213 protein-coding genes, 1 tRNA gene, 1 pseudogene and 1 riboswitch (2 of these 216 only partly in view) are annotated in these 222,398 nt (G+C 67.7%); of the genes and pseudogenes, 105 read left to right on the top strand and 110 right to left on the bottom strand.

The genetic code is table 11. The features are described from left to right. Positions 1 to 639 carry the 5' portion of a LysR family transcriptional regulator gene (locus A4F85_RS22935; RefSeq protein ID WP_082848247.1) on the bottom strand. The gene continues 357 nt to the left of window position 1, outside the view, so only the first 639 of its 996 coding nucleotides appear in the window; the start codon lies at positions 637 to 639; the stop codon falls past the left edge of the window. A gap of 99 nt (positions 640 to 738) precedes the next feature. On the opposite strand from A4F85_RS22935, the gene A4F85_RS22930 reads away from it, so the two are divergent. From A4F85_RS22930 to A4F85_RS22920, 3 genes are all read left to right on the top strand, one after another. Then, positions 739 to 1,962, top strand: coding sequence for a CaiB/BaiF CoA transferase family protein (locus A4F85_RS22930; protein WP_197485506.1), 1,224 nt, complete (start codon positions 739 to 741; stop codon positions 1,960 to 1,962). Positions 1,963 to 2,030: 68 nt separating this feature from the next. Then, positions 2,031 to 3,050, top strand: a complete 1,020-nt coding sequence (locus A4F85_RS22925; RefSeq protein WP_063327784.1) for an NADPH:quinone oxidoreductase family protein — start codon at positions 2,031 to 2,033, stop codon at positions 3,048 to 3,050. Continuing rightward, a complete protein-coding gene (locus tag A4F85_RS22920) occupies positions 3,047 to 4,054 on the top strand; it encodes a Bug family tripartite tricarboxylate transporter substrate binding protein (RefSeq protein WP_063327783.1) in 1,008 nt (335 codons plus the stop codon). The genes A4F85_RS22925 and A4F85_RS22920 overlap by 4 nt, the downstream gene beginning before the upstream one ends. Positions 4,055 to 4,064: 10 nt before the next feature. On the opposite strand, the gene A4F85_RS22915 is transcribed toward A4F85_RS22920, so the two are convergent. The 5 genes from A4F85_RS22915 to A4F85_RS22895 form a co-directional block, all read right to left on the bottom strand. Next, positions 4,065 to 5,273 (bottom strand): acetyl-CoA C-acetyltransferase, encoded by a 1,209-nt coding sequence (locus tag A4F85_RS22915; protein ID WP_013800084.1) that lies wholly within the window; start codon positions 5,271 to 5,273, stop codon positions 4,065 to 4,067. Between the two features lie 27 nt (positions 5,274 to 5,300). Next, entirely contained in the window at positions 5,301 to 6,602 is a 1,302-nt protein-coding gene (locus A4F85_RS22910) for an acetyl-CoA hydrolase/transferase family protein (RefSeq protein WP_013800085.1), read from the bottom strand. Beyond that, a complete protein-coding gene (locus A4F85_RS22905) occupies positions 6,599 to 7,408 on the bottom strand; it encodes an enoyl-CoA hydratase/isomerase family protein (protein ID WP_063327782.1) in 810 nt (269 codons plus the stop codon). The genes A4F85_RS22910 and A4F85_RS22905 overlap by 4 nt, the downstream gene beginning before the upstream one ends. Positions 7,409 to 7,620: 212 nt before the next feature. After that, positions 7,621 to 8,514, bottom strand: coding sequence for a MaoC family dehydratase (locus A4F85_RS22900; protein ID WP_063327781.1), 894 nt, complete (start codon positions 8,512 to 8,514; stop codon positions 7,621 to 7,623). A 171-nt stretch (positions 8,515 to 8,685) separates the two neighbouring features. After that, positions 8,686 to 9,603: an SDR family NAD(P)-dependent oxidoreductase gene (locus A4F85_RS22895; protein ID WP_016452187.1), complete on the bottom strand. Its 918-nt coding sequence runs from the start codon at positions 9,601 to 9,603 to the stop codon at positions 8,686 to 8,688. Between the two features lie 207 nt (positions 9,604 to 9,810). Here A4F85_RS22895 and A4F85_RS22890 point away from each other — a divergent pair, with 207 nt between their 5' ends. The 8 genes from A4F85_RS22890 to A4F85_RS22855 all read left to right on the top strand — a co-directional run bounded on the left by A4F85_RS22890 (position 9,811) and on the right by A4F85_RS22855 (position 18,478). Beyond that, positions 9,811 to 10,716 (top strand): FAS1-like dehydratase domain-containing protein, encoded by a 906-nt coding sequence (locus A4F85_RS22890; RefSeq protein ID WP_063327780.1) that lies wholly within the window; start codon positions 9,811 to 9,813, stop codon positions 10,714 to 10,716. A gap of 30 nt (positions 10,717 to 10,746) precedes the next feature. Next, positions 10,747 to 11,913 (top strand): acyl-CoA dehydrogenase family protein, encoded by a 1,167-nt coding sequence (locus A4F85_RS22885; RefSeq protein ID WP_012202137.1) that lies wholly within the window; start codon positions 10,747 to 10,749, stop codon positions 11,911 to 11,913. Positions 11,914 to 11,923: 10 nt separating this feature from the next. Beyond that, complete coding sequence (locus A4F85_RS22880) at positions 11,924 to 13,126, top strand: CaiB/BaiF CoA transferase family protein (RefSeq protein WP_063327779.1); 1,203 nt, start codon at positions 11,924 to 11,926, stop codon at positions 13,124 to 13,126. Positions 13,127 to 13,167: 41 nt separating this feature from the next. Then, on the top strand, positions 13,168 to 14,532 hold the full coding sequence (locus tag A4F85_RS22875) for an MmgE/PrpD family protein (RefSeq protein WP_063327778.1): 1,365 nt from the start codon (positions 13,168 to 13,170) through the stop codon (positions 14,530 to 14,532). A gap of 103 nt (positions 14,533 to 14,635) precedes the next feature. Beyond that, positions 14,636 to 15,643 carry a tripartite tricarboxylate transporter substrate binding protein BugD gene (locus A4F85_RS22870; RefSeq protein WP_063327777.1) on the top strand — a complete coding sequence of 336 codons (1,008 nt, stop codon included), beginning with the start codon at positions 14,636 to 14,638 and terminating at the stop codon, positions 15,641 to 15,643. 23 nt (positions 15,644 to 15,666) lie between these two features. Next, entirely contained in the window at positions 15,667 to 16,539 is an 873-nt protein-coding gene (locus tag A4F85_RS22865; protein WP_063327776.1) for an HpcH/HpaI aldolase/citrate lyase family protein, read from the top strand. Between the two features lie 187 nt (positions 16,540 to 16,726). Next, positions 16,727 to 17,794 carry a Bug family tripartite tricarboxylate transporter substrate binding protein gene (locus A4F85_RS22860; RefSeq protein ID WP_063327775.1) on the top strand — a complete coding sequence of 356 codons (1,068 nt, stop codon included), beginning with the start codon at positions 16,727 to 16,729 and terminating at the stop codon, positions 17,792 to 17,794. Between the two features lie 138 nt (positions 17,795 to 17,932). Beyond that, positions 17,933 to 18,478 carry a hypothetical protein gene (locus A4F85_RS22855; protein ID WP_012202143.1) on the top strand — a complete coding sequence of 182 codons (546 nt, stop codon included), beginning with the start codon at positions 17,933 to 17,935 and terminating at the stop codon, positions 18,476 to 18,478. A gap of 77 nt (positions 18,479 to 18,555) precedes the next feature. On the opposite strand, the gene A4F85_RS31280 is transcribed toward A4F85_RS22855, so the two are convergent. From A4F85_RS31280 to A4F85_RS22830, 8 genes are all read right to left on the bottom strand, one after another. After that, positions 18,556 to 18,681, bottom strand: coding sequence for a hypothetical protein (locus A4F85_RS31280; protein ID WP_269447125.1), 126 nt, complete (start codon positions 18,679 to 18,681; stop codon positions 18,556 to 18,558). 70 nt (positions 18,682 to 18,751) lie between these two features. Next, positions 18,752 to 19,240, bottom strand: a complete 489-nt coding sequence (locus A4F85_RS29855) for a T6SS effector amidase Tae4 family protein (RefSeq protein ID WP_082848245.1) — start codon at positions 19,238 to 19,240, stop codon at positions 18,752 to 18,754. Further along, entirely contained in the window at positions 19,237 to 19,713 is a 477-nt protein-coding gene (locus A4F85_RS30745; RefSeq protein WP_156517045.1) for a Rap1a/Tai family immunity protein, read from the bottom strand. Before A4F85_RS30745 ends, A4F85_RS29855 begins: the two co-directional genes overlap by 4 nt. 348 nt (positions 19,714 to 20,061) lie before the next feature. Then, positions 20,062 to 20,514: a PaaI family thioesterase gene (locus A4F85_RS22850; RefSeq protein ID WP_063328063.1), complete on the bottom strand. Its 453-nt coding sequence runs from the start codon at positions 20,512 to 20,514 to the stop codon at positions 20,062 to 20,064. A gap of 149 nt (positions 20,515 to 20,663) precedes the next feature. Continuing rightward, a complete protein-coding gene (locus A4F85_RS22845; RefSeq protein ID WP_063327774.1) occupies positions 20,664 to 21,653 on the bottom strand; it encodes a tripartite tricarboxylate transporter substrate binding protein in 990 nt (329 codons plus the stop codon). Positions 21,654 to 21,667: 14 nt separating this feature from the next. Beyond that, positions 21,668 to 23,248, bottom strand: coding sequence for a class I adenylate-forming enzyme family protein (locus A4F85_RS22840; RefSeq protein WP_063327773.1), 1,581 nt, complete (start codon positions 23,246 to 23,248; stop codon positions 21,668 to 21,670). Positions 23,249 to 23,278: 30 nt separating this feature from the next. Further along, the gene (locus tag A4F85_RS22835) at positions 23,279 to 24,247 is read right to left on the bottom strand and encodes a Bug family tripartite tricarboxylate transporter substrate binding protein (RefSeq protein WP_012202149.1); all 969 of its coding nucleotides are present in this window, start codon (positions 24,245 to 24,247) and stop codon (positions 23,279 to 23,281) included. A gap of 320 nt (positions 24,248 to 24,567) precedes the next feature. Beyond that, complete coding sequence (locus tag A4F85_RS22830; RefSeq protein WP_013800098.1) at positions 24,568 to 25,872, bottom strand: Glu/Leu/Phe/Val family dehydrogenase; 1,305 nt, start codon at positions 25,870 to 25,872, stop codon at positions 24,568 to 24,570. A 176-nt stretch (positions 25,873 to 26,048) separates the two neighbouring features. On the opposite strand from A4F85_RS22830, the gene A4F85_RS22825 reads away from it, so the two are divergent. Then, a complete protein-coding gene (locus A4F85_RS22825; RefSeq protein WP_063327772.1) occupies positions 26,049 to 26,867 on the top strand; it encodes a fumarylacetoacetate hydrolase family protein in 819 nt (272 codons plus the stop codon). Positions 26,868 to 26,891: 24 nt separating this feature from the next. Here A4F85_RS22825 and A4F85_RS22820 read toward each other — a convergent pair whose 3' ends face one another. From A4F85_RS22820 to A4F85_RS22805, 4 genes are all read right to left on the bottom strand, one after another. Continuing rightward, positions 26,892 to 27,764 (bottom strand): PPK2 family polyphosphate kinase, encoded by an 873-nt coding sequence (locus A4F85_RS22820; RefSeq protein WP_043823254.1) that lies wholly within the window; start codon positions 27,762 to 27,764, stop codon positions 26,892 to 26,894. A gap of 27 nt (positions 27,765 to 27,791) precedes the next feature. Continuing rightward, the gene (locus A4F85_RS22815) at positions 27,792 to 28,196 is read right to left on the bottom strand and encodes a hypothetical protein (protein WP_231890599.1); all 405 of its coding nucleotides are present in this window, start codon (positions 28,194 to 28,196) and stop codon (positions 27,792 to 27,794) included. Between the two features lie 5 nt (positions 28,197 to 28,201). Next, positions 28,202 to 29,851, bottom strand: coding sequence for a M30 family zinc metallopeptidase (locus A4F85_RS22810; RefSeq protein WP_063328062.1), 1,650 nt, complete (start codon positions 29,849 to 29,851; stop codon positions 28,202 to 28,204). A gap of 149 nt (positions 29,852 to 30,000) precedes the next feature. Beyond that, positions 30,001 to 30,912 (bottom strand): LysR family transcriptional regulator, encoded by a 912-nt coding sequence (locus A4F85_RS22805; RefSeq protein WP_034397696.1) that lies wholly within the window; start codon positions 30,910 to 30,912, stop codon positions 30,001 to 30,003. A 74-nt stretch (positions 30,913 to 30,986) separates the two neighbouring features. On the opposite strand from A4F85_RS22805, the gene A4F85_RS22800 reads away from it, so the two are divergent. After that, entirely contained in the window at positions 30,987 to 31,481 is a 495-nt protein-coding gene (locus A4F85_RS22800) for a PACE efflux transporter (protein ID WP_012202156.1), read from the top strand. Here A4F85_RS22800 and A4F85_RS22795 read toward each other — a convergent pair. Both A4F85_RS22795 and A4F85_RS22790 read right to left on the bottom strand, forming a co-directional pair. Continuing rightward, positions 31,454 to 32,446: a response regulator transcription factor gene (locus tag A4F85_RS22795; RefSeq protein WP_063327770.1), complete on the bottom strand. Its 993-nt coding sequence runs from the start codon at positions 32,444 to 32,446 to the stop codon at positions 31,454 to 31,456. The genes A4F85_RS22800 and A4F85_RS22795 overlap by 28 nt on opposite strands. A 19-nt stretch (positions 32,447 to 32,465) precedes the next feature. Continuing rightward, complete coding sequence (locus A4F85_RS22790) at positions 32,466 to 35,966, bottom strand: hybrid sensor histidine kinase/response regulator (protein WP_063327769.1); 3,501 nt, start codon at positions 35,964 to 35,966, stop codon at positions 32,466 to 32,468. Between the two features lie 214 nt (positions 35,967 to 36,180). Between A4F85_RS22790 and urtA the strand changes: the two genes are divergently transcribed. The 7 genes from urtA to A4F85_RS22755 all read left to right on the top strand — a co-directional run bounded on the left by urtA (position 36,181) and on the right by A4F85_RS22755 (position 42,891). Beyond that, a complete protein-coding gene (gene urtA / locus A4F85_RS22785; RefSeq protein WP_012202159.1) occupies positions 36,181 to 37,446 on the top strand; it encodes an urea ABC transporter substrate-binding protein in 1,266 nt (421 codons plus the stop codon). Between the two features lie 110 nt (positions 37,447 to 37,556). Continuing rightward, positions 37,557 to 38,471 carry an urea ABC transporter permease subunit UrtB gene (gene urtB / locus A4F85_RS22780; RefSeq protein ID WP_013800106.1) on the top strand — a complete coding sequence of 305 codons (915 nt, stop codon included), beginning with the start codon at positions 37,557 to 37,559 and terminating at the stop codon, positions 38,469 to 38,471. A gap of 72 nt (positions 38,472 to 38,543) precedes the next feature. Then, positions 38,544 to 39,746 (top strand): urea ABC transporter permease subunit UrtC, encoded by a 1,203-nt coding sequence (gene urtC, locus A4F85_RS22775; RefSeq protein WP_063327768.1) that lies wholly within the window; start codon positions 38,544 to 38,546, stop codon positions 39,744 to 39,746. Positions 39,747 to 39,765: 19 nt separating this feature from the next. Continuing rightward, positions 39,766 to 40,509 (top strand): urea ABC transporter ATP-binding protein UrtD, encoded by a 744-nt coding sequence (urtD, locus tag A4F85_RS22770; protein ID WP_012202162.1) that lies wholly within the window; start codon positions 39,766 to 39,768, stop codon positions 40,507 to 40,509. Between the two features lie 20 nt (positions 40,510 to 40,529). Further along, a complete protein-coding gene (gene urtE, locus A4F85_RS22765) occupies positions 40,530 to 41,219 on the top strand; it encodes an urea ABC transporter ATP-binding subunit UrtE (RefSeq protein WP_012202163.1) in 690 nt (229 codons plus the stop codon). Between the two features lie 36 nt (positions 41,220 to 41,255). Continuing rightward, the gene (gene fmdA, locus A4F85_RS22760; protein WP_063327767.1) at positions 41,256 to 42,485 is read left to right on the top strand and encodes a formamidase; all 1,230 of its coding nucleotides are present in this window, start codon (positions 41,256 to 41,258) and stop codon (positions 42,483 to 42,485) included. Positions 42,486 to 42,531: 46 nt separating this feature from the next. Continuing rightward, positions 42,532 to 42,891, top strand: a complete 360-nt coding sequence (locus A4F85_RS22755; protein WP_012202165.1) for an FmdB family zinc ribbon protein — start codon at positions 42,532 to 42,534, stop codon at positions 42,889 to 42,891. Positions 42,892 to 42,961: 70 nt separating this feature from the next. Here the strand turns inward: A4F85_RS22755 and A4F85_RS22750 are convergent, their stop codons facing one another. Genes A4F85_RS22750 through A4F85_RS22730 form a run of 5 tightly spaced genes read right to left on the bottom strand, consistent with a single transcriptional unit; the run spans position 42,962 to position 46,699 of the window. Next, entirely contained in the window at positions 42,962 to 43,708 is a 747-nt protein-coding gene (locus A4F85_RS22750; RefSeq protein WP_012202166.1) for an amino acid ABC transporter ATP-binding protein, read from the bottom strand. Next, positions 43,695 to 44,348: an amino acid ABC transporter permease gene (locus A4F85_RS22745; protein ID WP_063327766.1), complete on the bottom strand. Its 654-nt coding sequence runs from the start codon at positions 44,346 to 44,348 to the stop codon at positions 43,695 to 43,697. Before A4F85_RS22745 ends, A4F85_RS22750 begins: the two co-directional genes overlap by 14 nt. Then, on the bottom strand, positions 44,345 to 45,073 hold the full coding sequence (locus A4F85_RS22740; RefSeq protein ID WP_063327765.1) for an amino acid ABC transporter permease: 729 nt from the start codon (positions 45,071 to 45,073) through the stop codon (positions 44,345 to 44,347). Before A4F85_RS22740 ends, A4F85_RS22745 begins: the two co-directional genes overlap by 4 nt. 31 nt (positions 45,074 to 45,104) lie before the next feature. Further along, positions 45,105 to 45,911 carry a transporter substrate-binding domain-containing protein gene (locus tag A4F85_RS22735; RefSeq protein ID WP_063327764.1) on the bottom strand — a complete coding sequence of 269 codons (807 nt, stop codon included), beginning with the start codon at positions 45,909 to 45,911 and terminating at the stop codon, positions 45,105 to 45,107. Then, positions 45,908 to 46,699: a FadR/GntR family transcriptional regulator gene (locus A4F85_RS22730; RefSeq protein WP_063327763.1), complete on the bottom strand. Its 792-nt coding sequence runs from the start codon at positions 46,697 to 46,699 to the stop codon at positions 45,908 to 45,910. Before A4F85_RS22730 ends, A4F85_RS22735 begins: the two co-directional genes overlap by 4 nt. A gap of 277 nt (positions 46,700 to 46,976) precedes the next feature. After that, positions 46,977 to 47,103: riboswitch (S-adenosyl-L-homocysteine riboswitch) on the top strand. A 27-nt stretch (positions 47,104 to 47,130) separates the two neighbouring features. On the opposite strand from A4F85_RS22730, the gene metH reads away from it, so the two are divergent. Next, on the top strand, positions 47,131 to 49,887 hold the full coding sequence (gene metH, locus A4F85_RS22725) for a methionine synthase (RefSeq protein WP_231890598.1): 2,757 nt from the start codon (positions 47,131 to 47,133) through the stop codon (positions 49,885 to 49,887). A gap of 184 nt (positions 49,888 to 50,071) precedes the next feature. Here the strand turns inward: metH and A4F85_RS22720 are convergent, their stop codons facing one another. The 6 genes from A4F85_RS22720 to A4F85_RS22700 form a co-directional block, all read right to left on the bottom strand. Continuing rightward, positions 50,072 to 50,443, bottom strand: coding sequence for a DUF2195 family protein (locus A4F85_RS22720; RefSeq protein WP_026062624.1), 372 nt, complete (start codon positions 50,441 to 50,443; stop codon positions 50,072 to 50,074). A 1-nt stretch (position 50,444) separates the two neighbouring features. Then, on the bottom strand, positions 50,445 to 50,951 hold the full coding sequence (locus A4F85_RS29845; RefSeq protein WP_082848242.1) for a tlde1 domain-containing protein: 507 nt from the start codon (positions 50,949 to 50,951) through the stop codon (positions 50,445 to 50,447). Positions 50,952 to 51,274: 323 nt separating this feature from the next. Further along, positions 51,275 to 52,618, bottom strand: a complete 1,344-nt coding sequence (locus tag A4F85_RS22715) for a glycerophosphodiester phosphodiesterase family protein (RefSeq protein ID WP_063327762.1) — start codon at positions 52,616 to 52,618, stop codon at positions 51,275 to 51,277. A gap of 171 nt (positions 52,619 to 52,789) precedes the next feature. Then, the gene (locus A4F85_RS22710) at positions 52,790 to 53,476 is read right to left on the bottom strand and encodes a GntR family transcriptional regulator (RefSeq protein WP_063327761.1); all 687 of its coding nucleotides are present in this window, start codon (positions 53,474 to 53,476) and stop codon (positions 52,790 to 52,792) included. Next, positions 53,473 to 54,813 carry a C4-dicarboxylate transporter DctA gene (locus tag A4F85_RS22705; protein WP_063327760.1) on the bottom strand — a complete coding sequence of 447 codons (1,341 nt, stop codon included), beginning with the start codon at positions 54,811 to 54,813 and terminating at the stop codon, positions 53,473 to 53,475. The genes A4F85_RS22710 and A4F85_RS22705 overlap by 4 nt, the downstream gene beginning before the upstream one ends. A gap of 318 nt (positions 54,814 to 55,131) precedes the next feature. After that, positions 55,132 to 56,445, bottom strand: coding sequence for an MFS transporter (locus tag A4F85_RS22700; RefSeq protein ID WP_012202177.1), 1,314 nt, complete (start codon positions 56,443 to 56,445; stop codon positions 55,132 to 55,134). Positions 56,446 to 56,609: 164 nt separating this feature from the next. Here A4F85_RS22700 and argE point away from each other — a divergent pair, with 164 nt between their 5' ends. Continuing rightward, the gene (gene argE, locus A4F85_RS22695; RefSeq protein ID WP_063327759.1) at positions 56,610 to 57,773 is read left to right on the top strand and encodes an acetylornithine deacetylase; all 1,164 of its coding nucleotides are present in this window, start codon (positions 56,610 to 56,612) and stop codon (positions 57,771 to 57,773) included. Between the two features lie 22 nt (positions 57,774 to 57,795). Here the strand turns inward: argE and A4F85_RS22690 are convergent, their stop codons facing one another. The 3 genes from A4F85_RS22690 to A4F85_RS22680 all read right to left on the bottom strand — a co-directional run bounded on the left by A4F85_RS22690 (position 57,796) and on the right by A4F85_RS22680 (position 60,630). Further along, positions 57,796 to 58,827 (bottom strand): cyclase family protein, encoded by a 1,032-nt coding sequence (locus A4F85_RS22690; protein ID WP_063328061.1) that lies wholly within the window; start codon positions 58,825 to 58,827, stop codon positions 57,796 to 57,798. Positions 58,828 to 58,919: 92 nt separating this feature from the next. After that, on the bottom strand, positions 58,920 to 59,642 hold the full coding sequence (locus A4F85_RS22685) for a DsbA family oxidoreductase (protein ID WP_063328060.1): 723 nt from the start codon (positions 59,640 to 59,642) through the stop codon (positions 58,920 to 58,922). Between the two features lie 94 nt (positions 59,643 to 59,736). Then, complete coding sequence (locus tag A4F85_RS22680) at positions 59,737 to 60,630, bottom strand: LysR family transcriptional regulator (protein ID WP_013800119.1); 894 nt, start codon at positions 60,628 to 60,630, stop codon at positions 59,737 to 59,739. Positions 60,631 to 60,768: 138 nt separating this feature from the next. Between A4F85_RS22680 and A4F85_RS22675 the strand changes: the two genes are divergently transcribed. Continuing rightward, on the top strand, positions 60,769 to 61,125 hold the full coding sequence (locus A4F85_RS22675) for a zinc ribbon domain-containing protein YjdM (RefSeq protein ID WP_013800120.1): 357 nt from the start codon (positions 60,769 to 60,771) through the stop codon (positions 61,123 to 61,125). A 2-nt stretch (positions 61,126 to 61,127) separates the two neighbouring features. Further along, a complete protein-coding gene (locus A4F85_RS22670; protein ID WP_063327758.1) occupies positions 61,128 to 62,150 on the top strand; it encodes a hypothetical protein in 1,023 nt (340 codons plus the stop codon). On the opposite strand, the gene A4F85_RS22665 is transcribed toward A4F85_RS22670, so the two are convergent. Then, positions 62,147 to 62,782: a pseudouridine synthase gene (locus tag A4F85_RS22665; protein WP_013800122.1), complete on the bottom strand. Its 636-nt coding sequence runs from the start codon at positions 62,780 to 62,782 to the stop codon at positions 62,147 to 62,149. The two genes, A4F85_RS22670 and A4F85_RS22665, sit on opposite strands and share 4 nt — an antisense overlap. 4 nt (positions 62,783 to 62,786) lie before the next feature. Then, on the bottom strand, positions 62,787 to 63,695 hold the full coding sequence (locus tag A4F85_RS22660; RefSeq protein WP_063327757.1) for a LysR family transcriptional regulator: 909 nt from the start codon (positions 63,693 to 63,695) through the stop codon (positions 62,787 to 62,789). Positions 63,696 to 63,771: 76 nt separating this feature from the next. Between A4F85_RS22660 and A4F85_RS22655 the strand changes: the two genes are divergently transcribed. The 3 genes from A4F85_RS22655 to A4F85_RS22645 all read left to right on the top strand — a co-directional run bounded on the left by A4F85_RS22655 (position 63,772) and on the right by A4F85_RS22645 (position 66,145). Further along, complete coding sequence (locus A4F85_RS22655) at positions 63,772 to 64,245, top strand: CidA/LrgA family protein (RefSeq protein WP_063327756.1); 474 nt, start codon at positions 63,772 to 63,774, stop codon at positions 64,243 to 64,245. Positions 64,246 to 64,250: 5 nt separating this feature from the next. Further along, positions 64,251 to 64,943, top strand: coding sequence for an LrgB family protein (locus tag A4F85_RS22650; RefSeq protein WP_061287476.1), 693 nt, complete (start codon positions 64,251 to 64,253; stop codon positions 64,941 to 64,943). Positions 64,944 to 65,830: 887 nt separating this feature from the next. Beyond that, positions 65,831 to 66,145, top strand: a complete 315-nt coding sequence (locus tag A4F85_RS22645) for a hypothetical protein (protein ID WP_063327755.1) — start codon at positions 65,831 to 65,833, stop codon at positions 66,143 to 66,145. Positions 66,146 to 66,199: 54 nt separating this feature from the next. Here the strand turns inward: A4F85_RS22645 and A4F85_RS30740 are convergent, their stop codons facing one another. From A4F85_RS30740 to A4F85_RS22610, 10 genes are all read right to left on the bottom strand, one after another. Further along, positions 66,200 to 66,394, bottom strand: coding sequence for a hypothetical protein (locus A4F85_RS30740; protein WP_197485504.1), 195 nt, complete (start codon positions 66,392 to 66,394; stop codon positions 66,200 to 66,202). A 211-nt stretch (positions 66,395 to 66,605) separates the two neighbouring features. After that, positions 66,606 to 66,899 (bottom strand): hypothetical protein, encoded by a 294-nt coding sequence (locus A4F85_RS30735; RefSeq protein ID WP_141832854.1) that lies wholly within the window; start codon positions 66,897 to 66,899, stop codon positions 66,606 to 66,608. Further along, a complete protein-coding gene (locus A4F85_RS30730; protein ID WP_156517043.1) occupies positions 66,896 to 67,669 on the bottom strand; it encodes a hypothetical protein in 774 nt (257 codons plus the stop codon). Before A4F85_RS30730 ends, A4F85_RS30735 begins: the two co-directional genes overlap by 4 nt. A 226-nt stretch (positions 67,670 to 67,895) precedes the next feature. Beyond that, positions 67,896 to 69,344: an aldehyde dehydrogenase family protein gene (locus A4F85_RS22640; protein ID WP_013800127.1), complete on the bottom strand. Its 1,449-nt coding sequence runs from the start codon at positions 69,342 to 69,344 to the stop codon at positions 67,896 to 67,898. Positions 69,345 to 69,380: 36 nt separating this feature from the next. Further along, positions 69,381 to 70,718, bottom strand: coding sequence for an enolase C-terminal domain-like protein (locus A4F85_RS22635; protein ID WP_063327754.1), 1,338 nt, complete (start codon positions 70,716 to 70,718; stop codon positions 69,381 to 69,383). Between the two features lie 44 nt (positions 70,719 to 70,762). After that, a complete protein-coding gene (locus tag A4F85_RS22630) occupies positions 70,763 to 71,749 on the bottom strand; it encodes a 2-hydroxyacid dehydrogenase (protein WP_063327753.1) in 987 nt (328 codons plus the stop codon). Positions 71,750 to 72,044: 295 nt separating this feature from the next. Next, positions 72,045 to 73,004, bottom strand: coding sequence for a Bug family tripartite tricarboxylate transporter substrate binding protein (locus A4F85_RS22625; protein ID WP_012202189.1), 960 nt, complete (start codon positions 73,002 to 73,004; stop codon positions 72,045 to 72,047). A gap of 58 nt (positions 73,005 to 73,062) precedes the next feature. Then, complete coding sequence (kdgD, locus tag A4F85_RS22620) at positions 73,063 to 73,974, bottom strand: 5-dehydro-4-deoxyglucarate dehydratase (RefSeq protein WP_012202190.1); 912 nt, start codon at positions 73,972 to 73,974, stop codon at positions 73,063 to 73,065. A gap of 46 nt (positions 73,975 to 74,020) precedes the next feature. After that, a complete protein-coding gene (locus A4F85_RS22615) occupies positions 74,021 to 74,998 on the bottom strand; it encodes a Bug family tripartite tricarboxylate transporter substrate binding protein (RefSeq protein ID WP_013800130.1) in 978 nt (325 codons plus the stop codon). Positions 74,999 to 75,146: 148 nt separating this feature from the next. After that, entirely contained in the window at positions 75,147 to 75,935 is a 789-nt protein-coding gene (locus A4F85_RS22610) for a FadR/GntR family transcriptional regulator (RefSeq protein ID WP_012202192.1), read from the bottom strand. A gap of 82 nt (positions 75,936 to 76,017) precedes the next feature. Here A4F85_RS22610 and A4F85_RS22605 point away from each other — a divergent pair, with 82 nt between their 5' ends. From A4F85_RS22605 to A4F85_RS22560, 10 genes are all read left to right on the top strand, one after another. Further along, positions 76,018 to 77,334, top strand: coding sequence for a glucarate dehydratase family protein (locus A4F85_RS22605; RefSeq protein WP_063327752.1), 1,317 nt, complete (start codon positions 76,018 to 76,020; stop codon positions 77,332 to 77,334). A 50-nt stretch (positions 77,335 to 77,384) separates the two neighbouring features. Continuing rightward, the gene (locus tag A4F85_RS22600; protein ID WP_063327751.1) at positions 77,385 to 78,383 is read left to right on the top strand and encodes a Bug family tripartite tricarboxylate transporter substrate binding protein; all 999 of its coding nucleotides are present in this window, start codon (positions 77,385 to 77,387) and stop codon (positions 78,381 to 78,383) included. Positions 78,384 to 78,543: 160 nt separating this feature from the next. Then, a complete protein-coding gene (gene garD, locus A4F85_RS22595) occupies positions 78,544 to 80,109 on the top strand; it encodes a galactarate dehydratase (RefSeq protein ID WP_034397737.1) in 1,566 nt (521 codons plus the stop codon). A gap of 70 nt (positions 80,110 to 80,179) precedes the next feature. Continuing rightward, positions 80,180 to 81,166, top strand: a complete 987-nt coding sequence (locus tag A4F85_RS22590) for a YihY/virulence factor BrkB family protein (protein WP_034397739.1) — start codon at positions 80,180 to 80,182, stop codon at positions 81,164 to 81,166. 124 nt (positions 81,167 to 81,290) lie between these two features. After that, on the top strand, positions 81,291 to 82,229 hold the full coding sequence (locus tag A4F85_RS22585) for a LysR family transcriptional regulator (protein ID WP_043780296.1): 939 nt from the start codon (positions 81,291 to 81,293) through the stop codon (positions 82,227 to 82,229). A gap of 236 nt (positions 82,230 to 82,465) precedes the next feature. Next, positions 82,466 to 83,329 (top strand): branched-chain amino acid ABC transporter permease, encoded by an 864-nt coding sequence (locus tag A4F85_RS22580; RefSeq protein WP_043823209.1) that lies wholly within the window; start codon positions 82,466 to 82,468, stop codon positions 83,327 to 83,329. Then, the gene (locus A4F85_RS22575) at positions 83,330 to 84,304 is read left to right on the top strand and encodes a branched-chain amino acid ABC transporter permease (protein ID WP_012202200.1); all 975 of its coding nucleotides are present in this window, start codon (positions 83,330 to 83,332) and stop codon (positions 84,302 to 84,304) included. Then, positions 84,291 to 85,055: an ABC transporter ATP-binding protein gene (locus A4F85_RS22570; protein ID WP_034397744.1), complete on the top strand. Its 765-nt coding sequence runs from the start codon at positions 84,291 to 84,293 to the stop codon at positions 85,053 to 85,055. The genes A4F85_RS22575 and A4F85_RS22570 overlap by 14 nt, the downstream gene beginning before the upstream one ends. After that, a complete protein-coding gene (locus A4F85_RS22565; RefSeq protein ID WP_043823207.1) occupies positions 85,042 to 85,749 on the top strand; it encodes an ABC transporter ATP-binding protein in 708 nt (235 codons plus the stop codon). Before A4F85_RS22570 ends, A4F85_RS22565 begins: the two co-directional genes overlap by 14 nt. 177 nt (positions 85,750 to 85,926) lie before the next feature. Continuing rightward, entirely contained in the window at positions 85,927 to 87,102 is a 1,176-nt protein-coding gene (locus tag A4F85_RS22560) for an ABC transporter substrate-binding protein (RefSeq protein WP_013800139.1), read from the top strand. A gap of 63 nt (positions 87,103 to 87,165) precedes the next feature. On the opposite strand, the gene A4F85_RS22555 is transcribed toward A4F85_RS22560, so the two are convergent. The 4 genes from A4F85_RS22555 to A4F85_RS22540 form a co-directional block, all read right to left on the bottom strand. Then, positions 87,166 to 87,939, bottom strand: a complete 774-nt coding sequence (locus A4F85_RS22555; RefSeq protein WP_012202205.1) for an SDR family oxidoreductase — start codon at positions 87,937 to 87,939, stop codon at positions 87,166 to 87,168. A gap of 155 nt (positions 87,940 to 88,094) precedes the next feature. Next, positions 88,095 to 88,901 carry an IclR family transcriptional regulator gene (locus A4F85_RS22550; RefSeq protein WP_012202206.1) on the bottom strand — a complete coding sequence of 269 codons (807 nt, stop codon included), beginning with the start codon at positions 88,899 to 88,901 and terminating at the stop codon, positions 88,095 to 88,097. A 44-nt stretch (positions 88,902 to 88,945) separates the two neighbouring features. Further along, a complete protein-coding gene (locus tag A4F85_RS22545) occupies positions 88,946 to 89,719 on the bottom strand; it encodes a ferredoxin--NADP reductase (RefSeq protein ID WP_012202207.1) in 774 nt (257 codons plus the stop codon). Between the two features lie 260 nt (positions 89,720 to 89,979). Next, a complete protein-coding gene (locus tag A4F85_RS22540; RefSeq protein ID WP_043823206.1) occupies positions 89,980 to 90,915 on the bottom strand; it encodes a LysR family transcriptional regulator in 936 nt (311 codons plus the stop codon). A 93-nt stretch (positions 90,916 to 91,008) separates the two neighbouring features. Between A4F85_RS22540 and A4F85_RS22535 the strand changes: the two genes are divergently transcribed. After that, the gene (locus A4F85_RS22535) at positions 91,009 to 91,800 is read left to right on the top strand and encodes an SDR family NAD(P)-dependent oxidoreductase (RefSeq protein ID WP_043823203.1); all 792 of its coding nucleotides are present in this window, start codon (positions 91,009 to 91,011) and stop codon (positions 91,798 to 91,800) included. 17 nt (positions 91,801 to 91,817) lie between these two features. Here the strand turns inward: A4F85_RS22535 and A4F85_RS22530 are convergent, their stop codons facing one another. The 4 genes from A4F85_RS22530 to A4F85_RS22515 form a co-directional block, all read right to left on the bottom strand. After that, positions 91,818 to 92,099 carry a DUF3325 domain-containing protein gene (locus tag A4F85_RS22530; RefSeq protein ID WP_012202210.1) on the bottom strand — a complete coding sequence of 94 codons (282 nt, stop codon included), beginning with the start codon at positions 92,097 to 92,099 and terminating at the stop codon, positions 91,818 to 91,820. Next, positions 92,096 to 93,769: a PepSY-associated TM helix domain-containing protein gene (locus A4F85_RS22525; protein WP_063327750.1), complete on the bottom strand. Its 1,674-nt coding sequence runs from the start codon at positions 93,767 to 93,769 to the stop codon at positions 92,096 to 92,098. Before A4F85_RS22525 ends, A4F85_RS22530 begins: the two co-directional genes overlap by 4 nt. Continuing rightward, entirely contained in the window at positions 93,766 to 94,092 is a 327-nt protein-coding gene (locus A4F85_RS22520) for a DUF3649 domain-containing protein (protein WP_013800146.1), read from the bottom strand. Before A4F85_RS22520 ends, A4F85_RS22525 begins: the two co-directional genes overlap by 4 nt. A 146-nt stretch (positions 94,093 to 94,238) precedes the next feature. Further along, on the bottom strand, positions 94,239 to 95,099 hold the full coding sequence (locus A4F85_RS22515) for a LysR substrate-binding domain-containing protein (RefSeq protein WP_013800147.1): 861 nt from the start codon (positions 95,097 to 95,099) through the stop codon (positions 94,239 to 94,241). 177 nt (positions 95,100 to 95,276) lie between these two features. On the opposite strand from A4F85_RS22515, the gene A4F85_RS22510 reads away from it, so the two are divergent. From A4F85_RS22510 to metC, 4 genes are all read left to right on the top strand, one after another. After that, positions 95,277 to 95,813, top strand: coding sequence for a cysteine dioxygenase family protein (locus A4F85_RS22510; RefSeq protein WP_052155368.1), 537 nt, complete (start codon positions 95,277 to 95,279; stop codon positions 95,811 to 95,813). Between the two features lie 131 nt (positions 95,814 to 95,944). After that, positions 95,945 to 97,525: a rhodanese-like domain-containing protein gene (locus tag A4F85_RS22505; protein ID WP_063327749.1), complete on the top strand. Its 1,581-nt coding sequence runs from the start codon at positions 95,945 to 95,947 to the stop codon at positions 97,523 to 97,525. Between the two features lie 55 nt (positions 97,526 to 97,580). Then, on the top strand, positions 97,581 to 98,579 hold the full coding sequence (locus tag A4F85_RS22500) for a Bug family tripartite tricarboxylate transporter substrate binding protein (RefSeq protein ID WP_063327748.1): 999 nt from the start codon (positions 97,581 to 97,583) through the stop codon (positions 98,577 to 98,579). After that, positions 98,579 to 99,781 carry a cystathionine beta-lyase gene (metC, locus tag A4F85_RS22495; protein WP_063327747.1) on the top strand — a complete coding sequence of 401 codons (1,203 nt, stop codon included), beginning with the start codon at positions 98,579 to 98,581 and terminating at the stop codon, positions 99,779 to 99,781. Before A4F85_RS22500 ends, metC begins: the two co-directional genes overlap by 1 nt. 13 nt (positions 99,782 to 99,794) lie before the next feature. Here metC and A4F85_RS22490 read toward each other — a convergent pair whose 3' ends face one another. Then, positions 99,795 to 100,868, bottom strand: coding sequence for an NAD(P)H-dependent flavin oxidoreductase (locus A4F85_RS22490; RefSeq protein ID WP_063327746.1), 1,074 nt, complete (start codon positions 100,866 to 100,868; stop codon positions 99,795 to 99,797). A gap of 34 nt (positions 100,869 to 100,902) precedes the next feature. Beyond that, positions 100,903 to 102,105 carry a YbfB/YjiJ family MFS transporter gene (locus tag A4F85_RS22485; protein WP_063328059.1) on the bottom strand — a complete coding sequence of 401 codons (1,203 nt, stop codon included), beginning with the start codon at positions 102,103 to 102,105 and terminating at the stop codon, positions 100,903 to 100,905. A gap of 102 nt (positions 102,106 to 102,207) precedes the next feature. On the opposite strand from A4F85_RS22485, the gene A4F85_RS22480 reads away from it, so the two are divergent. After that, complete coding sequence (locus A4F85_RS22480) at positions 102,208 to 103,131, top strand: LysR family transcriptional regulator (protein ID WP_063327745.1); 924 nt, start codon at positions 102,208 to 102,210, stop codon at positions 103,129 to 103,131. A 3-nt stretch (positions 103,132 to 103,134) separates the two neighbouring features. On the opposite strand, the gene A4F85_RS22475 is transcribed toward A4F85_RS22480, so the two are convergent. The 6 genes from A4F85_RS22475 to A4F85_RS22450 all read right to left on the bottom strand — a co-directional run bounded on the left by A4F85_RS22475 (position 103,135) and on the right by A4F85_RS22450 (position 109,916). Continuing rightward, positions 103,135 to 104,490, bottom strand: a complete 1,356-nt coding sequence (locus A4F85_RS22475; RefSeq protein ID WP_063327744.1) for a HipA domain-containing protein — start codon at positions 104,488 to 104,490, stop codon at positions 103,135 to 103,137. A 7-nt stretch (positions 104,491 to 104,497) separates the two neighbouring features. Beyond that, positions 104,498 to 104,797, bottom strand: a complete 300-nt coding sequence (locus tag A4F85_RS22470) for a helix-turn-helix domain-containing protein (RefSeq protein WP_063327743.1) — start codon at positions 104,795 to 104,797, stop codon at positions 104,498 to 104,500. A 171-nt stretch (positions 104,798 to 104,968) separates the two neighbouring features. Continuing rightward, positions 104,969 to 106,609, bottom strand: coding sequence for a YifB family Mg chelatase-like AAA ATPase (locus A4F85_RS22465; protein ID WP_063327742.1), 1,641 nt, complete (start codon positions 106,607 to 106,609; stop codon positions 104,969 to 104,971). A gap of 166 nt (positions 106,610 to 106,775) precedes the next feature. After that, positions 106,776 to 108,158 (bottom strand): tripartite tricarboxylate transporter permease, encoded by a 1,383-nt coding sequence (locus A4F85_RS22460; RefSeq protein ID WP_017405458.1) that lies wholly within the window; start codon positions 108,156 to 108,158, stop codon positions 106,776 to 106,778. A 1-nt stretch (position 108,159) separates the two neighbouring features. Continuing rightward, complete coding sequence (locus A4F85_RS22455) at positions 108,160 to 108,585, bottom strand: hypothetical protein (protein ID WP_047219376.1); 426 nt, start codon at positions 108,583 to 108,585, stop codon at positions 108,160 to 108,162. Positions 108,586 to 108,626: 41 nt separating this feature from the next. After that, a complete protein-coding gene (locus A4F85_RS22450) occupies positions 108,627 to 109,916 on the bottom strand; it encodes a hydroxymethylglutaryl-CoA reductase, degradative (protein WP_063328058.1) in 1,290 nt (429 codons plus the stop codon). A 118-nt stretch (positions 109,917 to 110,034) separates the two neighbouring features. Here A4F85_RS22450 and A4F85_RS22445 point away from each other — a divergent pair, with 118 nt between their 5' ends. Beyond that, positions 110,035 to 111,441 carry an aminotransferase-like domain-containing protein gene (locus tag A4F85_RS22445; protein WP_063327741.1) on the top strand — a complete coding sequence of 469 codons (1,407 nt, stop codon included), beginning with the start codon at positions 110,035 to 110,037 and terminating at the stop codon, positions 111,439 to 111,441. Here A4F85_RS22445 and A4F85_RS22440 read toward each other — a convergent pair. Beyond that, complete coding sequence (locus A4F85_RS22440; RefSeq protein WP_231890596.1) at positions 111,429 to 112,403, bottom strand: LysR family transcriptional regulator; 975 nt, start codon at positions 112,401 to 112,403, stop codon at positions 111,429 to 111,431. The genes A4F85_RS22445 and A4F85_RS22440 overlap by 13 nt on opposite strands. 250 nt (positions 112,404 to 112,653) lie before the next feature. Between A4F85_RS22440 and A4F85_RS22435 the strand changes: the two genes are divergently transcribed. The 4 genes from A4F85_RS22435 to aldA are packed head-to-tail and all read left to right on the top strand — an operon-like array spanning position 112,654 to position 117,437. Continuing rightward, the gene (locus A4F85_RS22435) at positions 112,654 to 113,949 is read left to right on the top strand and encodes an MFS transporter (protein WP_034397784.1); all 1,296 of its coding nucleotides are present in this window, start codon (positions 112,654 to 112,656) and stop codon (positions 113,947 to 113,949) included. Between the two features lie 29 nt (positions 113,950 to 113,978). Beyond that, positions 113,979 to 115,166 (top strand): L-rhamnonate dehydratase, encoded by a 1,188-nt coding sequence (gene rhmD / locus A4F85_RS22430; protein ID WP_016452099.1) that lies wholly within the window; start codon positions 113,979 to 113,981, stop codon positions 115,164 to 115,166. 11 nt (positions 115,167 to 115,177) lie between these two features. Then, positions 115,178 to 115,987 (top strand): HpcH/HpaI aldolase family protein, encoded by an 810-nt coding sequence (locus A4F85_RS22425; RefSeq protein WP_063327739.1) that lies wholly within the window; start codon positions 115,178 to 115,180, stop codon positions 115,985 to 115,987. A 16-nt stretch (positions 115,988 to 116,003) separates the two neighbouring features. Continuing rightward, complete coding sequence (gene aldA, locus A4F85_RS22420) at positions 116,004 to 117,437, top strand: aldehyde dehydrogenase (RefSeq protein WP_063327738.1); 1,434 nt, start codon at positions 116,004 to 116,006, stop codon at positions 117,435 to 117,437. A gap of 21 nt (positions 117,438 to 117,458) precedes the next feature. Here aldA and A4F85_RS22415 read toward each other — a convergent pair whose 3' ends face one another. After that, complete coding sequence (locus A4F85_RS22415; RefSeq protein WP_063327737.1) at positions 117,459 to 117,974, bottom strand: MarR family winged helix-turn-helix transcriptional regulator; 516 nt, start codon at positions 117,972 to 117,974, stop codon at positions 117,459 to 117,461. Between the two features lie 102 nt (positions 117,975 to 118,076). Here A4F85_RS22415 and A4F85_RS22410 point away from each other — a divergent pair, with 102 nt between their 5' ends. Further along, on the top strand, positions 118,077 to 119,054 hold the full coding sequence (locus A4F85_RS22410; protein WP_013800171.1) for a tripartite tricarboxylate transporter substrate binding protein: 978 nt from the start codon (positions 118,077 to 118,079) through the stop codon (positions 119,052 to 119,054). A gap of 85 nt (positions 119,055 to 119,139) precedes the next feature. Next, a complete protein-coding gene (locus tag A4F85_RS22405) occupies positions 119,140 to 120,468 on the top strand; it encodes a sulfatase family protein (protein WP_063327736.1) in 1,329 nt (442 codons plus the stop codon). A 68-nt stretch (positions 120,469 to 120,536) separates the two neighbouring features. Here A4F85_RS22405 and A4F85_RS22400 read toward each other — a convergent pair whose 3' ends face one another. The 6 genes and pseudogenes from A4F85_RS22400 to tssI form a co-directional block, all read right to left on the bottom strand. After that, a complete protein-coding gene (locus A4F85_RS22400) occupies positions 120,537 to 121,400 on the bottom strand; it encodes a DUF4034 domain-containing protein (protein ID WP_063327735.1) in 864 nt (287 codons plus the stop codon). Between the two features lie 675 nt (positions 121,401 to 122,075). Then, a complete protein-coding gene (locus A4F85_RS30725; RefSeq protein WP_156517042.1) occupies positions 122,076 to 122,297 on the bottom strand; it encodes a hypothetical protein in 222 nt (73 codons plus the stop codon). Positions 122,298 to 122,488: 191 nt separating this feature from the next. Then, positions 122,489 to 122,734, bottom strand: a pseudogene (locus tag A4F85_RS29840) (RHS repeat-associated core domain-containing protein); the annotation flags it as partial. Between the two features lie 143 nt (positions 122,735 to 122,877). Beyond that, positions 122,878 to 123,231, bottom strand: a complete 354-nt coding sequence (locus tag A4F85_RS30720; protein WP_143289993.1) for a hypothetical protein — start codon at positions 123,229 to 123,231, stop codon at positions 122,878 to 122,880. Between the two features lie 9 nt (positions 123,232 to 123,240). After that, the gene (locus tag A4F85_RS22395; protein ID WP_231890594.1) at positions 123,241 to 127,740 is read right to left on the bottom strand and encodes an RHS repeat-associated core domain-containing protein; all 4,500 of its coding nucleotides are present in this window, start codon (positions 127,738 to 127,740) and stop codon (positions 123,241 to 123,243) included. Between the two features lie 78 nt (positions 127,741 to 127,818). Next, complete coding sequence (gene tssI, locus A4F85_RS22390) at positions 127,819 to 130,164, bottom strand: type VI secretion system Vgr family protein (protein ID WP_063327734.1); 2,346 nt, start codon at positions 130,162 to 130,164, stop codon at positions 127,819 to 127,821. Positions 130,165 to 130,638: 474 nt separating this feature from the next. On the opposite strand from tssI, the gene A4F85_RS22385 reads away from it, so the two are divergent. Genes A4F85_RS22385 through amt form a run of 3 tightly spaced genes read left to right on the top strand, consistent with a single transcriptional unit; the run spans position 130,639 to position 133,137 of the window. Then, positions 130,639 to 131,370: a TorF family putative porin gene (locus A4F85_RS22385; protein WP_013800176.1), complete on the top strand. Its 732-nt coding sequence runs from the start codon at positions 130,639 to 130,641 to the stop codon at positions 131,368 to 131,370. 23 nt (positions 131,371 to 131,393) lie between these two features. Beyond that, the gene (locus A4F85_RS22380; protein ID WP_012202241.1) at positions 131,394 to 131,732 is read left to right on the top strand and encodes a P-II family nitrogen regulator; all 339 of its coding nucleotides are present in this window, start codon (positions 131,394 to 131,396) and stop codon (positions 131,730 to 131,732) included. Between the two features lie 31 nt (positions 131,733 to 131,763). After that, entirely contained in the window at positions 131,764 to 133,137 is a 1,374-nt protein-coding gene (gene amt, locus A4F85_RS22375; RefSeq protein ID WP_170962109.1) for an ammonium transporter, read from the top strand. 16 nt (positions 133,138 to 133,153) lie between these two features. On the opposite strand, the gene A4F85_RS30715 is transcribed toward amt, so the two are convergent. Continuing rightward, positions 133,154 to 133,291 (bottom strand): hypothetical protein, encoded by a 138-nt coding sequence (locus A4F85_RS30715; RefSeq protein ID WP_156179898.1) that lies wholly within the window; start codon positions 133,289 to 133,291, stop codon positions 133,154 to 133,156. Positions 133,292 to 133,329: 38 nt separating this feature from the next. On the opposite strand from A4F85_RS30715, the gene glcE reads away from it, so the two are divergent. From glcE to A4F85_RS22350, 5 genes are all read left to right on the top strand, one after another. Continuing rightward, positions 133,330 to 134,484, top strand: coding sequence for a glycolate oxidase subunit GlcE (gene glcE, locus A4F85_RS22370; protein ID WP_063327733.1), 1,155 nt, complete (start codon positions 133,330 to 133,332; stop codon positions 134,482 to 134,484). A gap of 25 nt (positions 134,485 to 134,509) precedes the next feature. Continuing rightward, complete coding sequence (locus A4F85_RS22365; protein WP_012202244.1) at positions 134,510 to 135,292, top strand: YoaK family protein; 783 nt, start codon at positions 134,510 to 134,512, stop codon at positions 135,290 to 135,292. Positions 135,293 to 135,353: 61 nt separating this feature from the next. Then, positions 135,354 to 136,604 (top strand): glycolate oxidase subunit GlcF, encoded by a 1,251-nt coding sequence (gene glcF, locus A4F85_RS22360; protein ID WP_063328057.1) that lies wholly within the window; start codon positions 135,354 to 135,356, stop codon positions 136,602 to 136,604. 84 nt (positions 136,605 to 136,688) lie between these two features. Continuing rightward, positions 136,689 to 137,555, top strand: a complete 867-nt coding sequence (locus A4F85_RS22355) for a ProQ/FinO family protein (protein WP_034397802.1) — start codon at positions 136,689 to 136,691, stop codon at positions 137,553 to 137,555. Positions 137,556 to 137,848: 293 nt separating this feature from the next. Next, a complete protein-coding gene (locus A4F85_RS22350) occupies positions 137,849 to 138,367 on the top strand; it encodes an AmiS/UreI family transporter (protein WP_063327732.1) in 519 nt (172 codons plus the stop codon). A 27-nt stretch (positions 138,368 to 138,394) separates the two neighbouring features. Here A4F85_RS22350 and A4F85_RS22345 read toward each other — a convergent pair whose 3' ends face one another. Then, on the bottom strand, positions 138,395 to 139,294 hold the full coding sequence (locus A4F85_RS22345) for a DMT family transporter (RefSeq protein ID WP_034397804.1): 900 nt from the start codon (positions 139,292 to 139,294) through the stop codon (positions 138,395 to 138,397). Positions 139,295 to 139,493: 199 nt separating this feature from the next. Beyond that, a complete protein-coding gene (gene lplT, locus A4F85_RS22340; protein WP_013800185.1) occupies positions 139,494 to 140,795 on the bottom strand; it encodes a lysophospholipid transporter LplT in 1,302 nt (433 codons plus the stop codon). 134 nt (positions 140,796 to 140,929) lie between these two features. On the opposite strand from lplT, the gene alr reads away from it, so the two are divergent. Beyond that, entirely contained in the window at positions 140,930 to 142,033 is a 1,104-nt protein-coding gene (gene alr / locus A4F85_RS22335; RefSeq protein ID WP_063327731.1) for an alanine racemase, read from the top strand. Here alr and A4F85_RS22330 read toward each other — a convergent pair whose 3' ends face one another. Further along, a complete protein-coding gene (locus tag A4F85_RS22330) occupies positions 142,034 to 142,474 on the bottom strand; it encodes a MarR family winged helix-turn-helix transcriptional regulator (protein ID WP_012202251.1) in 441 nt (146 codons plus the stop codon). 96 nt (positions 142,475 to 142,570) lie between these two features. Here A4F85_RS22330 and A4F85_RS22325 point away from each other — a divergent pair, with 96 nt between their 5' ends. Next, a complete protein-coding gene (locus A4F85_RS22325) occupies positions 142,571 to 143,383 on the top strand; it encodes a siderophore-interacting protein (protein WP_063327730.1) in 813 nt (270 codons plus the stop codon). Between the two features lie 68 nt (positions 143,384 to 143,451). Here the strand turns inward: A4F85_RS22325 and A4F85_RS22320 are convergent. Then, positions 143,452 to 143,528 (bottom strand) — tRNA-Met (locus tag A4F85_RS22320). 143 nt (positions 143,529 to 143,671) lie between these two features. On the opposite strand from A4F85_RS22320, the gene radA reads away from it, so the two are divergent. From radA to A4F85_RS22300, 4 genes are all read left to right on the top strand, one after another. Further along, the gene (gene radA, locus A4F85_RS22315; protein ID WP_043821911.1) at positions 143,672 to 145,057 is read left to right on the top strand and encodes a DNA repair protein RadA; all 1,386 of its coding nucleotides are present in this window, start codon (positions 143,672 to 143,674) and stop codon (positions 145,055 to 145,057) included. Positions 145,058 to 145,136: 79 nt separating this feature from the next. Then, positions 145,137 to 145,574 (top strand): hypothetical protein, encoded by a 438-nt coding sequence (locus A4F85_RS22310; protein ID WP_063327729.1) that lies wholly within the window; start codon positions 145,137 to 145,139, stop codon positions 145,572 to 145,574. Between the two features lie 44 nt (positions 145,575 to 145,618). Next, positions 145,619 to 146,557 (top strand): branched-chain amino acid transaminase, encoded by a 939-nt coding sequence (locus A4F85_RS22305; protein ID WP_034397818.1) that lies wholly within the window; start codon positions 145,619 to 145,621, stop codon positions 146,555 to 146,557. A gap of 35 nt (positions 146,558 to 146,592) precedes the next feature. Continuing rightward, complete coding sequence (locus A4F85_RS22300) at positions 146,593 to 146,802, top strand: zinc-finger domain-containing protein (protein WP_012202256.1); 210 nt, start codon at positions 146,593 to 146,595, stop codon at positions 146,800 to 146,802. 31 nt (positions 146,803 to 146,833) lie between these two features. Here the strand turns inward: A4F85_RS22300 and A4F85_RS22295 are convergent, their stop codons facing one another. Continuing rightward, positions 146,834 to 147,700, bottom strand: a complete 867-nt coding sequence (locus tag A4F85_RS22295) for a capsular polysaccharide synthesis protein (RefSeq protein WP_063327728.1) — start codon at positions 147,698 to 147,700, stop codon at positions 146,834 to 146,836. Positions 147,701 to 147,831: 131 nt separating this feature from the next. Between A4F85_RS22295 and A4F85_RS22290 the strand changes: the two genes are divergently transcribed. The 6 genes from A4F85_RS22290 to A4F85_RS22265 all read left to right on the top strand — a co-directional run bounded on the left by A4F85_RS22290 (position 147,832) and on the right by A4F85_RS22265 (position 153,592). After that, entirely contained in the window at positions 147,832 to 149,100 is a 1,269-nt protein-coding gene (locus A4F85_RS22290; protein ID WP_063327727.1) for an O-antigen ligase family protein, read from the top strand. Next, entirely contained in the window at positions 149,097 to 150,218 is a 1,122-nt protein-coding gene (locus A4F85_RS22285; RefSeq protein ID WP_034397824.1) for a glycosyltransferase, read from the top strand. The genes A4F85_RS22290 and A4F85_RS22285 overlap by 4 nt, the downstream gene beginning before the upstream one ends. Next, positions 150,215 to 151,252: a glycosyltransferase family 2 protein gene (locus A4F85_RS22280; protein ID WP_063327726.1), complete on the top strand. Its 1,038-nt coding sequence runs from the start codon at positions 150,215 to 150,217 to the stop codon at positions 151,250 to 151,252. The genes A4F85_RS22285 and A4F85_RS22280 overlap by 4 nt, the downstream gene beginning before the upstream one ends. Next, entirely contained in the window at positions 151,249 to 152,202 is a 954-nt protein-coding gene (locus A4F85_RS22275) for a glycosyltransferase family 32 protein (RefSeq protein WP_063327725.1), read from the top strand. Before A4F85_RS22280 ends, A4F85_RS22275 begins: the two co-directional genes overlap by 4 nt. A 103-nt stretch (positions 152,203 to 152,305) precedes the next feature. Beyond that, on the top strand, positions 152,306 to 152,722 hold the full coding sequence (locus tag A4F85_RS22270) for a GNAT family N-acetyltransferase (protein WP_063328056.1): 417 nt from the start codon (positions 152,306 to 152,308) through the stop codon (positions 152,720 to 152,722). A 432-nt stretch (positions 152,723 to 153,154) separates the two neighbouring features. Further along, positions 153,155 to 153,592: a hypothetical protein gene (locus tag A4F85_RS22265; protein ID WP_063327724.1), complete on the top strand. Its 438-nt coding sequence runs from the start codon at positions 153,155 to 153,157 to the stop codon at positions 153,590 to 153,592. A 15-nt stretch (positions 153,593 to 153,607) separates the two neighbouring features. On the opposite strand, the gene A4F85_RS22260 is transcribed toward A4F85_RS22265, so the two are convergent. The 3 genes from A4F85_RS22260 to A4F85_RS22250 form a co-directional block, all read right to left on the bottom strand. Continuing rightward, the gene (locus A4F85_RS22260; RefSeq protein ID WP_063327723.1) at positions 153,608 to 154,834 is read right to left on the bottom strand and encodes an ATP-binding protein; all 1,227 of its coding nucleotides are present in this window, start codon (positions 154,832 to 154,834) and stop codon (positions 153,608 to 153,610) included. Between the two features lie 8 nt (positions 154,835 to 154,842). Further along, positions 154,843 to 155,604 (bottom strand): response regulator transcription factor, encoded by a 762-nt coding sequence (locus tag A4F85_RS22255; protein ID WP_043821893.1) that lies wholly within the window; start codon positions 155,602 to 155,604, stop codon positions 154,843 to 154,845. A 104-nt stretch (positions 155,605 to 155,708) separates the two neighbouring features. Further along, positions 155,709 to 157,079 carry an AmpG family muropeptide MFS transporter gene (locus A4F85_RS22250; RefSeq protein ID WP_096914310.1) on the bottom strand — a complete coding sequence of 457 codons (1,371 nt, stop codon included), beginning with the start codon at positions 157,077 to 157,079 and terminating at the stop codon, positions 155,709 to 155,711. 86 nt (positions 157,080 to 157,165) lie between these two features. Here A4F85_RS22250 and A4F85_RS22245 point away from each other — a divergent pair, with 86 nt between their 5' ends. The 3 genes from A4F85_RS22245 to A4F85_RS22235 all read left to right on the top strand — a co-directional run bounded on the left by A4F85_RS22245 (position 157,166) and on the right by A4F85_RS22235 (position 159,910). After that, on the top strand, positions 157,166 to 157,894 hold the full coding sequence (locus A4F85_RS22245) for a helix-turn-helix domain-containing protein (RefSeq protein WP_063327722.1): 729 nt from the start codon (positions 157,166 to 157,168) through the stop codon (positions 157,892 to 157,894). Between the two features lie 72 nt (positions 157,895 to 157,966). Beyond that, positions 157,967 to 158,947, top strand: a complete 981-nt coding sequence (locus tag A4F85_RS22240) for a DMT family transporter (protein WP_063327721.1) — start codon at positions 157,967 to 157,969, stop codon at positions 158,945 to 158,947. A 60-nt stretch (positions 158,948 to 159,007) separates the two neighbouring features. Continuing rightward, positions 159,008 to 159,910 carry a M48 family metallopeptidase gene (locus A4F85_RS22235; RefSeq protein WP_016448572.1) on the top strand — a complete coding sequence of 301 codons (903 nt, stop codon included), beginning with the start codon at positions 159,008 to 159,010 and terminating at the stop codon, positions 159,908 to 159,910. Between the two features lie 156 nt (positions 159,911 to 160,066). Here the strand turns inward: A4F85_RS22235 and A4F85_RS22230 are convergent, their stop codons facing one another. From A4F85_RS22230 to A4F85_RS22210, 5 genes are all read right to left on the bottom strand, one after another. Continuing rightward, a complete protein-coding gene (locus A4F85_RS22230; protein ID WP_063327720.1) occupies positions 160,067 to 161,527 on the bottom strand; it encodes an aldehyde dehydrogenase family protein in 1,461 nt (486 codons plus the stop codon). Positions 161,528 to 161,550: 23 nt separating this feature from the next. Beyond that, positions 161,551 to 162,426 carry a TauD/TfdA dioxygenase family protein gene (locus tag A4F85_RS22225; protein ID WP_016448570.1) on the bottom strand — a complete coding sequence of 292 codons (876 nt, stop codon included), beginning with the start codon at positions 162,424 to 162,426 and terminating at the stop codon, positions 161,551 to 161,553. Positions 162,427 to 162,498: 72 nt separating this feature from the next. After that, complete coding sequence (locus tag A4F85_RS22220; RefSeq protein ID WP_013800204.1) at positions 162,499 to 163,254, bottom strand: ABC transporter permease; 756 nt, start codon at positions 163,252 to 163,254, stop codon at positions 162,499 to 162,501. Next, positions 163,244 to 164,044, bottom strand: coding sequence for an ABC transporter ATP-binding protein (locus A4F85_RS22215; protein ID WP_063327719.1), 801 nt, complete (start codon positions 164,042 to 164,044; stop codon positions 163,244 to 163,246). Before A4F85_RS22215 ends, A4F85_RS22220 begins: the two co-directional genes overlap by 11 nt. A 15-nt stretch (positions 164,045 to 164,059) precedes the next feature. Beyond that, positions 164,060 to 165,055, bottom strand: a complete 996-nt coding sequence (locus A4F85_RS22210; protein WP_063327718.1) for an ABC transporter substrate-binding protein — start codon at positions 165,053 to 165,055, stop codon at positions 164,060 to 164,062. An 84-nt stretch (positions 165,056 to 165,139) separates the two neighbouring features. On the opposite strand from A4F85_RS22210, the gene A4F85_RS22205 reads away from it, so the two are divergent. Beyond that, entirely contained in the window at positions 165,140 to 165,826 is a 687-nt protein-coding gene (locus tag A4F85_RS22205; RefSeq protein ID WP_063327717.1) for a Crp/Fnr family transcriptional regulator, read from the top strand. Between the two features lie 13 nt (positions 165,827 to 165,839). Here the strand turns inward: A4F85_RS22205 and A4F85_RS22200 are convergent, their stop codons facing one another. Both A4F85_RS22200 and A4F85_RS29835 read right to left on the bottom strand, forming a co-directional pair. Beyond that, a complete protein-coding gene (locus A4F85_RS22200; RefSeq protein ID WP_012202273.1) occupies positions 165,840 to 166,478 on the bottom strand; it encodes an MBL fold metallo-hydrolase in 639 nt (212 codons plus the stop codon). Positions 166,479 to 166,563: 85 nt separating this feature from the next. Continuing rightward, positions 166,564 to 166,803, bottom strand: a complete 240-nt coding sequence (locus tag A4F85_RS29835; RefSeq protein ID WP_013800208.1) for a zinc ribbon domain-containing protein — start codon at positions 166,801 to 166,803, stop codon at positions 166,564 to 166,566. A 320-nt stretch (positions 166,804 to 167,123) separates the two neighbouring features. On the opposite strand from A4F85_RS29835, the gene A4F85_RS22190 reads away from it, so the two are divergent. Genes A4F85_RS22190 through A4F85_RS22180 form a run of 3 tightly spaced genes read left to right on the top strand, consistent with a single transcriptional unit; the run spans position 167,124 to position 169,997 of the window. Then, positions 167,124 to 168,239 (top strand): Re/Si-specific NAD(P)(+) transhydrogenase subunit alpha, encoded by a 1,116-nt coding sequence (locus A4F85_RS22190; protein WP_063327715.1) that lies wholly within the window; start codon positions 167,124 to 167,126, stop codon positions 168,237 to 168,239. Between the two features lies 1 nt (position 168,240). After that, on the top strand, positions 168,241 to 168,576 hold the full coding sequence (locus A4F85_RS22185) for an NAD(P) transhydrogenase subunit alpha (RefSeq protein WP_063327714.1): 336 nt from the start codon (positions 168,241 to 168,243) through the stop codon (positions 168,574 to 168,576). Beyond that, a complete protein-coding gene (locus A4F85_RS22180) occupies positions 168,573 to 169,997 on the top strand; it encodes an NAD(P)(+) transhydrogenase (Re/Si-specific) subunit beta (protein ID WP_012202277.1) in 1,425 nt (474 codons plus the stop codon). The genes A4F85_RS22185 and A4F85_RS22180 overlap by 4 nt, the downstream gene beginning before the upstream one ends. 70 nt (positions 169,998 to 170,067) lie before the next feature. Here the strand turns inward: A4F85_RS22180 and A4F85_RS22175 are convergent, their stop codons facing one another. From A4F85_RS22175 to A4F85_RS22165, 3 genes are all read right to left on the bottom strand, one after another. After that, positions 170,068 to 170,397: a CcdB family protein gene (locus tag A4F85_RS22175; protein ID WP_043791081.1), complete on the bottom strand. Its 330-nt coding sequence runs from the start codon at positions 170,395 to 170,397 to the stop codon at positions 170,068 to 170,070. Beyond that, on the bottom strand, positions 170,397 to 170,645 hold the full coding sequence (locus A4F85_RS22170) for a type II toxin-antitoxin system CcdA family antitoxin (protein WP_043791083.1): 249 nt from the start codon (positions 170,643 to 170,645) through the stop codon (positions 170,397 to 170,399). The genes A4F85_RS22175 and A4F85_RS22170 overlap by 1 nt, the downstream gene beginning before the upstream one ends. Positions 170,646 to 170,737: 92 nt before the next feature. Further along, entirely contained in the window at positions 170,738 to 171,541 is an 804-nt protein-coding gene (locus A4F85_RS22165; RefSeq protein WP_013800210.1) for an exodeoxyribonuclease III, read from the bottom strand. Between the two features lie 10 nt (positions 171,542 to 171,551). Here A4F85_RS22165 and pyrE point away from each other — a divergent pair, with 10 nt between their 5' ends. The 3 genes from pyrE to A4F85_RS22150 all read left to right on the top strand — a co-directional run bounded on the left by pyrE (position 171,552) and on the right by A4F85_RS22150 (position 175,747). Then, positions 171,552 to 172,253 (top strand): orotate phosphoribosyltransferase, encoded by a 702-nt coding sequence (pyrE, locus tag A4F85_RS22160; protein WP_013800211.1) that lies wholly within the window; start codon positions 171,552 to 171,554, stop codon positions 172,251 to 172,253. A gap of 7 nt (positions 172,254 to 172,260) precedes the next feature. After that, on the top strand, positions 172,261 to 172,929 hold the full coding sequence (locus A4F85_RS22155) for a hypothetical protein (RefSeq protein WP_013800212.1): 669 nt from the start codon (positions 172,261 to 172,263) through the stop codon (positions 172,927 to 172,929). A gap of 211 nt (positions 172,930 to 173,140) precedes the next feature. Beyond that, entirely contained in the window at positions 173,141 to 175,747 is a 2,607-nt protein-coding gene (locus A4F85_RS22150) for a membrane-bound PQQ-dependent dehydrogenase, glucose/quinate/shikimate family (RefSeq protein WP_063327712.1), read from the top strand. A gap of 28 nt (positions 175,748 to 175,775) precedes the next feature. On the opposite strand, the gene A4F85_RS22145 is transcribed toward A4F85_RS22150, so the two are convergent. The 4 genes from A4F85_RS22145 to A4F85_RS22130 all read right to left on the bottom strand — a co-directional run bounded on the left by A4F85_RS22145 (position 175,776) and on the right by A4F85_RS22130 (position 178,155). Beyond that, on the bottom strand, positions 175,776 to 176,129 hold the full coding sequence (locus A4F85_RS22145) for a hypothetical protein (RefSeq protein WP_063327711.1): 354 nt from the start codon (positions 176,127 to 176,129) through the stop codon (positions 175,776 to 175,778). A gap of 76 nt (positions 176,130 to 176,205) precedes the next feature. Further along, on the bottom strand, positions 176,206 to 176,442 hold the full coding sequence (locus A4F85_RS22140) for a hypothetical protein (protein ID WP_013800215.1): 237 nt from the start codon (positions 176,440 to 176,442) through the stop codon (positions 176,206 to 176,208). A 122-nt stretch (positions 176,443 to 176,564) separates the two neighbouring features. Further along, positions 176,565 to 177,128, bottom strand: coding sequence for a nitroreductase family protein (locus A4F85_RS22135; RefSeq protein ID WP_034397858.1), 564 nt, complete (start codon positions 177,126 to 177,128; stop codon positions 176,565 to 176,567). Between the two features lie 49 nt (positions 177,129 to 177,177). Beyond that, positions 177,178 to 178,155, bottom strand: a complete 978-nt coding sequence (locus A4F85_RS22130) for a hypothetical protein (RefSeq protein WP_063327710.1) — start codon at positions 178,153 to 178,155, stop codon at positions 177,178 to 177,180. A 358-nt stretch (positions 178,156 to 178,513) separates the two neighbouring features. Between A4F85_RS22130 and serA the strand changes: the two genes are divergently transcribed. Next, positions 178,514 to 179,743 (top strand): phosphoglycerate dehydrogenase, encoded by a 1,230-nt coding sequence (gene serA / locus A4F85_RS22125; protein WP_012202286.1) that lies wholly within the window; start codon positions 178,514 to 178,516, stop codon positions 179,741 to 179,743. A 10-nt stretch (positions 179,744 to 179,753) separates the two neighbouring features. Here serA and A4F85_RS22120 read toward each other — a convergent pair whose 3' ends face one another. Continuing rightward, positions 179,754 to 180,944 (bottom strand): HPP family protein, encoded by a 1,191-nt coding sequence (locus A4F85_RS22120; protein WP_231890592.1) that lies wholly within the window; start codon positions 180,942 to 180,944, stop codon positions 179,754 to 179,756. Positions 180,945 to 181,105: 161 nt separating this feature from the next. Continuing rightward, positions 181,106 to 182,329 carry a serine hydrolase domain-containing protein gene (locus tag A4F85_RS22115; protein WP_063327708.1) on the bottom strand — a complete coding sequence of 408 codons (1,224 nt, stop codon included), beginning with the start codon at positions 182,327 to 182,329 and terminating at the stop codon, positions 181,106 to 181,108. 127 nt (positions 182,330 to 182,456) lie between these two features. Between A4F85_RS22115 and A4F85_RS22110 the strand changes: the two genes are divergently transcribed. After that, entirely contained in the window at positions 182,457 to 183,428 is a 972-nt protein-coding gene (locus A4F85_RS22110; protein WP_063327707.1) for a tripartite tricarboxylate transporter substrate binding protein, read from the top strand. Between the two features lie 44 nt (positions 183,429 to 183,472). Here A4F85_RS22110 and gatB read toward each other — a convergent pair whose 3' ends face one another. From gatB to gatC, 3 genes are read right to left on the bottom strand one after another with little or no spacing between them, the layout of a single operon-like run. Continuing rightward, entirely contained in the window at positions 183,473 to 184,918 is a 1,446-nt protein-coding gene (gene gatB / locus A4F85_RS22105) for an Asp-tRNA(Asn)/Glu-tRNA(Gln) amidotransferase subunit GatB (RefSeq protein ID WP_012202290.1), read from the bottom strand. Between the two features lie 6 nt (positions 184,919 to 184,924). Next, positions 184,925 to 186,421 carry an Asp-tRNA(Asn)/Glu-tRNA(Gln) amidotransferase subunit GatA gene (gatA, locus tag A4F85_RS22100; RefSeq protein ID WP_043821862.1) on the bottom strand — a complete coding sequence of 499 codons (1,497 nt, stop codon included), beginning with the start codon at positions 186,419 to 186,421 and terminating at the stop codon, positions 184,925 to 184,927. Positions 186,422 to 186,473: 52 nt separating this feature from the next. After that, positions 186,474 to 186,773, bottom strand: a complete 300-nt coding sequence (gene gatC, locus A4F85_RS22095) for an Asp-tRNA(Asn)/Glu-tRNA(Gln) amidotransferase subunit GatC (RefSeq protein WP_012202292.1) — start codon at positions 186,771 to 186,773, stop codon at positions 186,474 to 186,476. 212 nt (positions 186,774 to 186,985) lie between these two features. On the opposite strand from gatC, the gene A4F85_RS22090 reads away from it, so the two are divergent. The 4 genes from A4F85_RS22090 to mrdA all read left to right on the top strand — a co-directional run bounded on the left by A4F85_RS22090 (position 186,986) and on the right by mrdA (position 191,861). After that, positions 186,986 to 188,029: a rod shape-determining protein gene (locus A4F85_RS22090; protein WP_012202293.1), complete on the top strand. Its 1,044-nt coding sequence runs from the start codon at positions 186,986 to 186,988 to the stop codon at positions 188,027 to 188,029. A 184-nt stretch (positions 188,030 to 188,213) separates the two neighbouring features. After that, on the top strand, positions 188,214 to 189,287 hold the full coding sequence (mreC, locus tag A4F85_RS22085; RefSeq protein WP_063327706.1) for a rod shape-determining protein MreC: 1,074 nt from the start codon (positions 188,214 to 188,216) through the stop codon (positions 189,285 to 189,287). Then, positions 189,284 to 189,802, top strand: a complete 519-nt coding sequence (gene mreD / locus A4F85_RS22080; RefSeq protein WP_013800223.1) for a rod shape-determining protein MreD — start codon at positions 189,284 to 189,286, stop codon at positions 189,800 to 189,802. Before mreC ends, mreD begins: the two co-directional genes overlap by 4 nt. A 13-nt stretch (positions 189,803 to 189,815) precedes the next feature. Beyond that, entirely contained in the window at positions 189,816 to 191,861 is a 2,046-nt protein-coding gene (gene mrdA / locus A4F85_RS22075; RefSeq protein ID WP_063327705.1) for a penicillin-binding protein 2, read from the top strand. 68 nt (positions 191,862 to 191,929) lie between these two features. Here mrdA and A4F85_RS22070 read toward each other — a convergent pair whose 3' ends face one another. The 5 genes from A4F85_RS22070 to A4F85_RS22050 form a co-directional block, all read right to left on the bottom strand. Further along, positions 191,930 to 192,688, bottom strand: a complete 759-nt coding sequence (locus A4F85_RS22070) for an amino acid ABC transporter ATP-binding protein (RefSeq protein WP_012202297.1) — start codon at positions 192,686 to 192,688, stop codon at positions 191,930 to 191,932. Beyond that, positions 192,685 to 193,467 (bottom strand): amino acid ABC transporter permease, encoded by a 783-nt coding sequence (locus A4F85_RS22065; RefSeq protein ID WP_012202298.1) that lies wholly within the window; start codon positions 193,465 to 193,467, stop codon positions 192,685 to 192,687. Before A4F85_RS22065 ends, A4F85_RS22070 begins: the two co-directional genes overlap by 4 nt. A 65-nt stretch (positions 193,468 to 193,532) precedes the next feature. Beyond that, entirely contained in the window at positions 193,533 to 194,303 is a 771-nt protein-coding gene (locus A4F85_RS22060; RefSeq protein WP_043821856.1) for an ABC transporter substrate-binding protein, read from the bottom strand. Positions 194,304 to 194,554: 251 nt separating this feature from the next. Next, positions 194,555 to 195,313: a sulfite exporter TauE/SafE family protein gene (locus A4F85_RS22055; RefSeq protein ID WP_063327704.1), complete on the bottom strand. Its 759-nt coding sequence runs from the start codon at positions 195,311 to 195,313 to the stop codon at positions 194,555 to 194,557. Positions 195,314 to 195,684: 371 nt separating this feature from the next. Further along, positions 195,685 to 197,430: a GMC family oxidoreductase gene (locus A4F85_RS22050; RefSeq protein ID WP_063327703.1), complete on the bottom strand. Its 1,746-nt coding sequence runs from the start codon at positions 197,428 to 197,430 to the stop codon at positions 195,685 to 195,687. A 321-nt stretch (positions 197,431 to 197,751) separates the two neighbouring features. On the opposite strand from A4F85_RS22050, the gene A4F85_RS22045 reads away from it, so the two are divergent. The 4 genes from A4F85_RS22045 (at position 197,752) to A4F85_RS22030 (ending at position 201,529) form a co-directional block, all read left to right on the top strand. Further along, positions 197,752 to 198,882, top strand: coding sequence for an MlaE family ABC transporter permease (locus A4F85_RS22045; RefSeq protein ID WP_063327702.1), 1,131 nt, complete (start codon positions 197,752 to 197,754; stop codon positions 198,880 to 198,882). Beyond that, a complete protein-coding gene (locus A4F85_RS22040) occupies positions 198,882 to 199,685 on the top strand; it encodes an ABC transporter ATP-binding protein (protein ID WP_063327701.1) in 804 nt (267 codons plus the stop codon). Before A4F85_RS22045 ends, A4F85_RS22040 begins: the two co-directional genes overlap by 1 nt. 199 nt (positions 199,686 to 199,884) lie before the next feature. Next, on the top strand, positions 199,885 to 200,847 hold the full coding sequence (locus A4F85_RS22035) for an MlaD family protein (RefSeq protein ID WP_013800229.1): 963 nt from the start codon (positions 199,885 to 199,887) through the stop codon (positions 200,845 to 200,847). Between the two features lie 13 nt (positions 200,848 to 200,860). After that, positions 200,861 to 201,529: an ABC-type transport auxiliary lipoprotein family protein gene (locus A4F85_RS22030; protein ID WP_063327700.1), complete on the top strand. Its 669-nt coding sequence runs from the start codon at positions 200,861 to 200,863 to the stop codon at positions 201,527 to 201,529. Positions 201,530 to 201,769: 240 nt separating this feature from the next. Here A4F85_RS22030 and A4F85_RS30710 read toward each other — a convergent pair whose 3' ends face one another. After that, positions 201,770 to 201,943, bottom strand: a complete 174-nt coding sequence (locus tag A4F85_RS30710; protein WP_156517041.1) for a hypothetical protein — start codon at positions 201,941 to 201,943, stop codon at positions 201,770 to 201,772. A 396-nt stretch (positions 201,944 to 202,339) separates the two neighbouring features. On the opposite strand from A4F85_RS30710, the gene A4F85_RS22025 reads away from it, so the two are divergent. From A4F85_RS22025 to A4F85_RS22015, 3 genes are all read left to right on the top strand, one after another. Further along, complete coding sequence (locus tag A4F85_RS22025; protein ID WP_012202308.1) at positions 202,340 to 202,558, top strand: CsbD family protein; 219 nt, start codon at positions 202,340 to 202,342, stop codon at positions 202,556 to 202,558. 143 nt (positions 202,559 to 202,701) lie between these two features. After that, on the top strand, positions 202,702 to 203,289 hold the full coding sequence (locus A4F85_RS22020) for a hypothetical protein (protein ID WP_063327699.1): 588 nt from the start codon (positions 202,702 to 202,704) through the stop codon (positions 203,287 to 203,289). 247 nt (positions 203,290 to 203,536) lie between these two features. Continuing rightward, the gene (locus tag A4F85_RS22015) at positions 203,537 to 204,037 is read left to right on the top strand and encodes a hemerythrin domain-containing protein (RefSeq protein ID WP_063327698.1); all 501 of its coding nucleotides are present in this window, start codon (positions 203,537 to 203,539) and stop codon (positions 204,035 to 204,037) included. A gap of 53 nt (positions 204,038 to 204,090) precedes the next feature. Here the strand turns inward: A4F85_RS22015 and A4F85_RS22010 are convergent, their stop codons facing one another. Next, on the bottom strand, positions 204,091 to 204,738 hold the full coding sequence (locus A4F85_RS22010; RefSeq protein WP_012202311.1) for a MarC family protein: 648 nt from the start codon (positions 204,736 to 204,738) through the stop codon (positions 204,091 to 204,093). A gap of 189 nt (positions 204,739 to 204,927) precedes the next feature. Here A4F85_RS22010 and A4F85_RS22005 point away from each other — a divergent pair, with 189 nt between their 5' ends. Beyond that, positions 204,928 to 205,620, top strand: a complete 693-nt coding sequence (locus A4F85_RS22005; RefSeq protein ID WP_063327697.1) for a dienelactone hydrolase family protein — start codon at positions 204,928 to 204,930, stop codon at positions 205,618 to 205,620. Between the two features lie 122 nt (positions 205,621 to 205,742). Next, positions 205,743 to 206,033 carry a nucleotidyltransferase family protein gene (locus A4F85_RS22000; protein WP_013800234.1) on the top strand — a complete coding sequence of 97 codons (291 nt, stop codon included), beginning with the start codon at positions 205,743 to 205,745 and terminating at the stop codon, positions 206,031 to 206,033. A gap of 77 nt (positions 206,034 to 206,110) precedes the next feature. Here A4F85_RS22000 and A4F85_RS21995 read toward each other — a convergent pair whose 3' ends face one another. The 3 genes from A4F85_RS21995 to A4F85_RS31275 all read right to left on the bottom strand — a co-directional run bounded on the left by A4F85_RS21995 (position 206,111) and on the right by A4F85_RS31275 (position 210,053). Beyond that, positions 206,111 to 206,428 (bottom strand): hypothetical protein, encoded by a 318-nt coding sequence (locus A4F85_RS21995; RefSeq protein ID WP_063327696.1) that lies wholly within the window; start codon positions 206,426 to 206,428, stop codon positions 206,111 to 206,113. A 362-nt stretch (positions 206,429 to 206,790) separates the two neighbouring features. Continuing rightward, positions 206,791 to 207,435: a molybdopterin-dependent oxidoreductase gene (locus tag A4F85_RS21990; RefSeq protein WP_063327695.1), complete on the bottom strand. Its 645-nt coding sequence runs from the start codon at positions 207,433 to 207,435 to the stop codon at positions 206,791 to 206,793. Next, positions 207,432 to 210,053: a choice-of-anchor Q domain-containing protein gene (locus A4F85_RS31275; RefSeq protein WP_063327694.1), complete on the bottom strand. Its 2,622-nt coding sequence runs from the start codon at positions 210,051 to 210,053 to the stop codon at positions 207,432 to 207,434. Before A4F85_RS31275 ends, A4F85_RS21990 begins: the two co-directional genes overlap by 4 nt. A 219-nt stretch (positions 210,054 to 210,272) precedes the next feature. On the opposite strand from A4F85_RS31275, the gene A4F85_RS21980 reads away from it, so the two are divergent. Both A4F85_RS21980 and A4F85_RS21975 read left to right on the top strand, forming a co-directional pair. Then, positions 210,273 to 211,010 carry a response regulator transcription factor gene (locus tag A4F85_RS21980; RefSeq protein ID WP_063327693.1) on the top strand — a complete coding sequence of 246 codons (738 nt, stop codon included), beginning with the start codon at positions 210,273 to 210,275 and terminating at the stop codon, positions 211,008 to 211,010. Positions 211,011 to 211,029: 19 nt separating this feature from the next. Then, complete coding sequence (locus tag A4F85_RS21975) at positions 211,030 to 212,988, top strand: sensor histidine kinase (RefSeq protein ID WP_063327692.1); 1,959 nt, start codon at positions 211,030 to 211,032, stop codon at positions 212,986 to 212,988. On the opposite strand, the gene A4F85_RS21970 is transcribed toward A4F85_RS21975, so the two are convergent. Next, positions 212,985 to 214,187 carry a magnesium transporter CorA family protein gene (locus A4F85_RS21970; RefSeq protein ID WP_063327691.1) on the bottom strand — a complete coding sequence of 401 codons (1,203 nt, stop codon included), beginning with the start codon at positions 214,185 to 214,187 and terminating at the stop codon, positions 212,985 to 212,987. The two genes, A4F85_RS21975 and A4F85_RS21970, sit on opposite strands and share 4 nt — an antisense overlap. Positions 214,188 to 214,191: 4 nt before the next feature. Beyond that, positions 214,192 to 215,199, bottom strand: coding sequence for a porphobilinogen synthase (hemB, locus tag A4F85_RS21965; RefSeq protein WP_013800242.1), 1,008 nt, complete (start codon positions 215,197 to 215,199; stop codon positions 214,192 to 214,194). Between the two features lie 123 nt (positions 215,200 to 215,322). On the opposite strand from hemB, the gene A4F85_RS21960 reads away from it, so the two are divergent. The 8 genes from A4F85_RS21960 to fusA all read left to right on the top strand — a co-directional run. Beyond that, positions 215,323 to 215,751, top strand: a complete 429-nt coding sequence (locus A4F85_RS21960; RefSeq protein WP_013800243.1) for a CopD family protein — start codon at positions 215,323 to 215,325, stop codon at positions 215,749 to 215,751. A gap of 31 nt (positions 215,752 to 215,782) precedes the next feature. Further along, on the top strand, positions 215,783 to 216,916 hold the full coding sequence (locus A4F85_RS21955) for a VanZ family protein (RefSeq protein ID WP_063327690.1): 1,134 nt from the start codon (positions 215,783 to 215,785) through the stop codon (positions 216,914 to 216,916). A gap of 10 nt (positions 216,917 to 216,926) precedes the next feature. Continuing rightward, the gene (locus A4F85_RS21950) at positions 216,927 to 217,301 is read left to right on the top strand and encodes a (2Fe-2S) ferredoxin domain-containing protein (RefSeq protein ID WP_063327689.1); all 375 of its coding nucleotides are present in this window, start codon (positions 216,927 to 216,929) and stop codon (positions 217,299 to 217,301) included. A gap of 80 nt (positions 217,302 to 217,381) precedes the next feature. Continuing rightward, complete coding sequence (locus A4F85_RS21945; RefSeq protein WP_012202323.1) at positions 217,382 to 218,017, top strand: alpha/beta hydrolase; 636 nt, start codon at positions 217,382 to 217,384, stop codon at positions 218,015 to 218,017. 92 nt (positions 218,018 to 218,109) lie between these two features. Continuing rightward, positions 218,110 to 219,279 (top strand): D-alanyl-D-alanine carboxypeptidase family protein, encoded by a 1,170-nt coding sequence (locus A4F85_RS21940; protein WP_013800247.1) that lies wholly within the window; start codon positions 218,110 to 218,112, stop codon positions 219,277 to 219,279. A gap of 157 nt (positions 219,280 to 219,436) precedes the next feature. Then, the gene (rpsL, locus tag A4F85_RS21935) at positions 219,437 to 219,814 is read left to right on the top strand and encodes a 30S ribosomal protein S12 (protein ID WP_012202325.1); all 378 of its coding nucleotides are present in this window, start codon (positions 219,437 to 219,439) and stop codon (positions 219,812 to 219,814) included. A gap of 160 nt (positions 219,815 to 219,974) precedes the next feature. Beyond that, a complete protein-coding gene (rpsG, locus tag A4F85_RS21930) occupies positions 219,975 to 220,448 on the top strand; it encodes a 30S ribosomal protein S7 (protein WP_012202326.1) in 474 nt (157 codons plus the stop codon). A gap of 148 nt (positions 220,449 to 220,596) precedes the next feature. Then, positions 220,597 to 222,398: the 5' portion of an elongation factor G gene (fusA, locus tag A4F85_RS21925; RefSeq protein WP_013800248.1), read on the top strand. The gene runs 307 nt beyond the window's last position; 1,802 of the gene's 2,109 nt are visible here — the first part of the coding sequence; the start codon lies at positions 220,597 to 220,599; its stop codon lies off the right edge, out of view.

Below are 222,398 nucleotides of genomic sequence, written 5' to 3'. Positions count from 1 at the left end.
CCGGCCGCCCATGGCCAGCGGCAGGATGAGGCGGGCCTGCAGCAGGTCGGCAGGCGCGCGCAGGGGCCGGCCCAGCGACTGCTCCAGCGCCTGCAGGCAGGCGGGCGTGGCCACGAAGTTCCAGCGCACATCGCACAGCCGCGTGGCCACCAGATCGTCCAGCGGCGCGGAGGTGATCTGCACCGCCAGATCGACCTTGGAGGCCACGAGGTCGGCCATCTGGTCGTTGATCAGCAGGCGCAGGCGGATGTCGGGATGCTCGCGGCAAAAGCCCAGGATCAGGGGCTTGAGATAGAAATGCCCGAAGCCGGTGGGCACGCGCACGCCCACCTCGCCGCTCACGGTGGAGCGCAACTGGTGGATGGCATCGCGGGCGCGCTGCAGCTCCTCCATCATGGCCAGGCAGCGCCGGTACAGCAGCTGGCCGGCCTGGGTGAGCTCCACATTGCGCGTGGTGCGGCGCAGCAGCTGCGTCCCCATCTCGGTCTCCAGCGCACGCAGCCGGCGCGAGACGTTGGAGCGCGTCATGCCGCCGCGCTCGGCCGCCCGCGTGAGGCTCTTGGCCTCGGCGATGTCGATGAAGACGCGGCACAGGTTCAGGTCCATCTCGGCATTCTTTGCGGGGCCGGGGCCGGCCATTGTTGATCGGGAGTCACCAGGCCTGGCCTGCTGGCGAGGATTGTGGCGCCAGCCCTGCCTCCCTAGCATGGAGGAAACCATGGCGAAAGGCCGCTGACCGTGAACCAAGAAGCTTTGCAAACCGCGCCGCCGGCGCCCCTGGCGCACTACCGTGTGCTCGATCTGAGCCAGGGCGTGGCCGGCCCCTACTGCACCCACCTGCTGTCGCGCCAGGGGGCCGAGGTGATCAAGGTCGATCCGCCCGAAGGCGACTGGGCGCGCCACGTGGGCATCTCGCGCAACGGGCACAGCAGCCTGTCGGCCACCTACAACGCGGGCAAGCGCAGCATTGCCGTCGATGCGCGCCAGGCCCAGGGGCGCGCGCTGCTGCTGCGGCTGGCGCGCGAGGCCGACATCGTGGTGCAGAACTTCCGCCCCCAGGTCGTGCAGCGCATGGGCGTGGACTACGACAGCCTGCGCGCGGCCGGCCTGGACCCGGTGTACGTCTCCATCAGCGGCTACGGACCCACGGGGCCGTATGCCGACCGGCCCGCCACCGACTCCGTCATGCAGGCGGACACGGGCTTGATGACCAGCAACCGCGACGCGCAGGGCCAGCCCCAGCGCGTGGGCCTGCTGCTGGCCGACATCGCGGCCGGTGTCTACGCCGCACAGGCCTGCACGGCGGCCCTGCTGGGCAAGGCGCGCAGCGGGCGCGGGCGCCATGTGGAGCTGAACCTGTTCGAGGTCTGCTGCGCCCTGCAATCCACGGTGCTGGCCGAAGACACGCTGCGCGGCGGCCTGCCCGCCGAAGGCGTGAGCGCCCCCAACGGCGTGTTCGCCACGGCCGATGGCTTCATCACCGTGCTGGCACTGAACAACGACCAGTTCGAGCGGCTGTGCCGCGCGCTGGACCTGCCGCACTGGCTGCAGGACGCGCGCTTTGCCTCCAATGCGGGCCGCATGGCCCACCGCCATGTCCTGCATGCCGGGCTGCAGGGCTTGCTGGCGCAGCAGCCGCGCGCCCACTGGGAGCAGCGCCTGGCGGCACAGGGCGCCCTGCATGCGGGCGTGCGCACGCTGGCCGATGTGGTGGCGCACCCCCAGGCCGTGCACCGCGCATCGTTCGCCACGCTGGCGCAGCCCGGGTTCGGGCCGCTGCTGTATGCGGCATTACCCTGGCCGGCAGACGCAGCAGCCTCCGGTGCACCCCTTGGCGCCGCGCCGCGCACGGGCGAGCACACGCGCCAGATCCTGGCCGAGGCCGGCTGCACGCCGCAGGAGATGGAGCAATGGATGGCCAGCGGCGTGGTGCACCAGTGCGCGCAGGAGGTCATGGCATGAGCGCTTCCACATCCACGTTCACACCCTCCTCTCCGGACACCTCCCCGGACACCTCCCCGGACACCTCCATGCAGGCCCTGGTCTGCCATCAATTCGGCGCGCCGCACGAGGTGGTCAGCCTGCAGTCCATGGACCGGCCCGGCCAGCCCCTGGGCGCACACCAGGCGCGGATTGCCGTGGCCTACGCCAACGTCAGCCACGCCACGGGCCTGCTGATCGAGGGCCGCTACCAGCGGCGCCCGCCGCTGCCCTTCGTGCCCGGCACCGAAGGCGTGGGGCGCGTGCTGGAATGCGGCAGCGCGGTGCAGCACCTGCAGCCCGGCGATGCCGTGGCCTTCATTGCCGACTGGGGTGCCTTTGCGCAGGAAACGGTGGTGCATGCATCCACCGTCTACCGCCTGCCTGCGGGCATGCCCTGGCTGCAGGCCCTGCCCATTCCCCTGTCCTACGGCACGGCCTACACGGCCCTGCACTGGCGCGCGCGCCTGCAGGAAGGCGATGTGGTGCTGGTGCTGGGCGCCGGCTCTGGCGTGGGCGCCGCGGCGGTGGAAGTGGCCCTGCAGACGCCCGGCGTGCAGGTCATCGCCTGCGCCAGCACCGAGGCCAAGCGCGCCGATGCGCTGCGCCGTGGGGCCCACCAGGCAGTCACCCCGCAGGACCTGGCCGCCCAGGTCAAGCAGGCCACGCAGGGCCGGGGCGCCTCCGTCGTCTTCGACCCCGTGGGCGGCGATCTGCTGCTGCAGGCGCTGCGCGCCGCTGCGCAGAACGCGCAGCTGCTGAGCGTGGGCTTTGCCAGCGGCGCCATTCCCGCCGTGCCCATGAACCTGGCCCTGGTCAAGAACCTCACGCTGCACGGCTTCTTCTACGGCCGCTACATCGGCTGGACGCCGGCCGGCGAACGCCAGGCCTTCGCGGCGCAGCTGCAGCCCGTCATTGCCACGCTGCTCGACTGGGCGGCCCGGGGATGCATCCATCCACAGGTCCGCCAGGTCTTCGCCATGCATGAACTGCCGGCTGCGCTGGATGCGCTGCACGGCCGCAACGTGACCGGCAAGCTCGCACTCGCCATTCAAGGAGACAAGGTATGACAACGCAACGCACAGGCCCCGCGCTTTCCCGCCGCACCCTGCTGGGGGCCGCTGCGGCGCTGGCCGCCTGGAGAACGGCAGGCGCGCAGCCATCCGCCGGGGCCCAGGGCTATCCCAAGGCGCCCATCCGCGTCGTCGTGCCCTATCCACCGGGCGGGCCTACCGACGTGGTCGGGCGCGTGGTCACCACGCGGCTGGGCGAGGCGCTGGGCCAGCCCCTGGTCGTGGACAACAAGGCCGGCGCCAGCGGCATGGTCGGCGCGGCCCTGGTGGCCAAGGCGCCGGCCGATGGCTACACGCTGCTGGTCAACGCCTCCATCCACGTCATCAACCCCTACGTCTATTCCAGCGCGCCCTACGATGCCTTCCGCGATTTCGAGCCGGTCACACAACTGGTCGATGTGCCGCTGGTGCTGGTCGTGGGCAGCCAGCTTCCGGTGCGCAATGTGCAGGAGCTGATCGCCTGGGCCAAGGCCCATCCCGGGCAGGTGAACTTCGGCTCGGCCGGCAATGCCTCGTCACAGCACCTGTCGGGCGAGCTGTTCCGCTTGAAGACCGGCGCGCAGATGCAGCATGTGCCCTACAAGGGCAGCTCGCCGGCCCTGACCGACCTGATGGGCGGGCAGATCCAGCTCATGTTCGACTCCATGCCCTCGGCCATGCCCTTCATCGCCTCGGGCCGGCTGCGTGCGCTGGCCGTCACCTCGGCCAGTCGCTCACCCTCCCTGCCCGATGTGCCCACCATGGAAGAGGCCGGCATGCCCGGCTTTCGCACCAGCACCTGGTATGGCCTGTGGGCGCCGAAGAACACGCCCCAGGACGTGGTGCAGAAACTGTGGACCGAGTCCCGCCGCGTGCTTGCCGAACCCCAGATCGCCGCGCAATACCGCCGCCTGGGCGCCGAGCCCGTGGGCTCCACGCCCGCCGAGTTCGCGCGCTACATCCAGGCCGAAGCCCGCAAGTGGGAAGAGATCGTGAAGGCGTCGGGGGCGCGGGCGGATTGAGGCGGGAAGCTCACACCCGCTCGAACACCGCCGCAATCCCCTGGCCGCCGCCGATGCACATGGTCTCCAGCCCATAGCGGCCCTTGCGGCGCTCCAGTTCGTGCAGCAGGGTGGCCAGGATGCGCACGCCGGTGGCGCCTATGGGGTGGCCCAGGGAGATGCCGGAGCCGTTGACGTTGAGCTTGTGGTCTATGGCGCCCTGGTCGTTCCACTCCCAGCCCTTGAGCACGGACAGCACCTGGCAGGCAAAGGCTTCGTTGAGTTCGACCAGGTCCATCTGGTCCAGCGTGAGGTTCAGGCGCGCCAGCAGCTTCTTGACGGCGGGCACGGGGCCTATGCCCATGTGCGAGGGCTCGCAGCCTGCGGCGGCCCAGCCCACCAGGGTGGCCATGGGGGTGAGGCCCAGCTCGGCCAGCCGGTCCTCGGCCACGATCAGGCAGGCGGCGCTGGCGTCGTTCTGCTGGCTGGCGTTGCCGGCCGTGACCGTTCCATTGGGCATGAGCACGCGCAGCTTGCCCATGCTGTCGGTGGTGGCGTCGGCGCGAAAGCCTTCGTCGCGCGTGAACAGCACGGGGTCGCCCTTGCGCTGGGGCACCTTGACGGGGACGATCTCGTCGGCGAAGCGGCCCGCCTCCCAGGCGGCGGCGGCGCGCTGGTGGCTGCGCACGGCATAGGCGTCGGCTGCCTCGCGGCTGATGCCGTAGTCGCGCGCCAGGTTCTCGGCGGTCTCGATCATTCCCGAGATCTTGCCGAAGCGCTCCACGGGCTGGGAGCGCTCGCGGCCGCGGTCCAGCCGGTCGTAGAAGCGCACATTGCCCGAGCGCGCTCCCCAGCGCATGTCGGTGCTGTAGTACTCGATGTTGCTCATGCTCTCCACGCCGCCCGCGATCACCACGTCGGCGGCGCCGCTTTGCACCATCATGGCCGCCGTGGCCACGGCCTGCAGGCCGCCGCCGCAGCGCCGGTCCAGCTGCATGCCCGGCACCGTCACCGGCAGGCCGGCCTGCAGCGCGGCCCAGCGGCCCACGCAGGGCGTCTCGCTGCTGGCGTAGGACTGGGCGAAGACCACGTCGTCGATGCGTGCGGGGTCGATGCCGCTTTTCTCGACCACGGCGCGCACCGTGGTGGCGGCCAGCTCCTCGACCGATACCGGCCGCAGGCTGCCGCCGAAGGTGCCCACGGGCGTGCGAAGGGGGGTGACGATGGCGGCTCTGCGCATGGTGTTGTCTCCTTGGGAATCAGTGGATCAGGAAAAGGCTGCGCCGCATTGGCGCAGCAGGGTATGTGCCTGTTGTTCCAGGTCGGCGCGGTGCTCCGGTGCCGCGATGTCGATCAGCCGTTTCACGCGGCGCGACAGCGTCTGGCCGCGCAGGTCGGCCACGCCGTGTTCGGTGACGATGAGGCCGGCATCGCTGCGCGGCGTGCTGACGGGGCCGGACAGCCGCGCAACGATGCGCGTGGCACCCCTGGCCGTGGCGGGCAGGGCGATGATGGGCAGGCCGCCGCGGCTGCGTGCCGCGCCGCGCAGAAAGTCCACGGCGCCACCCACGGCGCCCACGTAGACGCCGCCCGCCACTTCGGAATTGATCTGGCCCGTGAGGTCCACTTCCACCGCCGAATTGATGGCGGCCAGCCGGTGGCTGGCCGCCAGCACCTCGGGGTCGTGCGTGTAGCGCGTCTCGCGCAGCTGCAGGGCGGGGTTGCGGTGGGCCCAGCGCCTGAGCGATTCGCCACCCATGAGGATGCCGCCAATGCCCACGCCGCGGTCCTGGCTCTTGCGCGCGTGGGTCAGCACGCCGGCTTCGGCCAGGGCTGCAATGCCGTCGCCCACGGCGCCGCTGTGCAGGCCCAGGTCGCGGTGGCCGTGCAAGGCGGCGAGCACGGCCTCGGGCAGGTTGCCCACGCCCACCTGCAGCGTGGCGCCGTCTTCGATGAGGGCGGCCACATGGCCGGCAATGGCCTGCTCGGCAGGGCCGGGCGCGCTGCGCGCCTGGTCCAGCGGAGGGTGTTCGGCATCGACCAGCAGGGCGAAGTCGCCGGCCTGCAGGTGCAGGCTGCCGTGCGTCCACGGAATGGCGGGGTTGACCTCGCCGATCAGCACGCGCGCCTTGCGTATGGCGGCCGGCAGGTATTCATGGACCAGGCCCAGGCTGTAGCGGCCTTGTGCATCGGGTGGCGAGACCTGGAGCAGCACCACGTCGGCAGGCAGCAGGCCCTCGTCGATCAGGCCGGGCAGGTGGGAGTAGTGGCTGGGCAGGATGTCCAGCACGCCCGCCTGGGCCAGCGCGCGGTGGGGGCCGCCGGCCGCGTAGCCGAAGAAGTCGATGGCGTCGGCATGCGCAGGTTGCAGCGTGTCCGATGCGCCCATGCCCACGAAGACGCGCAGCCGGCCCTGGCCACCGTGCCGGGCCAGTGCATGGCGCTGCGCGACCACGGCGCGCGTGAGCGTCAGCGGCTCGGCCGTGGCCTGGCCCCACCACAGGGTGTCGCCGGGGCGGATCAGGGCCTGCAGCCTTTCTTGCAGGGCGTCCGGCGACAGCACGCTCATGGCGCGCGGTCCCAGTCGAAGCGCGTGGGCTGCTTGTCCTTGAAGCGCTGCACCGCCTCCTGGTGGTAGTCGGAGCCACGGCACATCGTCTGGGCATAGGCTTCCAGCTCGGCCATGGCGCGTGCGTCCAGCTCGAAGGCCTGGTTCATGGCCGTCTTGGCCATGCCGATGGCGGCCGTGGATGCCTCGCCGAAGCGCCGCGCCAGTGCCACGGCGGCGGCCTGCAGGGCCTCGCCGTCCTCCACGATCTCGTAGACCATGCCCAGCGACCTGGCTTCCTCGGCCTGCACGGTGCGCGCGGTGAAGACCAGCTCCTTGGCCTTTTGCAGGCCCACGATGCGCGGCAGCATGTGCATGGCGCCCAGGTCGGGCACCAGGCCGATGCGGCCGAACACGGCGCAGAACTTCGCGCGCCGCGTGCACAGCACGAAGTCGGCGGCCAGCGCCAGGCTCAGGCCCGCGCCGAAGGCCGGGCCGTCCACGGCGGCGATCACGGGCTTTTCGAGGTTGACCAGCTCGGGGAACCACTGGTGCAGGCTGCGCATGCGCTGGCGCCAGGGCAGGCCGGCCTGGCTGGCATCCATCATCTGGCTGATATCGCCGCCCGAGCAGAAGGCGCCGCCCGCGCCCGTGAGGATGACGGTGTGCACCTGCCCGTCATCGCGCATCTGCGCCACGGTGGCGGCCAGGGCCGGGCGCATGGCCTGGTTGAGCGCGTTGCGGGCCTCGGGCCGGTTCAGCGTGATCGTGCCTATGCCGTCCTGGACGGAGGTCAATACGGGGGAGGTTTCAGGTGATGTAGTCATGGTGCCGAGGTTGGATTCTTTGAGATCAAAAGCTGGAATGTCTTGCTTGCTCCTATGCGCACCTTTGACGAGGCGTCCAAATCGGCATGTCCCAAGCCAGGGACACCGAGCAAGGGCCTGGGCCGGCCGCGCCGCCCCGCAGCGAGGGTGTCGTCCCCCTCCCGCGAAGCGAGAGAGGGGAAAGGCGCACAGCGACTCAGGGGGTGATCCATTCAAGCGAGTTCGGCGTAGCCGTGGCTCAGCACGACCTTGTCACGTTCGAGCACGCGGGCGCGCAACTGCAGCTGGCAGGGCTGGTCAGGCGTGCGCCAGATCTCGGTGACCAGGGTCTCCCCGGGATAGACGGGCGCGGTGAAGCGCACATCCAGCGCCTTCAGGCGCGCGGGATTGCGGTCGCCGCATTGGCGCAGCACGGCATGGGCCACCAGGCCGTAGCTGGCCAGGCCATGCAGGATGGGACGCTCGAAGCCGGCCTTGCGCGCCACGGCCGGGTCGGCATGCAGCGGGTTGTAGTCGCCCATCAGGCGGTACAGCAGCGCGGCCTCGGGGCGTATGGCCTGGGTGTCGGTGAAGTCGGGCGCGCGGTCCTCCGGCGTGGGGCGCAGCGGCGCCAGGGGCGCGTCGCTGGGCTGGCCGCCGTCCAGCAGGCTGTAGCCGCCATCGCCGCGCAGAAAGCTGACCTGCTGCACGGTGGCCAGCAGCTCGCCGCCAGTGGTCTCCAGGCGCCGCTCGGTGACCATGATGGCGCCCTTGCCCTCACCCTTGTCCGTCAGATGCGTGATGCGGTTGTGGCCCACCACGTCGGCGCTGGCCGGCAGCGGGCGGTGCAGCCGCATGCGCTGCTCGCCATGCAGCAGCTTCACCCAATCGATGCCCGTATCGGCCTCGCGCGCCCAGAAGCCCGGGTAGCCCAGCACCACGGCCTGCGAGGGCAGGGCGCGCAGCCCGCCGGGCGCCCCTTCGTAGAAAAAGGGCAGGGCCGCATCCGACAGCGGATCGCTACCCAGGCCCAGGCTCAACGCATAGAGCATGGTGTCGCGTTCGCCATAGTGCTGGCGCACGGGCTCGAAGGGGCGCTGTTTCAGGTGGTCGTAGCGAATGGTCATGGAACGGGTCATCTCGGTAATTGATTGCGCTGGCGCAATACCAACAGCCTTCAAAACCGGCGCACCCCAACCCAGGGGCGCCGAGCAAGAGCCGCCTCGCGGCGAGGGCGCCGTCCCCCTCCCGCGAAGCGAGAGAGGGGGAAGCGGCGCAGCCGCTCAGGGGGTGCTTTTCTAGACAGGGTCCCAGCTGAAGACATCTGCCGAGCGGTCCAGGGGGACGAACGATGCCTTGAGCGCAGGCATGCCGTGCTCGGCAATGAACTGGGGCGACCAGCCCTCGCTGCGGTGCACCGAGCGCAGCGGGCGCGGCTGGCTCATGACGAAGATCTCGTTGTTGCGCACGGCGAAGACCTGGGCGTTCACGTCGCGGGCCGCGTCGGACAGCAGGTAGACGGCCAGCGGGGCGATCTTGTTGGGCGTCATCTGCTGGATCTTGGCCACGCGCGCCTGCTGCTCGGGCGTGTCGGTGGGGATGGAGCCGATCATGCGGCTCCAGGCGAACGGCGCGATGCAGTTGGAGCGCACGTTGAACTTCTGCATGTCCAGCGCAATGGACTTGGACAGGGCCGTCAGCCCCAGCTTGGCGGCGCTGTAGTTGGCCTGGCCCAGGTTGCCGATCAGGCCCGAGGTCGAGGTCATGTGCACGAAGGCGCCGCTTTCCTGCTCCTTGAAATGGTTGGCGGCCGCGCGGCTCATGTAGTAGCTGCCGTACAGGTGGACCTTGATGACGGCGTCCCACTCGTCCAGGCTCATCTTGTGGAAGAACCGGTCGCGCAGGATGCCGGCGTTGTTGACCACGCCGTCGATGCGGCCGAAGCTGTCCACGGCGCACTGCACGATGCGGCCCGCGCTGGCAGCCTCGGCCACGCTGTCGGTGTTGGCCACGGCCTGGCCGCCTGCGGCCTTGATCTCATCGACCACCTTCTGGGCCGGGCCGGCGTCCGTGCCCTCGCCCGTGGTGGAGGTGCCTATGTCGTTGACCACCACCTTGGCGCCCTCGGCCGCCATGGCCAGCGCCATGTCGCGCCCGATGCCGCCGCCGGCACCCGTCACCACCACTACCTTGTCCTGCATCATTTTCTGCGCCATGGCCTGTTGTCCCCGTTCAGTGTTCGTTGGAAAGAAGTCGGGACCAAGGATGCCGGCAAACGCCTGGCCGCGCCATTCGCCAATCACAAGGGCGGACTTCGCGGGAATGAAAGCAGGGGCGGACAGGCCGCGCCGGCCCAGCCTTCAGCGCGGCCAAAGGCTTGCTTAAGAAAACGCGGATTGCGGGCCGCCGCGCTTGCACCGACCATGGCGGCCATGACAGACAAGCAAGCTACCGACACCCTCGACGCCGCCGCGCTGGCGCACCTTCAGTCCTGGCAGGGCCGCAGCGAAACCCTGGCAGACAGCATCACGGCCGCGCCCGTGGCCGCGCTGTCGGCCACGCTGGACAGGGAAGACCCTGAGCCCGCCGACGGCACGGCGCTGCCGCCGCTGTGGCACTGGATGTACTTCCTGCCCCATGCACGCCAAAGCGAGATCGGCCCCGACGGCCATCCGCGCCGTGGCGGCTTTCTGCCGCCCGTGCCGCTGCCGCGCCGCATGTGGGCCGGCGGGCGACTGCGCTGGGAGGCAGGCAACGCGCTGCAGGTGGGCCAGAAGGTGCAGCGCCGCTCCACCATCGGCTCGGTCAGCCACAAGAGCGGCCGCTCGGGCGAGCTGCTGTTCGTGCTGGTCGAGCATGCCTACAGCAACGACCAGGGCCTGGCGCTGACCGAGGAGCACGACATCGTCTACCGCGCCGCTGCCCAGCCCGGCGATCCCGCGCCCACGCCGCAGAAGCCGCCGCTGGACGGCCAGCAAACCTGGTCGCGCACCATCGTTCCCGACGACGTGCTGCTGTTCCGCTACTCGGCCCTGACCTTCAACGGCCACCGCATCCACTACGACCGCCGCTATGTGACGGGTGTCGAAGGCTATCCGGGCCTGATCGTGCACGGCCCGCTGATCGCCACCCTGCTGCTGGACCTGCTGCGCCGCGAGCTGCCCCAGGCGCGCGTGCTGTCCTTCGAGTTCAAGGCCGTGCGCCCCACCTTCGACCTGCATGCCTTCAGCGTGCACGGCAAGCCTTCTGCAGACGGCAAGACCATTGAACTCTGGGCCCAGGACCACGAAGGCTGGCTGACCATGACCGGAAAAGCCACCCTGGCCTGAGACCCCTGAAAACCGAGCCTTGAGACCACCATGATCGAACACACGCTTTCCAACAATTTCCCCGAAATCCGCGACGCCATCCGTGCGCTGTGCGCCGAGTTCCCCGACGAGTATTTCCGCAAGATCGACGAGCAGCGCGCCTATCCCGAGACCTTCGTGGACGCGCTGACCAAGGCCGGCTGGCTGGCCGCGCTGATCCCGCAGGAGTACGGCGGCTCGGGCCTGGGCCTGACCGAGGCCAGCGTGATCATGGAAGAGATCAACCGCTGCGGCGGCAACTCGGGCGCCTGCCACGGCCAGATGTACAACATGGGCACGCTGCTGCGCCACGGCTCGCAGGCGCAAAAGGAGAAATATCTGCCGCGCATCGCCTCGGGCGAATGGCGCCTGCAGTCCATGGGCGTGACCGAGCCCACCACGGGCACGGACACCACCAAGATCAAGACCAGCGCCGTCAAGAAGGATGGCCGCTACGTGGTCAACGGCCAGAAGGTCTGGATCAGCCGCGTGCAGCACAGCGACTGGATGATCCTGCTGGCGCGTACCACGCCGCTTGCCGAGGTGAAGAAAAAGAGCGAGGGCATGTCCATCTTCATGGTGGACCTGGCCGAGGCCCAGAAGAGCGGCCTGACCGTGCGCCCCATCCCCAACATGGTCAACCACGAGACCAACGAACTGTTCTTCGAGAACCTGGAAATCCCCGAGGAGAACCTGATCGGCGAGGAAGGCAAGGGCTTCAAGTACATCCTCGACGGCCTCAATGCCGAGCGCACGCTGATTGCGGCCGAATGCATTGGCGACGGCTACTGGTTCCTGGACCGCGTGACCAACTATGTGCGCGACCGCAACGTGTTCGGCCGCCCCATCGGCCAGAACCAGGGCGTGCAGTTCCCCATTGCCGATGCCTTTATCGAGGTCGAGGCCGCCAACCTCATGCGCTGGAAGGCCTGCGAGATGTTCGACGCCAACCAGGCCATGGGCGCCCAGGCCAACATGGCCAAGTACCTGGCGGCCAAGGCCAGCTGGGAGGCGGCCAATGCCTGCATCCAGTTCCACGGCGGCTTCGGCTTTGCCTGCGAATACGACGTGGAGCGCAAGTTCCGCGAGACGCGCCTGTACCAGGTGGCGCCGATCTCCACGAACCTGATCTATTCCTACGTGGCCGAGCACATCCTCGGTCTCCCGCGTTCTTTCTGAAGGCTCGCGCATGACACAGCAACGCCTGAGGCCCCTGGACGGCACCACCGTCGTCTCGCTGGAACATGCGGTGGCCGCACCGTTTTGCACGCGCCAACTGGCCGACCTGGGCGCGCGCGTGATCAAGGTCGAGCGGCCGGGCAGCGGCGACTTTGCGCGCGGCTATGACCAGCGCGTGCAGGGCCAGTCCTCGCACTTCACCTGGATCAACCGCAGCAAGCAGAGCCTGGCTCTGGACCTCAAGCAGGACGAGGCCATGCTGGCGCTGCTGCAGCTGCTGGAGGGTGCCGACGTGCTGGTGCAGAACCTGGCGCCCGGCGCTGCCGCGCGCATGGGCCTGTCCTATGCGGCGCTGCGCGAGCGCTTTCCGCGCCTCATCGTCTGCGACATCAGCGGCTACGGCGCAGACGGCCCCTACCGCGACAAGAAGGCCTACGACCTGCTGATCCAGAGCGAGGCGGGCTTTCTCTCGGTCACGGGCACGCCCGAGGTGCCGTCCAAGGCCGGTATCTCGGTGGCCGACATCGCGGCTGGAATGTATGCGTACACCAACATCCTGTCGGCCCTGCTGCTGCGCGGGCGCACGGGCGAGGGCAGCCATATCGACGTGTCCATGCTGGAGGCGCTGGGCGAGTGGATGGGTTACCCCATGTACTACGCCTTCGACGGCGCGCCGCCGCCGCCGCGCACCGGCGCCTCGCACGCCAGCATCTATCCCTACGGGCCGTTCGAGGCCGGTGACGGCGGGACGGTGATGCTGGGCCTGCAAAACGAACGCGAGTGGAAGCTCTTTTGCGAACAGGTGCTGCTGCAGCCCGCGCTGGCCACGGATGCGCGCTTCGACAGCAACGCGCGCCGCAACGCCAACCGCGAGGAGCTGCGTGCGCTGATCCTGGGCGTGTTCAACGCGCTGGATGCCGCCCAGGTGGTGCAGCGGCTGGATGCGGCCGGCATTGCCAATGCGCGCGTCAACGACATGGCCGGCCTGTGGGCCCATCCCCAGCTGGCCGCACGCCAGCGCTGGTGCAGCGTGGACACGCCGGCCGGTCCGGTGCAGGCCCTGCTGCCGCCCGGCGCCAACAGCGCCTTCGACTACCGCATGGAGGCCGTGCCCGCCGTGGGCGAGCACAGCGCCGCCATCCTGGCCGAGCTGGGCTGGAGCGCCGAGCGCATCAGTGCCCTGTGCCCGCCCCCGGGAAAAACCGCCCCCTGAAACCAGGGCGCATGCCCAAGAATGCGCCGGAGACCCAACCCATGAAAAACGACACCCAAGTGAGCATCCATCCGCTGGCCCAATTCGCTGCCTCGCTGCGCTGGGACGACGTTCCCGCTGCCGTTCAGCAGCGCGCCGAAGACCTCTGGGTGGACTGGTTCGGCTCCGTGCTGGCAGGCCAGGGCGCGCGCCCCGTGCAGAGCATCACGCGCTTTGCGCTGTCCCAGGGACCGGCGCAGGGGCCTAGCGAGATCCTGGGCAGTGCCGACACCACCTCGCCCATGATGGCGGCCCTGGCCAATGCCGCGGCCTCGCATGTGGCCGAGCAGGACGATGTGCACAACGGCTCGGTCTTCCACCCCGCCGCCGTGGTCTTCCCGCCCGCGCTGGCCGTGGCACAGAGCATCGGCGCCAGCGGCGCCGAGCTCATGGCCGCCTGCGTGGCCGGCTATGAGGTCGGCATCCGCGTGGGCGAGTTCCTGGGCCGCAGCCACTACCGCATCTTCCACACCACGGCCACGGCCGGCACCCTGGCCGCCGCGGCCGCCGTGGGCCGGCTGCTGGGCCTCACGCCCGCGCAGATGCAGCATGCCTTCGGCTCGGCCGGCACGCAGTCGGCAGGGCTGTGGGAGTTCCTGCGCACGGGCGCCGACAGCAAGCAGCTGCACACGGCGCATGCGGCCGCTGCGGGCCTGATGTCGGCCTATCTGGCCCGGGACGGATTCACCGGTGCGCAGGACATCTTCACCGGGCCGCAGGGCCTGGCGGCAGGCATGTCCACGGACGCCGATCCCACGCGCCTCACGGACGGCATCGGCACGCGCTGGGCCACGGCCGAGACCTCGTTCAAATGGCATGCCTCCTGCCGCCACACGCACCCGGCCGCCGACGCGCTGCTGCAGGTCATGCAGGACCACGGCCTGACCCCCGCCGACCTGGCGCAGGTCACCTGCCACGTGCACCAGGGCGCCATCGACGTGCTGGGCCCCGTGGTCGATCCCGGCACGGTGCACCAGAGCAAGTTCTCCATGGGCACGGTGCTGGCGCTGGCCGCGCGCCACGGCCATGCGGGCCTGGACGAGTTCGACAACGAATACCTGGCCGCCACCACGGTGGCCCTGCGCGAGAAGGTGGGCATGGTGCTGGACCCCGAGGTCGATGCCGCCTACCCGCAGCGCTGGATCGGCAAGGTCACCGTGCTCACCACCGATGGCCGCACGCTGCACGGCCGTGTGGAAGAGCCCAAGGGCGATCCGGGCAACACGCTGTCGCGCGAGGAGATCACGGCCAAGGCGCTGCGACTGATCGCCTATGGCGGTGCCCTGCAGGACGACCCCGCCCAGGCCGCTGTAGCGCGGCTGTGGCAGATCGCGCACTGGCCGCGCGTGCAGCGCCTGCTTGACTGAGTTTTTGACTGAGTTTTCGCGCCGGCCCCGGCCGGCGAATCCATGGGAAAGGCGCCACCACAGAGCGCCTCCCGCTTCCACCAAAGTGCACAGGAGACAAACCATGCAACGCACCACTTCTTTCCGCCGCCGCCTCGTTTACGCAGCGGCCGCCGCCTGCGCCCTTGCCGCCGGCGGGGCGACCACCGGCGCCCTGGCCGCGGCCTGGCCCGAGAAGCCTGTCGTCCTCGTCGTGCCCTACAGCGCTGGCGGCCCCACCGACGTGGTGGCGCGCCTGCTGGCCGTGCCCATGGGCCAGGTGCTGGGCCAGAGCGTGCTGGTCGAGAACACCGTGGGTGCGGGCGGCACCATTGCGCCCAACCGCGTGGCCAAGGCCAAGGCCGACGGCTACACCATCCTCATCCACCACATGGGCATGGCCACGGCGCCTGCGCTGTACAAGAAGCTGCCCTATGACCCGCTCAAGGACTTCGAGTACATCGGCCAGGTGCTGGACGTGCCCATGACCCTGCTGTCGCGCAAGGACTTCCCGGCCAACAACTTTGCCGAGCTGCTGGACTACGTGAAGAAGAACCAGGAGAAGGTCTCGCTGGCCAATGCCGGCATCGGCGCCGTCTCCCAGCTGTGCGGCATGCTGTTCATGCACCAGGCGGGCGTCAAGCTCACCACCGTGCCCTACAAGGGCGCAGGCCCGGCCATGAACGACCTCATGGGCGGCCAGGTGGACCTGCTGTGCGACCAGACCACGCAGACCGTGCCCGTGATCAAGGACGGCCAGCGCGCCAAGGTCTTCGGCGTGACCACGCCCAAGCGCCTGTCCTCGCTGCCCGACATCCCCACGCTGGACGAGCAGGGCCTCAAGGGCTTCGACGTCAAGGTCTGGCACGGCATGTACGCGCCCAAGGGCACGCCCAAGGAGGTGGTCATGGCCATCAACAAGGCGCTGAACGTGGCCATCAAGGACGAGAACGTCAAAAAGCGCATCGCCGAACTCAGCTCCGACCTGGTCACGCCCGACAAGGCGACGCCGGAAGGCCTGCGCACCCACCTGCAGGCCGAGGTGGCGCGCTGGGACAAGGTCATCAAGGCCGCAGGCGTCTCGGCCGAATAAACCGCTCTCCCAAGGACATCCGCATGCACGATCTGGCGCGACAGGCCACTTCCTTTCTCTTCGTCCCCGCCACGCGGCCCGAGCGCCTGGGCAAGGCCCTGGACAGCGGCGCCGACATGGTCATCGCCGACTGGGAGGACGCCGTGGCCCCGGCCGACAAGGACGGCGCCCGCCAGGCGCTGGCCCAGGCCGTGGGTGCGCTGGAAGGCCCGGCCCGTGCCCGTCTGCTGGTGCGCATCAACGCCGAAGGCACGCCCTGGCATGCGGATGACCTGCGCGCGCTGGCGCAGTTGGTGGAGCAGGGCGTGGCCGGCGCCATGGTCTCCAAGGCCGAGCGCGCCCAGACCCTGCATGCGGTGGCCCAGGCTGCGGGCGCACGGGCAGCCGTGCTGCCCCTCATCGAAAGCGTGGCCGGCCTGGACGCGGTCGACGCCCTGGCTGCCGCGCCCCAGGTGGTGCGCCTGGCCTTCGGCCACCTGGACTTCCAGGTCGATGCGGGCATGGCCTGCGAGCAGGGCGAGGAAGAGCTGCTGCCTATGCGCATGGCCCTGGTCCTGGCCTCGCGCCGCGCCGGCATCGGCGCGGCCGTGGACGGCGTGACGGTGGACACGCGCAACCCCGAGCGGCTGGCCCAGGACGCGGCACGCGCGCGGCGCATGGGCTTTGGCGGCAAGCTGTGCATCCACCCGGCCCAGGTCCAGCCCCTGCACGCCATCTTCGACCCCGACGCAGCGGCCGTGGCCCACGCGCAGCGCCTGCGCCAGGCCCTGGCCGAGGCCGGAGGCGGCGTCTGCGTGCTGGACGGCCGCATGGTCGATGCGCCCGTGCTCAAGCAGGCCGAGCAGGTGCTGCTGCGCCATGCCTGGGCGCAACAGCGATCTGCCGCACGATCTTGATGAAAATGAGACTGAAAGGCCGTTTTGCAATCAGAGTTTTCTGATTCTGGTGCAAGCAGTCCAATGATTTCCCTGATGGTGAATCCATCTGCCTCGAATACGCTTGGCCAACTCGATTGATTTCGAGACGGCGGTTTCTTGATCCGGTGTCTCCGTCCATGGTGGCACCCAGGCAAAGGAGCGTGTGATGGCAGTGATCTCGGGGACGGCATCGAACAGCGGATTCAACGGCCAATTGAATGATCGTCTGAATGACCGACTGAACAACCGATTGAATCGGCGCCAGGCGCTGGCCCTGGCGGTCGGCGCCGCGGCGGCAGGGCCCGCCAGCGTGCTGGCGCAGGCCGGCTTTGCCACAAGGCCCGTGCGCATCGTCGTGCCCTTTGCGGCGGGCGGCGCCACCGACGTGATTGCGCGCATCCTGGGCGAGCGCATGGCCCAGCAGCTGGGCCAGGCCGTGGTGGTGGACAACAAGCCCGGCGCGGCCGGACTGATCGGCGGCGAAATGGTGGTCCGCTCCCCGCCCGACGGGTTCACCCTGCTGCTGGGCACCACCTCCACCATGCTCACCAACAAATACCTCTACAAGAAGACCGCCTACGACCCGCTGACCGACCTCACGCCCCTGTCGCGCGTGTGCATGGCGCCCATCGCCCTGGTGGTCACGGCCGACGTGCCCGCCAACAACCTGCGCGAATTCATGGCCTGGGCCCAGGCCAACGCGGGCAAGCTCTCGTATGGCTCCTACGGCATAGGCTCGCACGGCCACCTGGCCTGCGCCGTGCTCAGCGACATGGCCGGTGCCGGCATGGCGCATGCAGCCTACCGGGGCGAGGCGCTGATGGTGCAGGACATGCTGGGCGGGCGCATCCCCATCGGCATGGGCAGCCTGCTCACGCTCAAGCCCCACATCGATGCAGGCAAGCTGCGCGCCCTGGCCGTCACCGGCACGCGCCGCGTGCCCCTGCTGCCCGAGGTGCCCACCTTTGCCGAGGCCGGCTACCGCCACGAGGCCATGGAACTGTCCGGCTGGCTGGCCATCGCCGGCCCCAGGGGCCTGCCGGCCGACCTCACGCGGCAATGGGGCGAGATCTCCAACCGCGCCGTGGCCAGCCGCGAAGGCACGGCCCGCATCATCGCTGCCGGTTTCGTCCCTGTTGATGACGACAGCCCTCAGCGCTTCGGCAAGGCCTGGGCGCAAGAGGCTCCGGTCTGGGGGCGGCTGCTGCAGTCGGCGGGGGTGCAACCCGGTTGATGGCGCACAGCGGCCCTGGTTGCCCAAGGCTGCACTCATACCCTGTGCTGTAATCGCCCCTCCTCAGGCGGCCCCGGTGGTGCAATGCCATGACGGGACAGCCCGTGGTTTCTCAAACATTCAAGAGAGGGTATTACCGTGAGTGCATTGGTCATCAAGGCCTGGAAGGCCAGCGAGCAACCCATAGACGACAAGGGCAACCACATTGCCATCACAGGCCGCGAAGGCGGCCTGGTCGCCTGGATCCTGTCCAAGGTCAACATCGATCCCACCACCACCATCCGCGTGGGCAGCGAGCGCCTGGAGTTCAGCAGCGCCTCGCTGTCGGGCACCCAGTCGCGCCTGATCCCGCTGCAGGGCATCTGCTCCACCTACTACGGCTATCACAAGCCCTGGAAGACGGCGCTGGGCATCGGTGCCCTGTCCCTGTTCATGGGCGGGTCCATGATGGCCCAGAGCTTCTTTGCAGGCCTGGTGGTCATGCTGATCGGCTGGGGCATCGCGGCCGTCATCTACTTCCTGAACCGCACCCTGACACTGGGCTTCATCGAGAACAGCGGCGCAGTCAACGGCATCCAGTTCAAGCGCTCGGTGATCGAGAACATCGACATCACGCAGGAGCAGGCCAGGCAGGTCTGCGAACTGATGCAAAAGCTGATCGAGGCCAAGGAAAAGCGGCTCTGACCGCTTGAGTGAAAAGGAAAGCGCGGCATGCGCTTTCCTTATGCGCGCCGCGATCTGGGGGCAAGACCCGGCGCGCGCTATTGGGCAGGTGGGGAGCAGTCGGGTTCCACGTCTATGCCCAGCGGCAGGTAGTAGTGCTGCGCGGGGGTCTGGCTGGCTTCAGGCGCCAGACGAAAGTAGTGCTGCTGGCCTGTGGCTGCCATGGAGTCGCCCGAGGCCGAGATGGCGGCTAGCGGTTTGCGGGCGTCGAGAAGGGTGATGGAGTGCCCCGGATCAGTCCAAAGGCCAGAACCATATTTCTTTTGAATCGAAATAGCATGCGGAGTTACACACCTGAGTGCTATTTTGGGATTCAATCACATCAATATGGCCTCCGTTGTAGCCTGCAATCTTCCAGAAGAAGATTACCCCTTTCTTGCCGGATAATTTGGTATGTGCATCGGCAGCGCTGAATATCTGAGGCTTGCCAAGTATATGGGGCTTGGCAAGCTGATCAGCGAGTAGTTTTGCGCCGGGCTCGAACGTCCGGCCTTTGTATTTCCCGGTTTTTATCTTCAATCGCCCGTTGATGATGACGCCTGACTTGATCAGGGCCAGGCTCAATCTGGTTGCGCAGGTGTTCTGATAACCGGCGTTTTGCCGAATCAATGCTGCATCGTCGTATCCAAGCTCCTCATAGAGTGCTGTGCGAGACACATGGCTGGAGTTCAGCTCGTTGGCCGAATAGTGATGAGATTTGAGCGTTGCGTAGGACGGTTTCATTTCTTCCCGCCTTTGCAAGGAAACTCTTTTTCAAGAATGTCGCTGATGACATGGGCAGCCCGTGACTCACGCTGTTTGAGATCCAATTTGCTCAATCCGCTGTGAAGTACTTCTGCCAGAGTGATGGTCTTGAAATGCTGGTAATCGCACCAGACCCGACCTTCCGTGGCATCCAGAACACCGAGCAGATACATCTCCGCATATCTTCTTTCCATGAGGTTTTTGCTCATATATGCAGTAAAGAACGTATCCGCCGATAAATTGTTGTTCTCGATGATCAGCCGCTGGGAGTCTGGAACTGGTCGGGCAAGCCGGGTCTCAGCGTTGGCATGGGGAAAGACACCCAGTATCAAAGTAAAAATAATGAAAATAGGGCTGGAAAGATACTTCCAAAAACAGAACGGCACCGGATTGCCAAAGGCTGGTGATTTTCTGCTGTCTGTGTGAACCCTGAAGAATCCGTACATTGCCATCTCTGCCTTTCATGATGAAGCGATGATTTGAGTGCGAGAGTTCTTGGCTCAATCAACATGCACTGGCAGTTGTATTCTGGCTGGAAGCTCCGGGTCGAAGGGCAATTATTGACTGGCCAGGCATGTCTGGGCAATAGCCATCATTCCTGTTTGAGTGAATTGCCAGTCATTTGGGTATGTACGAGCCTGCCGGAATGCAGTCATCCGGCAAGATTGCTCTTGGGGGAATGGTGGAGTCTTTCGCGTCTTTGTCAGGGAGGTAACAATAAGTGTCTTCAAAAAAATACCGCTTCAGATGAGGCGGTATTTCCTGGAGGCGTGCCGTGCGCCAGCGAAAGAGGTGATCACTCAGGCCTGAGCCCCGCCACGCGCCATCAGCTTGAAGGTGCCCGTGGCCAGGGCTACCAGGGTGCCGTCCTCGGAGCGCACTTCGCCGCGCGCGAAGCTGATGGAGCGGCCGCGCCGCTCGCAGTGGGCGGTGGCGATGAGATCACCGCTGCCGGCCGAGACGTAGTGCAGCGTGAGATCGATGGTGGCCACGCCGAAGGCCGTGGGGTCATGCGAGCGGCAGGCCGAGGCCAGTGCGCAGTCCAGCAGCGAGGCGATGGCGCCGCCGTGCACGTCGCCGCGGCTGTTGGCCTGGTCCGGTTGAAAGCCCATGCGGATCTGGGCGCGGTCCTCGCCGATGCGTTCACCGCTGAGCTTCATGGCGCGGGCCATGGGCATGGGCAGGCCGAAGAGGATGCCGGGCGCCTCGCCTTCGAAGGGGTTGGCCGGGTGTTCTTTGATGGGTGTATTCATGGACATGATCATCGCATTGGGCGCGGCGCTCGAGACTGGCGTGTACCGACTCCGGGGCACCGAGGAAGGGCCGTCCCGCACCGAGGGTGCCGTCCCCCTCCCGCGAAGCGAGAGAGGGGGAAGCGGCGCAGCCGCTCAGGGGGTGACTTTCAATCCACACGTGCACCTGTCGATTTGACGACAGTGGCCCAGCGCGTGATTTCCTTGTCGATATGCGCCTGCAGCGCCTCGGGCGTGGAGCCCACGGGCTCGTAGCCGCCGGCGGCCAGCTGGGCCTGCAGCGCGGGCTGGCGCAGGGCGGTGGCGATCTCGCGGCTCAGGCGCTGGGTGGCTTCGGCGGGCGTGCCGGCCGGCGCGATGACGGCGTACCAGCCGGTCACGTCGAAGCCTGCGATGCCCTGCTCCTGGATGGTGGCCACCTCGGGCGCCAGCGCCGAGCGCTGCGGGCTGGTGACGGCCAGTGCATGCATGCGCCCGTTGCGGATGTGGGGCATGGAGGTGGAGATGCTGTCGAAGGTCAGGTCGATGTCGCCGGCCAGCATGGCGTTGACCACGCCCGCGCTGCCCTTGTAGGGCACATGGGTCATGCGCACGCCTGCCATGGAGCCGAAGTACTCGGCCGCCAGATGCCCCGTGTTGCCGTTGCCTGCCGAGCCGAAGGTGAGCTTGCCGGGGTTGGCCTTGGCGGCCTGGATGAGTTCCTGGATGTTCTTTGCCGGCAGCTTGCTGCTGGCCGCAACCACCATGGGCAGGTTGGCCACCAAAGACACGGGCGCGAAGTCGCGGCGGGTGTCGTAGGGCAGCTTGGGATAGAGGCTGTCGTTGATGGCATGGGCGGCCAGCACCATGAGCACGGTGTAGCCATCGGGCCTGGCGCGCGCCACGTATTGCGAGGCCAGCGTGCCGCCTGCGCCGGGCTTGTACTCCAGCACCACGGGCTGGCCCAGCTGCTGCTGCAGCTGCACGGCCAGAGGGCGGCCCAGCAGGTCGGCACTGCCGCCGGGTGGATAGGGAATGACCAGCTGTATGGGCTTGGCAGGCCAGGCCTCGGCAGCATGGGCGGCCGGGGCCAGCAGGGCGCAGGTCGCCAGGGCCAGGCAGGACAGCAGGCGGCGGCGCGGGAGTGGGTGCATGGGCATGGGGGGACTCCGTTTCATGAAGAGGACAGGGCGCCGGCCTGGTACTGCTCGCGCAGAGCGCGCTTGAGCACTTTGCCGATCTCGCTGCGCGGCAGGCTGGCGGCCAGCCGCAGCTCGGCCACGCGCTGGGTCTTGCCCACGCGGGCGTTGAGCCATTCGCGCAGCTCGGCGGCCGAGGGTGTGGCATCGGGGCGCGCCACGGCGTAGGCCACGGGGGTCTCGCCCCAAGCATCGGAGGGCACGCCGATCACCGCGCATTCGGCCACCTGCGGGTGCTGCAGCAGCACGGACTCGATGTCGCTCGGGTAGACGTTGAAGCCGCCCGTGATGATCATGTCCTTCTTGCGGTCACCCAGCACGATGAAGCCGTCCTCGTCCAGACGGCCCACGTCGCCGCTGCGGATGAAGCGCAGGCCCTGGGCATCGAACCATTCGGCCTCCTGCGTCTTGTCGGGCAGGCGGTGGTAGCCGCTCATCATCCCGGCCGAGCGGCCCACGATCTCGCCCTGCTCGCCGGGCGGCAGTTCGCGGCCCTGCTCATCGATGAAGCGGATGTCGGCGCCCGGCCCTGGCCTGCCCACGGTGTGCAGCTTGTCGGGGAAGTCATGGCAGTGCAGCTCGCAGCGCACGCCGCCTTCGGTCATGCCGTAGTACTCGATGAGCCGTCCGGGCCAGCGGCGCAGCACCTCGGCCTTGAGCGCGGGATGGAACGGCGCGCTGGTGCAGAACTTGTGCCGCAGGCGGCTCAGGTCGGCGCCGTCGAACCCCGGGCACTGCATCAGCCGCTGGTACTGCACGGGCACGAGCATGGTGTGGGTGGCACGGTGGCGCTCGGCCAGTTCCAGGTAGTGCGTCGCGTCGAACTTGCGCATCAGCACCAGGGTGCCGCCCAGCCCCAGGGTGGGCAGGGCCGCGACCAGGGTGGTGTTGGAGTACAGCGGCGTGGCGCACAGCGAGACGGCATCGGGCCCGTAGCCGTTGTGGATGGCACGCTGCACATGGGCCCAGCGCATGGCCCAGGACTGGACGATGCCCTTGGGCACGCCCGTGGTGCCCGAGGAGTAGATGACGTTGAAGGGCCAGTCGGGCTGGGGGTGGATGGGCGTGGGTGCCGTGCCATGGTCCGCTTCATCCGCAGCCAGCCATTGCGACCACGGCATGCCGGCTTCGACAGCGCCGTCCAGGGCCACGCATTGCAGATCCTGTCCGGCCTGCAGCGGCCATTGCGCGGCGGTGTCCGCGTCGCGCAGCACCAGCCGGGCGCCGCAGTTGTCCAGCATGGCGCTCAGGTGGCCTGCCGTGGCCGACGGGGCCAGCGGCGCCACGGCCACGCCCGCGCGCAGCGCGCCCAGGAAGGCCAGCACATACTCGGGCGAGCTGCCCGCGCAAATGGCCACCACGTCGCCGGGGCCCAGGCCCTGGCGTTGCAGGCGCAGGGCCACGCGGTCCATGCCCAGGCGCAGCGCGGCGTAGTCGAGGCTGCGGCCGTCCATGGCCAGGGCGGTGTGGCGGGGGCGCTGGCTGGCCTGCAGCGCGACGAGTTCGGGCAGCGAGCCAAAGGGCTGGCGCAGCAGGGAGGCGATGTCTTCTTGCATGGGAGGGGCGGGAGGGACGGGAGGGGACCACTATTCCAGCGACAGGCCTGCGGCCTTGACGATCTGGGCCCAGCTCTTGCGTTCCTGGGCGATGAAGGCGTCGTACTCGGCCGGTGTCTCGCCACCGGGCACGCCGCCCAGGTCGGCAAAGCGCTGGCGCACTTCGGCCGTCTGCATGGCGCGCCGGGCCGACTGCTGGATGCGCTCGACCACGGCATCGGGCGTGCCGGCAGGGGCCAGCAGCCCGAACCAGGCCGTGACCTGCATGGGCACGCCGGCCTCGGTCATGGTGGGCACCTCGGGCAACTGGGCCGAGCGCGTGGCGCTGGTGATGGCCAGCGCGCGGAACTTGCCGCTCCTGATGTGCGGCATGGAGCTGGGCAGGTTGTCGATCATGTAGTCCACCTGCTGGCCCAGCAGCGCCGTGACCGCAGGCGCGGCCCCGGGAAAGGGCACGAGCGTGACCTCGATGCCGGCCTTCTGGCGGAACATCTCCGAGGACATGTGCGGCGACTGGCCCACGCCCGAGGTGGACACGTTCAGGCGCCGGGTCCTGGCCAGCTCCACCAGCTCGCGCACGCTGCGCACGGGCGAATCGGCATGGACCACGAGGATGTTGGGCACGGAGATCACATTGGTGATGCCGCGCAGATCGCTTTCCTTGTAGCTGAGCTGCTTGTACAGGCTGAAATTGATGGCCACCGGGCCGATGTTGCCCATGAGCAGCGTGTAGCCATCAGGCCTGGCGCGCGCCACCTGGGCCGTGCCGATGCTGCCGCCGCCCCCGCCCTTGTTCTCCACCACCACCGAGGTGCCCAGGTCCTTGCCCATCTTCTCGGCCAGCACGCGCGCGGCAATGTCCGTGGTGCCGCCAGCGGCGGCCGGCACCACGATGGTGATGGGGCGTTCAGGCCAGGCCGCCGCCAGCGCGGCGGCAGGAGCCAGGGAGAAAAAAGGCAAAGCGGCCAACAAGGCCAGCAGGCTGCGGCGGACGGTCATGGGCAGTCTCCAGTTCACTGCCCGCAACGATAGAAAACCCTGGGCCCCAGGGCACCAGGGTTTGACTGGAGATCCGCTTCGCCATTCGGAAACCCGCGCTTAGGCCCGCTGGAACGCGTGCTAACCCCTTGCCGAAAAGGCGGCCACAAGAAAAAAGGCGCCGAAGCGCCTTTTCTTTTTCGCAGAATGCACAGCGCATGAAACTGGCGCGGCCCAAGTCAGGGACACCGAGCAAGGGCCGCCCCGCAGCGAGGGTGTCGTCCCCCTCCCCCGCGTAGCGGGTAGAGAGGGGGAAGGCGCGTCAGCGCCTCAGGGGGTGATCAGGGATACAGTCCCCGCATCTCGCGCGCATGCAGGATGCGCTGGCAGGCCACGATGAAGGTGGCGGTGCGCAGCGTTACGCCGTGCTGCTGGGCGACCTGCCAGATGGCCGCGAAGGCGTCCTGCATGATGCGCACCAGGCGGGCGTTGATCTCGTCCTCGCTCCAGAAGAAGCTGGAGAAGTCCTGCACCCATTCGAAGTAGCTCACCGTCACGCCGCCGGCATTGGCCAGCACGTCGGGCAGCACCAGCACGCCCTTTTCGGTCAGGATGTCGTCGGCCTCGGTGGTGGTGGGGCCGTTGGCGCCCTCGATCACCATCTTGGCCTTGATCTTGCCGGCGTTGTCCTTGGTGATCTGGCCTTCCAGTGCGGCGGGGATCAGGATGTCGCAGTCCACGCTCCAGAAGTCGGCCGCGTCCATGGCCTCGGCGCCGTCAAAGCCGCCTACGCCGCCCTTGGCGGCCACGTGGGCCAGCAGGGCCGGCACATCCAGGCCATTGGCGTTGTGGATGGTGCCGGTGTGGTCCTGCACGGCCACGACCTTGGCGCCCACGTCGGCGAACAGCTTGCCCGCCGTGCCGCCCACGTTGCCGAAGCCCTGCACGGCGATGCGCGCGCCCTGGACCGACAGGCCGGTCAGCTTGGCCGCTTCCACGCCCACGGTGAACACGCCGCGGCCGGTGGCCTCGACGCGGCCCAGCGAGCCGCCCAGGTCCACGGGCTTGCCCGTGACCACGCCGGTGGCGGTGGCGCCGGTGTTCATGGAGTACGTGTCCATCATCCAGGCCATGATCTGGCCATTGGTGTTGACGTCAGGCGCGGGGATGTCCTTGGAGGGGCCGATCAGCAGGCCGATCTCGCTGGTGTAGCGGCGCGTCAGGCGCTCCAGCTCACCGCGCGACAGCGTCTTGGGATCGACACGGATGCCGCCCTTGGCGCCGCCGTAGGGCACGTTGACGGCCGCGTTCTTGACCGACATCCAGGCCGACAGGGCCATGACTTCGGACAGGGTCACGTCCTGGTGGAAACGCACGCCGCCCTTGCCGGGACCGCGGCTCAGGTTGTGCTGCACGCGGTAGCCTTCGTAGTGGGCGATGGTGCCGTTGTCCAGCTCGATCGGCACATCGACGATCAGGATGCGCTTGGGGCGCTTGAGGGTTTCGACCCAGCGGGCGAGATGGCCCAGGTAGGGCGTGACGCGATCGACCTGCTGCAGGTAGTTGCCCCAGGGGCCGAGGTGATCGGCCTGCAGGTAGGAAGGGATGGCGTGGTTGGTAACGCCGGCCGAAGCGGGTTGCTGCATGGTGGTTCCACACAAGAGTTGTCTGAGGGTTTTGAGCTTATTCCCGGGGCTATGCGCTGTCCAACGCCTTATGAGCGAGAGCCTTATGCATTTAATGCATAACCATGGGAGCGCCTTGTCCAGCGGACAATCGGGGCCGCTTGAGACCCACCGACGCACTCCAGGAAAGCCGCTCCATGATGAACACGCCCCGCACTCCCACAGCCTTGGCCCATGCGCTGCTCCAGGCACGCCACAGCGGCGAATTGCTGGACGCCGACGATTGGGCCGACGTGGTGCGCACGCCCGCAGATGCACAGGCCGTGCAGGCCGCCATGGCGCCCGCCCTGGGCTGGCGCGTGGCCGGCAGCCAGCAGGGTCCGGGCCACGTTCCGGGCTACTGGAAGTCTGGCGCGCCGCGCCGCGATGCCCCGCTGACCCATGCGCCGCTGCCCGAAGAAGGCGTCTGGGCCAGCCCCTCGGTCGCTGGCGGCGCGCCGCTGCACCTGCGCGGCATCGAAGCCGAGATCGCCCTGCGCCTGGGCCGCGAGGTGACGGCCGAGATGGCCGTCGCCCTGCAGCCCGGCGAGGGCCTGGAGCTGATCGACGGCATCACCGCCGCCATCGAGGTGGTGGATACGCGCTGGCGCCAGCACCTGAAGGCGCCGCCGCTGCTGCTGGCCGCCGACGGCCTGTGCCATGGCGCCCTGGTGCTGGGACCTTGGCAGGACGCTTCGCGGCTGCTGCCACGCGAGTCGCCGCGGGACTGGTCTGCCCAGGTCTGCCGGCTGCGCGTGGGCGCGGCGCCTCTGCAGGCGTTCACCGGAACGCATCCGCTGGGCGACCCGCTGTGGCTGCTGGCCGGCTGGCTGCAGGAACTGGTGCGCCGCTATGGCAGCGTGCCCGCAGGCACGGTGGTGACCACGGGCACGTGGAATGGCCTGGCCTTTGCGCAGGCCGGTGACCTGGTGGTGGCCGAGCTGGACGGCATCGCCGAGGCCCGCCTGCAGCTGTGAGGCTTCAGGCAGGCCATCGAGTGATCAGGTGATCTTGTAGTCCTTGAGGGCCGGATCGCCGGGCGGAAAGCGCAGGTCCAGGTTGCGCATCACCTCGCGCAGCAAGGTGGCGATCATGAGGTTGCGGTGCGTCTTGGAATCCGCGGGCACGATGGTCCAGGGCGCCCAGGGCGTGTGCGTGGCGCCCAGCAACTGGCCGTAGGCCTGCTGGTAGTCCTTCCACTGCGTGCGCACCTTCATGTCGTTCTCGTCGAACTTCCAGTGCTTGGCCGGGTCGTCCAGGCGCTCCTGCAGGCGCGCGCGCTGCTCGTCGGCGCTGATGTGCAGCAGGAACTTGACGACCACGGTGCCCGTCTCGCTGAGCATGCGCTCGAAGTCGTTGATGTGGGCAAAGCGCTGGCGCTGCTGCTCGGGCGTGATCCAGCCGTTGACCACGGGCACCAGCACATCCTCATAGTGGCTGCGGTTGAAGACCGTGATCTCGCCTGCGCCCGGCACGCGCTGGTGGATGCGCCACAGGTAGTCGTGCGCGCGCTCCGCATCGGTTGGCGCCTTCCAGCCCACGGCGTTCATGCCCAGGGCGCTGGTGCGGCCGAAGACGCCACGGATGGTGCCGTCCTTGCCCGCCGTGTCCGTGCCCTGCAGCACGACCAGCAGCTTGTAGCGGCGGTCGGCGTACAGCAGGTTCTGCAGCGCATCGATCTCTTCGGCCAGGGCCTCGACGGCGGCCTTGTCCTCGGTCTTGCCGTTGCCGTTGGAAAAGGGCTTGGCGCCGGGGTCGAAGTCGGCCAGGGCGATGGGCTTGTCCTTGTCGGACTTGGCGGAGCGCGGTTGCCACTGCTCCCAGAGCTTTTGCACGGCCGCATCGCGGCTGGAGAAAGGGTTGAAGGCGTCCATGGCTTGAGCGGTGGTGAGCGGGGAAGGTCAGGGCTGGGCGCGAATGGACTGCACCTGCAGTTGCGGCGACGCCATCGAAGGCGCGGCGCCAGCGGCGGGCCTGGGGCCGGGCTGGCCCCGGACCTCCACGTTCTGCCGCTGCCACTGCGTGACCTGCTCGGCGCTCAGGCCCTTGAGCTGCCAGGTCTCGCCGGAGGCAGTCTGCAGCACGGGCTGCTCATGGGGCGCATTGCCACGCAGCACCAGACGGCCTTGCAGGGTCAGGGGCTGGCCGGCATCCGGCGCGGCGGGCGCGGCCGATGCCGAAGCGGGCGCCGGTGCGGTTGCAGGAGGTGGAGGTGGCGCGGCGCAGGCCGTGGCCAGCAGCGACAGGCTGCCGGCCAGCAGCAGGGGCAGGGCCCGGGCGACTGCGATATGGGATGTCTGGGTCATGGCGGTCATTGCACGATGGCGGTGAGGGTGGTGCCGGCGGGAACGCGCAACTGCTCCTGGTACAGGCCCTGGGCGTCCGGCTGGCGTACGAAGGGGAAGTGGCCGCGCGCCGCGAGCTGGGCGGGCACGGTGGCGGGCAGGCGGCGTGCAGCCGCATAACGCTGGCCGTCGATGCCCACCAGGGTGAAGCCCTGGTCCGTGCGTGCGGGCCAGCCGTAGCCGGCCGGGCCGCTGGAAGGCAGCAGGGCGATGTTGGCACCCCATCGCTGCAGCGTGACGGGCAACGAGGGGCCACCGGCCTGTGCAATGGCGTTGCCTAGCACCTGCAGCGAGTCGGGCGAGGAGGTGTTCCTCAGCATCTGCTGGTAGAAGCCCACGCCGTGCTGGCGCAGCAGATAGGCGCCCAGGCTGCCCGTGACGTTGTAGCCGAAGCAGGTGGCGTTGACATCCGAGGCCCAGCTGGCCAGGTCGCAGTTGAAGCCGGGCTTGGACATCCAGCCGGTAATGCGGCCGTCACGCATGGGATTGGTGCCGGGTGTGAGTCTTTCGGCCAGGATGTCCTCGGACATCAGGGCCGACATCTCTTCCAGGAAGGTGTCGAACATGTAGTCCGAGCCCTTGAGCGCGCCGCGCTGGTAGAAGTTGATCATGTGGATGAACTCGTGCGACAGCGTGCTGATCTGCGTGGTCAGCCCGTTGGCGCCGCCCAGGTACAGCGTTTCCGTGTCCATGTAGAACGACAGCGATTCGTTGCTGTACTGGAACTGCGAGTTGCCGGCCGTGCGCTTGAAGTTGTTCACGGCCCAGAAGTAGCCCAGCAGGCCGTAGGGCTGGCTGTCGGGCGTGAAGTTCACGAACACGATGTCGATCGGCTGGTCGGCCGCGATCAGCTCGCTGTGGGCCTGGGGCCCCCAGGGCTGGCCTGCCAGCCCCGTGACCAGGGCGTGCACGGAATCCGGCCCGCTGGAAAAGCGCTGTATCACGGTGTCCAGCAGGGCGTCGCTGACCTTGGCGCCGCCGTACTCGCTGTCTTCCAGCCACAGGTTGATGGTGCGGGTGCCCGTGGGCGTGGGCGCCGTGGTCTGGCGCCGCAGCGTGGCGCTGCGCGTCTCGACCGTGGGGCTTTCCGTGTTGACGAACCAGCTGCGCTGGCTGCCAACGGGCAGCACGGCCGCCGACACCGCGCGCGAGGGCTGCACGCTCTGCCCTGCAACCGGGGCGGGCAGGCTCGGCTTGAAGTCACGTACGCGCTGGGGGATCTGGTTGACCAGCTGCGCAGCGCTCAGCGACTGTTGCGCCGCAATGCCCTGCGCCGCTGCGGCTGGCGGCGTGAGCGTGATGGGCGGCAGGGCCACGGCGGCATCGCCGGTGTTGGTATAGATCAGCGTCACGGGCCGGGTGCCCAGATTGCGCAGACCTACGGCAACGGGCTGCTCTGCGGCGGTGGCGTTGGTGTAGCTCCAGACCCCGACGCCCTGGCCGGAATAGGTGGTGGCGTCGGTCGCGCCGCACGAGGCGCCCGTGCAGGCGGGGCTCAGCTGTGTCGTGATGGAGTCGCCCGGCGTGGAGCCGCCGCCCCCGCCGCCGCAGCCTGCCAGTCCCGCACCCAGTGCCAGTGCAACAAGGGCCTTGCCCCCAAAGTGATCTTGAAACATGGGTTCCTCTCGATGGTCCATGTCCAGCCAGAAGAAGGAGGCGGCCGGACGCTTGCGCAACTATCCCAGGCCTGCCTGCAGGCGGCAAGCACCGGCCGGTTTCCCGCGTGTAGGCGCAGGGCTTGCCTGCAGGTCGCAAGCCGCAGGCCTCACCTGGGCTCCAGCCGCACCGGCACCTGCAACTGCTCCACGAACCGCCGCGCCGCCAGCCCCAGCGGGCGCTCCTTGGACCACACCCAGTCCACGAACAGCTGGGTGCCGTTGCTGATGTTGCACAGCGGGATGCGCAGCAGCGCGCCCGTTTGCAGCAGGGGCTCGGCGACGCTGAAGGGCAGCCACCCCCAGCCCAGGCCGGCCGAGACCAGCGACAGGGCCGCCAGATGGCTGTCCGTGCGCCACAGCTGGTGCGAGAACACGAAGCGCGGATCGGTGTGGGCCAAGTCGCGGCTGGCCAGCAGGATCTGGCGCGCGCCGGCCAGCTGGCCCACGTCCAGGCGTTGCTGCCCGTCCACGCCCAGTTGCCGGGCCAGCGGGTGCCTGGCCGCCATCACGGCGACCATGGTTTCCTGGCCCATCTCCTGGAAATCCTCGCGGCCGTCGATGGCCGGGCGCTCGAAGACCAGGGCCAGATGCGCGCGGCCCGAATGCAGTTCCTTGAGCGCATCAACCTGGGCGGCCACCAGCACCTCCACCTCCAGCCCCGGGAATTCCTCGACCAGCGGCTGTAGTGGCGCGGCCCAGGCCGTGGACAGCAGCTCGGGCGCGATCACCAGGGTCAGCCGCTCCTCCAGTCCCTGGTGCAGGGCCAGCGCCTGGTGGTTGAGCTGCTGCAGCTGGGCGGCCAGCAGCCGGGCCTGGGGCTCCAGTGCGCGCGCCGCCGCCGTGGGCCGGGGCTCGCGGCCGCTGCGGTCGAACAGCTGCAGGTCCAGCTCCGCCTCCAGCTGGGCGATGGCCATGCTCACGGCCGAGGGCACCCGCCCCAGCCGGCGTGCGGCGGCAGAAAACGAGCCGTGGTCCAGCACGGCAAGGAACAGCGGCACCTGGTCGGCGGGGAAGGACATGGCGGGGACCTGTCAGTTTTATTGAAAGAATCTGACTTTAACGTTCAATTCCGGACAAATAAACTGCGCCCCCTATGACCTTGCAGACACACAAAAAGGGCCTCCAGGGGCCCAAGCGCAAAGTGGTCTTCGTGACCCTGTATGAACTGATCGCCATCGCGGCCTCCAGCCTGCTGTTCATGGCCATCGGCCAGAGCGCCGGGCATTCGGGCGGCATGGCGATTGCCGCCTCCACGCTGGCCATCGTCTGGAACCTGACCTTCAACCACCTGTTCGAGCAATGGGAGGCGCGCCAGAGCGTCAAGGGCCGCTCGGTGATGCGCCGCGTGGTGCACGCCCTGGGCTTCGAGGGCGGGCTGGCCATGGTGCTGATCCCGCTGATGGCCTGGTGGTTCGGCGTCACGCTGTGGGAGGCCACGGTGATGGAGGCCGGCCTGCTGGTCTTCTTCCTGGTCTACACCTATGTCTTCAACTGGTGCTTCGACCATGTGTTCGGCCTGCCGGCATCGGCCTCGGCGTCCGCTGCGGTGGCCCCGCGTGCTCAGGGCGAGCCGGCCTGCAGCAACTGACCGGCCACGGCGGCGGCGGCCGTGCGGGTCTCCACGCCGAGTTTCTCGAAGATGTGCTCCAGGTGCTTGTTCACCGTGCGCGGGCTCATGCCCAGGATGTCGGCGATGTCGCGGTTGGTCTTGCCCTTGCTCAGCCATGACAGCACCTCGGTCTCGCGCGGGGTGAGCGCCACCTGCTGCAGCCGGCGCGCGGCCGGCGTCTGCGGCGCCTCGTGGCTGAGCAGCACCATCGACTCCCCCAGGCCGCTGGCGCCCATGTGGCGCGCCAGCAGCTGGCGGCCATCGGCCAGGACCAGCGCCAGATCCTGGGGAGCGGGCTGGCCCTCCTGATCCGCCTGGCCGGGCTGATCCGCTTTGCCGTGCTGATCCGGCTGGCGGGCGCCGGCCAGCCAGTCCCCGGCCGCCTCCAGCGGGAAGGGCTGGTCCGCAAAGGCCTCCTCCAGCCAGCGCGATGCCTGGGGCGAGCGCCAGGCCACGCGGCCCTGGCCGTCGAGCACCACCACGCCCAGCCCCGCCACGTCCACGGCCTCCTGCGCCTGGCGCGTGGCGCGGGCGTTGCGCACATGGGTGGCCAGGCGCACCAGCACCTCGGGGATGCGCAGCGGCTTGACCACGTAGTCCACGCCACCGCTGGCAAAGCCGCGGATGATCTGGTCCGTGTCCGACAGGCCGGTCATGAACACCACGGGCACATGGGCCCAGGCCGGCGTGGCCTTGAGCGTGCGGCACAGCGTGAAGCCGTCCATGCCGGGCATGACGGCGTCCAGCAGCACGCCGTCGGGCACGGTGAGGGCGAAGCGCTGCAGGGCCTCGTCGGCGTCGCGGGCGGCGAGCACCACGTAGCCTTCGGCGGCCAGCGCGTCGCACAGCATGCGCAGGCTGTCCAGCGCGTCGTCCACCACGAGGATGACGTGGGCGTTGTGAGGGGGGGGGCTGGGGTGGCTGCTGCTGTCGGCGGTCGTCATCTGTGGCCTTTGCGGGTTCTCATTCATCGGTCTCCTCTCTTTCTTCGTCTTCTTCATCCTCTTGCTCGGGCCGCGGCAGCATGCGCGCCAGCGCATCGAAGTCGAAGCGGTTCGCGCAGGCCTGCAGCGCATCGAGCAGCGCGGCATGCGCGGGCGCCTGCTGGCGCCCCTGGCGCAGGCGCTCGCGCAGGGCGGTGGCCTGGCCCGAGCGCGCCAGCCGGGCCAGGTCTTCACGAAGGTCGGGCGGGAAGGGGGCGGCTGACGGCGCCTCCTCTGCCTTGGCCTCTGCCTGCTCTGCACGCGGCGCCGGCAGCAGCAGCGGGCGGTTGTCATGCACCCATTCCAGCCGCAGCACGCGCTCGAGCACCTGCAGCAGCTCGGACTCGGTCACGGGCTTGGCGACGAAGCCCTGGCAGCGCGCATCGGCCAGGCGCGGCGGGTCGTTGTCGAACAGGTTGGCCGAGACGAAGACCACGGGCAGCTGCTGCGCATCCCAGCGCGCGCGCAGCAGGGCGGCGGTCTGCCAGCCGTCCAGGTCGTCCATGCTGATGTCCAGCAGCACCAGGTCGGGCGGGCTTTGCTCCACGATCTCCAGGCACTCGCGGCCACTGGCGGCCTCGCGGATCTCGAAGCCCAGCGGCAGCAGCAGGCCGGCCAGCAGCTGGCGCTGCAGCGGCTGGTCGTCCACCACCAGCAGGGTGCGCCGGGGCGGCAGATAGCCGATGACGGTGTGCAGCGTGGCGGCGGCGCCCGGAGGGACCCAGGACGCGTCGGGCGCCATCTCGGGCAGGTACAGACGCACGGTGAAGCAGCTGCCCTCGCCGGGCGTGCTGCTCAGGGTGAGCTGCCCGCCCATCAGCTCGGTCAGCAGGTGGGTGATGGTCAGCCCCAGGCCCGTGCCCGCCTCGCTGACGCGCCGGCCCGCGCTGCCGCGTTCGAAGGGCACGAAGATGCGCTCCATGTCCTGCGGTTCGATCCCGATGCCGGTATCGATGACCTCGATGCGCGAGACATGGGGCCTGAAGTCCATGCGCAGCCGCACCTCGCCGCGTTGGGTGAAGCGCACGGCGTTGGACAGCAGGTTGATCAGGATCTGGCGCAGCCGCTTGGCGTCGGCCCGCACCCAGCGCGGCATGGTGCCCAGCGTCTCGACCGAGAACTGCAGCCCCCTGGCCTGGGCCTGGGGCCGCATCATGGCCTCGATGCCGTCGATCAGCGCGGGCAGGGGCAGGGGGGCGAGGTCCAGACGCAGGCGGCCGGCCTCGATGCTGGCCAGCTCCAGCGATTCGTCGATCAGCGCGCGCAGGTGCTGGCCGCTGTGCTGCATGGTGGACAGGGTCTCGCGCACCCAGCCATCGACCTGCGGGCTCTTGAGCAGGATCTGCGTATAGCCCAGCAGGCTGTTGAGCGGCGAGCGCAGCTCGTGCGTCATGCCCGCCACGTAGCGCGTCTTGGCCTGGCTGGCCTGCTCGGCATGGTCCTTGGCGGCCTGCAGCTCGGCATCGGTGCGCTTGTGGGCGGCGATCTCCTGCAGCAGCAGCTGGTTCTGGCGCTCGGACTCGTCCTGCGCCATGCGCCGGCTGTCCGTGCTCAGCACCACCCACCAGGCGGCCACGGCGCACAGCAGGGCCAGCAGCGCGAAGACCTTGAGGAAGGGGATGCGCAGCGCGCCGCCATCGACGCTGCCTGCCTGCAGGCTTTCCTGCATGTAGACCACGCCCACCATGAAGGCCGTCACCGCGCACAGCGACAGCATCACCACCAGGTACTGGCCCGCGCGGAAGTTCACCTTGGTCGCCCAGCGCGGCGGCAGCAGGGCCGAGGCCAGCGCATGCAACTGCTCGCCCGCGCGCGATCCGGTCTTGCAGCGGTCATGGCAGCGCGACTCCAGCGAGCAGCACAGCGAGCAGATGGGCGCGCCGTAGGCGGGGCAGTGCGCCATGTCCTCGGACTCGAAATGCTTCTGGCAGACGGCGCAGCGCACGGTCTCGCCGGGCTTCCACAGGTTGCCTGCGGGCCGCGCCAGGTAGTAGCGCCCGCCCGTCAGCCAGGCCAGCAGCGGCGACAGCAGCATGGACAGCGCCAGCGCGATGAAGGGCGAGAAAGCGGCCGCCGTCTCGCCCAGCAGGCCCGCATAGGCGCAGCAGGCCACGGCGGCGGCCAGCAGCATGGCGCCCGGGCCCACGGGATTGAAGTCGTACAGATGGGCGCGGCGGAACTCGATGCCCGGCGGGCTCAGTCCCAGCGGCTTGTTGATGACCAGGTCGGCCACCAGCGCACCTACCCAGGCGATGGCCACGTTGCTGTAGATGGTCAGCACCTTCTCCAGCGCGCCGAACACGCCCAGCGTCATCAGCAAGGTGGCGATGACCACGTTGAACACCATCCAGACCACGCGCCCCGGATGGCTGCGCGTGATGCGCGCGAAGAAGTTGGACCAGGCAAGCGACCCCGCGTAGGCATTGGTCACGTTGATCTTGACCTGCGAGATGACCACGAAGACCACGGTCACCGCCACGGCCAGCCCCGGCAGGCCCAGGGCCTGCAGCACCTGCTGGAAGCCCACCAGGAACATCTGCGTAGGCTCGGCCGCGCGCGAGGCATCCACGCCCTCCAGCTGCATGGCCGCGAAGGCGAGAAACGCGCCGCCCGCCATCTTGAGCATGCCCATCACGGCCCAGCCCGGTCCGGCCACCAGCACCGCGCCCCACCAGCGCAGGCGGTTGGCCCGGGTGCGCGGCGGCAGAAAGCGCAGGAAGTCCACCTGCTCGCCGATCTGCACCACCAGCGCGAAGATCACGGCCGCCGCCGCGCCGAACATCAGCGGATCGAACTGGCTGCTGCCCGAGCGCAGGCCGGTGAGGCTGGCGAAGTCGCGGTACAGCTGGGGCTGGGACAGCGCCATCCACACGAAGGGCAGCACCAGCAGGAACAGCCACAGCGGCTGCGTCCAGGCCTGCAGGCGCGAGATCAGCGTGATGCCGCGCATGGCCAGCGGCAGCACCACCAGGGCCGACAGCGCATAGCACCACTGCAGCGGCCAGTCCACCACCAGCTGCAGGGCCAGCGCCATGATGGCCGCCTCCAGCGCGAAGAAGATGAAGGTGAAGACGGCGTAGATCAGCGAGGTGATGGTCGAGCCCAGGTAGCCGAAGCCCGCGCCCCGCGTCAGCAGGTCCATGTCCAGTCCGTAGCGCGCGGCGCAGACGGCGATGGGCAGCCCCGTCAGGAAGATCACCAGCCCCACGGTGACGATGGCCCACATGGCGTTGGCAAAGCCGTAGTTCAGCGCAATGGCGCCGCCGATCGCCTCCAGCGCCAGGAAGGACAGCGAGCCGAAGGCCGTGTTGGCCACGCGGAACTCGCTCCAGCGCCGGAAGCTGCGCGGCGTGTAGCGCAGCGCGTAGTCCTCCATGGTCTCGTCGGCCACCCAGGCGTTGTATTCGCGCCGGAACCGAAAAATGGTCTGCGGCGCGGGCGAGGTGCTGGCGGGGCTGTCGGGCGGGGGTGCGGAGTGCATTCCCAGGTCTAGCAAGAAACGTGCGGGGCCAATGCTGGCGCGGCTTTCAAGAGGAGTGCGCGGGGTGCGTACGCAGATGGCTACGTCAATTGACGTATGGGCGGTTTCAAGGGTTCTTCCTAATCTTGGACCCAGCGCGGAAACAAGCCGTAACCGCAACGCCAGTTTTCAGCCACTTGCAGATCACCCAACCGATCCTTACAGGAGAGTCACCATGAGCCACCCCTCCGACCCCCGCACACCTGGTTCCCCCGGCACGGAAATGGGCCGCCGCCGCGTCCTGCAGGCGCTTGGCGCCGCCTCGGTGGCCGGGCTGCCGGCCTGGTCCTTCGCCCAGCCCACGGCCCAGGTCAACACCACCAAGCTGGCCGTGACCGACACCGAGGTCGTCGTGGGCCAGCTGCACTCGGCCACGGGCACCATGGCGATCTCCGAGACCGGATCCATCCAGGCCGAGCAACTGGCCATCGACCAGATCAACGCCATGGGCGGCATCCTGGGCCGCAAGATCCGCGTGATCAAGGAAGACGGCGCCTCCGACTGGCCCACCTTCGCCGAGAAGTCCAAGAAACTGCTCATCAACGACCGCTGCGCCGCCGTCTTCGGCTGCTGGACCAGCGCCTCGCGCAAGGCCGTGCTGCCCGTGTTCGAGAAGGAAAACGGCCTGCTGTACTACCCCACCTTCTACGAAGGCCTGGAGCAGTCCAAGAACGTGATCTACACGGGCCAGGAAGCCACGCAGCAGATCCTGTACAGCCTGGACTGGGCCAAGGCCGAGAAAAAGGCCAAGACCTTCTTCCTGATCGGCTCGGACTACATCTGGCCGCGCACCTCCATGAAGATCGCGCGCAAGCACATCGAGAACTTCCAGAAGGGCAAGGTCGTCGGCGAGGAGTACTACCCGCTGGGCAGCACCAACTTCGGCTCGCTGGTCAACAAGATCAAGCTGCAAAAGCCGGACTGCATCTTCGTGGCCGTGGTGGGCGGCTCCAACGTGGCCTTCTACAAGGCGCTCAAGGCCGCAGGCATCACGGGTGACAAGCAATTGCTGGTCACGCTGTCGGTGACCGAGGACGAGATGACCGGCGTGGGCGGCGAAAACTTCACGGGTTTTTACTCCTCGATGAAGTACTTCCAGACGCTGGACAACGAGAACAACAAGAAGTTCGTGGCCGCCTTCAAGGCCAAGTACGGCCCCAATGCCGTCATCGGCGACGTCACCCAGGCCGGCTACCTGGGCCCCTGGCTGTGGAAGGCCGCCGTGGAAAAGGCCAAGAGCTTCGACGTGGACAAGGTGGTGGCCGCATCGCCGGGGCTGGAACTCAAGACCGCGCCCGAAGGCTACGTGAAGGTGGACGCCAACCACCACCTGTGGAGCAAGTCGCGCATTGCCGTGGGGCAGCCGGACGGCACGTTCAAGGTGGTCTCGGAATCTCCGGAATTGATCAAACCCGATCCCTTCCCCAAGGGTTACCAGTAAGTCCTGATCCGTTCAGGCAGGTGATGCGTGGCGGCCTGCGGCCTGGTGGGCGGGCCGCCGCGTGAACCGTTTCCCCCTCTCCCGATTGGCTTGCGCGCAGGAGCAGCACCATGAGTTTTTCCGACATGATGAACATCGGCCTGATGCAGGGCTTCGCGGGGCTGAGCCTGTTCGCCGTGCTGCTGCTGATGGGCCTGGGCCTGGCCATCATCTTTGGCCAGATGGGCGTGATCAACATGGCGCATGGCGAGTTCATGACCATCGGCGCCTACACCATCTACCTGGGCTCCACGCTCACGGCGCAGCACGCGCCCGAGTTCATGCCCTACTACTTCCCGCTGGCCATCGTGGCCGCCTTCCTGTTCGCCTTCGCGGCCGGCTGGCTGGTGGAGTGGGGGCTGATCCGCCACCTCTACAAGCGCCCGCTGGACACGCTGCTGGCCACCTGGGGCGTGAGCCTGGCGCTGCAGCAGTGCTTTCGCACCTTCATCGGACCCAAGGAAGTCAGCCCCACCCTGCCTGACTGGCTGATGGGCTCGTGGGCGCCGGCCGAGGGGCTGGACATTCCCATCAACGGCCTGTTCGTGCTGGCGCTGACCGCGGTGGTCACGGCCGGCGTGCTGATCGCGCTGCACAAGAGCCGCTGGGGCCTGCGCGTGCGTGCCACGGTCAGCAACCGCGTGATGGCCAATGCCATCGGCATCGACACCAAGAAGACCGACCGCCTGACCTTTGCCATCGGCTGCGGCATCGCAGGCGTGGCGGGCGCGGCCTTCACCACCATCGGCTCCACCGGCCCCACCTCGGGCTCGCTGTACATCGTGGACGCCTTCCTGGTGGTCACCTTCGGAGGCGCGGCCAGCCTGCTGGGCACCGTGGTCTCGGCCTTCGGCATTGCGCAGACGCAGTCCATCACCGAGTTCTTCCTCGCGGGCTCCATGGCCAAGGTGATCACGCTGTCGCTGATCGTCTTCATCCTGATGCTGCGTCCCCAGGGCCTGTTCGCTTCCAAGGTGCGGCGCTGATCCCGGCGCCGGCCCTGTCCACGAATTCCCCCGCGTTCCCCCGATTTCCCCTGAGTTCACCGGAGTCATTCCATGCAAGCCCTCAAAGCCTGGATACAGCGCTACCAGCTCGCCAGCCTGGTGCTGCTCACCGTCCTGCTGGCGGTGGTGCTGCCCCTGGCGCTGGACATCTTCCGCCTCAACCTGGTCGGCAAGTACCTGACCTATGCCTTCGTCGCCATCGGCCTGGTCATGGTCTGGGGCTATGGCGGCGTGCTCAGCCTGGGCCAGGGCGTGTTCTTCGGCCTGGGCGGCTACGCCATGGCCATGTTCCTGAAGCTGGAGGCGTCCGACCCCATCAGCACCAAGATCCAGTCCACGCCCGGCATCCCCGACTTCATGGACTGGAACCAGCTGACCGAGCTGCCCTCGTTCTGGCTGCCCTTCAAGAGCCTGCCGTTCTCGCTGGCCGCCGTCATCGCCGTGCCCACGCTGCTGGCCTGGCTCATCAGCTTCGCCATGTTCAAGCGCCGCGTGGGCGGGGTGTACTTCGCCATCATCACGCAGGCCGTGGCGCTGATCGTCACCGTGCTCATCATCGGCCAGCAGGGCTACACGGGCGGCGTCAACGGCATGACCGACCTCAAGACCCTGTGGGGCTGGGACACGCGCACGGACAGCGCCAAGTACATCCTCTACTACGTCTGCGTGGCCCTGCTGATCGGCGCCATCGTGCTGTGCCGCTGGATACAGACGGGCAAGGTGGGCACCCTGCTGCTGGCCATGCGCGACAAGGAAGACCGCGTGCGCTTTTCCGGCTACGACGTGGCCAATTTCAAGGTCTTCGTGTTCTGCCTGGCCGCTGCGCTGTCGGGCGTGGGCGGCGCGCTGTTCACGCTGCAGGTGGGCTTCATGTCGCCCAGCTTCGTGGGCATCGTGCCCTCCATCGAAATGGTGATCTACGCCGCCGTGGGCGGGCGCATGAGCCTGGTGGGCGCCGTGTACGGCACGCTGCTGGTCAACGCGGGCAAGACCTATTTCTCGGAGAGCTTCCCGGATCTGTGGCTGTTCCTCATGGCGGGCCTGTTCATCGGCGTGACGATGGCCTTCCCGATGGGGCTGGCCGGCCTGTGGGAAAGCCGCATCGTTCCCTGGTGGAACAGCCGCCGCAAGGGCACGGCACCTGGCGCAGCGCCTGCCGCAGCGCAGGGAGCCCAGGCAGCACCTGCCCCGGCTCCGGCCGCCACCAAGCCCACGTCCGCCATGTCCGAAGGCATGGGCCGCCAGGGCGCCTGAACCACAGCGGGAGCACACCATGAGCAATACCGACTTCACGCTGGCCGTGGAAGACCTGACGGTCTCCTTCGACGGCTTCAAGGCCATCGACGCGCTGAACCTGTACATCGACAAGAACGAGCTGCGCGTCATCATCGGCCCCAACGGCGCGGGCAAGACCACGCTGCTGGACCTGATCTGCGGCAAGACCCGCGCCACGGCCGGCAGCATCAAGTTCAAGAACGAGGAACTCACGCGCATGGCCGAGCACAAGCGCGTGCGCCTGGGGATCGGGCGCAAGTTCCAGACGCCGTCCATCTACGAGAACCTGTCGGTCTTCCAGAACCTGGAGGTCTCCTACCCGCAAGGCCGCTCGGTCTTCGGCGCGCTGGCCTTCAAGTGCACGGAGGCGGTGCGCGATCGCGTGCAGGCCGTGGCCGCCGACATCGGCCTGGACGAGCGCCTGGACACCGAGGCCGGCCTGCTCAGCCATGGCCAGAAGCAGTGGCTGGAGATCGGCATGCTGCTCATGCAGGAGCCCGAGCTGCTGATGCTGGACGAGCCCATCGCCGGCATGAGCGCCCGCGAGCGCGAACTGACGGCCGAGCTGCTGCAGCGCATCTGCAAGAACCGCTCCGTCATCGTCATCGAGCACGACATGGAGTTCGTGGCGCGCATCGCGCACAAGGTCACCGTCATGCACCAGGGAAAGATCCTCGCCGAGGGTCCCATGGACAAGGTGCAGGCCGACCCCAAGGTCATCGACGTCTACCTCGGCCACTGAGGCACGCACAAGGAATTCACATGCTGCAAGTCAAGGATCTGTACGTGGCCTATGGCCAGAGCGAGGCGCTGCACGGCATCAGCTTCGAGGGCCGCGAGAACGAAACCGTGGCCATCATGGGCCGCAACGGCATGGGCAAGACCACGCTGTTCAAAAGCCTGATGGGCGTCATGCCCGCCAAGAGCGGCCAGATCACCGTGGCCGGCCAGGACGTCACGAAGGACGAGAGCTTCCGGCGCGTGGCCAAGGGCATTGCCTACGTGCCCCAGGGCCGCATGATCTTCCCCACGCTGACCGTGGAAGAGAACATACAGACGGGCCTGGAGAACGCGAAGACGCGCCAGGTGCCCGACGACATCTACGCCCTGTTCCCCGTGCTCTGGGACATGCGCCGGCGCAAGGGCGGCAACCTCTCGGGCGGGCAGCAGCAGCAGCTGGCCATTGCGCGCGCCCTGGTCACCGACCCCAAGGTGCTGCTGCTGGACGAGCCCACCGAGGGCATACAGCCTTCCATCATCAAGGACATCGCCAAGGCGCTCAACGAGATCCGCAAGCTGCGCCGCATCACCATCGTGGTCAGCGAACAGGTGCTTTCCTTCGCCATGGATGTGGCCGACCGGCTGTTCGTCATCGAGGGCGGGAGATTGGTACATGAAACCGCGCGTGCCGATACCGACGAGCAGCGCATCAAGTCCTACCTCTCCGTCTGATCCGTTTTTTCCCACTGCCATCGCAAGGAGCACACCATGGCCGAAACCCTGATCAAGGTCGATCTCAACCAGTCCCCCTACGACAACCCGCAGGTGCACAACCGCTGGCATCCCGACATTCCCATGGCGGTCTGGGTGGAGCCGGGCGCGGAGTTCAAGCTGGAGACCTATGACTGGACCGGCGGCGCCATCAAGAACGACAACAGCGCCGAAGACGTGCGCGACGTGGACCTGTCCACCGTCCACTTCCTGTCCGGCCCCGTGGGCGTGAAGGGCGCGCAGCCCGGCGACCTGCTGGTGGTGGACCTGCTGGACATCGGCGCGCGCGACGACAGCCTCTGGGGCTTCAACGGCTTTTTCTCCAAGCAGAATGGCGGCGGCTTCCTGGACGAGCATTTCCCGCTGGCCCAGAAATCCATCTGGGACTTCCACGGCATGTTCACCAAGAGCCGCCACATCCCCGGCGTCAACTTCGCAGGCCTCATCCACCCGGGACTGATCGGCTGCCTGCCCGACCCCAAGATGCTGGCCAGCTGGAATGAGCGCGAGACCGGCCTCATCGCCACCGACCCCGACCGCATCCCCGGCCTGGCCAACCCGCCCAACGCCACCACCGCCCACATGGGCCAGATGCAGGGCGAGGCGCGCGACAAGGCCGCCGCCGAAGGCGCACGCACCGTGCCGCCGCGCGAGCATGGCGGCAACTGCGACATCAAGGACCTCTCGCGCGGCTCGCGCGTGTTCTTCCCCGTCTACGTGGACGGCGCGGGCCTGAGCGTGGGCGACCTGCACTTCAGCCAGGGCGATGGCGAGATCACCTTCTGCGGCGCCATCGAGATGGCCGGCTGGGTGCACATGAAGGTCTCGCTGATCAAGGGCGGCATGGCCAAGTACGGCATCAAGAACCCCATCTTCAAGCCCAGCCCCATGACGCCCAACTACAAGGACTACCTGATCTTCGAAGGCATCTCGGTGGACGAAAAGGGCAAGCAGCACTACCTGGACGTGACCGTGGCCTACCGCCAGGCCTGCCTGAACGCCATCGAGTACCTGAAGAAATTCGGCTACAGCGGCGCCCAGGCCTACTCGCTGCTGGGCACGGCGCCCGTGCAGGGCCACATCAGCGGCGTGGTGGACGTGCCCAATGCCTGCGCCACGCTGTGGCTGCCCACGGAGATCTTCGACTTCGACATCAATCCCACGGCCGAGGGACCACAGAAGATCATCACGGGCGGGGTGGACCTGCCCATCGCCCAGGACAAGTAAGCCCGGCATACGACACCCGCCATCCACCATCCGCCAGAGGCCGCCCATGCCCACCTATGACTACCACTGCACCGCATGCGGCGGCTTCGACGCGCTGCGCAGCCTCTCGCAGCGCAACGAGCCCGCGCCCTGCCCCAGCTGCGAGGCGGCCTCGCCCCGCGTCTTCGTCAGCGCCCCGCGCCTGGCCTGCACCAGCCCCGAACAGCGCCGCGCCCATGACACCAACGAGCGCGCCCGGCACGAGCCCAGGCGCTCACGCGATGTGGCCGAGGGCAGCTACGCGCGCATGCGCCACCCTTCGGGCTGCGGCTGCTGCAGCGGCGCCAGCAAGCGCGGCTCCACGGTCACGGCGCCCAACGGTGCCAAGACCTTCCCGACCAAGCGGCCCTGGATGATCAGCCACTGACCGCGGACCCTGCGCCGCACCAATGACAAAGGCCCGCGACGCGGGCCTTTGTCCTGCCTGGGCGTACCGCTCAGTGCACGGCGCCGATGAAGCCCGCCAGCTCCGGCGTCTGCGGGTTGGCGAACAGCTGCTTGGCCGGGCCGCTTTCGTGGATCAGGCCCTGGTGCATGAACACCAGCTGGTCGCCCACGTCGCGGGCAAAGCGCATCTCGTGCGTGACCATGATCAGCGTCATGCCCTCGGCGGCGAGCTGCTTGACAACGGCCAGCACCTCGTTGACCAGTTCCGGGTCCAGGGCCGAGGTGATCTCGTCGCACAGCAGCACCTTGGGCTGCATGGCCAGCGCGCGTGCAATGGCCACGCGCTGCTGCTGGCCGCCGCTGAGCTGGTCGGGGTAGCTGTCGTACTTGTCGCCAAGGCCGACCTTGGCCAGCATCTGGCGCGCCAGCGCCGCCGCCTCGGGCTTTTTCACGCCCTTGACCACGGTGGGCGACAGGGCCACGTTCTCGCCCGCCGTCAGGTGGGGGAACAGGTTGAACTGCTGGAACACCATGCCCACGTTCAGGCGCAGCGCGCGCAGCTGGGCGGGCGAGGGCGCGCTGCCCTCCGAGCCCTTGAGCACGGCGTCGTCCACCACGATCTGGCCGGACTGGATGGCCTCCAGCCCGTTGATGGAGCGCAGCAGCGTGCTCTTGCCCGAGCCGCTGCGGCCGATGATGGCCACCACCTGGCCGCTGTCCACGCTCAGGTCCACGCCCTTGAGCACATGGTTGTTGCCGTAATGCTTGTGAACGGCGCGCACATCAACGAGCGGCATAGAGTTTCTTCTCCAGATGGGATGCGTAGAGGGACAAGGGCCAGCACAGCAGGAAGTAGCCTGCGGCGACCAGGCCGTAGATGAGGAAGGGCTGGAAGGTGGCGTTGGCCAGCATGGAGCCGAGCTTGGTCAGCTCGCTGAAGCCGATGATCGAGGCCACGGCCGTGCCCTTGATGATCTGTACCGAGAAGCCGACCGTGGGCGCTATCGACAGGCGCAGCGCCTGCGGCAGCACCACATGGCGCATCTGCTGCAGGTAGCCCATGGCCAGGCTGGAGGAGGCTTCCCACTGGCCGCGGGGGATGGACTCCACGCAGCCGCGCCAGACCTCGGCCAGGTAGGCGCTGGTGTACAGCGTCAGGCCGATGGCGGCCGCCGTCCAGGGCGAGATGTCCAGGCCGGCCATGGACGAGCCGAAGAACACGATGAACATCTGCATCAGCAGCGGCGTGTTCTGGAAGGCCTGGATATAGGCCTTGGCCAGGCGGCGCAGGTTCTGGCTGCGGCCCACGCGGGCGAACAGCACCAGCAATCCGGTGGCGCCGCCCAGCACGAAGGCCAGCAGCGACAGCGCCAGCGTGGCCAGCAGGCCTTCGGCCAGCTTGGCCAGGATGGGCAGCAGGGGAATGTCGGCAATCATGCGGCGTCTCCGGCGGTGGTTGCAGGTGCAGCAGGTGCAGCGGGCAGGGTTGCACGCGGCGTGCGGCGGCCCACCACGAAGCGCTGGCCTATCCAGGCCAGCAACTGGCGCAGTGCCAGGGCCAGCACGAAGTACGCCGCCGTCACCACCAGGTAGGTCTCGAACGCGCGGAAGTTGCGCGACTGGATGAAGTTGGCCGCAAACGTCAGGTCCTGGGCGGCGATCTGCGAGACCACCGAGGTGCCCAGCATCACGATCACGATCTGGCTGCTCAGCGAGGGCCAGACCCGCTGCAGCGCAGGGCGCAGCACCACATGGCGGAAGACCGCCCAGCGGCCCATGCCCAGCGCGCCAGCGGCTTCCAGCTGGCCGCGCGGCGTCTCCTGGATGCCGGCGCGCACGATCTCGGTGATGTAGGCGCCCAGGTTGATCACCGTGGTCAGCAGGCAGGCCTGCCATTCGTTGATCTGCACGCCCAGCGAAGGCAGGCCGAAGAACACGAACATCAGCTGCACCAGGAAGGGCGTGTTGCGTATGCCCTCCACGTACACCTTGAACAGCCAGTGCAGCGGCGCAATGCGCCAGGCGCGGCTGACGCCGCCGGCCACGCCGATGGCGCCGCCCAGCACGGCGCCCGCCGCCGTCAGCGCCAGCGTGAAGCCTGCGCCCTGTGCCAGCAGGCCGCTGTAGTCGAACACGGCACCGAAGTCGAATTGATAGGCCATGGAAGGATTTCCGGGAACAGGGGCGCAGCGGTTACAGGGTGGCGGGCAGCGGCATCTTCATCCAGCGCTGGGACAGGCTGGTCAGGCGGCCGTCGGCCTTGAGCTTGGTGATGATGGCGTCCACCTTCTGCAGCAGCGCCGGCTCGCCCTTGGCCACGCCGATGTAGCAGGGCGTGTCCTCGACCGCGAACTTCACGTCCAGCTGGCGCAGCCTGGTGCGCTCGTTGACGGCGTTGGCCACGATGTTGCCCAGCGTCACCAACTGCACCTGGCCCGTCAGATAGCTTTGCGCGGTGGCGTTGTTGTCCTCGTAGCGCTTGATGGTGGCCGAGGCCGGCGCCACCTGCGTGAGGGCCAGGTCCTCGGTGGAGCCGCGCGTCACGCCCACGGTCTTGCCGGCCAGGTCGGCAGGGGCCTTGATGCTCACGTCCTTGGGGCCGTAGACGCTCTTGGGGAAGGGCGCATAGGCCTGGGTGAAGTCGATCACCTTGGCGCGCTCGGCGTTCTTGCCCAGGCTGGAGATGACGATGTCGGCCTTGCCCGTGGTCAGGAAGGGGATGCGGTTGGTGCTGGTCACGGGCACCAGCTCCACCTTCACGCCCAGCTCCTGGGCGACCAGGGCCGCCATGTCGATGTCATAGCCCTGCAGCTTCAGGTCGGTGCCCAGCGAGCCGAAGGGCGGGAAGTCCTGCGGAATCGCCACGCGCAGCACGCCGGCCTTCTGGATGTTGGCCAGCATGTCGGCATGGGCTGCGCCGCCCAGGCCGGCAGCGGCCAGGGTGGCGGCGGCCAGGGCGGTGCGGATGAATGCGCGGCGGGGTGTCAGGGGGGAAGTCATGCGAAAGCTCCTTCGGAAGGTGGGGTGAGGCGAAAGGAAAGCGGGTCAGGGTCGGGCGCAGATGTATCGGGCGCCGTTGCGTCGGGCGCCGCCGCGTCGTCCGGTGTGTCGAGATCGATGCCGCTGCGCCTTGCGGCCGACAGCAGGTGGGCGCGCATGGCGCCCGCGGCACCCGGCGCATCGCCCGCGCAGACGGCCTGCACGATGGCGTCGTGCTCGCGCACGGGCTGGTCGTCGGCGCCGCTCCAGGCAAAGGGCAGGCGCAGGCTGTGGCTGATGGCCAGCTCCAGCTGGCGCGCCATGGCCACCAGGCCCGGGTTGCCCGACAGCTGGGCCAGCAGCAGGTGGAACTGCAGATCGGCGTCGGCGGCGGCCAGCAGGTCGCTGCGGGCGAGGGCATGGGCCAGCTGGGACTGGGTCCATTGCAGCTGGCGCAGGCCGCTGTCGTCGGCGCGCACGGCCGCCAGCGCGGCCCAGCCCGGCTCCAGCACCAGGCGCAGCTCGATCAGCTGGCGCGGCGACAGCGTGCCCAGCGCCGGGGTGGCATAGGCGCGGTGCATGCGTGCACGGCCGCTGTGCGGGCCGTTGATGCGCACGCCCTTGCCCGGCTGGATCTCGACCAGCCCCAGGGCCTCCAGCATGGACAGCGCCTCGCGCAGCGAAGCGCGGCTGATGCCCAACTGCCGGGCCAGCTCGCGCTGCGGCGGCAGCTGGCTGCCGCCGGGGTAGTGGCCGCTCAGGATGTGCTGCTGCAGCGTCTGGGCCATCGAGATCGGAATGCTTTGCATGGGCTGGCGCGGGTGGAGGGTTTTGGCCTGACTGGTCAGACCACGTACCCAGCAGATAGCGAATTGCGTGCCAGATGCAAAAAAAGGAGCGTTGTCCTCAGGCGCTGCAAAGAATCCGGGGCGATGGGGCATCCACAATCCGGCTCGAAGGCGGCGCCGGCGGCCCGCGCTGCCGCGCTTTGGTGCAGTGCCGCATGGCTTTGTGCAGGCCTGCCCCGAATGCGGGCGTAAAACCCGCACTGCAGGCCGCCGCCAGCCGCCGTAGAATCCCGGGCTTTGGCCCGAGGAGCGTTGCAGCGCGGCACCCGCCCATCCGTACACCGGATCGCGTGCCGCGTCAGGCTTGGGCCAGGTGCAGGTTCCCGGCCGGACCGCGCCCACGGTGCCAACGACGCTCACCTGTTGCCATGCCGTTTTTGCAGGTGAGCTTGATGTCGTCCTCTTTCACTCCCCCTCCCATGCGTCTGTCGGGCCTGGAGCCTGTCTCCATCGGCGAGGGCACGCTGTTCGTCAACGTGGGCGAGCGCACCAACGTCACGGGCTCCAAGGCCTTTGCGCGCATGATCCTCAACGAGCAGTACGAGGAAGCGCTGTCCGTGGCACGCCAGCAGGTGGAAAACGGCGCCCAGGTCATCGACGTGAACATGGACGAGGCCATGCTCGACAGCAAGGCCGCCATGGTGCGCTTCCTGAACCTCATCGCCTCCGAGCCCGATATCGCCAAGGTGCCGGTCATGGTGGACAGCTCCAAGTGGGAAGTCATCGAGGCCGGACTGCGCTGCCTGCAGGGCAAGGGCATCGTCAACTCCATCTCCATGAAGGAAGGCCTGGATGAATTCAAGCGCCAGGCCCGGCTGATCAGGCGCTACGGCGCGGCCGCCGTGGTCATGGCCTTCGACGAGAAGGGCCAGGCCGACACCTACCAGCGCAAGATCGAGATCTGCGAGCGCGCCTACCGCATCCTGGTGGACGAGGTGGGCTTCCCGCCCGAGGACATCGTCTTCGACCCCAACATCTTCGCCGTGGCCACCGGCATCGAGGAACACGACAACTACGCCGTGGACTTCATCGAGGCCGTGCGCTGGATCAAGAAGAATCTGCCCGGCGCCAAGGTCTCGGGCGGCGTCTCCAACGTGAGCTTCAGCTTCCGCGGCAACGACCCCGTGCGCGAGGCCATCCACACCGTGTTCCTGTACCACGCCATCTCGGCGGGCATGGACATGGGCATCGTCAACGCCGGCATGGTCGGCGTCTATGACGACCTGGAGCCCCAGCTGCGCGAGCGTGTGGAAGACGTGGTGCTCAACCGCCGCCCTGACGCCGCCGAGCGCCTGCTGGAGATTGCCGACGCCGCCAAGGGCGCCGCCAAGGACGACAGCAAGAAGCTCGAATGGCGCGGCACGCCCGAGAACCCGAAGACCGTGGGCGAGCGCCTGTCGCACGCCCTGGTGCACGGCATCACCGACTTCATCGTCGCCGACACCGAAGAGGCCTACCAGCAGATCGTGGTCAAGGGCGGCGGCCGCCCGCTGCACGTGATCGAAGGCCCGCTCATGGACGGCATGAACATCGTGGGCGACCTGTTCGGCGCCGGCAAGATGTTCCTGCCCCAGGTGGTCAAGTCGGCGCGCGTGATGAAGCAGGCCGTGGCCCACCTCGTGCCCTACATCGAAGAGGAAAAGCGCCAGCAGGAAGCGGCGGGCCTGGACGTGTCCAGCAAGGGCAAGATCGTCATCGCCACCGTCAAGGGCGATGTGCACGACATCGGCAAGAACATCGTCACCGTGGTCCTGCAGTGCAACAACTTCGAGGTCATCAACATGGGCGTGATGGTGCCCTGCCATGAGATCCTGGCCCGGGCCAAGGCCGAGGGCGCGGACATCATCGGCCTGTCGGGCCTGATCACGCCCAGCCTCGAAGAGATGCAATACGTCGCCGGCGAGATGCACAAGGACGACTACTTCCGCATCAAGAAGATTCCGCTGCTGATCGGCGGCGCCACCTGCTCGCGCGTGCACACCGCCGTCAAGATCGCGCCCAAGTACGAAGGCCCCGTGGTCTACGTGCCCGATGCCTCGCGCAGCGTCAGCGTGGCCCAGAGCCTGCTGGGCGAGAACAAGGGCAACTACCTGGCCGAGATCCAGGCCGACTACGACAAGGTCCGCACCCAGCACGCCAACAAGAAGAAGACGCCGCTGTGGCCACTGGCAAAGGCCCGCGCCAACGCCACGCCCGTGGACTTTTCCCAGGCCCCCGTGGCGCCGCGCGCCCTGGGCCGGCGCGTGTTCCGCAACTTCGACCTGGCCGAGATCGCCGAATACATCGACTGGGGCCCGTTCTTCCAGACCTGGGACCTGGCCGGCCCCTATCCGGCCATCCTCGACGACGAGATCGTTGGCGTCGAGGCGCGCAAGGTGCTGGCCGACGGCCAGGCCATGCTCAAGAAGATCATCGAAGGCCGCTGGCTGCAGGCCAACGGCGCCATCGGCCTGTTCCCTGCCAACCGCGTGGGCGATGACATCGAGTTCTACGCCGACGAGTCCCGCAGCCAGGTGCTGATGACCTGGTACGGCATGCGCCAGCAGACCGAAAAGCAGATGGTGGAAGGCCCGGATGGCCAGCCCGTGATGCGCCCCAGCCGCTGCCTGTCCGACTTCGTGGCCACCAAGGAATCGGGCATCCAGGACTACGCGGGCCTGTTCGCCGTCACGGCCGGCATCGGCGCCGAGAAGAAGGACAAGGAGTTCGAAGACGCGCTGGACGACTACTCCGGCATCATGTTCAAGGCCCTGGCCGACCGCCTGGCCGAGGCCTTCGCCGAATGCCTGCACCAGCGCGTGCGCAAGGACCTGTGGGGCTATGCGCCCGATGAGGACCTCAGCAACGAAGCGCTGATCAAGGAACAGTACAAGGGAGTGCGCCCCGCGCCCGGCTACCCGGCCTGTCCCGACCACAGCGCCAAGACCGACCTGTTCGCCGTGCTCAAGGCCGACGAGATCGGCATGACGCTGACCGAAAGCCTGGCCATGAACCCGGCCTCCAGCGTCAGCGGCTTCTACATCGGCCACCCCGACGCCGTCTATTTCAACGTCGGCGAGATCGGCGAGGACCAGCTCGCCGACATGGCCGCGCGCCGGGGCATGGACATCGAGGAACTGCGCCGGTTGCTGGCGCCGAATCTCGCCTGATATTGGGTTGACCGCTGGCTTGGCTACGCCGGTCAGGCGTGCGATTTTTCGCTATTTTGGACAAAGACATTCATCTTTGACTGGAATAGCGGACAGGGCGTGCCAGCGGCGCAGGCAGTCGATCAGAAGATGTGATCCGGCTGAGCGTTCAAGCGCGCGCCGATGCTGCCGGGGCCAGGATGCCCTACAAGGGCCCGGTGCACGCCAGCCGAACCCGCACCTCCTTGTTGGCGACCAGGGCCGGGTCGGTCGCAAGGACGAGTTTTCTCTCCCCCCCGCTGCCCAGGTCGATCAGGCCTTCCTGCAGTACCTGCCGGACGCCCCCTCGGTTCACGCTGCTCGTGTAGGTCGCCAGAGCCGAAAGGCATCCGCACTCTCCAATCGATTTGCGCAGTTGAACACGGGTGTTCGCCCACACCACATTGGACTCTGTGGAAGTCTTCGTCGCCGTGATCGACACGCAGGCTGAAAGATCGTTCTGAAACGTTATCTGGTCGGCATGGGCAGCAAAGGCGGATCCGCCGAACAAGGCAGACCATATTAAAAATCGAGCCATGCTATGCACGTGTGCCTCCGTTTGTCACTCTTGCCGGGACGTAATTGACTTTCAGGATGAAATAGCTACGTGAACTGGACTTCGCCTTCGACCGAAGAATCGGGAAGAATCTATGCTCAACCTCAATACAGCCGTGGCTGAAGCCTTTGGTTGAATCATGCAGATAAAAGCCGCTGCGAACGGGGTTGCAAGCGATGCGCGTTTGAGCGTCGGCGGGCTCCATCCGTGCCCGGTTCTGCCCCCAGTTTGCCCAATAGGCTTCGCAGCTGCCAGCGGTAGCTCCGCGTGGAATCGTCTGGACTCCCCATCCGGGAGAAAGGTTGCATCTTCCCGCACCGTCGTCCTTCGCCGCCCCACGATCGGTGACGAGCACCTTGTACACCCCCTCCGGAATTGGTCCGCTGTCTTTGATGCACTGATTTTCTGGCATTTGAAAACCTGGAAGTCCTGTCGTTGCCTTGAAGCTACCGGAACCATTCCATGTCAGCTTTTGCCCATCAAACTCCATATCTGGTATCACAAACTGTCCCTCCAATTTTCTAAAGTCGCATCAGTCGAATTTCTCGGTAACCACGGTTTGATGCCATCCAGATTTATAAGCTTCATCTGGATCAGAGATCGGGGCAGCTTAATGCGCTTATTGCCTCGGAGGCAAGTTGGAGGGAACGTGTTTTTGCGACATGCTGTAACGATCTTGTATACCAATTCGCTGCAATTGCATTCAGGTATACCTGATTGCCATGGATGAGGGCGCCTGAATATGCCCACTGCCAGGGTCCAAAAAAACAAGGCGCACGAGGCGCCTTGTCATGGGTCAGCGGGATGGGAGTTTCAGAGCCCGATTTCCTTGTTGTACGCCTTGCGCGCCGCCACGGCCGTGTCCGTGAAGTCGGTGAACACGCCGTCGATGCCCAGGCGGTAGTAGGTCAGGTATTCCTGCACGGGGTCGCCCTTGTACAGGCCGGCCAGGCGGCCTGGCTCGTTGCGGAAGGTGAAGCTGTGCACGATCAGGCCGGCCTTGTGGGCGTCGCGGATCAGGCCCGTGTCCTTGACGGTGTTCACGTCCTTGAGGCCGGCGCCGTCCTTGTAGGGCACGACGGAGTGGGCCAGGACCTGGGGCTTCCAGGGGCCGATGCCGTCTGCATAGGTCTTGATGTCGGCCAGGCCTGCGGGCGTGAGCATGGCGGCGAAGGTGCGGGCGTCGCCGGCCAGGGTCCAGCTGTAGGGGCGGCCGCTGATGAAGGTCCACTCATCGTTGGTGATGTAGACCATGGAGCCGTCGCGCAGGCTGAAGTCGTTGCCGTCGATCAGCTGCACACCCTTGGCCTTCATGCCGGCCTGGCGCAGGTACTTGAGGCTGGCCGGGTCGAAGCTCTGGATGTAGATGGCCGAGTCCTTGGCGTTGAGCTTGTTCTGGTCCAGCAGCTTGATCACCGCGTCTTCAAACGGGCGCGAGCCGGGCGCGCCGCAGCCGTTGGCGATCGCCTGCTGGTTGTTCCAGTAGGGGTTCTTGGTCTCGGCGTAGACGGGGATGGTGCGGCCCAGGGCCTTGCCCTTGGCGGCGGCGATGTCCAGCACGTCCTGGGCGCTGATCAGGGGCAGCTTGCCGTTCCACTCGGTGGGGCGCTCGCTGCGGTTGTCCAGGATGGTGCCGGTCAGCCAGGTGCGCAGCTCCTGCAGCGTGAAGTCGCTGATGGACCAGTCGTTGCGGTGGTCCTCGCCATCGACCACCAGGGCCTTGAGCACGGACTTGGGATCGTTGGCATCGAGCTGGTCGCTCAGGTATTGCGAGGGGCCGTTGGCAGGTACGGCGGGGTACTTCACGTTGACCAGCACGCCGGCCGTGGTGCGCTGGCGGCGTGCCACTTCGGCATTGGTCTTGGCCACGTCAGCCACGTTGGTGCTGTCGCTGAGCCAGGCGTTGTGGCGGGCGACCAGCTGGCAGTCCTTCGTCATGTGCATGTCGAGTTCGAGCATGTCCGCGCCTGCATCGGCGGCGGCCTCGTAGGCCATGCGCGTCTGCTCTGGGAACTTGCCCGAGAAGCCGCGGTGGGCGATCACCTGGGGCTGCTTTCCGTCGAGCGTGAGGTAGAACGAGCCGCCGTCACCGCCGCAGGCCGTGAGGACTGCAGCCGCGCACAGGGACGCGAGCAGGGGAGTGCGGGAAAAGGACATAGGACGTTGGGTCATATCCGAAGCAGTGGTGGGTTGATGAACGGCGCGCAATGCGCCAACTCAGCAGCGTATGCAGTCAGCCGTGTCGGCACCATGACAGTGCGCCCCCTATGAGCCAGATTGGCGTTTTAGCGACGGTCGGTGGAAATTTGCCGACCCTCCGACACAGGGTTATCCCCCGAACAGGGGCGCCAGCGTGGCGCGCAGGCGGTCGCTGGCGTCGGGCGCCTCGCTCGGGCGGATCTCCAGCGAGCGTTCCACCGTGCCGATGTGCTCCAGCAGCAGGGCCTTGGCGCCCTCGGTATCGCCGCGCTCCAGCGCCTCGACGATGCGCTCGTGCTCGGCGCAGGACTGGCTGGCGCTGTGCGTGGACTGGAACAATGTGGCCGCCAGCGTGGTGCGCGCCGTGAGGTCGCGCAGCGTGAGCGCCAGCAGGCGGTGGCCCATCTGCTCGGCCAGGCAGACGTGGAAGTCGGCCAGCAGGAAGGCGCGCGTGGCCGCGTCGGCGCCGGCAATGGCGTCCTGCTCCTGGGCGATGTGGCGGCGCAGCTGGCCGATCACGCTTTGCATCGGGCGGCCGGCCTCGCCCAGGATGCCGGTCTCGATGATGCGGCGCGCCGCAAAGGCGTCCTGCGCCTCCTCGGCCGAGGGCTGGACCACGTACCAGCCGCGCCGGGGCTGCACCTGCACGAAGCCGCGCGCCTGCAGTTGCATCAGCGCCTCGCGCACCATGGTGCGGCTGACCGCGAAGTTGTCGGCCAGCTCCTGCTCCCCCAGCCGTTCGCCGGGCGCCAGTTTCTGGGCCAGGATGGCTTCGACGACGCGCTCGGCGATGTGCTGGGGGCTTACAGGTGTCATTGCGTTGCAGGGTGGGCAGGAGTCACGGTTGCGGGGACGGCGGCGGCGGAGGGCTCGGCGTCGGGCCCCTGATTGTCGGCCAGGCCGTTGAGCACGGCATGGGCGCGCTCGCGGTCGATGTCACCTTCCCAGGCGGCGATGGCCACGGTGGCCACGCAGTTGCCGATCAGGTTGCCCAGCGCGCGGGCAATGCCCATGAACCAGTCCACCGACAGCACCAGCACCAGGCCGATGGCGGGGATGGCCGGAATCGCATGCAGCGTGGCCGCCAGCACCACGATGGCCGAGCCCGGCACGCCGTGGGCGCCCTTGGAGGTCACCAGCGCAATCGCCAGGATGGTCAGCAGGTCGGCCATGCCGATGGGCGTGTTCGTGGCCTGGGCGATGAACACGGCCGCCAGCGTGATGTAGATGGAGAAGGCGTCCAGGTTGAACGAGTAGCCCGTGGGAATCACCAGGCCCACGGTGGAGTCGCGCACGCCCAAGTTGCGCAGCTTGGCCATGATCTGGGGCAGCACGCTGTCCGAGGATGTGGTGGCAAAGACCACCATCAGCTCCTCGCGCAGGTAGCGCAGCAGCTTGATCAGGCTGAAGCCCGAAAAGCGCATCACCAGGCCCAGCACCACGAAGACGAAGAAGATCACCGCCACGTAGAACAGCAGCACCAGCATGCCCAGCTGCTTGAGCGAGCCGATGCCGTACTGGCCCACGGTGAACGAGATCGCACCCAGCACGCCCAGCGGGGCCAGCTTGATGAGGATGCCCATGATCTTGAACAGCACGTTCGACAGCGTGTCGATCAGCGCATGCACGGGCGCGCCGCGCTCGCCCAGCATGGTCAGCGCGCAGCCGAACAGCACGGCGAACAGCAGCACCTGCAGCACGTCGCCCGTGGCAAAGGCCTGCACCACGGTGGTGGGGATGAGCTTCATCAGGAAGTCCACCGTGCCGCCGCTGGTCAGCTTGTCGGCGTTGCTGGCGTAGGCGCTCATGGCCGAGGCGTCGAGCTTGCTCGGGTCCACGTTCATGCCCGCGCCGGGCTGGAACACGAAGGCCAGCACCAGGCCCAGCACCAGGGCGATGGTGGTCAGCACCTCGAAGTAGATCAGCGACTTGACGCCGACCCGGCCCACGCGCTTGAGGTCGCCTGCGCCCGCGATGCCGTGCACCACCACGCAGAACACCAGCACGGGAATGATCATCTTGATGAGCTTGATGAAGCCATCGCCCAGGGGCTTGAGCTTCACGGCCCATTCAGGGGCCAATATTCCGGCGAGCACACCCAGGATGAGTGCGATCACCACCTGTCCGAACAGTGATCTGGCAAAGCGGCGCATAGTCGTCTTTCGCAAGTTGTGGAATCTTGTATGCAAGTGGATTTACAACTTGCATGCAAGAATGTAGACAAGCGAAACGCGTGCCAGCAGAGGGTATTCCCTGCAGATTTGCGGCACTCCAGAGAGCATCAGCCCTGACTTTTTCTGCATGAAATCCGCCGATGCGGGCGGGCCTCCCCGCCGTGGTGCAGGGCGGGTGGCCGTCATGCCCGCGCATGGTGCGCAGGCGGGTGCGCGGGCGGGGCGCAGGCCCCGTGGCGGGGCATGCGGGGCATGCGGGGCATGCGCGGGCGCGGTGCCTTGCGCACCGCACGGGGATCAGCGCAGGTTGCGCTCCATCGCGCGGTCCTTGATGAAGAAGGCCGCGAACAGGCCCAGCGTCACGCCGAACATCACATAGAAGGCCGGCGCCATGGGCGAGCCCGTGGAGCGGATCAGCCAGGTCACGATGAACTGCGCGAAGCCGCCGAAGATCATCACCGCCACGTTGTAGGCCATGGACATGCCGGCCGAACGCACCTGGGGCGGGAACAGCTCGGCCATCACCGTGCTGAACACGCCGAAGAACACGGCCACGAACACGCAGACCACCAGTTGGGTGATCAGCAGCTTCTGCACCGTGGGGCCGTCCGTCAGCCAGGCATACAGCGGGTAGAGCACGACCAGGTAGCCGATCAGCGAGCCGATGGTCAGCATGCGGCGGCCCACGCGGTCCGACAGGGCGCCGAAGAACGGCATGATCACCACCATCAGCGCGGCGCCGGCCATCTGCACCATGAAGGCATCGCGCATGGGCAGCTTCAGCGTCACCGTGGCATAGGTCACCAGATAGGTGAAGGTGATGTAGATGGACACCGTGGCCGTGACCACCAGGCCCATGCCCACCAGCGTCTCGCGCGCATGCGTGCGCAGCATCTCCATGATGCCGATCTGGCGCGCCTTGCCGCTGGCCTGCGCGGCCTGCATTTCCTTGAAGACCTCGGGCTCCTCCACATGGCGGCGGATGTACAGCGCCACGGGAACGATCAGCAGGCCCACGGCGAAGGGCACGCGCCAGGCCCAGGCCATCAGCTCCTCCTCGGTGAAGATCTCGGTGATCAGCGTGCCCGTGGCCGCGCCGATCAGCAGGGCCAGCATCTGGCCGGCCATCTGCCAGGAACCATAGAAGCCGCGCTTGCCGGGCGGTGCCAGCTCGATCAGCAGTGCCGTGGACGTGCCGAACTCGCCGCCGGCCGCAAAGCCCTGCAGCAGCCGTGCCAGCACGATGAACAGCGGCGCCAGGATGCCCACGGCCGCATAGGTGGGCGCCAGCGTGATCAGCGCGATCGCCACGGCCATCAGGCCCGTCACCATCACCATGGCCGCCTTGCGGCCCTTGCGGTCCCCGTACAGGCCCAGCAGGATGCCGCCCACGGGCCGCATGAAGAAGCCCACGCCGAACACGGCCGTGGTCATCAGGATGCGGTTGATGTTGTCGTCCGGATTGTCGGGATTGCTGGGAAAGAACAGCTTGGCGACGATGGGTGTCATGAAGGCGAACACCAGGAAGTCATACCACTCCAGCGCGTTGCCGATGACGGCAGCCACGATGTTGCGGGTCGAGACGGTTTGCTTGGTCAAAGCAGGGTCCATTTCCGAAAAGGGATTGAAAAGACGGCAGTCACGCCCGGGGCATGGGTCGGCGTGCCTGCCCGGGCCGCAACCCGGGCGTACACTGCTTCGCCATATGCAATGCCTATGCCATGGCCTGCGTCGTCCACGAAGGGCGGCGCAGGCCATGGCGCAGATGGAACCACATGACTACCTGGAAAAACACCCGCGACTGGCTGGAAACACTGGTCGCATTCGACACCACCAGCCGCAACTCCAACCTGGCGCTGATCGAGTGTGTACGCGATGAGTTGGCCACGCTGGGCGTGAGTGCCCGATTGTTCCACTCTCCGGACGGCGCCAAGGCCAATCTCTTCGCCACTTTGCCGGCCCACAACGGCGAAACGCAGGGTGGCATCGTGCTGTCCGGCCATACCGACGTGGTTCCGGTCGATGGCCAGCAGTGGAGCACCAACCCCTTTGCGCTCACCGAAAAGGGCGGGCGCCTGTATGGTCGCGGCAGCTGCGACATGAAGGGCTTCATCGCCGCCTCGCTGGCGCTGGTGCCCGAATTCCTGGCCACGCAGCGCGCCAGGCCCGTGCACCTGGCCTTCTCGTACGACGAGGAAATCGGCTGCGCGGGTGCGCCCGTGATGATCAACCAGCTCAAGGCCGAGGGCGCGCGCTTCGACGGCTGCGTGGTCGGCGAGCCCACCAGCATGCAGGTCGTGGTGGCGCACAAGGGCATCAACCTCTACCGCTGCCGCGTGCACGGCAAGGCCGCGCATTCGTCGCTCACGCCGCGCGGCAGCAATGCCATCGAGTACGCGGCGCGGCTGATCTGTCGCATCCGGGACATCGCCGACCACTTCAAGGCGCACGGCCCCTACGACGAATTCTTCGACGTGCCCTTCACCACCATGACCACCAACCAGATCCAGGGTGGCATCGCGGTCAACACCATCCCCGAGCTGTGCGAATTCGCCTATGAATTCCGCAACCTGCCCGGCATGTCGGTGGATGGCATCCAGGCCCAGGTCGAGTCCTATGTGCGCGACGAACTGCTGCCGCGCATGCGCGCCGAGTTCGCCGACGCGCGCATCGAGATCGAGACCGGCGCCAGCGCGCCCGCGCTGGAAGCCTCGGAAGAAGCCGCCATCACCCAGCTGGTGCGTGCGCTGACCGCCGACCAGGAAAAGCGCAAGGTGGCCTACGGCACCGAGGCCGGCCTGTTCCACAACGCCGGCATTCCCACCGTGGTCTGCGGCCCCGGCTCCATCGAGCAGGCGCACAAGCCCGACGAGTTCGTCGAGCTGGCCCAGCTCGACGCCTGCGAGCGCTTCCTCAGCAAAATGGGCCGGTCGCTCTGAGCCAGGGCGGGGCGCGCCCCGCTCAGCGCACAGGAATGGCGATGGGCCGCAGCGGCGCGGCGTCGCCGCCGCGGATCTTGAGCGGGCCGCCGATGAAGGCGAACTCGTAGACCTTGTCGCGCGACAGGTCGTCCAGCGCCACCAGCTCCATGATGGGCACGCCCTTTTGCGCCAGCAGGTAGCTGTGCAGCGGTACGTAGTCGTCGTCCACCTCGGACGGGAACGTCTCCAGGCTCAGGTTGTCGGCGCCCACGATCATGGCGCCGCCTTCCTCCACCAGGAAGCGTGCGGCATCCAGGCCCAGGCCCGGCGGCTTGGCCATGTAGGCCTGGGGCTGGCCGTACAGCTTCATGCGGCCCGTGCGCACCAGCACGATGTCGCCCTCCTGCAGCGTCACCTTCTGGCGTGCCAGCGCATCCTTGAGGTCCTGGCGCGTGATGCGGTACTGGTCGGGCAGCATCTCCAGGCCCTTGGCGGCCGCCACGTCGATCAGCACGCCGCGCGCCACCAGCGGCGGGAATTTCTCTATGCCCGTGCGCTGCCAGCCCCGGTCGCCCAGATGCTGGTCTGCGCTGAAGCCGTTCCAGATCCTGCCGCGGATGCCGAAGTGGTTGAGCGCATCGATGTGCGTGCCCGTGTGGCTGTACATGGAAAACGCCGTGCCCGTGTAGCTGCGCGTGGCGTTCATGTCCTTGCCCACGTTCATCGGGTCGTCCACCACGGTGCCGCGCGGCGTGTGCGTCATCCAGAACTGGTAGTGCGGATCGCCCGCGTCCTGCCAGCTGGGCATGCCCACGTAGTACTCGGTGGCCAGGTCATAGACCTGCCCGCCCGTGATGCGCTGCAGGATGGCCGCGCGCGAGGCCGGCGTGATCAGGTTCAGGCGGCCGATCTCGTCGGCCGGCCCCCAGGGGCTGGTGCCCACGTCCTGGCGTGCGCCGGCCGGAGGCTCGTGGGCGCCATGGGCCTGGGCCGCGGTGCCCGCGAAGGCGGCGGCCAGGGCGATCACGAGAGAGGGCAGCGCCATGCGGCGAGCGAAGCGTTGGAGAGTCATGCAAGAGTCCTTGGTCTGCTGAAAAAGGGCGCGCATGCCGCGCGCGAGGGAAGGCGGAAAAACGCCGATGAAAAAAGCAAAGACGGGGGCGCTCAGGCCGCCAGGAAGTGCAGCCGTTCGCGCAGCGCAGCCAGCGACTGGGTCTGCAGCGGGGGCAGGCGCGGCGCGATCAGCGTGGGAATGGAGCGCAGGCCCATGCGCTGCGCCAGCGCGCGGTCCTGGCGCACCTGCTCCAGCGCCTGGGCGCCTTCCATGCAGCCCGCGAAGGCATTGCGCTCGAAGCCTGTGCGCGTGGCGATGTCCAGCAGCACTTCGGCGTCGCCGATGTTGCGGTGCTCGCTCATGTGGGCGTGCTGGATGGCGTCGAACAGATCCCAGTGCGCGTCATCGCCGCCCAGGATCTGGGCCGCCTGGCAGGCCAGTGCGCCGGCCATGCCGCTGGGGTACTCGAAGGCCTCGCGGCGCATGCCCTCGATGTCGATGCGGTCCTCGTCGTCATGCTCCGCGCAGGCCTGCCAGTGCTCCAGGATGACCTGCTTGGCGCGCTCCATGGAGCCGAAGGCCGCCACCATCTCGGCGCGCGAGGCCTGCAGCACGAAGCTGCGGTGGCGCACGCGCAGGCCCAGCTCGCGCGCCACCTGGCGCAGGCGTGGCGACATCACGTAGCACCAGCCGCAGACCACGTCATGGAAGAAGTCGATGGCGGGGGCGACGGCGGGCGCCGCAGCAGGCGCCGCCTGCAGGGCCTGCCGCGGCGAGGGGGCCGCCGCATCTTGCGCGGGCAGGGCGCAGGAAAAATCATTGCATTGCGTCATGCTTGTGTCCTTCATGGCTGTGATGGACGGCAAGCGTAGGCCGCAGGCCCGGCGCGAAAAAGGGGCGTGCGCTTGAGGAACTCTTAACGCGGCGTCAACAATCCTCGCCCATGGCGGCAGGCAGCTCCTCGGCCAGGAAGTCCACGAAGGCGCGCACCTTGGGCAGCAGGTGGCGCTGCGTGGGATAGACCGCGTAGACATGGCGGGCCTGCGCGGCCTGGTCCGCAAGGTCCAGTGCGACCAGCTGGCCTGCCGCAATCGCCGGCCGCGCCAGGAACGAGGGCAGGGCGCCAATGCCCAGGCCCGCCACCAGCAGGTCCCGCAGCATCAGGCTGTTGTTGACGTTGGCGCGCGCCTCGGACGGCGCCTGGGGGCTCTCGCCCGCTTCGCGGGGCGCATGCGCCAGGCTGTAGTTCAGCAGCGCATGGCCGCGCAGCGCGGCGGCACTGGCCGGGCGGCCATGCGCCTGCAGATAGGAAGGGGCCGCGCACAGCATCTGCGACAGCGAGGCCAGGCGCCGCGCGATCAGCGAGGAGTCCGCCAGCTCCGCGCTCAGGCGGATGGACACATCGAAGCCCTGGCCCACCGCGTCCACCAGCCGGTCTTCCATGGACAGGTCGATCTGCAGCTGCGGATGGCGCTGCATGAAGCGCGCCAGCAGCGGCGACAGCGTGCTCAGCGCAAACGACAGCGGTGCATTCACGCGCAGCCGGCCGGCCACCTGCTGCGACTGCGCGCGCACCGACTGCTCCAGCGCATCGAATTCATCGAGCAGCCTGCAGCACTCGGCGTAGTAGGCCTGTCCCGTGTCGGTCAGGCTCATGCGACGCGTGGTGCGCTGCAGCAGCACGGCGCCCAGATGGGCTTCGAGCGCGCGCAGCTGCTTGCTCAGCGCGGCCGAGGACAGGTCCAGCGCGTCGGCCGCCTTGGCGATGGAGCCCAGTTCTACGATGCGCCGGAAGGCGCGCAAGGGGGTCAGCGTATCCATGGGGAAAAAGCAAAGAGTGGCGCGCAGCGTAGCAGGCCGCTCGGGTTTGCCGGGGCATGCCTGCGGGGGCAGGGGCGACAATCGCCAGGTACGGCGCGCCCGCCGCGCCCCTTTGTCTTCACCGAATCTGTCCATCCCATGCCCCAGACCACTCCCGCCTGCCCCCAGTGCGGCCTTGAAAACACCTATCCCGACGCCACCAGCTACATCTGCCCTGACTGCGCCTTCGAATGGCCCATGCAGGCCGAAGAAGAGTCCGGCGAAGCCGCCGCTGGCGACGGCATCGTGCGCGACGCCAACGGCAATGCGCTGGCCGACGGCGATGCCGTGATCCTGGTGAAGGACCTCAAGGTCAAGGGCTCGTCCACCGTGCTCAAGAAGGGCAGCAAGATCAAGGGCATCCGCCTGGTCGATGGCGCCGACGGCCACAACGTGGACTGCAAGACCGAACTGGGCTCCATGCTGCTCAAGTCGGAGTTCCTCAAGAAGGCCTGAGCATGCTGGCGCTGTCGCTTGCGGTATCGGCGGTCCTCGGGCTGCTGGCGCTGTGGGTGTTTGCGCCCCTGTTCATTGCGCTGACCGCTGGCGCGGTGGTGGCCCTCATGCTGCTTGCGGTGGCGGGGCGCATAGGCCACACAGAGCGCACCGCGCGCACCCTGCCCGTGGCGGGCTGGTGGGCCGTTGCGCTGTGCGCCGGCGCGGCCTGCGTGGCCATGCTGGTGCTGCTGCCCGACCGGCTCGATGGTGCGCCCTTCCTCGCCTTCGGCATGGGCCTGCTGGCAGCCACCTGCGCCGGGGCGCTGGTCTGGTTGACGGGCTGGCTGATCGCCGGGCGGCAGCCTGTGCCGGTGTCCTGGTGGACCGGCTCGGCCCTGGCCGGCCTGGGCGCCTTCCTCGCCCTGCTGCTGGGCGGCCCCGACACGGCGGGCTGGATGGCCTGGCGCGACCAGCTGCGCGGCTACGAGGCCGTGCCGCTGCGCATCACGCTGGCCGAAGCGCCCACGGCGCAGCGCGAGCAGGCCCTGGCCGAACTGCTGCAGCCCTTGCTGGAGCAGGGCAGCCGTGCCGTCCGCCATCGCCAGTCCACGCGCTTCGGCAACTCGGTCGAGCACGCCGTGGTGCCCGCCCGCTTTCGCTTCGACGGCAGGCTGCTGGAGATCATGCTGGCCGAGAAGCCACCCGCGCCCCTGCTCAGCGCCCATGTCGCTTTGCTGGAGCAGTTCGCCGCCAGCGGCCCCGCCCAGGCGGGCCAGACGCCTTCGTGGCTGATGCTGGCCAGCGCCCAATGCCTGCCGCCGACGCGCCTGCGCGAGCTGTCGCGCCTGCTGGGCCAGGGCAGCGAGCTGCTGGCCCGCGCGCGGCGCTGCACGCAGCAGCGCTCGGCGCAATTGCAGCGCCTGTGGCCGCTGCTGGCCGGCAGTGTGGAGCGTGTGGAAGTGGGCGAGGCGCGGCGCTTTCATCCGTGGCTCGGCCTGCAACGCTGGCAGGCTGTGGCACTTCCCGACAATCCGGAGCCTTAGGCGGGCTCCACGTCCTTCCACTGGCCGGGCTCCAGGCCGTCCAGCGTGTAGGGCCCGATGGCTGCGCGCACCAGCCGCAGCGTGGGGTGGCCAATGGCCGCCGTCATGCGGCGCACCTGGCGGTTGCGGCCTTCGCGGATGACCAGTTCGATCCAGCAGTCGGGAATGTTCTGGCGCACGCGGATGGGCGGGTCGCGCTGCCACAGCACGGGCGGCGGCTCCAGCCGGCGCGCCTGCGCGGGCAGCGTCATGCCGTCGTTGAGCTGCACGCCCTGGCGCAGCGCCTGCAGCGCGGCCTCGTCGGGCAGGCCCTCGACCTGTACCCAGTAGGTCTTCTCCATCTTGAAGCGCGGATCGGCAATGCGCGCCTGCAGCGGGCCGTCATTGGTCAGCAGCAGCAGTCCTTCGCTGTCGGCGTCGAGCCTGCCTGCCGCATGCACGCCCGGCACGTCGATGTATTCCTTGAGGCCACGCCAGCGGCCCTCGGGGGTGAACTGGCTGAGTACGCCGTAGGGCTTGTTGAAGCACAGCAGGCGTGAGGGGCCGGTGTCGGGCCGGTCGGCGAAGGCGGGTCGGGCGCGCAGGGCCGGGCCTGCAAAAGGGCGCAAGGGTGGGCGTTTTCTGGGTTGCATGGACTCAGCGATTGTCGTCGGGATAGACCGCACGCACGCACTCCAGCCAGGCCCTCGCCGCGCGCGACAGATAGCCGCTGCGCCACAGCTGCACCACGTCCCAGTGCAGTTCAGGCCCCACCAGCGGGCGGCTGGACACGCGCCGGGGGTCGAACCGCGCGATCACATGCTCGAACATCACGGCCACGCCCACGCCTTCTGCCACCAGGTCGCCGATGAAGTCCCAGTAGCGCGTCTGCAGCCGCACCTGTGGGCTGAAGCCTGCCGCCGCGCAATGCTCCAGCACGGCCTGGTGCAGGGCGAAGTCCGAGGTGTAGAACACAAAGGGCCGCCGGGCCAGCTCGCTCCAGTGCACGGGTGCGTCCGGGTCGGGCACCTCGTGCGCGGCAAAGGCCACGCGTGTCTTCTGGTGGGCGATGGTGCAGTACTCCAGGCCCTCTCCGGCCAGGTCGCCACCCGCCTCCCCTGCGCCGTGCAGGCCCAGCGCCATGTCCAGCTTGCCGTCCAGCAGCAGCTGGCGCTGGGCGCGTGCGCCCTGCTCCTGCACATGCAGTTCCACGCCCGGATGCAGTTGCTGAAAGCGCGCGATCACGGGCGCCATGTAGTGCCCGGCCGTGGGCATGATGCCCACGCTCAGGCTGCCGCGCGCAATGCCGTCCACCTCGGCCACCTCCTGCAGCAGCTGGCGTGACTGCTCCAGCACCTGCAGGGCGCGCGCATGGACCACCTGGCCCGCGTCGGTCAGTTGCACACCGCGCCCCTCGCGCAGCAGCAGCGGGCCGCCCAGCTCCTCCTCCAGCGCCCGCACCATCTTGCTGATGGTGGGCTGGGTCACATGCAGCGCCTCGGCCGCACGCGTGAAGCTGTTGCAGCGCACCACCTCGACAAAGTAGCGCAGCGCGCGCAGGTCCATGAGGATTCCTTTTGTGCATGGGAAAAATGGAGATTATTCATTTTACGAATCTGAGTGGAAACCCTAGGATTGCCCCATGTCAAAGATTTCCGCCATGCCCGTTCTGCGGCCGCAGGTGTTTCAGGGTCTGCTGCACCGCTGCTGGCCGCTGCTGCGCGGCGTGCTGCAGGTGGGGCTGCTCAGTGCGCTGTGGCTGGCCATGGAGGCCGTGCGCGCCCATTTCGGCTGGGGCATGCCGGCCGGGCTGATCGGCTTCGCGCTGCTGGCCACGGGCCTGTTCAGCGGGCTGGTCAAGGCCCGCTGGCTGCAGGGCGGCACCAACTGGCTGCTGGCCGAGATGCTGCTGTTCTTCGTGCCCGCCATGCTGGTCGTCACCGAATACACCGAGCTGATCCAGCACCAGGGCCTGCGCATCCTGGGCGTCATCGTGGCCAGCACGGCCTGCGTGATGGCCGCCACGGCGCTGGCCGTGGACCGCGTCTACCGGCTGGAGCTGTGGCTGGCCCGGCGCCGCTCCACGCGCGCCGGGCTGCACAGGGAGCAGGAATGAACGCCATGTCCGACCAGACGATAGGCCTGCTGTCGCTGCTGGCCACGCTGGCCTGCTATGCGGCCAACAAGCGCGTGTACCGCCGCCATCCGCATCCGCTGCTCATGCCCATCGTCGCCACGCCCATGGTGCTGATCGCGCTGGCGCTGCTGACCCATGTGCGCTACCCGCAGTACATCGCCCAGACGCACTGGCTGGTCTGGCTGCTGGGCCCCACCACGGTGGCCTTTGCGCTGCCCCTGCACGAAAACCGCCACCTGCTGCGCAAGCACTGGATGTCGATCGCCACCGGCGTGCTCGTGGCCAGTGGCGTGTCCATTGCCACCACCATCTGGTTCGCACAGGCCTTCGGACTGCCCGTGGACCTGCAAAAGGGCCTGGCCGTGCGCTCGGTGACCACCCCCTTCGCCATCGAGGCCGAGCGCGTGCTGGGCGGGCCCACCGACCTGGCCGCGCTGTTCGTGCTGCTCACGGGCGTCAGCGGCATGCTCATGGGCGAGACTATCCTGCGGCTGCTGCCGCACGTGCGCAGCAAGCTGGCTGCGGGCGCCATTCTGGGCGGTGCCGCGCATGGCAGCGGGGTGGCGAAGGCGCGGCAGTTTGGGGATGTGCAGGCGGTGGTTGCTTCGTTGGTGATGATGATTGCGGGGGCGTTGAATGTGGTGGTGGCGCCTTGGGTGCGGGTGCTGTTTTTCTGAAGTGATTTTCTGAAGTGATGCGGGAGCTGCCATCCTTGGCCGGGGTTTGATGGCTGGGGCTTTTGGGGGCCTGGCTGTCTTTGGGCTTGGGGCGGGATGGGGCTGCCCGTGAGGGCGTCCGCATGCCTTGCACATGGTCTTGACTCCCGCCCACCTTGTTTGCTTTTGGCTTAGGTGTATTTTTAGCCCCTGCCGGGTGGTTGTTTTTCGAGGCCGGTTCTCGGCCCGGCAGCCGACTGCCCTTTCTTGATTCGCCAAGAAAGGTCAGATCAAAGAAGGCGACCCGGATGTCCGCGACCCCTTCGCTTCGCTGCGGGGCAACCTGCGCCGTGGCGGTTGCGGGGTTCGCCGTGAAACTCACTTCGCTCTGCGAGCTACGTTCAAACAATCACGGCGAGTCAGATGACGAAGCAGTCCTGTCCTGCGGCAGGACTGCAACCCCGCAACCGCCACGGCGCAGGCGCGGACATACGGGGAGTGGGTGCGGGCCTTCGCTTCGCTCGGCCTGGAGTGCTGGGGCGCTTGCCATCTTGAAAGCCTCTATCATCGCGGCAACCCCCTGTTCCGGGGCCGGTGCGTAAGAACACCCAAAACGAAGCGGTGCGGCCTCGCCGTCAAGGAGGCCTTGTCACGTCTGATTTCCGGAGCGTGGGCGCAAGCCTGCGTTCCTGCGGTTACGGACGGGATGGGGCTACCCGCAAGGGCGTCCGCACGGCTTCGTTCGTGTTCTTAACATCCCGTCCACCTGTCTGTGCGTAAGAACACGGGCCGGTGGTTTTTGTTCTCACGAAGGAGTACGAAACCATGCACGGCATTTCTTCTTTTGCATTCCCCTCTGCCACCCATGCGCCTCACTCTGGCGCATCTGCCGTGGGAAGGGTTGCGCCATGAGTACCGCTTCCACAACCCTGACCCAGCCCAGCCCGCAGCAGTTGAGCCATGCCGTGACCGAGATCGGCCGGCTGACGCTGCAGGGCAGCAGCGAGGTGTATTCGCTGGGCCAGCTGGCGCTGGCCTGGCTGGAGCGGCCCGAGGGCTACCGCAATCTGGAGGTGGTGGCCAATGCGCTGCAGGCCATTTGCGGGGCTGCGCAGCGGATGGAGGAACTGGTGGAGGACGAGGTCAACTACGTGCATTGCCTGCAGGAAGACCCGGCGTATCTGCGGCGAATGGCGGCTGCTGCGGCGGCGTTCCAGCGCTGATTCAGGCTTTCTTGTGACAGGCCTGCCGGGGCATTGCGCCCCGGTTTCTGCAAATCAATCCAAGTCAGTTAGTTTCTTGAACCTGCCTGATGTATTCCATCCACGTCCTTTTGCACAAGATACCTGCGTGTAGCCGAGATCTTTTCGGATGATCATCTCTTCGCTGACAGCACATATCTCTCCTTTTTCCAACACGAAAGCGACAATCAAGGGATGATCGTTGTTTTTATAAATATCCACGGTATCCATTGCCTCCCATTGACCCGTTGGCTTATAACTGCAGGCGGTCAATGCTATTGTGGAAATGATTCTGGTAGTGTTGGTGATTATTCTCATTGAATAGTCTCTCTGAGGTTGGTTCTATTTTCTGGACTATTCAATTCCGAACTGACTTCATGCCATTTTGTCTGATTTTTGAGTGACCGCTATATTTTTTTGATGGCTGCCCAGGTATAGAATCCTATTCACTCAATTTCTTGAATTTTCCTGTTATCTCCCATCCACTCCCCTTTGCGCATGAGACCTGTAAATAGCCCAAGTCTTTTCTGATAACGGGTTTTTTGCTTACAGCGCAAATCTCACCTTTTTCTATAACGAATGCAATTTTCAACGGATGGTCATTTGTAGTGTAGACATACAAATCTTCTGTTGCTTCCCATTGCCCTGCCGGCATGTATTCGTCGGGGTTGCTGCATGCGCTCAGTATGGTGGCAATGCAGGCTGTTGCATATGCTGCGAAAGCTCTTGATTTCATGGATTCTTCTGGTAATTGATTCTTCTCAAAATTCTATTGGATCTTGAGATTATGATCAATAACTCCTTTGGTGAAACCAGGCGGGAAGTAGATGGCGACAGTTGAAACCGCGGGTCGTGTGCCAGAATCCCAACTGACTCCAATACCTCTGCAACATTGGTGGAGCAACTATTTTCGGTAAGGCTGTACGGCTTTTGAGCAGCAACCCGCTTTTCAAGTTCTGCTTTGATTTTCGTCTTTTCCTCGCGAGACACTCTCAGCACCAAGCCAGTGACATCTCTTTTGACGGTTGCCAAATTCGATGAAAGATATTGCTCGCGCTCCAGTACAGCATATCTTGTTGGAGCCTGACTGTAGGTCTTTCCATCAATATCGATTGCAGCATGTCCCCACTGTGATCCCGGCCTGGTGAGAAGTGCGTCGTAAATGAACACCTCGATCGTAGGCTCCTCGATCATCGGCTCCGGCCCCATGAATTGCGCCATGCGCCGTTCGTAGCCAAAGATTGCTGGCGGCTGGGCCAGCAGTTCGAACATGCGGGTCGCTGGTGCAATCCGGCCCTGGGTCATGACGGGCGAGCCGGACAGTTGCTGAAAGGTGGCGATCGAACGTTCCAGCGCCCTGGACCATCTGCCGTCCTCGCGCAGCAGTTTGCGGCAGGGATCGCGTTGCATATGTCCGTTGAGCAATTGCTGGACAGTGAACACGTCTTTTGGATGGTTCATTGCCGCCCGCCCCACGGGGCCGGAAATTCTTGCAGTTGTTGCCATGGTCTCCCTCCGGTATGGACGCCGGCCGGCTGAAGCCGGCTCTCACGTTGAGGAAGATGCTATGCAAGGCCCTGGTGCAATGGACGGGGCGGTCTGCACTTTCGCGCACGAGAATTGACTGTGGGCGCAATGACGAATGAAAAAACGCCATCCGCATCGTTTTGTTGCGGATGGCGTCAGTGATGAAAGCAGTCGCCAGCACCTGGCGGCTGCTTTGGGTTCAGCCTCAGGCCAGCGTATACGCCGTCTTCACCGTCGTATAGAACTCCTGCGCATAGCGGCCTTGCTCACGCGGGCCGTAGCTGCTGCCCTTGCGGCCGCCGAAGGGCACGTGGTAGTCCACGCCGGCCGTGGGCAGGTTGACCATGACCATGCCGGCCTGGCTGTGGCGCTTGAAGTGGGTGGCGTGCTTGAGGCTGGTGGTGGCAATGCCTGCGGCCAGGCCAAAGGGCGTGTCGTTGGCCACGGCCAGGGCTTCTTCGTAGTCCTTGACGCGGATGACGCTGGCCACGGGGCCGAAGACTTCCTCGCGGTTGATGCGCATGGCGGCTTGGGTGTCCACGAACAGGGTGGGCGCCATGTAGTAGCCCTTGTTGCCGCTGCCGGTGTGGCAGGCGGCGGCAGCGCCGCCGGCAGCCAGCACGGCGCCTTCGGCCTTGGCGATTTCCACGTAGCTCAGGTCCTGCTCCAGCTGGGCCTGGCTGACCACGGGGCCCATGTCGGTGCCTGCGGCGCGGGCATCGCCCACCTTGATCCTGGCCATGCGGGCCTGCAGGGCCTCGATGAAGGCGGGGTAGATCCTGTCGGTGACGATGAGGCGGCTCGATGCCGTGCAGCGCTGGCCCGTGGAGTAGAAGCCGCTTTGCGCGGACAGCTCCACGGCCTGGGTGAGGTCGGCGTCGTCCAGCACGATCTGCGGGTTCTTGCCGCCCATCTCCAGCTGCACCTTCTTGCCGCTTTCCACGCAGGCGCGGGCAATGCCGCGGCCCACGCCGACGGAGCCGGTGAAGCTGATGGCGGCCACGTCGCTGTGGCGCACCAGGGCATCACCGATGACGCGGCCCGGGCCCATGACGAGGTTGAAGACGCCGGCCGGAATGCCCGAGCGGTGAATGATGTCGGCCAGCGCCCAGGCGCTGCCGGGCACGAGGTCGGCAGGCTTCAGGACCACGCAGTTGCCGAAGGCCAGGGCCGGGGCGATCTTCCAGGCGGGAATGGCGATGGGGAAGTTCCACGGCGTGATCAGGCCCACCACGCCGACAGGCTCGCGCGTGATTTCCACGCCGATGCCGGGGCGCACGGAGGGCAGGGTCTCGCCGGCCAGGCGCAGGCATTCACCCGCGAAGAACTTGAAGATCTGGCCTGCGCGGCCGACTTCGCCGATGGCTTCGGGGCGGGTCTTGCCTTCCTCGCGCGCCAGCAGGTCGCCCAGCTCTTCCTTGCGGGCCAGGATTTCGTTGCCGATCTTGTCCAGGGCGTCGTGGCGGGCCTGGATGCCCGAGGTGCTCCAGGCGGGAAAGGCCGCGGCCGCCGCGGCGATGGCGGCTTCCACATCGGCGGCATTGCCCTGGGCGTACTCGCCGATCACATCGGACAGGTCGCTGGGGTTGGTGTTGGCGCTGTAGCCGTCGGCGGCCTTCCATTGGCCGTTGATGAGGTTGTCGTAGCGGGACATGAGGTGCTCCGGGAAAGGGGTAACGGAAGGAAGGGGTCAGCGGACCATGCAGGGGCGCTTGTTGTCGAAGGTCCAGCCGGGAATCAGGTACTGCATGGCCATGGCGTCATTGCGCGCGCCCAGACCGTGCTCCAGGTACAGGGCGTTGGCGCGCTGCAGCGCGGCGCGGTCCACGGTGACGCCCAGGCCCGGGGTCTTGGGCACCTCGACGAAGCCGCCCTTGATCTGCAGCGGGTTCTGGGTGAGGTACTGGCCGTCCTGCCAGATCCAGTGCGTGTCGATGGCCGTGACCTTGCCGGGCACGGCGGCGGCCACGTGGGTGAACATGGCCAGCGAGATGTCGAAGTGGTTGTTGGAGTGCGAGCCCCAGGTCAGACCCCAGTCGCGGCAGGTCTGGCCCACGCGCACGGAGCCGGCCATGGTCCAGAAATGCGGGTCGGCCAGGGGGATGTCCACGGACTGCAGCGACAGCGCATGCACCATCTGGCGCCAGTCGGTGGCGATCATGTTGGTGGCCGTGGGCAGGCCGGTGGCGCGGCGGAATTCGGCCATGACTTCGCGGCCCGAGAAGCCGTTCTCGGCGCCGCAGGGGTCTTCGGCATAGGCGAGCACGCCGTGCATGTCGCGCATGAGGCGGATGGCGTCCTTGAGCAGCCAGCCGCCGTTGGGGTCCAGCGTGACGCGCGCCTGCGGAAAGCGCCTGGCCAGCGCGGTGACGGCCTCCACCTCCTGCTCGCCGGCCAGCACGCCGCCCTTGAGCTTGAAGTCGTTGAAGCCGTAGCGCGCGTGCGCCGCCTCGGCCTGGCGCACGATGGCGGCCGGGTCCATGGCGGTCATGTGGCGCACCTGCGTCCAGTCGTCGCTGCCGCTTTGGTCTTCGCTTGGTTGGACGTAGGGCAGGTCGGTCCTGTCGGTGGGGCCGGTGAAGAACAGGTAGCCCAGCATCTCCACGCGGTCGCGCTGCTGGCCTTCGCCCAGCAGGGCTGCCACGGGCACGCCCAGGTGCTGGCCCAGCAGGTCCAGCAGGGCCGATTCCACGGCGGTGACGGCATGCACGGCAATGCGCAGATCGAAGGTCTGCAGGCCGCGCCCGCCCGTGTCGCGCCCGGCCAGGGCCTGCTGCAGGTTCTGCAGCAGCTTCAGGTGGTTGCCCACGGACTGGCCGATGAGCAGCGCCTTGCTGTCCTCCAGCGCCTGGCGTATGCCTTCGCCGCCAGGCACTTCGCCCACACCGGTGTGGCCCGCGCTGTCGTGCACGAGCACGATGTTGCGCGTGAAGTAGGGCGCATGCGCGCCGCTGAGGTTCATGAGCATGCCGTCGCGGCCGGCGACGGGAATGACTTCGATCTCGGTGATGGTCGGGGTGGAGGACATGGCGTGCTCTTGGATCGTTTGGATCGGTCTCTGGGAAAAAACGGCTATGCGGCGGCGGTGGCCGCCTGCTGCGCGGCCGACCACGGCACCTCGGCCTCGGGCCGGCCCGTGGCGATGAACTGCGCCAGGTTGCGCAGCACGAGGTCGGCCATGGCGCGGCGGGTTTCGTGCGTGCCGCTGGCGATGTGGGGCGCAAGCACCACGTTGTCCTGCGACAGCAGCTCGGCATGGGGGCGTGGCTCGTCCTCGAACACATCCAGGCCCGCGCCTGCGATGCGGCCCTGCTGCAGGGCCTGGACCAGTGCGGCCTCGTCGACCACGCTGCCGCGCGCCACGTTGATCAGAAAGCCCTGCGGGCCCAGCGCGTCCAGCACCTCGGCGTTGACCAGGTGCTGCGTGCCGTCGCCGCCTGCGGCCGTGATGACGAGGAAGTCGCTCCAGCGTGCGAGTTCGAGCAGCGAGGGCTGGTAGAGGTGGGGCGATCCCTCGACCGGGCGGCGGTTGTGATAGGCCACCTCCATGTCGAAGCCGGCCGCGCGGCGCGCCACGGTGGAGCCGATGCGGCCCATGCCGAAGATGCCCAGGCGCTTGCCGCTGGCGCGCGTGCGGATGCCGAAGCGGCCTCGGCTCCAGTCGCCCCGGCGCACGAAGCGGTCGGATTCGCTCAGGCCACGCGCCGCGTCCAGCAGCAGGGCGAAGGCCATGTCGGCCACGCAGTCGTCCAGCACGCCGGGCGTGTAGCCCACGCGCGCGCCCTGGCGCAGCAGGGACTCGCGGTCCAGCGCGTCAAAGCCCACGCCGAAGCTGCTCACGAAGCGCAGCCTGGGCAGGGCCTGCACCACGCTCGCGGGTACGCCCATGGCGGCCGAGGTGACCAGGTATTCGAACTGCGCGCCGTGCTCGGCGAGAAAGCGCTCGCGGTCGGGCTGCTCGGACAGCAGCGTCACCTCATAGGCCTGGGCCAGCTCGGCATCGAGCTGGGGCAGCGGCATCTTGCCGAACTGGAGAACGCGTGGACGGGAGGTCGCCATGCCTTGGAATCCTTGGAACTTGCGGGGGCTGGAAGCCCCGGTGAAAAGGGCCTGCGTGGTGGCAGGCCTGCGGAGATGACCAGAGGCCAACCCGGATTTATCTCAGCTATCCCCTGTGCTCAATGTAGAAAAATCTGTTCAAAACTGGCGCACTCCAACATCAGGGACGCCTAGCAAGAGCCGCCTCTCGGCGGGGGCGCCTAGCCGAGGGCGTCGTCCCCCTCCCTTGCGAAGCAAGTAGAGAGGCGCCGTGCCACGGGGGGAAGGCGCGAAGCGACTCAGGGGGTGCCTCATTTCAATCAGCGGTGATTTTTCGGGTCTGGATCAGCTGCTTCCAGCGCTCCGACTCCTGGGCCTGGTAGCGCGTGAATTCCTCGGGCGTGTTGCCCACGATCTCCAGGCCCTGCTCCACGAAGCGCTTGCGGATGTCGGGCTGCTGCACGGAGGCGATGGCGGCCTTGGCCAGCTTGGCCTTCACATCGGCGGGCAGGCCCTTGGGTGCGGCCAGGCCTTGCCAGGAGTAGACCTCGGCACCCTTGACACCGGCCTCTGCCAGCGTGGGCACATCGGGCAGCACGGGCGAGCGCTGGCTGCCGGTCACGGCGATCGCATGCAGCTTGCCGCTGCGCAGATGGGGCAGCACGGCGTTGACGTTCTGGAACGAGAAGTCCACCTGGCCGCCGATCAGGTCGGTGATGGCCGGGGCACCGCCCTTGTAGGGAACGTGCATGCCTTCGGTGCCGCTTTGCTGCCAGAACAGCTCGGCCGACAGATGGTCCGAGGAGCCGTTGCCCGAACTCGCGAAACTGATCTTGCCGGGGTTGGCCTTGAGCGCGGCGATGACCTCGGCCACGGTGCGGGCCTTCTGCGCGGGGCTGGCCACGAGCACGTTGGGCGCCTGCACGGGGATGGTGATGTAGTCGAAGTCCTTGCCTGCGTCATAGGGCACGTTCTTGACCAGGTGCGGCGTGACCACGAAGGGGCCCAGCGAGGCCACCAGCAGCGTGTAGCCATCGGCCGGTGCGCGCTTGACGGCGCCCGCGCCGATGGTGCCCGTGGCGCCGGGGCGGTTTTCCACCACGAAGGGCTTGCCCAGCTGCTCGCCCATGCTCAGGGCCATGGCGCGCGCCACGGTGTCGGTGGAGCCGCCGGCCGGGAAGGGCACGATGATGTTGACGGCCTTGTCCGGAAAGCTGCCGGCCGCCTGCGCCGTGAGGGCCAGTGCGGCACCCAGCGTGATCAGAATCTTCTTCATGTTCTTGTCTCCTGGGGGGCGCAAGGGCCGGACTGGCCCCTGCGTCCGGTCCTGTGGCTTATTGCGGGCCGAGCTTGTCGATCAGGGCCTTGAGCTCTTCCAGCTCGGAGGGCTTGAGGTCCGTCAGCGGGGCGCGCACGGGGCCTGCGTCGTGGCCGACCAGCTTGGCGCCGGCCTTGATGATGCTCACGCCGTAGCCTTCGACGCGGTTGCGGATCTTCAGGTAGGGCATGAAGAATTCCTTGAGCAGCTTGTGCTGCGTGGCCATGTCGTCGGTGCGCACGGCTTCGTAGAACGCCATCGCCGTCTTGGGGATGAAGTTGAAGACGGCCGAGGAGTACACCGGCGTGCCCAGGGCCTTGTAGGCGGCCGCATAGACCTCGGCCGTGGGCAGGCCGCCCAGGTAGGCGAAGCGGTCGCCCATCTTCATGAAGATGGCGGACATGGTCTCGATGTTGCCCATGCCGTCCTTGAAGCCCACCAGGTTGGGGCAGCGCTCGGCCAGGATGGCCAGCGATTCAGGCGTGAAGCGGGTGCGGTCGCGGTTGTAGACGATGACGCCGAACTTCACGCTCTTGCAGACCTGCTCCACATGGGCGATCAGGCCTTCCTGGCCGGCTTCGGTCAGGTAGTGGGGCAGCAGCAGGACGCCGTGGGCACCCAGGCGCTCCGCCTCCTGGGCATGGGCAATGGCCGTGCGCGTGGGACCACCGGCGCCCGCGATGATGGGCACCTTGCCGCGGCAGGTGTCCACGGCGGTCTTGATGATCTGGCCGTATTCCTCGCCGTACAGCGAGAAGTACTCGCCCGTGCCGCCTGCCGCGAACAGTGCGCTGGCGCCGTAGGGGGCCAGCCATTCGAGGCGGGCCGCATAGCCCTTGGCATTGAAGTTGCCGTTGCTGTCGAAGTCCGTCACGGGGAAGGACAGCAGGCCGGAACTCATCACGTCTTTGAGGTCTTGGGGGGTCATGGTGCTCTCGGGAATAAGGTGGGGAAGAAAGAAAAAAAGGGTGGAATCAGTCGAGCTTCAAACCGGCTGTTTGAACCACTTTTTGCCAGCGCTGGCGTTCGGTGGTCAGGAAGCGCGCGGTCTCGGCGGGGTTCATGGTCACGACCTCGGCGCCCTGGCCCGTGAGGCGGGCGCGCACCTCGGGCGAGCGGATGGCGGTGATCAGGGCCTCATGCAGGCGCTGGACCACGGCCTCGGGCGTCTTGGCGGGAACGACCACGCCTTGCCAGGTGCCGGTCTCGAAGCCGGGCACGCCCTGCTCGGCGATGGTGGGCACGTTGGCGGCCAGCGGCATGCGCGTGCCCTTGGACAGGCCCAGCAGCTTGAGCTTGCCGCTTTGCACATGGGGGTAGGTGGCCAGCATGCCGTTCATCAGCACCTGGGTCTGGCCTGCCACCGTGTCCTGGATGGACTGCACGCCGCCCTTGTAGGGCACGTATTCCCAGCGGGCGCCCGTGGCGCGCGCCAGCTCCACGCCGGCCAGGTGCGGGGCGCTGCCCGTGGCGGTGACGGCGAAGCTCAGGTCTTCCTTCTTGGACAGGGCCACCAGCTCCTGCAGGTTGTTGGCCGGCACCGAAGGATGGACCACCAGCAGGTGGGGCGAGTAGGCCAGCATGGCCGTGCCGCGCAGGTCCCGGGACAGGTCGAAGGACAGCTTGGTGTAGAGCGAGGGCGAGATGGCCAGCGCACCCAGGTCGCACAGCATCAGCGTGTGGCCGTCGGGCTGGGCCTTGGCCACCATGTCGGCACCCAGGTTGCCGTTGGCGCCGGGCTTGTTCTCGATGACCACGGGCTGCTTGAGTTCTGCCGACAGCAGCGGGCCGATGGCGCGCGCAATGATGTCCGAGCTGCCGCCCGGCGGATAGGGCACCACCAGGCGCAGCGGCCGCGTGGGCCAGTTGCTCTGGGCCAGCGCACCGGCGCCGGTGGCTACGAGGGCGGTGGCGCCAGCGGCGCGCAGGAACTGCTTTCGGCTCAGGGTCATGCTCTTGTCTCCGGGTTTTATGTTGTCAGTTGTCGTACAACTGAAGCCGATTTTTAACCGAGATCTGCAAGCAGTGATAAAGGGTTTTCCCTTGGTTGTCTGAATTCCCGTGACAACGCCATCGGCCCTGAAAGGCCCATGGGAGCACTCAGGCGGCGCTGGTCTTTTGCGCCAGGCGCAGGCGTTCGCGGCTGTTGGTCAGGTGGATGCGCATGGCCGCGCGGGCCGAGTCGGCGTCCTGGCGCTCGATGGCGGCGAGGATTTCCTCATGCTCGCGGTTGACGCGGCGCAGGTAATCGGGGTCGCGCTGGGGCTGGTGGATGGAGGCGATGCGCGTGCGCGGAATCAGCTGCGCGCCGAAGTGCCGCAGGATGTCGCCGAAGTAGCGGTTGCCCGTGGCCTCGGCGATCTGGGTGTGGAAGGCCAGGTCATGGGCCACCGTGTCCTCGCCGCGCGCAAAGGCGATCTCGAAGGCCTGCAGCGCCATGCGTATGCCCTGAAGCTGCTCGGGGCTGCGGCGCAGCGCGGCAAGGCCGGCGCTTTCGGTCTCCAGGCTGATGCGCAGCTCCAGCACGGCCATCACGTCCACGGCGGCCGTCAGCTCGTCGGCATTGAGCATCAGCGTGGATGCGGGCTGGGCGGCGCGCACGAAGGTGCCTATGCCGTGGCGCGTCTCCACCAGGCCCGAGGCCTGCAGGCGCGACAGCGCCTCGCGCACCACGGTGCGGCTGACTTCGTAGGTCTGCACCAGCGACGACTCCGTGGGCAGCTTCTCGCCTTCGGCCAGCAGGCCGTTGCGGATCTTGCTCGCGAACTCGTCGAACAGCAGGGCGGCCAGATTGCGGCCGCTGCGACCGGACTTTCCTCGCAGGGGAAGCTCGATCGTTGGGGGTGATGCGGGAAATCCCTTTGCCGAACTTTCCATGGTGCTGATCATAATCGCTCCAAGTTGTACGACAACGTATCACAAGACGTCCGCGCCATCGAGTTTTTCTGATCCTCCTGAACCCGCATTCCAGATGAGCACCACCCACGCGACCCACGCGATCCGCCACATACGCATCACGCCCATTGCCTTCCGCGATCCGCCGCTGCTCAATGCGGCCGGCATCCACGAGCCCTGGGCGCTGCGTTCCATCATCGAGATCGAGACGGCCTCGGGCCTGGTCGGCATCAACGAAAGCTATGGCGACCAGCCCATGCTCGATGCGCTGGCCAAGGCCGCGCCCGCGCTGGTGGGGCTGTCGCCCTGGGCGCTCAACGAGATGGAGGCCCGCGTCGCGGCCCTGGTGGCGCCGCCAGCGCTGACGGCCTCCGAATTCCTGGGCCAGCAGGTGTCGCTGGCGCCGGGCACGCATGTGTCCAAGACCGTGGCCAAGGTGGTCAGCGCCTTCGAGGTCGCCATGCTGGACCTGCAGGGCCAGATGGCGGGCGCCCCCATCGTGGACCTGCTGGGCGGCGCCGCGCGCGATAGCGTGCCGTTCTCGGCCTACCTGTTCTACAAGTACGCCGAGCACATCGACAGGCCCTATGGGCCAGATTCTTCGCCCGACGCCTGGGGCGAGGCCCTGGCGCCGCAGCAGCTGGTGGAGCAGGCGCGGCGCATGATTGCGCAGTACGGCTTCCAGAGCATCAAGCTCAAGGCCGGCGCGCTGCCGCCCGAGCAGGAGGCGGCCGGCATCCTGGCGCTGGCCGATGCCTTTCCAGGCACGCCGCTGCGCATCGATCCCAATGGCAACTGGACGGTGGAGACCAGCCTGAAGATCGTGCAGCAGCTGCAGGGCGTGCTCGAGTACTACGAGGACCCGGCGCCCGGCCTGGACGGCATGGCCGCCGTGGCACGCGAGTGCGATGTGCCGCTGGCCACCAACATGGTGGTGACGGACTTTGCCGAGTTCCGCCGCAACGCCGACATGGGCTGCCCCGTGAAGATCGTGCTCAGCGACCACCATTACTGGGGCGGGCTGCGCGCCACGCAGCGCCTGTCCACGCTGTGCCGCACCTTCGACCTGGGCCTGTCCATGCACAGCAACTCGCACCTGGGCATCAGCCTGGTGGCCATGACGCACCTGTGCGCCAGCGTGCCCCTGCTGACCTATGCCTGCGACACGCACTACCCCTGGCAGGACGAGGAAGTCGTCGAGGGCGGCCGGCTGCAGTTCGAGCAGGGCAGCCTGCGCGTACCCACGGCGCCCGGCCTGGGTGTGCGACTGGACCGCGAGGCCCTGGCCCGCCTGCACGACAACTACCTGCACTGCGGCATCCGCAACCGCGACGACCTGGGGCAGATGCGCAAGTACGACCCCGCGTTCACCGGCCACCAGCCGCGCTTCTGAACCCGCTTTCACACCATTCCAACGACAAGCCCTTCCCGGAGACAAGCACCATGCAACGCCGCACACTCATCCAACATTCCCTCGCCAGCGCCCTGCTGCTGGGCACGGCCCTGGCCGCCATGCCCGCCGCCGCGCAGGGCAACTGGCCCACGGGCAAGCCCATCACCTACCTGGTGCCGTTCCCGCCTGGCGGCAATACCGATACGCTGGCGCGCGTGATCGCCCAGCCGCTGAGCAAGGCCCTGGGCACGCCCGTGGTGATCGAGAACAAGGGCGGCGCGGGCGGCAGCGTGGGCTCGGCCATTGCGGCGCGCGCACCGGCCGATGGCTACACCATCCTGGGCGGCACCATCAGCTCGCACGCCATCAATGTGAGCCTGTACGCCAAGCTGGACTACGACCCGGTCAAGTCCTTCACGCCGGTGGCCATGCTGGGCTCGGGCCCGCTGGTGCTGGTGGTGCCGGCCTCCAGCCCCTACAAGACGCTGGCCGACGTGCTGGCCGCCAGCAAGGCCAAGGCAGCGGCGGGCGGCCTGACCTCGGCCTCGCCGGGCAGCGGCACCTCCAACCACATGGCGCTGGAGCTGCTGGGCTACCAGACGGGCGTGAAGTTCACCCACGTGCCCTACAAGGGCAGCGGCCCGGCCGTGCAGGACGTGATCGGCGGCCAGGTGGACATGATGTTCGACACCGCCCTGGTCGTCGGCCCCCATGTGCAGGCCGGCAAGCTGCGCCCCATTGCCGTGACCAGCTCGCGGCGCCTGGAGTCGCTGCCCGATGTGCCCACCATCGCCGAGGCCGGCGAGAAGGGCTTCGACATGGGATCGTGGCAGGCCGTATTCGCGCCCGCAGGCACGCCCAAGCCCATCGTGGACCGGCTGCATGCGGAGATCATGAAGATCGTCGCCACGCCCGAGGTGCAGGCGCGCCTGAAGAACTTCGGCATGCTGCCCTCGCAGATGACGCCGGCCGAGCTGGGCGAGTACCAGAAGGCTGAGGTGGTCAAGTGGGGGAAGGTGATCAAGGCTGCTGGAATAAAGGCAGAGTGACCCCCTGAGGCGCTTCGCGCCTTCCCCCTTCTCGCTTCGCGGAGGGGGACAACGCCGTCGCCGCGAGGAGGCTCTTGCTCGGCGTTCCTGAGTTGGGACGTGACGGTTGCGAGGGCTGCACTCCGATTGCGACAGGCCCCTAGAAAATTGAGACATTGCCATGAGTACCCCACTTCCTCTTTCCATCCGCATGCATCCGGCCGACAACGTGGCCATCGTGGCCAATGACGGGGGTTTGCCTGCGGGCACGGTGATGCCCGGGGGGCTGGTGCTGGTCGACAAGGTGCCGCAGGCGCACAAGGTGGCGCTGGTGGACATTGCCGAGGGCGGCGAGGTGCGCCGCTACAACGTGGTGATCGGCTATGCGCTGCAGGCCATTGCCGCGGGCAGCTGGGTGCATGAGCGGCTGCTGCGCATGCCGGGGGCGCTGTCTCTTGAGGGGTTGCCGATCGCCACGGTGCAGCCGCCCGAGCTGCCGCCGCTGACGGGCTACACCTTCGAGGGCTACCGCAATGCCGATGGCACGGTGGGCACGCGCAATATCCTGGCCATCACCACGACGGTGCAGTGCGTGGCCGGGGTGCTGGATTTCGCGGTGGGCCGCATCAAGGCCGAGCTGCTGCCGCGCTATCCGAATGTGGACGATGTGGTGGGCCTGGAGCACAGCTATGGCTGCGGCGTGGCCATCGATGCCGTGGGCGCCGAGATTCCGCAGCGCACGCTGCGCAACATCAGCCACAACCCGAATTTTGGCGGCGAGGTGATGGTAGTGAGCCTGGGCTGCGAGAAGCTGCAGCCCGAGCGGCTGCTGCCGCCGGGGTCCTTCCCCATCGTCGATGAGCGCGAGCCCGCGCTGGACGTGGTCTGCCTGCAGGACGAGGCGCATGTGGGCTTCATGTCCATGGTGGACTCCATCATGGGCAGCGCCAGGGTGCATCTGGAGCGGCTGAACGCGCGCCGGCGCGAGACCGTGCCGGCCAGCGCCCTGGTGGTGGGCGTGCAGTGCGGCGGCAGCGATGCGTTCAGCGGCGTCACGGCCAATCCGGCCGTGGGCTTTTGCACCGATTTGCTGGTGCGCGCAGGCGCCACCGTGATGTTCAGCGAGGTGACCGAGGTGCGCGACGGCATCGACCAGCTCACCTCGCGCGCCTCCAGCCCCGAGGTGGCCCAGGCCATGATCGAGGAGATGGCCTGGTACGACGCCTACCTGGACAAGGGCCGCGTGGACCGCAGCGCCAACACCACGCCGGGCAACAAGAAGGGCGGCCTGTCCAACATCGTCGAGAAGGCGATGGGCTCCATCATCAAGAGTGGCACGGCGCCCATCACCGGCGTGCTGTCGCCGGGCCAGCGGCTGGCCGACCGGGGCATCCAAAGCGGCCTGGTCTATGCGGCCACGCCGGCCAGCGACTTCATCTGCGGCACGCTGCAACTGGCCGCCGGCATGAACCTGCATGTGTTCACCACGGGCCGGGGCACGCCCTACGGCCTGGCCCAGGTGCCCGTGATCAAGGTGGCCACGCGCAGCGACCTGGCGCGGCGCTGGCATGACCTGATGGACGTGAACGCGGGCCGCATCGCCGAAGGCCAGGCCAGCATCGAGGACGTGGGCTGGGAGATGTTCCGCCTGATGCTGGACGTGGCCAGCGGCCGCAAGAAGACCTGGGCGGAGCAGTGGAAGCTGCACAACGCCCTGGTGCTGTTCAATCCAGCGCCCGTGACCTGAGCCGCGCACACAGGCCCCTGTCGGCACAGGCTGACAGGGCGCTGGTGCGCCGCTGAGCACAATGGGGGCCATGCCCTCAGATACCCCGGAAACTCCCCCCGCCTCGTCCTGGTCCGCACGCCTGCAGCGCCTGATGGAGCTGAACCCGCTGCGCGCCATGTGGAATGCCGTGCAGCTGTGGCTGGACGCCGATGGCCTGCGCATGAGCGCGGCCATGTCCTTCTACGGCATCCTGAGCCTGGCGCCGCTGCTGCTGCTGCTGGTCGGCCTGCTGGGCTGGTGGGTGGACCGCAGCTATGTGGAGCACCAGTTGATCGACCAGGTGCAGGACGTGATCGGCGAGCGCGGTGCCCAGGTCGTGCGCGGCGCGCTGGAAAGCGCCCAGCGGCCCGACGAGGGGCGGCTGGCCTCGCTGTTCGGCTTCATCCTGCTGATGTCGGGCGCCACGGGTGTGTTCGTGGAGCTGCAGTCCGCGCTGGAAAAGCTCTGGACCTCGAACGGCGAGCCACCGCCGCCCAAGGCCGTGTGGTGGCGCATGGCTGCGCTGCGGCTGCGCGGCCTGACCTATGTGCTGGCGCTGGGCTTCTTGCTGCTGGTGTCCATGGCCCTGTCCACGGCCATCCAGCTGATCACCAACTGGGCCGGCACCAAGCTGCAGATGCAGCCGCTGGGGCCGCTGATCAGCCTGATCAACGAATGCGTGTCCTTCGGCATTGCCGTGCTGCTCTTCGTGGGGCTGATGCGCATCGGCAGCGGCCCCAAGCCCCGGCTGCGCTATCTCATCTTCGGCGCCATCGTCGGCGCCCTGCTGTTCACGCTGGGCAAGCAGGCCCTGGCCTGGTACCTGTCCACGGCGGCCGTGGTCTCGGCCTATGGCGCTGCGGGTTCGCTGGTGGTGCTGTTGATGTGGATCTATTTCTCGTCGGCCATCCTGCTGCTGTCGGCCGCCACGGCCAAGGCCTTCAGCGACGCCGAGGTGCGCTTCACCCACCCCATCCGCTGGGCGCCGCCCGCCGGTCCAGCGCAGGCCAGGGACACTTCGGACGGCAAGGGCTGAGCGGCTGCATTTCGACGAAGATGAACGCCTGCGCCGCGGCCCGCAAAGCCGCGGCGCAGGGCGTTTGGGAGTGGAACAATGCAGCGAAAGTCCCCGGGCACCGAGGCCCGGGGCCAAGGACAACATGGACCGATTGCAGACCATGCGGGTGTTTCAGACCGTGGCCGACGAGGCCGGGTTTTCGGCGGCGGCGCGTCGCCTGGACATGTCCGTGCCCACGGTCACGCGCCTGGTGGCCGATCTGGAGCAGCACCTGGGCACGCGGCTGCTGCAGCGCACCACGCGCAGCGTGTCGCTGACCGAGGCCGGCGAGGCCTATCTGGAGCGCGTGCGCGGCATCCTGGCCGATGTGGAGGATGCCTTCAGCCTGGCGCAGGCGCACACGCTGGAGCTTTCGGGCGCCGTGCGCGTGCTCACGCCGCCCGTGTTTGCCGAACATGTGCTGGCGCCGCTGGTGGCGGACTTCCACCGCCTGCATCCGCGCATCTGCATCGAGGTCTTCGTGGAGTCGGCCAGCGAGGCCGCCGTGGGCGAGTACGACATCACCTTCCTCAACGCCGAGGAGGGTTATGACGGCAACGTGGTGGCGCGGCCCATCGTCACCACCTGCGGCCTGGCCTGCGCCTCGCCCGAGTACCTGGACGCCCATGGCGTGCCCGCCGTGCCCGAGGATCTGGCGGGCCACCAGTGCCTGCTGCGCCGCCGCGCCCAGGGCCGCTCCGACGTGCTGCGCCTGCGCCGGCTCGATGGCAACGCGGGCGAGGCCGAGGTGGCCGTGCAGCCCGTGCTGGTGGCCAACCACACCGGCACGCTGCTGCGTGCCACGCTGGACGGCGCGGGCATCAGCACCCAGCCGCTGGACCTGATTGCGCGCCACCTGCGTTCGGGCCGCCTGCGCCATGTGCTGCCTGAATGGACCACGGGCCATTTCACCCTCTACGCCACCTTGCCCACGCGCAAGTTCATGCCGGCGCGCGTGCGCAGCTTCCTGGACTTCGTGGCCGAGCACACGCAGCGCTCCATGCAGGGCCTGCCCGCCAACTTGCCGGCCCTGTCCATCTGAGCGCGGCTGTCATCTAGGTTACTGGCGGGGCCCTGAGGGTCTCGGGGTTTCCCAGGTGAATTCCGCTGTGCGGAATCTTCGGGTTGATCGTGGCGCCGCCCCCCTCCTAAGCTGGCCTTGCCTGTCTGCCGCATGCGTTGTCGCGCCGCGCCGGCCGGCCATGCAAAGGAGACAAGACAATGCAAGCACAGACCCTGGCCGGGCGCCGAGCCGCGCCTTTCCGCAGGAGGCGTTGAATGGACGTTTTTCTGCAGCAAGTGCTCAACGGCCTGACCCTGGGCGGCATCTACGGCCTGGTGGCCCTGGGCCTGACTCTGGTCTACGGCATCCTGCACGTGCCCAATTTCGCGCACGGCGGCTTCTACATGATCGGCGCCTTCGTGGCCTTCCAGGCCATGGTGGCCTGGAGCTGGGGCTACTGGGCGGCCATGCTGACCGCAGCCATCGCGGTGGCGGTGCTGGGCATCGTCAGCGAGCGGCTGATCTTCCATCCGCTGCGCAAGGCCTCGCCCCTGCATCCCAAGATCGCCTCCATCGGGCTGCTGCTGTTCCTGGAGGCGGGCGCCCAGGCGCTGTGGGGCGCGGACTTCCAGCGCATGCCCACGCCCTACACCTCCATCGTGGAGATGGGCGGCATCACGGCGCCCGCGCAGCGCCTGCTGATCATCGGCGCGGCCTTTGCGCTGATGGTGGCCCTGCACCTGTTCCTGACGCGCACCATCACGGGCGCGACCATCATCGCCATGGCGCAGAACCGCGAAGGCGCATCCATGGTGGGCATCGATGCCAACCGCGTGTCCATGCTGACCTTTGCCATCTCGGGCGTGCTCGCGGCCGTGGCGGCCACGCTGTATGCGCCCATCAACCTGGTCTATCCGGCCATGGGCCACCTGGTCATCACCAAGGCCTTCGTGATCATCATCCTGGGCGGCATGGGCAGCATCCCGGGCGCCGTGCTGGGCGGACTGATCATCGGCTTTGCCGAGAGCTTCGGCGCCTACTACATCTCCACCGACTACAAGGACATCATCGCCTTCGTGCTGCTGGTGGTGATCCTGTCGCTGCGCCCGCAGGGCCTGTTCGCCAAGAGGAGTCATTGAATGAACGGATTCATCGACTCCCGCGTTGCCTGGGGCCTGCTGCTGGCCGCCGGCATCGCCTTTCCCTGGCTGGCGGGCAATGACTACCACCTCACGGTGATGAGCACGGCCTATATCTTCGCCATCGCCACGCTGGGCCTGAACCTGATCACGGGCTACACGGGCCAGCTCAATCTGGCGCACGCGGGCTTCATGGCCGCGGGCGCCTATACCGTGGGCATCCTCACGGTGGACCATGGCTGGCCGTTCTGGGGCGGGCTGGTGATGTCGGGCGTGGTGTGCGCGGTGCTGGGCTACCTGATCGGCATCGTCTCGCTGCGCCTGAAGGGGCACTACTTCTCGATCTTCACGCTGTGCGTGGGCTACATCATGTTCCTCGTGATCGAGAAGTGGGAGGGCCTGACCCACGGCACGGTGGGCATCATGGGCATCCCCGCGCCCGAGGCCCTGGGCGCGCTGAGCTTCGAGTCGCCGCTGGCGCTGTACTACCTGGTGCTGGCCTTCCTCGTGGCCTCGGTCTGGGTGATGCGGCGCATCGTCCGGTCGCTGCTGGGCCGCACCTTCATGGCCATCCGCAACAGCGACGAGCTGGCCGAGGCGCTCGGCATCAACCTCATGCGCAACAAGGTGCTGGCCTTCATGCTGAGCGTGGTCTACGCGGGCGTGGCCGGCGGCCTGTACGCCGGCTTCGTGCGCTTCATCGGTCCCGACATGGCCGGCGTGCACCACACCTTCGACATGATGATCTTCGCCATGGTCGGCGGCATGGGCACGGTGCTGGGGCCGCTGTTGGGCGCCATCGGCATGCCCTGGATCACGCAGTACCTGCAGTTCCTGCAGGAGTACCGCTTCATCGTCTTCGGCCCGATTCTCGTGATGCTGGTGATCTTCATGCCCTACGGCGTGGTGGGCAGCTTCACCGCATGGCGCGCGCGCCGCAATGCCAAGGAGGGCAAGCCGCATGCTCAAGATTGACCGCCTGACCAAGACCTTCGGCGGGCTGGCCGCCGTGAGCGATGTCAGCACCGTGATCGAGGAAGGCCGCATCAACGCCATCATCGGTCCCAACGGCGCGGGCAAGACCACGTTCTTCAACCTGATCAGCTGCGTGCACAAGCCCACCTCGGGCACCATCACCTTCAACGGCCAGGACGTGACCTCGCTGCGCACGGACCAGGTGGCGAAACTGGGCGTGGCGCGCACCTTCCAGACCACGGCGCTGTTCGACCGCGCCACGGTGCTGGACAACCTCATCGTGGGCCACCGGCTGCGCACGCGCTCAGGCCTGTGGGACGTGCTGCGCGGCTCCAGCCGCCTGCGCGAGGAAGAGCGCGTGTGCCGCGAGAAGGCGCGCGACGCGCTGGACTTCGTGGGCCTGTCGCATGTGGCCGGCCGCATTGCGGGCGACATCACGCAGGAGGAGCGCAAGCGCGTGGCCTTCGCGCTGGCCCTGGCCACCGACCCAAAGCTGATGCTGCTCGACGAGCCTGCCGGCGGCGTCAACCCCGAGGAGACCGAGGGCCTGGCCGAGCTGATCCGCAAGCTGGTGCGCCACGGCATCACGGTGGCGCTGATCGAGCACAAGATGGGCATGATCATGAGCCTGGCCGACAAGATCCTGGTGCTCAGCTACGGCGAGAAGATCGCCGAGGGCACGCCCGAGGAAATCCGCCGCAACCCCGCCGTCATCGATGCCTACCTGGGGAGCGAGCATGCTGAAGTTTGAGAACGTGTCGCTGCGCTACGGCAGCTTCCTGGCGCTGGACGGGGTCAGCCTGCATGCCGACCGCGGCGAGCTGGTGGTGCTGCTGGGCGCCAACGGCGCGGGCAAGAGTTCGCTGTTCCTCACGGCCAGCGGCATCCACAAGGCCGCAGGCGGCTCCATCGTCTGGAATGGCAAGGAGCTGGCCGGCAGCAAGCCCTCGGCCATCGTGCAGTCCGGCGTGGTGCAGTGCCCCGAAGGGCGCAAGCTGTTTCCCCAGATGTCGGTGCTGCGCAACCTGCAGCTGGGCGCCTACGTGCACCGCCGCGACCCCGGCCCCAGCCAGAAGACGCTGCAGGAGGTGATGGAGCTGTTTCCCATCCTGCGCGAGAAGCAGCACGACCCGGCCGGCTCGCTGTCGGGCGGCCAGCAGCAGATGGTGGCCATCGGCCGCGCCATGATGGGCCGGCCCCAGGCCCTGCTGCTGGACGAGCCCTCGCTGGGCCTGGCGCCCCTGGTCATCAAGCAGATGTTCGAGGCCATACAGCGCATCAACGCCGCTGGCACCACCGTGCTGCTGGCCGAGCAGAACGCCTATGCGGCGCTGAAGATCGCGCACCGCGCCTATGTGATGGAAAGCGGCCGCATCGTGCGCGAGGGCAAGCCGGCCGAGCTGCTGGCTGACGACTCCATCCGAAAAGCCTACATCGGTGCATGACATGGCACTGCACCCCCTGAGCCGCTGCGCGGCTTCCCCCTCTCTCTCGCTTTGCGAGGGAGGGGGACGACGCCCTCGCTGCGGGGCGGCCCTTGCTCGGCGTCCCTGGTCTGGGCTGCGCCGGATTTATGCGTTGCGTCAGCAGCGATTCGTTCTTCACTATCCAAGGAGACAGACATGACAGCATTCGCACCATTGACCCGCCGCAGGGTGGGCACGCTGGCCCTGGCCTGCGCCGCCGTGGCCGCTGCCGGCCCCGCGCTGGCGCAGGAGGTGGTCAAGATCGGCTACTCGGGCCCGCTGTCGGGCGGCGCTGCCCAGTACGGCAAGAACGTGCTCGACGGCATGCAGATGGCCGTCTCCGAGATCAATGCCGCAGCTCCCGAGATCGGTGGCAAGAAGGTCAAGATCGAGATCGTGCCGCTGGACGACAAGTACAACCCGTCCGAGACCGCGATCAACGCCCAGCGCCTGGTGCAGCAGCACAAGACGGCGGCCATCCTGGTGCCGCATTCGGGCGGCATCTTCGCGCTGCAGACCACCAACGAGCGCAGCAACTTCATCGTGCTGGCCTACAGCTCGGTGCCGCAGATCACCAACCGGGGCAACAAGCTGACCCTGCGCATCCCGCCCGAGTTCACCTCGTACATCGACCCGTTCTCCAAGTACGTGATGGGCCGCTTCGGCAAGAAGGTGGCCCTGGTGGGCGCCGACCACGACTACGCCAAGGCCTGGGTCGCCGCCTTCAAGCCCGGCTGGGAAAAGCTGGGCGGCACCGTGGTGGCCGAGAACGCCATGAGCTACAACCGCGCCACCGACTTCTACAGCGGCGTGAGCAAGGCCCTGGCCGAGAAGCCCGACGTGCTCTTCGTGGGCGGTGCCTCCGAGCCCACGGCCCTGGTCGTCAAGCAGGCGCGCGAGCTGGGCTTCAAGGGCGGCTTCGTGGTCATGGACCAGGCCAAGCTCGACGAAATGGCCCGCGTGGTCGGCGGCTATGCGCCGCTGGAAGGCGCCATCGGCGTCATGCCCGTCTCCGAGGACACCAAGCCCGAGAACAAGGCCTTCGTCGAACGCTTCGGCAAGGTCTACCCGGGCCGCATCCCGGGCTCGGAGGCGCAGTGGAACTACACGGCCGTGCACGCCACCGTCAAGGCCATGCAGCTGGCCGGCTCGGCCTCGGACACCAAGGCCATCCACGCCAAGCTGGACGAGGCCTACAAATCCCTGCGCCCCGACGTGAACCCCGGCGGCGTCAAGGGCGTCGATGAGCGCGGCGGCACCCTGACCACCGAACGCGGCGCCGCTGTGCGCGACGGCAAGATTGAGGCGGTGATGACGGTGGCGAACAAGTAGAGCGCCGCGCACTCCTCAAAAGACAAAGCGCACCCTTGGGTGCGCTTTGTATTGGAGTTGCCCTCAAAGAAGGCTCGCTCCACCATCCAGCACCAACGCCTGCCCCGTCATGTGCCGAGACGCATCGGACGCCAGGTAGACCACGGCGCCCTTGAGGTCCTCCTCGCCGCCGATGCGTCGCAGCGGGGCGCGGGCGATGAGCTGGTCGCCGAGCTTGTCGATGAGGCCGTTGGCCAGCTTGCTGGGGAAGAAGCCCGGGCAGATGGAGTTGACGCGGATGCCGTAGTGGCCCCATTCCGAGGCCAGGGTGCGCGCCAGGTGCACGGCGGCCGCCTTGGAGGTGTTGTAGGCCACGGTGTTCATGCCGGGCGGCGTGCCCTTGAAGGCCGCGACCGAGGCCGTGATGATCACGTTGCCCTGGCCCTTGGGGATCATCACGCGCCTGGCCACTTCGCGGGTGAGGAAGAAGGGCGCCGAGACGTTGAGGTTCATGACCTTGTTCCAGGCCTCGTCCGGGTATTCCTCGGCCTTGGCGCCCCAGGTGGCGCCGGCGTTGTTGACGAGGATGTCGATGTCGCCGCAGCGCGTCAGCACGTCGTCGACCAGGGCGGGGATGGTGTCGAACTTCTGCAGGTCGTTGGTGAAGGTCTCGACCTGGTAGCCCAGGCCCTGCAGGTGGGCCTTGGCCTCGGCCAGTTCATCGGACTTGCGCGCCGTGATGGCGAGGCGGGCGCCCATCTCGCCCAGCGCCTCGGCCATCTGCAGGCCCAGGCCGCGCGAGCCTCCGGTGATGAGGGCGGTCTTGCCGGTGAGGTTGAACAGTGCTTTCACGCTCATGCTGGGTGTCTCCTGCCTTGGTTTCCTGATGGTTGAGCAACGCCCTCCATGCTAGGGCGCCAGGGCGGCGCGCGCTGTCGTCTTGGCTACTGTGCGGGTAATGCGCGGCTACTGTGCGGGCGCCTGCGGGACAGCCGGCCAGGCCCGGTCTGCGGTCAGGCGCGGTCTATGTCCTGCTGCAGCCGCCGCACCATGCGCTGCAGCGCAGGCACGCCGTCCTGGCGCAGCGCATCGGCCGTGACGAAGCGCGAGGGCCCGCCCAGGCTGACGGCCATCAGCGGCAGGCCACGCCCCGGCGAGAAGGCCAGGGCGATGGCGTTGACCTCGGGCTGCCAGTCGCCGAACGAGCACGACAGCCAGGGTTGCGGATGGGTGCTGGCGCCGGGCCACAGCGGCAGTTGGGCCTGGGCGGCGGCCCATTGCTCGGGGGCGTGCGATTGCAGGTAGTCCAGCGCGCGCTGGCGCTCGGATGCGGGGCTGGCGGCCAGCCAGGCGCGGCCCACGGCCGTGGTGGCCAGGGGGATGCGCGAGCCCATGTCCAGGTCGCGGTGCGTGAAGCGCGCGCTGGGGCAGTGCTCGATGTAGACCATGTTGTGCCGGTCGCGTGCGGCCAGGGCCACCTCGGCATCGGTGGTGGCGGCCAGCTTTTGCATCAGCGGGCGCGCGATCTGGCGCACGTCCAGGCGCGAGAGCATGGCGCTGCCCAGGGCCAGCGTGGCTGTGCCCAGGCGGTATTTGCCCTCTTCGGGCACGTGGATGAGGTAGCCCAGCGTGGTCAGCGTGTGCGTGAGGCGCGAGACCGTGGACCTGGGCAGTCCGCAGCGCCTGGCGATGTCCTGGTTGCCCAGCAGCTTTTCGCCGGAGCGAAAGCAGGACAGGACATCAAGGCCGCGCGCCAGGGCGACGATGAAGTTGCGGTCATCGTCGCCGGGCTGGGGCGGCGGGGTGCGGGAGGGCGGCATGCGCCGATTATCGGCAGCCGCCCCGCCACGGGGTGTCGTGGGCTTTACTTCTCGACGAAGGCGCGCTCGACCACGAAGTCGCCAGGCGTGGTGGTGTTGCCTTCCTTGAAGCCGCGGTGCTCCAGCAGTTCCTTGAGTTCGTTCAGCATGGCGGGGCTGCCGCACAGCATGACGCGGTCGGTCTCGGGGTTGAGCTCGGGCAGGCCGATGTTCTGCGGGAAGGTGCCGGCCGTGATCTGGTTGGAGATGCGGCCCTGGTTGCGGAAGGGCTCGCGCGTCACCGTGGGGTAGTAGACCAGCTTGTCCTTGACGATTTCGCCGAGGAATTCATGCTCGGGCAGTTCCTTCTCGAACAGCTCCTGGTAGGCCAGCTCGCTGGCGTGGCGCACGCCGTGCACGACGACGACCTTCTCGTAGCGCTCGTAGGTCTCGGGGTCGCGGGCCACGGCCAGCCAGGGGGCCAGGCCCGTGCCGGTGCCGATCAGGTACAGGTTCTTGCCGGGCAGCAGGTAGTCGATCAGCAGCGTGCCCGTGGGCTTCTTGCCGACGAGGATGGTGTCGCCGACCTGGATGTTCTGCAGGCGCGAGGTCAGCGGACCGTCGGGCACCTTGATCGACAGGAACTCGAGGTGCTCCTCGTAGTTGGGGCTGGCGATGGAGTAGGCACGCAGCAGGTTCTTGCCGTCGACCTTCAGCCCGATCATCGTGAAATGGCCGTTGGAAAAGCGCAGCGCGGTGTCACGGGTGGTGGTGAAGGAGAAAAGGCGGTCGGTCCAGTGGTGGACGGACAGCACGCGTTCTTCAAGAAAAGCACTCATGTTGGCAATACGGTGAATTCGGGGCAGGCAGTGCCCGCCGGGACGTTGCAATGAGAGGTCAGTGCCATTCAGGCACGCGGTGGCGGGAAGCACAGGGGGCAGGCGCGGTGTGCGCGTTGCCGCTGCTTCGTGGCGGCCGGTGACCGGGGCAAGGTCGCTATTGTCCGGTAAATGGCGTCACAAGGGGCAGGCGCGAACCTTTGTCTTGATACGGATTAGTGATAAGCAAAATGACGCTGGCTGAATCGCTGCAGCGCTCGCTAGGGCTTTGCGGCCGGGCCAGCGCCAAGCGTCCAGGGCAGGACCGCTTCGGCCAGCCAATCCATGAGCACGCGCACGCGGCGCGGCAATTGGCGGCGCTGGGCGTAGATCAGGTACAGCGGCATGGGCGGCGGCGGGTGGCGGGGCAGCACCTCGACCAGTTCCCCTGCGTCCAGCAGCGGCTGCACGGCCAGGCGCGGAACCTGGATCAGCCCCAGGCCGGCCTGGCAGGCCGCGAGATAGGCCTCGGCATTGTTCACGGTGAGCGCGCCCGCCATCGGCAGGTACCGGGGCTGGCCATCCTCCTCGTACTCGAAGCCCAGCGGCCGCGCGCCCAGCGTGCGCTGGTAGTGCACCAGCCGGTGACCGCCCAGATCCTGCAGCGTGGCGGGCAGCCCGTGGGCCTGGACATAGCCGGGGCTGGCGCAGGTGGCCAGCGCCACCAGGCCCAGCGGGCGTGCCACCAGGCCGGGCTCGTCCACGGGGCCCAGGCGCAGCACGCAATCAAAGCCTTCGCGCACCAGGTCCACGCGGCGCTCGGTGCAGCTCAGTTCCAGCTCCAGCGCCGGATGGCTTTGCAGCAGTTGCGGCAGCAAGGGCATGACGACGTGGCGCGCCAGGCCGGTGGTCATGTCCAGCCGGACCTTGCCTTGCAGCGGCGCGTCGCCGGCCTGCTGGAACTGGCCCTGGAACTCGTCCACGTCGGCCAGCAGGTCCTGGCAGCGCTCGTAGCAGGCCTGGCCGTCCTGGGTGAGCTGCACGCGCCGCGTGGTCCGGTGCAGCAGCCGCGTGCCCAGCCGCGCCTCCAGTTGCTGCACGGCCTGGGAGACGCTGGCCTTGGGCAAACCCATGCTGTCGGCCGCACGCGTGAAGCTGGCCATCTCGGCCACGCGGCTGAAGATCTGCATCTGCTCCAGAAGCTTGATTGTTTGCATGGGGCGAACAAATAAATCAGAAACAGCCAATTTATCCAAAAATCGACCTTCAATACAGTCGCTGTCATTGCAAACCACCTAACGAGGTCCGCCATGACAGCTTCTCCTTCGACCGCTTCTTCCCCTGCCGCCCGCCGCATCGTCCTCGTCACGGGCGGCAGCCGCGGCCTGGGCCGCAATACGGCCGAGCACCTGGCGCGCCAGGGCTTGGACGTGGTGCTGACCTACCGTGAGCGTGCCGACGAGGCCCAGGCCGCCGTGGCCGCCATCGAGGCGCTGGGCGGGCGGGCCGCCGCCCTGCAGCTGGACGTGGCGCGCAGCGCGGGCTTTGCGGACTTTGCGGCCCGCGTGCGCCAGGCGCTGGCCGATACCTGGCAGGCCGACCGCCTTGATGCGCTGGTGCACAACGCCGGCATCGGCATCAATGCACCCTTCGCGGCTACCACCGAGGCGCAGTTCGACGAGCTGGTCGCCATCCACTTGAAGGCGCCGTTCTTCCTGAGCCAGCACCTGCTGCCCCTGCTGCGCGATGGCGGCAGCATCATCCACCTGTCCAGCGGGCTCACGCGCTTCACCCAGCCGGGCTATGCGGCCTATGCATCCATGAAGGGCGGGGTGGAGGTGCTGACGCGCTACCTGGCGCGCGAGCTGGGGGCGCGCGGCATTCGCGTCAACACGGTGGCGCCGGGGGCGATTGCCACGGATTTTGGCGGTGGCCGTGTGCGCGACGATGCACAGGTCGGCGCGGCCCTGGCCAGCCAGACTGCGCTGGGCCGCGTGGGCCAGCCCGACGACATCGGCCCCGTGATGGCCGCCCTGCTGCAACCCGGCATGGGCTGGGTGCAGGGCCAGCGCATCGAGGCCTCGGGCGGCATGTTTCTCTGAAGGCGCCGGGAGGGCCGTCAGCGCAGGCGCTCGCGCGCCACCATGGACAGCAGCACGATGGCGGCTGCTGCGGCGATGTGGCCGAACCAGGCCACCAGCCCCAGCGACCAGGGCTCCACCTGCAGCGCCGCCCACAGCGACAGCGCCAGCAGCACCCAGCCGGCCGCGCGCAGGCGCCGGGTGCGGGCGGGTGGCAGTTCCTTGCCGAACAGGTCGCTCTGGTGGCGGTCCATGGCCAGGGCCAGGCAGGCGAAGGCGCCCAGGGCCAGCAGCTGACAGAACAGATGGGCCATGCTCATGCGCTGGTCTCCGCTGCGGCGGCCGCTGCTGTGGCGGCTGCCTTGGGCGCGGGCCGGGCGGCGCGCACCGGTTTGGCCTTGGGCTGGTGGCGCTGGGTGCGCAGGGCCAGATGGGCATGCAGTGCGGCCAGGGCCAGCAGCATGAGGTCCATGCCAGCAAACACCCAGTCGCCCGCGCGCAGGCTGGCCAAGAGGCCGCGATCCGTGGTCAGCGCGTTGACCATGGGCAGCAGGGCCAGGGCGGCGGCGCCGGCCCACAGCAACTCGATCCAGGCCCGCTTGGCGGGTCGACCCAGCGCCCAGAACAGGGTGGCACCCCAGGCGATGAACATGGCGTGCACCTCCCACTCGGCGCGCTGCGCCATCTCCACCGGCAGCAGGCGATTGGCCCAGAGCATGCCGGCCATGCCGATGGACAGGCCGGCGATGGTGGCGATGTTCAGCCGTTCCACGAGCCGGAAGCCGAAGTGCGGCCTTTCCGGGTCGGGCAGCTTGCTGCGCCGCTTCACGTTCCACAGCACCAGTCCCGTGCCCACCATGGCCGTGCCCGCAAGGCTGACGATGAAGTACAGCCAGCGCGTGGGCAGGTCGCCGAAGCGGCCCATGTGCAGCGCATAGAGCACGCCGCGCGTCTCGGCGGCGGCGCCCACGCTGTCCTGTGCCTGCAGCAGCTGGCCGCTGACGCCGTCGAACATCATGAACTGCGGGCTGATGGAGACGCGGCCGTTCTCGCCGCGGATGGCGGTCACGCGCGCATTGGCATCGCCGGGCAGGTTGACGTTCAGGCGTTCCACCTGGCCCGCGCCCCAGCGCTGCTCGGCCTGGCGGACCATGTCGGCCAGCGGTGCCAGGGGCGCGGCCTGGCCCGAGGGCTTGCCAGCGGGAACAAAGGCACTGAGCTGCTGGCCGGCCACCACGCGCTGCTCGGGCGTCATGGTGGTGGCCAGATTGGCCCAGGGCATGTACATCAAGGCCAGGGTCACCAGCCCGGTGTACGTGATCATCAGGTGAAAGGGCAGGCCCAGCACCGACAGCGCGTTGTGCGCGTCCAGCCAGGAGCGCTGGCCCTTGCCCCAGCGGAAGGTGAAGAAGTCGGCAAAGATCTTCTTGTGCGTGATCACCCCGCTGACGATGGCCACCAGCATGAACATGGCGCACAGCCCCGCCAGATAGCGGCCCCAGAGCACGGGCATGTAGTGGAACTGGAAGTGGAAGCGGTAGAAGAACTCGCCGCCGCGCGTCTCGCGCACCGGGCCTTCGAGGCGCGTGCCGGTGGCCGGGTCGAAGCGGCCGTTCTCGAAGCGGCGCTTGCCCTGGCCTTCGGGAGGGCTCCAGAACACCGTGGCCACCGTGCTGCGTTCATCGGGCAGGTTGATCAGCCACCGAGGGCTTTGCGGTGCCAGGCGCGCCATGGCGTCACCCACACGCTGGGCCACCAGCGCGGGCTCGCTCGCCTGGCTCTGGTGCGGCTGCTCGGGCTGCATCCACTGCGTGATCTCGTTCCTGAAATAGCTCACCGTGCCCGTGAGGAACATGGCGTAGAGGAACCAGCCCAGCAGCAGGCCGACCCAGGTGTGCAGGTCGGACATGGTCTGGCGGATGCCGGGCGCCTTGGCGGCTTTCGCGGGCTTGGTGGGCTTGCCGGCCGTGTTCGTGGTGTTCGTGTTCATGCGCCCAGCCCCTTGCCCCAGGTCCACCACGCGGCAGGCGCCAGCACCAGGGCGGCGACCAGCAGGCCGGCCCAGGCGCGCGTGGCGCTGCGCACGGCAAACACCCAGATCACCGCGCCCGCATAGACGGCAAAACTCAGCAAGGTGCCCGAGATCGCCGCCTGCGTGCGGTCTGCGGGCAGGGCCAGCACGGCCACGCTGGCCAGCGCCGCCACGGCGTAGCCGCCAAACAGCGCGGCGAGGATGCGGGAGATCAGCGGCCCGTAGTCACGGAACCAGTCACGGAACCAGTCATGGGTGCGGGCAAGAGTGGGAGATGGCATGGCACGGGGCCTGGAAAGGCTCGAAAAACGCCGGCTGGAGGGGGCGGCGGTGGCGCGGATGTTATTTGAGAATAAGTCCCATTACAAGCGGTGCAGTCAAGTGCGCCGCCACATCCAGCGCTGCCGCGCGCCAAGCGCCCCGGCGCTCAGCCCGCCGGCTGGCGCATGCGGGCCTGCAGGTTCTCGAAGATCTGGCGTGTCACGGGGCTGATCACATGGCTGCGGATGTACAGGCGGTAGGCCAGGTCCGGCAGCGGCGGCATGCCGTCGCCCGCGCCCAGCACGCGCAGGCCCGGGTCGAGCTGCTCCACGCCGCGCGCCGTCACGCCCAGGCCGGCGCGCAGCGCTGCGCGTATGCCCACCAGGCTGGTGCAGGTGTGGCGCGGCGTCCAGGCGATGCCGGCCGCATCCAGCGCATCGCAGCCCAGGCGGCGGAAGATGCTGGGCCCGTCGGCCATGACCAGGGGCACGGGCTTGCCCGGGTCATGGGCATAGCCCGCGCCGCACAGCCACACGGTGGGTGTGGAGCGCAGGGCAAAGCCCTCGAAGCCTTCATCCTCCCGGTTGGAGATGGCCAGGTCCAGCTCGCCTTGCTTGAGCGACTCCATCAGGAAAGGGCTGCGCCCCACATGGATGTCGATCTGCATGCCCGGAAAGTTCAGCGCGATCTCCTGCAGCACGGGCGGCAGCATGTTGTCGGCCGCGTCGTGGGGTGCGCCAATGCGCACCAGGCCCTGCACCTGGCGGTGCTGCAGGTTGCGCAGCGCCTCGTCGTGGATGGCCAGCATGTGGCGCGCATAGCCCAGCAGGCGCTGGCCATGGTCGGTGAGGCGTTTTTGCCGGCCCTGCTTCTCGAACAGCGCGTGGCCGATCTTCTCCTCCAGCCGCTGCATCTGCTGGGTGATGGCCGATTGCGTGCGCCCCATCTGCACGGCGGCGGCGGCAAAGCTGTCGTGGCTGGCAATGGCGGCCAGGGTGCGCAGCAGGTCCAGGTCAAGCGTCTCCATACTTCAATTTTATTGAAGTATTTATTGGGCATGCGTGGATTGTTGCGGGCCGGGCGCCTCACTACAGTGGACTTCAACGACGACAAGGAGCCTCCTTTGAACACCACCACCACCACCAACAACAACAACACCATCACCGAACAGCGCAGCGCCGCCGTGACAGCAGCCATCGACAGCATGAAGCAGGCCATTGGCGAGGACGCGGCCACGCGCGCCAGCCTGGACGCCGTGCTCCAGCAACTGCTGGGCCTGGCCGCGCGCCGAGACTTCTGGCAACAGGCCGACTACGCCGCACCGGAGCAGGGCGAGCACCAGGCGCGCTACCTGATCGCCGAGGACGCCGACCAGAGCTATGCGCTGTACCTCAACGTCATGCGCCCGGGCAAGCGCATCGTGCCGCACAACCATACGACCTGGGCCTGCATTGCCGCCGTGGAAGGCACGGAGCACAACCGCGTCTACGAGCGCACCGACGACGGCTCCGTCCCCGGCAAGGGCACGCTGCGCGAGACGGAACTCGTGGTGGTGGCGCCAGGCCAGGGCATCGCCCTCATGCCCGAGGACATCCACTCCGTGGAGATCCAGGGCGAGCAGGTCATTCGCCACCTGCACATGTACGGCCGCGCGCTGGAGACGCTCAACGAGCGCACCAGCTACGACCTGGCCACCGGCACCTGCCAGACCATGGCCATCGGCGTGCAGACGCGCCGCTGAGCCCCGGCCTTCCGGCCGCTACCTCCCGCTTCCTGCCTTTTCACTGTCCATGCCGCAGCGCGCCCCACGGGGCGCGCGTGGCAGGGCTTTGCCCGAAATTCCTTGCCGATCTTTTTCCCGGACCGCATGCAATGACCGCATCCATTGACGCCCACACCCTCAAATCCTGGCTGCACGACGGCCAGGAGATCGCGCTGCTCGACGTGCGCGAGCACGGCCAGTACGGCGAGTCGCACCTGTTCTACGCCACGCCCCTGCCCTACAGCCGGCTGGAGCTGGATGTGCCCCGCCTGGTGCCGCGCAGGCAGGTACGCGTCGTCACCTACGACGGTGGCGAGGGCGATGCCAGCGCGGGCGTGGCCGAGCGTGCCGCGCGCCGCCTCGAAGCCCTGGGCTATACCCAGGTCGCCGTGCTCGAAGGCGGTGCCAAGGCCTGGAGCGCTGCGGGCTACACGCTGTTCGCCGGCGTGAACCTGCCCTCCAAGACCTTTGGCGAACTGGCCGAACACGCCTATGGCACGCCGCGCATCACGGCCCAGCAGCTGGCGGCGCGCCAGGCGGCGGGCCTGCCCCTGGTGGTGCTGGACGGCCGGCCCGTCTCCGAGTTCCACAAGATGAACATCCCCGGCGCCATCTGCTGCCCCAATGGCGAGCTGGCGCTGCGCGTGAGCCGCCTGGTGCCCGATGCGGCCACGCCCATCGTGGTCAATTGCGCGGGCCGCACGCGCTCCATCATCGGCGCGCAGACCTTGATCAACCTGGGCATTCCCAACCCCGTCTACGCGCTGGAAAACGGCACCCAGGGCTGGTACCTGGCCGACCTGCCGCTGGAGCACGGCGGAACGCAGCGCTATGGCGACGACTCGGCCAGCAGCGCGCTGCAAGCCCAGGCCCGCGCCCTGGCCGAACGCTTCGACGTGCCCGAGGTCGATGCCGACACCGTGCGCGCCTGGGGCCAGGATGCTGCGCGCACGCTGTTCCTGTGCGATGTGCGCACGCCCGAGGAATTCAAGGCCGGTTCGCTGCCCGGCGCCCAGCACACGCCCGGTGGCCAGCTCATGCAGGCCGGCGACCAGTACGTGGGCGTGCGCGGTGCGCGCCTGGTGCTGTTCGACAGCGATGGCGTGCGCGCCCCCGTGGTGGCCAGCTGGCTGCGCCAGCTCGGCCATGACGCCTGCGTGCTGCGGGGCGGCCTGCAAAGCGGCCTGGACCTGGCACCGGCCCAGCCGCCCCAGGTCCCCGCACTGGCAGGCATCACGGCGCAGGCCCTGCATGAGCGCATGCGCCAGGGCGAGGTGGCCGTGGTCGATCTGCGCGCGGGCATGAAGTACCGCGCAGGCCACATCGCCGGGGCCCGCTGGTCCATCCGCCCGTGCCTTGCCAGCGATCTGGCCGGCGAGACGCGCCAGATCGTGCTGGTGGCCGACGAGCCCGGCATGGCGCAATGGGCCGCTCTGGAACTGCAGGGCGCCGCACCGCTGCTGCTCGAAGGCGGCCTGGCCGCATGGCAGCAGGCCGGCCTGCCCGTCGAGGCCACGCCCGACAGCCCCACCGACGCCGAATGCATCGACTACCTGTTTTTCGTGCACGACCGCCACGACGGCAACAAGGAAGCGGCACGCCGCTACCTGGCCTGGGAGACGGGCCTGGTGCCGCAGCTCGATGCCCAGGAACTGGCCGCCTTCCGCCTGCCGGAGCCGGCAATGTCCTGATCCACGCAAAGAGCATCCGAACAGCCCAACACCACATAACGACAGGAGACAAGACATGTTCGCAATCCCCACCCTGGCCAGGATGCTGGCCGCCGGCCTCGCGGCCCTGGCCATGCTCTCGCAGGCCACGGCCGAGCCGCTGGCTGCGCGCAACGGCTATCCGGCCCAGCCGATCCGCTTCATCTCGCCCTTCCCGCCGGGCGGCGGCAACGACGCCAGCACGCGCTGGGTCACCACGCGCCTGACCGAGGCCACGGGCCAGCCCTCCGTGGTGGAAAACCGGGGCGGTGCAGGCGGCAACATCGGCGCCAAGGCCGTGGCCGAGGCCAAGCCCGATGGCTACACCGTGCTCACGGGCCAGGTCTCGCTGATGGCGGTGAACCCCGCGCTCTACAGCGCGCCGGGCTTCGATCCGCTCAAGAACTTCGTGCCCATCACGCAGATCAACGCGGCGCCGCTGGCCATCGTGGTCGCCTCGGCCTCGCCCCTCAAGAGCTTTGCCGACCTGGTGGCGCGCAGCAAGGGCGAGCCGGGCCGCGTCACCTATGCCACGCCCGGCAACGGCACGCTGTCGCACCTGGTGGGCGTGGTGCTGTCCAAGGAAAACGGCGTGCCCATGACCCATGTGCCCTACAAGGGCGCGGGGCCGGCCATCAACGATCTGCTGGGCCAGCAGGTCGACGTGCTGATCACCTCCACCTCGTCCGTGGCCGGCATGATCCAGGCGGGCCAGGTACGCGCGCTGGCCGTCACCAGCCCGCGCCGCATCGGCGTGTTCGGCAAGGTGCCCACGCTGGAGGAACTGGGCCTGCGCAATGCGCGCTTCGAGGACTGGTACGGCTTCTTCGCTCCCGCCGGCACGCCGCCCGAGCGCGTGGCCTATCTGCACGACGCCATCGTGCGCACCCTGCAACTGCCGGAAGTGACCAAACTCGTCGTCGATGGCGGCAGCGAAGTCGTGGCCAATACGCCCGAGGCCTTTGCCGCCCAGCTGCGCCAGGACATGGAGCGCTGGTCGCGCGTGGTCAAGCTCTCGGGCGCGAAGATCGACTGATGGCTGCCGAATACGCCCCCGCCCCTGACGCCCCCGCGCTGGACCTGCAGACCCGGCTGCTGCATGCGGGCAAGCGCCCGGCCTATGCGGGCGGCACGGCCGTCAACCCGCCCCTGGTGCGCGCCAGCACCGTGCTGTTCGAGAGCACGGCACAGCAGCGCGAGATGCGCGAGCGCCGCGCCGGCGAGCGCATCTTCAGCTACGGCGCGCGCGGCACGCCCACCGGCTTTGCGCTGGAAGACGCCGTCAGCGAGCTGGAAGGCGCCCACCGCACGCGGCTGCTGCCCACCGGCCTGGCGGCCATCGGCATGGCCCTGCTCAGCTACCTGCGCCCCGGCGACCATGTGCTGCTGACCGACAGCGCCTACCAGCCTGTGCGCCACCTGGCCGGGCAATGGCTGCGGCCCTACGGCATCGAGTACGACTTCTTCGCGGCCGATGGCAGCGACGCCCAGGCGCGCATGCGTCCCAACACCCGCATGGTCTATGCCGAATGCCCGGGATCGCTGGTCTACGAGATGTGCGACCTGCCCGCGCTGGCGGCCATGGCCCATGCGCGCGGCGCTCTGGTCGTGGCCGACAACACCTGGGGATCGGGCTGCCAGTACCGGCCGCTGGCGCTGGGGGCCGATGTCTCGGTGATGGCAGCCACCAAGTACCTGTCGGGCCACTCCGACGTGATGATGGGCACCGTGGCCACCACCGAGGCCGCCTGGGAGCCGCTGGCCGCGCGCTGCGATGCCTTCGGCATGGCGGTCAGCCCCGACGATGCCTGGCTGGTGCTGCGCGGCATGCGCTCGCTGGCCGCACGGCTGCAGATGCACGAGGCGCATGCGCTGGAGGTGGCGCACTGGCTGCAGCAGCACCCGGCCGTGGCCACCGTGTTCTGCCCCGCGCTGCCCACGCATCCCGGCCATGCGCTGTGGCTGCGCGACTGCCAGGGCACGAACGGCCTGGTGTCGCTGGAGCTGCAGCCCGGCACCGCCGAGGCCGCCGTGGACCGCTTCATCGACGGCCTGCGCCTCTTCGGCATCGGCGCCTCCTGGGGCGGCTACGAAAGCCTGGCGACGGCCGCGCACATGGCGCAGGCGCGCAGCGTCACCGACTGGAGTGCGCGCGGGCCCGTGGTGCGCCTGCACATCGGCCTGGAGTCGCCGCGCGACCTCATCGCCGACCTGGAGCAGGGGCTGGCGGCACTTTAGTGGATAACACGCTCTAGCGGCCTGCCTGAGCACTCGCCAATTCGCCGGCCAGCGTCTGCACCAGCGCAGCGGCCGGCATCTCACGCGCCAGCGGCGCACCCTGGCCGGCCCAGTGGGCTGCGTAGTCGGAGCTGCCCTGGGCGGACGCCGCCTGGTGCAGCGCCTTGCCTGCGTCGTAGACGCGCGGGTAGTCGGGCAGGGGCTGGCCATGGCTGGCGCCCAGCGCATGCAGCCGGTTGACCATGCCGCGTGCCGGACGGCCCGAGATGGCGGCCGTCAAGCCCGTGTGGTGGGCGCGCTCGCTGCGCAGCTCGGCACGGTAGGCCGGGCTGGCGGACGATTCAGGGCAGAGGATGAAGGCCGTGCCCAGTTGGGCCGCACAGGCGCCCAGGCCCAGCGCGGCCGCAATGCCCTCGCCATCCATGATGCCGCCGGCCGCGATCACCGGCAGGGCCGTGTTGCGGGCCAGCACGCGCACCAGGGCGAAGGTGCCCATCATGCGGTCCTGCGCGGGGTCGAACGTGCCGCGGTGCCCCCCGGCCTCCACGCCCTGGGCCACGATGGCATCGACACCGGCCTGCTCCACCTGGCGCGCCTCGTCCAGCGACGTGGCGCTGGCCAGGGTCACGACGCCGGCCGCGCGCAGCGCGTCGATGAAGCCCTGCTCAGGCAGCCCGAAATGAAAGCTCACCACGGCAGGCCGCTCCTGCAGCAGCATGGCCTGCAGCGCCGCGTTGCCGACGGCGGTGGCGTAGATCTCGTTCAGCGTGGCAGGCGGCGCGGCGTCGAAGCGTGCGAACTCGGGCGCCAGATGGGCCAGCCAGGCGGCCTCGCGCTGCGCATCGGCCCGGGCCGGCCGGTGGCAGAACAGGTTGACGTTGAAGGCGCCCGATGTCAGCGCGCGCGTCTGCACGAGCTGCTGGCGCGCCTGCTCCGTTCCGCTGGCGCCAATGCCCAGCGAGCCCAGGCCGCCCGCATCGGTGACGGCAGCCGCCAGTGCGGGCGTGGACGTGCCGGCCATGGGGGCCTGGATGATGGGATGGCGCATGCCCAGGCGGGCCATCCACGCAGTCTTTGCGGTGCTCATACGACTCCTTGTTTCCTGTCTCGAATCCACGCACTCATGCGGCGGCCTGTCGGCGCGCGCTGGCACGGCTGGCGGCGATCATGAGCGTGCCCAGCAGCAGCGACACGCTGCCGATGACGAACAGACGCTGGTACGAGCCCAGGCCCGCATAGCTCCAGGCCATGAAATATCCCGACACGGCCTGCATCAGCGCAAAGGCCGCCGTGGCATAGCCCCACATGCGCTTGTGCTGCACGGGGCCGATCAGCTGCATCAGATAGCCCGAGGTGATGGCCGCCATGCCCGGCGACAAGGCGCCCACCAGGAAGGACGAGGTCGCATGCCCCGCAAATCCCACCCAGAACAGCGGCATGGCAATGGCCAGGGTCTTGACCGCATAGGCGCCCGTGGTCGTGCCCCACCAGCCAAAGCGCGTGGCGCACAGCGAGGCCACCAGCGGCCCGGCAATGGCTCCCAGGCCGAACACGGCCCACTGCGTGGAGGCGTAGGCATCGCCCAACTGCAGCTCGCGCGCCAGGTAGTCCACCCAGAACACCGTGTGCGGCACAAAGCCGAAGGCGTCCGTCATATAGGCCAGCATCACCAGCACCACGGGCAGCGTCCACAGGGGCGCGGCACGCGCGGGCTGGGCATGGGGCGTGATGGCAATGGGCGCAGGCACCGGCAGCCGCCGCACATGGCGCCAGCCCAGCCAGCCGGCCCAGGCGCAAACCGCCGCCAGCGCCCACCAGACGGCTCCCAGGCTCTGGCGCGCCAGCAGCGGTATCAGCGTGGCCGACAGCAGGGCGCCGGCACCTATGCCGCAGAACATCAGCGGCCCAAGGGCCGCACGCCGCTGCAGGGGGGTGGCCGCCAGGGCCACGGAGGGGCCCAGCACCATCAGGATGGCGCCGCCAATGCCCGAGATGCAGCGCCATGCAAAGAACCAGGGCATGGGCAGCGGCCAGGCGCAGGCCGCAAAGCTCAGCGCCAGGGCCACCCAGCACCACAGCAGCACGCGCAGCGCGCCCAGGCGTTCGGCCAGCGGCGCGGCGGCCAGCGCGCCGATCAGATAGCCCAGCAGGTTGGCCGCGCCCAGGTAGGCCACCTGCTCGCCGCTGAACCAGCCGGCATGCACCATCTGCGGCATCAGCGCCGTGTAGGCAAAGCGCGCCAGGCCGACGCCGCTGAGCGTGGCCATGAAGCCGGTCAGCAGCAGGGAAGTTTCGTTGCGTTGGATCACGGGAGTGGGCGCCATGCGGGGAGGATGGTCATACATTAGGCGCTGCCGCCCATCATGTCCAATGATTCAAAATGATGGCGTCGATCTCGATTGAAGATGGATGTCACTGGAGCCGCGATGCAACTGAAGTCCCTGCGCATGTTCCTGGCCGTCTGCGACAGCGGCAGCTTCGGCGCCGCCGCCCAGCAACTGCACACCGTGCAGTCCAACGTGACGGCCCATGTGAAAAAGCTCGAGGACGAGGCCGGCGTGCAACTGCTGGAGCGCAGCGCTCCCGTGCACGCCACGCCTGCCGGCCGCCTGCTGGAGCAATACGCGCGGCGCATGCTGGCCGACCATGACGAGGCGCTGGCCCTGCTGCAAGGCAGCGCCCGGGCCGCCGGCGCGCTGCGCATAGGCTCCATGGAGACCACGGCCGCGCTGCGCCTGCCGCCGCTGCTGGCGCGCCTGCACCAGGCCCAGCCCGGCCTGGACCTGGAGCTGCGCACGGCCACCACGGCCGAGCTGCTGGCCGATCTGCTTGCCGGGCGGCTGGACTGCGCCTTCGTCTCCGGCATGCCGCCCCAGCCCCGCCTGCAGGGCTGGCGCGTCTTCGAGGAAGAACTGGTCCTGGTCACCGCCTTCGCGCTGCCGCGCTTTCCCGATGCCGCCCAGCTCAGCGCCGTGCCCTTCCTGGCCTTCCGCCAGGGCTGCAGCTACCGCCAGCGCATCGAACTGCTGCTGGCCGCGCGCGGCGTGGCGGCACGCATCATGGAAATGGGGTCGCTGGACGCCATCCTCGGCTGCGTGGCCGCCGGCATGGGCTACGGCCTGCTGCCGCGCAGCGTGGTCCAGGCCCAGCAGCACCGCTTCGGCGTGCACATCACGGCCCTGCCCGGCGCACTCGCCCAGGAAGTCGCCCGCGTGGAAACCTGGTTTGTCGTGCCCGCGCGCCAGGGCTGGTCGCCTGCGCTGCATGCGTGCGTGGAGGTGTTGGGGATCGAGGGTGTGCAGGGCGAAGAGGCCCTGGGCATGGAAGCCGTCCCGGCAGCGTCTGCCTGAGACTCAGAACAGGTCGGAAGGCAAGGCTGCTGCCTTTTGGGCGATGTCCACCAGTCTTTGGGCCTGGGTGGTCGCATAGGCGGCGATGCGCTGGGCGAAGGCGTGTTCTTCTGGCGTGTAAGGCGATTCGCGCAGAACCTTGGCCGCCGCACCAGGGGCTGCCTTGGCCATGCGCTGGGCTTCACGTGTGAGCAGCCTGCGGTCTATCGCACACAGGTGCGCGAAATGCGCAAACTCGAAGGGTGTGAGTTCCTCCAGCGCAAAGCAATCGCCGAAGGCCATGGCCAGTTCCTGGGACACATCGGGATACTGGGCCACGCTGACGAGGTCGTACCAGGGTGCGGTCGCCAGGCCCTGCGGCAGCACGTGGAAGGAGAAGTTCTTGCCATGTGCGTCGCCATTGCCGATCAGTATCTGGAACAGCGCCCATCGGATCATTGCCAGCTTGTCCGCAGCCTTCGCCACCGAGTGCTCCAGTAGACCGAACAGCCGGGGAAAGCTCATGCCGTCGCGGTATAGCCGGGCATCGCCCACGCTGCCGATGTGGTGCTCGTACTTGTAGCTGACGGGCAGATCGCCCGCTTGGCATGCATCGATGATGTGGGTGCGCAGGACCCGCCTTTGCGGCGCCTGCCGCACACGGTCAAAGCGCCTGACTGCCAGCACCGGCTGTGGCACGTGCAGCATCTGCACCTCGGCTGCCGGCAAGCGCATGGCCGCTGCCAGGCGCATGCAGAAATGCTCGTTCACCACCATGTGCGGCATCGCGCTGTCTCGCGGCTGGGGTTTGAGGATGTGGGTGGACGGAACGTTGTCGGGAAGGAAGATGGTGCCTTCCTGCACGCTCTCGCCTTCCACGTGCACGGGCAGCTTGTCCTGGTAGCCGGCCACCGACATGCGCACTTTGCCATCCCACTCGATGAAAGGGCGTGTGTCTCGGTCTGCAATGCGTTGGGCGAGTTCGGCTGTCGATATGGGGCGAGCGGCATTGGCGGCCTGAGGATCGGGCTTGCTGCCGTCGGCCTGAAACCGGAAGGCCCCGGTGGTCTCGGCGCCGAGGGCGCGTATCAGACCGAAGATGTTGCCCTTGCCTATGCCCTGACTTCTGGCCACCACATCCAGCGCCGCGCCTTCGGGCAGCAGGTTCTCGATGAAACGCCGGATGGAGCGCGAGTCGTAGCCCCCTTCGGGAGCGGCCAGCGGCAGGCAGGGCGCCAGGTAGAAAGGCCGTTCCTGCTCCAGCCATGCAGGCGCATACCGCAGTCCCCAAAGATCGTTGTGCGGGTCGTGGGTCACATCGGCCACATGCGTGCCGACATCGTTCCACAGCGAAAGCGAAAGCGACGGCGACGTGGCCATGTGCGCTTCAGGCCCGTGGAAGTCGTGCCATCAGGGCGTCCTGCTTGGGCGCGATGACCATGGCCAGGCCCAGCCCGTCGAGTACGGCCAGCAGCTTGTCGGAGCCCACGCCGCCCTTGCCGTTCTCCAGACGGGAGAGCAGATCCAGCGACACGCCGCACAGGGCTGCCGTGTCATCGATGCGCAGTTGCTGGGCCTTGCGCATGGTGCGGATCTGGGTGCCGAGCCCGGACAGGTCAGCGATGACCACGGCCCCGGGCTGCGGGCGATCCTGCTGCGGGTCGTTCATGGGCGTGGAAGACGGCATGGATGGATTGGCCTTATTTCTGATATTCCGAAATTCTAGGATTTATTCGGCAATTTTCAAAACAATTTCCAATATTCCGAAATTCGGGAGTATTTCGTTTCATTCAAGTGGAAATTTCGGAATTTCAGAAACAAATCCAACAAACCAGGCAACCGCGCCCAACGCAGAACCTCATGACGGCAGCCGCAACACCCTCCGATACTGCATGGCCTCGGCCACATGCCCCGTCTCCACTGCCGCGCTGCCGGCCAAGTCGGCAATGGTGCGCGCCACCTTGAGCGCGCGGTGGGTGCTGCGGGCCGACCAGCCCAGGCGTGCTGCGGCCTTGTGGGCGAAGGTCAGGGCCTCGGGCGACAGGCCCAGGTGGTCGTCCAGGGCCTGGCCCTGGAGCTGGTGGTTGGCACTGCCCTGGCGTTGCACGGCCAGCGCGCGGGCCTGGACCACGCGCTCGCGCACGGCCTCGCTGGTTTCGCCCGAGCGCGCGGCCAGCAGCTCCTGCGGGGGCAGGGCGCCGACTTCCACATGCAGGTCGATGCGGTCCAGCAGCGGGCCGCTGATGCGCGCCTGGTAGCGCGCCACCTTGTCGGGCGTGCAGCGGCAGCGCTGCACCGTCGACCCCCAATGGCCGCAGGGGCATGGATTCATGGCCGCGACGAGCTGGAAGCGCGCGGGGAATTCGCAGCGCTGCGCGGCTCTGGCGATGGTGATCTGGCCGGTCTCCAGCGGCTCGCGCAGCGCCTCCAGCGCACTGCGCGCGAACTCGGGAAATTCATCGAGGAAGAGCACGCCATGGTGGGACTGCGAAATCTCGCCAGGACGCGGCGGCGAGCCTCCTCCGACCAGGGCCACGGCGCTGGCCGTGTGATGCGGGCTGGCCGTGGGGCGCTGGCGCCAGCGCTCGGGCGTGAAGCGGCCGGCCAGGCTGGCGATGGCGGCGGCCTCCAGCGCCTCGTCATCGCTCATGGGCGGAAGCAGGTCGGCAAAGCGCTGGGCCAGCATGGACTTGCCCGAGCCCGGCGGTCCCACCAGCAGCAGGCCATGGCCTCCGGCCGCAGCGATTTCCAGCGCACGCCGCGCCTGCGCCTGGCCACGCACCTCGGCCAGGTCCAGGCTGCTGCGCACTGGGGCAGCGGGCTGAGGCTGCACCGCATGCCAGCCCGGGCCGGAGCATGTCTGGGTGTCGCCTGCTGCCGGCAAGGCGTCGGTTTCTTCGGTCTCGCCGGTGTCCTCGCTTTCGTCGCTGCAGCAGGCATCGTCCGTTTCCTGCACCGCCTGCACCAGGGCATTGGCCGAGCGTGTGATGAAGCGGCGCACCACGTCCAGCAGGTGGTGCGCGCAGAACACCTGGGCCGATGGCACGAAGGCCGCCTCCTGCGCGCTGCCCGGCGGCAGCACCAGGCGGGCGCCGTCCTGCTGGCGGTGCAGGGCCAGGGCCGTGGCCAGCGCGCCGCGCACGGGCCGCAGGGCGCCCGACAGCGACAGCTCGCCCGCGAATTCGTAGTCGGCCAGCGCATCGCCATTGATCTGGCCGCTGGCCGCGAGAATGCCCAGCGCAATGGGCAGGTCGAAGCGCCCCGAATCCTTGGGCAGGTCGGCGGGCGCCAGGTTGACGATGATGCGTTTGTTGCTCGGGAACTCCAGCCCCGAGTTCAGCAGCGCCGAGCGCACGCGTTCACGCGCTTCCTTGACCTCGACATCGGCCAGACCCACCAGCGTGAACGACGGCAGGCCGTTGGCCAGATGCACTTCCACGGTGACACGCGGGGCGGCCAGCCCCAGCAGCGCACGACTTTGAACCAGGGCCAGACCCATGGGCACCTCGCAGGAACGACAGACACAAAGCCAGACACAAAGGAAGAGGCCGCCAGCGGTGCGGCGGCCTCGGTGACCCAGTATGGCAACGGCCTTGGACCTTGTGGGCGGTGGGTGCGGCGCTGCCCCCAAATCTCAGAATGTTCTGACCCTTGCGGCGCAAAAATCAGAACAGCTTCACCAGCGCCGGAACGCTCAGCACGGCCGTGTAGTAGCCCATGAACTGCACGCCGGTGTTGAAGCCGAAGCCGCGTGACAGCAGGCCGCCGAGCAGGCCCATGGTCAGGATCACGAGCAGGCCCAGCAACTGGCCTTCCCAGACGCTGATGACGATGATCAGGCCCACGAAGGTGGCGATGATGGCCTCGTGGCTGACCCGGCGCGAGACGAACAGCGCCGCGCTGCGCGCGAAGTTCATGGCGAAGGGGTAGGACACGAGGGCCGCCAGCACCACGGCCAGCATGCCGTAGCCCAGGAACTCCCAGTGGCTGAGCAGGTTGTGCAGGTTGTTCACCTGGCCCGTGGCGGCATCGACGGTGAAGCGCGGCGGCGCGTTGAACAGCGGCGCGGCGGGGCCGGCGGCCACGGGGCTCAGCGGCAGGCCGAAGGCGATCAGCGGGATCAGCGCCTCGGCGATGTAGGTGGCCTCGGTCACGCCGTTGCGCGCGCTCAGCACCGTGGTCAGGCGGTGGTAGGCATGCTTGATGCGCGAGCCCACCAGCTCGCCCAGCACCACGGTCATGGCCACGGGGCTGAAGACGAAGGTGGCGCTGGAGATGGTGGCCGTGGCCAGGGTCCAGCGCGTCTGCACGCGGTCCAGCACCTTGAGCGGGTTGGGGAAGTAGCCCGACCAGCCCTTCACGTCGGGCGCCAGGTTGAACTGGCGCACCTTGTCGCGCAGCATGCGCTGGCGGCCGGCCGGCGAGATCACGGTGAACAGGTCGGCGATCAGCGGCCCGATGGCAATGCCCAGGAAGTAGCTGATGCTGAGCTTGACCTCGTATTTGGCGGTGAGGCTTTGCAGCGCAATGATGACGACCACGAACGGAATCAGCAGCATGACCGAGGCCCAGCGCCCCGCCGAGAAGTAGGCGATGAGGAGGGCGGCGGCCAGGAAGATCCAGGGCGCCGTCTTGGTGATCATGCTGCCGAAGGGCGCCAGCATCACGGCGAACAGCACGGCCAGCGGCACGGCGACAAAGGCCGCGACGATGCCGCCCGAGACCATCTTGCGCAGCGCGATATGGGGCACGCCCAGCTTGCGCAGCATGTTGGCGTCCTGCAGCAGCGGCGTGGCCAGCGTGTCGCCGGGAATGCCCAGCAGCGCCGTGGGCACGGCATGCGTCATGTGCTTGGCCACGGCGCCGGCCAGGAAGAAGGTGAACACGCCGGCGGGCGGCACGCCCAGCAGCACCACCAGCAGGGTGAGCGGGGCCAGCGTGGTGGTCTCGTCCGTGCCGGAGACCAGGCCGATGGCGGCGAACACCACGGCGCCTATCAGTCCCATGGCGGCCGCGACGGCGATGTCATTGGTCAGCAGGGTTTCCATCTCATGCCCTCCCGGCCTTGTCGGCGAACAGCTCGTAGAGCTTGAGCTCCTTGAGTTCCTGCACCACGGCGGGCGGCAGGTCCTGCACCGTGCCCAGGCCTCCGGGCTGGCGCGCCAGCTCCTCGAGCACTTCGCGGCGCCATTCGGGGTCGTTCGAGGTGTCCAGCTCGGTCACTTCCCGCTTGGGCGGAAAGGCGCGTGCGCAGATCACGCCGGCGATCACGCAGCCTGCCAGGCCCGCGAGCATGGCGTAGGCGTGGGCCAGCTGGCGCGACTCGACCACCGTGGACAGCCAGCGGCTGGCCAGGTAGAAGCCCAGCACGCTGATGCCGGTGCCGATGGCAATCGCCCAGGCCAGGTGGCGCAGGTCCACGGTGTCGCCCCAGACCTCGGCCAGCCGCCAGTCGGCGGGATCCTTGCTTGTCATGTGTGTCTCCTTGGGTTTTTGTTTGTGTGGCCGCGCGCTGGTCAGGCCCTGGCGCGCAGCGCGGCCAGCACTTCCAGTGCGCGGTCGGTGCGCACGTCGTGCTCGGCGGCCAGCTGGCGCGCCACGGCATCGACCTCGTCGCCCGTGGCGCCGGCCAACAGGGCGATGTTGCGGGCGTGCAAAGCCATGTGGCCGCGCTGAATGCCTTCGGTGGCCAGGGCGCGCAGGGCGCCCAGGTTCTGCGCCAGGCCCACGGCGGCGGCGATCTCGCCCAGCTGCTGGGCGGACTGCAGGTCCATGATCTTCAGCGCCAGGCGTGCCAGCGGATGGGTCTTGGTGGCGCCGCCGACAAGGCCGACCGGCATGGGCAGCTCGATGCTGCCGACCAGGGCGCCGCTGCTGTCCTTTTCCCAGCGCGTCAGCGAGGTGTAGCTGCCGCTGCGGCTGGCATAGGCATGGGCGCCGGCCTCGACCGCGCGCCAGTCGTTGCCCGTGGCCACGATGACGGGGTCGATGCCGTTCATGATTCCCTTGTTGTGCGTGGCCGCGCGGTAGGGGTCGATGGCCGCGAAGGTATAGGCGTCCAGCACGCCTTCGATGATCTCCTCGCCGCTGCGCTCCTGCGTGGCCAGGGTCTGCGGCGTGAGCCGCACGCGGGCGCGGGCCAGCCGCAGGTCGGCCAGGTTGGACAGGATGCGCAGCCGCACGCTGCCGCCCGTGATCTGCTCGACCAGGGGCGCCACCGATTCGGCCATGGTGTTGACGGTGTTGGCGCCCATGGCGTCGCGCACGTCCACGATCAGGTGGACCACCAGCATGGGGCCGCGCGGCGTGTCGGGGAAGACGTGGACCTCGATGTCCTTGCAGCCGCCGCCCAGGCCGATCAGCACCTTGTCGCGGCTGTTGGCGCGCTCGATGATCTGCGCACGCGCCTGCAGCACGGCCAGGCGCGCGCCGTGCGGATCGGTCACGCCCAGCACCTGGACCTGGGCGCGCATCAGCGGCAGCGTGCTGGAGGTCTGAAAGCCCCCGTCCTCGCGCGCCAGCTTGGCCATGTACGAGGCGGCGGCCACCACCGAGGGCTCCTCCACCGCCATAGGCACCAGCACGTCGCGGCCGTTGACGCGGAAGTTGCCCGCCACGCCCAGCGGCAGCTCGAAGCTGCCGAACACGTTCTCGATCATGCCGTCGGCCAGCGCCAGGGGCAGGGCGCCGGGGGCGGCGAGCAGGGCGCGCTCGGCATCGGACAGGCCGCAGGCATCGGCCAGGAAATCCCGGCGCTGGGCCGGTGTGAGGGCACGGAAATTGGGCAGGCGCGAATCGGCAACCATGGAAGACATCTCCTCGAATCAAAACTCTGGTCGCCGGACTGTAGGAAAACTGTACCGCTTTCAAAAGGTACAGTTTCGGGGAACAGTACCATCGCACTGCAACATGAACGGAGGGCGCATGGCAGACACCAGAGGGCGCTCGGCCCCCATTGCCGAGAAGCTGGCGGACCTGATCGGCCAGCAGATCGCCGACGGCGTGTACCGCCCTGGCGACAAGCTGCCCTCGCTGCGCGAGCTGGCGCAGCTGCATCGCTATGCCAAGAACACCGTGGTCTCGGCCTTCGACCTGCTGGTCTCGCGCGGCATCGTGGAGCCGCGCCGGGGCTCGGGCTTCTACGTGCTGGGCTCGGGCCGCGGTGCCCAGCGCACCGACGAGGACGCGGGCCAGCTGGGCCGCGCCATGGACATCGTCTGGCTGATGCGCGAGCAGCTCAAGACCCAGCCCGACTGCGTGGGCGTGGGCGACGGCTTTCCGCCCGTGGAATGGCTGGCCGACATGCGGCTGGACCGCTACCACCAGAAGGTGGTGCGCACGGGGCTGGGATCGCTGTTCCGCTACGGCAGCCGCTACGGCTATGCGCCGCTGCGCGACAGCCTGGTGCGCAAGCTGGGTGACTTCGGCCTGCAGGCCACGCCGGGCCAGCTGGTGCTGACCCATGGCGCCAACGAGGCCATGGACCTGGTCATCCGCTACTTCGTGCCGCCGGGGGCCACCGTGCTCGTGGACGAGCCCGGCTACTACCCGCTGTTCGGCAAGCTCAGGCTGGCCGGCGCCCATGTGGTCGGCGTGCCGCGCCTGGCCGACGGGCCCGACGTGGCCGCGCTCGAATCACTGCTGGCGCAGCACCGGCCGCGCCTGTTCTTCACGCAGTCGCTGGCCCACAATCCCACGGGCTCGGACATCTCGGCCGCCAAGGCCTACAAGGTGCTGCAGCTGGCCGAGCGCCACAACCTGCTCATCGTCGAGGACGATCCGCTGGCCGACTTCAAGCCCACCTCGGCCGTGCGCCTGTCCACGCTGGACCAACTGGAGCGCACCATCTACATCGGCAGCTTCTCCAAATCCTTCTCGGCCGCGCTGCGCGTAGGCTTCATCGCCTGCAACGACGCGCTGGCCAGCGACCTGGCCGACCTCAAGGCGCTGATCCACGTCAGCGGCTCCGAGTACTGCGAGCGCATGGTGGACGTGATGCTGCGCGAGGGCCACTACGAGCGCCACCTGGTGCGCCTGCGCCACAAGCTGGGCCAGGCCACGGCCCAGGCGCTGGGCTGGCTCGATGCCCACTGCTGCGAAGTCTTTGCGCGCAGCCCGCAAAGCCTGTACCTGTGGGTGGCCTTCCCCGGTGTGCAGGACTCGCTGCGGCTGGCCGAGCAACTGGTGCCGCGCAAGCTCAGCATGGCGCCGGGCCGTGTTTTCCACGTCGATCCCTCGGCCGTCTCGCGCTGGTCGCGGTGCAACGTCAGCGCCATGCTCGACCCGAGGTTCCAGGCCGCGATGGGGCAGGTGCTGGCTCAACCCGCCTGAGCCAGCCCCCGGGCCTGCGCGCGCAGCAGCGCGATGAAGCGCTGCTGCTCCTGCGTGGGCGCGTCGTCGGTGCGGGTGAGGATGCCGAAGGGCGCCATGGGCACGTCGATGCAGACCGGCAGCGCCCTGACCAGGCCCATGCGCAGATAGTCCTTGAGCGCGGATTCGGACAGCAGCATCACGGCGTCGGTCAGCTGCACCAGTTGCTGCATGGAGTACACCGAGCTGCATTCGATGATGTCGGCGGGCGCGGGCAGCTCCAGGCGCTGCAGCAGCTGGTCGAGCGCGATGCGCGCGGGGCTGGAGGCCGGCTGCAGTATCCAGGGCCAGTCGCCGACAAGCTCTTGCCAGCCCAGCTTGCGCCGGCGTGTCAGCGGATGGCCGCTGCGCACGACGACCAGCAGCCGCTCGTTGCCCAGTTCCTCGAAGCTGTAGCTGCTGCTGTGGGCTGCAGGGCTGCGCCGCGCAATGGCCATGTCGATGCGCCGCTGGTCCAGCAGACGCAGCACCTGGTCGCTGGTGTCGCCCATGATGCGCAGGCGCAGCTGCGGGCTTTGTGCCTTCATGCGGGCCACGGCCGTCATCACCAGGTCGGGTGCGGCGCCCATGATGGTGCCGATGGACAGGTAGCCGTAGCCGCCCTGGCGGCGCGCGGCCAGGTCCTCGGCGCAGCGGTCCAGGCTGTTGAGCGAGGCCTCGGCAAAGCGCACCAGCTGCGCGCCCAGCGCCGTGGGCCGCATGCCGCGCGGCAGGCGCTCGAAGAGCTGGCAGCCGAACATGTCCTCGATCTCGCGCAGCATGCGCGTGGCCGCAGGCTGGGACATGGCCAGGCTCAGCGATGCGCGGTGCAGGTTCAGGCTCGATCCCAGCGCCACCAGCATGTGCAGGTGCTTGTAGCGCAGACGGTTGAGCAGGCTGCGGTGCAGCACGGGCGGGGCGGATTCGGGCGTGTTCGCAGGCATAAGCACAAGGTATCGGATGTGACCGAAATTCGATTTGTTGAGCATCGATCATGCGCCGTACATTGGCCCTGCGACAAGAAAAAACAGACCCAATCCAGGAGACAAGACATGCACAGCCCATCGCCTGTTTCATGACGCGCTGATGCGACCGGCACCCAAGCCGCAGCCGCCTCTCGCCTTCCGAAAAAGCACGCCTTCCGCGCCCCCATTTTTGTGGGCGTGATGGCTCTCCATCGCCTTCAGGACCGTCATGAAAAAACTCCCCGCTCCCCTGCTCGCCAGGATCTCCTGGCGCCTGCTGCCCTTTCTTCTGCTCATGTACATCATGGCCTTCCTGGACCGGGCCAACGTGGGCTTTGCCAAGGTGGCCTTCCAGGCCGATACCGGCATCAGCGATGCGGCCTTCGCCTTTGGCGCGGGCGTGTTCTTCGCAGGCTATGCGCTGCTGGAAGTGCCCAGCAACCTGATCATGCACCGCGTGGGCGCACGCATGTGGATGTGCCGGATCATGGTCACCTGGGGCCTGGTGTCGGCGGCCATGATGTTTGCCCACGACCAGACCACGTTCTACGTGCTGCGCTTTTTGCTGGGCGTGGCCGAGGCGGGGTTCTTCCCCGGCGTCATCCTGTACCTGACCTACTGGTTCCCGGCAGCGCACCGCGCGCAGGCCATGGGCTTTTTCTACTTCGGCGCGCCGCTGGCCTTCATCTTCGGCAGCCCGCTGTCGGGCCTGCTGCTGGAGCTGGACGGCATGGGCGGCTGGCACGGCTGGCAGTGGCTGTTCGCGGTGGAGGGGCTGATGGCCGTGGCCGTGGGCATCTGGGCGTATTTCCACCTGGACAACCGCCCCGCCGACGCCACCTGGCTCAGCCGCGAGGACAAGGCGCTGCTGCAGGACATCCTCGACAGCGAAGAGCGCGCCAAGGGCGGCCACGGCCACAGCCTGCTGGCCGCGCTGTGCCAGCCGCGCGTGCTCTACCTGGCGCTGATCTACCTGCTGATCCAGGCCAGCGTCTATGGCGTGGTGTTCTACCTGCCCAGCCAGGTGGCAGGCCTGCTGGGCACCAAGGTGGGCCTGCTGGTGGGCGTGGTCTCGGCCATTCCCTGGCTGTGCGCGCTGCTGGCCGCCTGGTGGATTCCGGGCCATGCCGAGCGAACAGGCCAGCCGCGCGGCATCGCCAGCCTGACGCTGGTGATGGCAGCCGTGGGCATGGCTGCATCGGTGAGTTTCTCCAGCCCCCTGCTGGGTGTGGCCGCGCTGTGCCTGGCGGCGGCCGGTTTCATCGCCGTGCAGCCCGTGTTCTGGACCTTTCCTGCCAACACGCTGGCCGGCGCTGCGGCCGCTGGCGGCATCGCCTTCATCAACTCCCTCGGCGCCGTGGGCGGCTTCATCGCCCCCATCGTCAAGAACTGGGCCGAGGGCTTTTTCCACTCCCCGGCGGCGGGCCTGTACCTGCTGGCCGGCACCACGCTGCTGGCTGCGGCCCTGGTGCTGGGCGTGCGCGCACGCCTGGCGCCGGCCCTGGCCGCACCGTCCGCCGCCTGAACCCCTTGCACACGGAGCAGAACCATCCCATGACACAGATCCCCACCATCAAGCAGGTGCGCGCCTTCACGCTCAAGGGCGGCGGTGCCGACTACCACGACCAGTCCGACGGCCACTGGATCGACGACCACATCGCCACGCCCATGGCCAAGTACCCCGAGTACCGGCAAAGCCGCCGCAGCTTCGGCATCAACGTGCTGGGCACGCTGGTGGTGGAGATCGAGGACAGCGCCGGACGCGTGGGCTTTGCCGTGACCACGGGCGGCGAGCCTGCGGCCTACATCGTCGAAAAGCACCTGGCGCGTTTCCTCGAAGGCGCCCGGGTCACCGACATCGAGCGCATCTGGGACCAGATGTACCTGTCCACGCTGTACTACGGCCGCAAGGGCATCGTCATCAACACCATCTCGGGCGTGGACCTGGCGCTGTGGGACCTGCTGGGCAAGGTGCGCGGCGAGCCCGTGCACCAGCTGCTGGGCGGCGCCGTGCGCGACGAGCTGCAGTTCTACGCCACGGGCGCGCGGCCCGACCTGGCGCAGAAGATGGGCTTCATCGGCGGCAAGATGCCGCTGCACCACGGCCCGGCCGAGGGCGAGGAAGGGCTGCGCCGCAACCTGCAGGAGCTGGCCACCATGCGCGAGCGCGTGGGCCCGGACTTCTGGCTCATGCTGGACTGCTGGATGAGTCTGGACGTGAACTACGCCACGCGCCTGGCCCAGGGTGCGCAGGCCCATGGCCTCAAGTGGATCGAGGAGGCCCTGCCGCCCGACGACTACTGGGGCTACGCGGCCCTGCGCAAGAACGTGCCCACCGGCATGCTGGTGACCACGGGCGAGCACGAGGCCACGCGCTGGGGCTTTCGCCAGCTGCTGGAGATGGGCTGCTGCGACATCATCCAGCCCGACGTGGGCTGGTGCGGCGGCATCACCGAGCTGCTCAAGATCTCGGCCCTGGCCGATGCCCACCAGGCCCTGGTCATCCCGCATGGCTCCAGCGTCTACAGCTACCACTTCGTGGCCACGCGCCACAACAGCCCGTTTGCCGAGTTCCTGATGATGGCCCCCAAGGCCGACGAGGTCGTGCCCATGTTCCATCCGCAACTGCTGGGCGAGCCCGTGCCCGTCAACGGCCGCATGCGCCTGTCGGCGCTGGACAGGCCTGGCTTCGGCGTGGAGCTCAATCCCGAGTGCGCCTTGCACCGCCCGTACACGCACTGAAGGAGCCCGCCATGCAACTGCCTGCCAACCCCTTCAAGGCCGCGCTGCGGAGCGCCGAGCCGCTGTACGGCATCTGGGCCGGCTTTGCCACGCCCTACGCGGCCGAGATCATCGCCACCACGGGCTACGACTGGATGCTGGTCGATGGCGAGCATGCCCCCAACACCGTGCCCACGCTGCTGGGCCAGCTGCAGGCCGTGGCGCCCTACGCCACGCACCCGGTGGTGCGTGCCGTGCAGGGCGACACCGTGCTCATCAAGCAACTGCTGGACGTGGGCGTGCAGACGCTGATGGTGCCCATGGTGGAGACGGCCGAACAGGCGCGCGAACTGGTGCGCGCCATGCGCTACCCGCCCCACGGCGTGCGCGGCGTGGGCGGCGGCCTGACGCGGGCCACGCGCTGGGATGCCGTGCCCGACTACATCCGCACGGCGCATGAACAGCTGTGCCTGATTGTGCAGATCGAGTCGCCCCGGGGCGTGACCAACGCGGCCGAGATTGCGGCCGTCGATGGCGTGGACGCCGTCTTCATCGGCCCCGCCGACCTGTCCACGGGCATGGGCCATGCGGGCGACGCCAGCCAGGGCGAGGTGCAGGAGGCCATACGCCGCACCGTCGAGGCCACGCTGGCTGCCGGCAAGGCCTGCGGCATCCTCGCGCCGCGCGAGGAAGATGCGCGCCGCTATGCGGACTGGGGCTGCCGCTTCATCGCCGTGGGCATAGACATCAGCCTGCTGCGCCAGGCCGCGCTGGCCAATCTGGGGCGCTATCGCGCCACGCAAGCCACGGACCAGGCGGCCCCTGCATCCCGCACCTACTGAACCCAAGGAGAACTCCATGGCATCCCCTACCGTGCTGCGCAATTTCATCGCCGGCAGCTTCACCGACAGCGCCGAACTGCATGAGGTGACCAACCCCGCCACGGGCGCGGTGCTGGCGCGCTCGCCCCTGTCCAGCCAGGCCGATGTGGACCGCGCCATCGCCGCTGCGCGTGGCGCCCACAAGGCCTGGGCACGCCGCCCTGCCGTGGAGCGCGCACAGTACCTGCGCCGCGTTGCGGCCCGCATCCGCGACAACGCCGCGCGCATTGCGCGCACCATCACCGAGGAGCAGGGCAAGGTCCTGGGCCTGGCTGAGGTGGAGGTGAACTTCACCGCCGACTATCTGGACTACATGGCCGAATGGGCGCGCCGCATCGAGGGCGAAGTCATCACCAGCGACCGGGCCAACGAGCAGATCTTTTTGCTGCGCAAGCCGTTGGGCGTGGTCGCGGGCATCCTGCCCTGGAACTTTCCCTTCTTCCTGATCGCCCGCAAGATGGCGCCGGCCCTGCTCACGGGCAACACCATCGTCATCAAGCCCAGCGAGGAAACGCCCATCAACTGCCACGCCTTCACCGAGCTGCTGGCCCAGTGCGAGCTGCCGGCCGGCGTGTTCAACGTGGTCTATGGCCAGGGCGGCACGGGCGCTGCGCTGGCCGGGCATGCGGGCGTGGACATGGTCAGCTTCACGGGAAGCGTGGCCACGGGCGAGCGCATCGCCGCTGCCGCCGCGCCCCACATCACCAAGCTCAACCTGGAGCTGGGCGGCAAGGCCCCGGCCATCGTGCTGGCCGATGCCGACCTGGACCTGGCCGTGCGCGCCATCCGCGACTCGCGCATCATCAACACTGGCCAGGTCTGCAACTGCGCCGAACGCGTCTACGTGCAGCGCCAGGTGGCCGACGAGTTCACGGCCCGCATCGCCCAGGCCATGGCCGCCACGCGCTACGGTGACCCGATTGCGCGGCCCGACGTGGAAATGGGCCCGCTGATCAACCAAAAGGGCCTGGACAGCGTGCAGGCCAAGGTGCGCCAGGCCATCGCCGACGGCGCGCAACTGGTCACGGGCGGGCAGGCCGCAGACCTGGGCGCGGGCTTTCACTTCCAGCCCACGGTGCTGGCCGGCTGCCATGCCGGCATGGAGATCATGCGCAAGGAAATCTTCGGCCCCGTACTGCCCATCCAGGTGGTGGATGACCTGGACGAGGCCATCGCCCTGGCCAACGACTGCGAATACGGGCTGACCTCGTCGCTGTACACGCGCGACCTGTCCAAGGCCATGCAGGCCATGCGCGAGATCGACTTCGGCGAGACCTACATCAACCGCGAGAACTTCGAGGCCATGCAGGGCTTCCATGCGGGCGTGCGCAAGTCGGGTGTGGGCGGGGCCGACGGCAAGCACGGCCTGTACGAGTACACGCACACGCATGTGGTGTATCTGCAGGGGTGATTGACCTCCTGGACCTTGGCTTCAGGGCGCTGCCGGTTTCTTGCGATTGCGCGGCGCCTTGGGCGGCGGGCTGCTGGCCTCCAGCTCCCGCGCCCGCGTACGGATGCGGGCAAAGGCGCTGGCCATGGCCTGCAGCTCGGGCTCGGGCACGGCGTCCATGAGCTCGCGGTTGATGGCCTGCACCTGCGGGAACAGCTCGGCATGCAGGGCGCGGCCCGTGTCGCTCAGGCGCAGCAGTGCGCGGCGCGCATCGCCCACCTGGCTCTCTTTCCACACCAGGCCCTTGGCCAGCAGCGCCGTGACCGCGCGCGAGGTGCGCGTGCGGTCCAGCTGCGCCTGCTCGGCCAGCTGCGAGGGCTGCAGCTGCCCGGCCTCGGCCAGCAGGCAGAGCATGCGCCACTCGCGCCGCGTGATGCCGTAGCGGCCCTCGCACAGGCGCACCACACGGCTGCCGGCCGCCGCCTGCAGCCGCGCCAAGTGGTAGAGGAACATGTCGTCGAGCACGGCGGGGTGGCGCCAGCGGTGGAGGTCGGTCATGGGCTCGCGGGCCGGTTTCGGGTTTACGCTAGGGATGATGGATTAGATGCATTGTCTGCGGCCTGCGTACATTGGCCGCAAGACAACGACAAGGAGACAAGTATGCCCAGCCCCCTCGCAGCCCTGGCGCGTGCCGCCGTGGCCCTGACCGCCGCCGTGCTGTGCGCGGCGCCCGCCCTGGCCCAGGAATGGCCCAAGGCCAGGCCCATACGCATCGTCGTGCCCAATCCGCCGGCCGGCCCGTCCGACATCTCGCTGCGCCCCGTGGCCGCCGCCATGCAGGCCGCGCTGGGCCAGGCCGTGGTGGTGGACAACAAGCCCGGCGCCAACGGCAACATCGGCGCGGCCGAGGTCGCACGCTCCGCGCCCGATGGCTACACCTGGCTGTGGGCCATGGACCCCGTGCTCACCGTCAACCCCCATGTCTACAAGAACATGGGCTACAAGGCCGATGCGCTGGAAACCCTGGTCGTGGCCGCGCGCTTCTCGCAGACCCTGGTCTGCGGCCCGGGCACGGGCTTCAAGTCCGTCAAGGACATGGTGGCCGCCAGCAAGACGCGCGAGCTGACCTATGCCTCGGGCGGCGCGGGCTCGCCGGGCCACCTGGTCATGGAATCGCTGCTGGCCACCTCGGGCGCCAAGATGGTCCACGTACCCTACAAGGGACCGGCGCCGGCCATGCAGGACCTGCTGGGCGGCCAGGTGGACTGCGGCTTTCTGGCCGGCCCCACGGTCTTCCCCCAGGTCCAGAGCGGCAAGCTGATCGCCCTGGCCACCTCGGGCAAGACGCGCTCGGCGCTGGCGCCCGAGCTGCCCACCATTGCCGAGTCGGGCTTCCCCGAGTTCGACGGCACCTTCTGGATCCTGCTGGCCGCGCCCAAGGGCGTGCCGCCCGCTGTGCAAAAGCGCTTTGTCGATGCCATGAACGAGGCCATCCGCGCGCCCGAGCAAAAGGAACGCGCCAAGGCCCTGGACATCGAGATGGTCGGCTCCACCGTGGCCGAGGCCCAGGCGCGCGCCAAGGGCCAGTCCGCGCAGTGGGCCGCTCTGGTCAAGCGCATCCACCTGACCAACGACTGAAGCCGCCACTAGGGCCTGTGGCCCTGAGGCACCGCCGTTTTGGCGATACTCCCTTTCCCAACGCATCCACTGTCTCCTGGCTCCCATGGCAACCCAGCGCCCCAATCTGATCTTCATCCTGGCCGATGACCTCGGCTATGCCGACCTCGGCTGCACGGGCGCGCGCGATGCGCACAGCCGCGCCACCGATGTCTCGCCCCGCCTGGACGCCATGGCCGCGCAGGGCATGCGCTTCACGCGTGGCTATTCCAACTCGGCCGTGTGCTCGCCCACGCGCTTTGCGCTGGCCACGGGCCGCTGGCAGTACCGCCTGCGCGGCGCGGCCGAGGAGCCGATCGCCAGCGTCCACGGCGACAAGGTGCTGGGCCTGCCGCCCGACCACCCCACCGTGGCCTCGCTGCTGCGCGACGCCGGCTATGCCACCGCCCTGGTCGGCAAATGGCACCTGGGCTACCCGCCGCATTTCGGCCCGCGCATGTCGGGCTACGAGGAGTTCTACGGCTTTCACGCAGGCGGCGCCGACTACTTCGCCCACTGCGACCCGCGCGGCCGCCCCGACTTCTGGATCAACGAGGAGCCGCACGAGGAAGAGGGCTACCTCACCGACCTGCTGAGCCGCCGCGCCGTGGACTTCGTCGAGCGCCAGACGGCCGACAAGCCCTTCTACCTGTCCCTGCACTACAGCGCCCCGCACTGGCCCTGGCTCACGCGCGACGACCTGGAGGAATCGCGGCGCATCGGCGGCTTCGGCAAGCACACCGACGGAGGCACCATCGAGACCTACCAGCGCATGATCCACCACATGGACGAAGGCATTGGCTGGGTGCTGGACGCGCTCGAGAAAAAGGGCATGGCCGAGAACACGCTCATCGTCTTCACCAGCGACAACGGCGGCGAACGCTTCTCCAACAACTGGCCCTTCATCGGCCAGAAGATGGACCTGCTCGAAGGCGGCATCCGCGTGCCCCTGGTGGCGCGCTGGCCCGAGCGCATGCCGGCGGGCATCGTCAGCGATACGCCCAATCTCACCATGGACTGGTCAGCCACCTTCCTGGCCGCCGCCGGCGTGCACGGCCACGCCGACTACCCGCTGGACGGTATCAGCCTGCTGCCCCTCATGGACGATGGCGCCTGGAACCCCGAGCGCGACCTGTGCTGGCGCATGAAGCACCGCGCCCAGCGCGCCCTGGTGCGCGGCGACTGGAAATACCTGCAGATCGAAGGCGTGGAATACCTCTTCAACGTGGCCCAGGACCCGCGCGAACGCGCCAACCTGCGCGACCGCGAGCCCCAGCGCCTGGCTGAACTGCGCCAGGCCTGGCAGCAATGGGATGCTTCACTGCCGCCCATTCCGGAAGAAGCCAAGGTGTCGCTGGTGTTCAGTCGGCAGGATCTGCCTTCGGCGACGTTTTGAGGGTGTGTGTGCCCGCAGGCTGTGGGCGAGAAAAAAAGGCAGGCCTTTGGGCCTGCCTTGTTTCCTGATTACTGGTACGTCCTGACCATGCCCGCCCGTGCGGCCTCCGAGTTGTCGCACATGTCCTTGGCCTGTTTGTAGAGGGCCTGGGCCTTGCTCTTGTCCTTCTCCATGACTTCGTAATGGCTGGCCTTGGCAAGCACCAGGTTGTATTGGAGATAGCTGGCGCTGGCCGATGGCAGCGACTTCACGGCCTGTGACACCATTTGGTCCAGGCCCTCCAAGGACCCGCCCCAGCGCGGGCTCAGGTAATTGAGGGCATTGACGCGGGCCGCCAGGTTCTTGGGATCGGCCTGATCGGCCGCCTGCAGCCACTGCGCCGCAGTACGCCCACCTACCTGGTTTTCCATCGCGGCCAATCCAATCAGCATCGTCTGCGGCAAGGCCGAGCGGGCATCCAGCGCCATGGCCTTTTGCAGATACGGCTGGGCCTTCGCGCTGAGCTGCTTGACACTGTTCCACTGGCTGCCCGTCACACTGGAAGCCGGCGCGTTGCCGCGGGCGCCAAATGCCTTGTTGCCGTAATAGAGGCCCGCATTGAGCTGGGCAAAGAACGACTTGGGCTGCTGTTCCGCCCACATGCGCATCACGTTCTCTTCCTGCAGGCTCAGTTGCTGCAGTCCCAGCAGATCCCGCATGGTCAACAAGTCCCCGCCCGAGGAGGAAAGATTCTTCTTGTGCTTGCGGGCCAGCTCCTTGTCCAGCGCCTCGAACTTGAACTCGCTGAGCAGTGCAGCTCTCTCGGACTCTTCCAGAGTGGCATTGCCATCGGGAATCAGCGGGCACTGCGCGGCGTAGGTGGCAGTGGCTGCGGAGAGAGACAGGGTGGCGAGCAGGATGCGGATCAGGGTTTGGGTGGTTTTTGCGGTCATGTGTCCCTCTTGGAAATGGAATGTGTTATTCAGAATTGCCAGAATAAATTGACAAATATATTTGATTATTTCCAGAAAACTCCTTTCAATAAAAGTTCATCATTAAATAGTAAATGTTGAAATCCATAAAAAATCTTTATAATAACGCTGCAATGAGATTATTTGGGAAATTTATTGAGCATTATTCTGATAATAAATTTTCTCAAAGCAACTGTATGACTGCGATTCATCCGGAGTTTGCATGGTCATCCTGCCATGCGTGGGCATGTTCGAAAAAAGAACATCTTTCCCCTGCTCGCTCCTGGAGTAAAGGGCTTTTTACTCAGTAGCAGATGAATCTGGATATTTTTCAAATCCTCGGAAATTTTTCTTCTAACTGACTTGTCTTTGCTGTTGATGTAAATAATGCCACTGCCTCTTATTTCATCCAACAAAGCCTGAAGTAAAATTGCTTTCCCCTTTTTTTTTGCATATTCATTTCTATGTCCTAGGGGAAATGCAAATTTTTCCAGTAGGCATGCCCTATTTTTATAGGAAAACGTAATTTATTTTGTTCCATCTGCAATATCATTGATCACGAAGTTTATTTATATTCCACGGCTAAAATCTCCAAGTATCAATAATAATAATATACACAATGCTAGAGCTATATATATTATTACTCTAATAATCAATTTATTTTTCACCATTTATAATGCTTTTGTATTTATTTATGGTGGATTGATACATAATATCTGCATTATGGTCAATAATATCTTCGATGCTAGAAAATTTTGGCGAAATTCTGTTCAGTAGCTGACCCGTACTTAATCCAATTCTATCAAAAACACTCTCGTTTAAATGCTGCATTTCATGCGCCATTGTTTGAAGAAAATCATCTAATTTACTATCACACATGGAAACGCCGTCTTCGCCATAAATATCTGCGTTGTATTGAATATTCCCACTAAGATCTGTTCTGCCGGCAAGAACTTGCCCAAGCGTTCCAGATAAACCTACAACGCCAGTAACTGATTTCGGTGTTTTTAGTATTTCGGGAATTGCCCCTTCAGCACGTTAACCGCTGTATCAACTTGCTCCTTTGTGGCGAGTCCGACTGGATCGAAATAATTCAAGGGAGAACCTTCTGAATATCCAGATAAGTTCCATCCACCCATCAAACCAATCGGATCCTGATTGATATAACTCCCCAGCACCGGATCGTAATACCGATGCCGGTTGTAATACAGCCCCGTTTCCCTGTCATGGTGCTGCCCCGGCAGCCGGATCGCCTGGTGGATGCCCTGCGGGTTGTACTCCTGCAGCACATTGCCCCAGGGGTCCAGCTTGGCGGCCTAGGCCACCTGGCCTCTCTGTTTTTGGGGGCGCTTTGTTGGTAGTGGATAGGGATGATCTGCTTGTTATTTGTATTGTGCTTACAGTTAGGATTGCATGCTGCTCGCTAATATAAGTATTGAATTTGATGGTATTTTGGTAATTAGTTATCTTCGCAGGTTTCATTTTTAAATTCAGATATTATTCCATCGATTTTTGAAAAAAACCCACCCTCAACCTCTTTTGAACAAGCTTTATCAGATTTGCAATCCATCCAATCTTCTGAAAGACGAGAAACTTCCTTTTTCATTTCGCAAAGTAAAAGATTTTTATTCATAATATGGTTTTTCATATTTGATATGCCATGAATTCCATTGGCTGCTCTTATTGCAATATACTGACTATTTAAGAAATTCATATACTCCATAGTGTATTGATTGTTTTTATAGATACCCAGCCAATATCCTGCATAAACTGATATAGCAATGACTGTTGCTTTATATATATATTTTCTCATACAAATATTTTATTGACCAGGCGCTGACAAACCTGGGAGTGGCCCTGACTGCATGACTCTTAGCCTTTGGCTAATGCATTTTTCCCCAACTCCGATTTCGGATGGAGATGGAGGTCTTATCACTCCAACACCTCTAGAGTCCGGGGTAATGATGTCTGAGGGAATTGAAACTTCTTTGGTTTCTTTATTCTCCTGTTTCGTGCAAACAATTGCTTCGTCAGTCCTCTTCTGCATATCATCCTTGCCTGAGAGTTTGTTCATCAATTCTGCAAATGAATCCGCCACATCGGAAACTTTCTGTTTCGTCTGATTCCAGCCTTCAGCAATTTTCCCCGTTGATGTTGGATCTGGCTTTACCGGAGGTTTAGGCTTTTGCCCATAAAAACCACTTTTACCTCTCCCCATCTTATTTAATCCCAGTGGGTCAATCCAATCCACAGGATTTGTTGGGTAGCTGCTCATATTTGCACCTCCAGTCAACCCAATCGGATCCTGATTCACATAACTCCCCACCACCGGATCGTAGTACCGATGCCGGTTGTAATACAGCCCCGTTTCCCTGTCATGGTGCTGCCCCGGCAGCCGGATCGCCTGGTGCAGGCCCTGCGGGTTGTACTCCTGCAGCACATTGCCCCAGGGGTCCAGCTTCGCGGCCCAGGCCACCTGGCCGGTCTGGTCCGTCAGCGCCATGGGCGTGCCCAGGTGGTCGCAGTGGTAGTGGTGGATGGCGATGCGGGCGTGCTGTTCTTTTTCCTGTTCCTGCAGCTTTGCCTGCATGCCGCTGAGCAGGCGGGCCGTGCCCTCGGCCTGTTCGCCCAGCATGGCCTGGGCGCCGGGCGGCAGGCCGTTCTCCAGGGTGTGGCGCAGGTGGCGGGCGGCGTCTTGCTGCATGTCGCGCGGCATGGCGCTGAGCATGGTTTGCATCAGGGCCAGGGCCGGCCTGTGGTTGGGGTCGTCCTGGTCGGGCAGGCCTGCGGTGATGGCCTGCACCAGCAGGTGGGGCTCGCTTTGCGGGTCGCCGCTGGCCGTGGTGCTCAGGCGCACCAGGGGGGTGAAGCTGCCCGGTTCGTAGATGGTGTGTTCTATGTGGCGGGTGTCGTCGCCATGCTGCAGGCGTTCGGTGTGGATGAGGCGGTCGCCGTCCCAGCCGTAGTAGTGGGTGCGGGTGGATTCTGTGGAGTCCGCGCTTTCGACCTGCTGCTTGAGCCTGCGGCCCAGGGCGTCGTAGGTGTAGCGGCTGTGGTGGCGCAGTTGCTCGGCGTTGCCCTGGATCTGGCTGCTGCGCACCGCTATGAGCTGGTGGGCTCCGTCGTAGTGCAGTTGCTGCTGGCTGTGGTCTGCCTGCATTTGCGCGATGCGGTTGCCGCAGGGGTCGTAGCGCCAGACGCAGTCTTCAGTGAAGCCGATGCGGTTGTCTTCCCAGCGCTGCACGGGGCCTTGGCGCTGGCCTGCAAGGTGGCCCAGGCCCATGAGGTTGAAGTCGGTGTGCCGCCAGTGGGCGTGGACCTGGGCGGCCCAGTTGTCTTGGGTGTTCGTCTGGCCCGTTGCACCGGGTGCTGGCAGGCGGTTGCCAGCAGGGTCGATCTGCCAGCGGGTGGTGGTCTGGGGGTCCTGGCTGTCGGTGGCCGCTCTCAGGCGCCCGGCGCTGTCGTAACCGTAGCGCAGCAGTTGTGCGGCCTGGCCCGGGGCGCCGGCCTGTTCGATGGCAACGAGCTGGCCCAGGCTGTCGTAGTGGTAGCGACGGCCGAGGATCTGGCCGATGAGGGGCTGGACCAGGTGATCACGGCCTTCCGTGCTTTGCAGGCCTGTGGTGCCCAGGGCCGTGAGGCGGCCCAGGCTGTCCCATTGGCGTTGCACCTGCAGGGGGGTGTGTGCATCTGCTGCGGCGGTGGGTGGGTGCAGGCTGCGGCGGACTTCGCGGTGCAGGTTGTCGCGTTCGAAGTCGATGAGGCTGGCTCCGTTGAGCTGCAGTCCGTGCACATGGCCTGAGCCGTAGGTGAGCCAGGCGATCTCTCCCAGGCTTTGCAGTTGGCTGTGCTGGCGTGCGCCCAGCGCATCCAGGGTGTGGGTGATGCGGTGTTCGTATTCGATCTGCTCTGCGCCCCCGTTCCCGTCCTTGCCGGGCCGGTACAGCTGTTGCACTTCTGCGGTGATGCGGCCCAGCGCGTCGCGCTCCAGTGCTATGCGGCTTTGCAGTTGGATGGTGTTCTCTGCGGTGTTCTCGCCGGTGTGCTGCCAGACGCTGGCCGCCGTGAGGCGCCCGGCCGCATCCCATTCGTAGCGGTGGGTTTGTGCGGGCGCATGGGGTGTGGCGGGCAACTGCCGTTCGGCGAGGCGCCCGCCTTCGTCCCAGCGGTAGTGGCTGCTGGTTTGCTGCGCGGCGTTGCCGTCCGTGGCTTGCATGAGCTGGCCTGCCGCGTCCCAGCGGTAGCGCTGCAGCCGTTGGTCAAACCCTTCTTCCTGCACGAGCCGGTCCAGCGCGTCCCAGGCAAAGCGGCTTTGGGCACCGTTTTCGTTGACGAGGCGCAGGAGGCGGCCTGCGCTGTCGTATTCGAAGGCCAGGGTGAGGCCACCATGTGTTCGCTGGACCAGCCTGCCCCAGAGGTCGTAGCGCAGGTGGATGCTGTGGTCGGCGGCCTGGGTTTCGCTGGAGGTGCCGGCAGGCTGGGCCGGATCGATGCGCGTGAGGTGGCCTGCGCTGTCGTAGTGGTAGCGCTCGATCTGGCCGTTGGGCAGTTCGCTGGCCACGATGCGGCCCTGGCCATCGCGCTGGTGGCGTTGGCGCTGGCCCAGGGCGTTGTCCACTTCGATGAGCGCGCCCCAGCGGTCATAGTGGTAGTGCGTGCTGTGGCCCGAGCAGTCGGTGTAGCTGAGCAGTTGGCCCGCGTCGCTCCAGGCCAGCTGTTTGCTGCCGCCCTGGGCGTCTTCGATGCGCCGGGGGCTGTCGCAGGTGAGCGGCGCTTCCTGGGGGGCGGGGTAGTGGTAGCGCTCGGTGCTGCCGTCGGCCTGGGTGATCTGGGTGAGGCGGCCCCAGGCGTCGTATTCGTAGCCGGTGCTGGCCCCTGCGGTGTCAGTGCTTTGCAGCAGGCGGCCCGTGGCTTCGTCGTGTTCCTGCTGGGTGCTGCGCCCGTCGGGCAGTTGCACGCCGATGAGCCGGCCCTGGCCGTCGCGCCTGAGGTGGACGCTGCGCCCCAGCGGGTCGGTGCGCGAGGCCAGCCGACCGAAGCTGTCGTAGCTTTGCAGCCAGCGGCTGCCATCGGCCTTGTGGTGGGCGATGAGGCGCGACAGGCCCGCTGCGCCTTCGAAGTAGTAGGTCTCGATGCGATCCAGGCTGTCGCTGACGCGGGTGGCGGCACGCGGCTGGCCGTCCGGGCCCGGGGGCTGGGACAGGTAGTCGAAGCGGTAGCTGAGGCCTTCCTGGTTGCTGTGCTCGATGACGCGGGCGCCGGGCTGGGCGCTCTCGTAGCGGTAGCGGTGCCAGGGTCCGCTGGCATGGCGGTGGGCGCTGATGCGGTGGTGGTCCCATTCGAATTCACGCACGAGCTGGCCTGCGCGGTCGTGGACGGTGATGAGGTCGCCTGCGCTGCTGTAGCCGTAGCGCACGAGGGCAATGGGGGTGGACAGGGGATGCAACGGGTCCTGTGTGAGGTCCACGCCTGTGACTCGCCAGCCGTCGTCGGCGCCCCACAGTCCGTTCAGTCCCTGCGCATCCCTGCCGCCATGGATGCGCTGGTGCAGCAGCCGGTAGCGCCGGCCTGTGCCGTCGCTCAGCGAGACCAGGCGGCCTGCGGGGATGGGGTCCTTGCTCGCACTGTGGCCGGCCTCGGGCGTGGTGCCGTCGCTGTAGTGGTAGAGCTGGCGGCGCCCGAAGCGGTCGATCTGGGCCATGAGGCGCCAGGGATCGGCGACAGGCTCACCGGGCGCAGGACCAAAGCCCCAGAGGGTGTCGCCATCGCCGCTGACCGCGAGGATGGCTTGCGGGTTGCGCACCAGTGCCTGTTCCACATGCGACCACCGAGGATTGGCGGCCCAGGGCGCTGTGCCGCCGTCCGGCTCCGGGCTGCCGCCGCGCAGCAGCCAGATATCTTCGCTGGCACTGTGCAGCTGGCCGCCCGGCACCAGAGGCTGGTCGAAGGTGATGACGCGGCCGCTGGCATCCAGCAGCAAGGTGGCCTCTTCCTGCAGGCGGATGCTGAGCTCCTGCAGCAGGTGCCAGCCATGGCCCAGCAGGCCGCAGGCCGCGCCGTGCTCGGGGTTGACGTAGCTGCTGTACTGGCGCTGCCAAGCCACAGGCAGCGCGGCCGACGGCAGGGCAAAGTCCAGGTCTTCTGCGCCCCGCAGGACCTTGGCGCCGAGCTGGGGGTTCACAGGGGATCCGACGGTGATGCCGTCCGGGCAGACGGAGCAGGCCAGGCCGCCCTGGCTGCCGATGAGCACGGTGCGCGAGCCGGTGACGATCTTGCCCTTGACGACGCTGTCGGTGATGCGGGCTGCGGGTTTGCCACTCATGCGAGGCTGCTCCTGGAGAGATGGGGGAGAACGGGACGGCGGATGCGGGGAATGCAGGGGCTGCAGGACATGCGGGCCTCAGCAGTTGAGCCGGTCCATGGGCGAGAGAATCTGGATGTCGCCGGGCGTGATGCGGATGGTGCTTTCGCCGCAGGTCAGCAGGATTTCCTGCTGGGCTTCGAGCCGGATCTTGGCGGCGTTGAGCTGGATGCTTTGCCCATCCATGGTGAGCTGGGAGGCCTTGCCGCCTCCGCCTCCGCCACCGCCACCGCCACCGCCACCGGGCGCCGTGATGTTCATGGCCATGCCGCCACCGGCTCCGCCTCCCGCGCCACCACCACCGCCCCCACCGCCCACGGTCAGCGAGTACTGCGAGCCCACTTCCGTGCTTTGCTTGCTGCCGACCTTGACCTGGCGCTCCTGCCCCACGGTGAGGTTCTGGCTCATGCCGACCGTGGTCTGCATGGCCACGCCGATGTTCTCCATGTAGTTGACGCCGATGTTCATCATCTTCATCACACCCACGTTCTGCATGTAGGCCATGCCTATGGTCTGGGTCTTGAGCAGGCCCACCGTGACGTGCCAGTTCTGGCCTATCTTGTCGGTCTCGGTCTTGCCGATGGTCTTGCTGCGGTTCTTGCCGATGGAGATGTTCTCGTCGATGCCGACATCCTCATTGCGGTTGTCGCCGATGCTGATCTTCTCGTTGTGGTCCACCCGCTCCGTGCGGTTGTTGTGCACGGTGATGGTCTCGTCGCGGTCCACGGTCTCGGTGCGGTCGCGGTGGATGACGTTGGTCTCGTCCCGGTCCACGGTCTTGCGCCGGTCGTTGCCCACCCATTTGTCTTCGTCGTTCTCGACCTCGGTGAGCTGGTCCTTCTGGGCATGCAGCCACAGCTGTTCGGCGCCCGCCTTGTCCTCGAAGCGGATGGCGTTGGCGTCGCCCGGGCCGTTCTTCATGCCCGCGCCTGCGGCGCCGCCCTTGCTCGATCTGGTCTTGATGCCCGATTGCGTGGCGTTGGCCGGCAGCGCCCAGGGCGGCATGTTGGCCGCGTTGTAGACGCAGCCCGTGACCAGCGGGTAGTCCGGGTCGCCGTTGAGGAAGTCGACGACGACTTCATGCCCTATGCGCGGAATGGAGATGGCCCCGAACCCCGGACCTGCCCAGTTCGTGGCCACGCGGATCCAGCAGCTGGAGTTCTCGTTCATGCCGCCCAGCCGGTCCCAATGGAACTGCACCTTGATGCGGCCGTATTCGTCGGTCCAGATTTCTTCTCCGGCCGGGCCCACGACGACGGCGGTCTGCGGGCCCGTGGTGCGCGGCTTGGGCGTGGTGCGCGCGGGCGTGTAGGCAAGACTCGTGGGCTGAGCCTGCAACTCGTAGCGCTGGAAGGAGCCGTCTTCCGCGGCGCTGCCCTTGGCGCCCGGGGCCACGGCACTGACGCGGGGGTTCTCCTTCAAGTGGTAGCTCAGGCCCGTGATCAGGTACTGCTGGTTCTGGTCGCCGCGCGGGTAGTTGTAGAGGCTGAACGTGTAGCCCGTGGCCAGCGCCCGGTGGCAGGACTGGCCCCGCACCCGGCTTTGGCCCGTGAGGCTTTCCTTCAGGCGCACGCGGATGTAGGCCTCTCCATCGCCGTACTCCGTGTAGCCGCCCGGCCATTCGTAGATTTCGTGGCCGTCATGGGCGTGGCCCGGCGGGTCGCGCCGCAGGTGGGTGAGGTCGGCCCGGGGTTTCTTGAAGTCGTAGTCATCGCTGTAATGGCGGCCCGATTTGATTTCCTGCTCCAGATGCCAGGCGTGGATGTTTTCCTGATCGCCTGCGGCGGCTTTTTCGGGGGGATAGAAGGGAATGGATTCACCACCGGGCAATGCGCCGTGCGAGGCAATGATGTCGTCGCACAGCACCAGGGTGTGCTGGCCCGAGGCATGCTCGAAGAAGTAGTAAATGCCTTCGTGCTCCATCAATCGCGAGACAAAGTCGCAATCGCTTTCGTTGTATTGAACGCAGTAGTCCCAACTGCGATACGCACGCGTGAGTTTCTTTTGCAGGGGATGGCCATAGACGCCCAATACCTGCTCGATGATGTCGGGCACGGTCTGGTTCTGGAAGATGCGAAAGTCGCTTTGGCGCGTGGCCAGCCACAGCCAGGGGCTCAGGCGCGCCTTGTAGGCGTAGTGGCGGTGGTCCTGGCCCTGCATGCCAAAGCGGGTGACGATGCCGTCGATGAAGCGCCTGCCGCCGCCCTGGGTTTCTATTTCTATGGTGGCGTTTTTGCCCAATAGGGCCTTGGGATCGATGCTTTCGCTTTCGCTGAGCATTTCCACATCGAGGCTGAAGAGCTGGCTGATGTTTTCCTGGCCGCGCAATTCACGGAAATGCAGCTGCTCGCCCAATGGCGTGTGTATGGTGACTCTGCGTGTCATAGTGCGCGCCGCCCTGGGGGCGGCCTCCCTGCTCTTGGTGAGCGGGGATCATAGACAAGCCGATGGCCATAGGGCAATCAAATGAGGGGTCGGAAATATCCTGGATATGTAAGCAATTGCCTTATCTGGGATGCAAGGTGGTGTTTATTTGGAAAATCATCGATATCGGAATACCCCGATGCAGGCGTTTTGAGAGTCCCTGCTTACGGTGCGTTCTAGCAATACCAGGCCTCTTAGGGCAGAGCAAGCAGGATTGCAATGTGATATGCACTATATTGGTGCATTTTTTATGATGCGCCATGTGAGTGCCCGCTATCGCCGCATCGGTGCACATTTTTTGCACAAAGCCGGTGCATCGCTGTGTGTTGCAGCGCCGCATTGGGGAGCCGGAAAGGCGCACGCCCCGGCATCAAAAGACTGGCACGGTCCGTGCTTAACCCGGTTGTCACGAAATTTTTCAAACCGGAGGATCCCATGTCCCGTGCCAGCCTCAAGTCGCTCGCCATCGCCTGTGTCGCCATCGCTCCGCTCTGGGCCCACGCCCAGCTCACAGCCAATGTGTCCCTGACGACGAACTACAAGTTCCGCGGACAGGACCAGGACACGGGACGCAACAAGGCCGTCAAGCCTGCCCTGCAAGGCGGTTTCGACTACACCTTCGGCGACAGCGGCTGGTACATCGGCAACTGGAACTCCAGCGTGGACTGGCTCCCCCGCAATTCGCTGGAAACCGATTTCTACGGCGGCTACAAGTTCAAGGCCGGCGAGGTGGACCTGGACTTCGGCGCGCTGCAGTACCTGTACTCGGGCAATTCCAGTGGCAACACCACTGAGCTGTATGGCGCGGCCACCTATGGACCGTTCACGGCCAAGTACTCGCACACCGTGTCCAAGGACTACTTCGGCTGGGCTGGCGAGAAGGCCGGCTCGGGACTGTCGGGCCGCAACACCGGCTACCTGTGGCTGGGCTTCACCCAGGAAGTGATGCCCAAGGTGACGGTCAAGGCATCGCTGGGCTTCACCCGCTTTGCCAGCGACATCAAGGGCCTGGGCGTGCCCAACTATATGGACTACAGCGTGGGCGGCGCCTACGACTTCGGCGACGGCGTGTCGCTGGGCGCGGCCGTGACGGGTGCGAACAAGAAGTCGTACTTCGGTGACGTCAACAAGGCGCGCCTGATCGTGACGCTGACCAAGACCCTGTAACCGGACCTGAGGAGCAAAGCATCATGAAACTGGTGACCGCCATCATCAAGCCCTTCAAGCTCGACGAGGTGCGCGAGGCGCTCTCCGACATCGGCGTGCAGGGCATCACCGTGACCGAAGTCAAGGGCTTCGGCCGCCAAAAGGGCCATACCGAGCTGTATCGCGGCGCGGAATACGTGGTCGATTTCCTGCCCAAGCTGCGCCTGGAGGCCGCCGTGCCCGACGCGCTGGTGGACCAGGTGATCGATGCCATCGAGGCCGCTGCGCGCACCGGCAAGATCGGTGACGGCAAGATCTTCGTGCTGCCCATCGAGCAGGCCGTCCGCATCCGTACCGGCGAGACCGGCGACAGCGCACTGTGAGTTTCAACCCCTCGTTTCCCGAAAGACTGCCATGACCAAACGACTTCTTTCCATGGGCCTGGGGCTGGGCCTGCTGGCCGCAGGCGCCGCTGCCCTGGCACAGGAGCCCGCCGCCGCTGCAGCCGTTGCCGATGCGGCCGCTGCAGCAGCCCCCGCCGCTGCGGCCGCAGCCGAGGCGCCGGCCCCCGCACTCAGCGCCGGTGACACGGCCTGGATGCTGACCTCGACCATGCTGGTGATCCTGATGGTGATCCCGGGCCTGGCACTGTTCTACGGCGGCCTGGTGCGCACGAAGAACATGCTGTCCGTGCTCTGCCAAGTGTTCGTGATCTTCTCGCTGATCACGCTGCTGTGGGCCGTCTACGGCTACTCGCTGACCTTTGCCGGCGAAGGCAACTTCTTCGGCGGCTTCAGCAAGATCTTCCTCAAGGGCATCGCGCCCGACACGCTGGCCGGCGCGCTGCCGACCATTCCCGAGTACGTGTTCGTGGCCTTCCAGTCCACGTTCGCCGCCATCACCGTGGCCCTGATCGTCGGCGCCTTCGCCGAGCGCATCAAGTTCTCGGCCGTGATCCTGTTCTCGGTGCTGTGGTTCACCTTCAGCTACATCCCCATGGCCCACATGGTCTGGGGTGGCGGCCTGCTGGGCAAGGACGGCGCGCTGGACTTCGCCGGCGGCACCGTGGTGCACATCAACGCCGGTATCGCCGGTCTGGTGGGCTCCTACATGCTGGGCAAGCGCATCGGCTTCGGCCGTGAAGCCCTGCCTCCGCACAGCCTGACGCTGACCATGGTCGGTGCCTCGCTGCTGTGGGTGGGCTGGTTCGGCTTCAACGCCGGCTCGGCAGGTGCTGCCAACGGCATCGCCGGCCTGGCCTTCATCAACACCATCGTCGCCACGGGCGCCGCCACCATCTCCTGGCTGGCTGCCGAAGCTCTGCACAAGGGCAAGGCCTCGATGCTGGGTGCCGCCTCGGGCGCCGTGGGCGGCCTGGTGGTCATCACCCCGGCGGCCGGCCTCGTGGGCCCCATGGGCGCCATCGTCATGGGCCTGATCGCCGGTCCCGTCTGCCTGTGGGGTGTGTCGGGCCTCAAGAAGCTGCTCAAGGTCGATGACGTCTGCGACGTGTTCGGCGTGCACGGTGTGGGCGGCATCCTGGGTGCCATCCTGACCGGCGTGTTCTGCGCCTCCAGCCTGGGCGGCATCGAGCCCGCAGACTTCAACATGGGCCATCAAGTGTGGGTGCAGGTCAAGAGCGTGCTGCTGACCATCGTCTGGTCCGGCGTGGTGGCTGGCATCTCCTACAAGATCTGCGACCTGGTCGTCGGCCTGCGCGTCAGCGAAGAATCCGAGCGCCAGGGCCTGGACATCACCACGCACGGCGAGGTGGCGTACTACCGCTGATCGGTTTCCAGGGAGTTCATTGCGGATTGGCCTCGGTGCTTGCACCGGGGCCTTTTTTGCTTTGGAGCCGCTGCAGAGATGGCGTCTTTGCTTTTTCGTCCCGGCTGTTTTGCGCCGCACGCAGAACTTCAAGCGCGCCGTTCAAAAAATTCACGGGTCCGCACCGAGGCGCAAAAGGGCCCAGCCGCTACGATGCAGGCCATGGATTCAGCCCAAAGCCACCTCCTCCAGATCGCCCAGCGCGTGCGCGCTGCTGCGGCCGACGCCACGCCGCTGCGCATACGCGGCGGCGGCACCAAGGATTTTCACGGCCTGGCCCTGCAGGGCGAGCTGCTGGACACGCGGGCGCTGGCCGGCGTGGTCAGCTATGAGCCCAGCGAACTCGTCGTGACCGTGCGCGCCGGCACGCCGCTGGCCGAGGTCGAGGCCCTGCTGGCCGCCCAGGGCCAGTGCCTGGCCTTCGAGCCTCCGTATTTCAATGGAGACAGCAGCAACGCCACCGTGGGCGGCATGGTGGCCAGCGGCCTGTCCGGGCCGGCGCGCGCCAGCGTGGGCGCCGTGCGCGACTTCGTGCTGGGGCTGGAGATGATCAACGGCCAGGGCGAGCTGCTGCGCTACGGCGGGCAGGTCATGAAGAACGTGGCGGGCTACGACGTCTCGCGGCTGATGGCGGGCTCCTGGGGCGCGCTGGGCCTGATCACCGAGGTCAGCCTCAAGGTGCTGCCCGTGGCGCCGGCCGAGGCCACGCTGCGCTTCGCGTGCAGCCAGCAGCAGGCGCTGGACTGGCTCAATGCCTGGGGCGGGCAGCCGCTGCCGCTCAATGCCAGTTGCTGGCTGCAGGAGGAGGGCACAGCCCAGGGCGTGCTGTACCTGCGCCTGCGCGGCGCGCGTGCCGCCGTGCAGGCGGCCTGCGAGCGCCTGGGTGGCGAGCGTGTGCAGCGCATGGACCCTGTGCATGCCGCTGCCGACTGGCAGGCCTGCCGCGAGCAGCAGCTGCCCTGGTTCACCGCACGCGCGCCGGGCCATGCGCTGTGGCGCCTGTCCGTGCCGCAGACGGCTCCGGCCCTGGCGCTGCCGGACGGCTGCACGGGGCCGCTGATCGAATGGCACGGCGCATTGCGCTGGGTGCAGGCGCCGCGTGCGCTGGGCCATGCGCTGCGCGCGCTGGCAAAAGCAGCGGGCGGATCGGCCACCTTGTTCCGCTCCGAGGCCGCAGACCAGCCCGGCACCGAGCCCGATTTCGACGCCCAGGCGGCCGATGCCACGGCCGCGCTGCATGCGCGGCTCAAGCAGGCCTTCGATCCTGCGGGCATCTTCAACCGCGGCCGGCTGGCCGCCGCCTGGTAGGCCGGGCCAACGCCTGGCTCCGCCCATGCGCATGCGCCACCACCTGCACCTGCTCACGGACCGGCACCGCACGGTGGCCAGCAACCGCACGCTGGGCCTGCTGCTGGCCTTCAACGCGGGTGCGGTGAATGCGGGCGGCTTTTTGCTGGTGCACTCCTATACCTCGCACATGACGGGCTTTGTCTCGCTGCTGGCCGACAACCTCGTGCTGGGCAATACGGCGCTGGTGCTCAGTGCCTGCGGCGCGCTGCTGGCCTTTCTGTGCGGCGCGGCCGCGACATCGCTGCTGGTCAATTGGGCGCGCCACCACCGGCTGCGCAGCAGCTATGCGCTGCCGCTGCTGCTGGAAGCCGCGCTGATGCTGCTCTTCGGCGTGCTGGGCGCGGCCATGCTGGCCTGGCCCACGCCGTTCGCCGTGCCGCTGGCCGTGCTGCTGCTGTCCTTCATCATGGGGTTGCAGAACGCCACGGTGACCAAGATGTCGTCCTCGCAGATCCGCACCACGCACATGACGGGCGTGATCACCGACCTGGGCATGGAGCTGGGTCGAGCCCTTTACTGGAATCGCCATGGCAGCCCGCCCGAGCACCGGGTCCACGCCAACCATGTGCGGCTGCGGCTGTTCGCAGGGCTGTTGTCCATGTTCCTGCTGGGCGGCATTGCGGGTGCGCTGGGTTTCCGGCACCTGGGCTTTGTGTTCGTCGTGCCGCTGGCCGTGGTGCTGTGCCTGCTGTCCCTGCCGCCGCTGTGGGCCGACCGTGCGCGGCTGCCCCTGCTGCTGGGCCGGCGGGCCGCGCCTCGCGCGTGACCGCCGCGTCCGGCTGCCGCGCCTGACCGTTCCCCGATACCCATACAACAAGAGCCCCACCATGCAGACCCAACTCGCACCCCAGTACCGCGCCACGCCCGAGGGCCAGGAGGCCGAAGCCATTCTGCGCAAGTGCGTGCACTGCGGCTTTTGCACGGCCACCTGCCCGACCTACCAATTGCTGGGCGACGAGCTGGACGGGCCGCGTGGCCGCATCTACCTGATCAAGCAGGTGCTGGAGGGCGAGACGCCCACGCGCGCCACCCAGCAGCATCTGGACCGCTGCCTGACCTGCCGCAACTGCGAAAGTACCTGCCCCAGCGGCGTGCAGTACGGCCACCTGGTGGACATAGGCCGCAAGATCGTCGAGGAACAGGTGCCGCGCCCCTTCGGCGAGCGCGCCAAGCGCTGGGCGCTCAAGGAGGGGCTGAACTCGCCGCTGTTCGCCCCGGCCCTGAAGCTGGGCCAGGCCGTGCGCGGCCTGCTGCCCGAAGTCCTGGCCGAGAAAGTGCCCCAGCCGCAGGATGCGGGCGCCTGGCCCGTGCGCGAGCATGCGCGCAAGGTGCTGCTGCTGGCCGGATGCGTGCAGCCGGCCATGATGCCGCGCATCAACTTCGCCACCGCGCGCGTGCTGGATGCGGCCGGCATACAGACCGTGATCGCGCCCAAGGCCGGTTGCTGCGGCGCCGTGAAATTCCACCTCAACGACCAGGAAGGCGGCAAGGCGCAGATGCGCGCCAATATCGACGCCTGGTGGCCGCAGGTGGACAGCGGCGCGGTGGAGGCCATTGTCATGAATGCCTCGGGCTGCGGCGTCACCGTCAAGGAATACGGCCATCTGCTCAAGGACGATGCGCAGTACGCGGACAAGGCAGCCCGCATCAGCGCCCTCACGCGCGACCTGAGCGAGCTGCTGCCCGAACTCCTGCCCGAGCTGGCTGAGCGCCTGCAGGGCAGGGTGCGCGCACCGGCCGCGCCCATGGCCTACCACCCGCCCTGCACGCTGCAGCATGGGCAAAAGCTGCGCGGCGGCGTGGAAACCCATCTGGCCAGGCTGGGCTTCGAGCTGCGCGTGGCGCGCACCGAATCGCACCTGTGCTGCGGCTCGGCGGGAACCTACTCGGTGCTGCAGCCCGAACTCTCGCACCAGTTGCGCGACCGCAAGATCGGTGCGCTGACCGAAGGCTTCGATGCCCAGCGGCCCGCCGCCATCCTCTCGGCCAACATGGGCTGCATCGTCCACCTGCAAAACGGCACGGACCTGCCCGTGCGCCACTGGATAGAGGTGCTGGACGAGGCCCTGCTGGCCTGAGACCCGCCGCGTACCGACTGCGCATCTGTGCCTCCAGCGCGACGCCGTGGGGCCTATGCCCGCGCAAGCCTTTGCAATGCTGGCATGATGCGGGGTTTCGTTTTCTCCAAGCCCACGTGCTCCGCCATGACTGAATCCGTGTCTGAACCGCAAGAACAGAGCGCCGCGCTGCCGGCGGACGCCGCTGCCGGCACCGAGCCGCAGGCTGCAGCCAGCGCCGATGGCCAGGGCCGCAAGCGCTCGCGCCGTGGCGGACGTGGCCGCAACAAGGGCAAGGCCACCGAGCCTGCCGCCGATGCCGCATCCGGCACGGCCGCCAGTGCCGAGGCCAACGCTTCCAGGCCCGTGCGCACCCAGCACCCGCTGCTGGCGCAACTGGCCCAATGGCATCCGAACCTGTTCGGCGAGCAGCCGCTGCCGCTCAAGCGCGGCATCTTCGAAGACCTGCTGGCCGCCCATCCTGAAGCCATTGACCGCGACCAGCTCAAGCTGGCCCTGTCCCAGCACACGCGCTCGAGCCGCTACCTCACCGTGGTGGCCAGCGGCCAGGCCCGGCATGACCTGCAGGGCCAGTCGGTCGAGGCCATGGCGCCCGAGCATGTGCACCATGCGCTGATCGAAGTCTTCCGCCGCCGCCAGCACCGCTCGCCCGAAGACCTGGCGCCCAAGCTGCGCAACCGCATCATCGCGGCCTACGAGGCATCGGGCCTGTCGCGCGACGACTACGCGGCGCGCGTGCAAGGCCGTGACGAGGCCACCAACACCCTGGTGGCCGAGGCACTGGCCGAGGCCGATGCGCGCACCGCCCGCGACGAGGCGCTGCTGCGCGCCTTCGAGGCCAGCGGCCAGACCTCCGAAGCCGGCTTTGCCGACATGTACGGCATGAACCCGCGCCAGGTGGCGCAGCAGCTGGAACGCGCCCGCCGCCGCCTGCAGACGCAGGCGGCCTAGGCACAAGGACCGGCACCAAAGACCGGCAGCACCGCCTGCCGGCACACTCCACCGCCGCGTGCCCGGCAAGGGACGCGCCGGTGCACCTGCCCTGGATCACAGGCGGCATCTCTGCAGCGGACCCTTCCGCCAGCACGCAGATGCCCACCAGGGGCGGGCCCGGGGATGAACTGTTTCACGGACGCCGCTGCACCCGGCCACGGGGCGGCGGCGCCTTGCCGTGCGCGCTCGTTCCCGTGGGCTGAACACGCGCGCAAGGCACTTCAAAGCAAAAAAGCAAAAGGAGACTTGCGATGTGGCTGGGTTTGTCGTTGTTCTACGTGGGCGCCGTGCTGTGCCTGAACGGCCTGTGGATGCTGGGGCGCATTGCCGACCGGGAGATCTGGGTCATCAACGTGTTCGCGGGCCTGGTCTCGCTGATCATCGGCCTGGCCTCCGCCTTCGGGCCCGAGCCTGATGCGGCTTCGGTCAAGACCGGCGCGCTGACCCTGCTGTTCGCCTTCACCTACCTGTGGGTGGCCATCAACCGCTTCACGGGCGCCGATGGCCGGGGCCTGGGCTGGTTCAGCCTGTTCGTGGCCATCACCGCCGTGCCCGTGGCCATCGACACCGTGCTGGGCGCGCGCACCGCCATCGACTGGTGGATGGCGGCCAACTGGGCGGCCTGGGCCGTGCTGTGGGCCATGTTCTTCGTGCTGCTGGCCCTGGGCCGCAACATCGGCCGCGTGACGGGCGCCCTGTGCATTGCGCAGGGCGTGCTCACGGGCTGGCTGCCGGGCTACCTGCTGCTGGCCGGGCAGCTCACGGGCTGATTGCGCAGCCTGAGTACGGGCGGGGCGTCAAGCCCCACGCCGCCGTGCATGCGCCAGTGCAGACAGCAGCGCGGCCGCGATGATGCAGGCGCCGCCCAGCAGCGTGCGCGGCGTCAGCACCTCGCCTGCAATCAACACCGAGGAGACGCTGGCAAACACCACCTCGGCCAGCATGACCACGGCGGTCACGCCGGCCGGCAGGCGCGCGGCGCCGAACTGCAGCGCCCAGTTGCCCAGCATCAGCAGCACGGCCAGGCCGGCGGCAATCAGCATCCAGCCGGCCTGCGGCGCAGGCATGGGCGGCACCAGCCCCACGCTGCTGCCCGCGAAGGCGCTGGCCAGCCCCATGGCCATGCAGCCGCTGAACATGGCCAGCATGCGCGCCTGCGCCGGCACGGCTTGCAGGCGGCGCAGCAGCACATTGGTCAGCGCAAAGGTGAAGCCGCCGAACAGTGCCAGGCCGTCGGCAAGCGACAGACCGCGCAGCAGCCCGGGCGAGCCGCCGCTGAATGTGCCCTCGGGCACCAGCACCAGCGCCACCCCGCCAAAGGCCAGCAGCAGCCGCGTCAGCGCGGCCGGCGTGGGCCGCTCGCCCAGGATCTTCCAGGCCAGCAGCACGGACCACGCCGGCATCAGATAGAACAGCAGCACCACGCGCACCACATCGCCAATGGTCACGGCCCAGTTGAAGGCGATGTTGTTGCTGCCCGCGCAGGCGCCCAGCAGGATCAGCGCCGGGTACTGCAGCGCCTGGCGCAGGCTGGCCGGGCGCAGCGCCACCAGCCCCGCCAGCACCAGGGCATACATCAGCGCCGTGGCCCACAGCGGATGCAGACCGGCCTCGTGCATGGCGCGAAACGGCCACCAGGCCAGACCCCAGACCAGGGTGTTGAACAGCAGGGCGAGAACGGGGAGCGGGCTATGCATAAAACCACGAAAAAGTGCCCGGTCAGGCAAAGCCCGCACCGAACACAATACGAGAAGACCATTTAGACCAGGCCTATCAATCGATAGCGCCCTATGGAACTGGCGAGGCCCAAAGCGAGAGACACCGAGCCAGGGCCGCCCCGCCGCGAGGGTGTCGTCCCCCCTGGGGGAAGGCGCAAAGCGCCTCAGGGGGGTAGTCTCAATGGCAATCCTTGCGGGCAATCACCAGCAGGCGCTCGACTTCCTCGGGATGGTTGCGCACGTTGCTGACGTGCCAGCGGCCGATCAGCCACATGATGCCGGCCACCACCAGGCCGAACACCGTGATGGCGCCGAAAGCCGACAGTCCGAACTTGGTGGACAGCGCATAGAAGGCACCCAGCGCCAGGATGCAGGCCTGCTCGTTGAAGTTCTGCACGGCAATCGAGCGGCCCGCGCCCATGAGGTTGTGGCCGCGGTGCTGCAGCAGCGCATTCATGGGCACGACCAGGAAGCCGCCCAGGCCGCCCAGCAGGATCAGGAAGGGAATGGCCACCCACACGCTCTTGATGAAGATCATGGCGATCACCAGCAGGCCCATGGTGATGCCCAGCGGAATCACGCGCGTGGCGTTGTCCAGCCGCATGCGCATGGACGCGAGGATGGCGCCTGCGGCCGTGCCGATGGCCACCACGCCCACCAGGGCCGATGCCTGGGAGGTGCCGTAGCCCAGGGCCGCCGCGCCCCAGGCCAGCACGATGTAGCGCAGGTTGCCCGACACGCCCCAGAACAGCGTGGTCGTGGACAGCGAGATCTGGCCCAGCTTGTCTCCCCACAGCCGCTGGCTGCAGGTCCAGAAGTCGGGCAGCAGGGCCAGGGTGTTGGCCAGCAGGCTCTTGCTGGGGTCCTGGCGCAGCGGGCGCAGGATGGTGTCGGTCAGCGGAATGCGCAGGTTGAACCAGGCGGCCAGCGCATAGACGCCGACCAGCACGGCAATCGCCGCTTCGGCGGCCGTGTCCACGCCCGTGTCCAGCAGCGGCAGGTCGAAGTCCAGCAGATGGGCCGAGATGCCCGGGCTCAGCAACTGCCCGCCCACGAGCACGCCCAGGATGATGGAGGTGATGGTCAGCCCCTCGATCCAGCCATTGGCCTTGACCAGCTGGGAGGCGGGCAGCAATTCGGTGAGGATGCCGTACTTGGCCGGCGAGTAGGCCGCTGCGCCCAGGCCCACCACGGCGTAGGCCAGCAGCGGGTGGTTGCCGAACAGCATCATCAGGCAGCCCACGATCTTGATCGCATTGCTGATGAACATCACCCGCCCCTTGGGCAGGGCGTCGGCAAAGGCGCCGACGAAGGGGGCCAGGATCACGTAGAACAGCGCGAACATGGGCACCAGGGCGGCGCGCTGCCACTCGGGGGCGCCATTGGTGCGCAGCAGTTCCACGGCGGTCACGAACAGGGCGTTGTCTGCCAGCGAGCTGAAGAACTGCGCTGACATGATGGTGTAGAAACCGCGCTTCATGGATAGGCAGATGGGGTCAGCTGCAGGGCTGCTGACCGGTTAAATAAGGACCCCGTGGCAAGTGACTGGCGGTTATATCACGCGGCCTTTGGCTGGCAGTGCCAGAATCCCAAGCTTCTGACTGAGTGAAAACCATGCCGCGTCCCATTCTTGCCACCATCCATTCCGCCGCGCTTCGCCACAACCTGGAGCGGGTGCGGCAGGCGGTCCCCGATGCCAAATTGTGGGCCGTGGTCAAAGCCAACGCCTATGGCCACGGTATCGAGAACGTGTTCGAGGCCCTGCGCGGCGCCGACGGCTTCGCCATGCTGGACCTGGCCGAGGCCGAGCGCGTGCGCCAGCTGGGCTGGCGCGGCCCCATCCTGCTGCTTGAAGGCGTCTTCGAGCCGCGCGACCTGGAGCTGTGCTCGCGCCTGTCCATCTGGCATGCCGTGCACTGCGACGCCCAGATCGACTGGCTGGCCGCGCACAAGACGCAGAACGGCCACCGCGTCTTCCTCAAGATGAACTCCGGCATGAACCGCCTGGGCTTCACGCCCGAGCGATACCGCGCGGCCTGGGCCCGGCTGAACGCCTTGCCCCAGGTGGAGGAAATCTCGTTCATGACCCATTTCAGCGATGCCGACGCAGGGGCCGGACAGCCCGGAATCTCGGCACAGCTGCAGCGCTTTCATGACGCCACGCGCGACCTGCCCGGCGAGCGCAGCGTGGGCAACAGCGCAGCCACGCTGCGCCAGGGCGACGATGCGCTGGTGCGCTGCGACTGGGTGCGGCCGGGCATCGTGCTCTACGGCAGCGCCCCCGACTATCCGCAGCACACGGCGGCCCACTGGGGCCTGCAGCCCACGCAGACGCTGAGCTCGCGCATCATCGGCGTGCAGCAACTGAGCGAGGGGCAGAGCGTGGGCTATGGATCGCGCTTCACGGCCGACGGCCCCCTGCGCCTGGGCACCGTGGCCTGCGGCTATGCCGACGGCTATCCACGCCACTGCGGCACGGGCACGCCCGTGCTGGTGAACGGCGTGCGCACCCGCACCCTGGGCCGCGTGAGCATGGACATGCTGGCCGTGGACCTGACGCCCGTGCCCGATGCCGGCATGGGCAGCGAGGTCACACTGTGGGGCCGCGCCAGCAACGGCGCCGTGCTGCCCATCGACGAGGTGGCCGAGGCCGCAGGCACGCTGGGCTATGAACTCATGTGCGCCGTCGCGCCGCGCGTGAACAAGACCATCGATTGATCAGGGCGCGGCTTCCACGCTGTCCCTGGCCCGCTCCAGCAGCGCCATCAACTGCTGTTGCGCGGCGGGCTCCCAATCCTTGAGCAGCCGGGCCGCCAGCGCCTGGCGCGACTGGCGCAGCCGGTCGAACAGGGCCTGCCCCTGGGGGCTGAGGCTCAGGCAGCGCACGCGGCGGTCGCGGGCGTCCGGTTCGCGGTCCAGCCATCCCTGCTCCTGCAGCTGCGCCAACATGCGCGCGAGCTGGGCCTTGTCCATGTGGCTGTGATCGACCAGATCCCTTTGCGTGCGGCCCGGGTGCCGGCCCACGTACATCAGCACGCGCACCTCGTTGGGCGTCAGCCCGGGCTCCATGGACTCCATGTCCTCGCGCATGCGCGAGCGGAACAGGTGCAGCAGCTCGTGCATGGCCTCGAAGATATCGGCGGGCAGGGAGGCATTCATGGCAGGGTCTTGTGGAAATACGTTGACAAAGTCAACGGATGACAGAGAATTGGTGGACTAAATCAACATTCTAGGCCGTCGCAGGCCGTTTCGCCAATGAACTTGCCCAATCCAGCCACCTCTGCCGTGACACCGGCTCCCGTCGTCCAGCGTGTCCGCCATTCCTTCCGCGCCCGCCATGTGCAATTGCTCTCGCGCGAGCAGCCCAGCCCCGGCTTTGTCCGCCTGACCCTGGGCGGCCCCGATCTGGAGGACTTCGTGAGCGCCGGTTTTGACGACCACGTCAAGCTCATCCTGCCGCAGGCCGGGCGCGAACTGCCCGCGCTTCCCGTGCTGCTCGATGGCCGTCCGACCTTCGTGGAGGACGAACGCCCCACCTTGCGCGACTACACGCCGCTGCGCTACGACGCCGCGCGCCAGAACCTCATCATGGATTTCGCGCTGCACGATGCCGGCCCCGCCACCGAATGGGCGCTGACCGCCCCGCTGGGCCAGTGGGTGGGCCTGGCCGGGCCGCGCGGCAGCTTGGTGATCTCGGTCAACCTGCCATGGCATTGGCTGTTCGGCGACGAGACCGCCATGCCCGCCATCGAGCGGCGCCTGGCCGAGCTGCCCGCCGGCAGCCGCGCCGTGGTGCGCGTGCAGCTGCGCAACCCGGCCGACCGCCGCCAGTGGAGCAGCACGGCCCGGCTGGACTGCGACTGGGTCGAATCGCTGGCCGATGCCGTGCAGGCGTTGGAGCTGCCCCAGGACGACGGCTATATCTGGGCGGCGGGCGAGCACAGCGCCATGGCCGAGCTGCGTCGCCTGCTGCTGGCCAAGGGCGCATCGCCCAAGCGCATGCGCGTGGCCTCTTACTGGAAGCAGGGCACGGCCGACCACCATGAAGACCTGAACGATCCCAGCTGACCTGCCTGGAGAAAAGAACGGATAGCACAGACGAAAAAAAGCCCACCGAAGTGGGCTTTTTTTCGTGGTGGTTGCGCGAGAAGGATTTGAACCTCCGACCTTTGGGTTATGAGCCCAACGAGCTACCAGACTGCTCCATCGCGCGGTAATCCGCAGTAATTTCGTTTTCACTGCATTTTCTGCAGCGAAGAAGTGAACTATAACCGATATCTTTCCGTCACGCAACTGCGATAGGCGCGAAACATGCGTGCCAGGGCGGCTGCCACCCCTCGGTATAGTGCTCACCCCATGGCCAAAGACAAAACCACGTTCATCTGCAATGCCTGCGGAGGCACCAGCCCGCGCTGGCTGGGCAAGTGCCCGGCCTGCGGGGCCTGGAACTCGCTGATCGAGGCCGTTGCCGAGCCTGCGAGCGCGGGCAAGAACCGGCTCAGCCAGCCCCAGGGCTATGCGGGCCTGGCCAATGTCCAGGCCGTGATGCCGCTGTCGGCCATCGAGGCCCAGGACGTGGCGCGCACGCCCAGCGGCATCGAGGAGCTGGACCGCGTGCTGGGCGGCGGCATTGTCGAAGGCGGCGTGGTGCTGATTGGTGGCGATCCCGGCATCGGCAAGTCCACCCTGCTGCTGCAGGCCATGGACGCGCTGCACCGCGTCGGCCTGCCCACGCTGTATGTCACGGGCGAGGAAAGCGGTGCCCAGGTCGCGCTGCGCTCGCGCCGCCTGGGACTGGAGGCCAGCCAGGTCAACGTGCTGGCCGAGATCCAGCTGGAGAAGATCCTCGCCACCATGGAGGCCACCCAGCCGGCCGTGGTCGTCATCGACTCCATACAGACCGTGTACTCGGACCAGCTGTCCTCGGCGCCGGGCTCGGTGGCTCAGGTGCGCGAATGCGCGGCCCACCTCACGCGCGCGGCCAAGACCACGGGCATCACCGTGATCCTGGTCGGCCACGTGACCAAGGAAGGCGCACTGGCCGGCCCGCGCGTGCTCGAGCACATGGTGGACACGGTGCTCTACTTCGAGGGCGACACGCACAGCAACTTCCGCCTGGTGCGCGCCATCAAGAACCGCTTTGGTGCCGTCAACGAGATTGGCGTCTTCGCCATGACGGAGAAGGGCCTCAAGGGCGTGACCAACCCCAGCGCCATCTTCCTGTCCCAGCACAGTGAGCCCGTGCCCGGCTCCTGCGTGCTGGTCACGCTGGAGGGCACGCGCCCCATGCTGGTGGAGATACAGGCCCTGGTCGACCAGGGTGGCCCCGCGCCCCGGCGCCTGTCCGTGGGCCTGGACCGCGACCGGCTGGCCATGCTGCTGGCCGTGCTCAGCCGCCACGCGGGCGTGGCCTGCGCGGACCAGGATGTGTTCGTCAACGCCGTGGGCGGCGTGCGCATCAGCGAGCCTGCGGCCGACCTGGCCGTCATGCTGTCCATCACCTCCAGCCTGCGTGGCCGCGCCCTGCCCAAGGGATTCCTCGCCTTTGGCGAAGTGGGCCTGGCCGGCGAAGTGCGCCCCGCGCCGCGCGGCCAGGAGCGACTGAAGGAAGCGGCCAAGCTGGGCTTCACCATGGCCGTGGTGCCGAAGGCCAACGCGCCCAAGAAGGCCATCCCGGGTCTGACCGTTCATGCCGTCGAACGCGTGGACGAGGCCATGAACATCGTCCGAGGGATGGGCTGACGCTCTTGCCGAGCGCATTGCGGGGGCATACGCACTGTCCGCAGCGGCCCTGCGGCGCCTCCATAAGACAATCGGCGCCATGAATTTGCGCAATATCCTGATTCCTCTGGGCCTGCTCGTACTGCTGGTGGCTGCGCACCAGTCCTATGGCTGGATGGGTGTGGTCGCCGTGGGCGGCGGCATCATGATGTGGCTGCTGCTGCATTTCACGCGGCTGATGTCCATCATGAGGAAGGCCGCGGACCGGCCCATGGGCTATGTGGGCAGCGCCGTGATGCTCAACGTCAAGCTCAAGCCCAAGGTCTCGCTGATGCACGTGGTGGCCATGACGCGCTCCCTGGGAGAGCGCCTGTCCGAAGACGGCCAGCAGCCCGAGATCTACCGCTGGACCGACGGCACGCAGTCGCATGTGACCTGCGAGTTCAAGAGTGGCCGTCTCATGAAGTGGACCCTGGTACGCCCCACGCCCGAGCCCGAGCCGGCGTCTGCGGCCCCCGAGGCAGCCCCTGCGCCCTAAAATACCGGGTTGGTGTTCTGTTCAATACCCCCAAGGATGTTCCTATGAGCCCCGTTGTTCCCTCGATGGCCGACCGTGACGGCAAGATCTGGATGGATGGCCAGCTGGTGGACTGGCGCGATGCCAAGATCCATGTGCTGACCCACACGCTGCACTACGGCTGCGGCGCATTCGAGGGCGTGCGGGCCTACAAGTCCGAGCAGGGCACGGCCATCTTCCGCCTGGAAGACCACACCAAGCGCCTGTTCAACAGCGCCAAGATCCTGCGCATGCAGATCCCGTTCACCCAGGAAGCGGTGAACCAGGCCCAGGTCGAGGTCGTGCGCGCCAACCAGCTGGAATCGTGCTACCTGCGCCCGCTGACCTGGATCGGCGACCGCAAGCTGGGCGTCTCCCCCAAGGGCAACACCATCCACTTGATGGTCGCGGCCTGGGCCTGGGGCGCCTACCTGGGCGAGGAAGGCATGCAGCGCGGCATCCGCGTGAAGATCTCCAGCTTCACGCGCCACCATGTGAACATCACCATGAGCCAAGCCAAGGCGGTGAGCAACTACACCAACTCCATCCTGGCCAACACCGAGGCACTGGACGACGGCTATGACGAGGCCATCCTGCTGGACGCCTCGGGCTTCGTCTCCGAAGGCTCGGGCGAGAACATCTTCGTCATCAAGGACGGCGTGGTCTACACGCCCGACCTGTCGGCCGGCGCGCTCAACGGCATCACGCGCAACACCGTGATGCACATCTGCAAGGACCTGGGCCTGGAAGTGGTGCAAAAGCGCATCACGCGCGACGAGCTGTACATCGCCGATGAAGTCTTCTTCACCGGCACGGCCGCCGAAGTCACGCCCATCCGCGAGGTAGACCGCATCGAGATCGGCGCGGGCAGCCGCGGCCCTCTCACCGAAAAGATCCAGCAGGCCTTCTTTGACATCGTCAACGGCCGCAACCCCAAGTACGCCCATTGGCTGACTCGGGTCTGAACATCCCTAGAGACCCACGAAAGAGATAAGCAAGCATGACAACGAATGCCACCGTCGAACTGGCGGCCAAGGACCTCAACGCCCAGGGCGGCGTGTTCTGCCCCAGCCCCAAGGCCGACATGAAGCTGTGGAACAGCCATCCCAAGGTCTACCTGGACGTGGCCCACACCGGCGAAGCCAAGTGCCCCTACTGCGGCACGCTGTACCGCCTGAAAGCCGGCGAAGTCTTCGCAGGCGGGCATTGAACAAAGCGGGCCTCGGCCCGCTTTGTGTGTCTCAGCGCGCCGACAGCGCGCGGCCCCAGATGCTGCCGGGCGCAGCACCTCCGTGCAAAGCCAGCATGTCCGTGAAATGGCGCCGCTCCCCGCCGCGCAGCTTGACGATGGGCGCCGCCACCTGCGGCGCCTTCGCCAGGCACAGCTGGGGGTAGAGCAGGTACCACTTCCAGCGCAGGGCAGAGTGATAGAAGAAGGCCGTGTCCTCGGCCTTGAACAGCGTGAGCCGGGCATCGGGCAGGCGCCGCATCACCTGCTGGGCCGTCACATGGATCAGAAGGTAATTTGGATCGGGAATGCCCTGCAGCAGCTCGGCGGCGTCGGGCCGCGACTGCAGGCGCTGCAGATAGGCCTCGGGGCCGTCCACGATCAGCGCCTGGTGAAACTCCTTTTGCCATTCCGATACAAAGCGCGAGCCGGCCGGAGCGCAGAATGACCAGCTTTCGATCACGGGGTAGCGCCTGTCCCTGGTGAAGCCCTCAAGGTAGAAGCCTGCCAGCTCGGCAGCGCCTGCGCCGGGGGAGGCGCTCATCCAGTCCAGTGGCGCGGTCAGCAGCGTGGTGGCGTCGAACCAGTAGCCGCCGTGGTGTGCCACCAGGTACAGGCGAAGCCAGTCCGATTGCTTGGTGGGATGGAGTTCGGCAAACGCCGCAGGAAGGTCGCCGCAGGCGACGTACTGGCCCAGGTTCTCTGGCGTCACGACGATGACCTGGTGATCCGGGCACTGCCGCCGCCAGCTGTCCACGCACTGCTGGACGAAGGGATCCAGGCCGGACTGGTTCCAGTACGTCCAGATCGTTTTCGGGATTTCCGCTGCAAGACCATCGGCTGCCGGGGGCGATGGGGGCAGCTGCAAGGGCGCAGGCATGGTGTAATCTGCGCCGATTTTGGAAGGCGCCGCCCAGCGATGGAGCAGCCTGAATAAGACCGCAGGAATTTTTTTCATGAGCGGATGGAAAGCGGAATGCCCGCATTTTGGGGCAGAAAGTTGCGGTCTTGATGAGATTTGACAAGTCGAAGCTGCCAGGGCTCCTCACGACCCTGGCCGCTATTTTGGTGCCCGGGCTGGCCTTGTGGCTGCGCTCGGGCTATTCCTATGGCGCCGGCCTCATGGTCCTGGGCGCCCTGTGTTTTCTGCCTCGCTGGGTCAGATACCGGCAGTCCAACGGCACCTGGCTGCTGGTCGCGCTGTTCATGGGCATGGCGGTGATGTGGTACTTCCTGTCCGTGCTGGACGGGGGCACCGGGCAGTTCGACCGGCCCGTGAAATTCATCCTGGGCGCGGTCAGCCTGCTGTTCGCCATGTGCTATCCGCCCACGGCGCGGATCTTCCTGTGGGGCATTCCGCTGGGCAGCGCAGGCGCGGGCTTCATGGCCCTGTGGCAGGTCTGCGTGCTGGGCATGGAACGGGCCACGGGTTACACCAATGCCATCCAGTGGGGCAACATGGCCTTGCTGCTGGGCTGCTTCTCCTGCATCTATGCCGTGTCCTTCTGGCACCAGCGCTCCCTGCTTTGGCGCCTGCTGGTGCTGGCGGCTGCAGCGCTGGGGGCGCTGGCTTCGCTGCTGTCGGGCTCGCGCGGCGGGTGGCTGGCGCTGTTGCCGATGTTCTTCATGCTGATGGTGCTGGTGCGCATGTACCGCCCGCAGTACTTCGGGCGCCTGTTGCTGGGCTGCGCTGCAATTGTGGTGGCGCTGGCCACCGTGATGGCCTTCATCCCGCGCGTCAGCGAGCGCGTGGATGAGGTCTACCTGGATGTGAGCACCTACCTTCATGCCGGCAACTCCAACACCTCGCTGGGCACCCGGCTGGAGCAGTACCGGCTGGCCGTGCAGATGATCGGCGAGAAGCCTCTGCTGGGCTGGGGCATGCAGGGCTATGTGGACGAGATGCACCGGCGCGTGGACGCCGGCAGCTATGGCCAGTCCATCCGCGAATACAACTTCATCCACAACGACTTCCTGGACATCTGGGTCAAGCTCGGCGTGCCGGGCGTTCTGCTGCAGGCAGCGCTGTTCATCTCGCTGCTGTGGCTGTTCTGGCCCTCGCGGCGGCGCATGGCGCTGTGGCCTGCGGACAGCACCCCCTGGCGCGAGGCCCTGCTGCTGCGTATCCTGGGCAGCCTGATGCCAGCCATGTACCTGGCGTTCGGCATGTCACAGCAATTTTTCGTGCACAACAGCGGCATCGTCTTCTTCGTCTTCCTCGTGGTGGCCCTGTGGTCATCGCTGCATGGCCTGGAAAGGGCCAGCGGAGCCGTGCGGTGACGGAGCGCGCCACCACCGCCCGGCCCCGGGTGCTGCACTTCGTGACGGGCGGCTTCTCGGGTGCCACCCAGGTGGCGGTGGATCTGGTGTCGGCGCACCGCGCGTCGGGCCGCTTCGACGCCCGGCTGGTGCTTCGGCGCAAGCGCAATACCTCCGATGAACGCGTGCAGAAGCTGCGCGACGGCGGCATCGATGTCGACGTGGTCGCCGGCTGGTCCCATGCCGCCACCGTCTGGCAACTGCGCCGCATCTGCCTGGATTTTCGGCCAGACATCGTGGTCGCCCATGGGTTCAGCGACCACCTCTGGGGCCGCTTTGCCGCGCTGTGGGCCGGCGTGCCCTGCCTGGTGCATGTGGAACACAACTCGCGCGAGCGCTACACGCGCTGGCGGCTGGCGCAGGCCCTGTGGCTGACCGAGCGCACGGCCGCCATCGTCGGCTGCTCCGAAGGCGTGCGCCAGAGCCTGCAGGACCGCGGCTTTCCTGCCGCCAAGCTGATGGCCATCAGCAACGGCATCCGGCCCGAGCCCTATCTGCAGGAGCCTCCCCCCTTGCTGCAGCGCCGCCCGGACATCGTCATGGCCGCGCGCTTTGCGCGGCAAAAGGACCATGCCACCTTGCTGCGCGCGCTGGCCGTGCTGCGCCAGCGCGGCCTCAAGCCCACGCTGACCCTGGCCGGCGGCGGCAAGGCGCGCGCCCAGCAGGCGGCGCAGCGGCTCAGCGCCGAGCTGGGTCTGCAGGACCAGGTGCAATTCATCGGCATGTGCAACGACGTGCCCGGCCTGCTGCGTGCGCACCGCGTCTGCGTGCTGTCCACGCACTACGAGGGCATGCCCCTGTCCCTGCTGGAAGGCATGGCGGCGGGCTGCGTGGTGGTGGGCAGCCGCGTGGTGGGCGTGCAGGAAGTGGTGCGGCCCGGCGACAACGGCCTGCTGGCCGGGCACGCCGACCCTGAATCGCTGGCCGACGCCCTGCAGCAGGCGCTGCAGGATGACGAGGCCGCCGTGCGCATGGCCGCCACAGCGCGGCAGGAAGCCCTGTCGCACTACAGCCTGCAGCGCATGACCGGCCAGTACGAAGACCTGTTCGCCCGCCTGCTGCAGGGGGAGCGTCCGTGACCTGGCTCAGCATCCTGGTGCCCGTCTACAACGTGCTGCCCTACCTGGAGGAATGCCTGCAGTCCGTCATGGACCAGGCCGATGCCGGCGTGCAGGTGCTGGTGCTGGACGACTGCTCCACCGATGGCTCCTGGGCCCTGATGCAGCAGCTGGACCAGCGCTGGCCCGGCCGCCTGCAGCTCATGCAGCACGAGCGCAACGCCGGCCTGAGCGCGGCGCGCAACACCATGATCGAGGCAGCCACGGGCGACTACCTGTGGTTTTTGGACTCCGACGACAAGCTGCTGCCCGGCGCGATTGCCGGGCTGTCGGCCATCGTGAAACAACATGCGCCCGATGCCGTGCTCTGCGACTTCTCCGTCTGGCGCGAGGCCCCGCGCCTCAAGCACCGCCTGCGCGGCGAGGCGCACCGGCACAGCTTCCAGGGCCCCACGCTGCAGCGCTCGCAGGACCGGGGCGCCCTGCTGGCCGGCCTGCTGCGCACGGGGCAGCTGCATGCCTGGTCCAAGATCTCGCGCCGCAGCCTGTGGGATGCCGGCCTGCGCTTTCCTGCAGGCCGCTACTTCGAAGACATGATGACCATGCCGCAGATGGCGCTGCGCTGCAGCAGCTTCTACTACCACCCCCAGCCCTGGGTGGCCTACCGGCAGCGTGCCAACTCCATCCTCGCGTCCATGACGCCTGCCAAGGCGGCAGACCAGTCCGCCGCCCTGTGGCCCCTGGCGCAGGCCGTGCAAGCCCTGCAGGATGATGCGCTGCGCAACGACGGGCGCCTGCACTTCGCCTGGGCGCACCAGGCCGCGCGCAACCTCATCGGCGCCCTGCGCTTTCTTGACCGGCAGCGGGACATGCCGCCCGCGCAGCGGCAGGCGCTGGCGCAGCAGTTCCTGGCGGACTTCGGCCGCATCTCGCCGCTGTCCCTGCCCGCCCTGCGCCAGGCCTATCTGCGGCGCGGCTGGTGGCTGCGCGCATGGAAGCTGCGCAGCTGGGAGCGCCGCGCGCAGCAACTGGGAACACCGGGAGCCCACGCATGAGCGGCCTGAAACTGAAAACCCGGGGCGAGCTGTGGCTGGCGGCCGGCATGCGCCGCTTCTACGCCACCTTCGCACGCCGCCTGGAGCAGGGCCCCGCGCCCGACTTCCGCAGCCATGACATCGGGCCTGCGGCGCCCGTGCCCGTCTCCACGCCCATTCCCCGCATCATCTGGGCCTACTGGAACGGCGACTCGGTGCCGCTGCTCATACAGCGCTGCTTTGACAATTGGGCCCGCCTGAACCCCGGCTACAGCCTGCGCATCCTCAACGACGCGCAACTGCCGCAGTACGTGCCGCAACTGCCCGGCAACCTGCAGCAGCTGCCCGTGGCCAAGCGCTCGGACTGGCTGCGCCTGGAATTGCTGCACCGCCACGGCGGCATCTGGCTGGATGCCAGCACCATCCTCACCGAGCCGCTGGACTGGCTGCTGGAGCAGCAGCAGCGCAGCGGCGCCGACCTCGTTGCCTACTACCTGGAGCGCTACACCCGCGACCCGCAGGTGCCCGTGGTCGAGAACTGGCTCATGGCCGCGCCCCCGGGCAGCGCCTTCATCGCGGCCTTGCACAAGGAATACGTGGAACAGGTCCTGCCGCAGACGGGCGAGGCCTATATCGCCCAGCTCCAGCAGGCCGGCGATTACGAGCAACTGCGCCAGGGCATCGACATGCCCGCCTACCTGAGCATGCACCTGGCCATGCAGCGCGTGCTGCGCGCCGGCGGCAGCTACCGCCTGCGGCTGGCCAAGGCCGAGGACGGCCCCTTCTTCCTGCACGTGCAGGGTAACTGGGGCCGCACCCCGCTCAAGATCCGCCTGATGTTCTCGCGCGCCGAACAGGCGCCCGTGCCGCTCATCAAGCTGCGCGCGCCCGACCGCAAGAAGCTGGACTTCTACCTGGAGCGCGGCCTCTACGTGCCCGGCAGCATCGCCGACCGCTACCTGCGGGGCTGAGTCCCGCTCATCGCCTTCCATGGCGAGTCAGAGCCGTCCGCGCCGATGTGCCCGATTCGATGAGCCATCATCGTGGCATTGCGTTTGAATGGGGGAGGTGCATATGCACCAGGACTACGCCATCCTGAAGCGCCAGGACAATATCGATGCGTATTTCAAAGATATAGAGAAGATATACGTCTCCAATGGCTGGGGCAGCAGCTATCCGGAAGGCCTGCTTCGGCAGATGTTCAGTGCCTCCTACTACCTGCTGGCGACGACCACCAGCGGTGCTGTCGGCTTCCTGCGCGGCTTCACCGACGGCGCCATGGTCACGCACCTCAGTGAAATCGTCGTGGACCCCGGACTGCAGCGGCGGGGTATCGGCAGGCTCCTCATGCAGAAATTCCTGCAGGATATTGGCCACACCACCATTTATGCAGAGGCCCTCAATCCCCAGGCCGCCCAGCTTTTGGAGCGGCATGGGTTTGGCGAAAGCCGGAATCTGAGGGTGTACTCGAGGACAAAAACGCTTGGCTGATCCGCCGCCGAGCACTGCACGCACCGCACGGCCAGCGATCAAACGGGTATGGCTGCCAGGGCTCGGCTGGCCGGCCCGCCCCGGCCCCGTTAAACTGGCCGCAAGCCGAAAGGCCCGGTGCGTAGAAACACCTTCCGTGAGGTTGCAGCCCCCACCTTAAAGCGGGGCTTTGTCATGCCTTATCTCGTCGGATTGGCGCATTTGCTTGCGCCTGTCCGCATGGTTTCGGGCGTGGTGGGGGCTATCCGCAAGGACGCCCGCACGGCTACGGACGTGTTTCTAACCACCACGCCCACCTGTTGTGCGTAGAAACTCAACCGGTGGTTTTCTGTGATCTCGTAGGAAAACAGACCATGACCCTCCCCATCCTTGCCAGCCCCAGCGCTGCGCTTGCCCCTTCCGGCCCTCTTCTCTATCAGGAGGGCTGACCCCATGACATCCCCCAAAAACACTGCCTGTGCGGCAGTGCAGGCGCAGCCGTTGCCCAAGCGGTCGCAAGCCGCAAGGCCTTCCGACTGGCCCAGCGCGTGGCAGGCCATGCATGTCTGTCTGGTCGTCATCGAGGGGCGGCTGGTCACCCTGGCCGAGGTCTGTGGCAAAAAGCCCGACCGCAAGGCCCGCCAGTTCGACGTGGAATGCGCGGTGGAGCTGGCGCTGGCGCACATACGCCGCATGCGCGCCGACCCGCCGGACAGCCACCAGGCGTTCGAGCAGCAGTGGCACCTGGCGTCCTGCGCCATCGAGCTGGCCGATGGCGCCTACCGCTTCCCCCGCTCGCGCTACGGCCGCCTGCTCAAGCGCACCCGCTGGCATTTCGACCTGCTCAGGGATCTTGTGGAACGTGTGGAGTGGCAGCACCGGCGCGGCTGAGCCGCAGGCGGCAGCTCAGGCCAGCGGCAGCCGCAGCACGAAGCAGGCGCCCGGCTGGCCGTCGGCGCGGCCTTCGCAGTGCACGCTGCCGCCGTGGCGCTGGGCGATGGAGCGCACCAGGGCCAGGCCCAGGCCCACGCCGCCCGAGCGCTCGCTGGCGCCGGGCAGGCGGAAGAACTTCTCGAAGATGCGCTCGCGGTGGGCCGGCGCCACGCCGGGGCCATGGTCGCAGATGCGGATCTCGGCCATGGCGTCCTGGCGCGCCAGCTCCAGCGTGATGGCGCCCTGGCTGTAGCGGCGCGCGTTCTCCAGCAGGTTGCGCACGGCACGGCGCAGCAGCTTGGAGATGCCGGGCACTTCCAGCGCGTCGGTGGACTGCAGGTCCAGGTCGGCATCCACGCGCGCGCATTCCTCGGCGGCCAGGCCGATCAGGTCCACGGGCTCGATCGTGCCCACGTCGCCCTCATAGGTCTCCAGCCGGCTGGCCAGCAGGATCTCGTCCACAAGCTGGTCCAGCTCGCTGATGTTGCGCTGGATCTCGGCGCGCGCGCGGGCGCTGGCCGGGTCGTCGCCCATGAATTCCAGTCCCATGCGGATGCGCGTCAGCGGCGAGCGCAGCTCGTGCGAGGCATTGGCCAGCAGCGATTTGTGCGAGGTCACCAGGGTCTCGATGCGCGCGGCGGCGGCGTTGAACTGGTGGGCCAGGTCGGCCACCTCGTCGCTGCCGTGCTCGGGCACGCGCACCGACAGGTCGCCCTCGCCAAAGCGCTTGACGCCGCGCTGCAGGTTCTCCAGCCGCTTGAGCAGGCGGCGGATGATGGGGAACACGCCCACGGCCACGGCCACGCCCACCAGGCCCAGCAGCCACAGAAAGCCAAAGGGCGGGCGCAGCCAGAAGGCGGCGGCACCGTCGTGCGGCGGGCGGTCGCCGCGCGGCGGGCGCGGCGCCATGTGCAGCATGTAGGTCTGGCCGTCCGTGCCTTCGATCTCGAAGCGCAGCCCCTCCTCGGGCGGGCCGGGCAGGCGCCGCGCACGGCCCTGGGCGATCACGTTGCCCTGGCCGTCGCGCATGGCCACGTCGCGCGAGGGCGGCGAACTGGCGCTTTGCACGTTCTGCGCGTTCTGCTCGGCCGCGATCTGCCAGGCCCAGGCCACCGTCAACGTGAGCACGGCCACGCCGCCCACCACGGCCAGCCAGATGCGCAGGTACAGGCGCTGGGAGAAGAGGGACAGCAGCTTCATTCGCTTGGCTAGTCTTGTTGTTTGGCGAAGACGTAGCCCACACCGCGCACCGTGAGGATGCGCTTGGGCGCCTTGGGGTCGGCCTCGATAGCGGCGCGGATGCGGCCCATGTGCACGTCGATGGAGCGGTCGAAGGCCTCCAGCTCGCGGCCGCGCACGGCCTCCATGATCTGGTCGCGCGTGAGCACGCGGCCCGCGCGCTCGGCCAGCGTGACCAGCAGGTCGAACTGGTAGGAGGTCAGCTCGCAGGGCTGGCCCGCCACGGTGACGCTGCGCGCGTCGCGGTCGATCTCCAGGCTGCCGAAGCGCAGTGCCGTGGTCGGCTGGCCTGCGGCCGAGCCCTCGCCGCCGCCGCCGCGCCGGCGCAGGATGGCGCGGATGCGCGCCAGCAGCTCGCGCGGCTCAAAGGGCTTGGGCAGGTAGTCGTCGGCGCCGATCTCCAGGCCGATGATGCGGTCCATGGGGTCTCCCTTGGCCGTGAGCATCAGCACCGGCACCTGGGCTGCGGGGCCGGGCAGGGCGCGGATGCGCCGGCAGACCTCCAGGCCGTCCATGTCGGGCAGCATGAGGTCGAGGATGACGAGGTCGGGCAGGTCGGCGCCCGGCACGCCGTCGGCGGGCTGCAGCTGCTCCAGGCCGCTGCGGGCATCACCCATGTGCGTGACCTGCAGGCCGTTGTTGCCCAGGTAGTCACCCACCATCTGCGCGAGGCGGGTGTCGTCTTCGATCATCAGAAGATGGTGCGTACTCATGGAGGGCAGTGTATTCATGCTGGGGCCTGGCGTCGTATTGCGACGATGCTCGCAGCGCCCCGTCAGCCGTGCTTGTCGCTTGCGTAAAGTTCGGTAAAACAGCGCAGCCTGCGGACAGCCGCTCAGCTGCCGCGTTGCGCGGGCCGCACCGCATGCACGCGCGAGGCCAGCGCGATCAGCACCAGCACGGGCAGGCCCAGCAGGGCCGTGGCCTGGAAGAAGCTCACGTAGCCATGCGCATCGACAAAGGCGCCCGAGAAGCCGGCCAGCCACTTGGGCGCCAGCAGCATCATGGAGCTGAACAGCGCGTACTGCGTGGCCGAGTACTGCACATTGGTCAGCCCCGACAGGTAGGCGATGAAGGCCGCCGAGGCGATGCCTCCGGCCAGGTTGTCCGCGCTCACCACCCAGACCAGCGCATTCACGTCATGGCCGCGCGTGGCCAGCCAGGCGAACAGCAGGTTGGTGGCGGCCGACAGCGCGGCGCCCAGCATCAGCACGCGCATCACGCCCCAGCGCATGGCCAGCGCCCCGCCCAGGAAGGCGCCCGCCAGCGTCATGATCACGCCGTAGACCTTGGTCACGGCGGCCACCTCGTCCTTGGTGAAGCCCATGTCCACGTAGAAGGGGTTGGCCATGATGCCCATGACCACGTCGCTGATGCGGTAGATGGCGATCAGGCCCAGCACCAGCAGCGCCTGCCAGCGGTAGCGGCCCAGGAAGTCGGCGAAGGGCTCGACCAGCGCGCTGTGCAGCCACTCGGCCGCGTTGCGGGCAGGCGCCAGCGGGCGTGGCACCGGTTCCGGCGAGAGCAGCACGGTCAGCATGCCCACGGCCATGGAGGCGGCCATGGCCAGGTAGGCCACCTGCCAGGCGCCGCTCTGGTAGCCCGCCGTGCCCGCCACCTCGGCGCGGGCGGCCAGCCACAGCACGCCGGCGCCGGCCCAGATCATGGCCAGCCGGTAGCCGGTCTGGTAGGTGGCGGCCAGCGCGGCCTGGCGCTCGGTGTCGGCAGATTCGATGCGGTAGGCGTCCAGCGCAATGTCCTGCGTGGCCGAGCCGAAGGCCACGGCCAGCGCGCACCACACCAGCGGCGTGAGCGAGACGCGCGGATCATTGAACGCCATGCCGCACAGCCCGGCGACGATGAGCATCTGCGCGAACAGCAGCCAGCCGCGCCGCCGCCCCAGCCAGCGCGTGAGCAGCGGCAGCGGCATGCGGTCCACCAGCGGCGACCAGACCCACTTGAAGGCATAGGCTAGGCCCACCCAGCTCAGGTAGCCGATGGTGGTGCGGTCCACGCCGGCCTCGCGCAGCCAGAACGACAACGTGCCCAGCACCAGCAGCAGCGGCAGGCCTGCCGAAAAACCCAGGGCCAGCATGCGCAGGCTGGCCGGCTCGGCATAGACGCGCAGGGTCTGGCCCCAGCTGCGGCGGGGCGTTTCGGCGGCGGTGGAGGGGGCGGAGGGGGTGGTGGTGGACGGCTCGGTCATGTTGTGCTGCGGCAGGCTGCGGCCATTATCGGGCCCATGGTGGCGCGGACTGGCGCGCGCTACCATCGCGGGCACAGGATGCCGCCATGGCCTACACCCTCTCTTCCCTCCACAGCGATGCCGCCGCGCAAGACGGCGCGGCCGATGCCACCGATACCGCCTTCGCGCCGCACAGCTCGGTGCGCAGCTACAGCGGCGAGCACCAGGCCCATGCCCACGGCCATGCGCAGATCCTCTATGCCCTGCAGGGCCGCATGGAGCTGGAGGTGGGCGGGCGCAGCGCCTTTGTGGACGCCGTCAGCGGCATGCTCATCCCCGCCGGCGTGGACCACGGCTACCTGGCGGCGCCGCGCTCGCGCGTGTTCGTCATCGATGCGCCCAGCGGCCCGGGGCTGGACCGGATGCGACGCTTTTCCGTGCCACCGGCCCTGCGCGGCCGGGAGTCGGAAGGCCCGGCCACAGAGCAGCTGGCCCAGGTGCTGCAGGCGCCCGGCCTGCTGGCGCGCCGGGGGCTGGACCTGCAAGGGCTGGCCGCGCAGGTGCAGGCCGCACTGCACGAGGACTGGCCCACGGCCCGGCTGGCCGCCCTGTGCCACATGAGCGCCCAGCGCTTTCACGCGCGCTTCGTGGAGCTGGCGGGCCAGCCGCCCCAGGCCTGGCTGCGCGGCCTGCGCCTGGATGCGGCCGAGCGCGGGCTGGCGCGGGGCCTGCCCCTGGAGGCCACGGCGCTGCGCTGCGGCTATGCCTCGGCCAGCGCGCTGGCCTATGCGCTGCGGCGCGACCGGGGCATGACGGCGCGGCAACTGCGCGGCTAGCCCGTTCACAGTCCTCCGGACTACGAGCGTTTCTCGACAAATGCCCGGCCGCGCCCGGCGCAACATGGCGCCATGGTTCGCAATTCTTCCGCTTCTTCCTCGGCCGTCGGCATCGCCTTCGTTTCGGTGGCCGCCGTGCTCTGGGGCACGACAGGCACGGCGCAAAGCCTGGGCGCAGGCGGGCTGTCGCCGTTCTGGGTGGGCGCCGCGCAGCTGGCGGTTTCCAGCCTGTTTCTGGGCGTGCTGCTGGCGGTTTCCCATTGGAGGCTGCGCGGGCGGGCCGGGCGGGCCGGGCAGGGCGGGGCACCCGTCCAGCCGCTGCTGCCCAACCCGGTGCACCTGGGACTGCGCCCGGCCTGGTTCGTGCTGGCATCCATGGGAATCGGCGGCTACAGCATCTTTTTCTACGAGGGCGTGACGCTCACGGGCGTGGCCGTGGGCACGGCCGTGGCCATTGGCAGCGGCCCCATCTGGGCCGGGCTGATGCAGGCGCTGGTGCTGCGCGCGCCCCTGTCTGCCCTGTGGTGGGCCGGCACGCTGGTGAGCGTGGCGGGAGGTGCGGCCATGGTGATGGCCCGGGGCGGCGCCACGCTGTCCTGGAGCGGCCTGGCCCTGTGCCTGCTGGCGGGGCTGTCGTACGCGGGCTATGCGCTGATCAACAAGCGCCTGGTCACCCACATGTCGCCGCGCGTGGTGAATTTCTATGTCTTCACCGGGGCGGCCTGCATGGCGGTGCCGATTGCGCTGGTGCAAAGCGGCCTGCCGCAGTGGAGCCTGGCGGCCGTGCTGGTGGTGGTCTACCTGGGCGTGGTGGTGTCGGGCCTGGCGCACATGCTGTTTTCCATCGGGCTTCGCAGCATCTCGGGACCCACGGGCGTGACGCTGAGCCTGATCGAGCCCGTGGCGGCCTTCGTGCTGGCGGTGTGGGTCGTGGGCGAGCGGCAGCCGCTGCAATCGTGGCTGGGGCTGCTGGCCGTGCTGGCCGGGCTGATGCTGGTGATCGGCGCCGAGATGCGGGCGCAGCGGGCCGTGATGGCCGCGCAGATGGCGTAACTCTTTGTAGGCCGGCGCCGCTCTTCACGATGCGCTGTTCTCCGCATGTTTCGGGCATGCATGGCCGCTAGACTTGGCGGCATGCAGCAGCCATCCCATCTCTCTTCCGAGCCCTGTGCCCCGTCCGCCTGGGGCTGTGCCTGCGCGCCCTGGCGCGCGCGTCGCGGTTTCTTGCTGGCCGGCAGCGCGGCGGCCATGGGCCTGGCCACGGCGCCGGTGGCGGCACAGGTGCAGGTAGGCGGTGCCTCGGGCCTGCGCAAGCTGGTGCCGGCCGAGACGCTGGAAGGCGCCGCCACCGACCAGTACCAGCAACTGCTGGCCAAGGCCCGCGCCCAGGGCGCGCTGGCTGGCGACAGCAACCCGCAGCTGCAGCGGCTGCGCGCCATTGCCCGGCGGCTGATTCCGTACACAGCCCAATGGAACCCGCGTGCCAATGCCTGGCGCTGGGAGGTGAATCTGATCGGCAGCAAGGAGATCAACGCCTTTTGCATGCCGGGCGGCAAGATCGCCTTCTACACCGGCATCATCGACCAGCTGCAGCTGACCGACGACGAGATCGCCATGATCATGGGCCACGAAATGGCCCATGCGCTGCGCGAGCACTCGCGCGAGCAGTTGGCCAAGAACCAGGCCACCAGCATCGGCATCTCGCTGGGCGCCCAATTGCTGGGCCTGGGCGACCTGGGCAATGCGGCGGCCCGCCTGGGCGGCCAGCTGCTGTCGCTGAAATTCAGCCGAGGCGACGAGAGCGAGGCCGACCTCGTGGGCCTGGAGCTGGCCGCGCGCGCCGGCTACAACCCCCAGGCCTCGGTCTCGCTGTGGCGCAAGATGGGCCAGGCCACGGGCGACCGTGGCGGCCTGGAATTCCTGTCCACCCACCCCGCAGGCCCCGAGCGCATCCGCGAGCTGGAGCGCAACATCCCGCGCGTGGAAGGCCTCTACGAGGCCGCACGGCGCGGGTAGGCGTGCCAGCAAGCTAAGACCGGGCAGCTTTTTGGGCGCAGTGTTTGAAACTGGCGCGGCCAAAGATCAGGGACACCGAGGAAGGGCCGCCCCGCACCGAGGGTGTCGTCCCCCTCCCTCGCGCAGCGAGTAGAGAGGGGGAAGGCGCGTAGCGACTCAGGGGGTGGTGATTTTTTGCTTGGGTTGGTAGCCCATCACGGCTTTCACTTCAAGGTACTCCTTGAAGCCGTGCTCGCCCCATTCCCGGCCCGTGCCTGACTGCTTGTAGCCGCCGAACGGCGCGCCGAAGTCCGGCCCCGCGCCGTTGAGGTGGACCATGCCGGTGCGCAGGCGCGAGGCCACACGGCGTGCCCGCTCCAGGCTGCCGGACTGCACATAGCCCGACAGGCCGTAGGGCGTGTCGTTGGCCTGGGCGATGGCCTCCTCCTCCGTGTCGTAGGGCAGGATGACCAGCACGGGGCCGAAGATTTCCTCGCGCGCAATGGTCATGTCGTTGCGCACGTCGGCGAACACCGTGGGCCGCACGAAGTAGCCGCGCGCAACGCCCTCGGGGCGGCCCGTGCCGCCGGCCACCAGGGTGGCGCCTTCGGCGATGCCGGCCTCAATCAGGCCCTGGATCTTGCGGAACTGCGCCTCGCTGACCACGGGGCCCATGTGCATGGCGCCGGTGTCGGCCAGTGCATCGCCCACCTTCACGCCCTCGGCAGCGGCCTTGGCGGCTGCCACGGCGCGCGCATGCAGGGCGCGCGGCACGAACATGCGCGTGGGTGCGTTGCAGCTCTGGCCCGAATTGGTGAAGCAGGCGTTCACGCCCTGGGCCACGGCTTTTTCGATGTCGGCGTCGTCCAGCACGATGTTGGCCGACTTGCCGCCCAGCTCCTGCGTCACGCGCTTGACGGTATCGGCCGAGGCCTTGGCCACGGCAATGCCCGCGCGCGTGGAGCCCGTGAAGGTCATCATGTCGATGCCGGGGTGCACGGACATGGCCTCGCCCACCGAGGGGCCGTCGCCGTTGACCAGGTTGAACACGCCGGCCGGCACGCCCGCTTCGTGCAGGATCTCGGCCACCAGGATGGCATTGAGCGGCGCGATCTCCGAGGGCTTGAGCACCATGGTGCAGCCCGCCGCCAGGGCCGGTGCCACCTTGCACATGATCTGGTTGATGGGCCAGTTCCAGGGCGTGATCATGCCCACCACGCCCACGGGCTCATGCACGATGCCGGTGGTGCCGCGCACGCTCTCGAACTCGAATTCCTTGAGCACCTGCAGGGTCTGCTTCAGGTGCCCCGCGCCCACGGTGGCCTGGGCCGCGCGCGACAGCCACAGCGGCGCGCCCATCTCCAGCGAGATGGTCTGCGCCACCTCGTCGATGCGGCGCATGTAGACCGCCAGCACCTTGTCCAGCAGGGCCAGCCGCTCGTCGCGCGTGGTCTGCGAGAAGCCGTCGAACGCGCGGCGTGCGGCGGCCACGGCTGCATCGACATCGGCGGCCGAGCCCATGCTGATGCGGGCCGCCACCTCCTCGGTGGACGGATTGATCACATCCAGCGTGCGCGGCACCGCCGGGGGAACCCATTGGCCGTCGATATAGAACTGCAGGTGCTCTTGCGTGCTCATGAAGCTGTCTCCGTGTCTCGTTGTCATTGGGTGGAAGGGGTGTCGAAGGTGACGCGCTGGTTCACGCGGTAGTGGGGCCAGTAGTCGGCCACAGCATAGTGCTGCGTGCTGCGGTTGTCCCAGATGGCGATGCCGCCCGCGTCCCATTGATGATGCACCATGAACTCCGGCTTCTTCAGCCAGTCCAGCAGGAAGGCGAGCACGCCGCGCGCCTCGTGCCGGTCCACGCCCGTGATGTGGCGCGTGAAATCGGCATTGACGAAGATGCACTTGCGGCCTGAATCGGGGTTGGTGCGCACCACGGGATGCGTCACGGGCTTGAACTGGCGCAGCGCCTCGAACAGCGCCTCCTCGCCCTTGCGGCCCAGGTATTCCCGGAAGCCCGATTCCTCCCAGGTATGGACCGCCTGCAGGCCTTCCAGGTACTGCTGCATGCCGGGCGAGAGCCAGTCATAGGCCTTGCTGGTGCTGGTCCAGCAGGTGTTGCCGCCGGCCGGCGGCGTGGTCACGATCTGGATCACGGTGCCCAGCGGCGGCTGCTGCTTCCAGCTGATGTCGGTGTGCCAGTTGTCTATGGCGGGCGGGCGGTCCTTGTCGGAGATGATCATCTCCACGTCGGGCATGCCGCTCTTGCGCTCGAAGTACGAGCCCTTGGACAGCGGGCCGAACACCTGCGCCAGCGCCACATGCTGCTCGGCCGTGATGGCCTGGGGACGGAAGAAGATGACCTCGAAGTCGTACAGGGCCTGTCGCAGTTCCGCCTGCACCTCGGGGGACAGGGGCCGGGTCAGGTCCACGCCCTCGATCCAGGCCGCGAAGTTGGGCATGCGCGGCACGGGTCGGATGTGGTGGTAGCGGGCGTCGATGTCGATCAGCTGCATGGGGGCGGCATTGGCCATGGGGGTACTCCTTGGAGGAACGGATGGAAGGGGAGGAAGCGGGAGGAAGGTGGGGAGAGAGGGCTGGCGGGCTCACTGCCAGTGCAGCAGCCGCCTCTCGGCCCAGGACATGAAGCGCACCATGCCCACGCCCAGCAGGGCCAGCACCAGCAGCAGCGCCATGACGCCATTGATGTCGAAGGTGGAGCCCAGGTAGGCCAGGGTCTGGCCCAGCCCCTTTTCGCTGGCGATGATCTCGGTGCCCACCACGCCCAGCAGGGCATAGATCAAACCCAGCCGCAGGCCCGAGAAGATCACCGGGACGGCGCCGGGCAGCGTGACCTCGAAGAAGGTGGTGGCGGCGCTGGCGCCCAGGGTGCGGCACAGCGTCACATGGTCCTGGCTGACGCCCCGCATGCCTGCCACCGTGGCCGACAGCACGATGAAGAAGGTCAGCGAGCAGCCCACGGCGATCTTGCTGCCCAGCCCCAGCCCGAACCACAGGATGAACAGCGGCGCCAGCGCGATGCGCGGCATCACGTTCAGCGCGTTGAAGTAGGGCTCCGCAAAGCGTTCGATGGCCGGCCAGCGCACGAAGGCCAGCCCCGTGGCGAAGGCGGCCACGCTGCCCAGCACGAAGGAGCAGGCCACGGCGGCCAGCGTCCAGCCCAGGTCGGACCAGAACCGGGCCGTGCCCGCATGGTTCCAGAGATAGGCGGCCACGCCGCTGGGCTGGCCGAAGAAGGTGGGGTCCAGCCAGCGGCGCGCGGCGGCCCATTCGGCCAGTCCCAGCACGAGACAGATGAACAGCGCATGCAGCGCCAGCCATTGCAGACGGTCAGCCTTCATGGTGTACCCATCCCGATTCGAGCTGCGACCACAGGGCCGCATAGAGTTCATGGAAGCGCGGCGACTTCTGCAGGTCGCGGATGGAGCGCGGGCGCGGCAGGTCTATGGTCAGGTCGGCGATGATGCGGCCCGGTCGCGAGGACATCACCACCACGCGGTCGGAGACGGCCACGGCCTCGGCCAGGTCATGGGTCACGAACAGCACGCTGTGGCGGTGCTGCTGGCACAGGCGCAGCAGCAGGTCCTGCAGCTGCAGCTTGGTCTGCGCGTCCAGGGCGCCGAAGGGCTCGTCCATCAGCAGCAGCTGCGCGTCCAGCGCAAAGGTGCGCGCCAGCGCCGTGCGCTGGCGCATGCCGTGGGACAAGGCCTTGGGCAGGGCCTGCGCATGGTCGGCCAGGCCCACCTCCTGCAGCATGCGCAGTGCGCGCTCCGTGCTGTCGGCCGTGCCGACGCCGCGCACGCGCGCGCCGAAGGCGGCGTTCTCCAGCGCCGTGCACCAGGGCAGCAGGCTGTCGCGCGCCAGCATGTAGCCCACGCGGGAACTGCCCAGGCGCGGTGCCTCGCCCAGCACGCGCAGCGTGCCGGCGCCGGTGTGGGCCACCAGGCCCGCGCAGAGGTTGAGCAGGCTGGTCTTGCCGCAGCCGCTGGGCCCGACCAGCGAGACGAATTCGCCCTCGGCCACCTGCAGCGCAATGTTGTCCAGCACCTGCGTGCGGCCGTCGAAGCTCAGCTGCAGGCCGTCGGCGGCAATGGCCTGCGGCGGCGGAAGGCGTGATCCATTGGGAGTCATGGTGCGGCTCCCCCTTCACTGCGCCAGCAGGGGCGCGGAGTCGATCAGCTTGTCGATCTGTCCCGTGCGCTGCAGGTAGCGCGCGGCATGTTGCAGGGCCTTGGGGTCCACTGCGAACTGCATGGAAGGAATGGCATTGCGCAGCGCCACTTCCAGGATCCGGTCGCCGCCGGGCGTGTTGATGCGGAAACTGTCCTGCGCGACTTTGAGCAATGCATCGAAATGGGCCGGTTCGCGGGCATAGTCGGCCGCCTCGTTCATGGCGCGGCGCAAGCCCTCCACGGCCGGGGCGTTCTTGCGCAGGAAGTCGGCGCGCACCACCTGCAGCACGCCGGCGCCGTTGGTGTCCACCACCTCGGCGGGACCCTGGCCCCTGCGCGGATCGACGACGATGCGGCAGGCCTGGCTGACCTCGCAAAAGCCGTCCATGGGCGAAAACAGCATCAGGCCATCGACCTGCTTTTGCGCAATCGCCGGAAAGGCGGTATTGGGCGAGCCCACGGCGACGATGGTGACGTCGTCCGCCTTCATGCCCGCGCCCTGCAGCAGGCTCACGAGCTGGAACTCGGCCGCGCTGCCACGCGCCGTCACGCCGATGCGCCGGCCCTTGAAGTCCTGCATCACGGCGGGATAGCCCTGGCCGGCATGCGGGGTGGGCAGGGCCGACGAGGCCATGAGGAAGAACGTCGGCGCGCTCGCGCCGCTGCCGATCACCTTGAGGTCGGCGCCCTTGTTGACCGCCTGAAGCAGCACCTCGGGCGGCGTAAACGCCACTTCGAGGTCACCGGCCAGCAAGGTCTGCAGCGCCAGCGGCGCCTGCGGGATGGGGCGCAGTTCGCAGCGTATGCCGTGCTTCTCGCACAGTCCCCGCGCGTTGGCCACGCGCACCAGGAAATTGCCGATGCCGGGGTAGTCCTGGATACGCAGCGTGGGCGTCTGTGCCAGGGCTGCCTGGGTCGAGAGCAGGGCGAACACGAAGGCGGATACCAGGGCGAGCGTGGTGCGGATCATGGGGCGGGCTCCATACGTGTGGGTATGAGGCCGATTACAAGGACGGTGCTATGCGCCAATTGCCGCGAAAGGGACAATGGGCGGGTGAACACCAAGCTCGGTTCCCCCAACACGTCTTTGGCGCAGACGCGCAGCGAGCGCTATCGAGTGGACCTGCTGGCCGAATTGCCGGCCGCATCGGCCCGCGGGCTGCGGGCCATAGGCTCCAGGCGCCGCTACCGCGATGGACAGTTCGTGCAAAAGCGCGGCGATGCGGCCGACCATGCGCTGGTGCTGCTGTCAGGGCGCTTTCGTGTGGTGGCCTTCACCGTGGGCGGCACCGAGCGCATGACGCGCTGGCTGGAGGCCGGGGAGATCACCGGCATCAGCTCGGTGCTGGGCAATGCGCCTGTGCCCGTGGACCTGGTGGCCGATGGCGATGTCGAGGTGCTGGTCCTGCCGCGCCAGCCGCTGCTGGACTTCCTGGAGCGCGATGCGCCCGCATGCCTGGCTGTGGCGCGCCTGCTGAGCCTGCGCGTGAACGGGCTGCTGGACACCATCTTCATCAGTTCGGAGGACACGCTGCATGCCCGGGTCTGGGCCACCTTGCAGGTTCTGGCGGCAGAGAACGGCCAGCCCCTGCCCGGTGGCCGCACCCTGCTGCGCATATCGCAGGGCGATCTGTCGCATGTGGTGGGCGCCTCGCGCCAGCGCGTGAACGAGGAGCTGCGCAAGCTGCAGGCGGGCGGCAGCGTGCGCCTTGGCTATCGGTGGATCGAGGTGCTGGGCTGAGACAGCTGCAGGCTCAGGTCCCGCCCACGTAGGGGTTGCTCTTGCGCTCGCGGCCGAAGCTGCTTTCGGGGCCGTGGCCCGGGATGAACACGGTTTGGTCGCCCATGGGCCACAGGCGCTGGACGATGCTGTCGATCAGCTGCTGGTGGTTGCCCTGGGGAAAGTCGGTGCGGCCGATGCTGCCCGCGAACAGCACGTCTCCCACGAAGGCGCGGTCGATCTGCGGCGCATGAAACACCACGTGGCCGGGCGTATGGCCGGGGCAGTGGCGCACCTGCAGTGTCTCCTGGCCGATGCTCACCGTGTCGCCATCGTGCAGCCAGCGCGTGGGCGTGAAGGGGTCCGAATGCGGGAAGCCGAACATGGCGCCCTGCTGGGGCAGCGCATCGATCCAGAACTGGTCGCCGGGATGGGGGCCGATGATGGGCAGCTGCTGTGCATCGGCCAGCTCGCGCGTGCCGCCTGCGTGGTCTATGTGGGCGTGCGTGAGCCAGATGGCCTTGAGCGCCAGGCCCAGGCGCTCTATCTCCCAGCCGATCTGCTCCAGGTCGCCGCCCGGGTCGATGACGGCGGCTTCCATGGTCTGGTCGCACCAGACCAGCGAGCAGTTCTGCTGGAAGGCGGTGACGGGGATGGTGTGGTACTGGAGCATGGGCGGCGTGGGTGCTTCTGGCGAAAGCGCCCATTATTCCCGCTCCTTTCCCTGATGGCAGCGCAGGGCCGCCCCGCTTGCGCCGTCAGGTGGTCGGCTGGCCGCATTGCCCGCAGAACCGCGCGCCGGCCGGATGGCTGGCGTTGCAGTTCCTGCAGGCCTGCGGCAGCACCGCGCCGCCACACTGCGGGCAAAAGCGCGAGCTGGCGGCAATGGATGCACGGCAGCCGGGGCAGACCGCCGCCACGGCTGCGGCACGGTATGCGCCGCCGCCGTGGTGGCCGCCGCGCGAATGATTTCCGAACAGTCTTTGCAAGAGTCCCATGGTGTATTCCTTCGCACTGCGCGGATGCGCCGCTGCAGTCGTTCAAAGGCGCATTGGGACACGGCAGCGGTCCGCCGGGCCGTGGATGGCGATCATTTAATGTGGCTGTCATCTCGTGGCAATCCAGGTCCTGTGACGGACAGGAGACAGCCTCGCGGGCAGACCCCGTGGCTGCGGCAACGCCGCCGTGTTACAAGCTAGCCGTGCCGCCAAGCCAGCCTGCCCCCGATGCAGGCACGCAAGGATTTTTTCGAGGATGGGCCGGGCCGCCACCTGCGCAATGCAGGGCGGGTACCGGCATCACGCGAGGGAGAACCGGTATGTTGATTGGCGTGCCTGCCGAGACCATGGCAGGAGAAACCCGGGTGGCTGCGACCCCCGAGACCGTCAAGAAGCTGCGTGCGCAAGGCCATGTGCTGCGCGTGCAGGCGGGGGCGGGAGTGGCGGCCAGCGTGCCCGATGCCTTGTACGAGGCAGCGGGCGCGGAGATCGTCGATGTGGCTGGCGCCCTGGGCGCCGACCTGGTGCTCAAGGTCCGTATCCCTTCGGAGGACGAGTTGCCCGGCATCCGCAAGGGCGCAACGCTGGTCGGCATGCTGGACCCGTTCCAGCCCGCAGGCCTGCAGCGCCTGGCCGATGCGGGCATCACGGCCTATGCGCTGGAGGCGGCTCCGCGCACCACGCGTGCGCAGAGCATGGACGTGCTGTCCAGCCAGGCCAATATCGCCGGCTACAAGGCCGTGATGATTGCGGCCAACCAGTACCAGCGCTTCTTTCCCATGCTGATGACGGCGGCGGGCACGGTGAAGGCCGCGCGCGTCGTGGTGCTGGGCGTGGGCGTGGCCGGCCTGCAGGCCATTGCCACGGCCAAGCGCCTGGGCGCCGTGATCGAGGCCAGCGATGTGCGGCCCAGCGTGCGTGAGCAGGTCGAATCCCTGGGCGGCAAGTTCATCGACGTGCCCTACGAGACCGCCGAGGAAAAGGAGGCCGCCGAAGGCGTGGGCGGCTACGCGCGCCCCATGCCGCAAAGCTGGCTGGACCGCCAGAAGGCCGAGGTGGCCAAGCGCGTGGCCCAGGCCGACGTGGTCATCACCACGGCGCTGATCCCGGGCCGGCCCGCTCCCGTGCTGGTCACGGCCGAGATGGTGCAGGCCATGAAGCCCGGCGCCGTCATCGTGGACCTGGCGGCAGAGCGCGGCGGCAACTGCCCGCTGACCCAGGCCGGCATGACCGTGGTCACGCATGGCGTGACCATCGTGGGACTGACCAACCTGCCCGCCATGGTGGCGGCCGATGCCTCGGCCCTGTATGCACGCAACGTGCTCGATTTTCTCAAGCTCATCATCAACAAGGATGGCGCCCTGCATGTGGACATGGAGGACGACATCGTGGCCGCGTGCCTGATGGCCCATGAAGGCCAGCTGCGGAGGAAATGACATGGAAGCCGTATCCCCCACCATCATCCATCTCATCATCTTCGTGCTGGCCATCTACGTGGGCTACCACGTGGTGTGGACCGTCACGCCCGCGCTGCACACGCCGCTGATGGCGGTGACCAATGCCATCTCGGCCATCGTCATCGTCGGCGCCATGCTGGCGGCGGCGCTCACGGAAACGGGCCTGGGCAAGACCATGGGCGTGCTGGCCGTGGCGCTGGCCGCGGTCAACGTGTTCGGCGGCTTCCTGGTCACGCGGCGCATGCTGGAGATGTTCCGCAAGAAAGAGCGCAAGAGCGCTCCGGCCAAGGACGCCAAGGCGGAGGGCCAGTCATGAGCATGAACCTCGTCACATTGCTCTACCTGGTGGCCAGCGTCTGCTTCATCCAGGCGCTCAAGGGGCTGTCGCACCCCACCACCTCCATACGCGGCAACCTGTTCGGCATGGCCGGCATGGTGATCGCCGTGCTGACCACGGCGGCGCTCATCGTGCAGCTGGCCGGCGGCAATGCATTGGGGCTGGGCTGGGTGCTGCTGGGCCTGCTGGTCGGCGGCACGGCCGGTGCGGTCATGGCCCAGCGCGTGGAGATGACCAAGATGCCCGAATTGGTCGCCTTCATGCACAGCATGATCGGCCTGGCGGCGGTGTTCATCGCCGTGGCCGCCGTGGCCGAGCCCTGGGCCTTTGCCATCACGGCCAAGGGCGGCGCCATCCCGGGCGGCAACCGCGTGGAGCTGGCACTGGGCGCCTTCATCGGCGCCGTGACCTTCACGGGCTCGGTGATCGCCTTCGGCAAGCTCAGCGGCAAGTACAAGTTCCGCCTGTTCCAGGGCGCGCCCGTGCAGTTCAAGGGCCAGCATGCGCTCAACGCCGTGCTGGGGCTGGCAGCGGCCTTCTTCGTCTTCGGCTTCTGGCACAGCCAAAGCTGGATGGACATCGTGCTGGTCATCGCCCTGGGCCTGCTGCTGGGCGTGCTGCTGATCATTCCGATTGGCGGCGCGGACATGCCGGTGGTCGTGTCCATGCTCAACAGCTACTCGGGCTGGGCGGCGGCGGGCATCGGCTTCTCGCTGAACAACAGCATGCTGATCATTGCGGGTTCGCTGGTGGGCAGCTCGGGCGCCATCCTGAGCTACATCATGTGCAAGGCCATGAACCGCTCGTTCTTCAGCGTGATCCTGGGCGGCTTCGGCGGCGAGGCCACCAGCGCGGCGGCAGGCTCCCAGCAGCAGCGCAACGTGAAAAGCGGCAGCGCCGACGATGCGGCCTTCGTCCTGGGCAATGCCGAGACCGTGGTCATCGTGCCCGGCTACGGCCTGGCCGTGGCGCGTGCCCAGCACGCGGTCAAGGAGCTGGCCGACAAGCTCACCGAGCGCGGCGTGACGGTGAAGTACGCCATCCACCCGGTGGCGGGCCGCATGCCCGGCCACATGAACGTGCTGCTGGCCGAGGCCGAGGTGCCCTACGACCAGGTCTTCGAGATGGAGGACATCAACAGCGAGTTCGGCCAGGCCGACGTGGCCATCATCCTGGGCGCCAACGACGTGGTGAACCCCGCCGCACACGTCAAGGGCAGCCCCATCTACGGCATGCCCATCCTGGAGGCCTACAAGGCCAAGACGGTGATCGTCAACAAGCGCTCCATGGCGGCCGGCTATGCGGGCCTGGACAACGAGCTGTTCTACATGGACAAGACCATGATGGTCTTCGGCGACGCCAAGAAGGTGGTGGAGGACATGGGCAAGGCGCTGGAGTGAGGCGTGTGCCCGGGCTGAAGTCCGAGGAGGGCAGGGCCCAAGCCCTGGCCTCCTTGAAAACGATCTTGGGTCAGCCCCCGGACCGGGTCAGCAATTCGTCCAGCGCATCGGCGATGGCTTGGCCTTCATGCTCCAGTGAGGCCACCACTTCACCCAATTGATCCAGGGCGACTGAAACCATGTCCAGGGCATGCAGGACGACCGGCACGCCTTCAATGACAAACACAGGATTCATCCTCGCACCCACGGTTGGAGTGCCGCGCGGCAGCAGATTCTGCCGAACCAGTGGAACCACGACGCGACGGCGGTAGCGGTCAAACAGCGAGGACTGGACCACGACGACGTAGGGAATCGAGTCGCGCAAGGCTCCCTTGTTGCGATGAACGTCGAATTGCGCCACTAGAGCGTCGAGTGCTCGTCTGCGAACGAACCCACCGCGATGTTGACCGCGTTCCAGTCGCTGGCGCAGGCGTCGGCAAGCCGTTGGCGCTCACGCTGTGCGCCCTCCTGCCTGGCAACGTATTCGGCCAGCAGGGATTCCATGGTGGCCGAGAGATTGTCGGTATAGGCCTTGGCCTGTGTCACCAGATCTGCATTGATCGTGAGATGGATTGGCCGCTTGGCGCTGGAGACAGCAATGGATTTCATCTCGGAACCCTCAGATAAAGATCATGCGCACAGTGTCTGTATGAGAGCGCGACGAGTCAAACCGCCGCGACCCAAGGCCCTGCTTGAACGTCTCACACCTTCATGTCATAGCCGATGGTCACCGGCGCATGGTCCGAGAACTTCACATCCTTGTAGATGTGCTCGGTGCGTGCCAGTGCGGCGGTGGCCGGGGTGGCCAGGTGGTAGTCCAGGCGCCATCCCACGTTATTGGCATAGGCCTGGCCTCGGTTGCTCCACCATGTGTAGCAGGCGTCCGTGGTGTCGGGCTGGAGCAGGCGATAAACGTCCACAAGACCGCCCGTGGGATCAGTTTTGTGTAACAACTTTGTCATCCACTCGCGCTCTTCGGGCGTGAAACCGCTGTTTTTCTGGTTACTGCGCCAGTTCTTGAGGTCGATCTGCTGGTGGGCGATGTTGATGTCCCCGCACAGGATGAACTCGCGCTCGCCCTTCATGCGCATCAGGTGATCGTGCATTTCGGCCAGGAAGCGGAACTTGGCCGTCTGGCGCAGTTCGCCCGAGCTGCCGCTGGGAAAGTAGGCGCTGATGATGGACAGCTTGCGCGCGGGCGTGTCGAAGCGCGCCTCCACGTAGCGGCCCTCGGCGTCGAACTCGTGCGAGCCGAAGCCGACCACGACATCGCTGGGCTCGTGGCGGCTGTAGACGCCCACGCCCGAGTAGCCTTTCTTCTCGGCGTAGTGAAAGTGGCCGCGCAGGCCGGCCAGCAGCTCGAAGCGTCCGGTCATGTCGGCGGCCTGGGCCTTGATTTCCTGCACGCAAATACAATCCGGCGCAGTGGCCTCGATCCAGGCTTCGACGCCCTTGGTCGAGGCCGAGCGGATGCCGTTGAGGTTGAGGCTGGTCAATTTGAACAAGGATGAATCCATGGTGGTGAGTAATCTGCAGGCCGATGACACAGGCCGTCTGGCGCAGGAATTTGTGCAATTCGCCGTTGACGCAGGGGTGCTGCGTTTCGGCGAGTTCAAGACCAAGGCCGGGCGCATGAGCCCGTACTTCTTCAATGCCGGCCTGTTCGATGACGGCGGCAAGATGGGCCGTCTCGCCGAATTCTATGCAAAAGCCATCGCAGCCAGCGGCATCGAGTTCGACATGATCTTCGGCCCCGCCTACAAGGGCATCCCGCTGGCCGCCACCGTGGCCGTGGAGCTGGCCCGCATGGGCCTGAACAAGCCCTTTGCGTACAACCGCAAGGAAGCCAAGGACCACGGCGAGGGCGGCACCCTGGTGGGCGCGCCCCTCAAGGGCCGCGTGCTGATCGTGGACGACGTGATGAGCGCCGGCACGGCCGCGCGCGAGTCCATCGCCATCATCCGCGCCGCAGGCGCCACGCCGCATGCCGTGGCGATCGCGCTGGACCGCCAGGAAATGGCCACCGAGAATGGCCAGGACGTGCCCCACAGCGCCGTGCAGTACGTGCGCAATCAGCTGGGTATGCAGGTCTGCACCATTGCAAAACTGGCAGACTTATTGCTTTATCTTGAGATTCAAGGTGGCAGCGAAGGCAGCGGCCACCATGAGCGCGTGCTGGCCTACCGCCAGCGTTACGGAGTCAACGACAAGGAATAAGGGTTTGATGAACAAGGCGTTGCATGCACGGTTCCTGTGGTGCGCCCTGGCTGGTGCCGCGGCTGGCCCTGCCTGCGCCCTGGATGCCGGCGTGCCGGCCGGGATCTATGCATGCACCGACGCCAAGGGCCGGCGCCTGACGGCAGACCGCCCGATTGCCGAATGCGTGGACCGCGACCAGCGTGTGCTGGGCAGCTCCGGAGTGGAGCTGCGCCGCGTCGGCCCCACGCTGACCGACAACGAGCGCGCCGAACTCGATGCCCAGCGCCGCCGCGAGCAGGCCGAACAGCGCCGTGTGCGCGAGGAGCGCTCGCGCGAGCGCGCGCTGATTGCGCGCTATCCCAACCAGGCCGCGCACGACGCCGAACGCGCCGAGGCCCTGTCGCAGACCGACCAGGTCGCCAACCTGGCGCGCCAGCGCATACAGGAGCTGCAGGCCCAGCGCGTCAAGATCGATGGCGAGATGGAGTTCTACCGCAAGGACCCGTCCAAGGCCCCCGCCTCCCTGCGCCGCCAGCTCGATGAAAACCGCAGCAGCCAGGAAGAGCAGCAGCGCTTCATCCAGCAGCAGGAGCAGGAAAAAAGCCGCATCAACCAGCGCTTCGATGCCGAGCTCGTGCCGCTGCGTGCGCTGTGGAGCGCGGCCGCCGCCGCTGCGGCTCCCACGGGCCGCTGAACGGCCCTTGCCCCCTGTCTTTCCCGTCTGGCGCGAACGGCCTGCCGCACGCCCGGTGCGCGTGAATCGGATTCGTCCTGCAAGCGCTGCCATTGCGGCGGTCTAGGCTGTCACTACATTCCCGGCCACGGATGTTCCCGGGCCCTCAGGGCCTGGCTGCTGGTGTGCGCTGCAGCCACAGGTGCCGGGCCGCCGCGAGAAGGGAGCATGCATGACGGCATGGCGATGGTTGACGGTGCTGTGGCTGTGGGCCGCCGGTGCCTGGCTGGCCTGGGGAGGCGCTCAGCTGCTGTGGGCCGGGGGCAGCGGCTACTACGTGATGGCAGGTGTGCTGCTGTTGGCCGTGGGCCTGGGTGTGGCGCGCCGGTCGGCCATGGCGCTGTGGCTGTTTGCGCTGTGGCTGCTGGGCACCGCGCTGTGGGCGGTCTGGGAGATAGGGCTGGACTGGTGGCCGCTGGCGGGGCGCCTGGGGGTGCCCTGGTTGATGGGCCTGCTGCTGGTACTGCCCTGGTCGGTGCGTGCGCTGCGCCATGAGCCCGACATGGGCCAGAACCGGGGCCTGGCACCAGCCCATGCGGCGCTGGCGCTGGTGGTGCTGGGCACGGCCATTCTTGCGGGCCTGTCATTCGGGCGCCAGCGCGATGCCCATGAAACCCAGGGCCAGTTTGCGGGCGCGGCCGCCGCCGCGTCGGACCTGCCGGCCGACGGCCAGGTCACGGCCGTGCAGAACATGTCCATGGTGGCCTCCGACGCCGGTGGCCTGCGCAGCCCGCCGGTGCTGCAGGGCGATGCCACCGATGCCGTGCCCGATGGCGAGTGGCATGCCTATGGCCGCACCGGAGCGGGCCAGCGCTATTCGCCGCTGCGCCAGATCGGCCCGCACAACGTGCGGCTGCTGCAATTGGCCTGGGAGTTCCGCACGGGCGATGTGCGCGGCAAACCCGGCGATCCCGAAGAAACCACGTTCGAGGTCACGCCGCTGAAGATCGGCGAGCGCCTGTTCCTGTGCACGCCCCACCAGTCGGTGATTGCGCTCGATGCCACCACGGGCAAGCAGCTGTGGCGGCGCGACCTGCCCATGCCCAAGGGGCTGGCGCTGCAGCATCTGACCTGCCGGGGCCTGTCCTACCAGTCGGCGCAGGCGGCCGCGCAGTTCGATGCGGCAGCAGGGGAGACGCATTCGGCGGTGGCGCCGGCTGCAAGGAAGCCCGGCGCGCAGGCCATGCCTGCACCCACCGCCGCATCCACGGCTTCGGCTTCTGCAGCCCCTGGCGATGACGGCCGCTGCACCGCCAAGCTGTTCATGGCCACGGCCGACGGCAAGGTGGTCGCACTCAATCCCGCAGATGGCCAGACCTGCAGCAATGTGGCGGGCGGCCAGGGCCAGATCGACCTCTGGCAGGGCATGCCCGAGCGCAAGCCGGGCTCGTACTACTCGACCTCGCCGGTGGTGGTGGCGCGCGACCGCATCATCGTGGGCGGCACGGTACTGGACAACCATTCCACGCGCGAGCCTTCGGGCGTGATCCGTGCGTTCGACATCCGCTCGGGCGCGCTGCTGTGGGCCTGGGACCCGGGGCGGCCAGGCAACAGCACGCCGTTGCCCCCCGGGCAGACCTATGTGCCCAGCTCGCCCAACAGCTGGTCCATCTCCAGCGTGGACGAGACGCTGGGCCTCGTCTTCGTGCCCATGGGCAATGCGCCGCCCGACCAATGGGGCGGGCGGCGCAGCGCCGAGGCCGAGCAGTATTCGTCCTCGGTGGTGGCGCTGGACATTGCCACGGGCGCCGTGCGCTGGGTTTTCCAGACCGTGCACCACGATCTCTGGGACTACGACGTGCCCTCGCAGCCCAGCCTGATCGACCTGGAAATCGGCGGCCACAGCGTGCCCGCCCTGGTACAGCCCACCAAGCAGGGCGAGCTGTTCGTGCTGGACCGGCGCACGGGCCAGCCGCTGCTGCCCGTCACCGAGGTGGCTGCGCCGCAGGGCGCGGCACGCGGCGACCGCACGGCGCCCACGCAGCCGCATTCGCAACTGAGCTTCAACCCCCCGGCCCTGACCGAGCGCGACATGTGGGGCGCCAGCCCCTTCGAGCAACTGTGGTGCCGGCTGGCCTTTCGCCGCCTGCGCTACGAGGGACGCTTCACGCCGCCCTCGGAGCAGGGCTCGCTGATCTATCCGGGCAACTTCGGCGTTTTCAACTGGGGCGGCGTGGCCGTGGACCCGCGCCGGCAGGTGGTGTTTGCCACGCCCACGCGGCTGGCTTTCGTCTCCACCCTGGTGCCGCGCGCGGACGATACCTCGCTGATGGTGCAGGACGGCGGCCCGCCCAAGGACGGCCTGCCCGCGCTCAACGAAAACTTCGGCGCACCGTTTGCGGTGCGGCTCAAGCCCTTTGTCTCGCCGCTGGGCATTCCCTGCCAGGCGCCGCCCTGGGGCTTTGTGGCGGGTGCCGACCTGCGCACGGGCCAGATCGTCTGGCAGCGCCGCAACGGCACGCCGCGTGACCTGAGCCCGCTGCCGCTGGGCTTTCGCATGGGCGTGCCCGGCATTGGCGGGCCGGTGATGACCGCTGGCGGCGTGGCCTTCTACTCGGGGGCACTGGACAACTATGTGCGCGCCTATGACGTGGACAGCGGCCGCCAGCTCTGGCAGGACCGCCTGCCCGCAGGCGGCCAGGCCACGCCCATGACCTACCTGGGCACGGACCAGCGCCAGTACCTGGTGGTGGTGGCGGGTGGACATGGTTCGACCGGAACCAAGGCCGGGGACAGCGTGCGCGCCTATGTGCTGCCCAAGGAGGTGGCGGCGCCCTGAGCGCTCGCACCGTGGGGTCAGCGCCGGCTCATGCCGATCCGGCCCGGCCCAGCATGCGCAGCACGCGCGTGACCAGCAGCGCGGCCACCCAGGCCAGTCCGCCGATCAGAAACGGCAGGCGCAGCAGCGCGCCTTGCTGGGCGAACAGCATCAGCGCGTCTGCCTTCCACAGCGCGGCATAGCCCGTGTACAGGCCGTAGGCCAGCCAGGCCAGCGCCCCCAAGGCGAACAGGGCCGCCATGCGCCGGGCGCTGCGGCCATCGCGCGAATCCGCGGGCAGGGCGCGCGTGCCGTGCCAGACCCAGCCGATGGAGGCGAGCACCAGCAAGGCACTGGCTGCCACGGACAGCTGCAGCCAGGTATGGGGAGAGAGTGAGGACATCAAAAGGAAACTGCGCGCCGGCACCGTGCCGGCCGCAGCGAGTGTAGCGGCGCCGTGCTTTGCGCCGCCTGCGCGCTCAGGCCGGCTGCCAGACGGTGGCGCCGTGGCCCTGGCCGCCGCTTCCGGGCACGGCATGGATGCCCAGCACGGCCGCGTGGCGCTGCAGCAGGGCGTCGAATTGCTCGGTGCTTTCCGCCGTGGCCGGGGCGTCGTCGTATTCGCTGGCCACCTGGTCCGTGGTGAAGGAGCTGGCGCCGAACTTCTGGACGATGTTGCGCAGCTTGTCGAGATTGGGGCTGGTGGATGGGGTCATGGCAACTCCTTGGGGTCATGGACGCCTGCTGCGCCGCAGGCCTGTGGACCAGTGTAGCCCCGGGGCCTGGGCAGGCCATCCGGGGCATCCCCGCAAAGCGGCGTAGGACTTGGAACCCGCCGTCAGCCGCCCGTGGCCACGGGGCCGGCGCTCAGCACTTCGGCCAGCGGCTTGCGGGGCGAGGGCACCTCGCGCTCGCGCAGATCGTCGGGCAGGGTGGCCGCATCGCCACGCCAGCCCACGGCGATCACCACCTCGGGCTCCAGGTGCTCGGGCAGGCGCAGCACCTCGCGTGCGGCGTCGGCCGAGAAGCCGCCCATGGCGTGCGTGGCCAGGCCCATGGCATGGGCTTCCAGCGCCAGGTAGCCCCAGGCGCAGCCCGCGTCGAAGCTGTGCTTGCCGGGCGAGGCCTGGCGGTCGGACATCAGCACGATCAGCGCGCCCGCCTCCAGGCACCAGCGGCGGTTGAACTCGTTGGGGATGGTGCTGAAGGCCTGCCAGTTCGCATCGCCGCGCAGCGCATAGGCAAAGTGCCAGGGCTGCTTGTTGCTGGCCGAAGGCGCCCAGCGCGCGGCGTCGGCCAGTTGCTCGATCTGGGCCTGGCTCAGTGCCTCCGGCTTGAAGGCGCGCGGCGACATGCGGCCCAGGAACTGGGGATGGATGGGGGTGGTGGTGTTGCGTGTCATGCGGATAGGCGGCAAGCAGAAAGGAAAGCGGCAACGATAGCGCAAGGCCTCAGGGCTGGCGCGGTGCCTGGCCATGCTGCTGGCTGATCACGCGCAGGTGGCGCTCCATGCGGATGAAGACCAGCACCATCACCACCAGCACGAGGAATGACATCAGCATGCTCCAGAAGGCCGTCTCCACGGCGCCGAAGCGCTCCTTCCAGGAGCTGCTGCCGTGGCTGTCCTCGCCGCGCAGCGCGCGCGCCGCATTGTCCAGGGACAGCGTGTAGTTCAGCAGCACCGTGGACAGGATCTGCTGGGCCGTCTGCGCCTGCAGCCGCGGCTCCAGGGCGGCATTGCCGAAGACCTGCTCCAGCGCGGCGGGCAGGCCCTGCACATAGGCCGCATAGGCGCCCTTGCCGTGTTCCAGCTCGGCGGCCTGCGCGCGCTCGTGGATGGCGGCGGCGGTATCCACGGGCTCGACCATCCAGCCGTCTTCCTCGTCGGTGGAGGCGGCTGCGGCAGCCGCTGCATCGGCAGTCGCTGCGTCGGCCGCCGCATCCACGGCCCCGGAATCGCCTTCGCGCTGCCCGCGTTCCTGGATGCGGCGCTGCACATCGGCCTCGGACGGCAGGGCGTCGCCTTGCAGCAGCGGGTGCAGCGGCGCCAGGCCCCGGGCCTGGTTGTCCCGCTCGGTGCGCTCGCGCCGCGCAGGATCCTTGTTCACGTAGGCGCGCACCAGGGCGTCGGCCTTCTGGAAGGCGGGGCGCAGCGCCGGATCGGCCAGGCGCTTTTCCATGGCGGGTTCGCCGCCGCCCGCGCCCAGGTCGCGGCTGGTTTCGTCCACGACGAACTGCAGGTCGGGCCTGGCGTCCTTCCAGTTCAATTCCTGGGCCACGGCCTGGGGCGCCTCGGCCTTGCCGGGCCTGAAGCTCTCCCAGGTCCACAGTGCCATGCCCACCAGCACGAGCAGGGAGAACACCAGCAGCACCACGCGCACCACCTGCACCAGCAGGTCCTCGATCCTGCGCAGCATGTTTGTAATCATCGGATTCCTCGGTTGGTTCGTAAAACAAGGGCGCGTCCAGCCCGCCTGCAGGCCTGTTCTGTTGCTATTGATTTGAAAGCGCCGGACACAGACGCGCGAATTCTAGGAAGGCTGCCGCGCACGGGCGCACCGGTTCTCAATGTTTTACATTTCGCGCCAATCTCGAAGTGTGCATGTGCTCCCGTGGCATGCGCCGTCCTGCAATGGGCACCTGCCGAATGGCGGGGCGTTCATGGCCGCAGGGCGCATGGTTCTCCCGCTTGCGGGCGCGCAGGCTTTGGGCCTACCGGCTGTAGCGGCTTCCCGAATCCGCTGTAATGCTCGCTCTGATTTCTGACTGACTAGAGAGGGCTCGCCCATGACCAAAACGTCGCTGGATAAATCGAAGATCAAGTTCCTGTTGCTCGAAGGCATCCATCCTTCCGCACTCGAAGTGCTGCGCAACGCGGGCTACACCAATGTGGAGACCGTGACGGGCGCGCTGGAAGGCGAGGAGCTCAAGCGCAAGATCGCCGATGTGCACTTCGTCGGCATCCGTTCGCGCACGCAGCTGACGGCCGACGTGTTCGCTGCTGCGCAAAAGCTCGTGGCCGTGGGCTGCTTTTGCATCGGCACCAACCAGGTGGACCTGGACGCGGCGCGCGAGCGCGGCGTGGTGGTCTTCAACGCGCCTTACTCCAACACGCGCTCGGTGGCCGAGCTGGTGCTGGCCGAGGCCATCCTGCTGCTGCGCGGCGTGCCTGCCAAGAACGCCTCCGCCCACCGCGGCGGCTGGCTCAAGAGCGCCGAGAATTCCTACGAAATCCGCGGCAAGACGCTGGGCATCGTGGGCTACGGCTCCATCGGCACCCAGCTGTCGGTGATGGCCGAGTCGGTGGGCATGCAGGTGCTCTTCCATGACGTGTCCACCAAGCTGCCGCTGGGCAATGCGCGCCAGGCCGCATCGCTGGCCGATCTGCTGGCCGGCAGCGACATCGTCACCCTGCACGTGCCTGAGCTGCCCTCCACCCAGTGGATGATCGGCGCCAAAGAAATCGCGGCCATGAAGCCCGGCGCCATCCTGATCAATGCCTCGCGCGGCACCGTGGTGGAGATCGAGCCGCTGGCCGAGGCCCTGAAGGCCGGCAAGCTGCTGGGCGCCGCCATCGATGTGTTCCCCACCGAGCCGCGCAGCAACAAGGATGAATTCGTCTCGCCCCTGCGCGGCCTGGACAACGTCATCCTGACCCCGCACGTGGGCGGCTCCACCATGGAGGCCCAGGCCAACATCGGCCTGGAAGTGGCCGAGAAGCTGGTCAAGTACAGCGACAACGGCACCACCACCTCGGCGGTGAACTTCCCGGAAGTGGCCCTGCCCGCCCACCCCGGCCAGAACCGCATCCTGCACGTGCACCACAACCAGCCCGGCGTGCTGTCGGCCATCAACCAGGTGTTTGCCGAGAACGGCATCAACATCGCCGGCCAGTACCTGCGCACCGACGAGAAGGTGGGCTATGTGGTGATCGACCTGGCGGCCCAGTCCTCGGGTCTGGCGGTCGAGAAACTGACCCAGGTTCCCGGCACCATCCGCTGCCGCGTGCTGTTCTGATGGCCAGGTTTCAGGATGCTGCGCTTGGGCGCACTTCCTGAAACTGGCGCATTGCCGGGTCGCCCTGTCTGCCCGGCTGCAGCAGCAGCCGCATCAGATCCGTGCGCGTGATCAGGCCGGTCAGCCGGCCTTCGCGCATCACGGGAATGCAGGGCACGCTGTGCCGGGCCAGGGCGTCCAGCAACTGGCCCACGGGCGTGTCTTCGTCCACGCTGAGTTCAGGCGCATGAACCAGCTGGGGCAGCTCCGACAGGCGGGGCACGGCCCGGGTCTTGCCGGGCAGGCGCTGGCCCAGCCAGTTCAACAAAGAAGGTTTTGCCGCAGATTCGGCCGGGCGCACGGGGCTCATCCACAGCCACTCGTACAGCTCGGCACGGGAGACCGTGCCGGCCAGGCCACCATCGGCGTCCAGCACCGGCAGGCTCTTGGCCGGGCGCGCGCGAAAGCGTGCAGCCACGGCGTGCACGTCGTAGTCCAAGGAGCAGCTCACGGGATCGCGCGTCATCAGCTGGGCGCAGCGCACGCCGCCCAGCCGGTGCTCGATGGCGGTTTCCTCGGCGGCGGCCAGCAGCTCGGCCAGGTCATCGGCTTCCAGGTTGTTTTCCTGGCCGAAGCGCAGCAGCAGCCCCTCCAGATCGGCATGGGACAGGCCCAGGCGCGAGGCATGGCGGTGGGCCGCATCGGCGGGCGCGGCCTTGGGCGCCGTGTCGGCATGGTGGGGGTAGCGCCGGCCCGTGGCGCGGTGGAGCGCCGTGGCCGCCAGGACCAGCCCCAGTGTCAGCGCACCCACGGGCAGGAAGGGCAGCATCCAGCCGGCGGCCAGCGAGGCCTTGGCGTTGAGCACCGTCAGCAGGGCCATGGCGCCACCTGGCGGGTGCAGCGAGCGCGTCAGCAGCATGCAGCCTATGGCGCCACCCACGGCCAGTGCAGGGGCCAGCTGGGGCGGGCACCACTGCAGCACGAACAGGGCCCAGAGCGCCGACACCGTATTGCCCACCACGCAGGACCAGGGCTGGGCCAGCGGGCTGGTGGGCACGGCGAACAACAGGACGGCCGTGGCACCCAGCGGCGCGAACAGGCGCAGGGGAAGATCCCAGGTGCCCGCATGCGCCAGCCAGACCAGGGCCGTGGCCATTCCCATGCCCACGATGGAGCCCATGGCCACGCGCCACATGTCCGCAGGCGCGGGGCGTGGCACCACCGGCCCCCATGCTTTTCTGTTCCAGCCCATTGCCTTGTTGTCTTTTTGTCTTTGCCTGCGCGGCCCCGGGGGAGGGCTGCAAAAGCGCGTCATTTTAGGAAGGGACGCCGCTCTTGCTGGCAGCATGGGCTTTGCACTGCCTTGGTGCAAACCTGGAAGATTCAGTCCACCACGGACTGGTACACGCCCTCGCGCATCACCCAGCGGTAGGGAATGCGCTGGGCCATGGACTGCATCATGAGGATGGCGAACAGGTCCTCCTTCGGATCCACCCAGAAGAAGGTGCCGTAGATGCCGCTCCACGAAAAATCGCCCACGCTGCCCGGCAGCGGGTTGAGGCCGGGCGCCGTGCGCACCGCAAAGCCCAGGCCGAAGCCCTGGCCCACCTCGGGCGAGGGCAGCTGGGCGCCGAAATACGCCATGTCCGGCCCCATGCGCACGCTGGCGGGCAGGTGGTTGGTGGTCATCAGCTCCACGGTCTTGCGAGAGACCAGGCGCACGCCGTCCAGCGTGCCGCCGTTGCACCAGAACAGGCACAGCCGCGCATAGTCGGCCATGGTCGAGACCATGCCGCCGCCGCCCGACTCGAACATCATGGCGCGCGTGACCGGGGGGATGGGCGGCATGTGTTTCTGCGGCCCTTCGGGCTGGGGCCTTGCGGCGCGTGCGATCTCGCTGTCGGGCGCATGAAAGCCCGTGTCGGCCATTCCCAGCGGCCCGGTGATGTGCTCGCGCACGAAGGCGGCCAGCGTCTGGCCGCTGACCACCTCGACCACGCGGCCCAGCACGTCGGTGGACATGCCGTATTCCCAGGTCTCGCCGGGCTGGGCCACCAGCGGCAGCTGCGCGAGCTTGGTGATGAACTGCGCATTGGTGAACTTGCCGCTGAACAGGCCCGCATCCAGGTACATCTTCTTGATGGGGTGCTCGGTGCCGGCGAATCCATAGGGAATGCCGGAGGTGTGGCGCAGCAGGTCCTGCAGCGTGATGGAGCGTGCCAGCGGCGCGCGCTCCAGGCCCACGCGCAGCGCGGCCAGCTCGGGCAGGTACTGCTCCACGGGCTCGATGATGGACAGCCGACCCTGCTCGGCCAGCATCATGATGGCCAGCGAGGTGATGGGCTTGCTCATGGAGGCGATGCGGAAGATGGCATCGGGCCGCATGGCCGTGCCGGCCTCGGGGTCCAGCAGGCCGAAGCTCTCCAGGTAGGCCAGCTTGCCGCGCCGTGCCACCAGGGCCACGGCGCCCGGTATCTCGCCGGTGTCCACGCCGCGCTGCAGCCGGGCCGACAGGCGCGCCAGGCGTGCGCTGCCCAGGCCCACGGTTTCAGGGGAGTCGGCCCAGGGCAGGCCGGGGATGTGCAGGCGGTCGGTGCTGGCGGTCATGGAGTCTCCTGTGGTGTGCGCCGATTGTTCCGGCAGATGGCCTGGCGCGCTGTTGGCTGCGGGACAGCGGCGTGCGGGTGCAGCGGGCATGCCGCCGCTAAACTGGCCCGCAGGAGACAACGACACCATGAAGCAGATCATTCTGGCCGCCGCAGCCTGCGCGGCCGCCGCCTTGGCCATGCCGGCCAGCGCCGCCTATCCCGACAAGCCCATCCGCCTGGTCGTGCCCTTCCCGCCCGGGCAGGCCACGGACATCTTTGCGCGCGCGCTGGCTGAAAAGCTCGCCCAGAAGCTGGGCCAGCCGCTGGTGGTGGAGAACAAGGCCGGGGCCGGCAGCAACATCGGCAGCGAGCAGGTGGTGCGCAGCCCGGCCGACGGCTACACGCTGCTCGTGGCCGGCAGTGCCATGGCCGTGAACCAGACGCTGTACAAGAAGGTGAATTTCGACCCGCGCACCGACCTGGTGGGCATCACGCTGATCGCCAAGGTTCCGCTGGTGTTCCTGGCGCACCCGGGTGCTGGCATCCAATCCATGAAAGATCTGGTGGACAAGGCGCGTGCCGAGCCGGGCCGCTGGAACTACGCCAGCGCCGGCATCGGCGGCACCCAGCACCTGAGCGCCGAGATGGTCAAGGCGCGCGCCAAGATACAGATAGAGCACATCCCCTACAAGGGCAGCGGCCCCGCGCAGGCGGACTTCGTGGGCGGCCAGGTGCCGCTGATGGTGGATTCGGTGACGGCCGCCCTGCCCAATATCCAGGCGGGCAAGGCGGTGCCGCTGGGTGTGACCTCCAGCGCCCGCTCCAGCCAGCTGCCCGAGGTGCCGGCCATTGCCGAATCGGGCCTGCCCGAGTTCCGGGGCTTCGAGGCCGTGGGCTGGCTGGGCCTGATGGCCCCCAAGGGCACGCCGCAGGAAGTGATAGACCGGCTCAACCGCGAGGCCGTGGCCATCCTGCGCAGCCCCGAAATGCGCAAGTTCATCAGCGACCGGGGCTCGGAAGCCGCACCCACCACGCCCCGCGAGATGGATGCCTTCGTGGCCTCCGAGATCACGCAGTGGGGCCAGGCCGTGCGCCAGTCGGGCGCCTCGGTGGATTGAGGCAGGCGCCCCCCGGAGCGCGTGGGGGCGCCCGCTGCGGCCGGTCAGGCCAGCTTGGCCTTGAGCAGCTCGTTGACCTGCGCCGGGTTGGCCTTGCCCTTGGAGGCCTTCATGACCTGGCCGACCAGGGCGTTGAAGGCCTTGTCCTTGCCTGCGCGGTACTGCTCCACGTTGGCCGGGTTGGCGGCGATCACCTCGTCGATGATCTTCTCCATGGCGCCCGTGTCGTTCATCTGCTTGAGGCCCTTGGCCTCGATGATGGCATCGACATCGCTGCCTTCACCGCTCCACAGCGCCTCGAAGACCTGCTTGGCGGCGTTGTTGGAGATGGTGCCGTCGCCGATGCGCTGGATCAGCGCGGCCAGCTGGGCGCTGGAGACCTTGGCGGCCTCCATGCCGATTTCCTCGGTGTTCAGGCGGCGCGAGATCTCGCCCATGATCCAGTTGCTGGCCAGCTTGGGCGCATTGCAGGCCCGGGCCGTGTCCTCGAAGTAGGCGGCCATGGCCTGGCTTTGCGTCAGCGTGGTGGCGTCGTACTCGGGCAGGGCGTACTGCTCGACAAAGCGCGCGGCCATGGCGCGCGGCAGCTCGGGCATGTCGGCCCTGACCTGTTCCACCCACTCGGGCGCGACCACCAGCGGCGGCAGGTCCGGGTCGGGGAAGTAGCGGTAGTCGGCCGCGTCTTCCTTGGTGCGCATGGAGCGCGTCTCGCCCGTGTCGGGGTCGAACAGCACGGTGGCCTGCTGGATGCGGCGGCCGTCCTCGATTTCCTCGATCTGCCAGCGGATCTCGTAGTCGATGGCCAGCTGCATGTTCTTGAAGCTGTTGAGGTTCTTGATCTCGCGGCGCGTGCCCAGCGGCTGGCCGGGCTTGCGCACGGAGACGTTGGCGTCGCAGCGAAAGCTCCCTTCCTGCATGTTGCCGTCGCAGATGCCGATCCAGGTCACGATCTGGTGCAGCGTCTTGGCGTAGGCCACGGCTTCTTCCGTGCTGCGGATGTCGGGCTCGGTCACGATCTCCAGCAGCGGCGTGCCGGCGCGGTTCAGATCGATGCCCGACTGGCCGATGAAGTCCTCGTGCAGCGACTTGCCGGCATCTTCCTCCAGGTGGGCGCGCACCAGGCGGATGGTCTTCTTCTCGTCGCCGAGGAAGAAGGACACCTCGCCGCCCTGGACCACGGGAATCTCGAACTGCGAGATCTGGTAGCCCTTGGGCAGGTCGGGGTAGAAGTAGTTCTTGCGCGCGAAGATGCTGCGCGGCGCAATGTGCGAGCCCAGCGCCAGGCCGAGCCGGATGGCGCACTCGACGGCCTTTTTGTTCATCACCGGCAGCGTGCCGGGCAGCGCCATGTCCACGGCGCAGGCCTGGGTGTTGGGCTCGGCGCCGAAGGCGGTGCTGGCGCGGCTGAAGATCTTGGACTGGGTGGCCAGCTGGGCGTGGGTCTCGAAGCCGATGACGACTTCATAGCCCTGGATGAGTTTCGCGGTCATGGGGTATCAGATGCCCTTCGGAGCTTGAAGGTGGAAGTCGGTGGCCTGCTGGAAGCGGTGGGCGGCGTTGAGCAACTGGCCTTCCTTGAAGTAGTTGCCGATCAGCTGCAGGCCCACGGGCATGCCGGCCTCGCCAAAGCCTGCGGGCACGCTCATGCCGGGCAGGCCGGCCAGCGACGCAGGCAGCGTGAAGATGTCGGCCAGGTAGTTGGCCAGCGGGTCGCTCTTTCCGCCCAGCTGCCAGGCCACGGTGGGCGCGGCGGGGCCGGCGATCACGTCGCACTGCTGGAAGGCGGCCTGGAAGTCGTCGGCGATCATGCGGCGGATCTTCTGCGCCTGCAGGTAGTAGGCGTCGTAGTAGCCCTCGGACAGCACATAGGCGCCGATCATGATGCGGCGCTTGACCTCGTCGCCAAAGCCCTGGGCGCGGGTCTTCTTGTACATGTCCACCAGGTCCGTGTAGTCCTTGGCGCGGTGGCCGAACTTCACGCCATCGAAGCGCGACAGGTTGGACGACGCCTCGGCCGGGGCCAGGATGTAGTACACGGGAATCGACAGCTCGGTGCGCGGCAGCGAGATGGGCACCAGGCGGGCGCCCAGCTTCTCGTATTCCTTGAGCGCGCCATCCACGGCGGCGCGCACGTCGGCCGACAGGCCTTCGCCGAAGAACTCGGCGGGGATGCCGATGCGCAGGCCTTCGATGCCGTCGTTCAGGCGGGCCGTGAAGTCCTCGGCCGGCACGTCCAGGCTGGTGGAGTCGCGGTCCAGGTCGGGGCCGCACATCTCGGACAGCAGCAGGGCGCAGTCCTCGGCGCTCTTGCCCATGGGACCGGCCTGGTCCAGGCTGGAGGCGAAGGCGATCATGCCGTAGCGGCTGGCGCGGCCATAGGTGGGCTTGATGCCCGTGATGCCGCAAAACGATGCGGGCTGGCGGATGGAGCCGCCCGTGTCGGTGCCGGTGACGGCGGGCGCCAGGCCGGCGGCCACGGCCACGGCCGAGCCGCCCGAGGAGCCGCCGGGCACGCGGTCCGTGTTCCAGGGGTTGCGCACGGGCGCGGGGGCGTCGAAGCCCACGGGCGCGATGGCCGAGTTCTCGTTGGCCGAGCCCATGGCGAATTCATCGCAGTTGAGCTTGCCCAGCGTCACGGCGCCGGCCTCGGCCAGGCGCGTCACCACGGTGGCGTCGAAGGGCGAGCGGTAGCCGGCCAGCATCTTGCTGGAGGCCGTGGTCGGGAAGTCGCGCGTGACGAAGATGTCCTTGTGCGCAATGGGCACGCCAGCCAGGCGGCCGCCCTTGCCCTGGGCAATCAGGGCGTCGGCAGCGCGGGCCTGGGCCAGGGTGGCCTCTTCGTCGATGCTGACGAAGGCGCCCAGGTTCTGGTGCGCCTGGGCGCGGGCCAGGAAATGCTGGGCGGCTTCGACGGCGCCGAGCTTGCGCTCGCGCAGCAGGGCCGACAGGGCCGACACGCCGAGCGTGTGCAGATCAGTGGTTTGCTGGGTCATGTATGGGGTGCGGAAAACGGGGACGGATGCCAGTGACGAGGGCGCGCGGCGCTTACTCGATCACCTTGGGGACCAGGAACAGGCCGCGCTCGACGGCCGGTGCGCTGCGCTGGTTGGCGTCGCGCTGGTCGGGCTCGCTGGCAATGTCCTCGCGAAGACGCAGGGCAATGTCCTGGATGGCGGCGACCGGATGTGACAGCGGGCTGACGCCTGAAGTATCCACAGCCTGCATCTTCTCCACGATGCCGAAAAAATCATTGAGCTGGCCTAGCATGCGCTCACTCTCGGTGGAGGAGAGCTCAAGTCGTGCCAGGTTCGCGATGCGTGCGATGTCTTGTGCGTTCAGTGCCATAGGATTTTTGAAGGGGGCAACGGGATGTAAACCCGTATTTCAAGCCCCGGCAGTAGAAGTTATTCACAGGGGATACGGTATTATCTCGGCTTTGCCGCAATACCCTCTCCGAGCCGGTCATTGTGCGAAAAGCCAACCCCATCCAGACTCCCTAACTTTCATCCCGGCGATGGCAGGCCGACGAGCATGCCGTGCCTGAGAGGACTCTCGTAATGTTCGGAGCTTTCCGTCGGTATTTCTCCACCGACCTTGCCATTGATCTTGGCACAGCCAACACCCTGATTTTCGCCCGCGACAAGGGCATTGTTCTGGACGAACCCTCCGTTGTCGCCATCCGTCACGAAGGCGGGCCGCACGGCAAGAAGGTGATCCAGGCGGTGGGCCGCGAGGCCAAGGCCATGCTGGGCAAGGTGCCCGGCAACATCGAGGCCATCCGCCCGATGAAGGACGGCGTGATTGCCGACTTCGTCATCACGGAGCAGATGATCAAGCAGTTCATCAAGATGGTGCATCCGCGCTCGGTGCTCACGCCCAGCCCGCGCATCATCATCTGCGTGCCCTGCGGCTCCACCCAGGTCGAGCGCCGCGCCATCAAGGACGCGGCCGAGGCGGCAGGCGCCACCTCCGTCTACCTGATCGAGGAACCCATGGCTGCCGGCATCGGCGCCGGCCTGCCGGTGTCCGAGGCTTCGGGCTCCATGGTGGTGGACATCGGTGGCGGCACCACCGAAGTCGGCGTCATCTCGCTGGGCGGCATGGTCTACAAGGGCTCCGTGCGCGTGGGCGGCGACAAGTTCGACGAAGCCATCATCAGCTACATCCGCCGCAACTACGGCATGCTGATCGGCGAGCCCACGGCCGAGTCCATCAAGAAGAACATCGGCTCGGCCTTCCCCGGCTCCGAAGTCAAGGAAATGGAAGTCAAGGGCCGCAACCTCTCCGAAGGCGTGCCGCGCAGCTTCACCATCTCGTCCAACGAGGTGCTGGAAGCCCTGACCGATCCGCTCAACCAGATCGTCAGCGCCGTCAAGAACGCGCTGGAGCAGACACCGCCCGAGCTGGGCGCCGACATTGCCGAGCGCGGCATGATGCTCACCGGCGGCGGCGCGCTGCTGCGTGACCTGGACCGCCTGCTGGCCGAAGAAACCGGCCTGCCCGTGCTGGTGGCCGAAGAGCCGCTGACCTGCGTGGTGCGCGGCTGCGGCATGGCGCTGGAGACCATGGACCGCCAGGGCAGCATCTTCACCAGCGACTGATGCGGCGCAGGCCGGGGCCCGTTGTCGCGGGCCCGGGGCCGCAGCCGTCTGACTGCAACGACTTTTCTCCCCCTTCCGTGGTGACCTGCATGCTTGCCCTGCCTTCCTTCGCACCGGGACCGGCCCGTGCTTTCCAGGCTGCAGCAAGTGCGGCAGGGCAGGCCCTGCCACGCGGGAGGGCGGCATGAATCCCAATACCCTGGACCACTCGGCGCCCTCGCTGTTCAAGCGGCGGCCCTCGCGGGTCTCGCAACTGGCCCTGTACAGCGCCCTGGCGCTGTTTCTGATGGTGGCCGATGCGCGTTTCAGGATCACCGATCCCGTGCGCGTGGCCGTGGCCACCGTGCTGTACCCCGTGCAATGGGTGATGCTCAAGCCGGTGCAGGCCGTGCACGACGCCAGCCGCTACCTGGGCTCGCTGGACGATGCCCAGGCCCGCGAACAGGCCGCGCGCAAGGAACTGGTGGCCATGGCCCAGCGTGCATCGCTGGCCGACGAGCTGATCCAGGAAAACGACCACCTGCGCGAGCTGCTGCAGCTGCGCGATCGCCTCACCACGCCCGGCACCGCTGCCGAGGTGGTCTACGACAGCCCCGACCTCTATACGCGCCGCGTGGTCATCGACCGCGGCCAGGTGGATGGCATCGACCAGGGCTCGCCCGTGCTCGATGAAAAGGGCGTGGTCGGCCAGGTCACGCGCGTGTATCCGCTGCGTGCCGAGGTCACCCTGCTCATCGACCGCGACCAGGCCATTCCCGTCTTCAACCCGCGCACCGGCGCGCGCAGCGTGGCCTATGGCGATCCGTCGCCGCTGCGCACCGGCGGCATCGAGCTGCGCTTCATGCCCAGCAATGCCGATGTCCAGGAAGGCGACCTGCTGACCACCAGCGGTGTCGATGGCCTGTACCCGCCGGGCCTGCCCGTGGCCAAGGTGGTCTCGGTGGAGCGCCGCGCCGACTCGGCCTTCTCGCGCATCTACTGCGAGCCCGTGGGCCGCGTGCAGGGCGTACGCCACGTGGTGGTGCTCAAGCCGCTGGACCGCGCCACCCATCCCGAGGCGGAAGGCGCCGCCGAACCCCTGCGCGCCGGCAAGGGCAAGGAAAAAGACAAGGGCAAGGAAAAGGACAAGGCCAAGGACGGCAAGGGCAAGGAAGCCTCCAGGGACGGCGGCAAGGCCGGCAAGACAGATGCGCCGGCCACGCCCGCAGCACCGGCCGCGCCCGCCGCACCCGCCTCCGCCAGGAAGGAGCCCGCATGATCATGCCGCGCGGCCAGCAGCTGCTGCTGCCGGTCAACCCCCTGTTCATCGTCGTCAGCCTGCTGGCGGCGCTGGCACTCAACATGCTGCCGCTGGGCCGCCAGGCCTGGCAGCCCGACCTGCTGATGGTGCTGCTGGCCTTCTGGGCGCTGAACCAGCCCCAGCGCGTGGGCATGGGCGTGGCCTTTTTGCTGGGCCTGTGCATGGATGTGGACCGCTCCTCCCTGCTGGGCCAGCATGCGCTGGCCTATGCGCTGCTGGTGTTCGCTGCCGGCGCCATGGGCCGGCGCCTGTCCTGGTTCTCCACGCCCGTGCAGGCGCTGCACCTGCTGCCCCTGTTCGCCGTCGTGCACGGCCTGCAGGTGCTGCTGCGCATGGTGGCGGGCGGCATCGTGCCCGGCCCGCTGGTGGTGGTGGCTCCCTTGATCGAGGCCCTGCTGTGGCCCCTGGTCAGCGGCCTGCTGCTGGCGCCGCAGCGCCGCCCGCCGGACAGTGACGAGAACCGTCCCCTGTGAGGCTTGACGCGTGATGGAAATCCGCAATACAGAAGCCGAGCTGCAGCGATTCAGGTTGCGCGCATGGGTGATGAGCGTGGTGGTGCTGCTGGCCTTCGGGCTGGTGGTGGCTCGCTTGCTGGTGCTGCAGGTGCAGCGCCATGAGGAACTGGCAGAGCGCGCCGAAAGCAATCGCACGGCCGTGGTGCCCATCGTGCCCAACCGGGGCCAGATCCTGGACCGCAACGGCGTGGTGCTGGCCACCAACTACTCGGCCTATACGCTGGAGATCATGCCCTCGCGCGCGGGCAACCTGGAAGAGACCATCGACGGCCTGGCCGAGATCGTCGAGATCACGCCGCGCGACCGCCGCAAGTTCAAGCGCCTGGTGGATGATTCCCGCAGCTTCGACTCCCTGCCCATCCGCACGCGCCTGACCGATGACGAGGTCGCGCGCTTCGCCGCGCAGCGCTATCGCTTCCCGGGCGTGGACATCAAGGCGCGGCTGTTCCGCACCTACCCCATGCAGGAGACGGCCAGCCACGTCATCGGCTACATCGGCCGCATCAACCAGCGCGAGAAAGAGGCGCTGGAAGACTCCGACGACGCCGCCAACTACCGGGGCACCGACGTCATCGGCAAGCTGGGCGTGGAGCAGAGCTACGAAACCGACCTGCACGGCCAGACCGGCTGGGAAGAGATGGAAACCTCGGCCGGCGGCCATGCCGTGCGCAAGCTCGGCAGCCGCCCCGCCACGCCCGGCGACAGCCTGGTGCTGTCGCTGGACATCAAGCTGCAGCGCATGGTGGAGGAGCTGTACGGCGACCGCCGTGGCGCCCTGGTGGCCATCGATCCGCGCAGCGGCGAGCTGTTGGCCATGGTCAGCCGCCCGACCTTCGACCTGAATCTCTTCGTCGATGGCATCGACCAGGAAAGCTGGACCGCGCTCAACGAATCCATCAACCGCCCGCTGCTCAACCGCGCGCTGCGGGGCACCTATCCGCCAGGCTCCACCTACAAGCCCTTCATGGCGATTGCCGCGCTGGAGTCGGGCAAGCGCCGCCCCGACACCACCATCATGGACAACGGCAGCTGGACCTTCGGCGGCCACACCTTCCGCTCGGGCCACCCCAACGGGCCGACCAACCTGCGCCGCTCCATCATCAAGTCGTCCAACGTGTACTACTACATGCTGGCCAACGACATGGGCGTGGACATGATCCACGACTACATGAAGCCGCTGGGCTTCGGCCAGATCACCGGCATCGACGTGCGCGGCGAGGCGCGCGGCGTGCTGCCCAGCACCGAGTGGAAGCGCAACACCTACAAGCGGCCCGAGCAGAAGAAGTGGTACGCGGGCGAGACCATCTCGCTGGGCATCGGCCAGGGCTACAACAACTTCACCATCCTGCAGCTGGCCAACGCCATGTCCACGCTGGCGGCCAAGGGCGTCAAGCACCGGCCCCACCTGGCCGTGGGACGTGTCGATGCCGTGACGCAGCAGTTCTCGGCCATCAACAAGGACCCCGGCACCAGCATGGGCTACAAGCCCGAGAACGTGGAAGCCGTGCGCGCCGCCGTGGCCGCCGTGACGGTGGAGGGCACCTCGCGCGGCATCTTCGGCAACGCGCCCTACACCTCCACCGGCAAGACCGGCACGGCCCAGGCCGTGGGCGTGCGCCAGAACGAGAAGTACAACGCCTCGCGCCTGTCCGAGTTCCAGCGCGACCACTCGCTGTACATCGCCTACGCGCCGGCCGACAACCCCACCATCGCCGTCGCCGTCATCGTGGAGAACGCCGGCTTTGGCGCCGCCGCTGCCGCGCCGCTGGCACGCCGCGTGTTCGACTACTGGCTGCTGGGCCGCTACCCCAGCCTGGAGGACATGGCCGCCATGCGCAAGGGCCAGGCCGGCGTGCCCATAGGCGCCCCGCGCCGCGTCTCCGAAATCACGCTGGACGCAGAAACCGTGAACCTGCCCGGCCTGCCGCGCTACGAGCCGCCCGAGGCATCGGTGCCCGTGGCATCCAACCGCGCTGCCGCGCTGCCGCCGCCGTCTGCTGGCGAGCTGGAGGATTGAGAAAGCAAAAGAGCCGGCATTGCCGGCTCTTTGTTTTCTTGAGCAGCCTGCGTGCGCAGGCCCAGGACTCAATGCCCCATGCGCCCGATGAACGCCGCGATCCGCTCGCTGGCCGGGTTGCCGAAGAACTCGGCCGGTGGGGCCTCGTGGGCGATGCAGCCCTGGTCGAAGAACATCACGCGGTCGGCGACCTCGCGGGCGAAGCCCATTTCGTGGGTGACCACGATCATGGTCATGCCGCCGCGTGCCAGCTCGCGCATCACGTCCAGCACCTCCTGCACCATCTCCGGGTCCAGCGCGCTGGTGGGCTCGTCGAACAGCATCACCTGCGGCTCCATGGCCAGGGCGCGGGCAATAGCCACGCGCTGCTGCTGGCCGCCCGACAGCTGCCACGGGTACTTGTGGGCATGGGCCTGCATGCCCACGCGCTCCAGCAGGGCCATGGCCTTGGCATTGGCCTGGGCGCGCGGCGTCTTGTGGATGCGGCGCGGCGCCAGGGTCACGTTGTCCAGCACCGTCATGTGGCCGAACAGATTGAACTGCTGGAACACCATGCCCACTTCGCAGCGCTGCTTTTGCAGCGTGGCTTCGTTGTCGGTGACTTCGACGCCGTCGATGGTGATGCGCCCGCCGTCGTGCGGCTCCAGCCGGTTGATGGCGCGCAGCAGCGTGGACTTGCCCGAGCCCGAGGCGCCGATGATCACCGTCACCTCGCCCGTGCAGAACTGCGTGGAAACGCCCTTGAGCACCTGGTGGCTGCCGAAGGACTTGGTGACCTTCTCGGCCACGATGTAGGGCATGCCCCGTGCCAGCTTGTCGGCGCTCATTTGTGGCGGCCCTCCACGTCGAAGCGGTACTCCACGGCAGCCGTGACCTGGGTCACCAGCGTGGTCAGCACCAGGTAGGTCACGCCCACGGTGACCAGGGTCTCCACGGGCTGGAAGGTGGCCGACTGGATGCGGTTGCCCACATTGGTCAGCTCCACCACGCCGATGGCGTACGCCAGCGACGAATCCTTGAGCAGTGCCACGAAGTTGCTCACCAGCGGCGGCAGCGAGATCTTGAAGGCCTGCGGGAACACCACGTCCATGAAGACGCAGATGCGCGGCAGGCCCAGGGCGCGTGCGGCCTCGGCCTGGCCGCGCGGCACGGCCTGCAGGCCGGCGCGCACGGCTTCGGCGTTGTAGGCGCCCACGTTCAGCGCCAGTGCAATGCAGGCGGCTGCGAAGTCGGGCAGGTTCAGGCCCGGGATCAGCACCGGCAGCGCGAAGTAGATGAACAGGATCTGCACCAGCAGCGGCGTGCCGCGGATCGCCCAGACGTAGAAGCCCGCGGCCCAGCGCAGGGCGGCCGTGCGCGAGGTGCGCGCCAGCGCGGCGGCGATGCCCAGCACCAGGCCGGCGGCGCCGCTGACCAGCGTCAGATACAGCGTGGTGCGCGCGCCTTCGGCGAAGGTGTCGGCATTGGAGCCTATGGGCTCGGGCAGCAGGGACAGCAGTTGCCCCAGCAGCGAAACCACGAGCACCATCAGCAGCAGGGCCGTGACCAGGGTGGCGTTGCTGCGCTGCGAGCGGCTCCAGTGGGCGGGCCAGAGGACGGTAAGCATAGGTGGGCTAGAAACAAAAAGGCGCCCTGCAAGTGGGCGCCGGTCGGGCAGATCTGCCCGGGGCCTCAGTCAGGGCAGCGGATGTCTTCGTGGAAGTATTTCTGCGACAGCTTGGCGTAGCTGCCGTCGGCCAGGGCTTCCTTGAAGGCCTTGTTCCAGGCATCGGCCAGCGACTTGTTGTCCTTGGCCACGGCGGCGGCAATGCGCTCGACCAGCAGCAACTCGCCCTGCTTGAGCTGGGCATTGGGGTTCTTTTGCTGCAGTTCCTTGGCGATGAAGCGTTCGGTCACCCAGGCATCCACGCGCTTGGACAGCAGCGCATTGCGGGCGGCCTCGTTGGTGGGGAAGTTGACCAGGCGCTTGATGCCGGGCAGGTTCTTCTCCATGTACTGCATATAGGTGGTGCCGGTCTGCACCGACACCGTCTTGCCCGCCAGGTCCTTGCCCGAGCGGATGGCCGGGTCCAGCGACATCACGATGGCGCCAGAGCAGTAGTGGGGCTGGGTGAAGGTCACGGCCTTCTCGCGCTCGGGCGTGATGCCGTGCGAGGAGATCACCAGATCCCATCGGTCCTGCTGCAGGCCGGTGAGCAGGGCGTCGAAGCTGATGGTCTTCCACTCGTACTTCACGCCCATCTTGGCGGCCATCATCTGGGCCAGCTCGACTTCGAAGCCGGTCAGCTGCTTGCCCTCGAAATGGGCGAAGGGCGCGTAGTAGCCCTCGGTGGCCAGGCGCAGCGTGCCTTCCTTCTGGATGGCGTCGAAGGGGCGGGCCTGAACGCCGGCGGCGGTCCACAGGGCCAGCGCGGCGGCGGCGATGACGGTAAAGCGTTTCATGGAACTCCTGGGCTGTCGCTCAAGACCTGACCCCGGCGCCGCAGCATGAAGAAAGCGCCAAGGCACGCATCAGTGCATGGGCCATGGACGGCGGGGCCGGTTTTTTGCGGCTGGTCGGCTGGTCGGGTACGGCCGCTGGCAGGGGTGCGACATGCACCAGCCGCCGCAGCTCAAGGCGAAAAGTCGGCAATTATAGAAGGTTGCCGTCGCCAACGCCGATGGCAGGTGTTGCGAACGCCGCTGGCCCGTGCTCAGGCGATGAAGGCGTCGTAGCCGGTCTTGAGGATCAGCAGGCTCACCACGCCGATGAAAATGCCGCGCACAAAGCCCGTTCCATGGCGCAGGGCCATGTGCGTGCCCAGCATGGCGCCCAGCACATTGGCCACCGCCATGGGCACGGCCAGGTGCCACCAGATATGGCCCTTGAGCGCGAACAGCGCCAGCGCAGCCAGGTTGGTGGCCATGTTCAGCAGCTTGGCCGAGGCCGACGCGTTCAGGAAGTCATAGCCCATCAGCCGCACGAACAGGAACACGAAGAAGCTGCCCGTGCCGGGGCCGAAGAAACCGTCGTAGAAGCCAATCACCAGGCCGATGGCGCAGGCGATCAGCGTCTCGGCGCGGCCCGAATAGTGCGGCGTGTGGTGGCGGCCCATGTCCTTGCGCGCCAGCGTGTAGGCCAGCACGCCCAGCAGCACCAGCGGCAGCAGGCGGCGCAGGAAATCGGGGGAGATCTGCGTGACGGCCCAGGCGCCCGCAAAGGAGCCCGCCATGCCCACGCAGGCCGCCGGCATCATCGCGCGCCAGGGCAACTGCACCTTGCGGCCGTACTGCCAGGTGGACATGGCCGTGCCCCAGACCGAGGCGCTCTTGTTGGTGCCCAGCAGCGTGGCGGGCGGTGCGGTGGGGAAGGTGGCGAACAGCGCGGGCAGCAAGATGAGGCCCCCGCCGCCCACGATGGCGTCCACGAAGCCGGCCAGCATCGAGGCCAGCGAGACGATGATCCATTCCATAGGGCGGCGATTGTCGCACCGCCCAGGTGCCGCAGCAGGCTGGCCGCAGGCATAAAAAAAGCGCCGGACTTGCCGGCGCTCTGGGAAATGCATCTTGAGATGCTATTTATGAATGTTGATCTGGTTGTGTACGAGTTGTCTCCTCGGCCCCTCTTGTGCAGCACTGTGGTGCCGCGAGAGTGGGTGGACTTTAATGGTCGCACCTGGGTGGTGCATCGGGGATTTCCCGCAGTTACCGCAAAAGTGCGGGATTGCACCAGCAAAGGGCCGTGAACACCGGGCGCCGCGGCTTTGACGCCAGGGCGACCATTCGTTCCCCATCGATCTGTTTCTGCCCACAACAACCCTGGCCCGCCCGGGCTTGCCGCCCCTCAGGCGGCCATCGCCACCGCTGCGTCGGCTGGTGCCGCCGTCGCTGTGGTTGTCGCTGTCGTTATCCCTGCCTGTCCCTGCCGGTCCGCAAGAATCCAGCCGGCGGCCTTCTCCGCCATCATCAGCGTCGGGCTGTTGGTGTTGCCGCTGGTGATGCGCGGCATGGCGCCTGCATCGATCACGCGCAGGCCCTGTACGCCGCGCACGCGCAGGCGGCTGTCCAGCACGGCCATGGGGTCGTCGGCGCGGCCCATCTTCGTCGTGCCAACGGGGTGGAAGATGGTGGTGGCGATGTCGCCGGCCAGGCGCGCCAGATCCTCGTCGCTCTGGTACTGCACGCCAGGCTTCCATTCCTCGGGGGCGAAGCGCGCCAGTGCGCTCTGGCCGACGATGCGGCGCGTCACGCGCAGGCTGTCGGCGGCCACCTGCCGGTCCTCGGGTGTGGACAGGTAGTGCGGCGCAATGGCCGGCGCCTGGCGGAAGTCCCCGCTGTGGATGCGCACCGTGCCCCGGCTCGTGGGATTGAGGTTGCAGACGCTGGCCGTGAAGGCTGGAAAACCGTGCAGCGGCTCACCGAAGGCGTCCAGCGACAGCGGCTGCACGTGGTACTGGATATTGGGGTGCGCCTGCTGCGGGCTGCTGCGCGTGAAGGCCCCCAGCTGGGAGGGCGCCATGCTCATCGGCCCGCTGCGGCGCAGCAGGTATTCCAGGCCGATGCCGGCCTTGCCCCACAGCGAATTGGCCATGGTGTTCAGCGTGCGCGCGCCCTTGATCTTGTAGACCGAGCGGATCTGCAGATGGTCCTGCAGGTTCTCGCCCACGCCGGGCAGGTCGTGGCGCACGGCAATGCCGTGGTTCTGCAGCAGCGCGCCCGGGCCGATGCCCGACAGCTGCAGGATCTGCGGGGAGTTGACGGCGCCCGCGCACAGCAGCACCTCCTGGCTTGCCTGCACGTTGACCATTTCCGAGCCGGTCCAGACCTGGGCGCCGCTGCAGCGCAGGCCGCCGGCGGGCAGCTGTTCGAACAGCAGCTGGCTGACCTGGGCATGGGTCCACAGCTCGAAATTGGGGCGGCCATAGCAGGTGGGCCGCAGGAAGGCCTTGGCGGTGTTCCAGCGCAGGCCGCCCTTTTGGTTGACCTCGAAGTAGCCCACCCCCTCGTTGCTGCCGCCGTTGAAGTCCTCGGTGGCCGGAATGCCGGCCTGCTGCGCGGCTTCGGCAAAGGCGTCCAGGATGTCCCAGCGCAGGCGCTGCCGCTCCACGCGCCATTCGGCGCTGCCGCCTGTGCCCGTGCCGCCGTGCAGGGCACGAAAGCCCGCATCGGCGTTGCCGCCGGCATCGAGCCGCCAATGGCTTTCATGCTGGCGGAAGGCCGGCAGCACCTGGTCCCAGCGCCAGGCGTCGTCCTCGGTCAGCTCGGCCCAGCCGTCGTAGTCGCGGGCCTGGCCGCGCATATAGATCATGCCGTTGATGCTGGAGCAGCCGCCCAGCGTCTTGCCGCGCGGATAGCGCAGGCTGCGGCCGTTGAGCCCTGCGTCGGGCTCGGTCTGGTAGAGCCAGTCGGTGCGCGGATTGCCGATGCAGTACAGGTAGCCCACGGGGATGTGGATCCAGTGGTAGTCGTCCTTGGCGCCCGCCTCGATCAGCAGCACGCGGCTGCGGCCATCGCGCGAAAGCCTGTTGGCCAGGAGGGCGCCCGCCGTGCCGGCGCCGATGACGATGTAGTCGAAGGTGGTGTTGCTCATGGAGATGGGCGGGCGTCCGCTGCGGGCCGGAACGTCCTTGGGAGCCGGGGTTGGTGCTTCGGCCCATTGTGCGGACGGCATGCGCACTGTCGAGAGGGAAAGCGCGCTGGACTCCTTTTTTTGCAGCATCGCATGCAGCAGTCATGGCTGTCGCGCTGGTTTTTTGATAAAAATTGCACGCGTAGGGCAAAGCTGTCGTGCGCACGGCGCCGCCAGGCAATCTGCGGCCCGTGCCGCTCGGTTATCCTGCGGTCTTGGCTGCAACGCCGCCCGGCCCTGCCTGCGCGCCCCGCCTTCGCAACCCCCAAGGACTTTCCGCACTTGTCTGCCCTCAACAATCCCCCCCAATGCAGCCTGCGCCGCGACAACGACGGCCAGTGGGCGTTGCTGACCGGCTCCTGGGGCGCGGCCGAGCTGGGCCGGCGGGCGCAGTGGCGCAAGCTGCGTGCGCAGCTGGCCGATGCCAAGGGCGATGACCTGGGCTGGAACCTCGAAGGGCTGGACTGGCTGGACCACGTGGGCGCGCAGCTGCTGTGGAACCACTGGGGCCGTCGCCTGCCCGCGCGCCTGGCGGCCAGCGATGCGCAGCGCGCCATGCTCGAACGCGTGGGCCGTTTCTCCAAGGAGCCTGCGCCGCCGCCCCCGCGCCCGAACCTGCTGGAGCGCATCGACAGCCTGGGCTGCCTGGTGATCAACGCCTGCGGCCATTTCGCGCAGATGACGCGGCTCATCGGCCAGTTGCTGATCGACCTGCTGCGCTTTGCGCGTGCGCCGCACCGGGGCCCCTGGCGCGACATCTCCGGTCATCTCTATTCCATGGGCGCCACGGCCCTGCCCATCACGGCCCTGGTGGGCTTTCTGATCGGCGTGGTGCTGGCCTACCTGATGGCGCTGCAGCTGCGCCAGTTCGGGGCTGAATCCTTCATCGTCAACATCCTGGGCATCTCGCTGATCCGCGAGCTGGGTCCGCTGCTGGCGGCCATTTTGGTGGCGGGCCGCACGGGCTCGGCCATCACCGCCCAGATCGGCGTGATGCGCGTCACCGAGGAATTGGATGCCATGCAGGTCATGGGCATACCGCACGGCTTTCGCCTGGTGCTGCCGCGCGCGCTGGCGCTGGCCATCGCCATGCCCCTGGTCTCGCTGTGGACCACGCTGGCCGCGCTGGCCGGCGGCATGCTCGCGGCCGACCTCACCATGGGCGTCACGGGCGCCTACTTTGCCGAGGCCCTGCCTGCCGCCGTGAAGATCGGCAACCTCTGGATCGCCATGGGCAAATCCGTGGTCTTCGGCGCCCTCATCGCCCTGATCGGCTGCCACTGGGGCCTGCGCGTGGAGCCCAATACGCAGAGCCTGGGCAAGGGCACGACGGCCTCGGTGGTGACGGCCATCACCATGGTGATCGTGGTGGATGCGATCTTCGCCATCTTGTTCAAGGACGTAGGCATCTGATGGCCATGGACACCGAAACCTCCCCCACGCCTGCAGCCGACGAGCCCATCGTGCGCATCGCCGGGCTGTGGAGCGTGTTCGGCGAAGGCGAGAACGCCTTTGCCGTGCACCAGGACCTGGACCTGGACGTGCAGCGCGGCGAGATGCTGTCCATCGTCGGCGGCTCGGGCACGGGCAAGACCGTGCTGCTGCGCCAGATGCTGGGGCTGCTGGAGCCCACCAAGGGCCGTGTCGAAGTGCTGGGCCGCCCGGCCAGTGAAATGGGCCGCGAGGGCGCCGCCAGCCGCGTGGGCATGCTGTTCCAGCATGGGGCGCTGTACTCGGCCTTCAGCGTGCTGGACAACGTGGCCTTCGCGCTGCGCGAGCAGGGCACGCTGCCCGACGACCTGGTGCGCGACGCGGCCCTGGTCAAGCTGCAGATGGTGGGCCTCAAGCCCGAGCATGCCTCGCGCATGCCGGCCGATCTTTCGGGCGGCATGATCAAGCGCGTGGCGCTGGCGCGGGCGCTGATCATGGACCCGCCCCTGCTGCTGCTCGACGAGCCCACGGCCGGGCTGGACCCCACCAGCTCCGACGAATTCTGCGAACTGCTGCGCGAGCTGCGTGCCGAACTGGGCCTGACCGTCATCATGGTCACGCACGACCTGGACACGCTGTTCGCCCTGTCCTCGCGCGTGGCCGTGCTGGCCGAGAAGAAGGTGCTGGTCAGCGGCCCGCCGCGCGAGGTGGCCGAGTTCAAGCATCCGTTCATCGAGCATTTCTTCCAGGGGGAGCGCGGCAGGCGCGCGATGAGCACGGTATGAGAAGCCCCCCTGAGTCGCTTCGCGCCTTCCCCCCTCTCGCTTTGCGGGGGGGGACGACACCCTCGCGGCGGGGCGGCCCTTGCTCGGTGTCCCTTGCCTTGGGGTGCGCCGGTTTTGAAGGTCTCGCCCTGAGTTGTGGATTGACTGGGGGCCACGGCCCCATGCCTTGTTTGCTGGGCTAACGTTATGGACCATTGATATGGAAAACAAATCACATGCCATGGCGGCCGGCATTTTCGTGCTGGTCGTGGCGGCCCTGCTGGCGGGGCTGGCGATCTGGCTGACGCGGGATACGCGGCAGTACAACGAGTACGAGCTGTCCACCAAGGACGGCATCAGCGGGCTGCAGGCCCAGGCTGCCGTGCGCTACAAGGGCGTGGCGGTGGGCAAGGTAACGCGGATCGGGTTCGATCCGCAGACCAATGGCAATGTGCTGATCCGCATCGCCATCGGCGTGAACACGCCCATCACGCCGACCACGTTCGCCGTGCTGGGCTACCAGGGCGTCACGGGCCTGGCCCATGTGCAGCTCGATGATGCGGACCAGCCCCAGCCCCAGCTGCCGCCCGGCCCCAGCGGCCTGCCGCGCCTGCCGCTGCGCTCGTCGCCGCTGAGCATGCTGGCCGACCAGGGGCAGGTGCTGCTGGAGCGCGCCGATGAAATCTCGCGCCGCCTCAGCGACATGCTGGACACCGACAACCAAAAGCGCGTGAGCCAGGCGCTGGAGAACATTGCAGCCGCTGCCGCAGGCGTGCAGCAGCTCACGCAGAACCTGGACCGCACGCTGTCCACCCAGGTGCCGCAGCTCGCCGCCGACGCCCACAACACCCTGCAGTCGCTGGAGAAGGCCAGCAACGGCGCCTCTGCCGTGGCCTCCGAACTGCAGCAGACCGTGCGCCGCGTGAACGCGCAGGACGGGCCGCTGGAGCAGATCGCCCAGAGCACGCGCGCACTGACCCGCATGGCCGATTCGCTGGGCCGCAGCACGGTGCCGCACGCCAACCGCGCGGCCGATGATGTCTCGCGCGCCGCGCGCCAGATGGGCACGGCGGCCAGCCGCTTCAGCGACAACCCGCAGGCCGTGATCTACGGGCCGGGCCAGGCCCGCCCGGGGCCGGGCGAGCCCGGCTTCGTCGCCCCGTCCGCAGCCACCCAGCCCTGACCGAGGAACCCGCATGTCCCCATCTCGCAAGACCGCCGTGGCCAGCGCTGGACTGGCCGCCGCCCTGATCCTGCTGGCCGGCTGCTCGGCCCTGCCGCAGCCCCCTGCCCAGCCCGCGCGCTATGACTTCGGCCTGGCGCCGCTGTCCGCGCCCGCGCAGGCCGCCACATCCGCCGCCCCGCAGGCACGCACGCCGCTGGCGCTGGCCGATGTGGAGGCCCCCGCCCTGTCCGACGGCAGCACGGCCATGTTTTACCGCCTGGCCTATGCCAACGGCCAGGAACTGCGCCCTTACCAGCTGGCACGCTGGAGCCAGCCTCCGGCCCTGCTGCTGCAGCAGCGCCTGCGCAGCCAGCTGGGCGTGCAGCGCCCCGTGCTTGCCAGCAGCGAAAGCGTGGCCCAGCCGCGCCTGCAGGGCGCCGTGCCCACGCTGCTGCGCGTGGACATCGAAGAGTTCAGCCAGGTCTTTGACGCGCCCGGCTCCAGTGCCGGCGTGGTGCGCCTGCGCGCCACCCTGGTCGAGCAAAGCGGTGCCGTGGACCGCCTGCTGGGTCAGAAGCTGTTCGAGGTGCGCAGTCCTGCCGCCTCCGGCGATGCTGCAGGCGGCGCGAAGGCGCTGGCGACGGCGGCCGATGCCGCCATTGCGCAGATCGATGAGTGGCTGGGGCAGCAGGGGCACTGAGCGGTAGCTTTGGCCGCCAGCCCCCCGTTTTTCCTTTCTTCCCCTCTCAACAACAGCCGATTGGTGCACTGCACTGTTCGGCTGTTTCTTCGTGGAGTGGACTCAGGTTCGAGCCGCTTTGGCGAGGCCACGTCGGGGCGATTGCAGCGCTTGTGAGCCTGACCGCGCTCCTTCAAGCAAAAAGCCCAGCAGAGCTGGGCTTTGGCAGGGCGAAGGCCTTACGCCTGAGTTACGCCTGAATCAGGAGGATTTGACCCTCAACTCCCTTGTGTAGGCCACCTTGCTGGAGCTGCTACGCGTGCGGAGCAGGCCGGTGTTCACTGCCTTGCGGGCAGCCATCAGCGCACGCGACATGCTGGCCTGTTTGAGGCTGAGCACTTCGGTGTTGATGTCAGTGCGTTCTTTGGTAGGCATGGCAGGCTCCTGTTGAATGAATCTTAGCAACGATGCTTTGCGATGGGGCCTTAAGCATCTTTGCTCGGCAATGCTTCATCGAACGGCCCACTCTCCGGTTGTCATTGCACTTGCTCAACCGCCACGGCGCAGGGGCGGACATACGGGGAAAAGGCTGGGTACTCAGGGCAGGGGCGGGCCGCGCCTGACCCAGCGCTTCCCGCGCGTCCGTCAGGGGCTGTAGTCCCGATCCCACCGTCTCGGCTGCCCCTGGGACGACCGTCAACACTAGGTCCAGACTACGGCGCGCAGCCCCCAGGTTTTTTACAGTGGAACCGTCGCTGATGCAGATCGCGGCTTTGAAAAACAAGGCCTGATTGCACAGCGCTACTTCAACATCACTGAAAGGACCAAGCCATGAATGAAGACCGCATCAAGGGCAACTGGAAGCAATTCACCGGCAAGATCCGTGAGCAATGGGGCAAGCTCACCGATGACGATCTGGACGTGATCGCCGGCAAGCGCGAGCAATTCCTGGGCAAGCTGCAGGAGCGCCAGGGCCTGGCCCGCGACGCTGCCGAAAAGCAGCTGACCGACTGGCAAAAGCGCAACCCCGACTTCCGCTTCGAAGACTGACGAGGGTGGACTGCGGATGGGCTGGACGCCCTGGCCGGCGCCGCCATCCGCTCCTCGACAGCCAGCGTGCCTGAGGCACGCACCAATGGCCCGCCGCCGCAGGCACCAAGGGCCGGTTCAGTACAAATACAAGGAGTTCCATCATGCAAACACCGCAACGCTTTCGCCACATGCTTTCCGCTGTCGCCCTGGGCCTGATGGCCTCCGGCGCCATGGCCATGACCAATGCGGAGCACACGGCCGCCAAGAACCAGATCGAGGCCGATTACAAGGCTGCCAAGGAACAGTGCAAGCCGCTCAAGGACAACGCCAAGGACGTCTGCGAGAAGCAGGCCAAGGGCCAGGAAAACGTGGCCAAGGCCGAACTGGAATCGCGCCGCAATCCTTCGCCCAAGAACAGCGAAAAGGCACTCAAGGCCAAGGCTGATGCGGACTACGACATCGCCAAGGAAAAATGTGACGACCTCAAGGGCGACGCCAAGGATGTCTGCGTGAAGGATGCCAAGGCCGCCCACGTGCACGCCGTGGAAGCCGCCAAGGTGAACAAGGCCCAGGCCGAGCCCGCTTCCAACTCCGCAGCCAAGGCTGCCAACGTGGCCGAAACCCGCAAGGACGCTGCCGAGGAAACCCGCGAAGCCGACTACAAGGCTGCCAAGGCCCGTTGCGACACCATGAGCGGCGCTGCCAAGGACACCTGCGTGGCTGATGCCAAGCGGAAATATGGACAGTAAGCTCCCCCTGAGCGGCTGACGCCGCTTCCCCCTCTCTACTCGCTTCGCGAGGGAGGGGGACGGCACCTTCGCCGCGAGGCGGCTCTTGCTCGGTGCCCCTGGCCTTTTGGCCGCGCCAGTTTTATCCGCCTTGACCAAGCCCCGCTCGCGGGGCTTTGCTGTTTTCGGGTTGGCTGATGTGGGTCAAACGGGTTGGGCGGTGCTGTTCCTAAGCTGCAGGCTTTCACGATGAAGGCAGGAGAAGCATATGGCCGTGCTGGAATGGAGCGGAGCGCTGGCATTGGAGTTGCCGGCCATGGACGAGGTGCATCAGGAGTTCGTCCTGCTGCTGGCCGAGGTGGAGGCGGCCGATGATGTGCAGCTGTGCGCGCGCTGGGATGAGCTGATCGCGCATACGCAGGTGCATTTCGACCAGGAAGACCGCTGGATGCAGTCCACGCGGTTCACCAGCACCAACTGCCACAGCCTGCAGCACAAGGTGGTGCTGCAGGTGATGCGCGAGGGGGCGGCCAAGGCGGCGGCCGGTGATCTGGCCGTGATCCGCAGCATGGCGGGCGAGCTGGCGGCCTGGTTCGTGCACCATGCGCAGACCATGGATGCGGCGCTGGCCCTGCATCTGCGCAGTGCGGGCTTCGATCCCGCCACGGGCTCCCTGGCGCACCCTGAGGCCTTGCCCGAGCAGCCCATCACGGGCTGCGGCGGTGCCTGCGATGGCAGCGCCGACCGCGCGCGGGCCGTGCCGGCCTGATCTGGCCTGAACCGATCTGAACCGCCAGTAAGGCCACCAGTCAGCCAGCCCGTTCAGGGCACGATCGCGGGCGATGCCAGGATGGGGAAGATCTTCACCAGCCCGCCCGCCATCACCTCCACGGCCAGGGCCGCGAGGATCAGGCCCATGAGCCGCGTCATCACGTTGATGCCGGTCTTGCCCAGCACGCGGGCGATCGGGTCGGCCAGCGAAAAGCAGACCATCACCACCAGCGCCACCACCACGCCATAGCCCACCAGGGCCAGGTGCTGCCAGATGGTGCGTGCCTGGTCGGCGTAGATCACCACGGTGGACATGGAGGCCGGCCCCGTCAGCAGCGGAATCGTCAGCGGCACCACGGCAATGCTGTTGCCCATGGCGGCCTTTTCCGCGCCAGCGACCAGCGTGGGCGCGTTGGGCCGTTCCTCGGCCGGGCGGGCGTTGAGCATGTTCATCGCGCTGATCAGCAGCAGCAGGCCACCGCCCACCTGAAAGCTCTGCAGCGAGATGTTGAAGAAGTCCAGCACCTGCAGCCCGATGATGGCGCAGGCCGCGATCACGCAGAACGAGGCCAGCGCCGCCGTGCGAATGGTCTGCTGGCGCTGCTGGGCGCTGAATCCCTCGGTGTAGTGGATGAAGAAGGGGACGATGGCCAGCGGGTTGATGATGGCCACCAGCGTGATCAGCGGTTTGAGGTCCATCGCATTCCCTGTAGGTTGCCGCCGCCCACCTGTGCCCGGCGCTTGCCGGTACGCACGACTTTTCGTTCCATCGAATGTCTCCTGTGAAAGAATTGCCGCACGGGCCGGCCCGCCGCCATTACAGCATTGCGGGGCGCGTCCGCCCACCGGGAAATCACAACAGGTTCTCAGACAGAAAGGAACGCGGACATGGGCAGTTTTGTGCAGTTGACTTCATTGGATGGCACGGCGTCGCCGGCCTGGGTGGCCCGGCCCGACGTGCCCGCGCGCGGCGCCGTCGTGGTGCTGCAGGAGATCTTCGGCGTCAACGCCCATATCCGCGCCGTGGCCGACCGCCTGGCAGCCCGCGGCTATGTGGCCGTGGCGCCGTCACTGTTCACGCGTGTGGAGCCGGGTGTGGACCTGGGCTACGGCGACGCCGACCGTGCCAAGGGCATGGCGCTGAAATCCGCCGCCGAGGCGCTGCCCCAGCCCGGCGTGCTGCCCGAGATCGAGGCCGCCATCGCCCATGCCGCCACGCTGGTGCCCGGCGGCAAGGTGGGCATCGTGGGCTTTTGCTGGGGCGGCCTGTGGGCCTGGCGCGCGGCCTGCAACCTGCCCAGCCTGTCGGCTGCGGCCTGCTACTACGGCGGCGGCATGACCACGCCGCTGGAGATGGGCCGCGAGCCGCTGTGCCCCGTCATCGCCCACTTCGGCCGGCGCGATACGCACATTCCCGTGGACGCCGTGCAGGCCTTCGCCCAGGCGCAAAAGCATGTGCAGGTGCACCTGTACGACGCCGACCACGGCTTCAACTGCGACCAGCGCAGCGCCTACGACGAGGCCAGCGCCCTGCAGGCGCGCGACCGCACGCTGGCCTTCTTCGACCAGCATCTGGCCTGATCTGCCATGCCGGGCGTGGCCCGGCATGGAAAATCCAGGCATCGGGATTTCCGGGAGTGCTGCTTGAAACCCGGTGCCTGATGCAATAGGCTTTCCAGAAGTCTCAACAGGAAAGGATGTTCATGCGACCGTCCGTGGTGCTCGACATGAATCGCAGCGCAGTGCGTGAAATGGCCAGCCGTTTCCGCACTGCGAACCCGCGCGTCTTCGGCTCCGTGCTGCATGGCACCGACCGGGACGGCAGCGACCTCGACCTGCTGGTCGATGCATTGCCGGGCGCGACGCTGTTCGACCTGGGCGGCCTGCAGGACGAGCTGGAATCGCTGCTCGGCCTTCGCGTTGATCTGCTGACGCCCGGAGACCTGCCGCTGAAGTTCCGTGCCCAGGTGCTTGCGGAGGCGCAGCCGATATGAACGGGCATCGCCTTCCCGATTACCTCGGCGACAAGCTGTGCTGATCGGTGTTGCGCGAGTGTCCGCAACTGGCCTGATCAACCCCCGGGGTCAGGATCACAGGCCGGCCCCGGCGTTGCCTTGCGCGCCTGCACGGTCTGCAGCGTGCCCCGCAGCGCGCGCTGCTGCGCGGTCAGGAAGCTCATCAGGCCGCCCAGGTCGTTCAGTTGTTGGTCTGGGCCGGCCATGCAGCACAGGTCGATCACCAGGCCCATCTGGTGCATGCAGTCCTTGAGGCGATAGACCTCGTATTCGGAAATGGGGTAGTACAGGCTGATCTCTTCCCTCGGCACTTGCGAGGAAGAGAAGAAAGGCGGGGAGGCGTGTGCTCCGCTGAGTGCATCGAGGTCAGACATGGCGGCTCCTTTGGCATGAACTGGCACCCCCTAGCGGAGGTCCCGCACAGCCCCGCCAAAAACGGAACCGTGCCCGGCGCAGCACCGGGAAGATGAAAAGCCGCTGCCTCATCAAAAGGCATGCGGCTGCTGCGCCTACGTTGTTCCGGGCCGCCAAGCCCGTATCCCCCGAGGGGATCGCGAAATGGTACTCCAAATGCGCGCCGCAGGCCGGGTTGCAATGTGGTCAACGCTATGCTGAGCTTGCCGCCGCCAACGGGTGGCAGGGCTGTGCAGGTTGGCGGGCCGGGCAAAGGAGCCGGCACCCCCTTGCGGAGGTCCTGCACAGCCCCGCCGAAACGGAACCATGCGCAGCCTTGGGGTCAGCCCTGCGGCTGCTGCGCGTGCAGCCCCATGTGGTACAGCCCCCAGGGCGCCTGCGCAAAGCGTTCCTTCAGGGGCTTGCCGGCCAGCTCCGCAATGCGGTCGGCGTCGTACATGGCCCATTGCGGGCCCAGGCCGCCCAGGCCCAGGCGCCGGCCGTCCATGTGCGTGGCCAGCAGCATGCGCCATTGCAGGGCCTGGGCCAGCGGCAGCTGGGCGCGGTAGCCGTCGATGGCCTGCAGGGTGATCCACTGGCCCTTGGCCGCTGCGGCGGCGCTGTCCACGCCGGCCGCCTGCAGCACGGTGGCCAGCAGCGGGCCGCGCAGCCGGTGGGGCTGGCCGTCGTATTCGATATGGGGCGTGATCTCCACCGTGGGCAGGCGCTCCAGCGCATGGGCCCCTGTGGTCCAGGCCGAGTCGAAGGCCAGGCCATGGTTTTTCAGCAGCAGGTCGGCCACCGGGTCCAGCGGCCCCCGGTTGCCGCGCACGCCGGGGCCGCTGATGGTGAGCACGGCGGCTTCGGTGCTTTTTCCGGGGGCGGCGGGGGCGGCCAGGGCGCTTTCACACAGGGCCAGGCCGGTGGCTGCGCTGGCGGCCAGCAGGCTGCGGCGTGAAAGCGGGCTCCGGCTTGCGGATGCGGTCATGGGGAACTCCTGGGGGTGCGTGGCGATGTGCCAGCGCCGATTTTCCGTGAAGTGCCCATCCTGCGCGACAACGCCGCGCCCGCTGCGGTCAGCAGGCTCAGCAGCGCCATCCCCCCGGCGCCCAGCGCTGGAATGGGCGCCGCAGATGGTGCGGGGGCCGCCGTGACGGTCACGGTGTTGCTGTCCGAGCCGGAGGTATTGCCATCACCGGGCACATAGCGCGCCTGCACCGTGGCCGTGCCCGGTGGCAGCCGGGGCACGCTGCAGCTGGCCTGCCCGCCGGTCACCGCAACGCTGGCGCACAGCACCTGCGTTCCGTTCAAGAAATCCACCGTGCCGCTGGCGCCGGCAGGCAGCGTGACCTGGGCGCTGAAAGTCACGCTCTGGCCATGGCCTGGCGCAGCGGGGGAGGCCGACAGGTGGGCGCTGGTGGCTGCCGGGCCGATCACCACGGTCACGGCTGCGGGTTCGGTGGTGGCGCCGTTGGCATCGGTGGCGGTCAGCGTGAAGCTGTAGCTGCCTGCCGCCTGCGTGGCTGGGGCCGAGAGGGTGCCGGCGGCCTGGCTGAAGCCTGCGGGCAAACCGCTCACGCTGTAGCTGAACGGCCCCACGCCGCCGCCGGGCACGGGCGCCAGCGGCTGGCTGTAGGCCGTGCCGTAGGTGCCGGAGGGCAGGCTTGCCGTGACGCTGAAGGCCGTGAAGCTGGCCTGCACGCTCCTGGCTGCATCGATGGTGACGCTGCAGGTGGACATGCTGCCGCTGCAGGTGCCACCCCAGGCGGCAAAGGCATGGCCAGCGTCGGGCGTGGCGGCCAGGGTCACCAGGGTGGGCGCGCCTTCGAAGTAGCCATAGCCGGCCTGGCACAGGCCGCCTGGGCGGCCGCAGTCCTGTACGGCACCCGTGGCCGCAGGCGGAGAGGCCTGCGCCGATACGCCGCCCGCGCCGCTGGTCAGAACAGTCAATGCCGCCTGGAAGACGTTCGCCTCCACGGCGCCGATGTCACACCGCGCACCCTGGGGGCGGACCACGCCGCGCTGGTCCGTGCCGGGTGCGGCCGTGCAGGCCACCCCGTCCAGTGCCGGGCTGCCGGTGCTGTTCAACATGGTCTGGGTGGGGCCGCCGTGGCTGGCCAGGGGGCCGAGCTGCGGGTTGCCCGTGGTGAAGGCCAGGGCGCTGATGTCGGCATTGTTCAGGGCCTGCGCCAGGCCCAGCAAATTGTTGCTGCCGCTGGCATCGCTGGTGCCGCCATTGCGCAGGTCCAGCACCACGTCCCTGCCAGCGGGCTGTTTGGTGGCCGGCTCGAACACGCTGTCCTGGGCAATGCTGGCCTGCATCTCCAGCGAGGCGCCGCTGCGGGTGCAACTGATGTTGCCACCCGCACTGCAGGCGGCCTGGGAGTCGCCCAGGCTGTAGATGGCGCCGCCTTGCGCGGCCGGGTTGTCGTCGCCATTGGCCTGCGCGGTATTGCCGGCCAGGGTGGAGAAACGGATGGTGAGCGCGCCGTTGTAGTTGAAAACGGCGCCACCCAGGCCGGCGCCGCCGCCGCTGCTATTGCCCAGCCCACCGTGTGCACCGTTGCCAGCCAGGGTGACCTGGTTCAGCGTCAAGGTGCCTGCGTTGTTGAAAATGGCCCCTCCCATGCCGCCTGCGCCACCGCCAGCGTCGAAGGCGCCGCCCCCACCGTTGCCGGCGCCGAAGCCGCCACCGCTGCCACGACGGCCACCACCACCGCCAAATCCGCCGCCGCCGGAGCCGCCGCCGCCACCACCGAAGCCGCCGTTCTTGCCGCTGGCGCTGCCACTGCCACCGCCCAGGCCGCCATCGTCCGGGCCGCCAGCGTTCGGCCTTCCCCCCGGGGAAAAAGTCGCATCCTCGCCCACGCCGGCACCTGCAAAGGAGTTCAAGGAAAGCCGGCCTCCTTGCCCCCCTTGTGCGTGATTGCGCGTGAGCGTGCTGCGTTCGATGGTGAGCTGGCCCCGATTGAAGATGGCACCGCCCGCACCCAGCGCGCCGCCGCCAAAGCGGCTGGAGCCGCCTGTGGCCTGCCCCCCGGCCAGGGTCAGGCCGCGCAGGACCAGGCCACCCTGCGCATCGATGTCGAACAGCCGGAAGCCGGGTGCGGTACCGAGGCGCTGCACGCTCACGCCCTGGGGCGTCAAGCCATTGGCGGTGGCATCGATGGTGATGCGCTTGCCGCTGATGAAGAAGGCGCTGGGGCCGAACTGCGAGACGTAGCCGGGCCAGCTGGCCAGCGGCAGGCAGGTGGCGCCGGCGGCCTGCCCGGTGTCCAGGCAGTTGGTAAAGCGGGTCAGCGAGATGGTCTGCCCATTCAGGGCCGCGCCGAAGACGATGGTGTCGCCATCGGCGGCATGGTTGATGGCGTCGCGCAGGGTGTCGCAGTTGCGGTCGCCTGCGGCAGGCGAGCATTGCGCACGAGACAGCGGCTCGGTGTCTGCAATCTCGCCGGCGGTGGTGACGGTGAGTGTGGCGGCCTGGGCCGCGGCGCCGGCAAGGGCCAGTGCCAACCCGCCCGCCAGGCCCGGCAATGTCCGGCCCCAGGGGCTCGGCGTGGGTATGGGTGGTACGTCGGCTGCAGCAGACAGATGGATGGCGAACATGGTTAACCCCCTCGGTAGGCACAACATCTCTGTGATGTGCTGAAGAGGGCAAATCTATGGGGTGTCCGGCTTTCTGTATGTCCCCCGTTCGGGCTACATGGGCGATGAGAGGGGCCGGGGGCGCCATGCCGCCCGTGTCACCCATGTCACCTATCCGGGCGACATGACAGCGGTCTTGTTCCATGTGAACATGCGGCCCTCTCCACGCACTCCACCTCCATGGACACGCACACAGACCCTTCCTCTGCCGCCGCGACGGGTGGCGCCACAGTCATCCGCGTGGCCGTGGTGGAGGACGACGCCGCCTGCCGCCACGCCCTGGTGGGCGTGATCAATGCCGCGAAGGACATGGTCCTGTGCTGGGCGGCAGCCAGCCGCGCGGAGGCCCTGCACCAGCTCGGCCGGGCCGATGGGGCCGGTGCCATGGACGTGATGCTGGTGGACCTGGGCCTGCCCGACGGCAGCGGCCTGGAGGTGATTGCTGCCGTGCGCACCCGCCACCCCGGGGCGGCGGTGATGGTCAGCACCATCTTTGGCGACGAGCAGCATGTGCTGGCCGCCATCGAGGCCGGCGCCATGGGCTATCTGCTCAAGGACCTGGCCGCCGACGCGGTGCTGGAGGAGGTGCGCAGCCTGCACGCGGGCGGCAGCCCCATCAATCCCATGGTGGCGCGCAAGCTGCTGCTGCGCCAGCAGCGGGCCGGGGCGGTGGCCGGGCTGCAGCCGCCTGCCGAGCCCCAGGCCGCCGCGCAGGCGCTGTCTGCGCGCGAGCTGGAGGTGCTGCGCCTGGTGGCGCGCGGCCATACGCTGGACGAGGTGGCGCGCCAGTTGGGCGTGTCGCGCCATACGGTGCGCACCTTCGTGCGGCGCATCTACGGCAAGCTGCAGGTGTCCAGCCGCACGCAGATGATGCATGTGGCCTTGCAGCGCGGCTGGCTGGCCGAGGGGCGGCAATGAGCGCCGCCAGGGTGGGCAGATGACGCAGCCGCTGCTGCGGGGGAGGGTCTTGCTGGTTTCGGCGGGGCTGGTGGCGCTGGCGATGCTGCTGGCGGGGGCGTTCGGGCTGCGTGGCCCCGCCGCAGGCGAAGCGGTGCAACTGCGCCAGGCGCAGCTGTGGCGGTCGGACAGCCCGCACTGGGCGCCGCCTGCGGCGCTTGCGTCGGCCGACGACGCGGTGCTGGATGCATCGACGCCGTGGAGCGATGTGGACCTGCCCTATGGGGGCGACAGGGCCGTGTCGGGCAGCGGCGACCTGGCAGCGGCGCCGCCCGAGGTGCGCTGGTTCCGCGCCGTGGTGCCGCCGGAGGCGCTGGCGCCCACGCCCCAGGGCGCGCGCCTGTATATCCCGCGCTGGCAGACGGTGGGCACGGTGGCGGTGTATGTGGATGGGAAGCTGGCCTGGCAGACGCGCGGCAGCCGGGTATGGAACAGTTTCAACCGGCCGGTGTGGCTGGACCTGGGCGGGCTGGCGCAGCCGGGCAGGCCGCTGCAGGTGCATGTGCGCATGGCCAGCCAGCAGGGCGTGGGCGGGGCGCTGTCCAGCCTGTGGGCGGGGCCGGCCGAGTCGCTGCGCCTGTCCTGGCGGCTGCGCAGCCTGCTCCAGGCCGATCTGGTGGTCTATACGGCGGGCTCCTACCTGGTGCTGGGCCTGTTCGCGCTGGCGCTGTGGACGCTGCAGCGGCGGCGCGGGGATGTGGTGTTCCTGCTGTTCTTCCTGATGTCGCTGTGCCAGTTGCTGGGCTCGCTGCAGTTCATGGTGGACGGCGAGGGGCTGGCCCTGTCGGACGGCTGGTTCTCCTGGCTGACGCTGGCCGGCCTCATGGGCGCCACGGTGGCGGCCTTCCATTTCCTGTGCCTGATGCAGCGCAGGCGCCGGCCATGGCTGGGCAGGGTGCTGCAGGGCTATGTGGGCACGGTGCTGCTGGTGGCGGTGCCGCTGTGGGGGCCGGCGCACGAGACCATCCTGCCGCTGCTGCGGCTGCTGATGGTGCCGCCGGAGATCCTGGTGCTGTGCATGGCCGTGGCGGGCGCCTGGCGCATGCGTGATGGCGGCAGCACCATGCTGGCCGTGTGGATGCTGCTGTCTTTTCCCATCGGCTTCCATGACCTGGCGCTGCAGAGCTACCTGATCAGCATAGAGAGCATCTACCTCACGCCCTATGTGTACCTGGGGCTGTTCACGCTGTTCCTGCTGGTGGCCTACCGGCGCTACAACGGTGCGCTGGCTGTGGCAGAGAACGCCAACCTGCATCTGGCGGAACGGCTCAAGGCCCAGGAGGCGGAGCTGGCCCAGGCCCATGAGCGCCTGCTGGCCGTGGAGCGCGAGCAGACGCTGATGCAGGAACGCCAGCGCCTGATGCGCGAGATGCACGACGGTGTGGGCTCCTCGCTGATGAGCGCGCTGCGCGTGGTGGAGTTCAACCAGGCCGGCACGGTGGACCTGGTGCAGCTGCTGCAGGAGTGCATCGATGACCTGAAGCTGTCCATCGACTCGCTGGAGCCGCTGGACTGCGACCTGCTGGCGCTGCTGGCCGGGCTGCGCTACCGGCTGGGGCCGCGCCTGGAGGGGGCGGGGCTGCGGCTGCACTGGGAGGTGAGCGACCTGCCCGCGCTGCCCTGGCTGGACGCGCAGGCCGCCCTGCATGTGCTGCGCATCCTGCAGGAGGTGCTTACCAACATCATCAAGCACAGCGGCGCGCGCGAGATCACGGTGCGCACGGCCCAGGCCCCCCTGGACGGCCGGGCCGGCGTGCAGGTGCTGGTGGAGGACGACGGCCACCCCTTCGACCGCGCCCGGGCACCCACCGAGGGCCGCAAGGGACTGGCGAACATGCGCACGCGCGCGCTGGCGCTGCAGGCGCGGCTGGACTGGGCGCCGCTGGCCGGCGGCAATCGCTTCACGCTGTGGATGCCGCTTGAGCGGGCGGGGCCCTAGTCCTGCGCCGTGCGCGCCATGTAGCGCTTGCGCCAGAAGAACACGGTCAGGCCCACGGCAATCGTCGTCATCGAGCCCATGGCCCACCAGAAGCCGTCCTGCTTGTGCACCAGGGGGATGAATTCGAAATTCATGCCGAAGATGCCGGCAATCAGGTTCAGCGGCAGGAAGACGGCCGTCAGCGCGGTGAGCGTGCGCATGATGTCGTTGGTGCGGTTGCTCTGCACCGAAAAATGCATCTGCACCACGGTCTCGGTGCTTTGCTCCAGCCGCCGCACGTGGTGGACCACGCGCTCTATGTGTTCCAGTACGTCGCGGCTGCGCACCTTGAGCAGGTCCAGCTCGCGCAGCGCCGCCGCATCTTCAGGCGGCGCCCAGGTCTCCAGCGCGTCCGTCCAGTCCTGCACGGCGGCGCGCTGGTCTTCGCAGACCTCGTCCAGCTCGTGCAGGGCCAGGCGTGCGTCCAGTAGCGCGCTCCAGTTGGCAAAGCGCGTGCGCGGGCGCAGCAGCTCGGTCTGCCAGTGGTCCAGCTGGCGCGACAGTTCGCGGCGCAGGTCCAGGAAGCCGTCCACGATGAGGTTGACCACGCGCAGCATGAGGTCGGGCGGGCTGGCAGGCAGCCGCGTGCCGGAGGTGGGATTCAGCCGTCCCTCGCGCGGGTCATTGGGCACGGCGGCCAGCAGCCGCGCGGCATAGGCGTCGCGCACGGTGCAGTCGTCGGGGTGCACGGACAGCAGCACCTGATCGAACATGGCAAAGCCCACGGGGCTGGTGTCGATGTTGCGCAGCACGGGCGGACCTGTGCGGCGCACGGGAGGTGAGGGGGGCAGCGCCTGCGCCGCAGGCGAAGAGGCAGTGCCGGCCTGCGGGGCGGCACGTGCCTGCCCGCTGGCCAGGCGGCGAAACACCAACAGGTCGTACTGCGAGGTGTAGTCGTAGCGCGAGGGCAGCTGGGCGTTGAGCAGGTCCGAGACATGCAGGTCCACCAGCTGCTGGCCCGACAGCAGCTGCAGCGTGCGCTGCACCTCGGCCAGCCGGTCCTGCAAGGTGGCGCGGGTGCAGGATATCCAGACGAATCCCTGCGCGGGCGCCTGGTCGGGCAGGGCGGCCAGCTCGGTGGCGCCGCCCGGCTGCAGGTGGAAGATGCGCATGTTCCTGGCGGCGGGAGCGGCTCCCGCGGGCGGCGTCACCGGCTGCATGCGCTCAGCCGCGCAGCTTGCGCGCGGCGTCGATGGCGAAGTAGGTCAGGATGCCGTCGGCACCCGCGCGCTTGAAGGCCAGCAGCGATTCCATCATCACCTGGTCATGGTCCAGCCAGCCGTTGGCGGCGGCGGCCTTGAGCATGGCGTACTCGCCGCTGACCTGGTAGGCGAAGGTGGGCACGCCGAACTCGTCCTTGACGCGGCGCACCACGTCCAGGTACGGCATGCCGGGCTTGACCATGACCATGTCGGCGCCTTCGGCCAGGTCCTGGGCGACTTCGCGCAGGGCCTCGTCGGTGTTGGCGGGGTCCATCTGGTAGACGTTCTTGTCGGCCTTGCCCAGCGCGCCGCGCGTGCCCACGGCGTCGCGGAACGGACCGTAGAAGGCGCTGGCGTACTTGGCGCTGTAGGCCATGATGCGGGTGTGGATGTGGCCGTGGGCCTCCAGCGCCTCGCGGATGGCACCGATGCGGCCGTCCATCATGTCGCTGGGCGCCACCATGTCCACGCCGGCCTCGGCATGGTTCAGGGCCTGGCCCACCAGGACCTGCACGGTCTCGTCGTTGATGATGTAGCCGGACTCATCCAGGATGCCGTCCTGGCCGTGGCTGGTGTAGGGGTCCAGGGCCACGTCGGTCATCACGCCCAGTTGCGGGAATTCCTTCTTGAGCGCACGCACCACGCGCGGGATCAGGCCGTCGGGGTTGAGTGCCTCCTTGCCGTCGGGCGTCTTCAGCGAGGTCTCGATGGCGGGGAACAGCGCCAGGAACGGGATCTCCAGCTGCACGCACTGCTCGGCCACGGGCAGCAGCAGGTCCAGGCTCAGGCGGTCCACGCCGGGCATGGAGGGCACGGCCTCGCGCTGGTTCGTGCCTTCGTGCACGAACACGGGGTAGATGAAGTCATGGGCCGTGAGCACGTTCTCGCGCACCAGATTGCGCGTGAAGGCGTCGCGGCGCAGGCGACGGGGGCGGTTGTGCGGGAAGGGGGTGGGGCTGGACAGATGCATGCCGAAAATTGTGCCCCATTCCCGCCGCCGGCCCCGCAACCCTGGCGACGACGCCGGCACGCGGGACTCGGCTTTTGCGCCTGCGCAGCCTGGCGCACCCCTGTACGCACGTACACTGCCCGCATGCTGTGGGTCAAAGCCTTTCATATCGTTTTCGTGGCAAGCTGGTTTGCGGGCCTGTTCTATCTGCCTCGCATCTTCGTCAACGTGGCCATGGTCACGCCCGGCTCGGTGGCCGAGCGCGAGCGCCTGCTGCTGATGGCACGCAAGCTGCTGCGCTTCACCACGCTGCTGGCCGTGCCTGCACTGGGCCTGGGCCTGTGGCTGTACCTGGGCTACGGCATCGGCAAGGGGCCGGGCAACGGCTGGATGCATGCCAAGCTCGCCGGCGTGCTGCTGGTCATCGGCTACCACCACGCCTGCGCGCGCCTGCTGCGCAAGCTGATCGACAACCGGGACCAGCACAGCCACCGCTGGTTCCGCTTCTTCAACGAGGTGCCGGTGCTGCTGCTGGTGGCCATCGTCATCCTGGTGGTCGTCAAACCTTTCTGAGAAACCGATCCAACGAAGAGGGAGGCAGGGCGTGGTGCAAAAGACTTCGGCCTGGCCGCTGGCACTGGTCTATGCGGTGCTCATCGTTTTCGCGAGCCTGTTTCCTTTCGATGGCTGGCGTGCCCAGGGCATTGATCCGCTGGTCTTCCTGACGGCAAAGATCCCGCCGCCGTACTGGACCTGGTTCGACGTCAACATCAATATCGTCGGCTACGCGCCGCTGGGCTTTTTCCTGGCGCTGGCCCTAGTGCGCAGCGGCAGCCCGCGCGCGGCCGTGCCGCTGGCGGCGCTGGCCGGCACGCTGCTGTCGCTGTCCATGGAGTTCCTGCAGATCTACCTGCCGCGGCGTGTTCCCTCCAACTTGGATCTGGTGCTCAATGCGGGCGGCACCCTGCTGGGGGCGCTGGTGGCGCTGCTGCTGGAGCGGCTGGGCGCGCTGGCGCGCTGGAGCGCCTTTCGCACCCACTGGCTGGGCGAGGACGGCGGCGGTGCCATGGTTCTGCTGGCACTGTGGCCCTGGGCGCTGCTCTTTCCCGCCGCCGTGCCCTTTGGCCTGGGCCAGGTGCTGGAGCGGCTGGAGCAGGGGCTGCTGGATCTGCTCGAAGGCACGCCCTTCCTCATGTGGCTGCCGCTGCGCGAGTCCGCGCTGACGCCGCTGTCGCCCGTGACCGAGATGCTGTGCGTGATGCTGGGCCTGTGGGTGCCCTGTCTGCTGGCCTACTGCGTGATGCGCCACATGGGCCGGCGCGCCATGCTGGCGGGCTCTGCGGTGGTGATCGGCATCGGTGTCTCGGCACTGTCGGCCGCGTTGAGCTGGGGGCCGGCCCATGCCTGGGAGTGGGTGGACCTGCCGGTGCGCATGGGCGTGTGGGGTGGCCTGGGCCTGGCCATGGTGGCCATGCCGCTGCCGCGCCGGGCCTGTGCGGCCCTCTTGCTGCTGGTGCTGGTGCTGCAATTGAGCATCCTGAACCAGGCGCCCACCAGCGCCTATTTCTCGGAAACGCTGCAGGCCTGGGAGCAGGGCCGCTTCATCCGCTTCTACGGGCTGGGCCAGTGGCTGGGCTGGCTGTGGCCCTATGCGACCCTGGTCTATGTGCTGCTCAGGCTGGCGCGCCGCGATGCGGCACCGCCGCCGCCCCCGGCGCCTGCAGTGCCGCAGGCCTAGAATCCGCTCCATGAGCGAACACCCACGTCCCGGGGCCGACAGCGGCCAGCAAGGCGCAGGCAACTACTATGCGCGCCACATCTTCTTTTGCCTCAACGAGAGGCCCAACGGCGAGGACTGCTGTGCGCTGCACGGCGCCAAGGCGGGCTTTGACCACTGCAAGAAGCAGGTCAAGCAGCTGGGCCTGGCCGGCAAGGGCCAGGTGCGTGTGAACAAGGCCGGCTGCCTGGACCGCTGCGCGGGCGGTCCCGTGGCCGTGGTCTACCCCGAAGGCACCTGGTACACCTTCGTGGACGAGACCGACATCGACGAGATCGTCGAGTCCCACCTCAAGAACGGCCAGCCCGTGGAGCGCCTGCTGCTGCCGCCCGACGTGGGTCGCTGAGCACCGGCTGGAACTTTGGGCCTTTCCGGGCATCAGTGCTTTGTCAGCTTGGATTGGCTGCTACTACTAGGATAGCGATTGTGAATGCGCAGACCGAACGTTTGACCTTGACCGGCCTTGCCGGGGCCGTGGAGGCCCTGCGCGATGCGCCGGCCGCCGATGCACCGCCGCGCGGCGTGGCCATCATCGCCCACCCCCATCCGCTGTTCGGCGGCACCATGGACAACAAGGTGGTGCAGACCCTGGCGCGTGCCTTCGTGCAGTGCGGCTACACGGCCGTGCGATTCAACTTCCGCGGCGTGGGCGCCAGTGCCGGCGAGCACGACGCAGGCGTCGGCGAGGCCCAGGACATGCTGTCCGTGGTCCGCCAGGTCGCCCCCGAAGGACCGATCGCGCTGGCCGGCTTCTCATTCGGGGCCTTCGTCACCAGCCATGTGCTGGCGGGGCTCTGGAACGAGGGCCGGGTGGAAAAGGCGGTGCTGGTGGGAACGGCGGCCAGCCGTTTCACCGTGGCGCCTGTCCCGCCCGAAGCCCATGACCGGACCCTGGTGGTGCACGGCGAAGCCGATGACACGGTGCCTCTGTCTGCCGTCATGGACTGGGCGCGCCCGCAGATACTGCCTGTTACCGTCGTGCCCGGGGGCGGTCATTTCTTTCACGGACAATTGCCGCTGCTCAAAAGCCTCGTGGTCCGCCATTTGCGCTCACTCCCCTAGCGGCCCGCGCCGCTGCTCAACAGGCCTGCCCCATCGGGCGGGCATGTTTTCGCCTTTCCTGCATTCCCTGCCCTTTAGCGAGAGTTTTCCTCATGAAGCCACTTTCCTCCACGCTGCGAGTCCTGGCACTGGCGGCCGCCATGGCGCCGGCCCTGGCGCTGGCGCAGATCACCCCGCCCCAGCCGCCCGAAATCGCGGCGCGCAACTATCTGCTGGTCGATGTCACCGCCAACCAGGTGCTGGGCGCCAAGGACATCGATGCGCCCATCGAGCAGGCCTCGCTGACCAAGCTGATGACCGGCTACCTGGTCTTCGACGCGCTGCGCGCCAAGAAGATCACGCTGGAGCAGCGCCTGCCCGTGAGCGAGCGCGCCTGGAAGATGCCCGGCTCGCGCATGTTCATCGACCCCAAGATGCAGGTGCCGGTCGATGACCTGGTCAAGGGCATGATCGTGCAGTCCGGCAACGACGCCACCATGGCCCTGGCCGAAGGCGTGGGCGGCTCGGCCGAGAACTTCGTGCGGCTCATGAATGAGCAGGCCAAGGCGCTGGGCATGAAGAACACCAGCTACAAGAACCCCGAAGGCCTGACCGAGCCCGGCCACCTGACCACGGCGCGCGACCTGTCCATCCTCGCCCAGCGCCTGATGCAGGACTTCCCCGAGTACATGCACTACTACTCGACCAAGAAGTACTTCTATCCTGGCACGCCGGCCTCCAACGGCACCAACCGCAACTCGCTGCTGTTCCGCGACCCGACCGTTGATGGCCTCAAGACCGGCCACACGGCCGCCGCCGGCTACTGCCTGGTGGCCACCGCCAAGCGCGACCTGCCCAACGTGGGCAGCCGCCGCCTGATCTCCATCGTGCTCGGCGCGGCCAGCGAGAACGCGCGTGCCAATGAAAGCCAGAAGCTGCTGAACTGGGGCTATGCGGCCTTCGATTCGGTCAAGCTGTTCGATGCCGAGCAGGCCGTGGCCACGCCCGAAGTCTGGAAGGGCAAGGCGAACACCGTCAAGATCGGCCGCACCACGCCCATCGTGGTCACCGTGCCGGCCGGCAGCGGCGGCAAGCTGAGCACCGAAGTCGTGCGCCAGGACCCGCTGATCGCCCCGTTCACCAAGGGCCAGGCCATGGGCACGCTCAAGGTCAAGATGGGTGCCGACACCGTGGCCGAAGTGCCGCTGGTGGCGCTGGAAGGCGTGGAGCAGGCAGGCTTCTTCGGCCGTGCCTGGGATGCGATCCGCCTCTGGATCAAGTAAGCCCCGCGCCTGTCGCGCAGGCCCTCGCGTACTGGCTTGGAGGGGGTGCAGTTGTGCGATCTCCCGCAAGCTGGTACAGTCGAGGGCTTTTCGGAATTTCCGAAGGGATTCACGTTTTCGCTTTTCGCAAGCAATTCACGTTTAGGGACGTTTATTAATGCCAACCATTAACCAACTCGTGCGTCAGGGCCGCACGGTCGAAGTTGTCAAATCCAAGAGCCCTGCTATGGAAAACTGCCCTCAGCGCCGCGGCGTGTGCACCCGTGTGTACACCACGACGCCTAAGAAGCCTAACTCCGCTCTGCGTAAGGTTGCCAAGGTGCGCCTGACCAACGGCTTCGAGGTCATCTCCTACATCGGTGGTGAAGGCCACAACCTGCAAGAGCACAGCGTTGTTCTGGTGCGCGGCGGCCGTGTGAAGGACTTGCCCGGTGTGCGTTACCACATCGTGCGTGGCTCCCTTGACCTGCAAGGCGTCAAGGACCGCAAGCAATCCCGTTCCAAGTACGGCGCGAAGAAGCCCAAGGCCAAGTAAGCCCTGCGTTTTTTCGAGGAAGGTGCTGTATCCCGCGTGGCGCGAGATTCAGCGTAGTGACCCCAAACGCAAGTGTTTTGCGCGGGTCGAGTAAGTGGGAGTCCTGTTGACTCTCGCGGTGTCTGAAAAGATGCCAACTGAAGCAAGATAGAGGTAAAAAATGCCACGTCGTCGCGAAGTCCCCAAACGTGAAATCCTGCCGGATCCCAAGTTCGGCAATGTCGAGCTGTCCAAGTTCATGAACGTGATCATGGAAGGCGGCAAGAAGGCGGTCGCAGAACGCATCATCTACGGTGCCCTGGACCTGATTCAAAAGAAGCACCCTGACAAAGACCCGCTGGAAGCCTTCGTTGTTGCCATCAACAACGTCAAGCCCATGGTCGAAGTGAAGTCCCGCCGTGTTGGCGGTGCCAACTACCAAGTGCCCGTCGAAGTGCGCCCCGTGCGTCGCCTGGCCCTGTCCATGCGTTGGCTGAAGGAAGCCGCCCGCAAGCGCGGCGAGAAGTCCATGGCCCAGCGCCTGGCCAACGAACTGCTCGAGGCCACCGAAGGCCGTGGCGGCGCCATGAAGCGCCGTGACGAAGTTCACCGCATGGCCGAAGCCAACAAGGCATTCAGCCACTTCCGCTTCTAAGAGCACTTCGCTCCCGATCAGACAGGCCGCATGCATTTTTGCCTGCGGCCTTGTCTCGATTAGGAGCATCCCCAGATAAGACTGCTGTCCGTCTGCACCATGAGGCTGGAACGGGCAGAGACTCCCTCCATACGATCAAGGATCCATCATGGCTCGCAAGACCCCCATCGAGCGCTACCGCAACATCGGTATCTCCGCCCACATTGACGCAGGCAAAACCACCACCACGGAACGTATCCTGTTCTATACCGGTGTGACCCACAAGCTGGGCGAAGTGCACGACGGCGCTGCTACGACCGACTGGATGGAGCAAGAGCAAGAGCGCGGCATCACCATCACTTCCGCTGCAGTGACCTGCTTCTGGAAGGGCATGGACCTGTCCTACCCCGAACACCGTTTCAACATCATCGATACCCCCGGCCACGTGGACTTCACCATTGAGGTGGAGCGTTCCATGCGCGTGCTGGACGGCGCCTGCATGGTGTACTGCGCCGTGGGCGGCGTGCAGCCCCAGTCGGAAACCGTGTGGCGCCAAGCCAACAAGTACAAGGTGCCCCGTCTGGCCTTCGTGAACAAGATGGACCGTACCGGCGCCAACTTCTTCAAGGTCGTTGACCAGATGAAGCTGCGCCTGAAGGCCAACCCCGTGCCCGTCGTGATCCCGATCGGCGCCGAAGACAACTTCAAGGGCGTGGTCGACCTCGTCAAGATGAAGGCCATCATCTGGGACGAAGCCTCGCAAGGCATGAAGTTCGAATACCACGAGATCCCCGCCGAGCTGGTGGAGACCGCCAACAAGTGGCGTGAGAACCTCGTGGAAGCCGCCGCTGAAGCCAGCGAAGAGCTGATGAACAAGTACCTGGAAGAAGGTACTCTGTCCGAAGAAGACGTGAAGGCCGGCCTGCGCGCTCGTACGCTGGCTACCGAAATCCAGCCCATGCTGTGCGGTACCGCTTTCAAGAACAAGGGTGTGCAGCGCATGCTGGACGCCGTGATCGACTACCTGCCGGCGCCTGTGGACATCCCTGACGTCACCGGTACCGATCCCGAAAACGAAGAAACCAAGCTCAGCCGCAAGGCCGACGACGGTGAAAAGTTTGCGGCACTGGCCTTCAAGCTGATGACCGACCCGTTCGTCGGTCAGCTGACCTTCGTGCGCGTGTACTCGGGCGTCCTGACCAAGGGCGACACCGTGTTCAACTCGGTCAAGGGCAAGAAGGAACGCATCGGCCGTATCGTGCAGATGATGGCCAACGAGCGCGTGGAAGTCGAAGAAATCCGCGCCGGCGACATCGCTGCCTGCGTGGGCCTGAAGGACGTGACGACCGGCGAAACGCTGTGCTCCGTGGACGCCCCCATCGTGCTGGAACGCATGGTCTTCCCCGAGCCCGTGATTGCACAGGCCGTGGAGCCCAAGTCCAAGGCCGACCAGGAAAAGATGGGCATCGCCCTGTCGCGCCTGGCTGCCGAAGATCCGTCGTTCCGCGTGCGTACCGACGAAGAATCGGGCCAGACCATCATCGCCGGCATGGGCGAGCTGCACCTGGAAATCATCGTTGACCGCATGAAGCGCGAATTCAACGTGGAAGCCAACGTGGGCAAGCCCCAGGTTGCCTACCGCGAAACCATTCGCCAGAAGGTCGTGGACGTGGACGGCAAGTTCGTTCGCCAGTCCGGTGGTAAGGGTCAGTACGGCCACGTGGTGTTCACGGTCGAACCCCAGGAACCCGGCAAGGGCTTCGAGTTCGTCGACGCCATCAAGGGCGGTGTGGTTCCTCGCGAATACATCCCCGCAGTCGAGAAGGGCGTGATCGAAGCGCTGACTTCCGGCGTGCTGGCTGGCTACCCTGTCGTGGACGTGAAGGTCACGCTGACCTTCGGTTCGTACCACGATGTGGACTCGAACGAAATGGCGTTCAAGATGGCCGCCATCTTCGGTTTCAAGGAAGC

It is taken from the genome of Delftia sp. GW456-R20, assembly GCF_001622915.1.
Taxonomy (GTDB): Bacteria; Pseudomonadota; Gammaproteobacteria; order Burkholderiales; family Burkholderiaceae_C; genus Comamonas; species Comamonas acidovorans.
Note: the sequence above shows the minus strand (reverse complement) of the source record. Positions and strands in the feature narration are given on the sequence as shown.

Coding starts and splice junctions, on each gene's coding strand:
- A4F85_RS22465 (WP_063327742.1), bottom strand. CDS start 106,609: ATGGGTCTGGCCCTGGTTCAAAGTCGTGCGCTGCTGGGGCTGGCCGCC.
- A4F85_RS22010 (WP_012202311.1), bottom strand. CDS start 204,738: ATGGACCTCAAACCGCTGATCACGCTGGTGGCCATCATCAACCCGCTG.
- A4F85_RS22305 (WP_034397818.1), top strand. CDS start 145,619: ATGAGCCCCGTTGTTCCCTCGATGGCCGACCGTGACGGCAAGATCTGG.
- metH (WP_231890598.1), top strand. CDS start 47,131: ATGTCGTCCTCTTTCACTCCCCCTCCCATGCGTCTGTCGGGCCTGGAG.
- A4F85_RS22835 (WP_012202149.1), bottom strand. CDS start 24,247: ATGACCGTCCGCCGCAGCCTGCTGGCCTTGTTGGCCGCTTTGCCTTTT.
- A4F85_RS22705 (WP_063327760.1), bottom strand. CDS start 54,813: ATGCGCCGCTTTGCCAGATCACTGTTCGGACAGGTGGTGATCGCACTC.
- A4F85_RS22000 (WP_013800234.1), top strand. CDS start 205,743: ATGCGACCGTCCGTGGTGCTCGACATGAATCGCAGCGCAGTGCGTGAA.
- alr (WP_063327731.1), top strand. CDS start 140,930: ATGCCGCGTCCCATTCTTGCCACCATCCATTCCGCCGCGCTTCGCCAC.
- A4F85_RS22560 (WP_013800139.1), top strand. CDS start 85,927: ATGACAGCATTCGCACCATTGACCCGCCGCAGGGTGGGCACGCTGGCC.
- A4F85_RS22130 (WP_063327710.1), bottom strand. CDS start 178,155: ATGATTACAAACATGCTGCGCAGGATCGAGGACCTGCTGGTGCAGGTG.
- A4F85_RS22505 (WP_063327749.1), top strand. CDS start 95,945: ATGACCGCATCCATTGACGCCCACACCCTCAAATCCTGGCTGCACGAC.
- A4F85_RS22485 (WP_063328059.1), bottom strand. CDS start 102,105: ATGGCGCCCACTCCCGTGATCCAACGCAACGAAACTTCCCTGCTGCTG.
- A4F85_RS22890 (WP_063327780.1), top strand. CDS start 9,811: ATGGCGGCCATGACAGACAAGCAAGCTACCGACACCCTCGACGCCGCC.
- A4F85_RS22300 (WP_012202256.1), top strand. CDS start 146,593: ATGACAACGAATGCCACCGTCGAACTGGCGGCCAAGGACCTCAACGCC.
- A4F85_RS22265 (WP_063327724.1), top strand. CDS start 153,155: ATGACATCCCCCAAAAACACTGCCTGTGCGGCAGTGCAGGCGCAGCCG.
- A4F85_RS22580 (WP_043823209.1), top strand. CDS start 82,466: ATGGACGTTTTTCTGCAGCAAGTGCTCAACGGCCTGACCCTGGGCGGC.
- A4F85_RS22840 (WP_063327773.1), bottom strand. CDS start 23,248: ATGCAAGAAGACATCGCCTCCCTGCTGCGCCAGCCCTTTGGCTCGCTG.
- A4F85_RS22190 (WP_063327715.1), top strand. CDS start 167,124: ATGTTGATTGGCGTGCCTGCCGAGACCATGGCAGGAGAAACCCGGGTG.
- A4F85_RS22555 (WP_012202205.1), bottom strand. CDS start 87,939: ATGAGCGTGAAAGCACTGTTCAACCTCACCGGCAAGACCGCCCTCATC.
- A4F85_RS22550 (WP_012202206.1), bottom strand. CDS start 88,901: ATGCCGCCCTCCCGCACCCCGCCGCCCCAGCCCGGCGACGATGACCGC.
- A4F85_RS22455 (WP_047219376.1), bottom strand. CDS start 108,585: ATGACAAGCAAGGATCCCGCCGACTGGCGGCTGGCCGAGGTCTGGGGC.
- urtE (WP_012202163.1), top strand. CDS start 40,530: ATGCTGCAAGTCAAGGATCTGTACGTGGCCTATGGCCAGAGCGAGGCG.
- A4F85_RS22415 (WP_063327737.1), bottom strand. CDS start 117,974: ATGACCGACCTCCACCGCTGGCGCCACCCCGCCGTGCTCGACGACATG.
- A4F85_RS21995 (WP_063327696.1), bottom strand. CDS start 206,428: ATGTCTGACCTCGATGCACTCAGCGGAGCACACGCCTCCCCGCCTTTC.
- A4F85_RS31275 (WP_063327694.1), bottom strand. CDS start 210,053: ATGTTCGCCATCCATCTGTCTGCTGCAGCCGACGTACCACCCATACCC.
- A4F85_RS22210 (WP_063327718.1), bottom strand. CDS start 165,055: ATGATCCGCACCACGCTCGCCCTGGTATCCGCCTTCGTGTTCGCCCTG.
- A4F85_RS22065 (WP_012202298.1), bottom strand. CDS start 193,467: ATGCTTACCGTCCTCTGGCCCGCCCACTGGAGCCGCTCGCAGCGCAGC.
- A4F85_RS22845 (WP_063327774.1), bottom strand. CDS start 21,653: ATGCCCATGCACCCACTCCCGCGCCGCCGCCTGCTGTCCTGCCTGGCC.
- A4F85_RS22735 (WP_063327764.1), bottom strand. CDS start 45,911: ATGACTTCCCCCCTGACACCCCGCCGCGCATTCATCCGCACCGCCCTG.
- A4F85_RS22270 (WP_063328056.1), top strand. CDS start 152,306: ATGCACCAGGACTACGCCATCCTGAAGCGCCAGGACAATATCGATGCG.
- A4F85_RS22865 (WP_063327776.1), top strand. CDS start 15,667: ATGCACGATCTGGCGCGACAGGCCACTTCCTTTCTCTTCGTCCCCGCC.
- A4F85_RS22825 (WP_063327772.1), top strand. CDS start 26,049: ATGATGAACACGCCCCGCACTCCCACAGCCTTGGCCCATGCGCTGCTC.
- metC (WP_063327747.1), top strand. CDS start 98,579: ATGGCTGCCGAATACGCCCCCGCCCCTGACGCCCCCGCGCTGGACCTG.
- A4F85_RS22545 (WP_012202207.1), bottom strand. CDS start 89,719: ATGAGTGCTTTTCTTGAAGAACGCGTGCTGTCCGTCCACCACTGGACC.
- urtA (WP_012202159.1), top strand. CDS start 36,181: ATGAGCCACCCCTCCGACCCCCGCACACCTGGTTCCCCCGGCACGGAA.
- glcF (WP_063328057.1), top strand. CDS start 135,354: ATGCAGACCCAACTCGCACCCCAGTACCGCGCCACGCCCGAGGGCCAG.
- A4F85_RS22150 (WP_063327712.1), top strand. CDS start 173,141: ATGACGGCATGGCGATGGTTGACGGTGCTGTGGCTGTGGGCCGCCGGT.
- A4F85_RS22405 (WP_063327736.1), top strand. CDS start 119,140: ATGGCAACCCAGCGCCCCAATCTGATCTTCATCCTGGCCGATGACCTC.
- gatB (WP_012202290.1), bottom strand. CDS start 184,918: ATGACCGCGAAACTCATCCAGGGCTATGAAGTCGTCATCGGCTTCGAG.
- rhmD (WP_016452099.1), top strand. CDS start 113,979: ATGACACAGATCCCCACCATCAAGCAGGTGCGCGCCTTCACGCTCAAG.
- A4F85_RS22880 (WP_063327779.1), top strand. CDS start 11,924: ATGACACAGCAACGCCTGAGGCCCCTGGACGGCACCACCGTCGTCTCG.
- A4F85_RS22155 (WP_013800212.1), top strand. CDS start 172,261: ATGAACAAGGCGTTGCATGCACGGTTCCTGTGGTGCGCCCTGGCTGGT.
- A4F85_RS22585 (WP_043780296.1), top strand. CDS start 81,291: ATGGACCGATTGCAGACCATGCGGGTGTTTCAGACCGTGGCCGACGAG.
- A4F85_RS22925 (WP_063327784.1), top strand. CDS start 2,031: ATGCAGGCCCTGGTCTGCCATCAATTCGGCGCGCCGCACGAGGTGGTC.
- A4F85_RS22700 (WP_012202177.1), bottom strand. CDS start 56,445: ATGGACCCTGCTTTGACCAAGCAAACCGTCTCGACCCGCAACATCGTG.
- A4F85_RS22330 (WP_012202251.1), bottom strand. CDS start 142,474: ATGAATGCCTCCCTGCCCGCCGATATCTTCGAGGCCATGCACGAGCTG.
- A4F85_RS22540 (WP_043823206.1), bottom strand. CDS start 90,915: ATGCAAACAATCAAGCTTCTGGAGCAGATGCAGATCTTCAGCCGCGTG.
- A4F85_RS22035 (WP_013800229.1), top strand. CDS start 199,885: ATGGAAAACAAATCACATGCCATGGCGGCCGGCATTTTCGTGCTGGTC.
- A4F85_RS22345 (WP_034397804.1), bottom strand. CDS start 139,294: ATGCATAGCCCGCTCCCCGTTCTCGCCCTGCTGTTCAACACCCTGGTC.
- A4F85_RS22820 (WP_043823254.1), bottom strand. CDS start 27,764: ATGGACGCCTTCAACCCTTTCTCCAGCCGCGATGCGGCCGTGCAAAAG.
- A4F85_RS22325 (WP_063327730.1), top strand. CDS start 142,571: ATGAACTTGCCCAATCCAGCCACCTCTGCCGTGACACCGGCTCCCGTC.
- A4F85_RS22530 (WP_012202210.1), bottom strand. CDS start 92,099: ATGAGCATGGCCCATCTGTTCTGTCAGCTGCTGGCCCTGGGCGCCTTC.
- A4F85_RS22750 (WP_012202166.1), bottom strand. CDS start 43,708: ATGCCGCTCGTTGATGTGCGCGCCGTTCACAAGCATTACGGCAACAAC.
- A4F85_RS22830 (WP_013800098.1), bottom strand. CDS start 25,872: ATGCAGCAACCCGCTTCGGCCGGCGTTACCAACCACGCCATCCCTTCC.
- urtB (WP_013800106.1), top strand. CDS start 37,557: ATGAGTTTTTCCGACATGATGAACATCGGCCTGATGCAGGGCTTCGCG.
- A4F85_RS22790 (WP_063327769.1), bottom strand. CDS start 35,966: ATGCACTCCGCACCCCCGCCCGACAGCCCCGCCAGCACCTCGCCCGCG.
- A4F85_RS22655 (WP_063327756.1), top strand. CDS start 63,772: ATGTCAAAGATTTCCGCCATGCCCGTTCTGCGGCCGCAGGTGTTTCAG.
- A4F85_RS22490 (WP_063327746.1), bottom strand. CDS start 100,868: ATGAGCACCGCAAAGACTGCGTGGATGGCCCGCCTGGGCATGCGCCAT.
- A4F85_RS30730 (WP_156517043.1), bottom strand. CDS start 67,669: ATGGCAACAACTGCAAGAATTTCCGGCCCCGTGGGGCGGGCGGCAATG.
- A4F85_RS22795 (WP_063327770.1), bottom strand. CDS start 32,446: ATGACGACCGCCGACAGCAGCAGCCACCCCAGCCCCCCCCCTCACAAC.
- A4F85_RS22885 (WP_012202137.1), top strand. CDS start 10,747: ATGATCGAACACACGCTTTCCAACAATTTCCCCGAAATCCGCGACGCC.
- urtD (WP_012202162.1), top strand. CDS start 39,766: ATGAGCAATACCGACTTCACGCTGGCCGTGGAAGACCTGACGGTCTCC.
- A4F85_RS22815 (WP_231890599.1), bottom strand. CDS start 28,196: ATGACCCAGACATCCCATATCGCAGTCGCCCGGGCCCTGCCCCTGCTG.
- pyrE (WP_013800211.1), top strand. CDS start 171,552: ATGGTGGTGAGTAATCTGCAGGCCGATGACACAGGCCGTCTGGCGCAG.
- A4F85_RS22450 (WP_063328058.1), bottom strand. CDS start 109,916: ATGGTTGCCGATTCGCGCCTGCCCAATTTCCGTGCCCTCACACCGGCC.
- A4F85_RS22575 (WP_012202200.1), top strand. CDS start 83,330: ATGAACGGATTCATCGACTCCCGCGTTGCCTGGGGCCTGCTGCTGGCC.
- A4F85_RS22635 (WP_063327754.1), bottom strand. CDS start 70,718: ATGTCCTCCACCCCGACCATCACCGAGATCGAAGTCATTCCCGTCGCC.
- garD (WP_034397737.1), top strand. CDS start 78,544: ATGAGTACCCCACTTCCTCTTTCCATCCGCATGCATCCGGCCGACAAC.
- serA (WP_012202286.1), top strand. CDS start 178,514: ATGACCAAAACGTCGCTGGATAAATCGAAGATCAAGTTCCTGTTGCTC.
- A4F85_RS22895 (WP_016452187.1), bottom strand. CDS start 9,603: ATGGCGCAGAAAATGATGCAGGACAAGGTAGTGGTGGTGACGGGTGCC.
- A4F85_RS29835 (WP_013800208.1), bottom strand. CDS start 166,803: ATGGGACTCTTGCAAAGACTGTTCGGAAATCATTCGCGCGGCGGCCAC.
- A4F85_RS30735 (WP_141832854.1), bottom strand. CDS start 66,899: ATGAAATCAAGAGCTTTCGCAGCATATGCAACAGCCTGCATTGCCACC.
- radA (WP_043821911.1), top strand. CDS start 143,672: ATGGCCAAAGACAAAACCACGTTCATCTGCAATGCCTGCGGAGGCACC.
- A4F85_RS22670 (WP_063327758.1), top strand. CDS start 61,128: ATGCTGGCGCTGTCGCTTGCGGTATCGGCGGTCCTCGGGCTGCTGGCG.
- A4F85_RS22060 (WP_043821856.1), bottom strand. CDS start 194,303: ATGAAACGCTTTACCGTCATCGCCGCCGCCGCGCTGGCCCTGTGGACC.
- fmdA (WP_063327767.1), top strand. CDS start 41,256: ATGGCCGAAACCCTGATCAAGGTCGATCTCAACCAGTCCCCCTACGAC.
- A4F85_RS22665 (WP_013800122.1), bottom strand. CDS start 62,782: ATGCAACCCAGAAAACGCCCACCCTTGCGCCCTTTTGCAGGCCCGGCC.
- A4F85_RS22015 (WP_063327698.1), top strand. CDS start 203,537: ATGGCCGTGCTGGAATGGAGCGGAGCGCTGGCATTGGAGTTGCCGGCC.
- A4F85_RS22025 (WP_012202308.1), top strand. CDS start 202,340: ATGAATGAAGACCGCATCAAGGGCAACTGGAAGCAATTCACCGGCAAG.
- hemB (WP_013800242.1), bottom strand. CDS start 215,199: ATGCATCTGTCCAGCCCCACCCCCTTCCCGCACAACCGCCCCCGTCGC.
- A4F85_RS22110 (WP_063327707.1), top strand. CDS start 182,457: ATGAAGCAGATCATTCTGGCCGCCGCAGCCTGCGCGGCCGCCGCCTTG.
- A4F85_RS22740 (WP_063327765.1), bottom strand. CDS start 45,073: ATGGCCTATCAATTCGACTTCGGTGCCGTGTTCGACTACAGCGGCCTG.
- kdgD (WP_012202190.1), bottom strand. CDS start 73,974: ATGACCCCCCAAGACCTCAAAGACGTGATGAGTTCCGGCCTGCTGTCC.
- A4F85_RS22720 (WP_026062624.1), bottom strand. CDS start 50,443: ATGGCTCGATTTTTAATATGGTCTGCCTTGTTCGGCGGATCCGCCTTT.
- A4F85_RS22680 (WP_013800119.1), bottom strand. CDS start 60,630: ATGGATACGCTGACCCCCTTGCGCGCCTTCCGGCGCATCGTAGAACTG.
- A4F85_RS22230 (WP_063327720.1), bottom strand. CDS start 161,527: ATGAGCACGCAAGAGCACCTGCAGTTCTATATCGACGGCCAATGGGTT.
- A4F85_RS22200 (WP_012202273.1), bottom strand. CDS start 166,478: ATGCTCCAGTACCACACCATCCCCGTCACCGCCTTCCAGCAGAACTGC.
- A4F85_RS22920 (WP_063327783.1), top strand. CDS start 3,047: ATGACAACGCAACGCACAGGCCCCGCGCTTTCCCGCCGCACCCTGCTG.
- A4F85_RS22600 (WP_063327751.1), top strand. CDS start 77,385: ATGCAACGCCGCACACTCATCCAACATTCCCTCGCCAGCGCCCTGCTG.
- A4F85_RS22385 (WP_013800176.1), top strand. CDS start 130,639: ATGTCCCGTGCCAGCCTCAAGTCGCTCGCCATCGCCTGTGTCGCCATC.
- A4F85_RS22220 (WP_013800204.1), bottom strand. CDS start 163,254: ATGAAGGCTGACCGTCTGCAATGGCTGGCGCTGCATGCGCTGTTCATC.
- A4F85_RS22535 (WP_043823203.1), top strand. CDS start 91,009: ATGACAGCTTCTCCTTCGACCGCTTCTTCCCCTGCCGCCCGCCGCATC.
- A4F85_RS22480 (WP_063327745.1), top strand. CDS start 102,208: ATGCAACTGAAGTCCCTGCGCATGTTCCTGGCCGTCTGCGACAGCGGC.
- mrdA (WP_063327705.1), top strand. CDS start 189,816: ATGGAAATCCGCAATACAGAAGCCGAGCTGCAGCGATTCAGGTTGCGC.
- A4F85_RS31280 (WP_269447125.1), bottom strand. CDS start 18,681: ATGGCAGCCACAGGCCAGCAGCACTACTTTCGTCTGGCGCCTGAAGCC.
- A4F85_RS22240 (WP_063327721.1), top strand. CDS start 157,967: ATGGTTCGCAATTCTTCCGCTTCTTCCTCGGCCGTCGGCATCGCCTTC.
- A4F85_RS21950 (WP_063327689.1), top strand. CDS start 216,927: ATGAGCGAACACCCACGTCCCGGGGCCGACAGCGGCCAGCAAGGCGCA.
- A4F85_RS22730 (WP_063327763.1), bottom strand. CDS start 46,699: ATGCAAAGCATTCCGATCTCGATGGCCCAGACGCTGCAGCAGCACATC.
- A4F85_RS22295 (WP_063327728.1), bottom strand. CDS start 147,700: ATGCCTGCGCCCTTGCAGCTGCCCCCATCGCCCCCGGCAGCCGATGGT.
- A4F85_RS22395 (WP_231890594.1), bottom strand. CDS start 127,740: ATGAGTGGCAAACCCGCAGCCCGCATCACCGACAGCGTCGTCAAGGGC.
- A4F85_RS30720 (WP_143289993.1), bottom strand. CDS start 123,231: ATGAGAAAATATATATATAAAGCAACAGTCATTGCTATATCAGTTTAT.
- A4F85_RS22350 (WP_063327732.1), top strand. CDS start 137,849: ATGTGGCTGGGTTTGTCGTTGTTCTACGTGGGCGCCGTGCTGTGCCTG.
- A4F85_RS30710 (WP_156517041.1), bottom strand. CDS start 201,943: ATGCCTACCAAAGAACGCACTGACATCAACACCGAAGTGCTCAGCCTC.
- A4F85_RS21980 (WP_063327693.1), top strand. CDS start 210,273: ATGGACACGCACACAGACCCTTCCTCTGCCGCCGCGACGGGTGGCGCC.
- A4F85_RS22460 (WP_017405458.1), bottom strand. CDS start 108,158: ATGGAAACCCTGCTGACCAATGACATCGCCGTCGCGGCCGCCATGGGA.
- A4F85_RS22030 (WP_063327700.1), top strand. CDS start 200,861: ATGTCCCCATCTCGCAAGACCGCCGTGGCCAGCGCTGGACTGGCCGCC.
- mreC (WP_063327706.1), top strand. CDS start 188,214: ATGAATCCCAATACCCTGGACCACTCGGCGCCCTCGCTGTTCAAGCGG.
- lplT (WP_013800185.1), bottom strand. CDS start 140,795: ATGAAGCGCGGTTTCTACACCATCATGTCAGCGCAGTTCTTCAGCTCG.
- A4F85_RS22660 (WP_063327757.1), bottom strand. CDS start 63,695: ATGGACCTGCGCGCGCTGCGCTACTTTGTCGAGGTGGTGCGCTGCAAC.
- A4F85_RS22250 (WP_096914310.1), bottom strand. CDS start 157,079: ATGACCGAGCCGTCCACCACCACCCCCTCCGCCCCCTCCACCGCCGCC.
- A4F85_RS29855 (WP_082848245.1), bottom strand. CDS start 19,240: ATGAAACCGTCCTACGCAACGCTCAAATCTCATCACTATTCGGCCAAC.
- A4F85_RS22215 (WP_063327719.1), bottom strand. CDS start 164,044: ATGACTCCCAATGGATCACGCCTTCCGCCGCCGCAGGCCATTGCCGCC.
- A4F85_RS22875 (WP_063327778.1), top strand. CDS start 13,168: ATGAAAAACGACACCCAAGTGAGCATCCATCCGCTGGCCCAATTCGCT.
- A4F85_RS22475 (WP_063327744.1), bottom strand. CDS start 104,490: ATGGCCACGTCGCCGTCGCTTTCGCTTTCGCTGTGGAACGATGTCGGC.
- A4F85_RS22245 (WP_063327722.1), top strand. CDS start 157,166: ATGGCCTACACCCTCTCTTCCCTCCACAGCGATGCCGCCGCGCAAGAC.
- tssI (WP_063327734.1), bottom strand. CDS start 130,164: ATGACACGCAGAGTCACCATACACACGCCATTGGGCGAGCAGCTGCAT.
- A4F85_RS22625 (WP_012202189.1), bottom strand. CDS start 73,004: ATGAAGAAGATTCTGATCACGCTGGGTGCCGCACTGGCCCTCACGGCG.
- A4F85_RS22355 (WP_034397802.1), top strand. CDS start 136,689: ATGATGCGGGGTTTCGTTTTCTCCAAGCCCACGTGCTCCGCCATGACT.
- A4F85_RS22410 (WP_013800171.1), top strand. CDS start 118,077: ATGCCCAGCCCCCTCGCAGCCCTGGCGCGTGCCGCCGTGGCCCTGACC.
- A4F85_RS22225 (WP_016448570.1), bottom strand. CDS start 162,426: ATGGCCAATGCCGCCCCCATGCAGCTGATCGACATCGACGCCCGCTAC.
- A4F85_RS22400 (WP_063327735.1), bottom strand. CDS start 121,400: ATGACCGCAAAAACCACCCAAACCCTGATCCGCATCCTGCTCGCCACC.
- A4F85_RS22615 (WP_013800130.1), bottom strand. CDS start 74,998: ATGACCCTGAGCCGAAAGCAGTTCCTGCGCGCCGCTGGCGCCACCGCC.
- gatA (WP_043821862.1), bottom strand. CDS start 186,421: ATGACCCAGCAAACCACTGATCTGCACACGCTCGGCGTGTCGGCCCTG.
- rpsL (WP_012202325.1), top strand. CDS start 219,437: ATGCCAACCATTAACCAACTCGTGCGTCAGGGCCGCACGGTCGAAGTT.
- A4F85_RS22800 (WP_012202156.1), top strand. CDS start 30,987: ATGACCTTGCAGACACACAAAAAGGGCCTCCAGGGGCCCAAGCGCAAA.
- A4F85_RS22020 (WP_063327699.1), top strand. CDS start 202,702: ATGCAAACACCGCAACGCTTTCGCCACATGCTTTCCGCTGTCGCCCTG.
- mreD (WP_013800223.1), top strand. CDS start 189,284: ATGATCATGCCGCGCGGCCAGCAGCTGCTGCTGCCGGTCAACCCCCTG.
- A4F85_RS22140 (WP_013800215.1), bottom strand. CDS start 176,442: ATGACCCCATCCACCAGCCCCAATCTCGACAAGCTGCGCAACATCGTC.
- A4F85_RS22185 (WP_063327714.1), top strand. CDS start 168,241: ATGGAAGCCGTATCCCCCACCATCATCCATCTCATCATCTTCGTGCTG.
- A4F85_RS22745 (WP_063327766.1), bottom strand. CDS start 44,348: ATGATTGCCGACATTCCCCTGCTGCCCATCCTGGCCAAGCTGGCCGAA.
- A4F85_RS22915 (WP_013800084.1), bottom strand. CDS start 5,273: ATGCGCAGAGCCGCCATCGTCACCCCCCTTCGCACGCCCGTGGGCACC.
- A4F85_RS22905 (WP_063327782.1), bottom strand. CDS start 7,408: ATGACTACATCACCTGAAACCTCCCCCGTATTGACCTCCGTCCAGGAC.
- aldA (WP_063327738.1), top strand. CDS start 116,004: ATGGCATCCCCTACCGTGCTGCGCAATTTCATCGCCGGCAGCTTCACC.
- A4F85_RS22275 (WP_063327725.1), top strand. CDS start 151,249: ATGAGCGGCCTGAAACTGAAAACCCGGGGCGAGCTGTGGCTGGCGGCC.
- A4F85_RS21975 (WP_063327692.1), top strand. CDS start 211,030: ATGACGCAGCCGCTGCTGCGGGGGAGGGTCTTGCTGGTTTCGGCGGGG.
- A4F85_RS22435 (WP_034397784.1), top strand. CDS start 112,654: ATGAAAAAACTCCCCGCTCCCCTGCTCGCCAGGATCTCCTGGCGCCTG.
- amt (WP_170962109.1), top strand. CDS start 131,764: ATGACCAAACGACTTCTTTCCATGGGCCTGGGGCTGGGCCTGCTGGCC.
- A4F85_RS22005 (WP_063327697.1), top strand. CDS start 204,928: ATGGGCAGTTTTGTGCAGTTGACTTCATTGGATGGCACGGCGTCGCCG.
- A4F85_RS22365 (WP_012202244.1), top strand. CDS start 134,510: ATGCGCATGCGCCACCACCTGCACCTGCTCACGGACCGGCACCGCACG.
- argE (WP_063327759.1), top strand. CDS start 56,610: ATGACTACCTGGAAAAACACCCGCGACTGGCTGGAAACACTGGTCGCA.
- A4F85_RS22425 (WP_063327739.1), top strand. CDS start 115,178: ATGCAACTGCCTGCCAACCCCTTCAAGGCCGCGCTGCGGAGCGCCGAG.
- A4F85_RS22910 (WP_013800085.1), bottom strand. CDS start 6,602: ATGAGCGTGCTGTCGCCGGACGCCCTGCAAGAAAGGCTGCAGGCCCTG.
- A4F85_RS22715 (WP_063327762.1), bottom strand. CDS start 52,618: ATGTCCTTTTCCCGCACTCCCCTGCTCGCGTCCCTGTGCGCGGCTGCA.
- A4F85_RS22255 (WP_043821893.1), bottom strand. CDS start 155,604: ATGAATACACTGCCCTCCATGAGTACGCACCATCTTCTGATGATCGAA.
- A4F85_RS22470 (WP_063327743.1), bottom strand. CDS start 104,797: ATGCCGTCTTCCACGCCCATGAACGACCCGCAGCAGGATCGCCCGCAG.
- gatC (WP_012202292.1), bottom strand. CDS start 186,773: ATGGCACTGAACGCACAAGACATCGCACGCATCGCGAACCTGGCACGA.
- A4F85_RS22850 (WP_063328063.1), bottom strand. CDS start 20,514: ATGAATACACCCATCAAAGAACACCCGGCCAACCCCTTCGAAGGCGAG.
- A4F85_RS22500 (WP_063327748.1), top strand. CDS start 97,581: ATGTTCGCAATCCCCACCCTGGCCAGGATGCTGGCCGCCGGCCTCGCG.
- A4F85_RS22810 (WP_063328062.1), bottom strand. CDS start 29,851: ATGTTTCAAGATCACTTTGGGGGCAAGGCCCTTGTTGCACTGGCACTG.
- A4F85_RS21960 (WP_013800243.1), top strand. CDS start 215,323: ATGCTGTGGGTCAAAGCCTTTCATATCGTTTTCGTGGCAAGCTGGTTT.
- A4F85_RS22690 (WP_063328061.1), bottom strand. CDS start 58,827: ATGACTCTCCAACGCTTCGCTCGCCGCATGGCGCTGCCCTCTCTCGTG.
- A4F85_RS22050 (WP_063327703.1), bottom strand. CDS start 197,430: ATGAGCAACACCACCTTCGACTACATCGTCATCGGCGCCGGCACGGCG.
- A4F85_RS22310 (WP_063327729.1), top strand. CDS start 145,137: ATGAATTTGCGCAATATCCTGATTCCTCTGGGCCTGCTCGTACTGCTG.
- A4F85_RS22290 (WP_063327727.1), top strand. CDS start 147,832: ATGAGATTTGACAAGTCGAAGCTGCCAGGGCTCCTCACGACCCTGGCC.
- A4F85_RS22675 (WP_013800120.1), top strand. CDS start 60,769: ATGCCCCAGACCACTCCCGCCTGCCCCCAGTGCGGCCTTGAAAACACC.
- A4F85_RS22805 (WP_034397696.1), bottom strand. CDS start 30,912: ATGTCCTTCCCCGCCGACCAGGTGCCGCTGTTCCTTGCCGTGCTGGAC.
- A4F85_RS22380 (WP_012202241.1), top strand. CDS start 131,394: ATGAAACTGGTGACCGCCATCATCAAGCCCTTCAAGCTCGACGAGGTG.
- A4F85_RS22565 (WP_043823207.1), top strand. CDS start 85,042: ATGCTGAAGTTTGAGAACGTGTCGCTGCGCTACGGCAGCTTCCTGGCG.
- A4F85_RS22170 (WP_043791083.1), bottom strand. CDS start 170,645: ATGAAATCCATTGCTGTCTCCAGCGCCAAGCGGCCAATCCATCTCACG.
- A4F85_RS22445 (WP_063327741.1), top strand. CDS start 110,035: ATGGCAGACACCAGAGGGCGCTCGGCCCCCATTGCCGAGAAGCTGGCG.
- A4F85_RS22900 (WP_063327781.1), bottom strand. CDS start 8,514: ATGACCATTCGCTACGACCACCTGAAACAGCGCCCCTTCGAGCCCGTG.
- A4F85_RS22515 (WP_013800147.1), bottom strand. CDS start 95,099: ATGGAGACGCTTGACCTGGACCTGCTGCGCACCCTGGCCGCCATTGCC.
- A4F85_RS21940 (WP_013800247.1), top strand. CDS start 218,110: ATGAAGCCACTTTCCTCCACGCTGCGAGTCCTGGCACTGGCGGCCGCC.
- A4F85_RS22235 (WP_016448572.1), top strand. CDS start 159,008: ATGGCCGCTAGACTTGGCGGCATGCAGCAGCCATCCCATCTCTCTTCC.
- A4F85_RS22510 (WP_052155368.1), top strand. CDS start 95,277: ATGAAGCAGGCCATTGGCGAGGACGCGGCCACGCGCGCCAGCCTGGAC.
- A4F85_RS22570 (WP_034397744.1), top strand. CDS start 84,291: ATGCTCAAGATTGACCGCCTGACCAAGACCTTCGGCGGGCTGGCCGCC.
- A4F85_RS22525 (WP_063327750.1), bottom strand. CDS start 93,769: ATGAACACGAACACCACGAACACGGCCGGCAAGCCCACCAAGCCCGCG.
- A4F85_RS22135 (WP_034397858.1), bottom strand. CDS start 177,128: ATGACACGCAACACCACCACCCCCATCCATCCCCAGTTCCTGGGCCGC.
- A4F85_RS22685 (WP_063328060.1), bottom strand. CDS start 59,642: ATGACGCAATGCAATGATTTTTCCTGCGCCCTGCCCGCGCAAGATGCG.
- A4F85_RS22645 (WP_063327755.1), top strand. CDS start 65,831: ATGAGTACCGCTTCCACAACCCTGACCCAGCCCAGCCCGCAGCAGTTG.
- A4F85_RS22650 (WP_061287476.1), top strand. CDS start 64,251: ATGTCCGACCAGACGATAGGCCTGCTGTCGCTGCTGGCCACGCTGGCC.
- A4F85_RS22115 (WP_063327708.1), bottom strand. CDS start 182,329: ATGACCGCCAGCACCGACCGCCTGCACATCCCCGGCCTGCCCTGGGCC.
- A4F85_RS22610 (WP_012202192.1), bottom strand. CDS start 75,935: ATGATCAGCACCATGGAAAGTTCGGCAAAGGGATTTCCCGCATCACCC.
- glcE (WP_063327733.1), top strand. CDS start 133,330: ATGCAGGCCATGGATTCAGCCCAAAGCCACCTCCTCCAGATCGCCCAG.
- A4F85_RS22630 (WP_063327753.1), bottom strand. CDS start 71,749: ATGGCGACCTCCCGTCCACGCGTTCTCCAGTTCGGCAAGATGCCGCTG.
- A4F85_RS21990 (WP_063327695.1), bottom strand. CDS start 207,435: ATGACCGCATCCGCAAGCCGGAGCCCGCTTTCACGCCGCAGCCTGCTG.
- A4F85_RS22090 (WP_012202293.1), top strand. CDS start 186,986: ATGTTCGGAGCTTTCCGTCGGTATTTCTCCACCGACCTTGCCATTGAT.
- A4F85_RS22860 (WP_063327775.1), top strand. CDS start 16,727: ATGGCAGTGATCTCGGGGACGGCATCGAACAGCGGATTCAACGGCCAA.
- A4F85_RS30740 (WP_197485504.1), bottom strand. CDS start 66,394: ATGGATACCGTGGATATTTATAAAAACAACGATCATCCCTTGATTGTC.
- A4F85_RS21970 (WP_063327691.1), bottom strand. CDS start 214,187: ATGCAGCCGGTGACGCCGCCCGCGGGAGCCGCTCCCGCCGCCAGGAAC.
- A4F85_RS22070 (WP_012202297.1), bottom strand. CDS start 192,688: ATGAGCGCCGACAAGCTGGCACGGGGCATGCCCTACATCGTGGCCGAG.
- A4F85_RS30745 (WP_156517045.1), bottom strand. CDS start 19,713: ATGGCAATGTACGGATTCTTCAGGGTTCACACAGACAGCAGAAAATCA.
- A4F85_RS22710 (WP_063327761.1), bottom strand. CDS start 53,476: ATGACACCTGTAAGCCCCCAGCACATCGCCGAGCGCGTCGTCGAAGCC.
- A4F85_RS22260 (WP_063327723.1), bottom strand. CDS start 154,834: ATGAAGCTGCTGTCCCTCTTCTCCCAGCGCCTGTACCTGCGCATCTGG.
- A4F85_RS30725 (WP_156517042.1), bottom strand. CDS start 122,297: ATGTGTGATAGTAAATTAGATGATTTTCTTCAAACAATGGCGCATGAA.
- urtC (WP_063327768.1), top strand. CDS start 38,544: ATGCAAGCCCTCAAAGCCTGGATACAGCGCTACCAGCTCGCCAGCCTG.
- A4F85_RS22040 (WP_063327701.1), top strand. CDS start 198,882: ATGGCCATGGACACCGAAACCTCCCCCACGCCTGCAGCCGACGAGCCC.
- A4F85_RS22055 (WP_063327704.1), bottom strand. CDS start 195,313: ATGGAATGGATCATCGTCTCGCTGGCCTCGATGCTGGCCGGCTTCGTG.
- A4F85_RS22605 (WP_063327752.1), top strand. CDS start 76,018: ATGAGCACCACCCACGCGACCCACGCGATCCGCCACATACGCATCACG.
- A4F85_RS22440 (WP_231890596.1), bottom strand. CDS start 112,403: ATGCCTGCGAACACGCCCGAATCCGCCCCGCCCGTGCTGCACCGCAGC.
- A4F85_RS22755 (WP_012202165.1), top strand. CDS start 42,532: ATGCCCACCTATGACTACCACTGCACCGCATGCGGCGGCTTCGACGCG.
- A4F85_RS22520 (WP_013800146.1), bottom strand. CDS start 94,092: ATGCCATCTCCCACTCTTGCCCGCACCCATGACTGGTTCCGTGACTGG.
- A4F85_RS22145 (WP_063327711.1), bottom strand. CDS start 176,129: ATGTCCTCACTCTCTCCCCATACCTGGCTGCAGCTGTCCGTGGCAGCC.
- rpsG (WP_012202326.1), top strand. CDS start 219,975: ATGCCACGTCGTCGCGAAGTCCCCAAACGTGAAATCCTGCCGGATCCC.
- A4F85_RS22640 (WP_013800127.1), bottom strand. CDS start 69,344: ATGTCCCGCTACGACAACCTCATCAACGGCCAATGGAAGGCCGCCGAC.
- A4F85_RS22590 (WP_034397739.1), top strand. CDS start 80,180: ATGCCCTCAGATACCCCGGAAACTCCCCCCGCCTCGTCCTGGTCCGCA.
- A4F85_RS22180 (WP_012202277.1), top strand. CDS start 168,573: ATGAGCATGAACCTCGTCACATTGCTCTACCTGGTGGCCAGCGTCTGC.
- A4F85_RS29845 (WP_082848242.1), bottom strand. CDS start 50,951: ATGGAGTTTGATGGGCAAAAGCTGACATGGAATGGTTCCGGTAGCTTC.
- A4F85_RS22870 (WP_063327777.1), top strand. CDS start 14,636: ATGCAACGCACCACTTCTTTCCGCCGCCGCCTCGTTTACGCAGCGGCC.